The organism is Rhodococcus sp. GQ147, from assembly GCF_059759155.1.
The window spans coordinates 1-230,686 of the sequence record NZ_JCAXDU010000006.1 but is presented as its reverse complement, the minus strand read 5'-3'; the positions used below and the strand labels follow the sequence as shown (position 1 = coordinate 230,686).

The following is a 230,686-nucleotide window of genomic DNA, read 5'->3' as shown; positions in this document are numbered from 1 at the left end:
CCGGCGTCGCCGTCGACGCCGGTGGCCTGCTGCCGGATCTCGTGCACACCAACAGCTGGGTCCAGACCGTCGGCGAGGTCGAGCCGCTGGAACTGCTCGAGGTGCAGCTGTGCAACTCGGTGGCGCCGTTCATCCTCGTCAACCGTCTGCGTCCGGCGCTCGCCGCGTCCCCGGCCCGCCGCAAGTACGTCGTGAACGTCTCCGCGATGGAAGGACAATTCGGGGGTCGCCGCTACAAGGGCGCCGGGCATCCGCACACCAACATGGCCAAGGCCGCGCTGAACATGCTCACCCGCACCAGCGCCGAGGAGATGCTCACCGACGGCATCCTCATGACCGCAGTCGACACCGGATGGATCACCGACGAACGGCCGCACCACACCAAGATGCGGCTGGCCGAGGAGGGATTCCACGCCCCGCTCGATCTCGTGGACGGCGCCGCCCGCGTCTACGACCCGATCGTCCAGGGCGAGGCCGGCACGGACCTGTACGGATGCTTCCTCAAGGACTTCCGCCCGGCATCCTGGTGATCCGCACCCCGCCATCCGGGGAGACCGGTTCCACACCGTCGATCGTGGCCCGGCCTCCGGGCCGCGGCGATAATGGATAACGTCCCCGCAGGCCCGCACGAGGAGAGTCATGACTGTCGCTGTCGTTCACGCCGATACCCCCGAAGGCCGGATCGCTCTGCAGGCCGCGGTGCGGGAGGCCGCCGACCGGCAGCAGTCGCTGGTGGTGCTCCACCCGCTCGACGAACCCGACGAGGTGGAAGGCGTGCGGGCACAGGTGAGCGAGGTGGCCGGTACCGACGGCTGGGAGTTGCTCTCGGCCGTCCACGACGGCGATCCGGTCGGCACGACCGTCGAACTGCTTGCGCGCAGCGGCGCCGAACGCGTGGTCATCGGCAGCCGCGGGCGCACCGCGACCGGTAAGTTCCTCGTCGAGCGGGCGGTGCAGCGGCTGATCACCGAGTCGTCGGTGCCGGTGCTCGTCATCAAGGCCGGCTGAGGCGCCGCCCGCCCTCCGGCAACCGCGTTCGTTCCGAGGCCGTTCGTTCTACCCTGGGCACATGGCGTTCCGGGTGGTCGCCGACCTCACGGCCTTCGTGCATCTGCTCTTCGTGCTCTACGTCGCGTTCGGTGGTTTCCTCGCGTGGCGGTGGCCCCACACGATCGTCGCGCACGTCGTCGCGGTGGTGTGGGGAGCGGCCTCGGTGGCCGTGGGGTTCGACTGCCCGCTGACCGCGGTGGAGAACTGGGCACGCCGCGAGGCCGGCCAGGAAGGTCTGCCGCCGAGCGGATTCATCGATCACTACCTCACCGGGGTGATCTACCCGGAGTCCGCGCTCGGCGCGGTCCGCGCCCTCGCCGCGCTCGCCGTACTCATCTCGTGGGTGGTGCTGTGGCGCCGGATCCGTGTGACGAAGGTCGCCCCCGAGACTTACTCCTGAGTAGGGTGAGGGGCATGACTGTCTCCCGGGATCTCGACATCGTTATCTACGGCGCCACCGGCTTCGTCGGGCGCCTCACCGCCGCCTATCTCGCCGAGAACCTCCCCGACGGCGTCGCCGTCGGACTCGCAGGACGTTCACGCACCAAACTCGAGAAGCTCGCCGCCGACCTCGGAACCGACTGGCGGCTGATCGAGGCGAACGCCGACGATCCCGCCTCGCTGACCGCGCTCGCCGAGTCCACCCGCGTGGTGATCACGACCGTCGGTCCCTACGCCACGTACGGGCTGCCGCTCGTGCAGGCGTGCGCCGAGGCCGGCACCGACTACGTCGACCTCACCGGCGAGGTGCTCTTCCACCGCGAGAGCATCGACCGCTTCGACGACGTGGCCCGGCGCACCGGCGCCCGCATAGTCCACTCGTGCGGTTTCGACTCCGTCCCGTCCGACCTCGGCGTCCATGCGCTCTACCGCGCCGCGGAGGCCGACGGCAACCTGCCGCTCACCGACACGACCTTCGTGCTCGGCTCCTTCCGCGGCGGGGTGAGCGGCGGAACCATCGATTCGCTCCGGCAACAGCTCGACGCGGTCCGCAAGGATGCCGCCGCACGGAAGATCGCCGCGCGCCCGTACTCGCTGTCCCCCGATCGGGCTCGGGAACCCGATCTCGGTCGCCAGAACGACTTCGCGTTCGTCGACGGCAAATCCGTGGCGCCGGAGATTTCGGGGCGGCTCGCACCGTTCGTGATGGCCTCCTACAACACCCGCATCGTGCGACGCAGCAACGCGTTGCGCGACTGGGCCTACGGACGCCGGTTCCGCTACCGGGAGGTGATGAGTGTCGGCTCCTCACCGCTCTCCCCCGTCCTCGCCGGGCTCGTCGGACTCGGCACGGGAGCCCTCGCTGCCGGCCTGTCGTTCCCTCCCACGCGGTTCGTCCTCGACAAGCTCCTGCCCGCGCCCGGTGAGGGACCGTCGGAGGAGACCCGCGAGAACGGTTACTTCACGGTGGATCTGTACGCTTCGACCGAATCGGGAGCTCGCTACACCGCGCGGTTCTCCGCGCAGGGCGACCCAGGTTACAAGGCCACGGCCGTGATGCTCGGCGAGTCCGCCCTCTCGCTCGCCCTCGGCGGCGCAGCCCTGCACGCCGGTGGCGGTGTCCTCACCCCCGCGGTGGCCTTCGGGGACGTGCTGACCGAACGGCTCCGCACAGCCGGTTTCGAGATCTCCGCGCGCCGCCTCGGCTGACCTCGCCTCCGGCGCGCCCGATCGGCGCGCCGGGCCCGCCGAGTGTGGCTCCGTCGCTTCGACGGGCTATGCTCGACCGGACCGGACGATCCGCGCGCGGAACGAGACCTGAGGACGTGACCATGGCTGCGACGAGTACCGAGATGGCTCCGGCCGCTCGTCTCGCGCTCATGCCGTTCTGGCCGACCCGTCGCGGCGCCTGCTTCGATTGTCTGTGTTGCACCCGGGAGTGTTGCTGAGCGCTTCGCCGCTCGTCCAACTTTTCGGGTTCTTCCAGCTTTCGGAGCCAACGCATGTTCAATCTGCTCATCTTCACGCTCGTCGGTGTCGGCGCACAGCTCGTCGACGGCGCACTCGGCATGGCCTTCGGTGTCACCGCGACCACCCTGCTGCTGTTCAGCGGTGTCGGTCCGGCGCACGCGAGCGCCGCCGTGCACCTCGCCGAGGTCGGAACCACCCTCGTCTCCGGTGCCTCGCACTGGCGGTTCCGCAACATCGACTGGAAGGTCGTGCTGCGACTCGGTGTTCCCGGTGCCATCGGCGCCTTCCTCGGCGCGACCGTGCTGTCGGGACTGTCCACCGAGGCCGCCGAACCGGTGACCGCCGGAATCCTGCTGGCCATCGGCGTATACGTCGCGTTGCGCTTCTCGGTACGACCCCCTGCGGTCGCCCATGCCCGCACCTCCCCGCACACCGCGAAATTCCTGTCGCCGCTGGGCTTCTTCGGCGGCTTCATCGACGCGAGCGGCGGTGGCGGCTGGGGACCGATCACCACCAGCACCCTGCTCTCCCGCGGTAAGACGGCACCGCGCACCGTGATCGGTTCGGTGAGCGCGTCGGAGTTCCTCGTCGCGGTCGCGGCGAGCGTCGGCTTCCTGTTCGGGCTCGGCCACGACTCCCTCGGCAATCTCGTGATCGTCGCCGGTCTCGCGCTCGGCGGTGCCCTCGCGGCGCCGGTCGCGGCCTGGCTGGTCAGCCGCGTCCCTGCGACGCTGCTCGGTACCGGCGTCGGCGGTGTCATCGTGCTGACCAACGCGCACAAGCTCGCGAAGACTGTCGACCTCTCCGGCGCGGCGCTGGCGGTGCTCTACCTCGCCATCGTCGCTGCGTGGCTCACGCTGCTGATCGTGTCCTGGAAGCGTTCGCGCCTCACCTCCGCGGAGAAGAGCGGTTCGCTCGAACCGCTGGCGCAGCCGACGCCGGCGGCACTGCTCGAAGGTACCGACGCGACGCCTCTCCCCGGGGCCCGTCCGGAGCCTCGGGAGGTGCCCGGACACAACGAAGCTCGCCTGAATTCCACCACGTCACCACGGACTCCCGACGGGGCCTGATAATCGCTGTTATGCCCGCGTGCGGTGGTGCTTCCCGATCCCGCCATCGAAGCGGCCGGCGGATCCGCGCACAGCATGCCGATCGACATGGCCCGGCACCGCCTTCACCGCGGCCGGCGTCGAACTCCCCCAGGCCTGCGTGTCGATCACCGTCGGCGGCCGCGATGGTCCTCGATCCCGCAGTGCCGTGACGGTCGCCAAGCAGCTTCTCGGGCTGTAACGCACGGTGTCGCAGCCCTCGACCGCCCGGGCGGAACCAAGATCACATACAACTCGTACGGACGCTACGATGCGCCGTGGGAATCTGCCCCGATACGCCGTCGCATCCGCGACCCTCGCCGGCGCCCTGCTCCTCGGAGCGTGCTCCTCCGGCGACGACGCCACCTCCGACACCGCCTCGGACGCCGACTCCGCAGCCTCCGACACCACCTTCGACGCCGACACCGTCAGCGAACCGACCGGCCTCGGCAGCGACATCCTCGCCCGCTTCGACTCGTGCGACGATGTCGCGCCCGCCGTCGCCCCTACATCGAGCGGCACTGAGCCTGCGCTCCTCGAGCGGCGTGGACGAGTACAGCGTCTACTGCGCATGGGAGACCCCGGACAGCGTCACCAACCTCGACGAGATCCGGTCGGTGGAGATCGTCCTGCCACCGGGATCCGGCAACGTCCCGTCGGCGAGCGACCTCGAAACCGGCGGTCTCGAACTACTCCCCGACGCACGACGCGTAGATCGCCACCGGGACGACGAGAATCCCTGCCGCCGAAGCACACACGGCGACCATGGCGAACACTGCGAAGATGTAGAGACCGACCACCCATGGGCGGGTCCGCAGCACGCTCGACCGCCGGTACGGCCGCAACGCGACGATGTAGGTGAGCTGGGCGCACAGGACGAGACCCACCAGCACCAGGAACGCGGCATCACCGTCGACGAGGTCGGGTGCGCTGTCCCCCAACCATGAGACTCCCAGTGCCACAAGCGTGCCCACGACCAGCCGGTCGCGCGGTGCGGACGTGACGAGAACGAGTCCGAGCGCGGGCAGCGGCATGAGGAACCACTGCGAAACGTCGGTGAACGCCGAATCGGGCGCGAGAACCTGAAAACGAGATGAGCCGCCGCGACGATCGCGAACGCACCGAGAACGGTGACGGCGATCGTGCGGCGGCTCACGGGATCAGGAGTCCTCGCCGGACGTTCCGGGGTCGTGCACCCCGTCGAAGGCGTCGAGCAGGCGTTGCGCGGCGAGTGCGGCGGTCAGCGAACCGTCGCGCACCCCGGCCTCGACGTCCTTGCGGATCGCCCGCACGCGCGGGGAGGTCTCGAGACGACGCAACAGCTGGTCGTGCACCATCGTCCACGTCCAGTCCACCTGCTGACGGCGCCGGTTCTCGTCGAACATGCCCGCCTCGGTGAGCACTTTCTTGTGCTCGAGCACGGTATCCCAGAAGGTGTCCAGACCATTGCCGGTCATGCCGCTCATGGTGATCACCGGTGGCTTCCAGATCGCGTCGTGCGGATGCACCATGCGCATCGCGCCGGCGAGTTCGCGGGCGGCGACCCGCGCGTCGCGTTCGAACTCCCCGTCGGCCTTGTTGACGGCAACGAGGTCGGCGAGTTCGAGCACGCCCTTCTTGATGCCCTGCAGCTGGTCGCCGGTGCGGGCCAAGGTCAGGAAGCAGAAGGTGTCGACCATGTTCGCGACGGTCACCTCGGACTGTCCGACACCGACGGTCTCGACGAGGATCACGTCGAAACCGGCAGCCTCGAGCAGCACCATCGTCTCGCGGGTGGCCTTCGCGACCCCGCCGAGCGTGCCGGCCGAGGGCGACGGGCGGATGTAGGCGTCCCGCTGCACCGCGAGCCGCGCCATCCGTGTCTTGTCGCCGAGGATCGAACCACCCGTGCGGGTCGACGACGGGTCGACGGCCAGCACCGCGACCCGATGCCCCTGCTCGAGCAGATGCATGCCGAGCGCGTCGATGAAGGTCGACTTGCCGACACCGGGCACACCGGTGATACCGACACGAATCGCGTTGCCCGCGTTGGGAAGCAGGCGCAGCAGCAACTGCTGCGCCCGCTCCCGATGGTCGTCGCGGGTCGACTCGACCAACGTGATGGCCCGCGCGAGGCCGGCCCGCTCGTTGGCGAGCACGGCCTCGGCGAGGGCGTCGACGTCGATCTGCCGTCGGCGGGTCTGCGCGGCGCCGACCGAGGAGTCGCTCATGCCGACGTCAGCCTCCGAGGTGGTGGCCGAGCTGCGCGGCGAGCTTGGTCAGCAGACCGGTCGCCGCATCCGCGATCACGGTTCCGGGCGGGAAGATCGCCGCCGCACCCGCCGCGTAGAGCTCGTCGAAGTCGCCCGGCGGGATGACACCACCGACGACGATCATGATGTCCTCGCGGCCCACCTCGGCCAGCGCCTGCTTGAGGGCAGGGACCAGCGTCAGGTGACCCGCGGCCAACGACGACACGCCGACGACGTGCACGTCGTTGTCGGCCGCCTGCTGGGCGACCTCTTCGGGGGTCTGGAACAGCGGTCCCACGTCGACGTCGAATCCGAGGTCGGCGAAGGCCGTGGCGATCACCTTCTGGCCTCGGTCGTGACCGTCCTGGCCCATCTTCGCGACGAGGATGCGGGGGCGACGACCCTCCTCCTCGGCGAACTTCTCGACCAGTTCGGTTGCGGCGGTGATGTTGGTGGCCTTGCCGGCCTCGTCGCGGTACACGCCGCTGATCGTACGGATCTCGGCCTGGTGCCGGCCGTAGACCTTCTCCAGGGCGTCCGAGATCTCACCGACGGTGGCCTTCGCGCGGGCCGCGTCGATGGCCAGCGCGAGCAGATTGTTGTCGAGACCCTGGCTCTGCGCACCGGCGGCGCGGGTGAGCGCGTCGAGGGCGGCGCGGGTGGCCTCCTCGTCCCGGTCGGCGCGCAGTTGCTCGAGCTTGGCCAGCTGCTCGGCCCGCACACGCGAGTTCTCGACCTTGAGGACCTCGATCTCGTGGTCCTCGGTCACCTGGTACTTGTTGACGCCGATGACGGGCTGACGACCGGAGTCGATGCGCGCCTGGGTGCGGGCGGCCGCCTCCTCGATGCGCAGCTTCGGGATGCCCTCCGAGATCGCCTGCGCCATACCGCCGGCGGCCTCGACCTCGGCGATGTGGGCGCGGGCCTTGTCGGCCAGCTCGTGGGTGAGCCACTCGACGTAGTGCGAGCCGCCCCACGGGTCGATGGGCCGCGTGGTGCCCGACTCCTGCTGCAGCAGCAGCTGGGTGTTGCGGGCGATGCGCGCCGAGAAGTCGGTGGGCAGTGCCAGCGCCTCGTCGAGCGCGTTGGTGTGCAGCGACTGGGTGTGGCCCTGGGTCGCGGCCATCGCCTCGACGCACGTGCGGGCGACGTTGTTGAAGACGTCCTGTGCGGTGAGCGACCAGCCGGAGGTCTGCGAGTGGGTGCGCAGCGATTTCGACTTCGGATTCTTCGCCCCGAACTTCTCGACGAGCTCGCTCCACAGCAGGCGACCTGCGCGCAGCTTCGCGACCTCCATGAAGAAGTTCATGCCGATCGCCCAGAAGAACGACAGGCGCGGCGCGAACTTGTCGACATCCATGCCGGCGTCGAGTCCGGCGCGGATGTACTCCATGCCGTCCGCGAGGGTGTACGCGAGCTCGAGGTCGGCCGTCGCGCCGGCTTCCTGGATGTGGTAGCCGGAGATCGAGATCGAGTTGAAGCGCGGCATCTTCGCCGAGGTATACGCGAAGATGTCGGAGATGATCCGCATCGACGGCTTCGGCGGGTAGATGTAGGTGTTGCGGACCATGAACTCCTTCAGAATGTCGTTCTGGATGGTTCCGGCCAGCTGCTCGGGCTTGACGCCCTGCTCCTCCGCCGCCACGACGTACAGCGCCAGGATCGGCAGCACCGCGCCGTTCATGGTCATCGACACCGACACCTGCGACAGATCGATGCCGTCGAACAACTGACGCATGTCGAGGATCGAGTCGATCGCGACACCGGCCATACCGACGTCACCCTGTACACGCGGGTGATCGGAGTCGTAGCCGCGGTGCGTGGCCAGGTCGAAGGCCACCGACAGGCCCTTCTGACCGGCGGCGAGGTTGCGCCGGTAGAAGGCGTTGGACTCGGCGGCGGTGGAGAAGCCGGCGTACTGCCGGATGGTCCACGGCTGGTTCACGTACATCGTCGGGTACGGCCCGCGCACGAACGGGGCCAGACCCGGGTAGCTGCCGAGCGGGTAGCCCTCGGCGACGACGGCGTCGCGGTCGGCCTTGGTGTAGACCGGCTTGACGTCGATGCCCTCGGGCGTCGACCACACGACGTCTTCGGTGCTGTAGTTGTTCGCCTCGGCGACGGACTCGACGAGCGCGGCGGCCTGCTCCGCGGTGGGAGCGGTGGGCGCCGGCGCGGCCGGGTCCGTCAACGGGACGTCGGCGAAGCTGCCGATTTCGTGTTCGATGCTCACTTACGCTCCCAGAGTGTTCAGCAGGTCGGTGAGGGCGGCGACGGCGTCGATGCGCGCGGTGAGGAAGCCGTCCGGACGATCGTCCCCCTGCGCGTCCTTCACGGCCTTCTCGGGTCCGGCCAGCAGCACCGTCGTGATCCCCGCCGCACGCAGCGCAGAGGTGGCCGTACCGGCCTGCTCGCCGTAGCGGGTGTCGGTGCCACACAGCACGGCGACGGACGTTCCGGTGTCGCCCACCAGGGACGACAGGTCGGCGTCGAGATCGAGCGGTCCGGGATTGACCGCTTCGATGCCACCGGCGGCGAGCAGGTTCGTCGCGAAGGTCGCCCGTACGTTGTGTTCGGCGATCGGCCCGAGCGGGGCGAGCAGCACCCGCGGGCGGGCACCGTGCGAGGCCAGGTAGGCATCCGAGCGGTCGCGCAGCGCCTCGAACGGTGCGGCGTACCGCGCGGCGGACGCGCCGGCCTCGGCGACACCGACCGGCAGCGGCTTCTCGGCCAGGTTCGGGAACTCGTTGACCCCGGTCACCGAGAACGTGCGGTGCGCGATGTCGGACTCGCGGCGGGCACGCGTCTGCGCGACACGCTCGGCGATCAGCCCTGCCTCGAGAGCGGCGCGGTAGCCACCGGCCGCCTCGATCTCCTGGAAGAAGCCCCATGCCTTCTCTGCGATCTGCGCGGTCAGTTCCTCGACGTACCAGGAACCGGCGGCGGGATCGAGAACGCGCCCGAGGTTGGACTCCTCGAGCAGCAGCAGCTGGGTGTTGCGGGCGATCCGGGCGGAGAACGCCTCGGACACCTCGAGCACACCGGCCGGCAGTGCGGAGTCGAACGGCAGCACCGTGACGGCGTCGGCGCCACCGACACCCGCGCCGAACGCAGCGAGGGTCGTGCGCAGCATGTTCACCCACGGATCGCGCTGGGCCATCATCGCCGCGGAGGTCACGGCGTGCTGCGGAGCGTTGCCGGCCTCGGGGGCACCGGCGACCTGGGCGACGCGCGCCCACACCTGACGACCCGCGCGGAACTTGGCGATGGTCTGGAACTGGTCGTCGGTCGCGGCGAGACGGAACTCGAGCTGACCGAGCGCGGCCGCAACGGGAACCCCGGCGTCGACGAGTGCTCGCACATAATCGAGGCCGGCGGCGATCGCGGCACCGAGTTCTTCGGCGTCGGACGAACCGGCGTTGTGGAAGGCGGTGCCGTCCACGGTGAGGGCACGCACCGCTTCGGTGCGGTCGGCGGCGGCCCGTGCCAGTTCGACGGCCTCGTCGAGAGATACGTCGGGACGCTCGGAGAACGCGCTGGTGAGCGGCGCTGCACCGAGGAAGATGCGCACGGCGGCGCGGTCCTCGATATCGGTGCGGTTGTCGAGCACGGAGTACACGGCGGTGGTCGCTGCGACCGCGTCGGCACCGGCGTCGAGACGGACCGGCGCGAGGTCGAGGAGCACACCGTTGAGCGCGGTGTCGAGCGCGTCCACGGGGACCGCGCCGGCGCCGAGACCGAGCCACACCGAGCTGACGCCGTTGTTCAGCGCGTCGAGGATGCGCTCGTTGACCGAGGCCGCGTCGGTGCCGGTGAACCGGACGTCGACGAGCCAGCCGGTGTTGACGTCGCGCGTGGACGAGCCGCCGCGGACGAACGGGAACTCACCGGGAAGCGGCGCTTCGTCGCGCTCGTCGCGGACGCCGTACAGCGGCGCGACGGTGACGTCGTCGTAGGTCGTGGTCTCGAGCAGACGCTGCGGCTCGGGTCCGAGTTCGGCCGGGTCGACACGTCGGGACTTGGCCAGCACCCCCGCCACCGCGTCCTGCCACTGCGCATATGCGCGCGCGGCATCCTCGGCTTCTGCAGCTAATGACACGGGCGATTCCTCCTACTGCGGGTTTGCAGGCTTTGTACGGACGGCGTTGTCGGCCGGAGGTGGGCAACCTCGAAATGGGTAGGTTGCCTTCGGTGTGATGCTATCCCCGCACATCGCGCGATCGTTGTGGGGATCACCACAGTTTTTCTAGCGCTCGATAACGACGTCCTCGATCGGAACGTTATCGTGCCGCCTTCGTCACTCTGCTCGCGGGGATGCAAGAGACCGCCCGGCCGGTAGTGTGGACGCTCGTGACGAGGCTTGCCGCAGACCGCAGAGTGCTCGGCATCCTGGGCCTGGTGGCGGCTCTCGTCGTCGTAGCTCTCGTGGTGCCGCATCCGACGATCGCCCAGATCCGGGAGTGGTCGGAATCGGTGCACGGCCCGGCAATTGTCCTGGCGTTCTTCGCCGTCCACGCCCTGGTCACGATCGCCCCGATTCCGCGCACGGTGTTCACTCTCAGCGCCGGCGTGCTGTTCGGAAGTGCCGTCGGTATCGGCGTAACGGTCGCCGCCTCCACGGTCAGCGCCGTCCTGGCGTTCCTGCTCGTGCGGGCCGTCGGACGCAAGGCCGTGGAATCGCGCCTCACGCACCCGGCGGCGAGAGCGATCGATCTGCGGCTGGCACGCCGCGGATGGCTCGCGGTCGGCTCCCTGCGGCTGATCGCCGCCGCCCCGTTCTTCGTCGTGAACTGTTGCTGCGCCGTCTCGGCGGTCCGTCTCGTCCCCTACACACTCGCGACGGTCGTGGGCATCCTGCCGGGCACCGTGGCGGTCGTACTCCTCGGCGACGCCCTGACCGGGCAGACCGATCCGCGGCTGATGGTGATCACCGGGGTGTGCATCGCGCTCGGTCTCGCCGGGCTGTTGCTCGAGGCTCGACTCCCCGAGCCCGCCGGTTCGGCGCTCGACGCCGTCGTCGAGCCGGATCAGGATCCGGCGACGAGATAGTCGGCCAGAATCGGGCCGAGGACGGCGAGCGCGGCCGGGGTCATCATCTCCAGATGGTCGCAGTCGATCGTGTGCTCGGTGATCGTGCCGGACACCCACGGCCGCCACAGGGCCGGTGACGCACCGTCGTCCGTGCCGAGCGATCGCGCCGCGGCGACGAACAGCAGGTCGCCGTCGAAACATCGCAGGTCGAGCGTCGGCGCGGCCCGATGGACGTGCGCATAGGCCGTGAGGATCCGCTCCAGGTCGGCGGTGGACAGTCCGGTCTCGTGCCCGAGACTGCGGTTCACCGCGTCGAGCAGCTGCTCGGAGGTCATCTCGTCCGGCGTCGCGTGAGGCAGTTCGATGCCCAGTCCCGCCAGCAGCTCCGCGTGGGTGTGGGCACGCCGCTCGCGTTCGAGCGGGTAGTAATCGAGGACGACCAGGTCGACGGTCTCCCCCGCGGCGCGCAGTTCGACACCCATGTGGTGGGCGATCAGTCCGCCCTGGGACCAGCCGAGCACGGTGTAGGGACCTTGCGGTTGCACGGCCCGCATCTCCTCGACGTAGCGGTGCGCCAGTTCGGCGGGCGTCGCGTCGAGGGGTCCGCCCGAGAGGTACGGCAGTTGCAGCCCGTACACCGGCCGATCCGGCAGGTGGCGCAGCAGTCCCGCGTACACCCAGGACAAGCCGATCGCGGGATGTACGCAGAACACCGGTGGGCGGTGACCGTGCCCTCGCAGGGGGATCAGCACATCGAACATGCCGGTCGTCGGAGCAGTGGTCGCCGTCGGCTCGTCGAGGCGATCCGCGAGGCCGGCCGGTGTGGGGTCGAGGAAGACCAGGGACAGGGGAACTTCCCGGCCCAGCTCGCTGCGCAGCTTCGATGCCACGGCGGTCGCGGCGAGCGAGTTGCCGCCGAGGTCGAAGAAGTTGTCGTCGATCCCGATCCGGTCGCGTTCGAGGACGGAGGCGAACGCGCGGGCCACGGCACCTTCGGTCGGTGTGCGCGGCGCCCGGTAGGCAGCCCCGACCGGCGCGGCCGCCGGTAACGCCGACCTGTCCACCTTCCCGCTCGGGGTGACGGGCAGGCCCGGTAGCACGACGATCACCGACGGGACCATGTACCGCGGCAGCCCGGTGGCCGCGAAATGCAGGATCTCGGGCGCCTCGATCGGAACGGTCCCGGTGGGCACCACATATCCGACCAGCCGGTCGCCGCTACCGTCGTCACGCACTACGACCACGGCCTGGGCAACGGCCGGATGCCGGAGCAGTGCCGCCTCGACCTCCTCGAGCTCGATGCGCAGACCGCGCAGCTGGATCTGGAAGTCACTGCGCCCGACGTAGACGGGCTCGGCGCCCGCCGCGGTGCGGGTCCAGCGCATCAGGTCCCCCGTGCGGTACATCCGGCGCCCCGGTGCGCCGAGGGGGTCGGCGACGAAACGCGTCGCGGTCAGGCCGGGTTGGCCCGCATACCCTCGCGCCAGACCCGGTCCGGCGAGGTACAGCTCCCCCACCGCGCCGCCGGCGACGGGTTGCAGGTACGAGTCCAGCAGGTACTCGTCGAAACCGGGCATCGGCGGTCCCACGGTGGGATTCTCGCCGGGGACGAGCGGATCGAGCAGGTTCGACATCACCGTGGCCTCGCTCGGACCGTAGCCGTTGACCATGTGACGGCTCCGGGCCCACGTCTCCACCAGGGACGGCGGGCACGCCTCGCCACCGACGCTCACGAACGTCAGAGCCGGCAGCGCGTCCCGATCCAGCGTCGCCAGCACCGCGGGTGTGGTGTACAGGTGCGTGATCTCCTCGTCGGCGAGCACACGCTCGAGGTCGTCGCCGGCGGCGATACCGGGTGGCACCACGACGAGCCGCGCCCCGGCCGAGAACGCGACGATCGTCTCCAGCAACGAGGCATCGAACACCGGCAGCATCGCCTGCGCGACACGCGACTCGCGGTCGGCGACCGTCGAGAGCCGATCGACCAGCTCGGCGATACCGCGATGGGTCACGGTCACGGCCTTCGGCGTGCCCGTCGATCCGGACGTGAAGATCACGTACGCCGTGTTGTCGGCGCGAACCGGCACGCGGCGGTTGATATCCGGCACCGGCGTTGCCGGCGCACCGTCGAGGTCGAGGTCCCGGACGGGCACGACGGATACCCCGTCGGGCACCGCCGGTTCGGGTCCGTCGACGAGCACGCAGAGCGGTGTGACCGTCCGGATCATCGCGGTGACGCGGTCGCGGGGTTGGTCGGGGTCGGCGGGCACGTAGACGGCACCGGCGCGGACGACGGCGAGCATCGCGACGACCCGCAGGAACGATCGCCGCATCGCCACCACGATGGTGGTCTCCGGTACTGCTCCGCGGGAGACGAGCAGATGTGCGAGCCGCTCGACCCGCTCGTCCAGCTCCGCGTAGGTCCACTGCCTGCCCGCATCGACGACGGCGACGGACTCCGGGGACCGTGACATCCAGTCGTCGAGGATCTCCGTCCACATCCGTGAAGGGGCGGTGCCGGGAGCGGACACGACCGGCACCTCGTCCCCGAACCAGCGGAGGCGGCCGAGCGGCACCGCCGGCCGGTCGACGACGGCCTCGAGGACCTGGGCGACCTGCGACACGATCGCGTCGGCCGCGGCCCCGTCGAACAGGTCCGGACGGTAACTCAGTCGCAGCCGCAGCGCGTCGTCGACGTGTGCGATGAGGGTCAGCGGATAGTGGCCGGAATCGTGTCCGGTGACCTCGCGCACCTGCATGCCCGCGATGTCGACCGCGTCGGACAGAGCCGCACGGTCGACCGGATACGACTCGAACACCGTCAGGGTGTCGAACCCGGCGGCAGGTCCGGCGACCTGCTGGATCTCGGTGAGGCCGAGGTGATGCCGGTCGAGCAGCGCGGTCTGCTCGGCACGGATTCGCTCGACGAGCACGGCGAGCGTCTCGTACGGGTCGAGCCGGACCCGCACGGGAACCGTGTTGACGAACAGGCCGATCATCTCCTCGACCCCGTCGACCTCCGCGGGCCGCCCGGAGACGGTCGATCCGAACACGACGTCGCGCTGCGAGGTGAGCTTCGCCAGCACGATCCCCCACGCGACCTGCACCACCGTGCCGACGGTGAGTCCGCGGTCCCGGACGAAGGCCTTTAGGCGCCGGGTGTCCGCAGGATCGAGCGCCCGTGTGGTCTCCTCGGACAGGGCCTGCACGGAGGACTGCTCGGCGTCCGGGGCGACCAGCGTGGGCCGATCCGGACCGGCCAGATACCGCGACCAGGCGTCGCGCGCGGGCGCCGGGTCCTGCTGCACGAGCCACCGCACGTAGTCCCGGTAGGGACGTACCGGCGGGAGAACCCCGGTGTCCGCCTCGGTGCCGTACAGCACGAGGAGTTCCTTCAGCAGCAACGGCGCCGACCAACCGTCGAGCAGGATGTGGTGGTTGGTGAACACCAGCCGGTGATCGTCCGGTCCCATCCTGATCAGGCTCAGGCGCACCAACGGTCCGTGCGCCGTGTCGAAACGCTGCGTCCGGTCCTCGGTCTGCAGTCGGACCAGTGCCACCACACGATCCTCGGGGTCCAGATCGCTCAGATCCCGCTCACACAACGGCAGTTCGACCGACGCCTGCACGACCTGCACGGGCGGGGACTCCCCGTCGAAGACGAAGTTCACCCGCAAGTTCGGATGCCGCGCCGCCAGGGCGGCCACCGCCCGCCGGAGGCGTCGCGGATCGACGACACCGCCCAGGTGCAGGGTCAGTTGCACCGTGTACGCGTCGATCGAATCGTTCCGGAGGGCATGGAACAGGAAGCCGGTCTGCAAGGGGGTGAGAGGCCACACGTCCTCGAGGCCGGGATAACGGCGCTCGAGCTCGTCGAGGCGCTCCTGGCTCAACGGGACCAGCGGCAGATCCGACGGGGTATGCCCTCCCGCGCCCGGTTCGGCGACGTGACGGGCGAGGCCGCTCAGCATGCGTCGCCACCGTTCGGCCAGATCCGACACCTCCGGGCGGGCGATGACCCCGGTCGCATAGGCGAGATCCGCGCGCAGCACCGGACCGTCAGCGGTGTCGACGACCATGGCGTTGACGGAGATCACCGCCGGTACCGGCTGAGCGGGATCGAGGCCACCGCCGAAGTCGATGTCCGTGACGGCGTCCGGCAGCGTGCTCCGGCCGTGGAAGTTGAAGGCGAGCCGGGGTGCCGGCAGGGGTTCGAGCGCGGCGCGGCCCTCGTCGTCGAGATACCGCAGCATCCCGTATCCGATCCCGTGGTCGGGAACGGCACGCAGGTGTTCCTTGACGGTCTTGATCACGGTTCCCGCTGCGGTGCCGCCGCGTTCCACGGCCTCCACGTCGATACCGGTCAGGTCCAGTCGCACCGGATAGGCCGCGGTGAACCATCCGACCGTCCGGGACAGATCGGCTCCCGGCACGACCTGCTCCTCCCGGCCGTGCCCTTCCAACGCCACGAGCACCCGAGCGAGGTCGATCCCGCGCTCGGCGCGCTGCGCGACGACGGCTCCGGCCAGGGCTGCGAGGAGACCGTCCACGATGCTCCCGTGGAAGGCCACCGGGAGGACGCTCAGCAGCGCGGTGGTCGCGGGAGCGGGAACCTCGACGGTGACGGTGTCGACGGTGGCCCCGACGTCGACCGCGGGGTCCAGCTCTCTGGCGCCGAGCAGCGCATCCGGACCCGACAGGGTCGAGATCCAGAACGGTAGTTCGGCCGCGCGCGTGCCGCGGCGGGTGACCTCGACGAGACCGTGCGCCCAGCGGCGCATCGAGGTGCCCGTCGGTGCGGGATCCGGGTCGAGTCCGTGTTCGAGTCGAGCCGCCGCAGCAGCGAGGTCGCCCAGCAGGATCCGCCAGGAGACACCGTCGATCACGGCATGATGTGCCACGAGCAACAGCCGCGACGCGGGTCCCGCCTCGAATCGCACCGCCTGCAACATCACTCCCCTGCCGGGATCCAACCGTCCGGTCGCGGCAGCGTGCTCGGCGGCGGCGATCGCGGTGAATTCGGGCCCCGTGAGGTCGTCGACCCGGACGTGACGCAGGATCGACGACGCCGAGACGGATCCGATGGGCCGTGTCTCGAGATGCAGCGCGTCAGGCGTTCCGGGCTCCGCGTGGAGCCGCGCCCGCAGCATGTCATGCCGATCCACGACCGCCTGCAGGGCCGCGAGAAGGTCGGCCTCGCGGAGTCGATCCGGCAGCGGAACCGACACCGATTGGCAGAAGCCCGGATACGTTCGGCCGTGCCCGACCAGCCACCGCAGTATCGGGGTGAGCGGAACGTCGCCGACGCCACCACCCGGCAGTTCCTCGAGCGTCATCTCGGCCCGTCCGGCCAGGGTGACCGCCGCGGCAAGCGCTACAACGGTCTTGTGTTCGAACACATCTCGGGGCGAGAGCACCAGTCCCTCAGCTTTGGCCCGCGCGACCAGCTGGATCGACATGATCGAATCGCCGCCGAGAGCGAAGAACGAATCCTGTGTTCCCACCCGGTCGACGCCGAGCACGTCGGCGAACACCCGAGCGAGGGCCCGTTCGGTGTCGGTGGTCGGTGCGATGTAGCTGTCGCTCTGCGTCGCGACCTCCGGGGCCGGCAGCGCGCGGCGGTCGAGTTTGCCGTGCACCGTCACCGGCAGGTCGGCCATGTGGACGAACGCGGCCGGAACCATGTAGTCGGGCAACCGCTCTCGGACGAAGCGACGGACGTCGTCGAGTCGCTCCTCTGCGGCGGGGTCGTTGACATAGCGGGCGAGGCTGTCGATGTCATCGGCCGGACGGTACACATCGGTCAGCGCTGCATCGGCCTTGTCGTCCAGGTCGTCGCGGAAGACGATCACCTCCATCGATCCCGGTTCCTGCGACCACGTCACGGCGACCCGGTAGCCGAGTTCGGCGCCGAGCAGATCCAAGTCCGCAGGACCGATGCCGTCCGATCGTGGCCGGAGGTCCGGTTCCGGTACGAGCGTGTGGCCGGGCATCGCATCGAGGGAGGTAGTCGCGGCGATCACGGACTGCAGGGCGGTGTGCGGTACGTCGGTCACGCGCAGGGCGTCGGGACGGTCGGTCCGTAGCCGGTCGGCGAACGCGGCGAGTGTTCCGAATCCCGCCCAGGTCCGGCACGGAACATCGGCGAGCGACCTGGGTCCGGTACCGGTGTGCAGCACCACGCTGTAGCGGTACAGGCCGAGTTCGTTGGCCGTCCGCATCCGGCCGAGTTCGATGTCGACCCCGGTGACACCGGGCAGACGACGGAGCAGACCGGCGAAGAACTCGGGGGCGAGCAGCAGTTCCCGTTCGGAGAGCGCGGCACGGCGGACGCGTTCGCGGATCGTGTCCGCGGTCTCGGTGCCGTCGGCACGGGCGAGTTCCACAGCGGCGGCGAAGTGCGGCAGCAGCGCCTGGTTCCGGACATCGCCGAGATGGATCGATCCGCCGGGTGCGAGCAGCGGCAGGATCTTCCGGAGCACCTCGAGCAGATACGCCGCATCCGGGAAGTACTGGATCACAGAATTGAGCACGACGGTGTCGAAGTACCGCTGGGGCAACCCCTCGGTCGCGTGCGCCGGTTGCGTCCTCAACGTCACCCGCTCGGCCCACGGCTGCGATCGCACGGCGGAGTGCAGCGTCTCGAGCGTCGGGGCCGAGAAGTCCGTGCCCCAGTACTCGGCACAGTCGGGGGCCAGTTCTCGGAGCAGGAGACCGGAGCCCACGCCGATCTCGAGCAGACGCCGGGGCCGGAGCCGCCGCACGGCCCGCACTGCGGCGTCGCGCCAGTCCCACATCTGCTCGACCGGGATGGGCTGCCCGGTGTCGGTGGCGTTCCAACCCGCGAAGGCGCCGCTGTCGCCGCTGTCCTCGGGCGGCGGCGCGGAGTACACGTCGTCGTACAGTGCCCTCCACCGCTCGACGGTGCCGGTCGCGCGGGTCGGGTCGGCGAGCAGTGTCTGTTCCCGGTCGAGCACCACATACGCGACCAGTCGTCCGGTCTCGTGGTGGCCCGGAGTCTCCCGCACGACCACGGCGGCGCGGGCCACCGCCGGATGCGCACCCAGGACCGCTTCGATCTCACCGGGTTCGACCCGGAAGCCGCGGACCTTGACCTGATCGTCGCAGCGGCCCACAAATTCCAGGTGCCCACCCGAGCCCTCGGCATCGCTCGTCGAGCGGATCCACCGCACGACGTCGCCGGTGCGGTACATCCGCTCCCCCGGCCCGCCGAACGGAGATGCCACGAATCGTGCCGCGGTCGTGGCCGGACGACCGGGATATCCGCGGGAGACCCCGTCCCCGGCGATGTACAACTCGCCGGGGACACCGGGAGGCACCGGCAGCAGTCCGGCGTCGAGGACGAGGACCGCCACTCCCGGGATCGGCGTGCCGATCGGGACCGACGCGCGGTCTCCTCGGGCGAACGCGTCCTCGACGAGGTACATCGTCGCGCACACCGTCGTTTCCGTCGGTCCGTACGCATTGACGAGCAACGTCGAGGGATGCGATTCGTGAAAGCGGCGTGCGACCTCCGGGGACAGCACGTCACCGGCCGTGACCACCTGGTCCACACCGTCCCACACCCGCTCCGGAACGACGGCGGGGTCGGCGAGGGCGTGGAACAGCGGTGTCGGGACGAACATCGTCGTCACACCGTGTTCGGAGATCATCCGCGCGACCGTCGACGGATCGAGCAGACCGGGTGGCGCGAGCACCAGTTCGGTACCGCCGATCAGGGCGGGCCAGATCTCGTACACCGACGCGTCGAAACCCGGTGAGGACACCAGCGACATCCGGTGTCGCGGTCGCGAACCGGTCCATCCGTGCTCGACGAGGTGCACGAGATTCCGATGCGTGACGGCCACGCCCTTCGGGACACCCGTGGAACCGGACGTGTAGATCGTGTACGCCGTGTTCGACGGGTGCAGCAGCGCGATCCTGTCGAAGTCGGTGAGCGGTCGCGCATCGTCGGGCAGGGCGTGGGACGTCGGGCGGCCCGCCTCGTCGACGACCACGACGACGGCGGGGGTCGCATGTGAGGTGAATCGACTGTCGGTGACCAGCACGCGGGGCGCGGCGTCGGCGAGGACGAAGGCGGTGCGTTCGCTCGGATAGGCGGGGTCCAACGGCAGATAGGCGCCACCCGCCGCCGACACCGCGAGAAGAGCGACGACCAGTGCCGGGGACCGATCCAGGGCGACGACCACCACGGACTCGGGCCCCACACCCAACTCGACAAGCAGACGAGCCAGCCGGTTGGCCCGGGCATCGAGGTCGCGGTAGGTCCATCGGCCGGCGACGCTGGTCAGCGCCGGTGCGTCCGGTGTCGCCGCGACCCGTTCGGCGAGCACGGCCGGAACCGTCCGGTCATCGGTGGTGGCAGCCGGGCCGTTCCACGCGTCGAGGAGCAGGTCGCGCTCCGATCGATCGAGCAGGTCGACAACGTCGACCCGTCGGTGCGGCGATCTCACGAGGGAGTCGAGGACACGGAGATACCGGTCCGCGAATCGTTCGACGGTGTCGCGCTCGAACAGATCGCTCGCGTATTCGATGCTGCCGAGCAGCCCGCCGTCCTCGGCGGACGCGCGCTCCGACACGCTGATGTACAGGTCGAACCGCGCGATGTCGGTCGCGACGGGCAGCATCTCGACGTGGATGTCCGGATGGTCCAGGCTCGGCAGCGGGTTGTTCTGCAATGCGAATGCGACCTGGAACAGCGGGTGATGGGCGGTCGAGCGCGCCGGGGCGAGCAGTTCCACCAACCGTTCGAAGGGCGCGTCCTGGTTCTCGTAGGCGGCCAGCGCCTTGGCCCGCACGCGGTCGAGGACATCGGCGAGCGTCCATCGTCCGGTGATGCCGTCCACGCGCAGCACCCAGGTGTTGACGAAGAATCCGACGAGATCGGCGAGAGCCTCATCGGTCCGCCCGGCCACCGGACCACCGATCGTGATGTCGTCTCCCGCACCGAGCTTGTGCAGGAGCACCACGAGTGCCGACTGGAAGACCATCGACGCGGTGGCCCCGTGCTCGGCAGCCAGGTCGTCCGCCGCGAGGCGCAGCTCCGCGGGGATCGTGAACTCCACCCGGCCACCGCGGAAGGACTGCACCGCGGGGCGGGGACGGTCGAGCGGAAGAGAAAGGCATTCCGGGACCTCGGCGAGTTCTTCTCGCCAGTAGGAGAACTGCCCGTGCAGGATGCTTCCCGTCTCGTCCTCGTCCCCCAGCACGTCCCGTTGCCACAGGGTGTAGTCGGCGTACTGCACCGGCAATTGATCCCACCGTGGTTCGGTCCCCCCCGACCGGGCCGCGTATGCCAGCAGCATGTCGCGCACCAGCGGCACCATCGACGCGCCGTCGCCGGCGATGTGGTGCAGCACGAGCACCAGCACGTGGTCGTCGGAACCGGTCCGCAGCAGTGTGGCCCGCACCGGAATGTCGGTGGACAGGTCGAAGGGCCGCCGCGCCTCGGCGCGCACGGTCGCGTGCTCCTCGTCGGCGGTCACTGCCCGCACAGGCAGCGACAATGAGGTCCGCTCGACCGGAAGGATGCGCTGGAAGGCGACTCCGTCGGATTCCTCGAAGACCGTGCGCAGGGACTCGTGGCGTGCCACGACATCGCCGAACGCCGCCCTCATCGCGTCGATGTCCACCCGTCCGGTCAGGCGTGCCGCCATGGGGATGTTGTAGGTCGGCGACGGACCTTCGTAACGGTGGATGAACCACAACCGGGACTGCGCGTAGGACAACGGGATCCGGTCCGGCCGGCGTCGGGGTGTCAACGGCGTCCGGGCGACACCGCACTCCGCGAGGCGCGGTGCCAGCTCGGCGACCGTCGGTGCTTCGAAGAGCATCCTGATGGGTGCTTCGACGTGCAGTGCGGACCGGATCCCCGCCACGACGCCGGTCGCCGACAGGGAATCGCCTCCGAGTTCGAAGAAGTTGTCGTCGACGCCGACCCGATCCGGGGACAGATGCAGAACGTCCGCGAAGACCCCCGTGAGAGTCCGTTCCAGCCCCGTGCGCGGAGGACGATGGAGCACGCCCCGGCGGTCCGGGGCCGGCAGCGCGGCACGGTCCAGCTTGCCGTTGGCCGTGATCGGCATAGTTGCCAGCGGCACCACCACAGCCGGGACCATGAAATCCGGGAGTTCCGCCGCGAGCGCATCACGAATCGTCGAGGCATCCGGGACCGAACCGGTGCGCGGCACCACGTACGCCACGACCCGGTCGGATCCGGTCTCGCGCCGGACCACCGCCACGGCCTGCTCGACGTCGGGGTGGCGGAGCAGTGCTGTTTCCACTTCGCCGAGTTCGATGCGCCGCCCCCGCACCTTGACCTGCAGGTCGGCGCGCCCCGCGTAGATCAGCCGCAGACCCGAGGTGGCCGCTGCGCTGTCGTTCTCTGCGCTGTCGTCGTTCGTCGACCACCGCACGAGATCGCCGGTGCGGTACATCCGCGACCCCGCCGGCCCGAACGGGTCGGCGACAAACCGCGTCGCCGTCGTCCCCGGTCGCCGGTGGTATCCCCGCGCCAGGGCAGGTCCTGCCGGATACAGCTCGCCGATCACCCCGGGCGGCACCGGATTCAGGCGTGTGTCGAGCACGACGGACCGGAATCCGGGTCCGAGAGTGCCTGCGGTGACCGGTCTGCCGGGCACGAGGTCCTCCGACGCCATCTGCACGGTGATCTCGCTCGGCCCGTACCCGTTGACCATGCGGCGGCCCGGCGCCCATTTCTCCACGAGCCATGCCGGGCAGTCCTCACCGCCGACGCTCACGAAGGAGAGGTCCTCGGGGACCGCCGGATCGATCGTTGCAAGGACCGCAGGAGTGGTGCAGAAGTGGGTGATCCGCTCGGCGCGCAATGCATGTGCGAGGTCGTCACCGGCGGACGCATCGGGCGGGCCGATCACCAGGTGCGCCGCCGAGCCGAACGCCACGAGCAACTCCAGTACCGCCAGGTCGAAGCTCGGGGATGTCCCGTGCCAGACCCGCGCGTCGTGGTCGGCGAGGGTGCGGGTGTGCGCGACGAGGTTCGACAGTCCCCCGTGGGTGACGACCACGCCTTTCGGCTGTCCCGTCGATCCGGAGGTGTAGATGAGGTAGGCGGGTTGATCCGAACGCGCGGGCGCGCACCGGTCCGTGTCGGTCACCGGAGACCCGGTGTATCGCGTCGTCTCCGTGACCACCTCCGGATCGTCGACCGCGGTCCACGGCACGGTGCCGGGAAGCAGGGACCGTTCGCCGGTAGTGGTGAGTCCGAGCACGGCGCCGCAGTCGCGCAGCATGTACTCGATCCGGACGGGTGGATAGGCGGGGTCCACCGGAACGAAGGCCGCGCCCGTCTTCGCCACGGCCCAGATCGAGACGATCGAGTCGACGGACCGGGCCATGCCGATCGCGACGAAACGTTCCGGTCCTGCGCCGCGCTCGGCGAGCATGCGGGCCAGCCGATTCGATCGTTCGTCGAGTTCCCGGTAGTCGATCCGGGTCTCGCCGCACGACACTGCGGTGGCCGCGGGGGTGCGGAGTGCAGCGTCGGTGAGGATTTCCGGCAGCAGGCGTTCGGTCACCGGCGGCGGACCCGTCACGGGAGCGAGTGCGGTCCGTTCGGCTGCGTCGAGCAGATCGATGTCGCCGACCCGTATCTCCGGATCCTCTTCGACCGTCAGGAGGATACGTTCCAGTCGGCGGGCGATGCGCTCGACGGTCGGCGCGGTGTAGACGTCCGTGGCGTATCGGATGCGGAGCACGTCCGTGGACGTCGACTCGCGCCCGGCACCGTCGCCGGATCGCGGACGCTCCAGATCGATACGCAGGCCGACGTCGCCGAGGACGGCGTTCTCCACCTCCCTGTCCGCATCGCCCCGTCCTTCGACGGTGACGCGGAAGAGTGGGGCGCGCGATCCGTTCCGTGTCGGCGCCAGCGCGTCGAGCAGTGTCGCGGCAGGTATGTCGGCGTGTGCGAGAGCGTCCCGAGTCCCCCGGGAGATGTCCTCGAGGAGATCTCGGAACGGCTCGTCGAGGCGCACTCGGGTGCGTAGGGGCAGGACCGTGCGAGCAGGAGCGGTACCGGCCGGGGCAGGGACACCGAGGACGACGTCGTCGGTACCACCCGACCTGGCGACGAGGATCGCGTTGGCAGCCTGCAGGATCGGGACACGATCGTCGGCACATTCGGCGCTCGCTCGACCCGGTCCGATGCCGAGGGGATGGACGAACTGCGCCCACGCCGAAGCAGATCCCGCGTTGCGCGCCCGTCCACCGGCAGGTGCCTGCGTGGACGGTGACAGGGCGGGCGGGGTAGGTGCACCGGCCAGAAGATGCCGCCAGTGATCGAGCACGGTGTTCCGCCGGTAACGAGGTGCGGCCGCTCCGGCGCTCGGCGGGTGGATCGAACCGACCGGCGTTCGAGGGGCGGCTGCGACGAACTGCTCGAGGATCTCGGTGAAACAGATGCACTGCGCCTGTATCTCGTTCTCCTCGTATCGGTTCGGATTCGCCCGGAATTCGATCACGGTGCCGACCGGCACACTGCGGCGGTGGACGGTGATCAGCCGGTCCCCGACGGGCCCGCGCGACAGGACATGTGGTGTTCCCACGATGTCGCCCAGTACGGGTTGCTGATCGAACAGCATGACGTTGACCAAGGGGACCGAGAAGCGGGACACCGGTTCGGATGTCGCCCGGCGGATGTCGTCGAGTCCGCACGCCTGGTGTCGGAGGGCTCCGACGAGCTCGACCTGCATCCGCCGGACGAGATCCTCGACGGGTTCGCTCGGATCCACCCGGATCCGCAGGGGAACCACGTTGACGAGCATTCCGGCGGAGCGTCGCAGCTCGGCCGTCGTCCGCGCCGACACCGGGATGTTCACGAGCACGTCGTACCGTCCCGACCGCCGCGAGAAGAAACAGGCGGCGGCCGCGAGTACCACTGCGGCCGAGGAGGCGTCCCGCGTCGGCGGGGACCCCGACAGGTAGACGTCCGCAGTGTCCGACAGATCCGCCTCCGCCGTGATGGTCCGGACCGCCGGGGGCACCTCGGTGGTGTCGACATGGGGCAGGTCGCGGATCCGCTCGCTCCAGTACTCACGGTCCGCGACGAATCGGTTCGACGCGCGATACTGCCGGTCCTTCTCGTACAACGTCCGCAGATCCGCCGGCGGCTTCTCCGGCGGGGCCCCGTCCTGGCCGGAACTCCGGGAGGCGAGTGCCCTGGAATAGAGTTCGGCTCCCCTGCGAACGATGATCATCGCTCCGAACCCGTCGAGCGCGATGTGATGGGCTTTGACGTACACGAGGTAACTGGCATCACCTGTGCGCAGAACCACTATGCGGCACAACCGGTCTGCCATCAGGTCGACGGGTGCTTCCACATCCCGCCGGAGCCACTCCTCGGCCACCCCCCGCGGATCGGATTCGTCACGGAGGTCGACGACCTCGGTGGGTACATCGAGGTCCCGGTCGACGACCTGGTACGGACGGCCGTCCACGTCGACGAGGCGCAGGAGGACGGTCTCGAACTCCCGACCGGCGGTCGTCGACGCCCACTTCAGCAACTCGAGATCGAGTTCTCCACGGAACTCCACGTATTGGGCAATGACGAAAGGGACTTCGGGTACGAGTTGCTGGGCGAGCCAGATACCGTACTGGGCCGGAGTCAGCGGAAACGCACCCGCGCGCGCGTCGGAGTTCTGCGCGGTGCCTACGACGGGAGTGGCCACAGCGCCCCCTTCACGAGGATGTGTGCAGCGGCAGCGGCGAACGGGAGCGCCTCGTCGAGCCGGATGCCCTCGAGCATCGTGCACAGCTCGCGAGCGGGAACGACCGAGTCTGCACGCCGCTTCGAGAATGTATGCGTCAGCGTAGGACGGGGACGGGGTTGCTGCAATGCCGTGCAGTAGAACGAGATCGAGATGCGACCAGGACATCTCGCAGAGGACGACGCTCGCACATCTCGACATTCGGCATTTTCACACCATAAACCTTAGGTTTGTTTGATGGGATGGATAGAAACCTTCCGTCCGCGCTATGCTCGTTTTACAAACTTAGAATGCAAAACTCTCGGTAAACTCCGGACGAAGGGGAATTCACGCCCGGCCCGACGGTCGCACGAGTACTGAATCCACGAGAGCGGACGATGCACGAGGCCGGACCGGTGCAGTCGATTATGTTGCACTGCAACAATTTCCACTTCTTTCATGCCTGTTGCTCGAAACAGCCTTCCGGCAATCCTTCCCGGGAACCCTCCCCAGTTCCCACGAACACGCGACATCCATCCCCTGGAGGGAGGAAGCGCAGATGCCGATCCAGAGACGAATCGGACCTCGTTCGGGCACGGTCTGGGTGGACCTGTTCGGTGAAACCTCCGAGTACGCAGACGAAGCGAGCGCCCACCTGTTGAGAAGGTGGGCGAGCGGGTATCTCACCGAACCCAACCCCGACCTCGGCCGCAGCGGGCCCGTGTGCCCGTTCGTTCGCCCGTCGATCGGCAAGCAGCTCTTCGGAGCTGCATTCGTCCACGGATCCGGAATCGACGCCGGGGCACTCGGCACGATCGTGGAGGACCAGTTCGACCTGTACACGACGCTCTTACGCGAGGACGATCGCGACCGGAGCCTGAAGACGCTCGTGACCGTACTGCCCGACCTCACCGGCTTCGAGGTGATCGACGTCGTCCACACGGAATTCAAGTCGCGGTTCGTCGAACACGGTTTCATGCTCGGCCAGTTCTACCCGGGCTGCACCCAGCCGGGTCTGTGGAATCACGACTTCCATCCACTCGACGCCCCGTTGCCGATGCTGGTCGCCCGCCACATGATGACGACCGATTTCCCGTTTCTCGTTGGTCGCCAGGAATGGCTGTGCGCCTACTTCAAGAAGTTCGCCCCGGCACTGCCGTCGACACTCCGCCTCACCATCGCGAAACGGATGAAGTACGACGGCGATGCGGTGGACGCGATCACCGCCCATCATGAGCTGACGGGGAACGAGCCGGGCCGATAGGCTGTACGCGTCCCTGTCCCACATTCCGGTCGTCAAGCTTCAGGTCTTGATTATCGACAATCAAGCCCTCACACTTGACGCATGTTCGTCTTGACGGTCGACCAGCGGAGCAGCCGCCGAGACATCGACCGCGTGGCGGACCTCCTCACCGAACTGCAGGATGTTCCGCTGGTACGGCCCTTCGATCGCACCGCGGGCGACGAGGTCCAGGCCGTCGCGGACGATCCCGCCCTCGTCGTCGATCTCGTCCTCGACCTCCTCCGGAGGGAACGCTGGAGTATCGGGGTGGGAATCGGCCCGGTGGAGACCCCGCTTCCCGAACAGACACGCGCCGGCCGCGGACCCGCCTTCGAACACGCCCGCACCGCCGTCGAACGCGCCAAGAACGCCCCTGGGCAGGTCGCGGCCGAAGGCGACGACGCCGAGGCCACCGCCGACGTCGACGCCGCGCTCACCCTGCTCGCCACCGTCGTCCTGCGCCGCACAGACCAGGGGCACGAGGCGGTCGACCTCGCTCGTCAGGGCCTGTCGCAGGCGCGGATCGCCGAGCGTCTCGGCATCAGCAAACAAGCGGTGTCCCAGCGCCTCGCCACCGCCGGGTGGCAGGCCGAACTGGCCGGACGCGAACTCGTGCGGCGACTCCTGGAAAGGGCCGACCGTTGACCGTCCTCTCACTGGTGTGCCTGGCCGTGGCTGCTCTCGGACCCGCACTCGCGCTGCGCCCGAGCATGCCGGTGTGGCCGGCCGCCTCGTTGAGCATTGCGGGTCTCGCCGGTTCAGCCCTCGCCGCCACCGCGACCACACCGGTTCAGGGAGTCGCGCTCGCGGCCACGCTGATTCTCACCGCCACGGCGGCGATCACCGGGGGCGGACCCGCGGTCCTCGTGGCGTTCCGGATCGCGCGCCGGCAACCCGATGCCGGTCCCGAGCCCACCCCTCCCCCGGGCCCGCTCCGCGGCGGACGCGTCATCGGCGTGCTCGAACGCGGAGCGGTCACCGCCTCGATCCTCGCCGGATGGCCTGAAGGGATCGCCGTCATCATGGCGGTGAAGGGTCTCGCCCGTTATCCCGAACTACGCGAACCGAACGCCTCCGAACAGTTCATCATCGGCACGTCCACCTCGGTGCTGTGGGCGGTCGCGGTGTGCGGAGTCGGGCAGGCGCTGATCACCTGACGCCGGGATCTCCACCGTCAGGTCTTCTTCAGCGCACTCCCCTTGTGCATCGCGACGTGATCGGTCTTGTCGCTCCGGATCTCGTACTGCGGCTCGTCCTCGCTGCACCGCCGCGTGCGCCCCTTGAACTCCACGTCCTCCGTGTGCTTCGCAATGATCACACCCTCGACGTATCCGGCTTCGGAGTTCCATCGGACATGGTCACCGACGGAGAAGTGGGTCGCCATGTCGTCGTCCTCCCGATCGGCTCGCTTCCTGTGGCAGTCGGATAACCGTCTCCCATCGGTCCTACACCCCAAGACGATCAGTCCGTCCGATGCTCCGCGGGATCCGCGGACCCCTCGGCGACGGCACGGAAACGTTCGAGGTCCTCCGGACGGAACTCGGGCCGGGCGACCACCGCGTCGACGAGCAGACGCAACTGGTGCTGCAAGGCCGGCACCGACCCGGTGCGCCCCTGCTCGGAGAGATGATCGATGAGCATGCGCAGCACCCGGGCGAGCGCCGTGGCCACGTGCAGCTGCGCCGAGCCGGCCTGCCGGATCTGCTCGAAGGCGTGCTCGATGTACTCGTCGGGCGACAGGATCCACGGACGCAGCAGAATCCGGCCGTCCGCACCCCCGATCGCCGGCACCGGACTGTCGGTGACCAGCAGGGTGCGCAGCAGACTGCCGAGCCGGAGCACCACCTCGGTGGCGGTCGTCGGGTCGTTGATCGCCTGGCTCAGTGCGCGCAGCGCGATGTCGACGAGTTGCCGCAGCGCGAAGTCCACGTCCTGTTGCATGGTGCGCGTATTCGAGATCTCCACGGCCGCCTCGAGCCGCCGCAGGACCACCGCCCGTTCCGGCTTCGGATGGATCCGCAGCAGCGGTTCCCCGCAGTGAATGTACGCGCCGGGACGCGTCTCCATCCGCACGACCGAACCCGGCGGTACCACGGCGAGAACGAGCTCGGCCGGCGCCTGGGTCACCCAGCCGTCGCGCCGGGCGTACACCGTCGCCCCCTCGGTGAAATCCGGCTCCGGCACCCGGTCGACGTGGATCTCGCCGCGCGAACTCCGGCTCGTGTTCGAGATGACCTTCTCGGCCTCCGAGGCGATGCTGCGCACCACCTCCCCGACCTGCAGACCGTGGGCCAGCCGGTTGAGATAGGCGATGATGAGCACCACGGTCGACACCGCGAGGACCACAGCGAGGGTGGTCGACAGTGTCGGGGCAGGTGCGGCGTCGTCCGCGCCGATGTGGCGCAGTGTCAGCACGCAGTAGACGAAGGTCGCCACCAGCACCCCGATCACCGTCTGGCTGGCCCGATCCCGGATGAAGGACCGCATCACCCGCGGCGAGAACTGGCTGCTGGCCAACTGCAGGCTCACGACGGTCAACGAGAAGACGACGCCGGCGGTGGTGATCGTGGCACCCGCCACGGTGCTCAGCAGCCAGATCGCGGCGTTGCTGTTCATCTTCATGCCCCACGCGAAGGGGCCGAAGGTCCGATCGATGTAGCCGCTCACCTCCGCGAGCACGGCTCCGGCGACGACGACCAGCGCGGGCAGCGCGAACAGACTCTCCCGGAATCGGTATACGCCCGCGGCGATCCGCAACTGCATCCACGGTCTCGGCAGAGCACTCATGTCGACCAAGCTAACCATCCGCAATCCGTACCGCGGGCACTCGCAGCGAGCTGTGGGCACACGCACCGGATGTCCCCTACGGCACGGTTACGGCAAGTCCATGAGATACTCGACGGACAATTGAACAGCCACCGAACCGCGGCGGGAGAGTCCCGCACACAGCGGGCGCCGAAGGAGCAACCTCCCCGGGAATCTCTCAGGCCCCCCAGACCGCCACGGCGAGGCTCCTCTGGAAAGCAACTCTTCCGGGTTCACCGAAGGTGTAAGCGGCTCCGTCCGCGAAAGCTCTCAGGTCCGATGACAGAGCGGGGAACGACAACACCCGCTGGTGCTCGTTTCGTGCACCCTGGACCCGAGGTAGACGTGTGACCGTTTCCCTGGGCGCGCCCCTGCGCGCCGATCATGCGCTGCTCGAGCAGCGCCCCGAAGTTGCACCGACCGAGTCGCGTGGCCCTGTTCTCCCTCCCTCCCCCGCCCCGAAGTCGCCGCCGCGTACGAACCGGCGACTCGGGATCGCCGCGATCGTGCTGTCCGCGACCGCGATGGGCGCCGCAGGATTGTTCGGCCGCAAGGCCACTCCCGAAGGCGCGGTGCTCGGTGAAGCACTCACGCTCGGGCGGATGGCGGTCGGAGCGATCGGCATGCTCGTCCTGATCGCGCTGTCCCGCCGCCTCGGACAGTTGCGCCGGACCCGCCTGTCCTGGTCGGTCGTCGGTGGCGGTGTGCTCCTCGGACTGTCCCTCGCGACCTATCTGTCCGCCACGGTGTTGACCGACCTGTCCCGTGCCGTGGTTCTCCATTACCTCGGCCCCGTCGTCGCGACGGCCCTCGCCCGGGTGTTCCTGAAGGAGAGGGTCGGTCGCCTCGACGCCCTGTCGATCGGCACGGCGTTCGCCGGCATGTTGCTCGCCGCCGGCCTGGTGGGCGGTGAATCGTCCGGGGGCGAGCACGAGACGCTGGGTACCGTGCTGGGCGCTGCCTCGGGAGTCTTCTACGGCGGGGCCCTGCTGTGCTACCGCTATCGCACCGACATGCCGTCCGACGTCCGGTCCCTGTGGAACTTCGTCTTCGGCGCCGTCGCGGCAGGTGGGATGGTCGCGGTGACTCGACCCGACCTGTCGGGGATGACCGCGACGCACTGGTTGTGGGCCGGTGGGTTCTTCGTCGTCTGTGGTCTGTTCGCGCTGGGGCTGCTCGTCGTCGCAGGCAAGCACCTCCGCGCCGCGGAACTGTCCGGCCTGTCCTACCTCGAAGTCGTGGTCGCGCTGATGATCGGCATGGTCGCCTTCGGAGAGTCCGTGACCGCGCTCGCCGCCGCGGGCGCCGGTCTCATCGTGGTGGCGATGGCACTGCCGATGCTCGGCCGCCGATGACGAGTGGGAGGGCGCGCCGGTCGGCGCGCCCTCCCACTCGTGATCGGTTTCCGTTACTGCTGTTGCGGCGGCTCGGCCGGCTGCTCGGATGCGTCGTTCGTCATCCAGCGCTGCGCCGGCGGCGTTGCGGGCAACGCCGACTGTACTTCACCGGCACCCCTCTGCGTCCCCTCCGTGGCGAGACCCGTCCGAACTGCGGGGTCGACCGGCTTGCGCGCGACCGCCTCGGCTTCGGCGACGGCCTGGGCCACCTCGGGATCGCGCTTGGTCGCGAACCAGTCCTCGACCTCGGCACTGTCGTCCTCGGGCCGTTGCAGTTCCTCGTCGACAGGGCTCGGCTCGAAGCGGAAGACGCCGTCCTCGCCGGGCGCGCCGAGCGTCCGCGCGAATCCTTCGAGCGCCTTGCCGAAGTCGCTCGGCACCACCCACATCTTGTTCGCATCGCCCTGGGCCATCTGCGGCAGGGTCTGCAGGTACTGGTAGGCGAGCAGCTCCGGAGTGGGCTTGCCGGCCTTGATCGCGGCGAAGACCTTCTCGATGGACTTCGCCTCGCCCTGGGCCTCGAGGTAGCGCGCCGCGCGATCACCCTGCGCGCGCAGGATCCGCGACTGCCGGTCGGCCTCGGCTTCGAGGATCGCGGCCTGCTTCGCACCCTCGGCGGAGAGGATGCGCGACTGCTTGTCGCCCTCGGCGGTCTTGATCGCGGATTCACGGTGACCCTCGGCCGTGAGGATCATCGCGCGCTTCTCGCGGTCGGCCTTCATCTGCTTCTCCATCGATTCCTGGATCGACGGCGGCGGATCGATGCTCTTGAGTTCGACCCGGGCGACACGCAGGCCCCATCGGCCGGTCGCTTCGTCGAGCACACCGCGGAGCTGACCGTTGATGGAGTCGCGGGAGGTGAGCGTCTCCTCGAGGGTCATTCCGCCGACGACGTTGCGGAGCGTGGTGACGGTGAGCTGCTCGACCGCGGCGATGTAGTTGCTGATCTCGTAGACCGCCGCCTGCGGGTTCGTCACCTGGAAGTACACGACCGTGTCGATGCTCAGCGTCAGGTTGTCCTGGGTGATGACCGGCTGCGGCGGGAACGAGACGACACGTTCGCGTAGATCGACCTTCGCGCGGATGCGGTCGACGAAGGGCACCAGGAAGGTGAGCTGACCCGACGCCGTCCGGTAGTACCGGCCGAGACGTTCGATGACCGCGGCCTCCGCTTGCGGTACCAGCGATACCGATTTGGCCACGACCACCACGACCAGTGCCACCACTACGGCGAGCACGATCAGAGCTTCCATCCTCAGACACCCCTCCACACGACGGCAGTCGCGCCGTCTATCTGCATCACTGTCACTGTCGTTCCCGGCCCGTACACCTCGGTGGCGTCCAGCGGCCTGGCGGTCCACACCTCACCGTCGATCTTCACGCGCCCGGAATGCTCCCCCACCTGCTCGAGGACCAACGCGTGCTTGCCCGGGAGAGCGTCGATCCCGGTGGGCAGAGCGGGCGGCTGGGAGTACCGGCGCCTCAGCATCGGCCGGACACCGAGCAGCAGAACCAGCGAGGTCACGGCGAAAATCACCGCGTCGATCCAGACGGGCAGATCGGTCACCGCGGAGACACCGCCGGTGACGAGCGCTGCACCGCCGAGCATCAGCAGCGCGAAATCGCCCGTGAGCGCTTCGCCGGCCGCCAACGCCACTCCGGCGATCAACCAAATCAATGCGGCCACGATCACCATCGAACCACAAATCGGACATCCTGGCAGATGCCCTGGTGGAGGAAGCGGTCTTGGCCCCTCGTCCTCGAGGCTGCTTTCCGCAGGGAAGATCTCAGGTCGGTAATTCTATATTCTTCGGCTTTCCGTCCTGACCGGAATGTCACCCCGGCTTCATAAGTGGAGGCAACCGAAACACATCCTTTTGCCGTTGTGAAATCGGTGATACCGTCCCCGAACTACCGGCATCACCCCCGCGCGTTCACTCCTCGTGGGAGCTCGATCAGCTCGTCACGCGGTTCCACGCGGCCATCGACGACATCGAGGACCCGTACGAGCGCGCCGTCGAATGGATCGTCGAAGCGGTCCGCACCGTTCGTTACCACCCGGTCGCACGACGATTCGTCGACAACGAAGCCGCCCTCCCCCTCCACCGACAGCTGATGTCCGCATCCGTTCCCCAGGCTTCGCACCCGAGGAGTCCGGCAATGGAAGTCACTCCCGCACAGCGCGTTCGCGCAAACATCGAGGACGATGTACCCGTCGCCGACCGCACCTTCGTCCGGTCGCCGGCAGACCGCCGCATCCGGCCGATGTTCCTGTTCCGGGCGCTGTCGCTCCAGGGCACCCACCCCACCGTCATGGTTGCGCTCGGTCAGCCCTCGTCGGGTTCGGTGACGAAGTCGACGAGGCGCTCCACGGCGCCGATGAGGTGCGATTCGAGATCGCGGAAGGAGTTCACGGCGTTGTAGACGCGCCGCCAGCCGTCCTGCGGCGTGCCCCAGCCGAGTTCACGGCAGACGCCGGTCTTCCAGTCCTGTCCGCGCGGAATGGAGGGCCAGGTGTCGATGCCCACGGCCTTCGGTTTCACGGCCTGCCATACGTCGATGTAGGGATGGCCGGTGACCATCACGTGCGGACCGAGATTCGCGGTGAGACGCTCCTCCTTGGACCCGGTGACGAGGTGGTCGGCGAGCACACCGACGCGCCGGCCCGGGCCGGGTTCGAACTCGGCCAGCCTGGCGCCGAGATTGTCGAGGCCCTCGAGTTGTTCGACGACCACGCCTTCGACCCGCAGGTCGTGCCCCCATACCCGTTCGACGAGGGCGGCGTCGTGCACGCCCTCCACCCAGATCCGGCTTCCCCGCGCCACGCGTGCGCGCAAACCCTCCACCCGGGTGGATCCCGAGGCGGATCTCGTCGGTGCGGAGGCGGGACGGATCTTCGGTTTGACGAGGGTGACGGGTGCTCCGTCGACCAGGAAGGCCGCGGGGCGCATCGCGAACAGACGGGTGCGTCCCTGCGCGTCCTCGAGCCGCACGAAGTCGCCGTCGTGGGTCTTCTCGATTCCCACGATCGCGCCGCACCAGCCGGATGCGGCGTCCTCGACGACGACGCCGCGCTCCGCTGCGAGTTCGGGAACGGCCTTCTTCTTGGTGCGGGCGTGACCGGCGTAGATGTCGCCGCCGTAGATATCGCGTGGGCTCACGCCAGTCCACCCTAGGACATTGCGCGGGACCGCTCGCGCTGCCACGCCGGACCGCCGTGCGCGGTCGCCGTATGCTTTCGGGGTGAGTTCTCCGAGCCTGACGCTGACCGTGTGGGCGGGGTCGTGGCGGTCCGGTCACGCCTCCCCCGACGATGTGATCGATGCGCTGCACGAGTGGGCGCCGATGCATCTCGTGGGTGCCCACGATGCGGCGACGGCCTCCGCGGCGGATCTGCCCGACAAGGGTGTCGCCGACGGTGCCGCCCTGCTGCTCACCCTGATCCGCCGCGTCGATTCCGCCGCCGGCGCCGGTCTGCATCTCGTCCTTCCCGCCCCGGGCGACGTCCGCGCGTTGCCTGCCGGTACGGCGTTCGCCTCCGCGGCGCTGGCTGCCGGTGAAGGCGTCGTCGTGGGAGCGCCCGGAACCCCGGGGCTGGGTCTGGTACCCGTGATCGAGGGTCCGGACGTCCTACGGTGGAACGTCTTCACGCTGCCGGCGGTACCCGAGATCGCGGTCGACGGTGGTCTCGGTGCGGCCGAGTTCGCGATCCGCGAGGCGGTTCGTGATGCCGCCTCCGCGTTGAGCGGAATCCCGACGGTGGGCACCGACGGGCGCCGCACCGATCCGCGGACGGAGATCGCCGAGAAGGTCGCCGAACTCGCGCGGCACCGCTATCCCCCGTCACTGCCCGCACGTGCCGTGCGCGTCCTCGACACCGCAGACCAGGTCGCGGCGATCCTCACCGTGGCCGGTCGCGGAGGAGGTCTGCGGGCCGGTTCGGTGTCCGCCGCCACCGGCCGCGAGGGCGCGCTGCAGCCGCTGTGGGCCGCGGTCCGCGAGGCCCGCACCGGTGCGGTCGCGGCGGCTCTGCGGGCCGAGCACCATCACTGACCGCGGCCGACAGTGCGCGTCGACTCCAGTGCGCGTCAACTCCGTTGCGCGGTGACCAACAGGTACTCCCAATTCATCGCTCCCCCACCGAGATCGTGACGTTGGGCGAGTTCGAGCAGGTCGAGATCGAGAGCCGCGACCCGATCGTGGTCGTCCGCGATGTTGCGGTACACCGCGATGGTGGGGCCGTAGGCGGACTTGAAGAACTCGCGGAAGTCCTCCCCGGTCGCGAAGCGTTCGACGCGCAGGTTCTCGGTGCGTGCCTGCAGGTCGGTGACACGGTCGCCGATCAGCTCGCGCACGTGCACCTCGTCGCCCCACAGCGGCGGCGGCTGTGCACCCGGCGGGGGCGGTGGCGCATACGGTTTCATCGTCGCGAACATCTGCCCGATGAAGCCGGTGGGGGTCCAGCTCAGTAGCCCGATACGTCCGCCCGGGCGGGTCACCCGGAGCAGTTCGTCGGCCGCGGCCCGGTGGTGGGGCGCGAACATCACTCCCACGCAAGAGATCACGGCATCGAAGCTCGCATCGTCGAACGGGAGCGCTTCGGCATCGGCTTCCTGCCAGTCGAGCGTCGCACCTGCCGCTTCGGCGTCACGGCGGCCGACCTCGAACAGTTCCGGGGTCAGGTCGGTCGCGAGCACCGTCGCACCGGTGAGCGCGGCGGGGATCGACGCATTGCCCGATCCGGCGGCGATGTCCAGGACACGGTCGCCCGGACCGATTCCGGTCGCGGCCACGAGAGCGGGGCCGAGTTCGGCGATGACCTCGGTCGCCACCGCTGGATAGTTGCCGAGTGCCCACATCGCCCGGTGCTTGGCCTTCAGGGCGAGATCGGCGTCGTGTGTCGTGGAGATGTCGGTCATCAGAGGATTCCTCCTGTCGAGGGACCCGGCTTCGGCACCGTCTCGGAAGCGGCCCGGGTCACAAATCGACTGTAGGAACGCGGACGCGGTGTCCTCCAGTACACAATCTGTACTGCACCGCCGCTCATCCGTGCTGGTCGCGGCGGTCCGACCGGCCTACGATCCGATCATGGGCCCGCCCTACCACCAGTTCTGTCCCGTCGCCAAGGCGATGGAGTTGTTCGACGAGAGGTGGACGCTGCTCGTGGTGCGCGAACTCGTGCTCGGCAGCGAACGGTTCAACGACCTCCGACGCGGCCTGCCCCGCATGTCGCCGACGCTGTTGTCGAAGCGGATGCACCAGCTCACAGCGGCGGGCATCGTGCAGCGCCTCGAGGACGGAAACGACGTCCGATACGTGCTCACCCCGGCGGGACGCAATCTCGAGACCGTCGTCGACGCACTCGGTGCGTGGGGCACGCGGTGGACCGGGAAACTCGGCGAGGTCGACCTCGATCCGCGACTGCTGATGTGGGACATGCACCGGCACGTCGACCATGCGGCCCTGCCGGAATCCCGGGTGGTCGTGGAGTTCGTCTTCCCGACGGTCACTCACGCGTCGCGCCGGTGGTGGATGGTCATCACGCCGCACGACGTCGACGTGTGCGACGAGGACCCAGGATTCGAGGTCTCGATCCGGGTGACGACGGGACTGCGGGAGCTGACCGAGATCTGGCGTGGCGAAGCGACCTGGCCGGACGCGTTGCGCTCGGGCGCCGTAGTCGTCGACGGTCCGAGCGCCCTGCGCCGGTCGCTGCCCCGCTGGTTCGACTCCCCTCTGGCCTCACCGGCCGGGCACTCCGCCCGGTGAGGCTCGGAGGCATCTATCCGTTCGCGGCGGGCCGGGACGGGCGTTTCGGCGGCTCACAGCACCCGACGGCGCACAGGCTCCCGTTGCACGCGGACCCGAGCAGCGGTTCGGTGCCGCAGCGACGGGCGGTGACCCCCTCCCGCTGTTCCTCGACGAGCTCGCGGACGAGTTGCGCGAAGCGCGGGTCGGTTCCGGCCGTCGCCGCACGAGAGAAGCCCATGCCCAGCTCAGCGGCCCGATCGCGAGCCTCGGTATCGAGATCCCACACGACCTCGAGATGATCGGAGACGAACCCGACCGGCACGACCACGACGGCTCGGACTCCCCGTTCGTGCAGCGCATCGATGTGGTCGACGATGTCGGGTTCGAGCCACGGCACCTGCGGCGGACCGGACCGCGACTGCCACACCAGGTCGTAGTCGCCCTCGCCGAGCGCCTCGGCCACCAACCGCGCCGCTTCGGCGACCTGCCGGCTGTAGAGACGGCCGCCCTCCTCCGGCGGACCACCGGTCGCGTCGAAGGAGGTCGGAACGGAGTGCGCGGTGAACACCACGCGCGCGGAATCGCGCACGTCGTCGGCGAGTTCGACGCGGGCCGCGCGCACGGCGTCGGTGACGGCATCGAGGAACAGCGGGTGGTCGTAGAAGTGCCGCAGCTTCGTCAGCTGCGGGGCGTCCTCGACGGCGTCCCGCGCCCGCGCGATGTCCTCGTGGTACTGCCGGCAACCCGAGTAGCCGCCCCAGGCGGAGGTCGCGAACACCAGGGCGTTACGGATCCCTTCGTCGCGCATCCGCGCGACGGTGTCCTCGACCATGGGATGCCAGTTGCGGTTGCCGAAATAGATCGGCAGATCGATACCGTGCACGTCGAACTCGGCGCGGACGGCGTCGATGATCGCCCGGTTCAAGGCGTTGATCGGCGAGACACCCCCGAAGTGCAGATAGTGCTGCGCGACCTCGTCGAGTCGTTCCGGCGGGATCCCTCGTCCGCGGGTGACGTTCTCGAGGAACGGTCGCACGTCGTCGGGTCCTTCCGGTCCGCCGAACGACAGCAGCATCAGCGCGTCGTACGCCCCGGGGGTGTTCGTCATGGGAGTGCCTTCCGTCGTACGGTCAGCTGCCGAAGCCGACCTGGGAGTGGAAACCACCGTCGACGTAGACGATGGATCCCGTTGTCCCGGGTAGCCAGTCGGACAGCACCGCACACACGGTCTTCGCCACGGGCGTCGGATCGTCGACGTCCCAGCCGATCGGGGACGCCGCCGACCAACCCTCGTTCAGACGGTTCATCTCCGCGCCCGGGCCGGTCGCGTCGCCCGCGATGGCCTTGGCCGCGAGCGTCTTGATCGGGCCGGCGGCGACGAGGTTCGAACGGATACCGCGCGGGCCGACTTCCTTGGCCACGTAGCGGTTCACCGACTCGAGCGTCGCCTTGGAGACACCCATCCAGTTGTAGAACGGCACGGCCCGGGACGGGTCGAAGTCCATTCCGACGATCGAACCGCCCTCGTTCATGACGGGTAGGACGGCCTTGGCGAGCGCGCCGTAGGAGTAGGCCGACACCTCGAGCGCCACCGCGACGTCCGTCCAGGGCGCGTCGAGGAACGGGCTGCCCAGGCAGGACCGGGGTGCGAAACCGATGGAGTGGACGACACCGTCGATCCCCTCCGGTGCGAGTTCGCGGATCTTGTCGGCGAGACCGTCGAGATCCTCCTGGTTCTGCACGTCGAGGCAGATCGCCGGCGGCACCGGCTGCGGGAGACGCTGCGCGATCCGGTCGATCAACCGGAGTCGCTCGAAGCCGGTGATGATCACCTTCGCGCCCTGTTCCTGCGCGGCCTTCGCGGTGTGAAAGGCGATCGAGGCATCGGTGATGATGCCGGTGACGAGAATGGTCTTGCCCTCGAGCAGTCCGCCCATGAGTGTGTCGGTCCTCCAGTGAGATTCGGATGTGGTCGCGTGACCGTCAGTGGCCCATGCCCATGCCGCCGTCGACCGGGATCACGGCGCCGGAGACGTAGGCGGAGTCGTCGGAGGCCAGGAAGCTGACGACGGCTGCGACGTCCTCGGGCTTGCCGAGTCGCTGCAGCGGGATGAACTTCTTCGCCGTGTCGCGCAGGTCGTCTGACAGATCCGCAGTCATGTCGGTCTCGATGAAACCGGGAGCGACGACGTTGGCCGTGATCGATCGCGAACCGAGTTCGCGGGTGACCGAACGGGCGAGCCCGATGACACCGGCCTTCGAGGACGCGTAGTTGATCTGACCGGCCTGACCGGCGAGGCCGACCACGGAGCCGAGGAAGATCATGCGGCCCCAACGGGCACGGAGCATCGCACGGTTGGCGCGCTTGGCGCACCGGAAGGCGCCGGTGAGGTTCGCGTCGATCACCGAGCTGAACTGGTCCTCGGTCATGCGCATCAGCAGGGTGTCGTCGGTGATGCCCGCATTCGCGACGAGCACCTCGACGGGACCCTGATGCTCCTCGACCTCCTTGAACGCGGCGTCGACCGAGTCGGCGTCGGTGACGTCGCACCGCACACCGAACAGGTCGTCGGGCGCGCCCGAACCGCGGTGGGTCACGGCGACCCTGTGGCCGTCCGCCTGCAGGCGACGGGCGACGGCGAGGCCGATCCCGCGGTTTCCACCGGTGACGAGGACGGATCGGGGGGTGGCACCCGCGCGCGTGGACGCTGCGGCACTATCTGCGTCAGTCATGCATTCCAACCTATCTGGTGGCCTGGCCGGGACGGAAAACGCTCCGTGAGCGTGCACAAGGTGGATCAGGGCAACCGCTGGCGCAACACCATCGCCGCGCCGAGCCCCGCGATCACCGAGAACGCTCCGAGCATGAGCCACGGACGGCTGGCGTCGCCGCGGGTCGTCTCGAAGCCGATCTGCTCCTCGAGCGTGTTGTAGGCGTCCTCGAGTTCTTCGAGGCTTGCCGCCGTGAAGAAGCTCCCGCCCGAGAGATTCGCGATCTCCTTGAGCGACGGATCGTCGACGGGCACGGGGATCCGATCATCCTCGATGGTGACGGTGCCCGTCTGGGTGCCGAACGAGATGGTCGAGACCGGGATTCCCTTCTCCGCCGCCTGCCGCGCCGCGGTGAAGCCCCCGCGGGGATCGTCGGGACTCTCGGGGACGGTCTGTTTGCCGTCGGACAGCAGCACGATCCGCGCGGGCGGCGCCTGGTCGCTACCGCCGAGCACGGCGGCGAGCGTGTCGATCGACTGCATCGCTGTGAAGATCGCCTCGCCGGTCGCAGTGCGCTCGCTGAGCTGCAGGTTGTCGATCGCGGACTTGCTCGCCTCCCGGTTGGTGGTCGGCGAGACCAGGACCGAGGCGGTACCCGAGAACGCGACGAGACCGAGGTTGATGCCGGGCGTCAGGTCGTCGGCGAACTGCTTGGCCGCCTCCTGTGCGGCGGCGAGTCGTGTGGGCGCGACGTCCGTGGCCTCCATCGACAACGACACGTCGATGACAAGCACGACCGTGGCCCGGTTGCGCGGCACCCGCTGTTCGGCGGTCGGGCCGGCGAGCGCCACGGTGAGGAAGACGAGCCCGACGAGCAACAGTGCGACGGGAATGTGCCGAGCGCGTCCCGGGCGGGCGGGCGCGACCTTCTCGAGCAGCTCGAGATTGGTGAAGCGCAGCGTGTTCGTCTGGCGCCGGCGCTGGACCAGCACGTATGCGCCGCCGAGGGCGGCGACGACGAACAACAGCAGCAGCCACCACGGTGAAGTGAAACCGGACAGGCTCATCGTCCCCCCTGCCGTGCGGGTGCGCCGAAGCTGTGCCGCCGGGCCGCGACGAATCGGACGACATCGCCGATCCAGTCGCGGTCGGTGCGCAACGTCAGCACCGGTGCACCTGAACTACGCAGCGCCTGGTGCACGGCCGCGCGATGCTCGACGGCGGCCTGCGCATAGTCGGCCCGCAGTTCGGGAGTAGTCGTGAATTCACGGGTGCGGCCCGTTTCCGGGTCGTGCAGCACCACGTCGCCCAGATCGGGCAGTTCGAGGTCGCGGCGATCGACGATCTCGACAGCGAGCAGTTCGTGCCGGCCGGACAGTGCCCGCAGGGAACGCTCCCAGTCGAGAGGGCCGAGGAAATCGCTCACCACGACCGCCAGACCGCGGCGGCGCTGGGGACGTCGCAGCGACTCGACGAGCCCCTGGAGATCACCGCGGGTCCCGTCGGGTGCGTGCGGGGTTGTCGCGACGGTACGCAACAACGATTGGGCGTGCAGCCGCCCACCACGCGCGGGGACGCGGGCCGTCTCGTTGCCGGTGGAGATCACCGCGCCGATCCGATTCCCGCTGCCGGTGGTCAGATGCGCGAGCGCGGCCACCGCTGCGATCGCCAGGTCGCGCTTCTCACACATGCCGGTACCGAAGTCCAGGCTGGCCGAGAGGTCGACCGCGAGCCACGTCTCGAGTTCCCGGTCGGCGACGGTCTGCCGCACGTGCGGGTGCGTCGTGCGCGCGGTGACCGACCAGTCCATCTGCCGCACGTCGTCACCCGGCTGGTACTCGCGGGCGTCCCCCGGCTCGGAACCGGGGCCCGGGATCAGACCGAGATGGTCGCCGTGCAGGACGCCGTCGAGACGGCGCCGCACGGTGAGCTCGAGGGTGCGGAGCGCGGCGGTGAGCGCGGGATCGCGCAATTCACCGGTCCGGAACCGCGGTGGCGACCCGTCGTGAGGACGTGTGCTCACCGCGCGCCCGCACCTCCCTGCGGATCAGGTGCACCGATGGGCGCCTGCTGACCGGCAGCGGCCCGCGGATCGGCAGGCGCCGGGCCGGAGGTCGCGGTCGGCACGGGTGCGTTCGCCTGGGGCGCGACCTGCGGAAGACCCACGGTCTGCAGGATTCGGGTGATGATCTGGTCCGGGGAGACGTCGTCCGCGAGCGCGTCGTAGGACAGCACCAGGCGGTGGCGGAGCACATCGGGGATGACGTCGACGATGTCCTGCGGCACCACGTAGTCGCGACCGCGCACGAGCGCCAGGGCACGCGCCGAGGAGATGATGCCGAGCGTCGCGCGGGGCGAGGCGCCGTAGGCGATCCAGCCCTGCACGTCGTGCAGGCCGAGCTCGGCGGGCCGACGCGTCGCGAAGATGACCCTCACCACGTAGTCGACGAGCGCGTGGTGCACGAACACACGGCCGGCGATCTTCTGCAGGCGCAGGAGCTGCTCGTTGTCGAGCACCTGCTTCGGCTCGGGAGCGGCGACACCCATCCGGTAGACGATCTCGCGTTCCTCCTCCACCGACGGATAGTCGACGAGGACCTTGAACAGGAAACGGTCGCGCTGCGCTTCCGGCAGCGGATAAACGCCCTCGTTCTCGATAGGGTTCTGCGTCGCCATCACGAGGAACGGCTCGGGCATCGGGAAGGTCTTGCCACCGATCGTGACGTGGCGTTCGGCCATCACCTCGAGCAGCGCCGACTGCACCTTCGCCGGGGCGCGGTTGATCTCGTCGGCGAGCACGAAGTTCGCAACGACCGGTCCGAGTTCTGTGTCGAACTCCTCGCGTCCCTGCCGGTAGATGCGGGTACCGACGAGGTCCGTCGGCACGAGGTCGGGAGTGAACTGCACGCGGGAGAACGACCCACCGACGACCTTCGCGAAGGTTTCGACGGCCAGCGTCTTCGCGACACCGGGAACGCCTTCGAGCAGCACGTGCCCGCGCGCGAGCACACCGACCAGCATCCGCTCGACCAGCAGGTCCTGGCCGACGATCACGCGCTTGACCTCGTAGATGGCCCGTTCGAGGAGACGGACGTCGTCGGCGGGGTCGTACGCCTTCGCAGGAGCGTCGCCGGGTTTCCGCATGTTCGCGCCGGACACCTGCGGAGCCGGACCGTTCGCACCGGCCGCCTTCGGCGCCGGCGCGGCACCCGCCGCAGCCTGGTTGTTCTTGCGTCCGTCGTTACCGCCCTGGTCGCCCGGCGTCGCCGAACCGGACGTCCCACCCTCGCGTGAGGTCACCAACAATCCACCGCTTTCGCCTACGTCGCTCCGCTGGAAACACCTGCTGCACCACTATTGCAGGTGCCGGCTCGGTGTGTCGTCGCCCCTGCACCGACCGGGAGACGGCACCCGGAAACGACCGGATGGCACCCGCCCTCGGTGGTACGAGGGCCGCGGCAAACCTCGCCCTCACGACACCATGCGCACCACGTACGGTGTCATGCCGCCCCAGCGTACCGGCGAGATCTTCACGAACGATCCCGACTGCGGCGCCTCGAGCATCTGCCCGTCGCCGAGATACAGCGCGACGTGCTGGCTGGCGTTGGGCCCGTAGAAAATCATGTCGCCCCGTCTCATCTGCGACGACGGAACCTGGGTACCGGCCGTGTACTGGTAGCCGGTGTAGTGCGGGAGCGAGATGCCGATGCCCGCGAACGCGTAGATCATCAGTCCGGAGCAGTCGAAGCCGACCTTGGCGTAGTCGCCGTGGACATCGGCGACGCCGCCGTCGCGGATACCGCGGGTCGGGCCGTTCTCGTTGCCACCACCCCACGCGTACGGGACGCCGATCTGGGACATCGCACGGTCGATGACGATCTCCACCGCAGCGGGACCGGTGACGGACGGACGCGACGGGGTCCCGGGCGTCGAATTCGGTGTGGAGGGGCGGGAACCCGATCCCCCGGTCCCCGATCCGGGGGTCTCCACGACGGGGTCGCCCGGATCCGGGTTCTCCCAGTCGATCCCACCGTCGTCGCCGCTGTCCTCGTCTTCGTCCTCGTCGGGGATCGTGCCGCTGTCGGTGCCATCCGGGACGGATCCACCGTCGGTACCGTCTGGGACCGTGGCGTCGTCGGTGTAGTCCGGTGCAGCCGTGTCGGTGCCACTCGTATCGGTGCCACTCGTATCGGTGCCACTCGTATCGGTGTCACTGCCCTCCGGCGCTCCGGATTCGGTGGTGACCTCACCCGGTGAGGCGACGTCGCTCTCGCCGGTCGACGGAGACTCCTCGATCAGCGTGTGGGGGCGACGGCCGTTGGCGAGTTCCGCCGCACGTTCCCGGGCTGCGGCGTCGGCGGCGACACGCTCGGCTGCCGCGGCTGCCGCGACCCGTGCCTCCTCGGCGGCCGCCGCGGCAGCTGCTTCCTCGGCTGCGCGGCGACGGTCCCAGTCCTGGTACTGCGCGCGTTGCCCTTCCAGGCCCGCAACGTTCACGCGGGCCCGGTCGAGTTCGCTCTGCGCGTTCGCACGTTCCTGCTCGATGCGCGACTTCTCCGCGGCCTGCCGACCGAGTTCCGCTCGCGCGACGGCAATCGCGGCCTCGGCCTCGGCCCTGCGCTGCTCGGCGGCTTCCGCCGCCGCGTCGGCCTCGAGCTTGGCCGCGCGTGCCCGCGAGTGGGAGTTGGCCTCCTGGGCCCGGGCGCGCTGGAGCGCATCGAGCACCGCGGCGCGCCCGGCGGATAGCAACCGCATGACCTGGGCGCGGTCGAGCAGATCGTCGGGACCGTCGACGTCGAGGAAGGCCGCGAGGGAGACCGAGTTGGCGCCACGGGTGTAGCTGTCGCGGACGAACGCGTCGAAGTTCTTCTGGGCAGCGAAGATCCGGTCGGCGGCGTCGTCGAGTGCGCGGCGGGAATCCACGACCACCCGTTCGGCGAGATCCGCTGCGTCGCGCGCGCTCTGGAGATCGACGAGGGCGCGGTTGACGTCCTCGCGGCGGATGGCGACGTGCGCGTCGAGCTCGGCGAGCTGCTGATCCGCGCCGGCGATCCGGACGATCAGCTGCCCCACCCGGTCGATGTTGGCCGCGACGGCCGCACCAGCGCGGTCGATCTCGGCGTCCGAAGGGTTCGGCGGCGGGGGCGGTGCGGCGGACGCCGTCGTGGTCACGGTAAGGAGCACGGCTGTGACCAACCCCAAACCGGCGAGGAGCGTGCCGGTGCGCGTCCGCGGGGTGCGACCGGGCGTCGGACCGTCGGGTCGACGGCCTGCAGTGAGCGTCGTGGCGGTGCCGTCCGGCCCCGACCGTCGCGGAATCCCTCCGTGGATACCGAACCGTCTCACTTGCATCTCCCTCGGTCGCACCTGGTGGCCGAGACTTCCGGCCGGACGACCCGAGGAAGGCACGCAGCATCCGCTCGCCGTGGGTGCCCCACGGCTCACACGCTGCAGTCGTACACCGGCTGCGGACAGCGTCCCCACGAGCCGGGTTGTGACACACCTTCCCCAAGAGCGTCATGAAAACCGTACGACACCTCAGGGGTATGTCGCATGACAGTCACGAAGATCGGCCGGAAGAACTCCGAAAGAACACGGTGCGGACACCGAGGAACACCGTGAGGACACCGAACGATCTTCCCTGCCGGATTCCGTCACGGTCGGGGCGAGGACAACCCGGAGACGATCTCCGCGGTGACGGAAAGAGACCTCAGACGTCCTTGGCCGATGACGATCCGTTACCTCCGGCAACGGTCGCGTCACCGTCCGCGCGGCGGCGTTTGGCGAGCCAGGTCGCGCCGGCCGCAAGGGCGACCACTGCGACGATCAGCAGCGTCATCAGCGTCCAGGGCGGTGACGGCTCGAGCACCGAGTCGACGAAGTTGCGTGTGGAGACCACCGGATCGCCGGTGTAGGTGCGATCCTGGGCGGCCTCGAGAGTGACGCGGTCGAGATCCTCGCTGAATGTCCCGACCCATCCCGGACTGAGGACCAGCACCGTTCCGCCGTCCTCGGCGCCGACCTCCGTCGCGAGGTCGCGCAGCTGCGAATCCATACGGGGGTCCCGGTCGAGCACGACCACGCTGAGGTCGATCCCGTTCTCCTGCGCGCGCTGCACCTCGGCGACGAGGTCGTCGACGTACTGCGAGGGCGCCGCCACCTGGTCGTCGGCGAGATCGGCGAGCACTTTTTCGACCGAGACCCCGGCGGGAAGATCCGTGAGCGCAGGGCCCGGTATACGAAGCAGTGGCGCAGACATCTCTCTCCGGTGGTGCTGGGGCAGAAGCCGGGCGATACGGCGATCCGGCCGTGCGGAGACGACACGAAGAGCCACACCCGTGGGCAAGGGAGAACATTACGCGATCGCGCGACGGCGGCTCGAAGCACTCGTCGCGAGCAGGACCGATGCCGGCGGGACGCTTCGTCGACACGACGGACCCGACTTCGGTTCAATACAGGACAAGCGTACTGTTAGAATCGAGGGCGAGACGCCACGACTACTGCATCCGGGCCACGGGCCGCGGGCGGACGTCGTGTGCCTCGCTTCAGCCGTCGACACAGCCCCGTCGGCGGCCAGCCGAAACGACGAGTGGAGCTGACGTGAGCACCAGTAGTGATTCGTTCGGCGCCAAGGGTTCGCTGCAGGTCGGAGACAACTCCTACGAGATCTTCCGCCTGTCGGCCGTCCCCGGCACCGAGAAACTTCCTTACTCTTTGAAGGTCCTGGCCGAGAACCTGCTGCGCACCGAGGACGGTGCCAACATCACGGCCGATCACATCCGGGCCATCGCCAACTGGGATCCCTCCGCCGACCCGAGCATCGAGATCCAGTTCACGCCCGCACGCGTGATCATGCAGGACTTCACGGGCGTCCCCTGTGTCGTCGACCTCGCCACCATGCGTGAGGCCGTGACCACCCTGGGCGGCGACCCGAACAAGGTCAACCCCCTCTCCCCCGCCGACATGGTCATCGACCACTCGGTGATCCTCGACTACTTCGGTCGCGCCGACGCCCTCGAGCGCAACGTCGACCTCGAGTACGAGCGCAACGGCGAGCGCTACCAGTTCCTGCGCTGGGGCCAGGGCGCCTTCGACGACTTCCGCGTCGTCCCCCCGGGCATGGGCATCGTCCACCAGGTCAACATCGAGTACCTCGCCCCGACCGTCATGGTCCGCAACGGGCAGGCCTACCCCGACACCTGCGTCGGCACCGACTCGCACACGACGATGGTCAACGGCCTCGGCGTGCTCGGCTGGGGCGTCGGCGGCATCGAGGCCGAGGCCGCGATGCTCGGCCAGCCGGTCTCCATGCTCATCCCGCGCGTGGTCGGCTTCAAGCTCACCGGTGAGATCCAGCCCGGCGTGACCGCGACCGACGTCGTGCTCACCGTCACCGACATGCTGCGCAAGCACGGCGTCGTCGGCAAGTTCGTCGAGTTCTACGGCGCCGGCGTGGCCGAGGTCCCCCTCGCCAACCGCGCGACCCTCGGCAACATGAGCCCCGAGTTCGGTTCGACCGCAGCGATCTTCCCGATCGACGGCGAGACCATCAACTACCTGCGCCTGACCGGCCGCAGCGACGAGCAGCTCGCTCTCGTCGAGGCGTACGCCAAGGAGCAGGGCCTGTGGCACGATCCGAGCCGCGAGCCCGAGTTCTCCGAGTACCTGGAGCTGGACCTGTCGACGGTCGTCCCGTCGATCGCCGGCCCGAAGCGCCCGCAGGACCGCATCCTGCTGTCCGAGTCGAAGGTCGCCTTCCGCAAGGACATCCACAACTACGTGGAGGAGAACCTCCCTGCCGAGCACACCAAGCTCGACGAGGCCGTCGAGGAGACCTTCCCGGCGTCCGACCCGGCCGTGCTGTCCTTCGCGGACGACGGTGCCGTCGACGTCCACTCGGCTGCCAACGGCGCCCACGGACGTCCGTCGAAGCCGGTCAAGGTCGTCTCGGAGGAGCGCGGCGAGTTCGTCCTCGACCACGGCGCCGTCGTGGTCGCGGGTATCACCTCCTGCACCAACACCTCCAACCCGTCGGTCATGCTCGGCGCCGCGCTGCTCGCCCGCAATGCGGTCGAGAAGGGCCTGTCCACCAAGCCGTGGGTCAAGACCAACATGGCTCCGGGTTCGCAGGTCGTCAACGACTACTACGAGAAGGCCGGCCTGTGGCCGTACCTCGAGAAGCTCGGCTTCTATCTCGGTGGCTTCGGTTGCACCACGTGCATCGGTAACACCGGCCCGCTGCCCGAGGAGATCTCGAAGGCCGTCAACGACAACGACCTCTCGGTCACCGCGGTGCTCTCCGGCAACCGCAACTTCGAGGGCCGTATCTCCCCCGACGTGAAGATGAACTACCTGGCCTCGCCACCGCTGGTCATCGCCTACGCGCTCGCGGGCACGATGGACTTCGACTTCGAGACCGACGCGCTGGGCAAGGACAAGGACGGCAACGACGTCTTCCTGAAGGACATCTGGCCTTCCGCCCAGGAGATCGACGACACCATCAAGTCGGCGATCAACCAGGACATGTTCCGCAAGTCCTACGCCGACGTCTTCAAGGGCGACGAGCGCTGGCAGAACCTCGAGACCCCCGAGGGCGACACCTTCGCGTGGGACGAGGATTCGACGTACGTCCGCAAGGCTCCGTACTTCGAGGGCATGACGATGGAGCCGGACGCGGTCAGCGACATCAAGGGCGCTCGCGTCCTCGCGCTGCTCGGCGACTCGGTCACCACCGACCACATCAGCCCGGCCGGTCCGATCAAGCCGGGTACCCCGGCCGCGCAGTACCTCGACGCCCACGGTGTCGAGCGCAAGGACTACAACTCGCTCGGCTCGCGTCGTGGCAACCACGAGGTCATGGTCCGCGGCACCTTCGCGAACATCCGTCTGCAGAACCAGCTGCTCGACGGTGTCTCCGGTGGTTACACCCGCGACTTCACCCAGGACGGTGCTCCGCAGGCGTTCATCTACGACGCCTCGCAGAACTACCAGAAGGCCGGCATCCCGCTGGTCGTCCTCGGTGGCAAGGAGTACGGTTCCGGCTCCTCGCGTGACTGGGCCGCCAAGGGCACCCGCCTGCTCGGCGTCAAGGCCGTCATCACCGAGTCCTTCGAGCGCATCCACCGCTCGAACCTCATCGGCATGGGCGTCATCCCGCTGCAGTTCCCGGCAGGCGAGTCGGCGGCGTCGCTGGGCCTGACCGGCACCGAGGTCTTCGACATCGAGGGCATCGAGAAGCTCAACGAGGGCGTCACGCCGAAGACCGTCAGGGTCACGGCGACCAAGGACAACGGCGAGAAGGTCACCTTCGACGCTATCGTCCGCATCGACACCCCCGGTGAAGCGGACTACTACCGCAACGGCGGCATCCTGCAGTACGTGCTGCGGAACATGATCCGCGGCTGAGAGCAGTGCTCGTGACCCGATCGGTCACATCTGTGTGAAGCGGCGGGCCCGGGACGAGACTCGTCTCGGGCCCGCCGTCTCCCTCGAGCCGAAAGGAAGTGGCGCGTGCCCAAGGTCAGTGAGGACCATCTCGCCGCGCGGCGCAGGCAGATCCTCGACGGTGCCCGTCGCTGCTTCGCCGAATACGGTTACGACGGCGCGACCGTGCGACTGCTCGAAGATGCCACGGGTCTGTCCCGTGGCGCGATCTTCCATCATTTCAAGGACAAGGACGGACTGTTCCTCGCCCTCGCCCAGGAGGATGCGAGACGGATGGCCGACGTCGCGGCCAACGAGGGTCTCGTGCAGGTCATGCGCGACATGCTGTCCTCCCCCGATCAGTTCGACTGGCTCGGGACGCGGCTCGAGATCACACGCCGTCTCCGCACCGACCCCGAGTTCGCGAGGGCGTGGACGCAGCATTCGGCCGAACTCACCGAGGCCACCGTCGGACGCCTCGAACGGCAGCGGGAAGCGGGCCGGTTGCGCGACGACGTGCCGACCGAAGTCGTCCTGGGTTATCTCGACCTCGTGCTCGACGGGCTCGTCGCCCGCCTCGCTTCTGGGCACACCGAACAGGACCTCGTCGCGGTTCTCGATCTCGTCGAGGAATCCGTGCGCCGGCGCGACTGACGCGCCGGATCCGTTCCTCACGCCTTCTCGTCGCTCGCTGCCGCCCGACGACGGTTCGGGCCGCCGCGGCCCCGCAGCCGCACCTGCGACTCCACGAGAACGTTGTGCACGAAACCGTAGGATCGACCGGTTTCCTGCGCGAGCCTCCGAATGCTCGCGCCCTCCTCGTAGCGGCGCTTCAGATCCTCCTGCAAGCGGTCCCGCGATTCCCCTGTAACTCGGGCTCCCTTCGCGTAGGTCGTCTCTCCACCACCGGAATTTCGCGCCATCGGATCCTCCCTGCGCCCTCGCCAAAGGTCCCTTTCCCAGGCTAGAGGACTGTCAGGTTGCGCGGACGCAGATCGGACCAGCAGGAGCGGATCGGGGGACGGATCCGACCGGAGGCCCGATCAGGCGAGCTGGATGAGCTCGAGGTATTCCTGGGACCAGTGGTCCTCGGTTCCGTCGGGAAGCAGGATCACACGTTCCGGGTCGAGGGCCTCGGCCGCACCCGGATCGTGGGTGACCAGCACGACGGCACCCTCATAGCTGCGCAGGGCGTCGAGCACCTGCTCGCGCGAGACGGGATCGAGGTTGTTGGTCGGCTCGTCGAGGAGCAGCACGTTCGCCGCGGACGAGACGAGCCCCGCCAGGGCGAGTCGCGTCTTCTCACCGCCGGAGAGCGTTCCGGCCGGCTGCTCTAGCTGCGGACCGGTGAACATGAACGCGCCGAGCAGTCCCCGCAGGTCCTGTTCGCCGGCGTCGGGAGCGGCGTGCCGGATGTTCTCCCACACCGTCGCCGAGTCGTCGATGGTGTCGTGCTCCTGCGCGAAGTAGCCGACCTTCAGGCCGTGACCCGGCACGAGTTCGCCGAGATCCGGCTGCTCCACACCGGCGAGCAGCCGCAGCAGCGTCGTCTTGCCGGCACCGTTGAGGCCGAGGCCGACGACGCGGCTGCCCCGGTCGATCGCGAGGTCGACGCCGGTGAAGATCTCCAGGGAGCCGTAGACCTTGGTCAGCTCCTTGGCCATCAGCGGGGTCTTGCCGCACGCGGCCGGTGTGGGGAACCGGATCTTGGCCACCTTGTCGGCGACGCGCACGTCGTCGAGGTCGGCGAGCAGCTTCTCGGCGCGCTTGGCCATGTTCTGGGCGGCAGTGGCCTTGGTGGCCTTCGCTCCGAGCTTCGCGGCCTGCTTCTGCAGGGCGGACGCCTTCTTCTCGGCGTTCGCACGCTCGCGCCGGCGCCGCGCCTCGTCGGTGGCGCGTGCGTCGAGGTACTTCTTCCAGCCCATGTTGTAGACGTCGGCCTCGCCGCGCACCGCGTCGAGGAACCACACCTTGTTCACCACGTCGGCGAGCAGGTCGACGTCGTGGCTGATGACGATGAGCCCACCGTCGTGGTTCTGCAGGAAGCCGCGCAGCCAGGTGATCGAGTCGGCGTCGAGGTGGTTGGTCGGCTCGTCGAGCAGCAGCGTGGTGTCGGACTTCCCGCCGGAGCCGTCCGAGGCTGCGAACAGGATGCGGGCGAGTTCGACACGGCGGCGCTGACCACCCGACAGCGTGTGGAGGGGTTGGCCGAGGACCCGGTCGGGCAGGCCGAGGCTGTGGCAGATGCTCGCTGCCTCGGATTCGGCGACGTATCCGCCGAGCGTCGCGAAACGCTCTTCGAGCGAACCGTACTTGCGCACGGCACGGTCGCGGATCTTCTCGTCGACGGCCTCCGCCATGAGCGCCTGCTGCTTCTCCATGCTGCGGAGGATCTCGTCGAGACCTCGCGCCGAGAGCACCCGGTCCTTGGCGAGGACGTCGAGATTGCCCTCCTTGGGATCCTGCGGCAGGTAACCGATGTCTCCGGAACGGATCACGGCGCCGGCGTAGGGTTCGCCTTCACCCGCGAGGATCCGCAGGGTCGTGGTCTTGCCGGCACCGTTACGTCCCACGAGGCCGATCCGGTCCCCGGCCTGCACCCGCAGCCCCGAGCCGGGGGCGGTGAGCAGCGTCCGCACGCCGGCGCGGACTTCGAGGTCGGTAGCGGTGATCACGCACGGGCTCCTAGAACGAAGGACGATGGATGGGTGCCATGGTGGCAAACAGCCGGGCACACGAATCACCCATTTTACAGTGACAGCACCTCTCTCCCACGGTGAGATGCACTACCCCTCGCCACGCGCGGCCGGGTTCTCCCCGTGCGCAACCTAGGCTGGCGCCCGTGACCCACCTTCCCTCCACCGACCTCGTCGTGGCCGGACTCGGCCCCGCCGGCCGTGCATTGGCGTTCCGTGCCGCCGCGGCCGGGTTGTCGGTGACGGCCGTCGACGTGCGTCCACAGCGTCGGTGGACCGCGACCTACGCGGCGTGGGCCGACGAACTGCCCGCCTGGCTGCCCGACGAGGTGGTGGCAGCACGCATCGACAGGCCCGCGGCGTGGACGACCGAGCCCCGGATCGTCGATCGTGCCTACCGGGTGCTGGACACGGCGTGCCTGCAGGACTTCCTCGCCCTCGACGCCGTCACGGTGGTCACGGATCGGGTACGCGACGTCGATGCGGACGGCGTGGTCCTCGGCGACGGACGCCGGGTGACTGCCCGCTACGTCGTCGATGCCCGCGGCGTTCCCGCCGAACCGGAACGTGCCCAGCAGACGGCATTCGGGCTGATCGTCGACGATACGACCGCAGCTCCGGCACTCGACGGCCACGATGCCTGGTTCATGGACTGGCGCCGCGACAACGGCACGGGCCCCGACGACGTGCCGTCCTTCCTGTATGCGGTGCCGGTCGGCGACGGACGCACGATCCTCGAGGAGACCTGCCTCGTCGGTCGCCCGGCGCTCGGATTCGGCGAACTCGAACGGCGCCTGCACATCCGCCTCGCGGCGCGAGGCGTGCGCACGACCGGCGACGAGCAGGTCGAACGGGTGCGCTTCGCCGTCGAGAGCGCACCGACGGCACCCGGGGTGATCGGCTTCGGCGCTCGCGGTGGTCTCATGCATCCGGCCACGGGATACGCGGTGGCCACCGCCCTGTCCACCGCGGATGCGGTGATCGACGCGGTGCGCCTCGGCGAGGACCCCCAGCGCGTCCTGTGGCCGGTGCGCGCCCGCTCGGTGGCGACCCTGCGGCAGATGGGACTGCGGGTCCTGCTGCGACTCGACGCACGCGGAGCGATCGAGTTCTTCGACGCGTTCTTCGCTTTGCCGGTCGAGCAGCAGCGCGCCTACCTGTCCGGTCGCGACGACGCGACTGGCGTGGCGGCCACGATGTGGCGGCTGTTCCGGGTGCTGCCGACGGGTGCGCGCGGAACCATTCTGCGTTCGCTCCGCTGATCCGCCGGGTGCGGCGTGTGGCGAAGGTCTCGGCGAACCGCCCGGTGAGTTTCGCAGCTTTCCAGCGTGCTCCCGAGGTGTCGATCATGATGGACACATGCGGTCGATCTGGAAAGGCTCACTCGCGTTCGGCCTCGTCAACGTGCCGGTGAAGGTGTACTCGGCGACCGAGTCGCACGACATCTCTTTCCACCAGGTGCACGCGAAGGACGGTGGGCGGATCAAGTATCAGCGTGTGTGTACCGAGTGCGGGGAGGTCGTCCCCTACCAGGAGATCGACAAGGCGTACGACTCCGAGGACGGCGAGCGGGTCGTGCTCACCGACGAGGACTTCGAGAAACTCCCCGCCGCTGAGAAGCACGAGATTCCGGTGCTGCAGTTCGTGCCCACCGAGCAGATCGATCCGATCCTGTTCGAGAAGTCCTACTATCTCGAACCCGATTCGTCGTCGCCGAAGGCCTACGGTCTGCTCGCCGCGACTCTCGAACAGAGCGACCGGACGGCGCTGGTGCACTTCACACTTCGTCAGCGCACCCGGCTGGCCGCCTTGCGCACCCGCGACGGACTGCTCATCCTGCAGACCCTGCTGTGGCCCGACGAGGTTCGCGCAGCCGAGTTCGAGTCGCTCGACGACATCGAGAAGCCGAAGCAACGCGAACTCGCGATGGCCGAGACCCTCGTCGAGTCGATGTCCGACGATTTCGATCCCACCGAGTTCACCGACGAGTACCAGGTGGAACTGCGCACGCTGATCGACGAGGCCCTCGCCCGCGGCGGCGAGAAAGTCTTCCAGGTCGCCGAACACGACACCGGCGAAGAGGACGCCGAGGTGCTCGACCTCGTGGCGGCCCTGCAGCGCAGCGTCGACGCGGCGGGCAAGATGGTCCCGTCCGGTTCGTCCTCCGGCGGGAAGAAGTCCTCGAAGAATGACGAGGATGAAGACGAGGACGCGAAGAAGGCCCCCGCGAAGAAAACGGCGTCGAAGAGTTCGGCGGCCAAGAAGAGTCCCGCCAAGAAGAGCACGGCGAAGAAGACCGCGTCCAAGAGTTCGGCGTCGAAGAGCACGGCGAAGAAGAGTCCTGCCAAGAAGACGGCCGCCAAGAAGACCTCCGGCGAACGCAAAGGCGCCTGACCTCCGACGAGAAGTCGAAGATCAGGCGCCGAGGCTCGGAGCCGGCGACAGCCGGATCAGACGGTGAAGCCGAGTGCGCGCAGCTGCTCGCGTCCGTCGTCGGTGATTTTGTCGGGACCCCACGGCGGCATCCACACCCAGTTGATGCGCAGCTCGTCGCAGAGGCCGCTGCGCACGAGTGCGCCCTTGGCCTGCTCCTCGATGACATCGGTGAGGGGGCACGCCGCCGAGGTGAGCGTCATATCCACGGTCACGGTCTCGTCGACCTCGGAGATCCCGTAGATGAGACCGAGATCGACGACGTTGATGCCGAGCTCGGGGTCGACGACGTCGCGCAGCGCTTCCTCGAGTTCGTCGAGGCGGCCCGGATCCAGCGGCGGGGCCGTGGCCGCGACCAGCGTCGAGGTCTCGTCCGCGCCGGCGTCGGCCGTCGGATTCTCGTCGGTGTTCACGGTGCCCGGTGCGGGTTCGGTCATCAGTTCTGTCCTCCGCTCGAAAAGGTGTGCGCGCCGCCCGCCAGGTCGGCGGGGGCGGCGTCCACGGTCTGCGCGACCGCGTCCTTGAAGGCCATCCAGCCCAGCAACGCGCACTTCACGCGCGCCGGGTACTTCGCGACGCCGGCGAACGCGATGCCGTCGCCGATCAGGTCCTCGTCGCCTTCGACGGTGCCGCGACTGCCGACCATCTCGACGAACCCCTCGACGATCTTCAGTGCATCGCCGAGCGGAACGCCGATCACCTGGTCGGTGAGCACGGACGTCGACGCCTGGCTGATCGAGCAGCCCTGCCCGTCGTAGGAGACGTCGGCGACGGTGTCACCGTCGATGTGCACGCGCAGGGTCACCTCGTCGCCGCAGGTCGGGTTGACGTGGTGCACTTCGGCGCCGAACGGTTCGCGCAGTCCGCGATTGTGCGGGTGCTTGTAGTGGTCCAGGATCACTTCCTGGTACATCTGCTCCATCCGCATCGGATCACGCCTCCCCGAAGAACTTCTGGGCGCGCCGGATCGCCGCGCCGAGTGCCTGCACCTCGTCCGGCGTGTTGTACACGGCGAACGATGCGCGGGCGGTCGCGGCCACCCCGAAGCGGCGGTGCAGCGGCCAGGCGCAGTGGTGTCCGACCCGGATCTCCACGCCCTCGTCGTCGAGGATCTGGCCGAGATCGTGCGCATGGATTCCGTCCACGACGAACGACACCGCCCCGCCCCGCTGTTCGGCGGTCGTGGGTCCGATGATGCGCACGCCGTCGATGCCGCCCAGCTCGGCGAGCGCAGCAGCGGTCAGCTCGTGTTCGTGTGCAGCGACGGCGTCCATCCCGATGTCCTGCAGATAGCGCACGGCGGCACCGAGGCCGACGGCCTGCGAGACCATGGGCGAACCGGCCTCGAATCGCTGCGGCGGTGCGGCGAAGGTCGTGGCCTCCATCGTCACCGTCTCGATCATCGAGCCACCGGTGATGAACGGCGGCACGTCGGCGAGCAGGTCGCGGCGACCGTAGAGAACGCCGACGCCGGACGGACCGAACATCTTGTGTCCGGAGAAGGCGGCGAAGTCGACTCCGAGGGCGCGGAAGTCGACGGCCATGTGCGGCACCGACTGGCACGCGTCGAGCACGACGATCGCGCCGATCTCCTTCGCGCGTCGCACGATCTCCTCGACGGGGGCGACCGCGCCGGTCACGTTCGACTGGTGCGTGAACGCCACGACCTTCACAGCGTCGGTCAGCGTCAGCGAATCGAGGTCGATGCGGCCGTCGTCGGTGACGCCGTACCAGCGCAGGGTGGCACCCGTGCGCCGCGCGAGTTCCTGCCACGGAACGAGATTCGCGTGGTGCTCGAGCTCGGTGACGACGATTTCGTCACCGGGTCCGAGCCGGTGCGGGAACCGGTCGTCGGCGAAGGCGTAGGCGACGAGGTTGAGCGACTCGGTGGCGTTCTTGGTGAACACCACCTCGTCGACGTCGACCCCGACGAAGGACGCGATGACAGCGCGGGCGTCCTCGTACGAGTCGGTCGCCTCCTCCGACAACGCGTGCGCACCGCGGTGCACGGCCGCATTCCGCGTCGCCAGGAACTCACGCTCGGCGTCGAGCACCTGCACCGGACGCTGGGAGGTGGCCCCCGAATCGAGGTAGACCAGGGGTTTGCCGTCGCGCACCGTGCGCGCAAGGATCGGGAAATCGGCCCTGATCCGGGCGATGTCCAAGGTCCGCACCGGCACCGTCATCCGATCACGCTCCTTGCGTTGCTGCCTGGGTGAAACGAACGTAGCCGTTGGTCTCGAGCTCGTCGGCGAGCTCGGGGCCACCGGACTCGACGACGCGGCCACCCACGAAGACGTGCACGAACTGCGGCTTGATGTAGCGCAGGATGCGGGTGTAGTGGGTGATGAGCAGGACGCCGCCGTTCTCGTTCTCCTGGTAGCGGTTCACGCCCTCGGAGACGACGCGCAGCGCGTCCACGTCGAGGCCCGAGTCGGTCTCGTCGAGGATAGCGATCTTCGGCTTCAGCAGACCGAGCTGCAGGATCTCGTGGCGCTTCTTCTCGCCACCGGAGAAGCCCTCGTTGACACTGCGCTCGCCGAAGGCCTGATCGATGTCCAGCTCGGACATCGCCTGCTTGACCTCCTTGACCCAGTGGCGCAGCTTGGGAGCCTCGCCGCGCACGGCGGTCGCGGCGGTGCGGAGGAAGTTCGACATCGACACGCCGGGCACCTCGACCGGGTACTGCATCGCGAGGAACAGGCCGGCGCGGGCGCGCTCGTCGACGCTCATCTCGAGCACGTCCTCACCGTTGAGGGTGATACTGCCCGAGGTGATCTCGTACTTGGGGTGGCCGGCGATCGCGTACGACAGGGTGGACTTTCCGGAGCCGTTGGGGCCCATGATGGCGTGCGTCTCACCCGAGCGGACCGTGAGATCGACGCCCTTGAGAATGTCGATGGGTTCAGCGTTCTCGTCGTTCTGAGCGACGCGGACGTGCAGGTCCTTGATCTCGAGGACGTTCGAAGGTGTGGACATCGAAATGCGTTTCCTTAGTGGAGAGGTATCGGGAGTACGGGGAGACGGCCGTCAGGCGCCGACGGCGGCGAGTTCCGCCTCGATGGCGGCCTCGAGCCGTTCGCGGACCTCGGCGACCGTGATGCGCTCGAGCAGCTCGTGGAAGAAGCCGCGGACGACGAGGCGACGCGCTTCCTCCTCGGGGATACCGCGAGCACGCAGGTAGAACAGCTGCTCGTCGTCGAAGCGGCCGGTCGCCGACGCGTGTCCGGCACCGACGATCTCACCGGTCTCGATCTCGAGGTTCGGCACGGAGTCGGCGCGCGCACCGTCGGTGAGCACCAGGTTGCGGTTGAGCTCGAAGGTGTCGGTGCCCTCGGCCTCGGCGCGGATGAGCACATCGCCGATCCACACGGTGTGCGCGTCGGGCTTACCGGAGGCCGGATCGCCCTGCAGCGCACCCTTGTACACGACGTTCGACTTGCAGTTCGGCTGCGAGTGGTCGACGAGCAGGCGCTGCTCGAAGTGCTGGCCGGCGTCGGCGAAGTACAGGCCGAGCAGTTCGGCGTCGCCGCCGGGGCCGTCGTACTTGGTGGTCGCCGACACGCGCACGAGATCGCCGCCGAGCGCCACGGTGAAGTGGCGCAGCACGGCATCGCGGCCGACGCGAGCGTGGTGCGCGGCGACGTGTACGGCGTCGTCGGCCCAGTCCTGCACCGCGACGACCTTCAGCTGTGCGCTGTCGCCGAGCACGAACTCGATGTTCTCGGCGTAGGTGCCGCTGCCGCGCTGGTCGATGACGAGCGTGAGGTTGGCGAACGCCTCGAGCCGGATCTGCACGTGACCGTAGGCGACGGCGCCCTCGCCCGGTCCCGTGATCGTCACGGTGACGGGCTCGGCGACCTCGACCTCGCGGCCGACGGTGAGAACGGTCGCGGTCTCGAACGACGAGTACGCCTGTGCTGCGATCCGGTCGAACGGCACACCGGCCTGTCCGAGTCGCGCGTCGTCGCGCGCCACGGTCTCGACCTGCACGCCGTCGACCGGGGTGACCTCGACGGTCGCGGTGCCGGTCGCGGGAGCGGTGCCGTCGTGCAGACCGCGCAGGCGGCGCAGCGGGGTGAACCGCCACACCTCGTCGCGACCCGACGGAATCTCGAAGGCGTTCACATCGAAGGACGTGAAGACCTCACCCTTGTTGATTGCCGGCACCCGGTTCTCGGCACGCACGGCATCCTGCACGCCCGTCGCGGTAGCCGGCGTGTTCTTCGCTTCCGCAGTCATTTAGCCGACTGCCCCTTCCATCTGCAGTTCGATCAGGCGGTTGAGTTCGAGGGCGTACTCCATCGGCAGTTCCTTGGCGATGGGCTCGACGAACCCGCGCACCACCATCGCCATGGCCTCGTCCTCGTCGAGTCCGCGGCTCATGAGGTAGAACAGCTGGTCGTCGCTCACCTTCGAGACGGTCGCCTCGTGACCCATGGTGATGTCGTCCTCACGGATGTCGACGTACGGGTAGGTGTCGGAACGGCTGATCTGGTCGACGAGCAGCGCGTCGCACTTGACCGTCGACTTCGAGCCGTGGGCGCCCTTGTTGACCTGCACGAGGCCGCGGTAGGAGGCACGTCCACCGCCGCGCGCCACCGACTTCGACACGATGGTCGAGGAGGTGTGCGGAGCCAGGTGCAGCATCTTCGCGCCGGTGTCCTGGTGCTGGCCCTCGCCGGCGAAGGCGACGGAGAGCACCTCACCGCGAGCGTGCTCGCCCATCATCCACACTGCCGGGTACTTCATCGTCACCTTGGAACCGATGTTGCCGTCGATCCATTCCATCGAGCCGCCGGCCTCGACCTTGGTGCGCTTGGTCACCAGGTTGTAGACGTTGTTCGACCAGTTCTGGATGGTCGTGTAGCGGCAGTGGCCGCCCTTCTTGACGATGATCTCGACGACCGCGGAGTGCAGCGAGTCGGACTTGTAGATCGGGGCGGTGCAGCCCTCGACGTAGTGCACCGAGGCGCCCTCGTCGACGATGATCAGGGTCCGCTCGAACTGGCCCATGTTCTCCGTGTTGATGCGGAAGTAGGCCTGCAGCGGAATGTCGACGTGCACACCCGGCGGGACGTAGATGAACGAGCCACCCGACCACACCGCGGTGTTCAGGGCGGAGAACTTGTTGTCGCCGGCCGGGATGACCGTGCCGAAGTACTCCTTGAACAGCTCGGGGTGCTCGCGCAGGCCCGAGTCGGTGTCGAGGAAGATCACGCCCTGGCTCTCGAGGTCCTCGCGGATCTGGTGGTAGACCACCTCGGACTCGTACTGGGCGGCGACACCGGCGATGAGGCGCTGCTTCTCCGCCTCCGGGATGCCCAGCCTGTCGTAGGTGTTCTTGATGTCCTCGGGGAGCTCGTCCCAGCTCGCGGCCTGCTTCTCCGTCGAGCGCACGAAGTACTTGATGTTGTCGAAGTCGATTCCGTCGAGGTTCGAGCCCCACACCGGCATCGGCTTCTTGTCGAAGGTGCGCAGCGCCTTGAGGCGGATGTCGAGCATCCACTCGGGCTCGTTCTTCTTGGCGGAGATGTCCCGCACGACCTCTTCGGACAGGCCGCGCTGCGCCGTGGCGCCCGCGGTGTCGGGGTCCGCCCAGCCGTATTCGTAGTGGCCGAGAGAATCGATCGTCTCTTCCTGCGTCAGCGGCGCGGTTCCGGACGTCTGATCCGATGCGACGGTCATGCGAGCTCCTTCCGGAGTCTGGTGGGCGTCGGCGCGGGCTGTGCGTCGACGGTCGACGGGTGGGTGGATGTCTTCCTGATGTGCCCTGGTTCGCGGAGCACTCGCGGTGGGATCGTCACGTAGGCGGCTCCGGACGGGGCGCGTCCGCTTTGGAGAGAACGGGCACGTGTGTCGTGCAGAAGGCGTCGCCGTTCGCGATCGTCGCGAGGCGTTGCACGTGGGTTCCGAGGATCCGCACGAAGGCCTCCTGCTCCGCCTCGCACAGTTCGGGGAACTGCTCCGCGACGTGCGAGACCGGGCAGTGGTGCTGGCAGATCTGCACGCCGGTGCCGATGCGGCGGGTCGAGGCGGCGAAACCGGAGGCGGTGAACGCTCCGGCGATCTCCTCGGCGACGCTCTCGACGTCGTCGAGGTTCTCGTCGGCGGGCGCGATGGTGCCGAGGATCGAGTCCACACGGCGGCGTGCGAAGTCCTCCACGGCAGCGTCGCCGCCGAGTTCGCGGAGGTGCCGCATGGCGGCGGTGGCGAGATCGTCGTAGGAGTGCCCGAGGCGGGCGCGTCCGACGGCGGTGAGCTGGAAGCGGCGGGCGGGGCGGCCACGACCGCGTCCTTGCCTGCGCGGCGGCGCGGCGGCCTGCGCCTCACCGGACTCGATGAGCGCGTCGAGATGGCGTCGCACGCCCGCGGCGCTGAGCCCCAGACGCTCGCCGATCTCCGGCGCGGTGATGGGACCTTCTTCGAGCAGCAGCTGCACGACGGCGGCGCGGGTCTGACCCTCCGGGATCTCGCGGCCCGTCGAAGCAGGATTCTTGCGGGTGTCCTCGACGCGCGACGCCGTCGCGGCAGGTGCGTGACCTGCGCGTTCTGCGGTGTCGGTGGTGTCGGACGGGTATTTCACAACACCAGTGTGACGGAATTCGGAAGCACGGTCCACCAAGGGTGCCCTTTGTTACACCTCGTGACGGAGCCGTCGGAGAGCACCCTCGCCGTCCCGTTACGCTTCTGACGTGCCGTCGACTCCTCCCCTGTCCGCCCCGCACACGACGTCTCCGTCGCCGGGCCGATCCGGGGTCCGCGAACGGCTGCACGTGTGGATCCGACGCGCTCTGGGCCTCGACGCCCCGGGACCACACGCCGATGTCTCGGTCGTCCTGCACGGCGACGAGATCGAAGGTCGCGGACTCGACGCGATCGAGAACGTCTACCTCCACCGCATCCGGCTGCTCGGCGCCACCGGTGCCGTCCTCATGGCAGTCGGGGCACTCGGCGCCGGCGCCCAGCCGGTCCTGCAGAACCCCGTGCAGGGCGTCCGCGCCCTCGGACTGGCGGCACGCATGCCGAGCGCCGCCCTCACGACGACCATGATCGGCACGGCGCTGGTGATCCTCGCCTGGTTGCTGCTCGGCCGGTTCGCGATCGGCCGGGGCGCACCGGACGGTCCCGTGCGCCGACTGTCCCGGTCGCAGCTCGACCGCACCTTGCTGCTGTGGATCCTTCCGCTGGTCGTCGCTCCGCCGATGTTCAGCAAGGACGTCTACTCGTATCTCGCGCAGAGCGAGATTGCCGCGCGCGGGCTCGATCCCTACGCGATCGGTCCGGCCGGCGCGCTGGGGGTCGACCACGTCCTGACCCGGACGGTGCCGAACATCTGGCGCGACACCTCGGCCCCCTACGGCCCGGCCTTCCTGTGGATCGGCGAGAAGATCACGTACCTCACGGGCGAGAACATCGTGGCCGGCATCTTCGTCCACCGGCTGCTCGCGCTCGTGGGTGTGGCCCTGATCGTGTGGGCGCTGCCGCGGCTCGCCCGCCGGTGCGGCGTCGCGTCGGTGAGCGCGTTGTGGCTCGGTGCCGCGAACCCGCTCTTGCTCTTCCACCTGGTCGCGGGCATCCACAACGAGGCCCTGATGCTCGGGCTCATGCTCGCCGGTGTCGAGCTCGCGCTGCGGGCCGTCCACCCGGACGACGAGGCGGCCTCGCGCCTGCGTCTCACGGGGTGGCTCGCGGCCGGCACCGCGCTGATCGCCCTGTCGTCGATGATCAAGGTGCCCTCGCTGCTCGCGCTCGGATTCGTCGGCATGGCCCTTGCCCGCAAGTGGGGTGGCGGCTTCCGCGCCGTGCTCGCCGCCGCCGCGATCCTCGGCATCGGGACCTGCGTCGTCATCGGCGCTGTGAGCTGGGGCAGCGGCCTGGGCTTCGGCTGGACGAAGACCCTGGGCACCGCCACGGAGGTCCGCAGCTGGATGTCGATCCCGACCCTGCTCGGCATGGGTACCGGCCTCGGCGGCGTGCTGCTCGGTCTCGGCGACCACACGACGGCCGTGCTGTCCATCACGCGCCCCATCGCAGCGCTGGTGGCCGCTTTCGTCACGATGCGCATGCTGCTCGCGGTGCTCATGGGACGGATCCATCCGGTCGGTGCGCTGGGGGTCTCGCTGGGCGCGATCGTGCTGCTCTTCCCGGTCGTGCAACCGTGGTACCTGCTGTGGGCGGTGATCCCGCTCGCGGCCTGGGCGACCCGCCCGGTCTTCCGGATCCCCACCATCGCGTTCTCGTCGGTTGTCGGCATGATCCTCATGCCCAACGGCAGCGAATACCAACCGTTCATCATCGTCCAGGCGTCGATCGCGACCATCGTCGTGGTCGGTCTGATCATCGTCGCCACACGCTCCCGGCTGCCGTGGCGGCTGCAGGAGCGCACACCACCGCGTCCGGCGGAAACCGCGGACGCCTAGGCTGGAACCCTGTGACCCCGAGTTCTCCCGCCGGTGCGGTACCGGCCGTGCGCCTGGACGGCGTCGTCAAGACCTACGGGGGCGTCACCGCCGTGAACGGTCTCGATCTGACCGTCGAACGCGCCCAGGTGCTCGCCCTCCTCGGCCCGAACGGCGCCGGTAAGACCACCACTGTGGAAATGTGCGAGGGGTTCGTCACTCCCGACGTGGGCACAGTCCGCGTCCTGGGGCTCGATCCCGTCGCCGATTCCGACGCCCTCCGCCCCCGGATCGGCGTGATGCTGCAGGGTGGCGGCGCCTATCCCGGTTCGCGGGCCGGTGAGATGCTCGACCTGGTGGCGGCGTACTCGGCGGATCCCCTCGACCCCGACTGGCTGCTCCAGCGCCTCGGGCTCACCGACGCCCGCCGCACCCCCTACCGCCGATTGTCGGGCGGACAACAGCAACGCCTCGCGCTCGCATGCGCGCTGGTGGGGCGCCCCGAACTGGTGTTCCTCGACGAACCGACGGCGGGTCTCGACGCACAGGCCCGGCTGCTCGTCTGGGAACTGATCGACGCACTGCGCCGCGACGGTGTGAGCGTGCTGCTCACCACCCACCTCATGGACGAGGCGGAAGAGCTCGCCGACGAGATCGTCATCATCGATCACGGGCGGGTGGTCGCCGCAGGGACACCCGACGAAGTCACCCGCGACGGCGCCGAGGGCCAGCTGTGGCTGTCCGCGCCTCCGGGCCTCGACCTGAGTGCCCTGCAGTCCGCCCTGGCCGGCACCTACCGGATACGGGAGGACAATCCCGGGCGGTATCTCGTCGAGGGCACGATCGAACCGTCCGTCGTCGCGGCGGTGGCGACCTGGTGCGCGAATCTGGGCGCACTGGCAACCGAGATCCGGGTGGATCAGCGCAGCCTCGAGGACGTCTTCCTCGAGTTGACCGGTCGGGAGTTGAGAGGGTGAGCGTGACCCACGATCGTCTGGCGAACAACCGGTTTGCGGAAGGGACCTTCACCCCGCGACCGCAGCCGAACTCGCCGTCGAAGATGCTCGCGGCGCAGACCGCCATGGAACTCAAGTTGCTGCTGCGCAACGGCGAGCAGCTCCTACTGACCATGTTCATTCCGATCACGCTGCTGATCGGCCTGTCGCTGCTACCGATCGGCGATCTCGGCGACTCGCGGGTCGACAGCGTGCTGCCAGCGGTGATGATGGTGGCCGTGATGTCGACGGCGTTCACCGGTCAGGCGATCGCCGTGGGCTTCGACCGCCGCTACGGCGCCCTCAAGCGGATCGGCGCGACCGCGCTGCCCAAGTGGGGAATCATCGCTGGCAAGAGCGCGGCGGTGGGCATCGTCGTCGTCCTGCAGGCCGTGTTGCTCGGTGCCATCGGGCTGGCCCTGGGCTGGCGCCCCTCCCCCGTCGACCTGCTCATCGGGGCGGTCGTCATCGCCTTGGGCACGGTGATGTTCGCGACACTGGGGCTGCTGCTCGGTGGAACCCTGCGCGCCGAGATCGTGCTCGCCCTCGCGAACATCGTGTGGTTCGTGCTGTTGGGCATCGGCAGCGTCGTGGTGCTCGGCGACGTGATCCCCGAAGCGGTGGTCCACCTGCTGCGGATCGTGCCGTCGGGGGCGTTGACGCTCGCGCTCGAGAACGCCACCTCGGGTGTGTTCGACTGGTTGTCGATCGTCTCGCTGCTCGTGTGGACGGTGATCGGCGGCACCGCCGCGGCGCGCTGGTTCCGCTTCACCTGAGTCGTGGGCGGCCCGATCGGGCACGACCCAACTACAGCGTGTAGTGGTTCACGCCGTACCATCGAACCGTGTTGTATCGCGGCTACCTGAGCCTTGTCGACCGTCTCCCCCTGCCGTCGCTGCGGACGCAGAAGATCATCGCGTTCCTCACGATTCTCACCCAGGGCGGCATCGCAGTGACCGGCTCGGTCGTCCGCGTCACCGCCTCCGGACTGGGTTGCCCGACCTGGCCGCAGTGCTTCCCCGGGTCGCTGGTCCCGGTGGGTGTGTCGAGCGGGGTGAACACCCTGCACCAGGTGGTCGAGTTCGGCAACCGGCTGCTGACCTTCGTGGTCGTGGCCGTCGCAGCCGCGATCGTCCTGGCCGTCACCCGTGCGCGGCGCCGCAAGGAGGTCATCGCCTGGGCGTGGTTGATGCCGGCAGGCACCGTGCTGCAGGCGATCATCGGCGGCATCACCGTCCTGGCCGGTCTCGCCTGGTGGACGGTCGCGATCCACCTGCTCGCATCGATGCTCATGGTGTGGCTGGCGACAGTGCTCTACGCGAAGGTGAGCGAGCCGGACGACGGCACGGTGGTGCAGGTATTGCCCCAGCCGCTGCGCCGGCTCACCGCCTTGTCGGGTGTCGCGCTCGCCGTGGTCCTCGTGCTCGGCACGATGGTCACCGGCGCCGGCCCGCACGCCGGAGACAAGAGCGTCGACAGACCCGTCCCGCGCCTCGCGCTCGACATCACCAATCTCGTCCACCTGCACGCCGAAGCGCTCATCGGCTATCTCGCGCTGCTGATCGGCCTCACCTTCGCCGTCTACGCGGTCCATGCACCCCGAGCCGTCACGCTGCGTCTGAAGGTCGTCCTGGCCCTGGTGGTCGCACAGGCCGGCATCGGCCTCGTCCAGTTCTGGACGGACGTGCCTGCCGTGCTGGTCGTCTTCCACGTCGCCGGCGCCGGACTGTGCACGGCGGCGACCGCCGCGGTCTGGGCGGCCGGACGGACGCGCACGACCGCACCGGATCGCGAGCCCGTTCCGGCCTGACCGTTCGACGACGCGGCCCCTCCCCGGACTTCCGGGAAGGGGCCGCGTGTCGTCGTACGGATGTCGGGCGGTCAGCGCTCGTTGCGGGCCTTGGGGAACTTCGTCTGACGTGCCACCCAACCGGCCATCTTCGCCCAGTGACCCTTCTGCGGGTTGGCGATGCTGGTGACCTCGCGGTCCCACTCGGAGACGGTGACGTCGGGGATCTCCTCGACGATGGCGCGCGCCGTCGGGAGGTCCTTCGCGACGCGGTCGCCGAGGGTGCCGTCGGCGGCGACCACGGTGATCCGGACGCCGGACAGACCGATCGGCTGCAGCACGGCCTTCCCGGAACCTCCGTGCTCGGCGACGAAGCTGCGGATGGACGAGACGATGTCGGCCGGTGCGGCCACGACCTGTGTTTCGACGCTCATGTCTGCAGAATACTGTGAGCGCTATGCACGCAATCGAAGTGGCACAGCACGGAGGCCCCGACGTCCTCGTCCCCGTCGAACGACCCGACCCCTCGCCCGGACCGGGTGAGCTGCTGGTTCGCACCGACGCGATCGGCGTCAACTTCATCGACACCTACTTCCGCACCGGCCTCTACGGCACGGAGCTGCCGTACATCCCGGGCTCGGAGGGCACGGGCACGGTCGTCGCCCTCGGCGAGGGTGTGCGGGACACGGCGGTAGGCGACCGAGTGTCGTGGTGCGAGGCACCCGGCTCGTACGCCGAACTGGTCCGCGTCCGCGAGCAGGTCGCCGTGCCGGTCCCGGACTCGGTGCCGGCCGAGCAGGCCGCCTCGGTCCTCCTGCAGGGCATGACCGCGCACTACCTGCTGAACTCCGTCCACCCGGCACAGCCCGGCGAGACGGTGCTCGTCCACGCAGGTGCCGGTGGTGTGGGGCTGATCCTGACGCAACTCGCCGTCGCGAAGGGCGTGCGGGTGATCACCACCGTGTCCTCCGACGAGAAGGAGGCCCTGTCGCGGGAGGCCGGCGCCGCGGAGGTGCTGCGCTACGGCGACGACCTCGCCGAGAAGGTGCGCGAGCTCACCGACGGCGAGGGGGTGGCCGCAGCCTACGACGGTGTCGGTGCCGCGACCTTCGAGGCGTCGCTCGCGTCCGTCCGTGTGCGCGGCACGGTCGCGCTGTTCGGTGCCGCGAGCGGACCCGTCCCGCCCTTCGACCTGCAGCGGCTGAACCCGGCGGGTTCGCTGTTCGTCACGCGGCCCACCCTCGTGCACTACACCCGAGACCGCGAGGAGCTGCTGTGGCGGGCGGGCGACGTGCTCGCGGCGCTCGCCGACGGGTCGCTGAAGCTCCGCGTGGGAGCGAGCTATCCCCTCGCCGAGGCCGCCCGCGCCCACGCCGATCTCGAAGGACGCCGGACCACCGGATCGATCGTCCTGATCCCGTGATCTCCGGACCCGGCACGACGAACGCCCCGGCCGCTCGGCCGGGGCGTTCGTCGTGAAGCGTGGATCAGAAGTACGAGCCGATCGTCGGCAGTGCGAGCACGGAGTCGATCGCCAGGCCCAGGCACACCACCGCGAGGTAGTTGTTGGACTGGAGGAACAGCTTGAGCGGCTTGACCGACGCCCCGCCGCGCACACTGTTGAACAGCTGGTGCGCGACGATCAGGAACCAGGCGCCCGCGAGCAGCGCGACGGCCGCGTAGATCACACCGGCGGCCGGGACGATCACCAGCGTCGCGATCACGGTCGCCCAGGTGTAGAGCACGATCTGCTTCGTGACGTGCTGCTCGGTGGCGATGACCGGCAACATCGGCACGCCGGCTGCCTTGTAGTCCTCCTTGTAACGCATCGCGAGCGCCCAGGTGTGCGGCGGCGTCCAGAAGAAGATGACCAGGAACAACACGATGGGTTCCCAGCTCAGCGAACCCGTCACGGCGGCCCAGCCGACCATCACGGGCATACATCCGGCAGCCCCGCCCCAGACCACGTTCTGCCAGGTCCGGCGTTTGAGCACCATCGTGTACACGAGCACGTAGAACGCGATCGTCGCCACGACCAGCAGTCCGGCCAACAGGTTGGCGCGCCACCACAACCACGCGAAGGACGCGATGCCGAGCAGCATGCCGAAGACGAGGGCGTTGCGTGTCGGCACCGTCTGCCGGGCGAGCGGACGCAACGCCGTGCGTTTCATCACCTTGTCGATGTCGGCGTCGACGACGCAGTTGAGCGAGTTGGCGCTCGCCGCACCCATCCAGCCGCCGAACAGGGTGCTCAGGATGAGCACGATGTCGACGTTGCCGCGGTCGGCGAACAGCATCGCGGGAATGGTCGCGACCAGCAGGAGTTCGATCACCCGCGGCTTGGTCAACGCTATGTAGGCGAGGACGGTGCCGGAGATCCGGCCCCACGCGGTGTCGGGGCGCGGGGCGCTCGGCGCTTCGGGGGCGCCGAAGCCGTGTCCTCCCGGCCGTCGCCCTGCCCGCACACTGTCTCCTTGTCCCACGCGGATCCGCACCTTCGTTTCGCCCGTTCACGGTCGCCCGGTTCCGGACGCTCCTCTACTACGAACGATGGTAGACCGGACCGTTGCCCGGACCGAATCGACCCGTTCGGAGCAGCGCATTAGTCTGAAGTAGCGCGCGGGCCGACTTCCACCCGCCGGGACCCCGTACACCCATGTCAGGAGACTTCAAGCTCGTGTCGATCACAGACGAGATCCGCACCCTCACCCAGCCTGCGCATCCTGCCGACTGGACCGACCTGGACACCAAGGCCGTCGACACCGCGCGCGTGCTCGCCGCCGACGCCGTGCAGAAGGTCGGAAACGGGCATCCCGGTACCGCGATGAGCCTCGCTCCCCTCGCGTACACCCTTTTCCAGCGTGTGATGCGCCACGATCCGACCGACCCCGAGTGGGTCGGCCGCGACCGCTTCGTGCTCTCGTGCGGACATTCGAGCCTGACGCTGTACACCCAGCTGTACCTGTCCGGCTACGGACTCGAGCTCGCCGACCTCGAAGCGCTGCGCACGTGGGGTTCGCTCACCCCGGGCCACCCCGAGTACGGCCACACCGCCGGCGTCGAGATGACCACCGGCCCACTGGGTCAGGGTCTGGCCTCCGCCGTGGGCATGGCGATGGCCGCCCGCCGCGAGCGCGGTCTGTTCGATCCCGAGGCGCCCGCCGGCTCGAGCCCGTTCGACCACTACGTCTATGTGATCGCGTCCGACGGCGACATCGAGGAGGGCGTGACCTCCGAGGCGTCCTCGCTCGCCGGTGTCCAGCAGCTCGGCAACCTGATCGTCTTCTACGACGACAACAAGATCTCCATCGAGCACGACACCGCGATCGCTCTCGGTGAGGACGTCTCCAAGCGCTACGAGGCATACGGCTGGCACGTGCAGACCGTCGAGGGCGGCGAGAACGTCACCGCCCTGCTCGAGGCCGTCGAGGCCGCGAAGGCGGTCACCGACCGTCCGTCCTTCATCTCCGTCCGCACGATCATCGGCTACCCGGCGCCGACGAAGATGAACAGCGGCGACGCGCACGGTGCCGCGCTCGGCGTCGACGAGGTCGCCGAGATCAAGAAGATCCTCGGCTTCGACCCCGAGAAGAACTTCGACGTCGACCCGGCCGTGATCGAGCACGCCCGGCAGGTCGTGACGCGCGGCACCGAGGCACGCGCCGCATGGCAGGCCGACTTCGACGCGTGGGCCGCCCGCGAGCCGCAGCGCAAGGAACTGTTCGACCGCCTGCACGCCGGTGAGTTCCCGGAGGGCTGGGTCGACGCACTGCCGACCTACGAGCCCACCGAGAGCGGTCCCGCGACCCGCTCGGCGTCCGGCAAGGCCCTCGCCGCGCTCGGACCGGTACTGCCCGAGCTGTGGGGCGGTTCCGCCGACCTCGCCGGCAGCAACAACACGACGATTCCCGGTTCCGACTCCTTCGGTCCCGAGTCGATCTCCACGAAGGACTGGAACGCGCAGCCCTACGGACGCACCCTGCACTTCGGCGTCCGCGAACACGCGATGGGATCGATCCTCAACGGCATCGCCCTGCACGGCCCGACCCGCCCCTACGGCGGCACCTTCCTCGTCTTCTCCGACTACATGCGGCCCGCGGTGCGTCTCGCGGCCCTCATGCAGACCCCGGCGATCTACGTGTGGACGCACGATTCGATCGGTCTCGGTGAGGACGGCCCGACGCACCAGCCGATCGAGCACCTCGCGGCGCTGCGCGCGATCCCGAATCTCGCCGTGATCCGCCCGGCCGACGCCAACGAGACGTCGTTCGCGTGGAAGGCCGCGCTGGAGAACCGCACCGGCCCGACCGCTCTGGCGCTGACCCGTCAGAACGTGCCGGTGCTCGAGGGCACGCGGGAGAAGGCCGCCGAGGGTGTCGCCCGCGGTGCCTACATCCTGGCCGAGGCCTCGTCGGGCACCCCGGAGGTCGTGATCCTCGCGACCGGTTCCGAGGTCCAGCTCGCCGTTGCCGCCCGCGAGACCCTCGAGGCCGACGGTGTGCCCACCCGCGTCGTCTCCGTGCCGGTGCTCGACCGGTTCCTCGAGCAGGACCAGGCCTACCGCGACGAGGTGCTGCCCCCGTCGGTGCGCGCCCGCGTGTCCGTCGAGGCCGGTCTCGCGATGCCGTGGTACCGCCTCATCGGCGACGCCGGTGAGCCGGTCTCGCTCGAGCACTACGGCGCCTCCGCCGATTACAAGACCCTGTACCGCGAGTTCGGCATCACTGCCGAGGCCGTCGTCGACGCCGCGCGTCGCTCGCTGACCCGAGTGAAGGGATGATCCGATGACCCAGCAGACCTCCACGCAGAACGCTGCGCTGGCCGAACTGTCCGCCCAGGGTGTCTCGGTGTGGCTGGACGATCTGTCCCGCGACCTCATCGACTCCGGCAAGCTCGCCGAGCTCGTCGCGACCCGCAGTGTCGTGGGTGTGACGACCAACCCGTCGATCTTCCAAGCCGCCCTGTCGAAGGGCCATGCCTACGACGCGCAGATCCGCGATCTCGCCGCCGCCGGTGCCGACGCCACCGAGGCGATCCGCACCGTCACCACCGACGACGTGCGCGCGGCCTGCGACGTCCTCGCGCCGGTGTTCGAGGCCACGGACGGCCTCGACGGACGGGTGTCGATCGAGGTCGACCCGCGTCTGGCGCACAAGACGGACGAGACCGTCCAGCAGGCCCTCGAGCTGTGGCGCATCGTCGACCGCCCGAACCTGTTCATCAAGATCCCGGCGACGATGGCGGGTCTGCCGGCCATCGCCCGGGTGATCGGTGAGGGTGTCAGCGTCAACGTCACGCTGATCTTCTCGGTCGAGCGCTACGAGCGGGTCATCGAGGCCTACCTCGACGGCCTGACCGCGGCGAAGGCCTCCGGTCACGACCTGTCGAAGATCCGCTCGGTCGCGTCGTTCTTCGTCTCGCGTGTCGATACCGAGATCGACCCGCGCCTCGAGGAGATCGGCACCGACCGGGCGCTGGCTCTGCGTGGCAAGGCCGGTCTCGCCAACGCGCGGCTCGCGTACGGCGCGTACCAGCGCGCGTTCGAGGGCGGGACGCGGTTCGAGCAGCTCTCCGAGGCGGGTGCCGTTCCCCAGCGTGCGTTGTGGGCGTCGACGGGTGTGAAGAACCCCGATTACCCCGACACCCTCTACGTCACCGAGTTGGTCGCGCCGAACACCGTGAACACGATGCCGGAGAAGACCCTCGAGGCCGTCGCCGACCACGGTGAGGTCACGGGCGACACCGTCACCCGCAACATCGCCTCCTCCCAGCAGGTCTTCGACGCGCTGGCATCGGTCGGTGTGGATCTTCCCGACGTCTTCCGCAAGCTCGAGGACGAGGGTGTGGAGAAGTTCGTCGTGGCGTGGAAGGACCTGCTCGCGGCGACGGCGGAACAGCTCGCGGCTCACGCGCCGGGCGCGGAGGGCTGAACGTGCCCGAATCCGGTGCGGCGGAGTGGGTGAATCCGCTCCGGGACAACAGAGATCGCAGACTGCCCCGTATCGCCGGCCCGTGCGCGCTGGTGATCTTCGGCGTGACCGGCGATCTGGCCCGGCGCAAGTTGATGCCCGCCGTCTACGATCTCGCCAACCGCGGCCTCCTGCCGCCCGGATTCGCGCTCGTCGGTTTCGCCCGGAGGGATTGGGCCGACGAGGACTTCGGTCAGGTGGTCCACGACGCGGTGCGTGAGCATTCGCGTACCCCCTTTCGCGAGGAGGTCTGGCAGCGCCTCGCGGAGGGGATCCGCTTCGTGCAGGGCACCTTCGACGACGATGCGGCGTTCGCGGAGCTCGCGACGACCCTCGAGAAGCTCGACCGCGAACGCGGTACGGGTGGCAACCACGCGTTCTACCTGTCGGTTCCCCCGGACGCCTTCCCCGTGGTGTGCGGGCAGCTGTCGCGTTCGGGTCTGGCCGCGGAACGCGGCGGCTCGTGGAGCCGCGTCGTGATCGAGAAGCCGTTCGGGCACGACCTCGAGAGTGCGCGCGAGCTCAATTCGGTTGTCGGTGAGGTGTTCTCCGAGGAATCCGTCTTCCGCATCGATCACTATCTCGGCAAGGAGACGGTCCAGAACATCCTCGCGTTGCGTTTCGCGAACCAGATGTTCGAGCCGGTGTGGAACGCGCACTACGTCGACCACGTGCAGATCACGATGGCCGAGGACATCGGCCTCGGTGGTCGCGCCGGCTACTACGACGGCATCGGCGCGGCCCGCGACGTCATCCAGAACCATCTCCTGCAGCTGCTCGCCTTCACCGCGATGGAGGAACCGGTGAGCTTCGCGGCGTCGGAGCTGCACGCGGAGAAGATCAAGGTGCTGTCGGCGACCCGGCCGGCGGAGCCGTTCGACGAGACCACCGCGCGCGGCCAGTACGCATCCGGCTGGCAGGGCGGCGAGAAGGTCGTCGGACTGCTCGAGGAGAAGGGTTTCGCGGCGGATTCGACCACCGAGACGTACGCGGCCATCACCCTCGAGGTCGACACCCGCCGCTGGGCGGGTGTGCCCTTCTACCTGCGCACCGGCAAGCGCCTCGGCCGCCGCGTCACCGAGATCGCGGTGGTCTTCAAGCGGGCCCCGCACCTGCCGTTCGACAAGACCATGACCGAGGAGCTCGGTCAGAACGCGTTGGTGATCCGCGTGCAGCCCGACGAGGGCATCACGATGCGCTTCGGGTCGAAGGTGCCCGGCTCCGAGATGGAGGTCCGGGACGTGAACATGGACTTCAGTTACGGCCAGGCATTCACGGTCTCCTCCCCCGAGGCCTACGAGCGCCTGATCCTCGACGTGCTCCTCGGCGTCCCGTCACTGTTCCCGGTGGACGAGGAAGTCGAATTGTCCTGGAAGATCCTCGATCCGGTGCTCGAGCACTGGGCGGCGAACGGGCGACCGGAACCCTACGAGTCCGGCACCTGGGGTCCGCAATCGGCCGACGAGATGCTGCGGCGTACCGGCCGGGAATGGAGGCGTCCGTGAGGCTCCAGTTGCGCAACACCTCCGCGAATGCCATCAGTCGCAAGCTGGTGGAGTTGCGACGGTCGAGCGGAATGGTCACGCAGGGCCGTGTTCTCACGTTTATCGTGTGCGCCGGCGACGCGCGAGGCCTCGACGCCGCGATCACGGCCGCCACCGAGGCGTCGAAGGAACATCCCTGCCGCGTCATCGTCGTCGGTCGCGGACGACAGGACGGTCCGTCGCGGCTCGACGCGGAGATCCGGGTCGCCGGTGAAGCGGGTGCCTCCGAGGCATTGATCCTCGCCCTGCACGGCGAACTCGGTGAACATCAGGAATCGGTCGTGGTGCCTTTCCTCCTTCCGGACACCCCCGTCGTCGCGTGGTGGCCCAACCAGGCCCCCGCGGTCCCGGCCGAGGACCCGGTGGGTCGTCTCGCCGTCCGCCGCATCACCGACGTGACCAACTCCGACGACCCGCGTGCCGATCTCGCGACCCGCCTGTCCGGTTACCGGCCGGGCGACACGGATCTGGCCTGGGCCCGCATCACCTACTGGCGGGCGCTGCTGGTCTCGGCACTCGATCAGCCGCCCTACGAGCCAGTGCTCTCGGCACGCGTGTCGGGGCTGCGGACCGAACCGGCCGTCGATCTGATCGCGGGGTGGCTCGCGAGCCGTCTCGACTGCCCCGTCGAGCGATCCGTCGGCGAGCTGAGGGTGGAACTGCGCACGGCGTCGCAGACGATCGCCCTGGAACGCCCGCAGGAAGGTCGCGTGGCGACCCTCGAACGCACCCACAAGCCCGATTCGCTGATCAGCCTGGCGCGCCGGAACTCGGCCGAATGTCTCGCCGAGGAACTGCGTCGCCTCGATCCCGACGAAGTCTACGAAGCCGCGTTGTCGGCCCTGCCGAAGGTGGATTATGTCTGACAGCGCCCGCACTCCGTCCGAGATCCGGCGTTTCGCCGACGCCGACGAGGTCGCCCGCGCCGCGGCGTCCGCCTTCGTCGATGCCGTCGTCGCCGCGCAGCGCGAGCGGGTGCAGGCCCACGTCGTGCTCACCGGCGGCGGTACCGGTATCGCGATGCTCGAGCACGTGCGTCGCGACCAGGGCGCCATCGACTGGTCGGCGGTGAACGTCTACTTCGGCGACGAGCGTTTCCTGCCGCCCGGCGATCCGGATCGCAACGAGGTGCAGGCCCGTGGGGCTCTGCTCGACCACGTGCCGATCGACCCGGCACGCATCCACACCATGCCGGCGCTCGGCGAGGACGGGTGCAGCACACCGGAGGACTCGGCCCAGCGGTACGCCGAACTCCTCGCGGCGCACTCCCCCGACGGCACCGTGCCGGTCTTCGACGTGCACCTGCTCGGCATGGGCGGTGAGGGACACATCAATTCGCTGTTCCCCCACACCGACGCGGTGCGCGAGTCGGAGCGTTTCGTGGTGGGTGTCGACGACTCCCCGAAGCCGCCGCCGGCCCGGGTGACGCTGACGCTGCCCGCCGTGCAGCGGGCGCGGCAGGTCTGGTTGCTGGTCACCGGTGCCGCCAAGGCGGAGGCCGTCGCGGCGGCCGTGGGCGGTGCCGCACCGGAGGACTTCCCGTCCGCGGGCGCCCACGGCACCGAACGCACCGTGTGGTTCCTCGATCCGGCTGCCGCAGAGCAACTCCCGGCGCAGTGACCGGGCGGAGCGTCGGGAGTCCGACGCCGTGATCGGCGATCCGGCCGTCATGCGCCCGCGCCGTCGAAGTCGGGATCGTCGGCGTCGTCCGTCTCCACACGGCGCCCCTCCGAAGTACCGGCGGTGTCGCCGTCGTCGACACCGGTTCGCACACACCGCATCCGATTCATCGATCGCGGACCTGCCGTCGAGCGCAGTGCGCGCAACGGTGATCGGCCCGGGACACATCGCACCGTTCGTGGGTCCATGCCGGTGAGCTCCTCCCGTCGTGGACCGTTGTCGTCACGGCCCTCTGTCTCGTTCGACGCGCCGGGACGCCCGACGGTTCCACTCGGGACGAAATCGGCCGGTCCGATCCGGGATCGAGCGGTCAGATACCCCGCTCGATCACCGCGGCGGTGACGCGGTCGTCGATCGACGACACCGGGTTCTCCCGTGCCACCCAGGGGTCACCGTCGAAGTACTTCGCGAAGATCTTCTCGGCCGTGCGGGTGGCGATCGCCTGCGTCGTCAACGTCGGGTTCGGACCTCCGAGACTGTTGGCGAGCGCCGAGTTGTCGGCGACGAACAGTCTCTTCACCCACCGGGCCTCCGCGTCGGCGTCGAGCACCGAATCCCGGTCGCTCACTCCCATCCGCATGCTCGACTGCGAGTGCAGGATCAGCGGTGGCCAGTCGCAGCGATGCACCCTCTTCGCGCCCGCCGCTCTCATCAACTCGACGGCCTTGCGGGTCGCGTGGTCACGATTGCGGCGGGTACGCGCCGAGCGCCGACGATGCTGCACGGTCACCCGCGGCGCCAGACCTGCTTCGTCCGGGTACAGGATCGGCGAAAGCGTCACGCGGTTGTCCGGTTCGACGTCGTCGTCCGAGATGACGAGCGCCGCGAGGACCCGGTCGGCGTCGGCCATCGTATCGAGCAGGTCGCGTCCGACGAGCCTCCCCACGCTGTCGGCCCCCGCGGAATCGACGACGCCTCCGGCACGTCCGTACCCGTGGATGCCGGAGTCGCTGAAGTTCAGCGCGTACGCGATCAATGCCGGGGGCAGGCCGACCTGCTCGATCCCGCCGTAGCCGGGCAGATCGACGCGCGCGTTGGAACCCGGGCCGCGCGTCTGCCCGGTGTACTCGTCGAAGACGCCGAAGACCGCGTCCATGTGGTGGTCGGTGAGGCCGCGGCCGACCCAGCCGTTCGGATTCGGCAGCACCGAGTTCAGCCACAATCGTGGGCTCTCGATGCACCCGGCCGCCAGCACCACCACCGGGGCGGTCGCTTCGTGCTCGTCCTCTCCCGTCGTGAACCGCACTCGCGCGCCACGGTCTCCCCGTTCACCTCCTCGACGAGGATCTCGAAGACCACTGCATCGGCGATCAGGGTGACGGCACGCCCCTGGGGTGACCACGCGTCCGCGGTGAGCATCATCGGCACGTACGAATTGTCGGTGGAGCGTCTGGCCTTGAGATTCCGCGGCGCCCCCAGCGGCAGATAACAGCCCTGATAGCAGTGCCCGCACATCGTGCAGCCCCGCGCTTCGGGATGGTGCAGACGCGCACGGTCGCGGGTGCGGCCGGCGGTACCACCGGGTTGGAGGATCGCGTTCTGCTGTGCGCGGTGGGCGGCCACGGTGGTATCGAGCGAGGTCTGGTGTGGCAGACCCATGGCCGCTGCTCCCCGCAGGAACAACTGCTCCTTGGCGCCCATCGGGGCAGTCTGCACCGGCAGCGTGGCCTCCACCCACTCGTAGTAGGGACGCAGTTCGTCGTATCCGAAGGGGAACAGGTGCGCCGTGTCGTACATGTCGCGGTCGGCGCCGTCGTATCCGGAGAATACGCCGGGTGCCGCCCGCGGCGAGTTGCCGAAGAAGTGGAGCGTGGTGCCACCGACGCCGGATACCTGCCACACGAACGAATTCTGAGGCAGATCTCGGAGCCACGGCGTGCCCGAGCGGTCTCCCGGTCCGTGGCGGAACAGCCCGGTGATCGGATTGTTGAGGTCGTCCTCGAAATGGGTCCACTCGTTCTCCGGGTCGGCGAAGCGGGGACCTGCTTCGAGAACGAGCACGTCGAGCCCGCGCGCCGCGAGTTCCTTGGCCACGACGGGTCCGCCACCCCCGGCGCCGATGACGATGACGTCGGTCATCTATCCCTCCACCTCGTCGATTTCGCCGTAGTAGCCCAGGAACTCGTCCCACCCGTCACTCGGCCCTGCATAGCGGCTCAACTCCCAGCCGACCGGCCGCCCCGTGAGCTCGCGCCGAGTACGGTTGTACGCGGAGACCTCCGAGAACGCCGCGAAGGCCGCCAGCGTGGGAATCGCGTTGACCACGAATTTCAGCACCAGACCTTCGAAACGCGGGTCGGTGTCGAGCCATTCGAAGACCTGCGCCTTCGCGGCATGACTCAGGTTCGCGAACGGCGCTGCGAACGGACCACTCACCGAACGCGGGTCGGCGGTGACACCGAAAGTGTTGAGCAGCACCGCGATCGCCGCGGCGCCGGGCAGGTTGCCCGCCTCGGGTCCGAGCAGCGGCATCGGCGAGGCCTGGTCCAGGGTTCGCTCGAGGGATTCCGCGGTGCCGGCGGTGACGCCGCCGGGCCGGTCGGTCCACACGCCCTGTTGGTGCGAGTACGGGTCGTTGCCGGGTGCGACGAACGCGAGCACCCCGTTGATCGTGTCGCGTACGGGCGGCGTCTCGTTCAGCGGACTCGCGTCGGCTTCGCTCGCGAGCACCCCTGCGGTGCCGATCAACGCCGCCATCGTCGCGGCCGTCCCGGCGAGAAAACGCCGCCTGTTCCAGTACCCGTGCTGCGGGTCGTCCACGTCGCCCCCTCGTCGTTGCCGTGGTGCAGCGTACGAGATGTCGTGGAACGATTGCGGAATGTCGTCCGGATCGTCCGGCGGGTCGCACGGACCGGTGGAGCGATCCACGGAAATCGGGTAGCTCGCTACCCGTGCCGTCCGCGCACGGGGCGTGCAGGATTCGAACACGGCCGATCGGTGCGACGGGGTGGGAATCATGTTGCAGAAGAAGAGGGAGAGCAACCGGTTCGCGTCCGTCCTGGAGACACTCCGAGGCCGGGACGATGCTCCTGCTGATCGTCCCGGCGACGAGCGTCGCGCCGACGTTCTTGCGCCGGCCTCGGACACGGCACCTGCCGGACTGCGCAATGCGACGCCTTCGCGATTGCACATCACCGACGCGGACGGCCGGACGCTCGCGTGCGCACCGCTCGAACGTCGCGTACCGACCGACCCGCAGCGGCAGTGGCCCTGGGAGGCGCTGATCCGCCACGGATAGGTCGTCCCCTCCGCGCCACAGCGGAGACACATCTCGGCGGCACCGAGGCTCGTTCCCGCCGCCGTCTGCACACTGTCACGTTGTGGTGCATGCTCGTGACCAGCGTGGCGGTGCCGGTGGCGGCTTTCGCCACTGGCTGGTGAGGATCGCGGAGGCTCCCGTCGTCGGTGAACCGGTATCCGTGAGGACCGAAGTGCCGGACAACGACCTCCACGACTGCCGCCATCCGAGTTCGAGGATCTCGTCCCTGGACCGACGGTTCACCCCGCCGTGCCGGATCGGGACGATCCTGTGAACGGATTCGAGCAGCGCACTACACAGCGGGAGGACCCATCGCGGTGAAACGGACCGCACCGGCAGCCGGATGCAGGACAATTTCGATAAGGCGAGCGCCCATCGAGAGGAGCCGTGATGAGCACGCCGAGGACGATCACAGGCGAAGTGAGCCCGGAGCGCGATTGCCCGAGCGACTCGTCGCTGGTGCGGTTGATATACCACCGCAACTTCCTGCTCCCGATCGGTGAGGTCTGGGCGGCACTCACCGATTCGGAGAAGCTGGGCCGTTGGTACGGCACGTACATCGGCGACCCCGCTACGGGCCGTGTGCTCCTGACCATGACGGACGACCACGATTCGGCCACCACCTACGTCGACATCCTCCGGTGTTCTCCCCCCGAGGGATTCGCCGTCGACGTGGACGGGTGGCAGCTCGAGGTGGTGCTGCGTCAGGTCGGGAAGGTCACCACCCTCGAGTTCACACACCGGCACGTCCCGCGCTCGGAGGCCGGAGAGATCGGGCCGGGGTGGCAGTACTACCTCGACCGCCTCGACGCAGCACTGGCCGGCACCCGCCCGCCGTTGTGGGACGACTACCTCGACCTGGTCGACGAATACCGCTGACCGGCGCCTTTCGCTGCAGTGATCCGCCCGACGAGCACCACCGGAAATCTCCATCGACGAGTACCGCAGGCCGTACAAGGTGGACGAGGTCGCCAACGACCGGATCGAGGAGGTCTGGTTCACGGGCGTCCACTCCGACGTCGGCGGTGGATTCGAGGACTGCCGGAACAGACGAGCGCGACGGCGACGCCGACCCGGATGAGCCGCATCTGGTGGCTCATCGGGCGAGGAACTCGTGAGATCCTCGGCGGGGCACGATCGCCCGAAGGACTGAAGATCCACGAGAGCGTCGAGCTCCGGGAGGACGGTCTGGCGACCCGGCTACGGAATCCGCACTGGGTCGATCCGGAGTGGTACACGCCGAAGCGCTACGACCTCGAGGTATCCGGCCATACGAACCGCCGGACCGCGCCGCTCCGCCCCCATCGGAGGTCTCGGCGCACCGGGGTCGGTCACAACTCCCGTGAACGCGACAGCTCCGCCGACCTCGCCCTGAGGTGGCGCCGCTCGGGTTCGGTACCGGCGAGCTCGAGCGCCCGCCGATACGCTTCGGCCGCTTCACCTTTCCGGCCGACCCGAGCCAGCAACTCGGCTCGTGCCACCACGTACGGTCCGTAGTCGCGGATACTCGGCTCGTCGGCGAGTCCGTCGAGGAGTTCGAGTCCGGCCGCGGGCCCGTCGCGCATCGCGACCGCCACGGCGCGGTTCAGTGCGACGATCGGTGACGGGCTCAGGGCGGTCAGTACGTCGTAGAGGGCGACGATCTGCGGCCAGTCGGTGCTGTCGACGTCGCTCGCCTCGTCGTGCAACGCGGCTATCGCGGCCTGCACCCCGTACGGGCCGGGTGGTCGTCCGGTGAGTGCGGCGATCACCAATGCGCTGCCCTCCTCGATCATCGCGCGGTCCCATCGGGTGCGGTCCTGCACGTCGAGCAGCATGACGGCGCCGGTCGGGTCGGTGCGTGCGTCCCGGCGGGCATGGACGAGCAGCATCAGCGCGAGCAACCCGCTCACCTCCCGTTCCGTCGGCATCAGACGGTGCAGGATGCGAGTGAGGCGGACCGCCTCCTCTGCGAGGGCGAGGCGTTGCAGATGTTCACCGCTGCTCGCGGCATAGCCCTCGGTGAAGATCGAGTACAGCGCCGCGAGCACCACCGGCAGGCGCTCCGGCAGCTCGTCCGGTCCGGGTACCCGGAACGGGATGCGGGCACCGCGGATCTTCTTCTTGGCCCGCACGATCCGCTGGGCCATCGTCGGCGACGGGACGAGGAAGGCCCGCGCGACCTCGTTCGTCGTGAGACCACCGAGGCAGCGCAGGATCAGCGCGACGCGGTCGTCCGCCGCGAGGGCGGGGTGGGCGCACGTGAAGAACAGTTCGAGGCGGTCGTCCGTCAGTTCTCCGGCATCGGGCGGTTCGTACGACGCGCGACGTTCGGTGTCGACGGCGAGTTCCGCCAGTCGCGTCGCATACACGCGGTCGCGGCGCACCCGATCCAGCGCTCGGCGCCTGGCCGTGGTGAGCAGCCAAGCGCCCGGACGCTCGGGCACACCGTCGACCGGCCAGTGCACGAGCGCCGCCTCGAGTGCCTCCGATGCGACCTCCTCGGCGAGGTCGAGGTCGCCGAAGCGATGGACGAGCGCGGCGAGGAGCCGGCCGTGTTCCTCGCGGAACACCGACTCGACGGCCGAGGCCGGCTCCCCCATCGCTCAGTCCCCGAAGTCGGCGATCGGCCGCACGACGACCGTGCCGCCGTCCCGCGATCCGGGACAGCGTGCCGCCCAGTCGAGTGCCTCGTCGAGGCTGCCGACGTCGATGACGTCGTATCCGCCGAGCACCTCGCGGCTCTCGCCGAACGGTCCGTCGGTCACCGTGCGTCGTCCGTCCGCGTCGACCTGCACGGTCGTCGCGGTGACGAGATCCTGCAGGGCGTGCCCGGACACGAGGACACCCGCGTCGCGCATCGCCTTCTCGTAGTCCTGCCAGTCCTCGACGGTGCAGGTGGCCTCGTCGGTCGTGGATGCGTAGATCAACAGCATGTACTTCATGGCGGTCGCTCCCGTCTGTGTGGTGTTCGTCCTACACCATCACGACGAACGGACACCTGCCGGATCGACGCCCGACGAGAAATTTTTTCTAACCGCTGTTGCGCAACGCCGTGGCGAGACCGTTCATCGTGATCTGGATACCGCGCCGGACACGGTCGGTGTCCTCACCGGCACGGAACCGGCGCAGCAACTCGACCTGCAGGTGGTTGAGCGGTTCGAGATACGGGAACCGGTTGTGCAGCGACCGCTCGAGCGCCGGATTATCCGCGACGAGCGAGTCGTAGCCCGTGATCTGCCGGTAGGCGTCGACTGTACGGGCGTGCTCGTCGACGATGCTGCCGAACACCCGCTCGCGCAGTTCGGTGTCCTCGACGAGTTCGGAGTACCGGGCGGCCAGGCCGAGATCGGACTTGGCGAGCACCTGCGCCATGTTCGACAGCACCGAACGGAAGAACGGCCAGCGACGGTAGAGATCCTGCAGGGTCGCCAACCGGTCCGGATCACCGGCCACCCAGTCCTGCACAGCCGTTCCCGTGCCGTACCAGCCGGGGAGCATCACGCGGCTCTGGGTCCACGAGAGCACCCACGGGATGGCCCGCAGGTCGCTGATCGCCTTCGTCTGCTTACGGGAGGCGGGACGGCTGCCGATGTTGAGGGCACCGATCTCCGAGACCGGCGTCGCGGTGGTGAAGTACTCGACGAATCCCGGTGTCTCGTGCACGAGTCGGCTGTACGCGGCGCGAGCGAGGTCGGCAAGTTCGTCGAGGATGCGGTAGGCCTCCGGCGCGTCCTTCCCGAGGCCTTCGACATCGAGCAAGCTCGACTCGAGGGTCGCCGAGACGAGCGCCTCGAGGTTGCGGCGGGCGAGCACCGGTTCGCGGTACTTCGCGGCGATGACCTCGCCCTGCTCGGTCAGACGCAACGAGCCCTGGACCGCGCCGGGAGGCTGGGCCAGGATGGCGTCGTAACTCGGTCCGCCACCGCGACCGACGGTGCCGCCGCGACCGTGGAACAGGCGCAGCCGGATCCCGGCGGTGCGCGCCGCCTCGACGAGATCGAGTTCCGCGCGGTAGAGCGCCCAGTTGGCGGTGAGATAACCGCCATCCTTGTTGGAATCGGAGTAGCCGAGCATGATCTCCTGCAGTCCGTCGTGTCCGTCGACGAGGCTGCGGAACTCGGGCACGGCGAGGGCGGCGGTCAGCGTGGCGGCACCGCCGCGCAGGTCGTCGATCGTCTCGAACAGCGGGATGACCTGCACCGTGCTGCGCGGATAGCCGCGGTCGAGGTCGAGCAGCCCGACCTCCTTGAGCAGGACCTCGACCTCGAGCAGGTCGGACACCGAGGTGCACATGCTGATGATGTAGTGCTCGATGGCGGCCGGTCCGATGCGACGGACCACGTCGGCGGCAGCACGCAGGATGCCCAGTTCCTTGGCTGTCTCGTCCGACAGGTGGGCGTCGGGGGTGGTGAGCGGGCGGCGGATCCGCAACTCCGCGGTGAGCAGCGCGACCTTGTCGTCCTCCGGCAGGTCGCGGTAGCGGTCGGTCACTCCCGCCCAGGAGAGCAGTTCGGCGACGACGTTCTCGTGGACCTCGGAATTCTGACGCAGGTCGAGTGGCGCGAGGTGGAAGCCGAAGACCTCGACGGCGCTGCGCAGGTGCGCGAGTCGATCGTCGGCGATCACGGTCGCTCCGCCGGCGCGCAGCGAGGCGTCGACGATGTTCAGGTCGGTGTGCAGGCGGGCCGGGGTGGCATAGGGCTCGCACGGGATACGCACCGTGTGGGGCAGATCCACGCCGGGCAGCAGCCTGCCCGCGGTGGCGGTGAGGCGAGCGCGGATACCGTGTACGGCGCGTCGGTACGGCTCGTCGCTGTGGGCGGGATTGTCGTCGCCCGAGTCGTCGGCGAGCTTCTTCAGGGCGCTGCTGATGGTCGCGGTGCGTTCGGACATCGACAGTTCGCGTTCGAGCGCGGCGAGTTCGGTGAGGTGATGTCGCAGCGCGGTCTCACAGGCGCGATTCGCGGCCGTGGTGACGACCTCGCCGTCGACGTTGGGGTTGCCGTCGCGGTCGCCGCCGATCCAGGTTCCCGGCCGGACCAGCGGTTCGGTGAGCACCGCCGCGTCGGGCCAGCGTCGCCGGAGTTCGCGTCGCACTTCGGCGTTGAGGGCGGGAACGACGTCGAACAGTGCGAGGTCGTAGTAGCGCAGACCGTTGTCGACCTCGTCGATGATCCTCAGGCGCGCGAGCCGGATGAGCGCGGTGTCCCAGAGGGTCAGGATGTGCCGGTACAGGGCGCGGTCGATTTCCTCGAGCGCGGCGGGTTCGTCGGTCCTCTCCCGGCGCCGCATGAGTTCGGTGACGGCGGTCTGGACGTCGAAGACGGTGCGTCGGCGGGTCTCGGTGGGATGAGCGGTGATGACGGGGGCGACGAGAGCCGACGCGAGCGCGTCGGTCACGGTGTCGGCATCGAGGCCCGGACCGGCGGCGTCGAGCTTGGCGTAGGTGGCGGCGAGGCTACTGTCCTGCGGTGGGTCGCCTGCGCGCACGTGCAGGGCTCGACGTCGTTCGCGGTGCAGATCCTCGGCGAGATTGGCGAGCAGACCGAAATGGCTGAACGCCCGGGCGACGGGAATCAGGTCGTCGGTGGCGACGCCGGCGAAGCGTTCGGCGAGTTCGGTGCGGTCGATCTCGGAGCGCCGGATCCGGAAACTCTCCACCCGGGCCGATTCGACCAGGTCGAAGGTCTCGGGTCCTGCCTGCTCACGGATGACGTTGCCGAGGATGCCGCCGAGCAGGCGGATGTCCTCGCGGAGGGGTTCGGTAGCAGAGGCAGGCACAGTGTCCGTCATACGGCCAGTATCTGTGCCCAGCGGCCGGGGCGCGACCGCGGCAGCGTCCGTGCACGTGCGGGGATCAGCTGAACTTGATCTGCAGTCCGATGCCGAGGATCGAGATCACCCAGATGATGCCGGTGAAGACGGTGAGACGGTCGAGGTTCTTCTCCGCCACCGTCGAGCCCGAGAGATTGGACTGGACTCCGCCACCGAACAGGCTGGACAGACCACCGCCCTTACCGCGGTGCAGCAGCACCAGCAGGATGAGCAACAGGCTCGTGACGATCAGGAGGATGTCCAGGAACAGTTCCATGTCGGTGTTCGATGTCCTTCGGATGGTGGGCGACGTCGGCGTCAGCTTACCCGCTCGTCCTGTGAGGACGCTGCGGGTGTGCCGGGGACGCCGGGTGGGCGAAATGCGGGCGGGGTGCAGCATCTCGTCGAGATCCTGCACCCCGCCCGATGCCGGTCGCTCTAGAGGAGCGGACCGCCTGCGGCGATCGCCGACAGCTGAGCGAATTCGTCGGCCTTGAGGGAGGCGCCTCCCACGAGGCCGCCGTCGACGTCGGTCTGAGCGATGAGCTCACCGACGTTCTTGGCGTTGACCGACCCGCCGTACAGGACTCGGACCGATGCCGCGACCTCGGGCGAGGCCAGTTCGGCGAGGGTGCTGCGCACCGCGGCGCACACCTCCTGTGCGTCGGCCGCCGAAGCGACCTTGCCCGTGCCGATGGCCCAGACCGGCTCGTACGCGACGACGATCTTTGCGATCTCGTCGGCGGACAGGCCGGCGAGCGAGTTCTTCAACTGCTCGACGTTGTACTCGACGTGGTTGCCGGCTTCGCGGACGTCGAGTCCTTCGCCGATGCACACGATCGGAGTGAGACCGTGCCGCAGCGCGGCCTTGGTCTTGTCGCGGACGATCTCGTCGGTCTCACCGTGCAGGGTGCGACGCTCGGAGTGCCCGACGATCACGTAGGTGCAGCCGAGCTTCGCGAGCATCGCGCCGGAGATCTCGCCGGTGTAGGCGCCGGAGTCGTGGACCGATATGTCCTGGGCTCCGTAGGTGATGCCGAGCTTGTCGCCCTCGACGAGGGTCTGCACCGAGCGGATGCCGGTGAACGGCGGGATGACCGTCACGTCGACCTTCTCGAGGTACTTCTCGGGAAGGGTGAACGCGATCTTCTGCACCAGGGCGATGGCCTCGAGGTGGTTGAGGTTCATCTTCCAGTTGCCCGCGATGAGCGGTGTCCGTGCCATGACCGTCAGCCCTCCAGAACTGCGATGCCGGGCAGTTCCTTGCCCTCGAGGTACTCGAGGGAGGCGCCACCACCGGTGGAGATGTGGGAGAAGCGGTCCTCACCGAGTCCGAGCGACCGCACGGCCGCAGCGGAGTCGCCGCCACCGACGACGCTGAACGCGCCCTTGCCGGTGGCCTCGATGATCGCTTCCGCTACACCCTTCGTGCCCGCCGCGAAGTTCTCGAACTCGAACACGCCCATCGGGCCGTTCCAGAACACCGTCTTCGCCGAGCCGAGGAGCGAGGCGAAGCGCCGCACGGACTCCGGTCCGATGTCGAGGCCCATCCATCCGTCGGGGATGGAGTCGGCCGCGACGGTCTGCGACTGTGCGTCGGCCGCGAACTTGTCGGCCACCACCACGTCCTGAGGGATGTGGATGACGTCGCCGAAGCGTTCGAGCAGTTGCTTGCAGGTGTCGATCATCGACTCCTCGAGCAGCGACGTGCCGACCGAGTAGCCCTGTGCCGCAAGGAAGGTGAAGCACATGCCGCCACCGATTACGAGCGTGTCGACCTTGGGTGCGAGCGCCTCGATGACCCCGAGCTTGTCGGAGACCTTCGAGCCGCCGAGCACCACGGCGTACGGACGCTCGGTGTCGGTGGTGAGCTTGGCGAGCACGTCGACCTCGGCCGCGACGAGACCACCCGCGTAGTGCGGGAGCAGCGTCGCGACGTCGTAGACCGACGCCTGCTTGCGGTGCACGACACCGAAGCCGTCGGAGACGAATGCGCCGTCGTCGCCGACGAGCTCGACGAGCTCACGGGCGAAGGCGAGCCGCTCGGCATCGTCCTTGCTGGTCTCGCGAGCGTCGAAGCGGACGTTCTCGAGCAGGAGGATGTCGCCGTCGGTCAGCCCTTCGGAACGCGCCAGCGCATCCTGGCCGACGACGTCGGAGGCGAGCTGGACGTTGCGGTCGAGCACCTCACCGAGTTTCGCTGCGACGGGCGCGAGCGAGTACTTCGGATCCGGCTCACCCTTGGGGCGGCCGAGGTGCGCGGTCACGACGACCTTGGCCCCGGCCTCCGCGAGCGTGCGGATGGTGGGCGCGGACGCGAGGATGCGGCCGGCGTCGGTGATCGTGTCGCCGTCGAGCGGGACGTTGAGGTCGGAGCGCACGAGTACGCCCCGACCCTCCACACCTGCGTCGAGCAGATCCTCGAGGGTCTGAACTGCCACTGTTCAAATGTCCTGTTCTACGAGTTTCAAAGAGACTTGCCGACGAGACCGACGAGGTCGGCAAGACGATTCGAGTAGCCCCACTCGTTGTCGTACCACGAGACGACCTTGACCTGCTCGTCGATGACCTTGGTCAGAGGCGCGTCGAAGATCGACGAGTGCGGGTCGGTGACGATGTCCGAGGACACGATCGGATCGGTGTTGTACTTCAGGATGCCCTTCAGCGGACCCTCCGCGGCAGCCTTCAGTGCGGCGTTGACCTCATCGGCGGTGGCCTTCTTGGTGAGGGTCGCGGTGAGGTCGGTGACCGAGCCGGTCGGGACCGGGACGCGCAGCGCGTAGCCGTCGAGCTTACCGAGCAGCTCGGGGAGCACGAGGCCGATGGCCTTGGCGGCGCCTGTGCCGGTGGGGACGATGTTCAGGGCGGCAGCGCGGGCGCGACGCAGATCCTTGTGCGGTCCATCCTGCAGGTTCTGGTCCTGGGTGTACGCGTGGATCGTGGTCATCAGGCCCTTCTCGATGCCGAACTCGTCGTTCAGCACCTTGGCGAGGGGGCCGAGGCAGTTCGTGGTGCACGAGGCGTTGGAGATGATGTTCTGCGTGCCGTCGTACTTGTCGTGGTTGACGCCCATGACGATGGTGATGTCCTCGTCGGTGGCAGGCGCCGAGATGATGACCTTCTTGGCGCCGGCGTCGATGTGCCCCTTCGCCTTGGCGGCGTTGGTGAAGATGCCGGTGGACTCGACGACGACGTCGACACCGAGGTCGCCCCACGGAAGAGCGGAGGGGCCCTCCTTGATCGAGAGGGCCTTGATCTTCCGATCGCCGACGACGATGTCGTCGCCCTCGACATGCACGTCCTTGTCGAGGCGCCCCAGGATCGAGTCGTACTTCAGGAGCGTCGCGAGGGTGTCGTTGTCGGTGAGGTCGTTGACGGCAACGATCTCGATGTCGGTGGTGCCGAGTGCCTTCTGTGCCTCGACCGCCCGGAAGAAGTTGCGCCCGATGCGTCCGAATCCGTTCACGCCTACGCGGACAGTCACAATGAAGCTCCTTTGCCCAGTATTCCGATGGTCGTACTTGTGTGACCTTCACCCTAGTGGGGTTCGGTCGTACTGTGGGGAGCCGCCCGGCCGTGGCGCGAACTCCCTTGCAAGCCTGCCCCGCTATGCCTCGTCCAGCAACTCAGCGGTGACGGCCGACTCCGTATCGGGGATCCCGAGTTCCTTCGCGCGACGATCCGCCATCGACAGCAGGCGGCGGATCCGTCCCGCGACGGCGTCCTTGGTCATCGGCGGATCGGCGAGCTGGCCGAGCTCCTCGAGGGACGCCTGACGGTGCTGCACGCGCAGCGCGCCGGCGGCAGCGAGGTGGTCGGGCACGTCGGCGCCGAGGATCGCCAGCGCCCGCTCGACCCGCGCGGCGGCCGCCACGGCGGCGCGTGCGGACCGGCGCAGATTGGCGTCGTCGAAGTTGGCGAGGCGGTTCGCGGTCGCCCGCACCTCCCGGCGCATGCGGCGCTCCTCCCAGACCAGCCGGGTGTCCTGCGCGCCCATGTGGGTGAGCAGCGCGCCGATGGCCTCGCCGTCGCGGATCACCACCCGGTCGGCGCCGCGCACCTCACGCGCCTTGGCAGTGACGCCGAGCCGGCGGGCGGCGCCGACGAGCGCGAGGGCGGCCTCCGGGCCGGGGCAGCTCACCTCGAGCGCCGAGGAACGGCCCGGTTCGGTGAGCGAGCCGTGGGCGAGAAACGCCCCGCGCCACGCCGCGGCGGAGTCGGAGACGCTGCCGCCGACCACCTGTGCCGGCAGTCCGCGCACCGGTCGTCCGCGACCGTCGAGCAGACCGGTGCGGCGGGCCAGCGCCTCACCGTCCTTCCCGACACGGACGATGTACCGGGAGCTCTTGCGCAGACCACCCGCGCCGAGCACCTGAATCTCCGCGGGATAGCTGTAGAGCTCGAAGATCTCGCGGCGGAGGCGACGTGCGATCGATCCGAGGTCGACCTCGGCCTCGACGACCACTAGCCCGGCGACGATGTGCAATCCCCCGGCGAAGCGCAGGAGGGCGGACACCTCGGCCTTGCGGTTGCTGATCCTGGTGACCGACAACCTGCTCAGCTCGTCCTTGACCTCCGCTGTCATTGCCACGAGACGCTCTCCCTCCCACCCCCGCGTGTGGCACGGACTCCACCGCGCGAGGACAGACATGTTTCCAGTGCCCCCGCCAACTTGGCGGGGTCGTGTCGATGCGTACCGGTCTCGGCGACGTCGACGAACGAGACGTCCGCTCCGAATCGGGCCGCGGACCGGCTCAGGTGCTCGCGCTCGCGTCCTTCCGGTACCGAGGCAGCATCCACGACGACGTGGTCGACACGGAAATCGGGGGCGTGCTGGGCGAGAACGTGCAGGTGGCGTTCCGCGGAGAAGCCTGCGGTCTCCCCCGGTTCCGCCGCGAGGTTGAGCACGAGGACCTTGAGCGCCGTCGTGTGGACCAGCGCCTCGTGCAGGTCCGGGACGAGCACGTGCGGGATGACGCTCGAGAACCAGGATCCCGGGCCGAGCACCACGAGATCGGCCTCGCACACCGCGTCGAGCGCAGGCGGGCAGGCCGGCGGATCGGCGGGAATCAGCCGGACCCGGCGCACCTTGCCCGGGGTGGTCGCCACCGCGACCTGCCCCCGGATGCAGCGGCTCACCCGCGGGTCGGATTCGAGTCCCGACACGTCGGCCTCGATGTCGAGCGGGATCGGCGACATGGGCAGCACACGGCCGCGCACGTCGAGGACGCGGGCGAGCATGTCGAGGGCGGTGACGGTGTCGCCCGCGACCTCGGCGAGCCCGGCGAGGATCAAGTTGCCGACCGAGTGCCCGGCGAGGGCGCCCGTGCCCCCGAAGCGGTGTTGGACGGTCTCGGTCCACACCCGGACCTCGTCGTCGCGGCCGGCGAGCGCTGCGAGCGCCATGCGCAGGTCGCCGGGTGGGACGACGCCGAGTTCGGCGCGCAGCCGTCCCGAGGACCCTCCGTCATCGGCGACGGTCACCACGGCGGTGACCCGGTCGGTGAGGCGCCGGACGGCACTGAGCGTCGCGTACAGGCCGTGTCCGCCACCGAGAGCAGTGATCGCGGGGCCGGGCACCGCCCCGGAGCTCGGAGCGCTCTCGGAGTACGGCGTGCTGTCGGAGTCGGGAGTCTCGGCGGCGTTCACTCGCGCCCCAGATCCCGGTGCACCACGTTCACCGTCAGATCCGGTGCCTGCTCGAGGCGTGCAGCGAGGGCCTCGGCCATCGCCACGCTCCGGTGTTTCCCTCCGGTGCAGCCCACTGCAATCGTCATGTAGCGCTTCCCCTCCCGACGGTAACCGGCGGTCGTCAGATCGAGCAGCCGGTGATAGGTGGCGAGATAGTCCTCGGCACCGTCGCGGGAGAGTACATAGTCGCGCACCGCCGCGTCCTGCCCGGTGTGCGGCCGCAATTCGGCGATCCAGTGGGGGTTCGGCAGGAACCGCACGTCGCACACGACGTCGGAGTCCATGGGCAGGCCGTACTTGAAGCCGAACGACTCCACGGTCACCCGGATGGTGTCGGATGTGGCGTCGCCGAAGGCCGCCTCGATCTTGCGACGCAGATCGGGCCCGGACAGCGCGGACGTGTCGATGACGAGGTCGGCCGCGGCCTTCACGGGAGCGAGCTGCTCGCGTTCGACGGCGATGCCGTCGGTGAGCGTGCGATCGGCCGTGTCGGACTGCAGCGGATGACTGCGGCGTACCTGCTCGAACCGCCGGACGAGCACCGAGTCGGCCGCTTCGAGGAACAGCACCCGGGTGTTGACCGGGCGGGCCGCCAGATCGGTGACGACGCGTTCGAGGTCGCCGGTGAACAACCGGCTGCGCACGTCCATCACCACGGCGAGACGTTGCAGCGGAGGTTCGGCCTGCACCGCGAGATCGATCATCGACAGCACCAACTGGGGCGGGAGGTTCTCCGCGACGTACCACCCGAGATCCTCGAGGGCGGTCGCCGCAGTACTCAGTCCGGCTCCGGACAGTCCGGTGACGACGATGACCTCGGCCTGCGCCGGCCGTTCACCGTCGACCCCCTGTTCCGAACCGTCCGCCATCCCCGGGATCCGACCCACTTCGGTCACTGTTCCGACTCCGCTCGTACTCCCGACACGCCGACGGAGCCATCATCGCCTACGGGCGTGTCGCCCGCATCCGCGGCCGTCGGGTCACCCGCAGGTGCCGCAGCCGGATCGCTCGCATCCGCGACGGTCGGGGCGTCGGTGTCCTGCGGCGACTCGGCCGGAGCCGGTACGTCGCCCCGCAGCGCCTCGAGGACGGCTTTCGCCGTGGCCTGCCCGATCCCGGGCACCGCGGTGATCTCCTCGACGCTCGCCTCGCGTAGCCGCGCGACCGACCCGAAGTGGGTGACGAGCGCCTTGCGTCGGGTGTCACCGAGACCACGAACCCCGTCGAGAGCGGAGGCGGTCATGCGCTTGGACCGCTTGCTGCGGTGGTAGGTGATCGCGAAACGGTGTGCCTCGTCGCGGATACGCTGCAGCAGGTACAGCGACTCGCTGGTGCGCGGAAGGATCACCGGGTCCTCCTCCCCCGGCACCCACACCTCCTCGAGACGCTTCGCGAGCCCGACGACCGCGACATCCGTGATACCGAGTTCGTCGAGGACCTCGGCCGCGGCCGCGACCTGCGGCGCACCACCGTCGACGACGAACAGGTTCGGCGGGTAGGCGAACCTGCGCGGACGGCCCGTCGCCGGGTCCAGTGCTGCTTCGGGCGCGAGGTCCCCGCCGTCGCCACCCTCCGGAACGGATCCGTCCGAATCGGCCTGTCGGGCGAGGTCGCGGTTGTGGCGGAGGAAACGCCGGCGGGTGACCTCGGCGATCGAGGCGACGTCGTCGGAGTGCCCGTCGCCCGCGGCGTGCTTGATGGCGTAGTGCCGGTAGTCGGACTTGCGGGGCAGTCCGTCCTCGAAGACGACCAGCGATGCGACGACGTCGGTGCCCTGCACGTGGCTGATGTCGACACACTCGATACGCAGCGGCGCCGAGTCGAGGTCGAGGGCGTCCTGGATACCCTGCAACGCCGCCGATCGGGCATTGAAGTCGCCCGCGCGCCGCAGCTTGTGCTGGGCAAGTGCTTCCTTGGCGTTGCGTTCGACCGTGTCGGCCAGTGCCTTCTTGTCGCCGCGCTGCGGGATGCGCAGACGCACGGGACCGCCGCGCAGACGCCCGAGCCAGCGGCTCATCTCATCCGGGTCGGGCGGCAGGGCGGGGACGAGCACCTCGCGCGGCACGGCACTGGTGGCGTCCGCGTCGTCGGTGCCGAGCGCGGCCTCCTCGCCGTAGAACTGGGTGAGGAACTGTTCGACGAGCAGCGAGAGTTCTTCGGCGTCGTCGGTCCCCTCGGCGGCCTCGACGCCTTCGACGTCGCGGTCCTCGGGACGGTCGAGCACGTCGCCGGACTTCTCGACGACCCAGCCGCGTTGACCCCGCACGCGACCGCCGCGCACGTGAAAGACCTGGACGGCCACCTCGAGGTCGTCGCCGGCGAACGCCACGAGGTCGGCGTCGGTACCGTCGCCGAGCACGACGGCCTGCTTCTCGAGTGCCTTGCGCAGTGCCCCGAGATCGTCGCGCAGGCGGGCTGCGGTCTCGAAGTCGAGTTCCTCCGCGGCGTCCTGCATCCGCTTCTCGACATCGCGGACGAGTTTGTCGGTGCGACCGGCGAGGAAGTCGCAGAAGTCCTCGACGATGCGGCGGTGTTCGTCGGCGGAGACGCGTCCGACACACGGCGCGGAGCATTTGTCGATGTAGCCGAGCAGGCACGGGCGGCCGATCTGCGCGTGCCGCTTGAAGACCCCGGCCGAGCACGTGCGCGACGGGAACACCCGCAGCAACAGGTCGAGGGTCTCGCGGATCGCCCAGGCATGCGAGTAGGGACCGAAATAGCGCACGCCCTTGCGGCGCGGCCCCCGGTAGACGAACAGACGGGGGTATTCCTCGTTCAACGTGACCGCGAGCATCGGGTACGTCTTGTCGTCGCGGTAGCGGACGTTGAACCGCGGATCGAACTCCTTGATCCAGTTGTACTCGAGTTGGAGTGCCTCGACCTCGGTGCGCACCACCGTCCACTCGACCCGGCCCGCGGTGGTCACCATCTGACGGGTGCGCGGATGCAGCGAGGCGATGTCGGCGAAGTACGAGTTCAGGCGGGACCGGAGATTCTTCGCCTTGCCGACGTAGACGACCCGGCCGTGCGGGTCGCGGAACTTGTAGACCCCCGGCTCCGTGGGAATGGAACCGGGGGCTGGGCGATATGTCGAGGGGTCGGGCACAGGTCCAGGCTAGTCGTCGCCCCTGACGGCTCCGCCGTCGTCGTGGCGCCTGACGGCTCCGCCGGTGTAGCGGGACTCCAGTTCGCGGAAACGCTCGAGCGCGTCCACGGCGCGTTCCCCGTCGCGCGCCTGGATGGCGACGACGGGCACGTACTCGTCGAACGGCAGTTCGAGGCGGGCCCAGGGGGCGCCCTGGTCGAAGAACAGCCCGCGCACGTCGGTCCACGGGATGTGTCGTTCGGCGACCACGTTGCGGACGGAGACGCCGTCGGCACCCGCCCGCAGCCGTGGGCGGGTGAACAGCAGGACGCCTCCGGTGAGCACGACACCGATGGCGAGGATCGCGATCTGGTCGACGACCCGCAGGTGCACGCCGGTGTCGCCGCCCCCGCGGAGCACGAGCGCCGCGAAGATGTGGATGGCCATGACGACGACCGCCGCCACGACGACCCAGCGCCGCATCTTCTCCGGGCGTACCTCGAGATCCCAGCCGGTCTCGTCGCGGGTCAACGCGCCGCCTTCCGCAGCCGCCGCAGGGTCACGGCGGTGTCGAGCGCGGCCGCGCAGGCCTGGCCGCCCTTGTCTTCCGCGGAGCCGGGCAGACCGGCGCGGTCGCGGGCCTGCTGTTCGGTGTCGGTGGTGAGAACACCGTTGCCCACGGGGGTGCCCTCGTCGAGCGCGATCCGGGTGAGGCCGTAGGTCACGGCGTCGCACACGTACTCGAAGTGCGGTGTGCCGCCGCGGATCACCACGCCGAGCGCGACGACCGCGTCGTGGGTGCGGGCGAGCTGCTGCGCGACGACGGGAAGCTCGATCGCTCCGGCGACCCGCTCGAGGGTGACGTCGGTGACACCCGCCTGCTCGGCGACACACTGTGCGCCTGCGATGAGGGCGTCGGAGATCTCGGTGTGCCAGCTGCCGGCGACGATCGCAAGGCTCAGCCCTGCGGCGTCGGCGAGCTGCAGGTCGGGCAGGCCTTCGCCGCTCATCAGGCGTCTCCCTCGTCGAACTCGTCGAGACCGATCAGGTCGTGGCCCATGCGATCGCGCTTCGTGCGCAGGTACGAGATGTTCTCGCGGTTCGCGCGCAACGGCATCGGGACACGTTCGGTGATCTGCAGGCCGTAGCCGTCGAGACCGACGCGCTTGGCCGGGTTGTTGGTCAGCAGCCGCATCGACGAGATACCGAGGTCGACGAGGATCTGAGCGCCGATGCCGTAGTCGCGGGCGTCGGCGGGCAGGCCGAGTTGCAGGTTGGCGTCGACGGTATCGGAGCCGGAGTCCTGCAGCTGGTAAGCCTGCAGCTTGTGCATCAGGCCGATGCCGCGTCCCTCGTGGCCACGCATGTAGAGCACGACGCCGCGGCCTTCCTCGGCCACCATCTCGAGGGCGGCGTCGAGCTGCGGACCGCAGTCGCAGCGCAGCGACCCGAAGACGTCGCCGGTCAGGCATTCGGAGTGCACACGCACGAGCACGTCGGAGCCGTCGCCGTCCGGGCCGGCGATGTCGCCGCGGACGAGCGCGACGTGTTCGACGTCGTCGTAGATGCTCTGGTAGCCGACGGCCGTGAAGTCGCCGTGCCGGGTGGGGATGCGGGCCTCGGCGACGCGCACGACGTGCTTCTCGTGCTTGCGGCGCCATGCGATGAGATCCGCGATCGAGATCAGGGCGAGTTCGTGTTCGTCGGCGAAGACCCGCAGTTCGTCGGTGCGCGCCATCTCGCCTTCGTCCTTCTGCGAGACGATCTCGCAGATGACGCCGGCCGGTCGCAGGTCGGCCATGCGCGCGAGGTCGACGGCGGCCTCGGTGTGCCCGGGCCGGCGCAGGACGCCGCCCTCCTTGGCGCGCAGCGGCACCACGTGACCGGGACGCGTGAAGTCCTGGGCGGTGGAGTTCGGGTCGGCGAGCAGCCGCATGGTGGCGGCGCGGTCGGACGCGGAGATACCTGTGCCGATGCCTTCCCTCGCGTCGACGGTGACCGTGTAGGCGGTGCCGTGCTTGTCCTGGTTGACGCTGTACATGGGAGGCAGACCGAGACGGTCGCAGTCCTCGCCGTCCAGGGGCACGCACAGGTACCCGGACGTGTAGCGGACCATGAACGCCACGAGTTCCGGCGTTGCCTTCTCCGCGGCGAAGATGAGGTCGCCCTCGTTTTCACGGTCTTCGTCGTCGACCACGACGACCGCCTTACCGGCGGCGATGTCGGCGACCGCGCGCTCGATGGTGTCGAACCTCGTCACTTCCCTGGACTCCAACTCTCGTATCCGGACGACTCGTGCTCCGCGTCCACTGTCGATCTCCACAGTACGACGCGTCAGCGCGCGTTCTGCAGGCGCTCCACGTACTTGGCGATCACGTCGACCTCGAGGTTGACGAGGGTGCCCGGCTCGGCGGTGCCGAGCGTCGTCAGCGACAGCGTGGTCGGAATGAGCGAGATCTCGAACCACTCCTGTCCGCGTTCCCCTCCGAGACCCGAGACCGTCAACGAGACACCGTCGACGGTGATCGATCCCTTTTCGACCACGTAGCGGGAGATTTCGGCCGGGAGCGAGATGCGCACCACAGTCCAGTTCTCCGAGGGTGTGCGGGAGACGACGGCTCCGGTGGCGTCGACGTGGCCCTGCACGAGGTGGCCGCCGAGGCGACTGTTCAGCGCGGCGGCGCGTTCGAGGTTGACGGAGCTGCCGACCGTGAGCTGTCCGAGCGACGACCGGTTCAGCGTCTCCTGCATTACATCGGCGGTGAAGGACCCGCCGTCGAGGACGTCGACGACCGTCAGGCACACCCCGTTGACCGCGATCGAATCGCCGTGCTCGGCGTCGGAGGTGACCAGCGGTCCGCGCACGGTGAAGCGTGCCGAGTCGGCGAGGTCCTCCTTCGCGACGATCTCACCGAGTTCCTCGACTATGCCGGTGAACATGTTCCGCTCCTTAGCTCCCGATCCGCGACCGGGTCCGATTCGGTTGTCCCGGTCCGGGACGAGTGTCGGTTGTCCCGGTCCGGGACGAGTGTCAACAGAATGTCCGAGCCGACGGTCTCGACCCGTTCCCGGCGGAACCGTAGCGCGTCGGAGATCGTGCCCACCCCGGCGTCCTCGACGGCGGCCTCGCCGGCTCCGAGCACGACGGGCGCCAGGTATGCCTGGATGCGGTCGACGCAGCCCGCTGCGAGGAAGGCGCCCGCGAGCCGGGGGCCGCCTTCGAGCAGCACGTCGGGTCGGTCGCCGAGCGCGTCGAGCACCTCCCCGATGTCGTGGGTGCGCAACACCAGCGTCGGCGCCGCGTCATCGAGAACTCTTGCGGAGGTGGGGATCTCACGCATACCGATAACGACCCTCAGCGGCTGGTGCGGCGCGAGTTCGCCGTCGGGCAGACGGGCGGTCAACCACGGGTCGTCGGTGAGGACGGTGCCGGTTCCGACGATGATGGCGTCGAGCCGGCTGCGCTGGTCGTGCACGCGCGCACGCGACTCGGGACCGGAGATCCACTTGCTCGTGCCGTCGGCGGCCGCGCTGCGACCGTCCATCGACGCGGCGTACTTCCACGTCACGTGCGGCCGGCCGGTGTGTTGCCGGTGCAGCCATGCCCGCAGCGGGCCGCGGGCGACGGTCTCGGCACCGAGACCGGGATGCACCGTGATGCCCGCGGCGCGGAGGGTGTCGGCGCCGCCCCCGGCGACGGGATTCGGATCGGCGACGGAGTAGTACACCGTCGCGATCCCCGCCTCGATGAGGGCCTGCGCGCACGGGCCGGTGCGGCCGGTGTGGTTGCACGGTTCGAGGGTGACGACGGCGGTTCCGCCGCGCGCGCGTTCGCCCGCGGCCTCGAGTGCCCGGACCTCCGCGTGTGGACCGCCGGGTGGTGCGGTGGCCCCGACACCTGCCACCGCGCCGTCCGCGTCGAGGATCACCGCTCCGACAGGCGGGTTGGGGCTGGTCGTGCCCCGCACGGCCTCCGAGGCGTCGAGCGCGAACTGGAGGGCTTCGGCGATCTCGGGTGCGGTCACGGCGCGAGCGTCAGGTGCGGGGACGCAGCCCCGGCCTGCGCCCGCAGTTTGCGGACCGCCTCACCGGGATCGGCGGCGCCGTAGACGGCGGACCCGGCGACGAAGCAGTCCACACCGGCTTCCGCGGCGGCCTCGATGGTGTCGGTGTTGATGCCACCGTCGATCTCGACGAGCAGACGCAGTTCACCCGAGTCGACCAGGCGACGCACCTGACGGGCCTTGTCGAGGACGTCCGGGATGAAGGACTGACCACCGAAGCCCGGCTCGACACTCATCACGAGCAGCGTGTCGAACTCCTTCAGGATCCCGAGATAGGGCTCGATGGGGGTGCCGGGCTTGACGGACAGCCCGGCCTTGCCGCCGGCCGCGCGGATGTCGCGGGCCACGGCGACCGGGTCGTCGGTCGCCTCCGCGTGGAAGGTGACGTTGTGGGCACCGGCTTCGGCGTAGGGCGGAGCCCATCGACCGGGGTTCTCGATCATCAGGTGACAGTCGAGCGGGATGTCGGTCGCCTTCAACAGCGACTCGACGACCGGGAGACCGAGCGTCAGGTTCGGAACGAAATGGGCGTCCATGACGTCGACGTGGAGCCAGTCGGCACCGGCGACGGCCTGCGCCTCGTCGGCGAGACGAGCGAAATCCGCGGACAGGATGGACGGAGCGATCATCGGGTGGGCCACAACCGACGAGTCTAGTCGGCGCCCTCCACCGGGTCGGACCTGCGTCGCACGCGCCGCACGCAGCCGAACCCGGCCGGAATCTCCGATCTCGGGCGCATTGGTGCCACCAAGTGGCCGCAATACCCGGAAGGCTGGCAGTCACCTACGAACCCAAGGATCATCGTGACCGATCTCCATCACCGCGAATCCCTCCCTCCCCGTCCGGACGGATCGAACACCGTCGACACCTTCCTGATCTCCGACGGAGCAACCGAACTCGTCGACTTCCTCGTCGCCGTCTTCGAGGCCGAGGAGGTGCCCGAAGCGCGCACCCTCGACCACGACGGGCTCCTCCTCCACTCGGAGGTGCGGGTCGGCGACTCCGTGCTCGTGGTCGCCGACCGGAAACCGGACTGGCCCTTCACCCCCGCCTTCGTACGGGTCCACGTGCACGACGTCGATGCCGTCCTCGAACGCGCCACGCAGCACGGCGCGGCGATCGTCACACGGCCTACGGACTTCTTCGGCGATGTCCTCGCCCGGTTCTCGGATCCGTCCGGCAATCTCTGGTGGATCCAGCGGCACGATCCCGGCGCCGACACATCCGCGTGGACGGACGATGCGGCAGCGGACGAGTCGGCGGACTGGTCGCACATCGCGAGTCCGGAACTCGGGTACATCCACTCGACACTCACCGAAGCCGTTCGTACCCTGCGGGATCCACGGTCTCGCGCGGTGTGACCGGCGGTCGCCGGACCGGCGCCGCGGGTCGTCAGACCAGGCGGGCGAGGGCGTCGAAACGATCGATGTCCTCGCGGTGGCAGACGTGGCTTCCGGCGGTGAGCAGTGCCGCGGTGCCGCAGGCGATCCCGAGAGCAAGCGCGTCCCGCAACGATCGTTCCTGCAGCAGTCCGACGACGAGTCCGGCGACCATGCTGTCGCCGGCGCCGACGGCGCTGCGCACCTTGGCCGCCAGGGCCGGCACCCGCACGGCCTCGTCGGCGGTCACCATGATCGCCCCGTCTGCGCCGAGCGAGACGACCACGATCTCCGTGACACCGCAGGTGACGAGTTCGCGCGCGGCCGCGATCTGCTCGTCGTCGGTGGCCAGCTCCCGCCCGGTCCACTCGCACAACTCGTCCAGGCTCGGTTTGACGAGGTAGACACCCGAATCGATGCTGGTCAGCGCATCGCCCGACGAGTCGAGGACGAACCGCGCGCCGGCCTCGTGCGCCGCCGCCGCGATGCGTCGGACGAAGGTGCCGGGTACACCGGGCGGGAAGCTGCCGCTCGCCACCACGTACTTCGCGCCTTCGGCGACCTTCTCGAGTGTCGCGAGGCAGCGTTCCTGCTCCTCGTCCGTCAGCTCGGGACCGGGTGTGACGAAACGGTATTCCTGACCGCTGCGACGGTCGATCGCCGTGAAGCACTCTCGGGTGGACCCGGTGATCGGGACGATGTGTTCCTCGACGTCGTCGTCGTCGAGCAGACCGCTCATCTGTTCGCCTCGCGCACCACCGGCCGGATAGACGGCGGCGGCCGAGGCACCGAGCACGCGCGCGACCTTCGCGACGTTCACTCCTCCCCCGCCGGCGTCGTAGAACGGTTCGTCGCAGCGGAGCTTGCGGGTGGGCACCACCGCGTCGGTGAAGGTCGTGACGTCGAGTGCCGGGTTCATGGTCAGGGTGACGATCTCGGGCATGACCGGAACCCTATTCGGCCCCGGCCGGCCGCGCGCGGAACTGCATCACGCCGCCGCCCGGTGCTTGCGCTTCTTCGCCCGGCCCTTGCTGCGACTCGCCACGGCGGAGCCGAGCATCAGCAGACGCATGGACCGCGCGGCGGCGTCGACGAGCAGGTCGTGACCGTTGGCGACGGCGTCCTCCAGGCGCATCGGGACGGGGATGATCGACGCGATCGCGCCGATTCCGACGTCGTGGACGTCGCGCGCCCCCTCGCCGAGCGACCCGGCGATGGCGAGCACCGGCACCCCGGCGCGCTGGGCGCGGCGGGCGACCTCCGCGGGCACCTTGCCGCGCGGGGTCTGGACGTCGATGCTGCCCTCGGCGGTGATGATCAGATCGGCGCGCGCGATCAGGGAGTCGAGATCGATACCGGACAGGCCGCTGTCGAGCAGCACGTCGAACCGGGAGGCGATCCGGGCGCCGATGCCCGCGGCCAGACCGGCACCGAGGCCGCCTGAGGCGCCGGTGCCCGCCCCGAACCGCACATCCAGCCCGTGTGCCCGCCCGTCCCGTTCGAGCACCTTCGCCCAGCGCTCCAGAGCGGCGGACAGCTCCTCGACCTGCGCGGGTGTCGCGCCCTTCTGCGGGCCGAAGACCCGAGCGACACCGGTCGGCCCACACAGGACGTTGTGGACGTTGCAGGCCAGGACGATCTCGGTGTCGGCGAGCGCCGGGTGCAGATCGTCGAGATCGAGACGCGCGGCGCGCGCGAGGTGCCGTCCCCCGTCGGGCAGTTCGTGGCTGTCGGCGTCGAGGATCCGGGCGCCGAGTGCTCGCAGTGCCCCGGCTCCGCCGTCGCTGGTGCCCGAGTCGCCGCAGCCGATGACGATGCGGCGGATGCCGTCGTCGAGTGCCGCGGCAACGAGTTCACCGACCCCGCGGGTGGTGGTGGCACCGGGATCACGGCGATCGGTGGGCACGAGACGAAGGCCGGCGGCCGAGGCCATCTCGACGACCGCCGTCCCGCGGGTGACACCACCGAGACGCGCCCAGCTCGCCCGCACCGGCTCGCCGACGGGACCGGTCACGGTGACCGGGACGAGCGTGCCGCCGGTGGCCTCGGCAAGGATCTCGGCGGTGCCCTCCCCACCGTCCGGAACAGGCACGAGGTCGACGGCGGCGCACGGCAGAGCCCGGCGGACTCCCGCACCGATCGCAGCGGCGACGCTGCGCGCATCGAGACTCTCCTTGAAACCGCTGGGTGCGACGAGCACGCGATGAGGAACCGTCAAAGCCATGACGACTCCGATCGTGAAACGGGACAGACCGTGGAACGGGACAACGGGGGAGGGAACAGGGATCAGACGAACAGCGACAGGCCGAGCAGCGGCCAGACGAACCACGCGAACAACAGGACCAGCGCGGCGAGGAGCGGGCCGAGCCGCGCTGCCAGGCGCAACAGGTCGGAGGTCGAGTAGGTGGATGTGCCGGGCACGTCCGCGAACAGCGTCACGGGCTTGGCCGACGACGGCAGGGTGTGGCAGAAGCCTGCGGCGGCCGTCGAGACGAAGGCCGCGGCGAGCGGATCGACACCTGCGCTCGGGGCGAGTGCCACCACGACGGGAACGAGAACGGCGGAACGGGCCGAGCGCGACTGGATGACCAGGTGCGCCGCAGCGGAGATCACGACCACGACGACCACGAACAACGGACCGGCACCCTCTCCGCGCGAGGTGAGCGGGCCGAAAGCCGTCGATGCGAGCCAGTCCGCCGCGCCGCTCGTCGTCAGCGCGGTACCGATCGACAGCGTTGCCGCCATGAACAGCAGCAGAGGCCACGGCACGGTCTTCAGCGCAGGCGCGAGACGCACGGAGCCGTACCGCGGGGAGGTCGCGACGAGCGCACCGAGCAGCGCCACCACCGCCGGGTGGATGCCGTGTACGGGTTCGGTGCACCACAGCACCATCACCACGACCAGCAGAAGGGCGGCGCGGGATTCGGCGACGGAGAGCGGCCCGCAGACCGGGGTGTCGGCCTGCGCGCCGATGTCGGCGGCGGTGACGGTGAGGCGTCCGCGCCGATCGTCGGTGGAGGTGAACAGCAGCAGCACCAGTTCGGCGGCGGCGTGCGACGAGACGATCGCCAGCGGCAGGCCGAGGATCATCCAGGTCGCGAAGTCGAATCCGGTGCCGGTCGCCGTGACGAGGATCTGCGAGGTGATCAGGTGCGCACCGGCGCCGAGCAGCGACGCCACCGCCGACAGCAGGATCACCGTGGGGAAGAGCAACGCGAGTGCTCGCACCAGTCGTGGCCGGTCTGCGAGGACCGTCGCGAGCGCGACGAACACCGGGAGCACCAGTGCAGCACGACCGGAGGTCGACGGGACCGCGAACGCGGTGACGATCAGCGCGGCCGTCACCAGGTGCACGAGCGCCCGCGGGCTGTGCGCCCCCGTCACCAGGAAGGCCGCGCCCCGCGTCGCCAAACCCGAGGACGCGACACCGGAGGCGATCACGAAAGCGGACAACAGGAGCCACACGACGTCGTCGCCGAGGGTCGCGAACAGTGCCTCCGCGTCGATGACCCCGACGACCGTGAGGGCCGCGGCAGCGCCGAGCGCCACATAGGTGTCGTCGATCCTCGTGAACACCCACAGCCAGACGGCCACGACGAACACGATCATGGTGACGGCGGCCGGAGGCGTCAGGTCGGGGTCGGTGCGCGTGAGATACACGAGGAGACCGACGGTGCCGGCGAGTATCCCGACCGCGACGATCCGGCCGGGCGTCGGGGCGGTGTGTCTGCGCGGCGGACGCTGCTGTGGCGCCACGGAGCTCGGCGGGACGGTGGCGTGGAAGGTCATCGCAACCGGTACCCCGCTCCGCGGATCGTCTCGACCCGGTCTCCCCCGATCTTGTTGCGCAGTGCGCGCACGTAGACGTCGACGACGTTGGACGCGGGATCGAAGTCGTATCCCCACACGTGCCCGAGGATCTGTTCGCGGGAGAGCACCTGCCCGCGGTGACGCAGGAAGACCTCGAACAGGGCGAACTCGCGGCTGGTGAGATCGGCGCTCTCCCCTGCGATCTCGGCGCGTCGGGCCCGCAGGTCCAGAGCCATGTCGCCGTCGCGGATCACCGCTGCCGGATCGGCAGCCGAGCTGCTGTCGCCGATGCGCAACCGGATGCGGGCGAGCAGTTCGGCGAACTGGAACGGTTTGCTCACATAGTCGTTGGCACCGCCCTCGAGCCCCGCGACGGTATCGGTGACGCTGTCTCGCGCGGTCAGCACGATCACGGGGGTCCGCACACCTTCACCGCGCAACCTCTCGAGGACGGTGAAGCCGTCCATGCGGGGCAACCCGATGTCGAGGATCACCAGATCGAAGGCGCCACTGCGAGCGAGCATCAGGGCGGTCTCGCCGTCGGTGGCGTCGGTGGTGGTGTATCCCGCTGCGCGCAGCCCCTTCTCGAGGAAGGCGGTGATGCGGGTGTCGTCTTCGGCGATGAGGATTCTGCTCACTGCGATGCGGTCCTTCGAGTCTCGGCTGTACCGGGGGAACCGGCCGTGCCGGCCGTGCCGGTCGTGCCGGTCGTGCCGGTCGTGCCGGTGGTTCCTGCGGGGTCTCGTAGGGGGAGGTCGATGCCGAAGGTCGCGCCGTGCCCGACCGCGCTCTCGACCCAAGCCGAGCCGTGGTGCGCGTCGGCGATGGCGCGGACGATGGCGAGTCCGAGACCTGCCCCGCCTCGTTCGGCGGCGGGTCCGTGCCGGTCACCGGGGACGGTGCGTCCGCGGCGGAAGCGTTCGAAGATGCGTGCCGCGTCGTCCGGAGCGACCCCGGGTCCGGTGTCCCGGACCCAGATCCGGAGGTGCTCGGTGCCGTTGTGCTCGACGAAGACGGATCCGAGCTGGATGACGTCCCCAGGGTGGGTGTGCGTGACAGCATTGGTCGCGTACTGCAGCACGGCCTGGGTGACGCGTTGGGCGTCGATGTCGGCCATGCCCTCGGCGATCTCCATGAGCTGCCAGTCGCGGGTGCCGAGCATCTGCGCCTTGGCCTCGACGTCGAGCATGAGGTCGGTGACGTCGACCGGTCGTCGCTGCACGAAGTCGGGGCGCTCGGCCTTGGCGAGGACGAGCAGGTCGGTGACGATCCGCGCCATCCGGTCGAGTTCGTCCTCGACGAGCCGGATCGTCTCCTCGCGCGTCGCGTCGTCGGCGTGACCGAGATCCATGAGTTCGAGGTGCCCGCGGATCACGGTGATCGGTGTCCGCAGTTCGTGGCCGGCGTCGTCGACGAACTGCTGCTGCGTGGTGTAGGCCTGTTCGAGGCGGTCGAGCATCGAGTTGAAGGTCTGTGCCAGTGCGGCGATGTCGTCGCGTCCGTGCACGGGCACCCGACTCGTCAGATCCTTCTCGCCGATGGCGGCGGCCACCTCGCGCACCTGGCGGATCGGGGCGAGGATCTGTCCCGCGACCAGCCAGCCGATGATCGCCGTGAGACCGAGGCCGCCGATCGCGACCAGTCCGATGGTGCGGGCGGTGTCGGCGACCTTCGCGCGCTGCTCGGCGGTGAACACGGCGACGATCAGCGCGCCCCGGTCGTCGCCGGAGGTGACGTCGGCGCGGGCCCAGCGCATCTGTCCACCGTCCACCTCGTGGACGCCCGAGCCGGTGGGGGCGTTGAGGATGCGCTCGAACATCACACCGTCCTCGGTGAGGTTCGCCGGCAGGTCGGGCCGGTCCACCGCGATACGGCGGTCGAAGAGCAGCGAACCGTCGACGACGCCGACGATCACCTCGCCCTCCGAGGTGTGCTGGCGGTTGAGATAGACCTCGAGCATCCGCTCCACGGAGGTGAACGGGAACGTCGTGGTGGGGTCGACGCCCTCGGCGGCGAATGCCCGGAATTCGTCGATCTCCTGAGTGATGTCGGCATTCGCATCTCGGTCGACGTGGTTGAGGAGCAGCACCCGCGCGGTGACGACGACGGCGACGAGCGCGACGGCCGTGGTCAGCAGGATCCAGCTGAGGATGCGCCACCGGGCAGGGAGAGCGGATCCGCGACCGGGGTGAGGGATGCGGAGGTGACCGGCGCGCTCCGTCCCGGCCGGCTTCCCGGACTCAGTCGTCATCGTCGTCCCAGTCGTCGTCCCAGTCGTCGTCCCACTCGACCTGAGGGGTCGGCAGGGGCTGACGCGCGACGTCGGACCAGCCCGGATCGGGAACCGGGGCCGGCACGACGGCAGGCGGGGATGTCTGCGTGCCGGGGACCGACGGTGCGGACGCCGACTCCTGCTCGGGTTCGGGTCGTACCTCGGGCGCCTCGGCCCCGGGGGACGGCGCCGCGGGCTCGGTCGTGGTCGGCACGACGGAGACGGTGACCGATGCATCACCGATCTCGGGGGAGCCCGCCGGTCGTGTCAGGGCCTGGCTCCCCCACGCGAGGGCCGCCGGGATCAGCAGCAGCGCTGCGATCACGAGCATGCGTTTCATCACCGGCATGGAGAACAGCATCCTGTACCGGAGTGAATCGATCGTGAAGACCGGATGAGAAGACTTTCATCTTCCCCGGCGCCGGACACGACGATCCGTGTCCGGCGGTCGCGATCAGCGCTCGGGTTTACGCAGCGCAGCCATGAACATGGCGTCGGTGCCGTGGCGGTGCGGCCAGAGCTGCACTCCCGGCCCCTCCCCGACCTGCGGCACGCCGGGGACGAGTTCGCGGGTGTCGAGCTGTTCGACACCGTGGCGGCGCACCGCGTCGGACACGACGGCGACGGTCTCCGAGACGTGCGGTGAACACGTCGAGTAGAGCACCACACCACCGGGACGCAGCAGTCCGATCGCCGATGCGAGCAGTTCCTTCTGCAGCCGCACGAGTTCGGCGACGTCGCCGGGTTGCCGTCGCCACCGCGCCTCGGGACGCCGACGCAACGCGCCGAGACCCGTGCAGGGTGCGTCCACGAGGATCCGGTCGTAGCCCGGTTCGAGTCCGGGCTCGCGCCCGTCGGCGATGTGCACGGTCACCGGCAGGTCGCGGGCGGTCTTGCGGACGAGTTCCGCGCGGTGGTCGACCGGTTCGACCGCGTCGACGGCGAACCCGTCGATCGCGGCGATGGCGCCGAGCAGCGCCGCCTTTCCGCCCGGTCCCGCGCACAGGTCGAGCCAGCGGCCCCGGTCCTCGCCGACGAGGGGTGCGAGGGTGAGGGCACGTGCGACGAGCTGGCTGCCTTCGTCCTGGACTGCGGCCATGCCTTCCCGGACGGGTTCGAGGCGGCCGGGGTCGCCGTGCTCGAGGTGCACCGCATAGGGCGACCACGGTCCGAGCTCACCGCCGGTGACGAGCGCGAGTTCCTCCGCGGTGATAACCCCGGGCCGGGCGACGAGGTGGACGATCGGGCGCGCGTCGTCGGCGGCGAGGACGTCGGCGAGTTCGGAGGCATCCGATCCGAGCGCGTGGGCGAACGCTTGCGCGATCCACAGGGGGTGCGCGTATCGGAAGGCCAGGTGACCCACCGGGTCGCGGTCCGGGTCGGGGGCGAGCAGCGTGATCCACTCCTCCTCCGAACGCTCACCCACACGACGAAGCACCGCGTTGACGAAACCTGCTCGGCCCGATCCGAATTCGGCCCGGACGAGGTCGACGCTCGTGGCGACAGCGGCGTGCGGGGCGACGCGCGTGCGCAGCAACTGGTAGGCACCCAGACGCAGTACGTCGAGCAGCGCGCCGTCGATCTCGTCGACGGGACGGTTCGCGGCGTCGGCGATCACGGCGTCCAGCAGACCTCGCGCGCGGGCCGCGCCGTAGGTGAGCTCGGTGGCCAGGGCGGCGTCGCGCGCGTCGAGATGCCGCTCCCGGAGCAGCGACGGGAGAACGAGATTGGCGTAGGCGTCCCGTTCGCGCACGGCGCGCAGCACGTCCCGCGCGGCGACACGTGCGGGGTCGGCGGGAGGCTTCCACGGTCGGGGGGCGTGTTCGGACGCCGGATTGCGGTTCGGCTTCCCACCGCCGCTGCGTCCCCCGCGACCTGCGGGGTTCCGTCCTCCGGCATTGCGCTTGCCCCGCGGGGGCCTGCCGGATTCGCTCATCGCGCACGCACCTTCGGGTCGAGACGGGCGCCGCGCGCCCAGTCCGTGGCTGTCATCGCCTTCTTCCCGGGCGGTTGCACCGTCCCGAGCCGGACGGCAGTGGTAGCGGTACCGACGAGCACGCCGTCCTTGCGGATGTCGAGCTCACCGGGTTCGAGGGTCTCGTCGGTCACCGTCACGGGACCGATCTTCACGCGCAGGTCGCCGATCATCGTCCACGCACCCGGAGCGGGCGTGACGGCGCGAATTCGCCGGTCGACGACGTGTGCGGGGAGTGTCCACTGCACCTGGGCGGCCTCGACGGTGACCTTGGGCGCGTGCGAGACACCGTCGGCCGGCTGCGGTGCGGGCGTGAGGATGCCGTCTTCGAGGCCGTCGAGGGTGGATTCGAGCAGCGTCGCACCGACCTCGGCGAGGCGGCCGAGCAGGTCGCCGGCGGTGTCGGTGGGACGGATCGTCTCGGTGACGACGCCGTAGACCGGACCGGTGTCGAGGCCGGCCTCGAGCCGGAAGGTGCTCGCTCCGGTGATCTCGTCACCGGCAGCGATCGCCGCCTGCACGGGCGCCGCGCCGCGCCAGGCGGGCAGCAGCGAGAAATGGAGGTTCACCCATCCGTGCACAGGGATGTCCAGGACGTCCTGCGGGATCAGGGCGCCGTAGGCCACCACGGGGCAGCAGTCGGGTGCGAGTTCGGTCAGTCGCGCGACGAACTCGGGGTCGCGCGGCGAGCGCGGCGTGAGGACCTCGATGCCGTGTTCGTCGGCGATCTGCCCCACGGCGGATCGCACGACCTTCCGACCGCGACCGGCGGTGGTGTCGGGGCGGGTTACCACCGCGACGACCTCGTGGCGTGACTCGATGAGGCGGAGCAGCGACGGGACGGCGGGTTCCGGTGTTCCCGCGAAGACCACGCGCATGTCAGAGCACCGCCGAGCAGGAGGTGGGGTGCGCTGCGTGTGGACTGTGCGGGGATGTCACGGATGCTGCTCCAGTTTTCGACGGCGATGACCTCTCACAGTCTAGGGAGTCGACGTCGTGCGACCTGCATCACCGCGCCGGGCGGTCACCTCGCGGAGGCCGGCACCGGAGAGCATGGAGCTCAGGCGTCGGAGCCCGAGTGCCCGCGCTCAGGTGTTGGACTGGAGGATCAGTTCGGGGATACCGGTGCCGAGCGCGACGGTGGTGCACTCCCCGATCGCGTACCGGTCGGGGTCGAGCGCGTACCGCGCGAGCTGCAGCGAGAAGGGGTCGTAGACCATGTTGAAGTGGCCGGTCAGATCTTGCGGGCACAGCTCCTGGATCACGTGATTGACGGCGCCCTCACCATGGAGTGCGACATTGCCGGCGGGCTGGATGACCTCGTCGACCTCGCTACCGATGGTCGTGTAGCGCACGCCGGGCACGGTGTCGGTGGGTGTGTTGAGTTCGGTGAGCAGTTCCGACCCCTGAAGCTGCTGCACGAGGGCGACGGAGAACTCGCCCTCGACGATGTCGGTCGCTCCGGGCAGCGCGGCGACGGCGGCCCCGATGCCGTAGAAGGTGCCTCCGTAGCTCGGCGACGCGATCCCCACCCACCGGTCGACGACCTCGCCACCCCCGAGTTCGTTGATGTAGTAGCGGGCCACCGTGGCTCCCTGTGAGTAGCCGACGACGTCGACCTCCTCCGCACCGGTCGCGTCGAGGACCTCGGTGACGAACTCACCGAACTGTGCTGCGGAGACGCGGATGTCGCCCGTGCCGTAATCCTCGGCACCGTCGGCGAACCCGTAGTTCAGGGCGAATACGCACCAGCCTGACGCGGCGAGCAGCGGCGAGAGCGCAGCGAAGTCGGAGTAGGCGTTGGAATCGGTGCCGTGCGCGAGCACCACCGGATGAGGGCGCTCCTCGGACGGCACGCATGCGAAGTCGTTGCTACCGGCGGGGGCGACATCGGGGTTGTTCTCGGCGTATTCGGCCGCTTCGGCGTGCCCGGTGGCCACCGGTCCCGCCGGGACGGGCACGCTGCTGTACGACCCTTCCCCGAGACCGAGGATCGGTCCGTCGTCGGACGGGAGCGGCTGCGCCGCCGCTGCGCCCACAGTCAGTGCCGCTGCACCCACAGTCAGCATCGCGACGACACACGCTCCGACGACACCACCGACACTCCGCCCGGCACCCATTCGTCCGCCCTCTCCTCCTGCGCCTCCCCGGCACCTACGGAAGTAGATCGGTCACAATCACCGGCTCCGTTACTGTGACAAATAATATCCCCGGCAACGCGTGTGGCTGTCGTCCGTATGTACGGCAGCAGCCGGCGGGTCTTGCTCTCGGTCCATGCCGGATCGACACTGGGAACAGCCTCCGTCGACGGACACTCCACCGATCCCGACGGATCCGCCGATACCCGAATCATGGGAATCGCGCACTCCGCCCTCCGCCGCGACCTCCTCCGCATCGAGGTCGCCACCTCGACGAAGACATGGCAGCAGACCCACCGAGTGGCTCTCGCCCACCACGCGTTGTGGATGATGGATTTCCTTCACCATCACCACTGGTCCGAGGACCGTGGGCTCTATCCCCGTGGTGCAATGCAATCCCGACGCGGCACCGCTCGTGGAGAGGATGAACGCCGACCACCGCACCATCGAGCCTGCGATCGCCCCAGTCGAGGAGGCGGCACGCGATCTCCGCGCCGACCACCCCGGCTCCGGCGAAGCACTCGGTGCAGCACTGTCCCGCTTGTCCGAGGTTCTGCTCCCCCATCTCGAACGTGAGGAGCGGGAGATGATGACACTGGTCCCGACCAGCATCACCGACGCGCAGTGGCGCGCGTGGGACCAGGAGTTCAGTATCGAGCCGAAGGGGATGCAGCAGCTCGGCAAGGAAGGGAACTGGCTCATCGACGGTCTCGACGACTCCTCGCGCGATCACGTTGCACCTCGTGCCGCCCGTACCGCGTTTCGTCCTGCTGCGCATCCTGGACATTCGACATCGCCACGACTTCGCGGCGCTGTGGAAGGGTACGGACGCCGCATCCATTCCGTCGCAACCGATTCCGAAAGCGGCCTAGGCCGGCAGCGGAGATCCGCGCCCCCTCCGCGGCCGGGTCAGCCGATACGCGGCGGATCCACCTGAACCCGCAGCGGACCGTCCGCGCGACGCGCCGTGCGGGTGGCCTGGGCGTCGCGCAGGGCGCGACCGAGTGCGCGACCGCGCTCGCGTGCGACCCGCACGATCATCCGGTGCACGTCCTCCGGTTCGGGTCCTTCGGATCCGAACGGCAGTCGTTGCCCCGGCGGGAGCGGCACGGGCCCGAGCACCTCGGCTCCCTCGGGCAGGTGTGTGGCCTCGAGCAGTTCGGCGACCGCCGCGGACGACCCGTCGATCGCGGCCATGTGGACCGCGGGCGGGAAACCGACCTCGGCTCGTTCGGAGACCTCGGACTGGGCGTGTCCCACGGGATCCCAACGCACGAGCGCCTGCACGGTGGGGATCCCGGAATCGGCGACGACCACGACCTGTCCCCCGTCGGCGAACGACCGTACGAGCGCCGATGCGGTGAGCCAGCGGCGCATCGCCTCCTCGGTGGCGCGCAGATCGGCACGGCCGAGCAGGGCCCACCCGTCCAGGAGCAGCGCCGCCCCGTAACCGCCCTCGGCGACGGGTTCTGCGCCCACGGTGGAGACGACGAGCGACGCCGAACCGGGCACGGTGTGCTTGACGTCGTTGCCGCCGGAGGTCACGACCGGCACGCCCGGAAAGGCGCGGCCCAGTTCTTCGGCGGTGCGGGCCGCCCCGACCACCACGGCCCGCAACGAGCGCGCGCCGCACGCGTGGCAGCGGTGACGCGCATCGGCGACACCGCACCAGCGGCATGCCGGGATCGCGGCACCGTCGGGACCGGCCGCCGTGGGCAGTGCGAGCGGGCCGTTGCAGTGCCGGCAGCGGGCGGGTGCCCGGCACTTTCCGCACGCGAGCGCGGGCACGTATCCGCGCCGCGGTACCTGCACGAGCACCGGGCGGTCGACCGCGAGAGCGGATCGGGCGGCGACGAACGCGATGGCAGGCAGTCGCGCGGCACGCGCGGCCGGATCCCGTGCGAGTGCGTGGTCGCTGTCGGCGAGGGCCGTGACCTTCGGCGCGCACGCCCGTACGACGTCGCGGGGTGCCACGAGATCGTGTGCCCAGCCGGCCTCGACGAGCGCCTGGGTCTCCGCGGTGCGGGCGTGCCCGGCGATCACGATGGCGGCACCGACCGCGTGGGCGCGCAGAGCAGCCACTTCGCGGGCGTGCGGATACGGGGACCGTGGTTCGCAGTGCAGGTCGTCGCCGTCGTCCCACACCACGAGGAGCCCGAGATCGGGGGTCGGGGCGAAGACGGCGGCCCGGGTCCCGACGACGATGCGCGCGGATCCGCGCAGCGCCGCAAGCCAGCGTCGATACCGTTCGGCCGGTCCGAGGCCGGCGGCGAGGCCGACGACGTGATCGGCCCCGGCGACGTCTGCACACGCCTTCACGAGACGGTCGAGGTCACGCTGGTCGGGAACGACGAGCACGGCCGCCTTCCCCGAGGCGAGGGTCAGTGCGGCGAGTTCGGCGAGCCGTCGGGGCCAATCCTCACCGGGCAGCGCCTGCCAGGACGCGCGCGGGGCGCGGCCGCCGCCGAGCGCTTCGAGGAAGTTCTCGCCGTGCCGGTACCGGCCCCACGCGGCAGGATCGATCTCCGGAACAGGCGGAGGTTCCGGTGGGCGCGACGCCTCGGCTTCGACACGTGCGTGTCGCGGAGGTACTGCCAGACGCAGCACGTCGGCCCGGGTCCCGGCATAGCGGGTCGCGACTTCCTCTGCCAGAGCAGCGATCTCGGGCGTGAGGACCTGCTCGGACGAGACGACGCGGTCGAGTCGGCCGAGCTTGCCGGTGTGATCGCTCGTCGCGGCGCGTGCGAGCAGGAAACCGTCGACGAGACGTCCGGCGAAGCGGACGCGGACGCGGACGCCCGGACGGGCGTCCGCGTCCAGGTCGCGGGGGATCAGGTAGTCGAACTCCCGGTCGAGGTGCGGAACCGGTAGCAGCGGGAGAACCCGCGCAACCGGATCGACCTCGGCGGCGTCGAAATCAGCAGCCACCCGGGCCCGATCGGAATCTACAGACCGGCGGCCGCGCGCAGCTTGTCGGCGCGGTCGGTGTTCTCCCACGGCAGGTCGATGTCGGTACGGCCGAAGTGGCCGTACGCAGCGGTCTGCGCGTAGATCGGGCGCAGCAAGTCGAGGTCACGGATGATCGCTCCCGGGCGCAGGTCGAAGACCTCGCCGATGGCCTGCTGGATGCGGGCCGGGTCGGTCTTCTCGGTGCCGAAGGTCTCGACGAACAGACCCACCGGAGCAGCCTTGCCGATCGCGTAGGCGACCTGCACCTCGATGCGGTCGGCGAGACCGGCGGCGACGGCGGTCTTGGCGACCCAGCGCATCGCGTAGGCGGCCGAACGGTCGACCTTCGACGCATCCTTGCCGGAGAACGCGCCACCACCGTGGCGGGCCATGCCGCCGTAGGTGTCGACGATGATCTTGCGGCCGGTGAGGCCGGCGTCGCCCATCGGACCGCCGAGGACGAACGATCCGGACGGGTTGACCAACAGACGCACATCGGCCGTGTCGAGATCGGCCAGGTTCGGGTCGGCGAGCACCGCGTCGACGACGTGGGTGCGCAGATCCGGCGTGAGCAGGTTGTTCAGATCGATGTCGGCGGCGTGCTGCGTCGAGATGACGATCGTGTCGAGCCGGACGGGCTTGTCGCCGTCGTACTCGATGGTGACCTGGGTCTTGCCGTCGGGACGCAGGTACGGCAGAACCCCCGACTTGCGGACCTCGGTGAGCCGGCGCGACAGGCGATGTGCGAGAGAGATCGGCAGCGGCATGAGTTCGGGCGTATCGGAGCAGGCGTAGCCGAACATCAGGCCCTGGTCGCCGGCGCCCTGGCGGGCGACCTCGTCGTCGGTGAGCACACCGCTGCGCGCCTCGTGCGAGACGTCGACGCCGCCGGCGATCTCGGGCGACTGCGCGCCGATCGCGATGTTGACACCGCAGGAGTTGCCGTCGAAGCCCTTCGACGACGAGTCGTATCCGATCTCGAGCACCCGATCGCGGACGATCTTGGGGATGTCGGCGTATGCCGAGGTGGTGACCTCACCGACCACGTGCACCTGGCCCGTGGTGACGAGGGTTTCCACCGCTACCCGGGCACGAGGATCCTCGGTGAGGAGCGCGTCGAGAACCGAGTCGCTGATCGCGTCACAGATCTTGTCCGGATGCCCTTCGGTCACGGACTCACTGGTGAAAAGACGACCGCCGGTCTTGCTCACGAAACTCCCTCTCGACTGTGCGCCAGGCGCTGGACGGACAAACCGTATGGAGCATGCGCTCCCCGATCGGGTCGGCAGGACCCGATCGCAGTGCCGACGCTACTGCTCCGCAGGCGTCGGCGCGAGTATTGAAATCACCCGATTCTGCTGCGTTCCGCCAGCAGAGGTCCCAGCGCGTCGAGCACGCGGCTGGCCATGAGGGCCTTCGACCCGTGGGCGAGGGCGGTTTCCGAACCGTCCGCGGACAGCAACCAGCCGTTGTTGTCGTCGACCTCGAAGGCCTTACCTTCGCCGACGGCGTTGACGACGAGAAGATCGCATCCCTTGCGGGCGAGCTTCTCGCGGGCGTAGGTGAGCACGTCTCCGTGTTCGTCGCCGGTCTCCGCTGCGAACCCGACGATAACCGTCTCGGCGGACAGGCTGCCTTCGGCACGCGCTCGGACGAGACCGGCGAGGATGTCGTCGTTCTTCGTCAGCGCGATGGAATCGGGTTCGCCCTCACCTTTCTTGATCTTGCTGGTCGCGAAGGTGAAGGGCCGGAAATCGGCAACGGCCGCGGACATGATGACCGCATCGGCACCCGAGGCGTGCTTGGCGACGGCGTCCTGCATCTGAGCGGCCGTCTGGACGCGCACGACGTCGACCGCGGCCGGGTCGTCGAGACCCGAGACGCTGCCCGCGACGAGCGTGACGTCGGCGCCGCGCTGAGCGGCGAGACGGGCGAGCGCGTAGCCCTGCTTGCCGGACGACCGGTTGCCGAGGAAGCGCACCGGGTCGAGGGGCTCACGGGTACCGCCGGCGGACACGACGATGCGGCGACCGGCGAGGTCGCGGGGCAGCGCGTCGGCCCGCTCGAGCAGCAGCGAGGCCAGATTGAAGATCTCGTCGGGTTCGGGCATGCGCCCGGCACCGGTGTCCTTGCCCGTCAGCCGACCCGAGGCCGGTTCGACGACCACGGCACCGCGGCGACGCAGCGTCGCGACGTTGTCGACGGTCGCGGGATGCTCCCACATCTCGGTGTGCATCGCGGGCACGAACATCACGGGGCACCGCGCGGTGAGCAGGGTGGCCGTGAGGAGGTCGTCGGCGCGACCCGCGACCGCCCGCGCCATGAGGTCGGCGGTGGCCGGAGCGACGACGACGAGGTCGGCCTCCTGGCCGAGCCGGACGTGCTGCACCTGCGGCACCTCGGCGAACACACCGGTCTGCACGGGATTGCCGGAGAGCGCCTCGAAGGTGGCGCGCCCGACGAATTCGAGGGCGGACTCCGTCGGGACGACCCGCACGTGGTGTCCGCTCTCCGTGAAGGCCCGGATCAGTGCGCAGGACTTGTAGGCGGCGATGCCACCGGCGACACCGACGACGATGCGGCGGCGCTGCACGGATCCGGCCTCGCCGCTCGAAGCGGGGTTGCTCACTCGCCTTCGGTGTGCTCGAGCAGATCCGAGTGGATCTCGCGCAGGGCGATCGACAGCGGCTTCTCCTGCAGACCCGGCTCCACGAGGGGGCCGACGTACTCGAGGATGCCGTCGCCGAGTTGGTTGTAGTAGTCGTTGATCTGGCGTGCCCGCTTGGCGGCGTAGATCACCAGCGCGTACTTCGAGGAGGCGCGCTCGAGCAGCTCGTCGATAGGCGGGTTGGTGATACCCGTGGGGGTGTCGTAGACCGGAAGGGTGTTGCCCTCGAGGTCGGTCGCGGCTGCCTGGATGCTGCTCACTCGGTGTTCTCCTGAGAGGTCGCGGGATGGGAGGGCGCCGGAACCGGCAGCCGGATGCGCTCGAGGCGCGGACGGATCAGTCGGCTCCGGGTCCAACCAACAAGGATACCAATTCATCGCAGGCCCGGTCGACATCGTCGTTGACGATCACGACGTCGAACTCGTCCTGCGCGGCCAGTTCGCTGCGGGCGGTATCGAGCCTGCGAGCGACGACCTCGTCGGTTTCGGTGCCTCGGCCGGTGAGGCGCTCGACGAGCACCTCCCAACTGGGCGGGGCGAGAAAGACGAGGACCGCGTCCTGCATCGCCGCACGGACGGCCCGCGCTCCCGCGAGGTCGACCTCCACGAGCACCGGATACCCCTCGGCGAGTGCGTCGAGCACCGGTTTGGCCGGAGTACCCGATCGCTGCAGGCCGCCATGGATGTCGGCCCATTCGAGCAGTTCACCGGCTTCGATCATCCGGTCGAACTCGGCGCGGCCGACGAAGTGGTAGTCCACCCCGTCCACCTCACCCGGTCGCGGGTCCCGGGTGGTGGCCGAGACACTGAAGTGCAGATCCGGGATCCGGCTCCGCAGAAGGCGTACGACGGTCGACTTACCCACCGCGGAGGGTCCGGCCAGTACCACCAGCCGGCCCCTCCGCGTTGCGGGTGCGCTGTCCGTCACGGGTCGTGCGTCAGCTACCACGTGCTCAGGCGTCGAAATCGAACCTGGCGAGCAGGGCCTTGCGCTGACGGTCGCCGAGGCCGCGCAGACGGCGGGTCGGGGCGATCTCCAGCTCGGTCATGATTTCCTGCGCCTTGACCTTGCCGACCTTCGGCAGGGCCTCGAGCAGCGCCGACACCTTCATCTTGCCGAGGATCTCGTCGTTCTCGGCGTCCTTGAGCACCTGCTTGAGGTCGGTGCCGCCGCGCTTGAGGCGCTCCTTGAGCTCAGCCCGGGCACGACGGGCAGCAGCCGCCTTCTCCAGAGCAGCGGCGCGCTGCTCATCGGTCAGCTGGGGAAGGGCCACGGTTCCTCCGTCTCATCGTTGGCTTTCGAGTCTTCACCGCTGTAACCAGCGGCGATAGCGACCGTACTCACGACCACCGACGAATGCGAACCCACCCCCCGGCGATCCACTCGAAAATCCGTGCGGTAGTGCACGCCGTTCCCGCAGTGGATCCCGCACCCCCCGATCGGCGTCCAGGCATCGCCACGAACTGCCCCAACAGAGAAAAACCCCAGGTCACCGGTAATCTGCTGCGACGGAGGGGGACGCATCGGGTCGGGCGGCTCCCCTACTCACCGGCCCACTGCTCCGGCGCCTCGGCGGGCCGAGAAATTTTTTTCCCATTCCGCGTGTCGCGCCACTCCGAGCGCAGGTCAGAGTGCATACGAGCGGTATGTACGACTCGTGCCCGGACCGCGCGTGGCGATCCGGGCACGAGAGTCGAACGTCTCAGTCCGTCAGGAAGGCGAAGCCGTCCAGCGTGCGGGTGACGGCGGCCCGCAGGTCGGCGACGGACGGGCCGGCCCGCAGCACGTCGCGTGAGACGTTGGGCACGACCGCGCGCAGGTGGTCGCCTGCGAGTCGTCGCACGTCGTCGGCGGTGCCGCCCTGGGCCCCCACTCCGGGCATCAGGATAGGCCCGTGAAGGTCGGACAGGTCCGGCGCCTCGGTAAGGGTCGCACCGACCACCACACCCACGGAGCCGAGCCCTGCGGCCCCGTCCGTGCGGGCAGCGCTGTTGCGATCAGCGCACTCGTCCACCACGGCCTGCGCGACGGTGCGCCCGTCGTCGAGCCGCGCGCGCTGGAACTGGGCACCCTCGGGATTGGAGGTCGCCGCGAGCACGAACACCCCGCGGCCCGTTCCGGCGGCCAGATCGAGCGCCGGAGCGAGCGAACCGAACCCCAGGTACGGGGAGACGGTCACCGCGTCCGAGCACAGCGGAGAGCCGTCCGACAGCCAGGTGCGCGCATAGGCGTCCATCGTGGAGCCGATGTCGCCGCGCTTGGCGTCCGCGAGGACGAGCACCCCCGCATCCCCCAGGTCGGCGATGGTGCGTTCGAGCACCGCGAGACCGGCGGAGCCGTAGGCCTCGAAGAACGCCACCTGCGGCTTGACGACCGCGACGGTGTCGCCGAAGGCCTCGACGCACAGTTCGCTGAACCGGGCCAGGCCGTCGACGTCGTCGCCGAGCCCCCACGCGGTGAGGAGCCCCGGGTGCGGGTCGATTCCCACGCACAGCGGCCCGCGGCGCCCGAGAGCGTCCGCGAGTCGCTGCCCGAAGGGTGTCACGCCTGTTCGGCGGGTACGCCGCGCAGCCGCGCGTGCATCCGCTGGATCGAGCTGACTCCGATCTCACCGCGCAGTGCCGCCTCGATACCCTGCACGGCCGCGGAGGCACCCTGCACCGTGGTGACGCACGGGATGTTCGCGGCGACCGCCGCACTGCGGATCTCGTAGCCGTCCACACGCGGACCGGCGTTGCCCCAGGGGGTGTTGATGACCATGTCCACGTCTCCGGCGCGGATGCGGTCGACGACGTCGAGTGCGCCTTCCGGCTTGTCCTCGCCGGAGACCTTGTGGACCTGCTCGCAGGGAACACCGTTGCGGCGCAGCACTTCTGCCGTTCCCACGGTAGCCATGATGTGGAAGCCCAGGTCGGCGAGGTGCTTGACCGGGAAGATCATCGACCGCTTGTCCTTGTTCGCGAGCGAGACGAAGACCGTGCCCGAGGTCGGCAGGGAGCCGTAGGCGGCGGTCTGGCTCTTCGCGAACGCGGTTCCGAAGTCGTCGTCGAGGCCCATGACCTCACCGGTGGACTTCATCTCCGGGCTGAGCAGGGTGTCGATGCCCGTGCCGTCGGCACGCCGGAACCGGTTGAAGGGCAGCACCGCTTCCTTCACCGCGACCGGTGCGTCGAGCGGGATGTCGCTGCCGTCGCCCTCGGCCGGGAGGATGCCCGCGGCACGCAGCTCGGCGATGGACTCGCCGAGCATCACCCGGGCGCAGGCCTTGGCGAGCTGCACCGCGGTGGCCTTGGAGACGAACGGCACCGTGCGGGAGGCCCGGGGGTTCGCCTCGAGGACGTAGAGGATGTCGTCCTTGAGCGCGTACTGGACGTTGAGCAGGCCCTTGACGCCGATGCCCTTCGCGAGCGCGGCCGTCGAGCGGCGGACGTTCTCGATGTCGGCGCGGCCCAGAGTGATCGGCGGCAGCGCACAGGCCGAGTCGCCGGAGTGGATGCCGGCCTCCTCGATGTGCTCCATGATTCCGCCGATGTACACGTCGGTGCCGTCGCACAGCGCGTCGACATCGATCTCGACGGCGTCGTCGAGGAAGCGGTCGACGAGCACGGGGCGGTCGTCGGAGATCTCGGTGGCGTTGGAGATGTAGGTCTCGAGCGCCTTCTCGTCGTAGACGATCTCCATGCCGCGACCACCGAGCACGTAGGACGGGCGCACCAGCACCGGGTATCCGATGCCGGCGGCGATCTCGCGCGCACCCTCGAAGGTGGTGGCCGTGCCGTACTTCGCGGCCGGCAGGTCGGCCTCGTCGAGCACGCGACCGAACTCGCCGCGGTCCTCCGCGAGGTCGATGGCCTCGGGCGAGGTACCGACGATCGGCACCCCGGCGGCCTTCAGTCGACGCGCCAGGCCGAGCGGGGTCTGGCCGCCCAGCTGGACGATGACGCCGGCGACGGTGCCGGACTCGCACTCGGCGCGGTAGACCTCGAGGACGTCCTCGAAGGTCAGCGGCTCGAAGTACAGGCGATCGGCGGTGTCGTAGTCGGTCGAGACCGTCTCGGGGTTGCAGTTGACCATCACGGTCTCGTAACCGGCCTCCGACAGCGTCAGCGCGGCGTGGACGCACGAGTAGTCGAACTCGATGCCCTGGCCGATGCGGTTCGGGCCGGAACCGAGGATGAGCACCTTGGGCTTGTCGCGCTGCTCGACGACCTCGGTCTCGGCCGCGGGGTCGAGCTCGTAGGTCGAGTAGTGGTACGGCGTCTTCGCCTCGAACTCGGCCGCGCAGGTGTCCACGGTCTTGTAGACCGGGTGGACGCCCAGCTCCTGACGGAGGGCACGGACATCGTCCTCGGAGGCGAACTGTGCCGGGCGCAGCGCCGCGATCTGCCGGTCGGAGAAACCGTGGTGCTTCGCATAGCGCAGCTCGGTGGCACCGAACTGCTCGGCCGTGCGGACGTCCTCGCCCAGCTCGACGATGTACGCGAACTGCTCGAGGAACCACGGGTCGATCTTCGTGGCGTCGAAGAGCTGCTCGACGGTCGCACCGAGCTCGAGCGCCCGGGCGATCCGGTAGAACCGGCCGTCCGTGGGAGTGCGGATCTCTTCGAGGATCTCCTCGAGGGTGCCCTCGACCTCGGGGCCGGTCCAGAAACCGGCGGACTTGGTCTCGAGCGAGCGCAGCACCTTGCCGAAGGCCTCGGTGAAGTTGCGGCCGATCGACATGGCCTCACCGACCGACTTCATGGTGGTGGTGAGAGTGCCGTCGGCACCGGGGAACTTCTCGAACGCGAACCGCGGGGCCTTGACCACGACGTAGTCGAGGCTCGGTTCGAAGCAGGCCGGCGTTTCCTTGGTGATGTCGTTGACGATCTCGTCGAGGGTGTAGCCGATGGCGAGCTTGGCGGCCATCTTCGCGATCGGGTAGCCGGTGGCCTTCGACGCGAGCGCCGACGACCGCGACACGCGCGGGTTCATCTCGATGACGACGAGCCGGCCGTCGCGCGGATCCATCGCGAACTGGATGTTGCAGCCGCCGGTGTCGACACCGACCTCGCGCAGGATGGCGATCGAGAGGTCGCGCATCTGCTGGTACTCGCGGTCGGTGAGCGTCATCGCGGGGGCGACGGTCACCGAGTCGCCGGTGTGCACACCGACCGGGTCGACGTTCTCGATCGAGCAGACGATGACGACGTTGTCGGCACCGTCGCGCATGAGTTCGAGCTCGTATTCCTTCCAGCCGAGGATGGATTCCTCGATGAGCACGTTCGCGGTGGGCGAGGCCGCGAGGCCACCGCCGGCGATGCGCTCGAGGTCGGCGTCGTCGTAGGCCATGCCGGAGCCGAGGCCGCCCATGGTGAAGGACGGCCGCACCACGACGGGGAAGCCGAGTTCGGCGACGGTCGCACGGACCTCGTCCATCGTGTAGCAGACGGCCGAGCGAGCGGATTCGCCGCCGCACTTGGTGACGATGTCCTTGAACTTCTGCCGGTCCTCGCCGCGCTGGATGGCGTCGAAGTCGGCGCCGATGAGTTCGACGCCGTACTTGTCGAGGATGCCGCGCTCGGACAGCGCGACGGCGGTGTTGAGTGCGGTCTGGCCGCCGAGGGTCGCGAGCACCGCGTCGATCGGGGTGCCGTTGGCCTGTTCGGTCGCGATGACCTTCTCGACGTAGTCGGCGGTGATCGGCTCGATGTAGGTCGCATCGGCGAACTCGGGGTCGGTCATGATCGTGGCCGGGTTCGAGTTCACGAGGGAGACCCGCAGGCCCTCCTCGCGGAGCACCCGGCACGCCTGGGTGCCCGAGTAGTCGAACTCGCAGGCCTGCCCGATGACGATCGGGCCGGACCCGATGACCAGGACGTGGGAGAGATCGGTACGGCGTGGCATTTAGTTCTTCTCTCCCTCGAGCAGGCGGGTGAAACGATCGAACAGGTCGACGGCGTCGTGGGGACCGGCCGCCGCCTCGGGGTGGTACTGCACGGAGAACGCCGAACCGTCGAGCAGTCGGACGCCCTCGACGACACCGTCGTTGGCGCAGGTGTGGGTGACCTTCGCGCGCCCGAACGGGGTGTCGAACTCCTGGCCGGCCTCACCTTCGAGCGCGAAGCCGTGGTTCTGGGAGGTGATCGCGATCTGCCCGGTCTCGTGGTCGATGACCGGGATGTTCAGGCCGCGGTGGCCGAACTTCATCTTGTAGGTGTTCAGGCCGAGCGCGCGACCGAGGATCTGGTTGCCGAAGCAGATACCGAACAACGGCAGCCCTTGGCCGAGGATCTCCTTCGTCAGGTGCACCACGTCGCCGACCGCCGCGGGATCACCGGGACCGTTGGACAGGAACACGCCGTCGGCCTTCAGGTCGAGGATGTCGTGCAGGGTCGTGGTGGCGGGGAGCACGTGCACGCGGATCCCGCGCGCAGCCAGCAGTCGCGGGGTGTTGCTCTTGATCCCCAGGTCGAGGGCCGCGACGTCGAAGCGCGCCTCACCCTCGGGTTCGACGACGTAGCCGCTGGTGGTCGTGACCTCACGTGCGAGATTCGCGCCGAGCATCGGAGGCTGCGCCTTGACGCGGTCGAGGAGGGCGTCGATGTCGAGGTCGTCGCCGTTCCAGGCGAGTGCGTCGCCCGAGAAGATTCCCGCGCGCATCGAGCCGAGGGTGCGCAGGTGCCGTACCAGCGCGCGGGTGTCGATGCCCGCGATCCCGACGACCTTCTGCCGTTCGAGTTCGTCCTGCAGGGTACCGGTGGCGCGCCAACTCGAGGTGGTGCGCGACGGGTCGCGCACCACGTAGCCGGCCACCCAGATCTTCGAGTCGGCCGCGTTGCCGTCGGGGCCGACCGATTCGTTGTCCTCGTCGTTCCAGCCGGTGTTGCCGATCTGCGGTGCCGTGGCCACCACGATCTGGCGGTGGTAGCTCGGGTCGGTAAGGGTTTCCTGGTAGCCGGTCATTGCCGTAGTGAACACGGCCTCGCCGAGCGTCTGGCCGACCGCGCCGAAAGTGGTGCCGCGGAAGGCACGTCCGTCCTCGAGGACCAGCACCGCGGTGCCGCCGCCGAATGTTCTGCCGCTCATGCGTTGTCTCCGTTCTTATCGACCGCACCAGAGCCGGCCGCGCGGGCTGAGATCTCGCGTGTCGTGATCGTCGTGTTGTTCGTCGTGATCGTCATCGTCGTTGTGATCGTCACCGTCTCAAGATTTTTCGTCCGGCCCGCTCGTCCAGAGCGGGTAGATCGACTTGTCGTCCCCGCGGAAGCCGGTGTCGACCTCCGTGCCCGAGGGCAGCTGCCAGCGGATGACCAGTACCCCGTCCTGGGACATGACCTTGCCCGCCAGACCGCGTTCGGTGCGGATCGCGCGGATCGAGTCCTGCGGGATCCAGATCGGGGATGCGCCGTCGCGTTCGAGCAGGGCACCGGATCGGTATCGGGTCAGTTCCGCGTTGGCGCGGTGGCCGAGATCACCGACCGCGATGCGGTCCTGCCAGCTCGGCGCGAGCGTGCTGCCGACGTACAGACCGGTGGTCGGCTCGACGAGCCGCTCCCCCAGCTCCGCCGGCACGGTCGGCAGTTCGCCGACCACGTCCTGCTGGCGTCGGGCACGTCCCTTCCAACCCTTCCACATCAGCAGGACGAGCACGACCCAGAGCGCGAGGAAACCGACGGTGATGAGAACGCGATCCATGTCGGTTCCTACCTTTCGGTCGAGCGCGGGAACACCGCACCGTCGCGGGCGGTGATCCGCCCGCGCAACACAGTGGTGGTGACCCGGCCCGGCAGGGTCATGTCCTCGTAGGGCGTGTTGTGGGAGATGCTCGCGAGGTCGGGACCGTGCACCGTCCACTCGGTATCCGGGTCGACGAGCACGATGTTCGCGGGTTCGCCTACCTCGAGGGGCCGGCCCTGATCGTCGAGGCCCACGATCTCCGCGGGACGCTCGCTCATGACCTTCGCGACGCCGCGCCAGTCCAGCAGGCCCGGCCGGACCATCGTCTCGATCACGACGGACAACGCCGTCTCGAGCCCGAGCATTCCCGGACGTGCCTGCGAGAACTCGCAGCACTTGTCCTGTTCGGCGTGCGGGGCGTGGTCGGTGGCCACACAGTCGATGGTCCCGTCCGCGAGGCCGCGTCGCAGTGCTTCGACGTCGCTCCGCTCCCGCAGGGGCGGGTTGACCCGGTTGATGCCGTCGTAGCTCTCGAGACGCGAGTCGTCGAGGAGCAGGTGGTGCGGCGTGACTTCGGCGCTGATCGCGATGCTCTGCGAGCGTGCCCACCGGACGAGCTCGACGGTGCCGGCCGTCGACGCGTGGCAGATGTGCACGCGGGCTCCGGCGTCGCGGGCGAGCAGCGCGTCGCGGGCGACGATGGACTCCTCGGCGGCACGGGGCCAGCCGGTGAGGCCGAGACGCGCCGCGGTCGGTCCTTCGTGCGCGACGGCACCGACGGTCAGCCGCGGCTCCTCGGCGTGCTGGGCGATGAGCACCCCGAGCGAGGCCGAGTACTCGAGCGCTCGACGCATCAGCAGCGGGTCGTAGACGCACTTGCCGTCGTCGGAGAACATCCGCACGCCACCGACACCGGCGGCCATCGTGCCCATCTCGGCGAGCTGCTTGCCCTCGAGTCCGACGGTGACCGCACCCACGGGGTGGACGTCGACAAGCCCGACCTCGCGGCCGCGGCGCCACACGTGGTCGGTGACGACCACCGAGTCGGCGACCGGATCGGTATTGGCCATCGCGAACACCGCGGTGTACCCGCCGCGCGCCGCGGCGGCCGAGCCCGAATCGACGGTCTCGGTGTCCTCGCGGCCCGGTTCGCGCAGGTGCGTATGCAGGTCGACGAAGCCCGGGAGCATGATCTGCCCCGTGCCGTCGACGATCTCCGCGTCGTCGCCGACCTCGAGGTCGGTTCCGACGGCGAGGATCTGCTCGTCGCCGAGCAGCACGTCGACCGGATCGCCCTCGCCGTAGAGGCGGACGTTGCGGATGAGCACCTGCGGCGTCACCTGTGTGTCTCCTGTTCCTGTGTCTCCCGGGTGGGAAGTGTGGGTCACGACAGGTTCCCTTCCGTCCCCACGAGCAGGCGGAAGAGCACCGCCATCCGCACGTGGACACCGTTGCTCACCTGTTGCAGCACCGCGCTCTGCGGGGCGTCTGCGACCGGGAAACCGATCTCCATGCCCCGGAGCATCGGACCCGGATGCAGGATCACGGCGTGCTCCGGCAGCAATGCCGCGCGCTTGGCGTTGAGTCCGTATCGAATCGAGTACTCGCGGGCGGACGGGAAGAACCCGCCGTTCATGCGCTCGGCCTGCACCCGCAGCATCATGACCGCGTCGAGGGTGGGAAGTTCGGCTTCGAGCGAATCGGCGACCGTCACCGGCCAGGTCTCCACTCCCACCGGCAGCAGGGTGCGGGGAGCGACGAGCACGACCTCGGCGCCGAGCATGCTCAGCAGCAGCGCGTTCGACCGGGCGACACGGCTGTGCAGCACGTCGCCGACGATGCCGATCCGGCGGCCTTCGATCGAGCCGAGACGCTGGCGCAGGGTGAGCGCGTCGAGCAACGCCTGAGTGGGATGTTCGTGGGTACCGTCGCCGGCGTTGACCACGGCCGGTCCGGAGCCGGATTCGTTGGTCCACTGCGCGATCCGGTGCGCGGCACCGGAGGCGGAGTGACGGACCACCAGCGCGTCGGCGCCGGCGGCGTGCAGGGTCAGCGCGGTGTCGCGCAGCGATTCGCCCTTCTTCACCGACGAACTGGACGCCGAGACGTTGATGACGTCAGCGCTCATCCACTTGCCGGCGACCTCGAAGGACACGCGGGTGCGGGTGGAGTTCTCGTAGAAGACGGTCATGATGGTGCGGCCGCGCAGCGTGGGGAGCTTGCGCACCTCACGCCCGAGCAGTGCCTGCTCGAACCGCTCGGCCTCGTCGAGAAGCCCCGTCGCGGAGTCCTTCGTCAGATCCGCGATGGTGAGCAGGTGTTTCACTGGGACTTGCCTCCGGAGATCTCGACGGCGTCGCGCCCGTCGTGTTCGGTCAGCAGCACGCGGACGTCCTCGCTGCGCGCGGTGGGGACGTTCTTGCCGACGTAGTCGGCCCGCAGCGGCAGTTCGCGGTGGCCGCGGTCGACGAGGACCGCGAGTTGCACCGCGCGGGGTCGTCCGAGATCGCGCAGGGCGTCGAGCGCGGCGCGGACGGAGCGTCCCGAGAACAGGACGTCGTCGACGAGGACGACGAGGGTGTTGTCGACTCCGCCCTCGGGCACCGAGGTGCGCTCCAGCGGGCGGTGCGGCTTCGTGCGGAGGTCGTCGCGGTAGAGCGTGATGTCGAGCGAGCCGACCGGGACACGGACGCCGGCGAATTCCTCGATGCGGTCGGCGAGGCGCTGGGCGAGGGTGATCCCGCGGGTCGGGATGCCCAGGAGTACGACACGCGGTGCGTCCTCGGGGGTGTCGAGAGCGGTCTTCTCGATGATCTGGTGTGCGATACGGGAGATCGTCCGGTGGACGTCGGCAGCGGAGAGCAGCTCACGCGCCGGCACGCCGGTACCGGAGGACGTAGTGGGGGTAGAAGCTGTGGACCCGTCCTCGGACACGGCCATACAGCGACCTCCTTCTCCGCCTCACTGGACGGATCGTTAAAGGATGCCTGACAGTTGTCGAGCCTATCAGCGTCGACGTCCGCCTCGGCACGGATGACGGGTGAAGCGCAACACAGGCCCGGATGCGTGAGCGGGCCCGGCGGGAGTCTTCCCACCGGGCCCGCTCACGGTGCCTCGTGTCGTCGCTCACCCGAGAAGGGTGACGAAGTCAGGACTCGTTCGAGCCCTGATCCTGCGACTCCTGCGCCGGCCGGGCGAGGGTGGCAGCGGCTGCTGCACGCACCTGGTCGGCGACAGTGACGATCTGACCCAGCACCCCGTTGACGAAGGCCGGCGAATCGTCGGTGGACAGCTGCTTCGCCAGCTCGACCGCCTCGTCGACGGCCACCACGGGCGGCACGTCGGTCGCGTGGAAGAGCTCCCACACCGCGATGCGCAGGATCGCGCGGTCGACGGCGGGAAGGCGGTCCAGCGTCCATTCGTGCAGGTGATCGGCGATCACTCGGTCGGTCTCGTCGAGGTTGTCGGCGACACCGCGGATGATGGTCTGCGCGTATGCCGGCACCGGCGCGACCTGGTCGTCGTCGATCGCGAGTTCGACGCGATCGGCGGCGAGGTCGACGGGGTGCACGTCGCGGGCCTCGGCCTCGAAGAGCAGGTCCACGGCGCGCTTGCGGGCCTTGTGGCGGGCCCCGAGCTTCTTCTGGTTACCGGACACTCAGGAATTCACTCGCCCGAGGTAGCTGCCGTCGCGGGAATCGACCTTGAGCTTGTCGCCGGTGTTGATGAACAGCGGAACCTGGATCTCGGCGCCGGTCTCGAGGGTCGCGGGCTTGGTGCCGCCGGTGGAGCGGTCGCCCTGCAGGCCCGGATCGGTGTGCTGGACGACGAGCTCGACCGTGACCGGGAGCTCGACGAACAGCGGGACGTCCTCGTGCGTGGCGACCTGCACGGGCATGTTCTCGAGCAGGAAGTTGGCGCTGTCGCCGAGCAGTTCGGGCGAGATGGTGATCTGGTCGTAGGTCTCGCCGTCCATGAAGACGTAGTCGGTGCCGTCGTTGTAGAGGTAGGTCATGTCGCGGCGATCGACGGTGGCGGTCTCGACCTTGACACCGGCATTCCAGGTCTTGTCGACGGTCTTGCCCGACGTCACATTCTTGAGCTTCGTGCGCACGAAAGCAGGACCCTTGCCCGGCTTGACGTGCTGGAACTCGATGATCTGCCAGAGCTGTCCGTCGATTTTCAGAACGAGGCCGTTCTTGAAGTCACTGGTGTCAGCCACTTGGTTCGTGTCTCCTAGGGTCGAGGAACCGCCCTCAAATGACGGTCAATGTCTTGTCGGTGAGCGTGAGCAACTCCGGAGTATGCTCCCGCACCACGAGCGTGTCTTCGATCCGCACGCCTCCGCGCCCCGAGAAGTACACGCCCGGCTCGACGGTCACCGCCGCACCGGCGACAAGTGTACCGGTCGCCGCGGCGCCGATTCCGGGCGCTTCGTGGATCTCGAGGCCGACTCCGTGGCCCAGCCCGTGCAGGAACAGGTCGGCGTAGCCGGCTTCGGCGATCACGGTGCGCGCGGCGGCGTCCACCGCGGCGCAGTCGACACCGGGCGCGAGCGCCTCGCGTCCGGCCTGCTGCGCGCGCAGGACCAGCTCGTACAGGTCGCGCTGCCAGTCCGCGACGCGGCTCAGCACGTAGGTGCGCGTCATGTCGGAGTGGTAACCGCCGATCTGCGCCCCGAAGTCGAGTTTCACGAAGTCGCCCTCCGCGAGGACCGCGCCGGTCGGGCGATGGTGCGGGATCGCCGAATTGGCACCGGCGGCGACGATCGTCTCGAAGGAGATGCCGTCGGCACCGTGCTCGAACATGCGCCATTCGAGGTCGCGGGCGACCTCCTTCTCGGTTCGACCCGGACGCAGACCGCCCGCCGCGATGAGGTCCGCCAGTGCGCGATCGGCCGCACCGCATGCCTCGCGCAACAGACCGATCTCGTGTTCGTCCTTCACGGCCCGCAGGTGTTCGACGAGCCCGGGAGCGGGAACGAAGCGGACGGACACGCCGAGCTCGCCCCACCGCGACCGTTCGTCGACCGTGACGACGTGACTCTCGAATCCCCAACGCGCAGAACCTGTTCCGAACTCGGTGACGAGGTGGGCGGCCGACGACCGGGCGATCACGGCCCGCAGGTCGGGGACCTGCTCCCCCACCTGCGTGACGTAGCGGCCGTCGGTGCAGATGACGGTGCGCGTCTCGTTCTCGTCGTCCTCGGTGGAGACGATCAGCGCCGCGTTGGATCCCGTGAAGCCCGTGAGGTAGCGGATACCGGTCAGATCGGTCACCAGCAGCGCATCGAGTTCGCGTTCGGCGAGCAGCGCACGCAGCGCTCGACGGCGGGAGGCGTGGTCGGCAGACATATCGCTCAACCTACCGCGATCACGGCTGTGGGACGGGACACACTGTCGGCTTCGCCACCCGTTACGCTGAGGTACATGAAACCCTGGTTGCTCCGCGGACTCGGGCTCGCCCTGGTCCACGTGGTCGTGCGCGTCCTGCTCGGTGCCGCTCTCATCCAGTGGCCGTTGCAGGGATCGGTACTGCGCTGGCTGGGCTTCGCCGTGGTGGTCGTCGCAGCGTTCGTCTGGGCCGGTCTCGACGGCATCCGCGACCACCGCGCCCATCCCGACGCCGACGAGGGCGACGACCTGACGATGCGCTGGCTCGCCGCCGGTGCGGTCACCGGCCTGGTCGGCGGGGTCCTCACCTGGCTCGTCGACACCGTCACCCCGATGCCGGTGGGTGTGACGTCCCTGTTCTTCGAGATCACCTCCGGTGCCGCGTTCACCGTGCTTCTGGTATTCCTGCCGGCGATGGCGGCGGTGACGCTGGGCCGGTTCTTCGCGCGCCGGAACGAGCGCAAGGCCGCCCGCGACGACGACTGGTCGGTCCACCGCGATCACCACGCGCCCGCAGGCGTCGGAGCGGCCGCGGGTTCCGCTCCCGCGAACTCCGCGCAGCAGACCGATCCCGCCTGGCGCAGCGACGACTCGCCCACCGAGGTGTTCCCGAGGGTCGATCCGAAACAGTGAGACCCGAGTAGTGAGACCCACAGCAGTGAGACCACCCGCCGCCGCACATCCGGGGGCGGGTGCTCAGTTTTCCGAGTTGTGACGGTCAGTAGAGGTAGCCGACCCCGAGGAGCCGACCATGACCGACATCACCGAGACGCTCGACCTGACTCCCGCGACCCGCCGGATGGAGCGCATCCTGGCGGGGATCGACGACGCCCAGTTGCCGGGGCCCACACCGTGTTCCGAGACCTCCGTCGGTGCGCTCGTCGACCACGTGCTGGGCCTGTCCCTTGCGTTCACGGCCGCGGCGCGCAAGGACATCGGCCCGCACACCGACACTCCCCCGCAGCTCACGAGCGAACTGCCGCCGGACTGGCGACGTCTCGTTCCCGACCGGCTCGGCGACCTCCGCCGAACGTGGAGCGATCCCGCAGCCTGGGAGGGCATGACGCGCGCGGGCGGCCTCGACCTGCCCGCGCCGGTCGCCGGACTCGTCACGCTCGACGAACTCGTCGTCCACGGCTGGGACCTCGCCGTGGCCACGGGACAGCAGTACTCCTGCGAGCCCGACGAAATCGCCGCGTGTACCGCATTCGCGGAGAGCATCACCGACGAGGAACGCGTCGCCGACGGGGGCGGCCTGTTCGGTCCGGCCGTCCGGGTGGGCGACGACGCTCCGCCGCTGGACCGCCTGATCGGACTGACCGGGCGCGACCCGTCGTGGAGACCGCCCGCATCGGCCGGGTGACGCTAGAGCAGCACGGTTCCCGCATCGGCCTTGCCCTGTCGCGCGACCTCGGAGTAGGCCGCCGCGAGCAGGGTCGGGTCGGGTCCCTCGAGCCTGCCGGGCTTCGCAAGTCCGTCGAGGACGACGAACCGAAGCATGCCGGCACGGTTCTTCTTGTCGGTCTGCATGCCCGCGAGCAGATCGGCGAAGGCGTCGGGATCGTAGGTGGTGGGCAGGCCGACGGATTCGAGGATCGCGCGGTGCCGGTCGGCGGTGGCGTCGTCGAGACGCCCTGCAAGCCGGCCGAGTTCGGCCGCGAAGACCAGGCCCACCGACACGGCGGCGCCGTGGCGCCAGCGGTACCGCTCGCGACGCTCGATGGCGTGGCCGAGGGTGTGACCGTAGTTGAGGATCTCGCGCAGGCTCGACTCCTTGAGGTCGGCCGCGACCACCTTCGCCTTGACCTCGACCGATCGCCGAATCAGCTCGGGCAGCACCGTCCCGGCAGGATCGAGCGTGGCCTCGGGGTTCTCCTCGATCAGGTCGAGGATCACCGGATCGGCGATGAAGCCGGTCTTGATCACCTCGGCGAGTCCGGCCACGATCTCGTTGCGCGGCACCGTCTCGAGGGTCGCGAGGTCGACGAAGACCGCCGAGGGCTCATGGAACGAACCGACGAGGTTCTTGCCCGCCTCGGTGTTGATGCCGGTCTTGCCGCCCACCGCGGCGTCGACCATCGCCAGCAGCGTGGTGGGGATGTGGTAGACCCGCACGCCGCGCATCCACGTCGCGGCCACGAAACCCGCGAGGTCGGTGGCGGCACCGCCGCCGAGGCTGATGACGGCGTCCGAACGGGTCAAGCCGATGCGGCCGAGCACCTCCCAGCAGAATCCGGCGACGGCCAGCTCCTTGCCGTCCTCGGCGTCGGGGATCTCGATGCGGTGGGCGTCGATGCCGGTCTCGGCGAGCGCCTCCCGCACGGCGTCGGCCGTCGCGGTGAGCGTCGGCTGGTGGAAGATCGCGACGGTCCGCGTGCCGGACAGTTCTTCGACGACGTCACCGAGCAGTCCCCGGCCGATGATCACCGGATAGGGCTGGGCGGTCTCGACGTCGATGCGTACCGGTTCGGTCACGGTGTGGGGCTCCGATCCTCGCTGATGGTCTGGCTGGTCGCGGCGTCCGCCGCTTCGAGTTTGGCGAGCACCTGCTGGACGACCCGCCCGGGGCTGCGGCCGTCGGTGCGCACCCGGATGGTCGCCGCCTGCCGGTACAGCGGGCGGCGGCGACGCATGAGGTCGCGGTATTTCTGGGCCGGATCACCACCGGCCAGCAACGGCCTGGTTCCGGCGGCGCCGACCGCGCCGGTGCGACGCAGTCCTTCCGCCACGCTGATCTCGAGATAGACGACGGTGTGTCCGGCCAGTCGCGCGCGGGTGCGCTCCGAAAGGATCGCTCCCCCGCCCAGGGACACCACACCGTCGTGGGTGTCGAGGGCGCGCGCGACGAACTCCTCCTCGATCTCCCGGAAGGCCGGTTCGCCGTCCTGGGAGAAGATGTCGGGGATGGTCCGGCCGGTCACACGCTCGATCTCGGCGTCGGTGTCGAGCAACGGCAGCTCGAGCGCGTTCGCGACCCGACGACCGATCGTCGACTTGCCCGCTCCCGGCGGGCCGATGAGTACCAGGCGAGGCGACATGCGATCACCGCGGCGGCCGCGCCGCGATGCCCTTCAGGTAGTGGTCGATGTTGCTCACGGTCTCGGCGAGCGAGTCGCCGCCGAACTTCTCGAGGGCGGCCTGCGCGACGACGAGGGCGACCATCGCCTCGGCGACGACACCCGCCGCGGGCACCGCGCACACGTCGGAACGCTGGTGGATCGCGACGGCCTCGTCGCCGGTGGTCATGTCGACCGTCGACAGGGCGCGCGGCACGGTCGAGATCGGCTTCATCGCCGCCCGCACGCGCAGGGCCTCACCGTTGGTCATGCCACCTTCGATGCCGCCGGCGCGGTTGCTCGAGCGGAGCACACCGTCGAGGCCGGGCTTCATCTCGTCGTGGGCAGCGCTGCCGCGGCGACGCGCGGTCTCGAAGCCGTCGCCGACCTCGACACCCTTGATGGCCTGGATCCCCATGAGGGCCGCGGCCAGTCGCGCGTCGAGGCGATCGGCACCGCTGACGAACGAACCGAGGCCCACGGGCAGCCCGTGCACCACGACCTCGACGATTCCGCCGAGGGTGTCGCCGTCGCGCTTGGCGGCCTCGATCTCGGCGATCATGGATTCCTCGGCGGCCTTGTCGTAGGCACGCACTGGGCTCGCGTCGATCGCGGCGAGATCGTCGGCACCGGGTTCGGGGCCGACATAGGGATCGGATGCGCCGATGGAGATGACATGCGAGACGACCTCGGCGCCGAACGCCTGGCGCAGGAAGTTCCGGGCAACCGTGCCGGCCGCCACGCGTGCTGCGGTCTCCCGGGCGCTGGCGCGCTCGAGGACGGGACGCGCGTCGTCGAAGCCGTACTTGAGCATGCCCGCGAAGTCGGCGTGGCCGGGGCGGGGACGGGTCAGCGGCGCGTTGCGCGCCTGACCTTCGAGCAGTTCGGCATCGACCGGGTCGGCGGCCATGATGGTTTCCCACTTGGGCCATTCGGTGTTGCCGATCTCGATCGCGATCGGGCCGCCCAGGGTGCGTCCGTGCCGGACGCCACCGATCACGGTGACCTTGTCGGCCTCGAACTTCATGCGTGCGCCGCGGCCGTAGCCCAGTCGCCGTCGCGCGAGTTGCTCCGAGATGTCGTTCGACGTCACCTCGACTCCGGCGACCATCCCCTCGAGCATCGCGACGAGAGCGGGACCATGGGATTCTCCAGCAGTTATCCAACGCAGCACAGGTCCATCCTTCCATGTTCGTCCGCCGACTCGACATGCCGCCCCTGGTCAACCCGTCGAGATCACCGCCAGCGCCGCGGCGGCGCACATCGACGGTCCGTGCGGAAGCACGCGCGGAGCGGCACGCACACCCCCGCGGCGGGCCTCCCGGAGCCGCAGAAACAGGGACGCACCTGCGGTGAGGACGGATGGGAGCAGTGCACCGAGGAGCACCGCCGAGGGGCCGGCGAGTCCGGTGACGGCACCGAGCCCGAGGGCGAGTTTGACGTCGCCCGCACCCACCGACCGCGGCACCGCGAGGTGGGTGATCAACAACGGTGCCGCGAGCAGAAGTGCACCGGCGAACGCCGCCCGGCCGTGCCCCGTCGCCGCGGCCACGCCGAGGATCGTGCCCGCTCCCCCGAGCGTCAGCACGTTCGGCAGACGCCGCACGAGCAGGTCCACGGCGCTCAGGCACACGCACCACCATCCGAACATCGCTGCTCCGACGACCGCCGCGCCCGTGGTGATCGAGACCGCGACGAGTGCGGCTGCCGCGCATGCCGCCTCGCACGAACCCGGCAGCGGCCGACGACCGGCCGTTCTTCCCGCCACCACGCGCACGATCGCTCCCACGCCCACGCCGAGAACCACCATCGCGAGCTCACCCACCGTCTCCCCTGCCACGACCCGGAGCATCCCCCATCCACACTCGCCGGCAGGGCGTTCGCGCGGTGTCCGGCCCGGTCCTGTGGACAGGCACGTCTCCTGTGGACAAAGCCGCACAGTGCGGCGATCGTCCTGCGAGGATTGCCGGAGTCTGTCGGTTCCGGTCGGAAGGTTCTGGTCGAATGGAGATTTCGTCGCTGCTCGAACACGTGGGCACGGCCATCGACGTCGTCGGAGTCGGCGTCATGGTGATCGGCGCATTGGCGGCGACGTGGATCGCGGCGACCGCGCGGCGGCGCGGACCGGGTTCGGAGATCTACGAGCCGTACCGGCGCAATCTCGGCCGGTCGATCCTGCTCGGCCTCGAATTCCTGGTCGCCGCCGACATCATCAAGACCGTCGCCGTCACGCCGACCTTCACATCGGTGGGTGTGCTGGCGGTCATCGTGCTCATCCGCACCTTCCTGAGCTGGTCGCTGCAGCTGGAGATCGACGGCCGGTGGCCGTGGCAGCGTTCGGCTCCCGACGCCGAGACGACGACCGGCACGACGCCGGCTACCTGAGCGCGTCCCGGACCTCGTCCCGCCGGCGCAGCAGATGCGCGCGCTCGATGGCGTTCTCCGTCCGCGCCGCGGCGGTGGCGTATGTCTCACTCGCCTCGGTGAGCCGGCCGAGGCGGGCGAGCAGGTCGGCCCGGACTGCGTGGAAGACGTGATACCGCTCGAGGTCGAGGTGGTCGACGATCCCGAGAGCCGCTGCGGGGCCCTCCACTTCGGCGAGTGCGACGGCCCGGTGCAACGCGACGACCGGTGTGGGGTCCGCGGCGAACAGCAGGTCGTAGAGCGCGACGATCTGCGCCCAATCGGTGTCCTCGAAGGTGGGCGCGTCCGCGTGCACTGCGGCGATCGCGGCCTGGATCTGATAGGGCCCCGGCCTGTTCCAGCGCAGGGTGCGCCGCACGAGTGCCTGCCCTTCGGCGATCAGCGCGCGGTCCCACCGCGAGCGGTCCTGGTCTGCGAGCAGGACGAGTTCGCCGCCGGGTCCCGTACGCGCCGAGCGCCGGGATTCACCGAGGAGCATCAGGGCGAGAAGTCCCGTGGTCTCGGGATCGTCGGGAACGAGCCCGGCCAGCACACGCGCCAGCCGCACCGCCTCCGAACACAGGTCCGTGTCGACGAGTTCGGGTCCGGCGCTCGTCGTGTGGCCCTCCGTGTACACGAGATAAAGCACGGAACGCACCGCGTCGAGACGTTCGGGAAACTCGTCCGGGGACGGGATGCGGAACGGGATGCGCGCGTCGCGGACCTTCCCCTTGGCTCGGGAGATCCGTTGCCCCATAGTCGTTTCCGGCACGAGGAAGGCTCGGGCGATCTGCGCGGTGGTCAGCCCGCCGAGCAGCCGCAGTGTCAGCGCGACCCGCGACGCAGGCGCGAGCGCCGGGTGACAACAGGTGAAGATCAGACGGAGGCGATCGTCGGGGATCTCGGGCGGGACGACCGCTCCGGAGTCGAACGCGTCGTCGGATGTCGGGTAGAGCAGGTCCGCCTCGGCGTGCTTGATCGGACGTGCGGCCTCCCGCCGTGCCCTGTCGATCGCCCGGCGACGGGCGGTGGTGATGATCCACCCGGCCGGGCTCGGCGGGATCCCCTCCCCGGGCCACCGTTCGACGGCGATCGAGAAGGCGTCCTGCACCGCGTCCTCGGCGGCGTCGAGGTCGCCGAGGACGCGGGTGAGCACGGCGATCGCCCTGCCGTATTCCTCACGGAAGGCACGTGCGATGTCGGCGGTGGACGGCCCGGTCATCGAGCTTCGCACGTCATCCGGCGCAGGAGCCGAACGCCAGGGGCCGCACCTCGATGGGCAGTGTGGTGGCGTCGGCAAGACCGCGCGCCCACCTCAGCGCCTCGTCGAGGTCGGGCACGTCGATGACGTCGAAGCCACCGAGATGCTCCTTGCCCTCGATGTACGGACCGTCGGTCGTCGCCGTGCACCCCTCGTCCGTGCGCACGACCGTCGCCGTATCCGGAGGGTGAAGGCCGCCGGAGAACACCCAGACCCCTGCCTCCCGGATCTCGTTCTGCCACGCCGCGACCTTCTTCATGATCGGTTCGAGGAACTCCGGTGACGGCGGTTCACCGTCGGGCTGGTAAATGCTCAGCAGGTACTGCGCCATGGCGGGGTCCTTCCCCTCGGCGGCCGGCGGCTCCGGCCTCTCACCCTCTATACGAACGGTAGGGCGCCGATTCGACACCTGCGCGGAGAAATCCGCTGCCCACCCGCTCAGGCATCGCAGGTGGACAGCGGACGGTGTCGGGTGCGGCCTACTGCGCGACGAGTTCGACGATGGTGGCGTTGGCCTGGCCACCGCCCTCGCACATCGTCTGCAGGCCGTACCGGAGGTTAGTACGGCGCATGTGGAAGATCATGTCGGTGAGGATGCGGGCACCGGAACCCCCGAGCGGGTGACCGAGAGCGATCGCACCACCGTTGGGGTTGAGCTTGTCCTCGGGTGCGCCGATCTCCTTCTGCCACGCCATGGGCACCGGAGCGAACGCCTCGTCGACCTCGAAGACGCCGATGTCCTGGTGGGGCCGCGCCCCGTCGTACCGGGTTCTCAGGCCGGGTGCGGAGAGTTCAGATCGAGCCCGACGGCGCGCGCCATCTCCGCGCGCGGCGCGGGCAGCCCCGTGAACTGCTCGACCTGCCCGAAGGCCTGGTTCAGGAGCATGTGCAGACCGCTGACGACGCGGACACCGCGTGCCTCGGCCGCTGTCGCCAGCGGCGTGGGCCAAGGGTCGTAGATTGCATCGAGGATGCACGGCGCCTGCGCGAGAGCTTCTGTGTACGGCGCTGCCGCGGGTGCGGGCACGGTGCTCACGAGCGCACCGGCCTCGGCGCAGACCCGGGCCAATTCGGGTGCGTCGAACGACAACCACCGAGCCTCGATGTCGTCGCCGAGACAATCGAACGTCGCGCGGGCTTTCTGCTCGGACCGCGCGACCACAGTCACCGAGCGCACACCGAGGTCGGTGAGACCGACGAGCGCCGGCCGCGCGGTACCACCCGAGCCGACGACGACCGCCGACGCGCCGGACAGATCGCCGACGCCGGCCGAGCGCAGTGCTCCGGACACGCCGTCGACGTCGGTGCAGTCGGCACGCCACCCGTTCTCGATGCGCACGAGGGTGTTCGCCGAGCCGATCCTCACGGCCCGCTCGGTGCGTTCGGTGGCGAACTCGAGAGCCGCGAACTTACCGGGCATCGTGACGGACAGACCCACCCATTCCTCACCGAGCGAGGACACGAGGCCCGGCAGCTGCTCACCGGTGCATTCGATGCGTTCGTAGGTCCACTCGGTCAGCCCGAGTGCCCGGTACGCCGCGAGATGCAACAAGGGCGACTTCGAGTGCGCGATGGGTTTCCCGAGGACCGCGGCCCTCCGGACACCTCCGTTCGGATCAGCGGCCACTGTCGAGGATCCCGCTCGCGAGTGCCAGTTCGGTGTTCTGCAGGTGCTCCTCGTAGGAATTCGCGAAGAGCGTGGTGCCCTTGTCGTCGATCGTCACGAAGTAGATCCATTCCCCCGGTTCCGGGTTCTCCATCGCCTGCAGCGCACCGATGCTCGGTGACGAGATGGGCGTCGCCGGAAGACCGACCATGGCGTAGGTGTTCCAGGGGGTCACCCGCGCGCGGTCGGCGTCGGTGGTCGCGAGTTCGGTCTCGTCGAGTTCGTAGTTGACGGTCGAATCGAACTGGAGCATCTGGTCGATGTCGAGGCGGTTGAGGATCACGCGCGCGACCTTCGCGAAATCCTGTGGCAGAGCCTCGCGTTCGACGAGCGATGCAGAGATGAGCATCTCGTACGGGGTCAGCCCCACCCGTGCGGCCGCGTCGGTGATCCCCGTCGCGTCGTAGCTCGCAGCGCTTTCCGACACGAGACGGGCGAGGATCTCGACGGGTTCGGCCGTCGGATCGAAATCCCAGCTGCCCGCGGCGATGAGGCCTTCGAGCTGCCGCCTGCGGTCGGGCACGTTCGCCACCGCGTCGCGCGCCCATTCCGGAACGCCGAGTGCCTGCAGGTCCGGGGTGGCACCGGCCGCGTCGAGTTCCTCGTAGGTGACGCAGTTCTCGGCGGCCGGATCGCCGTGGCAGCTCGCCTCCGCGATGAGTGTGTAGATGCCCTTGCGGACGGCACCGGTGTTGACGTCGCGGATGTCGTGGAGCTGACGTCCCTCGGAGATCACGAGTGCACCGACCCGGTTGGCCGGGTCGACGAGGGCGGCGACGGCATCGACGGCCGGGATGTTGGTGGCCACCTGGTAGAAGCCGGGCTGCAGCGAATTCATCCCCGAGTTCTGCACGGCCGCTTCGTAGAAGGCGGCGGAACTCGCGACGACACCCTTGTCGACGAACTCGCTGCCGATCTCCCCGGCGGTCTCGCCCGGGTTGACCTGGACGACGACGGCGGGCCCGGGAGGTCCGGTGAAGTCCGGCGGAAGGTTCGTGCCGAGGAACCGGTCGTAGGCGAGATAACCGCCGCCCACGACGACGAGCAGGAGCACCGCGGCGGCGAGCGCGCCCACGACACGTCCGCGCTTCCTGCGCCCGCTCGCCTTCGGATCGCGGCGTGCGGCGCGTTCCGAACCACCGACCGCGACGGGGACCGCACGCTGCTCGGCGGTGACCTCCTCCGCTGCGACCGCGTCGTCGGCGGGATCGTCGTCCCGGTAGATATCCCGGCTCGCGTCGCGTGCGGCGTAGGAGTATCCGCCCGGGTACTCTTCGTCGAGATGTCCCCCGTCGGGGTGATCGGCCGGAGCGTGTCCGCGATCGGCGCCGATGGACCCCTCGTGCTCGTACCCGGATCCTGCGTAGCCCCCGTCGCCGTAGCCCTGCTCGGCATAGCCCTGCTCGGCATAGCCCTGCTCGCCGTAACCCTGTTCGGCGTGACCGGGCGGCGGGCCATCGAATACACCCGGCTCGAAGTTCAGGACCGTGGTCTCGTGATCGTCGGGATCGGGTCGACGGGCCTCCGGGTGCCCACTCGGGACGCCCTCGTATCCACCACCGCCGTACGGATCACAGCCGTGGGAGTCGTTGCCGTACGGGTCGTGCCCGTATGCATCGTGACCTCGAGGGTCGGATGCGTACGGATCGTCGTACCGGTAACGCGGGTCTGATCGATACGGATCCTCGGATCCGTATCGATACGGATTCTCGGATCCGGTGCGATCCACTGGAGGTTCCGTGTACCCACCGGCGTAGGGATCCGCGAACAGATCCTGCCGTGCGTTCTCCGAATGGTCGTCGTGTCGTCCGTGCCGGCTCACCGGCTGTCCCCCGCGTCACGCCCCGACTCGTTCACTACCGAACTCCGCTCGTCCAACCAACCCTGCAAGATGGCCACGGCGGCGGCCTGGTCGATGACCGGCCGCGCACCTCGCGCACTCACCCCGCTCTCGCGGAGGGCGCGCGCCGCAGTGACCGTCGTGAAACGTTCGTCGGCCAGGCGCACGGGAACGTCGGGTAAGGCACGGCGAAGTCGACGCGCGAAATCGCTCGCCAGTTTCGCAGCCTTGCCGGGCTCACCGCGCAGTGTCTGCGGCAGCCCGACGATAACCTCAACAGCCTCGTATTCCCTAACGATCTCGACGATGCGCCGGATATCGGGTGCGTCGGGTCCGCGTTCCTTGGACCGCGGCACCGTCTCGACCGGGGTGGCGAGGATCCCGTCGGGGTCGCTGGAGGCGACCCCGATCCGGACGCTGCCGACGTCGACTGCGATGCGGCGACCACGGCCGGGATCGTCCACTCCGGGACGATCGGGGCGCAGCGGTTCGGCCACGCTCAGCCGGCCAGCTCGCTCAGACGGGCACGGAAAGCATCGAGTGCGGCCGGGATACCGGCCGGATCCGCCCCTGCGCCCTGAGCCATGTCGGGCTTGCCGCCCCCGCGACCACCGATCGCGGGACCGAAGCTCGCGACGAGGTCGCCTGCCTTGATGCCCTTCTCCTGCGCAGCCTTGGTGGTGGCCACGACGAAGGGCACCTTGCCGCCGGCGTTGCCGAGCAGCAGCACCACGGCGGGCTCGGTGCCGAGCCGGCCACGGACGTCGGATGCGAGTGTGCGCAGGTCGTTGCCGGCGACATCCTCCGGGGCGGCCTCGGCCACGACGAGCACGTCACCGACGCGCTGCGCCTTGCCCGCGTACGTTCCGGCTGCGGCGGCGACGTTCGCGGCGCGGGTCTTCTCGAGTTCCTTCTCGGCGGCCTTGAGCCGATCGAGCAGGGCCTCGACACGTCCGGGCACCTCCTCGGAGGGAACCCTCAGGGTCGAGGACAGGCCCGCGAGCAGCGCGCGTTCCTTCGCCAGGTGGCGGTAGGAGTCGAGACCGACGTACGCCTCGACGCGGCGGATGCCGGAACCGACGGACTGCTCACCGAGGAGGGTGACGGTGCCGACGTGCGAGGAGTGCTGCACGTGCGTGCCGCCGCACAGCTCCATCGAGAACGGGCCGCCGATCTCGACGACGCGGACCTCGTCGCCGTAGTTCTCGCCGAACAGGGCCATCGCGCCCATCTTCTTTGCCTTGTCGAGGTCGGTGACGAAGGTGTTGACGGGATAGTTCGCCGCGACGGCCTCGTTGGTGACGGCCTCGATGTCCTGCTTCTGCTGCTCGGACAGGGCGCCGGGCCACGAGAAGTCGAAGCGCAGGTAGCCGGGCTTGTTGAGCGAACCGGCCTGCACGGCGTTGGGGCCGAGCACCTCGCGCAGCGCGGCGTGGACCAGGTGGGTGCCGGAGTGGCCCTGGGTGGCGCCCTTGCGCCACTCGGGATCGACCTGCACGAGGACGGCGTCGCCTTCGACGACCTGGCCCTCGAGCACCGTGACCTTGTGGGTCCACAGTTGCTTGGCGATCTTCTGGACGTCGTCGACCTTGATCTTCAGGCCCGGGCCGGTGATGCTGCCGATGTCGGCGATCTGGCCGCCGGACTCCGCGTAGAGGGGGCTGCGATCGAGGATCAGCTCGACATGCTGGCCCGCGCTCGCCGCGTGCAGGCGCTCGCCACCGGTGATGACGGCGAGCACGTGCGCCTCGGTCACCAGCTCGCTGAAACCGGTGAACTCGGTGGGACCGCGGTCGAGGAGTTCCTTGTAGACGGTCAGGTCGGCGTGGGCGTGCTTGCGGGCGCGGGCGTCGTCCTTGGCGCGCTGGCGCTGCTCGGCCATGAGCGATCGGAAACCCTCCTCGTCGACGGTCAGGCCCGCCTCGGCCGCCATCTCGAGGGTGAGGTCGATCGGGAACCCGTAGGTGTCGTGGAGGGTGAACGCCTCCGTGCCACCGAGCACATTCCTACCCTGCGACTTCACGGTCTCTACAGCGCCTTCGAACAGCTTGCTGCCGGTACCGAGGGTCTTGAGGAAGGCCGTCTCCTCGCCCACCGCGACGGTCTCGATGCGCGAGAAGTCGGTGTCGAGTTCGGGATAGGACGGGGCCATGGTGTCGCGCACGACCGCCATGAACTCGCGCATGGTGGGCTTGTCGGCGCCGAGCAGACGCGCCGAGCGCACGATGCGGCGGAGCAGGCGGCGCAGCACGTAGCCGCGGCCGTCGTTGCCGGGGTTGACACCGTCGACGATGAGCATCGCCGCGGTGCGGGCGTGGTCGGCGATCACGCGGAAGCGCACGTCGTCGTCGTGCTTCGCGCCGTAGACGGCGCCGGTGAGTTCGGCGGCCTTGTCGATCACGGGGCGCAGCAGGTCGGTCTCGTAGACGTTCTCGACGCCCTGGAGTAGGAAGGCGACGCGTTCGACACCCATGCCGGTGTCGATGTTCTTCTTCGGCAGCGGGCCGAGGATCGGGTAGTCGTCCTTGGCACCACCCTCACCGCGCTCGTTCTGCATGAACACGAGATTCCAGATCTCGATGTAGCGGTCCTCGTCGGCCTCGGGGCCGCCTTCGACGCCGTAGGCGGGGCCGCGGTCGTAGAAGATCTCGGAGCACGGACCGCACGGCCCGGGGATGCCCATCGACCAGTAGTTGTCCTTCATGCCGCGACGCTGGATGCGTTCCTCGGGAACGCCGACCTTGTCGTGCCAGATCGAGAACGCTTCGTCGTCGTCGAGATAGACCGTCGCCCACAGCTTCTCGGGGTCGATTCCGTAGCCGCCGTCCTCGACGGATCCGGTGAGCAGCGACCACGCGAAGGTGATGGCCTCTTCCTTGAAGTAGTCGCCGAACGAGAAGTTGCCGGCCATCTGGAAGAAGGTGTTGTGGCGGGTGGTCTTGCCGACCTCCTCGATGTCGAGAGTGCGCACACACTTCTGCACCGACGTGGCGCGGGTGTAGGGCGGGGTCTGCTGCCCGAGGAAGTAGGGCACGAACGGGACCATGCCGGCGTTGACGAACAGCAGGTTGGGATCGGCGAGGATCAGCGACGCGCTGGGCACCTCGGTGTGTCCCGCCTTCACGAAGTGATCGAGAAAGCGCCTGCGGATCTCGTGGGTCTGCACGTCGATGGTCCTTTGTGGTTTGGCGATGGTGTGAACTTCCCGGGACGGGCGGTCGACCCTGTCGATCGGCCGTTCTTCAGCTTATCGCGCCGCCGAAAGCGGCCGCGGTACGGCGCCGTGAGTACTCGGCGGAGGGCGTCACCGCTCACCGCGCACGATGCGGCGCAGCTTGGGCAGGCGGGCCGACAGCTCCCGTTCCACACCGCGACCGGTCGGCTCGTAATAGTCGACGCCGACCAGCTCGTCCGGGGCGTACTGCTGCGCGAGCACGCCGTCCGGGTGCGCGTGCGGGAACTTGTAGCCGATCGCGTTGCCGAGCTTCTGCGCGCCCTGATAATGACCGTCGCGCAGATGGGCGGGCACCGGACCGGCCCTGCCCGCCTTCACGTCGGCGATCGCGGCGCCGAGCGCGGCGGTCACCGCGCCCGACTTGGGTGCGGTGGCGATATGGATGGTGGCCTGGGCGAGCGCGAGCTGGGCTTCGGGCATCCCGACCTGCTGCACGACCTGCGCTGCGGCGACCGCCGTCTGCAGGGCGGTGGGATCGGCCATGCCCACCTCCTCGCTGGCCTGGATCATCAGGCGGCGGGCGATGAAGCGCGGGTCCTCCCCCGCGACGATCATCCGGGCCAGATAGTGCAGGGCCGCGTCGACGTCGGAGCCGCGCAGCGACTTGATGAAGGCGCTTGCGACGTCGAAGTGCTGGTCGCCGTCGCGGTCGTAGCGCACGGCGGCCTCGTCGATGCTCGACTCCACGGTCGCGAGGTCGATGACGGCCGCGTCGCCACCGGAGACGGCGAGCGCCGTGTCGGCGGAGGCCTCGAGCGCCGTCAGGGCACGGCGGGCGTCGCCCCCGGCGAGCCGGACGAGGTGGTCGAGGGCGTCGTCGTCGATCTCGACCGCACCGGCGAGTCCACGGGGGTCGGTGCGCGCACGTTCGAGCAGTGCCCGGATGTCGTCGGGCCCGAGCGGCTGCAACTGCAGCACGAGCGAGCGCGACAGCAGCGGGGCGACCACGGAGAACGACGGGTTCTCGGTCGTCGCCGCGACCAGCAGCACGATGCGGTTCTCGACCGCGGCGAGCAGCGCGTCCTGCTGGGTCTTCGAGAAGCGGTGGACCTCGTCGATGAACAGCACGGTCTGTTCGCCGTGGGTGAGGCGCCGGCGTGCCAGGTCGATGACGGCACGCACGTCCTTGACGCCCGCCGACAGGGCGGACAGCGCTTCGAACCGGCGTCCGGTGGCTCCGGAGATCAGCGAGGCCAGGGTCGTCTTCCCGGTACCGGGCGGACCGTAGAGCACGACGGAGGCCGCACCCGATCCCTCGACGAGCCGCCGCAGCGGTGCTCCCGGTTCGAGCAGGTGTTGTTGCCCGACCACCTCGTCGAGACTCGCCGGTCGCATGCGCGCAGCGAGGGGCGCGTTCGCGCCGCCGGCCGCGACGGGTTGTCGGCGGACCTGCGGTTCGTCCTCGGGTTCCGGTTCGCGTGGCGCCTCGAACAGGGCGTCCGGTTCGGCAGACGGGTCGTTCGCCCCGAAAAGATCACTCACGCATCCGACGCTACAAGCTCGCGCCGACGCCCGGTCGACGGCGGTGTTCGTCGTTCGCGTGGACGGATGACCGACCGTGTGGTCGGATCTTGGTCGTGGCCACGACACCGTCCGCCGAACATGTGTCCCGTCGCGCCGTGCTCCGGTCGTCGATCCTCGCCGCAGGTGCGGCGGCCTTCGCCTCGACCACTCAGCACGCGCAGGCATCCCCCGCCGTCTTCGCGCACGGCGTCGCGTCGGGAGATCCGTTGCCCGACGCGGTGATCCTGTGGACGCGGGTGACACCCTCGCCGGAGGCGACACCCGGCTCGGGTGCGGGACTGGACGTCCCGGTCACCTGGGAGCTCGCCCACAGCAGCAGCTTCGACGCGGTGGTCGCGAGCGGGACCGTGACGGCGAGTTCCGTCTCCGACCACACGGTCAAGGTCGACGCCCGCGGGCTCGCACCGGACACGACCTACTTCTATCGCTTCCGCGTCGGCGGAACCGTCTCCCCGACCGGCAGGACGTCCACCGCGCCTTCGCACGACGCTGCGGTCGGACGCCTGCGCTTCGGGGTCGTCTCCTGCGCCGACTGGGAGGGCGGCTTCTTCTCCTCCTACCGCCACCTCGCCGCACGCGACGATCTCGACGCCGTGGTGCACCTCGGCGACTATCTGTACGAATACGCGGCGGGGAAGTTCCCCGTCGCCGGTGGGCGGGGCGTCCGGACGCACGAGCCCGCCCACGAGATCGTGAGTCTCGCCGACTACCGCATCCGGCACGCGCAGTACAAGACCGATCCGAACCTGCAGGCGCTGCACGCGAAGGTGCCGTGGATCGTGATCTGGGACGACCACGAGGCGGCGAACGACGCGTGGGCGGGTGGGGCGGAGAACCACGATCCGCTCGTCGAGGGCGACTGGGCCCCCCGCAAGGCCGCGTCGGTGCAGGCCTACGACGAGTGGATGCCGGTGCGTCCGAACGGCGGACGGCTCTACCGGCGCCTGCGGTACGGACGGCTCGCCGAACTGTCGATGCTGGATCTGCGGAGCTACCGTTCCCAGCAGGTCCTCGCAGTCGGACGGCAGGTCGACGATCCGGGGCGCACGATGACCGGCCGGGACCAGATGGAATGGCTCACCGCCGGGCTGGCGACCTCCCCCACACGATGGCAGTTGATCGGCAATTCGGTGATGTTCTCGCCGATCGTGTTACCACCGCTCGATCCGCGGACCACCGGAGCACTGACCGAACTCGTCGGAGTGCCGGCCGGCGGACTGCCCTTCAACACCGATCAGTGGGACGGCTACACCGCCGACCGTCGACGGTTGATGGACACCATCACGGCGGCGGGACTGCGCAACGTCGTCTTCCTCACGGGCGACATCCACACCTCCTGGGCGATGGACGTCCCGATGGACGCTGCCGACTATCCGGGTGCGGGCACCGTCGCCACGGAGTTCGTGGTTCCGTCGGTGACGTCGGCGAACATCGACGAGTTGCTCGGTGTGCCTCCGCGGAGCCTGTCGCCCGCGCTGGAGGCGACGGCGACCGCGGCCAACCGGCACGTGCGGTTCGTCGAACTCGATTCGCACGGTTACGGGGTGCTCGACGTGACTCCCGAGGCGACGCAGATGGAGTGGTTCTTCATCGGCGACCGCACGGATCCGAACACGGACGCGCGCCGCGCCGCGGGATACCGGGTGGCCGACGGCGCGACGAGGATCGAACCCGCCGCTCCGCTGGTGTAGACGCCGGTCGGCACCTGGCGGATCGGTCGCTCTAGCCGGCGGCGCGGTCCTCGAGGTGGGCGAGCACGTCGCGGGCGTGCGCGGCGACGTCGTCGTGGCCTGTCGCGGTGGCGAACTCGGCGAGCAGCGACCAACGGGCGCGGAGCGCGGGGATGCGCGGCACAGACAGTCCGTGTTCGCGTACCGAGGCGATCCGGGCATGGTCCTCGGGCAGGAACAGGTGCGTGCTCAGCCAGATGCACGCGAGCAGTGCGTCGAGCAGCCGCTCCTCGAGCACCTCGTCGTAGGCCAGCTGCGGCCACATGGCGACGACCTCGGCGCGCCACGCGTCGGCCATCGCACGGATGCGATCGACGGACAGCGGCACCGAGCACAGGCACAGCGGGAAGGAACTGAGGGCGTACGCGATGTCCAGGGTCGCGTCGCGGAAGCCGCCCCATTCGTAGTCGAGGAACTGCACACCCTCGTCGCCGACCACGATGTTGTCGGGGCACAGGTCGGACGGGCTGAAGGCCCGGAAACGCCCGCCGGTGAACAGCTTGGACGCCCGCTCGGCACGCTCGCGTACCGACTCGGGCACCGACAGGCCGAAGTCGGCCTCGAGGAGCTCGGGCACACCCCGCACGGCATCGAGGGCCTGCTGGGACACGGCGTCGGCGACCCGCGCGACGTCGGCGCGACGCAGCAGCGCCGCGAAGTCCTCCTCGCGGCCGACGGTCGCCGCATGCATGCGTCCGAGTGCCTGAGCCAGGGCCATCAGGGTGTTCCCGGCGGCCTCGGAACTGTTGCGGAGCACCTCCGACAGGGTGGTCGCGTCGCCGAGGTCGCTGAGGACCAGCAGGCGGGCGTCGAAGTCGTAGGCGAGCAGTTCGGCACCCGGACGGTGATCCTTCGCGAGGGCCGTCGTGAACTGGTAGGAGACCGCCTCGCGGAGGAAGGCGATCTGCTCGTCCGTCTCGGAACCGCGGAAGTCGACGTGGCCGGTGCCACGCGAGGGCGGTACCTGCTTGAGGACAAGAGTGCGCGGGAGCGAGAACGGATTGGCGGCCACTCGTACCCGTACGACCATCGAGCGGCCACTGCCCCCGAGATCCACCGGATCGGTCAGGGTCACCGTGGCGCCGGTACGGCGGGTGAGCAGCGCTTCGGCGGCGTGAACCACCTCGGACACGGGGTCTGCCAATGTTGCGGTCATCACTGCCCAATCTACAGGTTCTCGGTCACGACGAGGTCCTCCACAATGCTCGGATCGAGCAGGACCTTCTTCACCCGTGCCCGGCCCACCAGGTCGCTTTTGTCTGCTTTGCGAGGGGAAATCGCTGTTCATCCGGGTGTGTCCCCGTCCGCGCCCCGCCCGCTCCGCTCCTCGGACGCCGATCACGATCGGGACACGTCACGATCATTCCGGTGAAACGTGTGTCACCTTCTGAAAACCACGGGCGGTGCCACGATCTACCGCAGCCTTCACGACACCGAAGATCAGACCCTGGAGGGCGGCCGCGATCAGCACGTCCCGGGTGCGCTGCGACAGATCCTGAGGTTCGGGCCGTTCGTCACTGCCGCCGACCTTCTTCCACACTTGGTTGAAGACGGCTCCGGCGAGGATGCCGCCTCCCACACTGGCTGCGAGAGCGAGCGGCTTGTAGAAGATCACGCGTGCGTCGGCCATGGATACCTCCTCGATCCGTCGCCCCCGTTGGCGCCGGACCGACGGAGTACCCGGGCAGGATCCTCACAAACCTCATCGGGCCCACGAACCTCACTCGGGAGCACCACCGGACGGCACACACGCGGCGCGGTGCCCCGGTCCGGTGACGGGCGACACCGCGCCATCGACAGCTACGGGTGATCAGGTCTTGTCGGCGCCCTCGGTCTCGGGTTCGGGCACGAAGTCGATGCCTGTCTCCTTGCGCTGCTCCGGCGTGATCGGGCCGGGTGCATCGGTCAGCGGATCGACACCGCCACCGGACTTGGGGAACGCGATGACCTCGCGGATCGAGTCCATCCCGGCGAGCAGCGCGGTGATGCGGTCCCAGCCGAAGGCGATGCCGCCGTGCGGGGGCGCGCCGTACTTGAACGCCTCGAGCAGGAAGCCGAACTTCTCGTTCGCTTCCCCCTCCGAGATGCCCATCACCTTGAACACCCGCTCCTGGATGTCGGGGCGGTGGATACGGATCGAGCCGCCACCGATCTCGTTGCCGTTGCAGACGATGTCGTAGGCGTACGCCAGCGCCGAACCCGGATCGGTATCGAAGGTGTCGATGTACTCGGGCTTGGGCGAGGTGAACGCGTGGTGCACCGCGGTCCACGCCGAATGACCGAGGGCCACATCACCGCTCGCGGTCGCGTCGGCCGCCGGCTCGAACAGCGGGGCGTCGACCACCCACACGAACGCCCATGCGTTCGGATCGATCAGATCGAGCTTGCGGGCGATCTCGTCGCGGGCGGCGCCGAGCAGTGCACGCATCTGCTTGGTGGGACCGGCGGCGAAGAAGATGCAGTCGCCGGGGTTCGCGCCCACGTGCGCGGCGAGACCCTCGCGTTCGGCGTCGGTGAGGTTCTTGGCGACCGGACCGCTCAACGTGCCGTCCTCACCGACGAGCACGTAGGCGAGACCCTTGGCACCGCGCTGCTTGGCCCACTCCTGCCATGCGTCGAGCTGACGACGCGGCTGGCTCGCGCCACCGGGCATGACGACGGCACCGACGTACTCGGCCTGGAAGACGCGGAAGGTGGTGTCCTTGAAGAACTCCTTGCACTCCACGAGTTCGATGCCGAAACGCAGATCCGGCTTGTCGGTGCCGAAACGGCGCATGGCCTCGGCGTAGGTCATCCGCGGGATCGGGGTCTCGAGTTCGTAGCCCACCAGGCGCCACAACGCGTGCAGCACCTCCTCGGCGAGGAGGATCACGTCGTCCTGATCGACGAACGCCATCTCGATGTCGAGCTGGGTGAACTCGGGCTGACGGTCGGCGCGGAAGTCCTCGTCGCGGTAGCAGCGGGCGATCTGGTAGTAGCGCTCGATGCCACCGACCATGAGCAGCTGCTTGAACAGCTGCGGGGACTGCGGCAGAGCGTAGAAGTTACCGGGCTGCAGGCGGGCCGGGACCAGGAAGTCGCGCGCACCCTCCGGCGTGGAGCGGGTGAGGGTCGGGGTCTCGACCTCCACGAACTCGTGGTGGGCGAGCACCGCGCGGGCAGCAGCGTTGACCTTGCTGCGCAGACGGATGGTCTTGCCCGGCTTCTCGCGACGCAGATCCAGGTAGCGGTACTTCAGGCGCGCTTCCTCGCCGACCTGATCGTCGAGCTGGAACGGCAGCGGGGCGGCCTCGTTGAGAACCACGAGCTCGGAGGCGTCGACCTCGATCGCACCGGTCGGGATCTCGAAGTTCTGGTTGCCCTCGGGGCGGACCTCCACCTTGCCGGTGATCCGGACGCAGTACTCCGCGCGGAGCCGGTGCGCCTGCTCGAGGACGCCGGCGCTGCGGAAGACCACCTGCGAGACACCCGAGGCGTCGCGCAGGTCGATGAAGATGACCCCGCCGTGATCGCGTCGCCGGGCAACCCAACCGGTGAGGGTGACTGTCTGCTCGGCGTGCTCGGCTCGCAACGAGCCGGCGAGATGGGTGCGCAGCACGGAATTCCTTTCGAAACGATCAGCGACGGGTTCGTCGGCTGTAATCCTACGAAAGACACGATCGGCCCGAGCGCACCCGTACCGAATAGTTCGTGCCAAGCTTGTCCGAATCCGACGAACACAGGAGAAAGCGGCGGCGATGACGTTCAGAGAAGGTGCACGCATGGATGCGGGCCGTGTCCGTACCGGCGGCGGTGGGCGTGGCGGAAAGCTCGCTCTCGGTGGCGGGGCCGGCGGCCTGATCGTCATCATCCTGGCGCTGCTGTTCGGCGGCGATCCGTCCTCGCTGCTCGGCTCGGGAATGCCCGACACCTCCGGCGATCCGCAAGCCGAGAGCGCACTCGAACAGTGCGAGGTCGGTGGCAGCGCCGCGAACGAGAACGTCGACTGCCGGGTGCTCTACACCGTCGGGTCGCTCGACTCGGTGTGGGAGCAGCAGTTCGCGACACAGACCGGCGTGGCCTATGTGCAGCCGGAGGTCGAGATCTTCACCTCGGCCACGTCCACCGGTTGCGGCAACGCCACCAGCGACATCGGGCCCTTCTACTGCCCGGCGGACCGGACCGCCTACTTCGACACCAGCTTCTTCGACGAACTCGAGACACGGTTCGGCGCCAGTGGAGGTCCGCTCGCGCAGGAATACGTCGTCGCCCACGAGTTCGGGCACCACCTGCAGAACCAGCTCGGCGATCTCGGTCGCGCACAGGCCGACCCGCGCGGCCCCGAATCCGGCGCTGTCCGTACGGAACTGCAGGCCGACTGCTACGCCGGGGTGTGGGCCTACCATGCCGACAAGCTGCCCGAGCCGACCACCGGAGAGCCCTTCCTCGTGCCGCTCACCGACACCGACATCCGCGACGCACTGTCGGCCGCGTCGGCCGTCGGCGACGACCGGATCCAGCGGGCCGCCACCGGCCGGGTGAACCCGGAGGGATGGACTCACGGGTCGTCCGAGCAGCGTCAGGCCTGGTTCCTGGCCGGATACCGCACCGGCCGGGTCGACGCGTGTGACACCTACTCGGCACGCGATCTCGACAACCCGCCGGCACTGCGCTGAGTTCCGCGGTGTCGTGAACCGCAGAGCGAGCGCCGGGACGCCGTCACGCGACGGTGACGGTCATGTTCGCGCGGTCGGCGACCAGGTCGGCATGCTTCCGCATGCGCAGCGAGATGGGCCAGGTACCGGCGCGGCGCGCCTTGAAACAGAAGACCCGCTCGCCGGTCCCTCCCGGCAACGGGTTCTTCGACGGCAGGAATCGGATGTCGCGAAGGACGAGTCCCTCTCCGACCCTCGACGTCGACCAGCAGTAGTCCCGGGAGGTGTTCTCAGGGAGATGCAGTTCGATCGTGTCCCCGACACCGACCGTGACATCCTTCGGACCAGTGGCGATGTGCTTCATGACCTCAGGATAGCCCGCGAATGTGATTTTCCTCACTCTCGTGACCATGGCGCTAGCACACCCGTCGCGACCGCGATGTGTGATGGGACACAAAACGGGGCATTCGTTCTGCATGCACGAAGAACGAGCCGGAATCACACGCAGCGACGCGGTGATGGGAGGACGCCTTCTCGCTCTCGCACACGAGAACGGCTACAGCGAACTGACCGAAGAGGTCGCGGCGCTGGTGTCGAGCCCCGGTTCGGACCCGCCGTCACAGATCACTCCCCCGCTCTACGGGAACGTGCTGAGATGGACGGTCTCGACGATCGCCGACGTCGTCGTCGACAAGATCGGCCCGCAGGTGCGTGGCGACGAGAGCTTCGAACTGACCATCCGGACCGAGAGCGGCCGTCACGTCCGGCCGGAGGAACTCCCGCAGCCGGAGAGCACCGTGATGAAAGCGGTCGTCGACGCGCTCGCCGGCGACTCGGTCGCGGCCCGCAGCGAACTCGACGAAGTGGTCTTCGCCATGGACTGGGCGTCGCAGATGGAAGCGCTGGTCGAGGCGGTGCTCTGGCTCGACCGGCTTCTCGACACCCCGGTACCGGACGGGAACGACACGCCGCCCTGGTGACCCCCATACGCGGATGGGCGTGAACGGCGCGCGATGCCCGCCTTCACTCCCCTGACCCCCGAGATACTCACGGCCTCCGTCGCCGATCGCGCCGAGGCGCTCACCGGAAGCGTGTGCATCGCCGTGAGCGCACCGGACGCGGCAGACCCGGTGGAATTCGCACAGCGTGTCGCGACGGAACTGAGAACGCGGGGCCGCGCAGCGGACGTCGTCGATCTCCACGATTTCGTCCGGCCCGCATCGCTCCGGCTCGAGCACGGACGGACCGATCCGTACAGCTACCGCCACGACTGGTTCGACTACGCCGCGGTCGACCGAGAGGTGCTGCGCGCGGTACACGAACATCGACGATGGCTTCCGCGGCTGTGGGACGAACGCACCGACCGTTCGGCGCGCGAGCGCCCGCGTCGAGCGGCGGAGGACCAGATCCTCGTCGTCGCCGGCCCTATGCTTCTCGGCCGTGGTCTCGACTTCGATGTCACCGTCGTCCTGACGATGTCCCGGGGCGCGCTCGAAAGGCGCACGCGCCCCGAGGATCACTGGACGATCGACGCGGTGCTCGAACATGACGCGGTGCTCGAACATGCAGGAGCGGACGCGGACGTCCTGGTGCGCTACGACCACCCCACCCGCCCGGCAGTGCGGACGCGATCCGACTGAGCGGTCCTGCCGTCGCGGATCATCGCCCCGATCGAGGCTTGGCCAGGACCCGGTGAACCGCCGAGGTCACCGCGTCGGGCGCCACCGTGCCGAAGACCGCCATGGATTTCGCGAGCACGGAGCCGGGCACCACAGTCGCCTCGCCGCGCATCAGAGCGGCATAACCGTCGCGCGCGACGTGCGCAGGATCGTCCTTGGGCGCCTTCCCGAGGATCGTGTCGAGCATCCCGGCACGTGTGAAGAAGTGGGTGTCGGTGGCACCGGGGAGCATCGCGGTGAGCGTGACCCCGCTGCCGTCGAGTTCCTTGCGGACGCCGTCGGTGAAGGACTGCACGAAGGCCTTGGACGCGTTGTACACGGCCTGGTAGGGGGCGGGCATCTTCGACACCACCGACGAGGTGACGAGCATCCGGCCCGAGCCCGCCCGCAGCATGTCGTTCAGCAGCAGGTGCGCCAGATGCACCGTCGAGCGCACGTTGACGTCGACGATCGAGAGGACGTCCCCGAGCTCTGCGTCGACGAACGCCCCGCCGATCCCGACACCGGCGTTGAGCGCAGCCGCCGCCGGGACGCGACCTCCGGCCGTCGCAGCCTCGTGGACCGCCCGGACCCCTTCCGGAGTCCTCAGATCCGCGTGGACCGACACCACCTCCGCGCCGGACGTCCGCAGGTCTGCGGCGACCTCGTCCAGAGTGTCCGATCTCGCCGCGAGCACGAGGTCGTATCCGTCGGCCGCGAACAGGGCCGCCAACTCCCGGCCTATGCCTCGCGATGCTCCGGTCACCAGAGCGAGAGGTCGAGCGTCGTTCATATCTCCTCCTCGGCACGTCTGGCTCGCGGGTACCCACACCCCGCCGGGTCGACACGGCGCCGGGATCTCGCAACCGTTTGGGGCGGGCACGTCCTCGGGTATGCGGAGGGCACCCTGCGCGCGCAGTCCCTTCCGAGTTCTGGAGTCCACTTGCAGCACAAGATGTATCGGTCGTCGTCCGACATTGCATCGGAGGATGCACGCGAGGAACTCTGCGCCGCCGCGCAGAAGGTGTTCGGCTGGGACACGCTGCGTCCCGAACAACTGGACGCGATGGTTCCGCTGCTGGGCGGACGCGACGTCCTCGCCGTGATGGCCACCGGCTCCGGGAAGTCCGCGATCTATCAGGTGCCCTCGCTGCTGCTACCGGGGGTGACGGTCGTCGTCTCGCCCTTGATCGCGCTCCAGAACGATCAGATCGCCGGTCTGGACCACTCGGAGGCACCCGAGGCGGTCGCGATCAATTCGCGCCAGCGCGAGTCGGAGAACGAGGCGAACTGGCGGGCCGTGCTCGAGCACGATGCCGACTACGTCTTCCTCGCCCCCGAGCAGCTCGCCAAGGACGAGGTCCTGGAGCGTCTGAGAAGCGTGGAGGTCTCGCTCCTCGTCGTCGACGAAGCGCACTGTGTCGCCATGTGGGGCCATGACTTCAGGCCGGAATATCTACGCCTGGGAGACGTGGCCGAGGCCCTGGGCCGGCCACCCGTCGTCGCGCTCACCGCCACCGCCTCACCCCCGGTCCGCGAGGACATCGTCGAGGCGTTGCGCATGCGGGATCCGTTCGTCGTCGCCGGTGGTTTCGACCGCCCGAATCTCGACATCGAGGTGCGCAGGCACACTGACGACGGCGAGAAGCGGCGCGCCGTCGTCGAGGCCGTGGCGTCCCTGCCCGGTCCCGGCATTCTGTACGCCGCGACCCGCAGGGACACCGAGCGATACGCAGAGGCCCTGCGTGAACGCGGGATCGACGCGTGCCCGTATCACGCCGGGATGCGCGCGGCCGAGCGCGAGGACGTTCACCTCGGATTCCTCGACGGTCGCTGCGATGTCGTGGTGGCGACCTCCGCCTTCGGTATGGGCATCGACAAGCCGGACGTGCGTTTCGTCGTGCACGCCTCGATACCGGACTCGGTCGACTCCTACTACCAGCAGATCGGGCGCGCCGGACGTGACGGGGAGCCGGCCACCGTCCTGATGTTCTACCGTCCCGAGGATTTGTCGCTCGCGACCTTCTTCACCACCCACAACCCCGACGAGGAGCTGATCGGCCGGGTGTTCTCGGCGGTCCGCTCCGCGTCGCCGATGAGGCTCGGACGGCTGCGTACCGAGCTCGACGTGCGGGGGCGGAGACTGGCCAACGCGGTGAACCTGCTCGAACGGTGCGGAGCGCTCGTCTCCGGCCGGCGTGGACTCTCCGCCGCCGACATCCCCCGACGGAAGGCGGTCGAGCACGCACGCGAGACGGCCGCGTCGGGCGAACGACTGGACCGATCGCGGGTCGAGATGATGCGGGGCTACGCCGAGACTCGCGGTTGCCGCCGCCGGTTCCTGCTCGGGTACTTCGGCGAGACGCTGTCCGACCCCTGCGGCCGGTGCGACACCTGCCGGGACGGCGCGTCCGACGAGGTTGCGACGGTATCCGTGCTTCGGGGCGCCGATACTGCCCCGGCGTACTGCGAGACGTCCGTGTTCGCCCCGAACACGCATGTCGTGCATGCCGAGTGGGGACCGGGAGTGGTGATGACCTGCGAGCACGATCGCGTCACCGTCCTGTTCGACAGCGAGGGTTATCGGACACTGTCGCTCGATGCAGTCGCCGAGTCGGGGGTGCTGAAGGTCGACGACCCCGCACCGGCAGAGCCCGTACCTGCCCATGCCGAAGAACCCGTGGCGTGAGGGACCACGGGTTCTCCGGATCCCGTCATCACGACGGGTGGGTACGGATCACGGATCAGGGGCGAACCGTGCCCGGGGTGGTCCGCGTGCGTGTCAGGAGCACACCGAGCGCGATCATGCCCACACCCAGGACGAAGTGCAGCCAGTCGTCCGCGGAGTTCACCGGCACGAAGTTGGCGCCGCTGTCCTTGTCGATGATCAGGCCGTAGATCCAGAGCACCAGGTAGATCCCACCGCCGATGATCAGGAAACTGCGGGCGGTTGCCACGGCCCGGGCCGCAGCGAGCCCCAGGACACCGAACAACAGGTGCACGATGTTGTGCAGGATGGAGACCTGGAAGATCCCCAGGAGCATGGCTTCGGAATGATGGCCTGCGCCCGAGAGTTGATCGTAGTCCGACGTGACCCCCGGGATGAAGCCGAGGATGCCCACCAGGAGGAAGACAGCGCCCACCACGAGCGCCGCAGTCTGCACCGGTGTTGCCGTCATCGAGCCACGGCCGGGGCTTGGGGTTCGAGATGTCATGTTCAGCGTCCTCTCACCGAACGTCCGTTCGGGTCGAGTGGTCCGAATTACATTCCCCGGTTAGCCGTGACCGAACGAACCCAAACGTCGGTTTCCATGCTCGAGGACGGAGGTCGAGAACGGCGGCCGAGGGCGGGTGCGGCACTCCACCCTCTGGCCGGACGGACACGACCGTGTCCGGGCACGACGAAGGCCCGCGGGATCAACCCGCGGGCCTTCGAGTCTGCGAGGCTCAGGCCTGGCTGCTGCCGAACGCATCGCCGGCCGCATCAGCAGAACCGGTGAAGAAGTTCAGCACGTCGAACAGGTCGGACAGGTTACCGAAGAGGTCGACAAGGAACTCGAGTGCAGGCACGGGCTTCTCCCATCAATGGAACGACATCGAAGTTGTGACGACTCGCGTCGACACGCGATCCAATTGTTACCTGCATTCGACAGCTGCGCAGCGCGAAGAATTGTAATCCGGAACACAAATCGGCCCTAGCAGGGGAAATATGGAGAGTTCGGTGAAAATCGGCCCGATATGTCGTATTATTCGGGGAGTTTCCAGGCCGGACAATACGGCCTATTCGGGGAAGATTCCCATATTACAAGATCGCCTTGTGGCCATATCTCCACCCCGCGGGGGGGAACTTCCGCCGGTGCCCGTTCGTCCTATCCTGTAAGTACACCTGCCCACCCGACCCCGAGGGAGTCATGAAACGCCCCAAGCGAAAACCTCGAAGACCCGTCCCGCCCAGATATGACGCTCTGCTCGTCACCCGAGCCCGGTCCCCGAAGTGCTGACCGCCCTCGGAATCGCGGCCGGCATTCTCGTCGTTCTCGCCATCACTGCACTGACCGGCTACTTCGTCGCGCAGGAATTCGCGTACATGGCCGTCGACCGCTCCCGCCTGAAGGCCCGCGCCGAAGGCGGTGACTCGGCTGCAGCCCGCGCACTGGCGGTCACCCGCCGCACCTCCTTCATGCTTTCGGGCGCTCAGCTCGGCATCACCGTCACCGGCCTGCTCGTCGGCTACGTCGCGGAACCGCTGATCGGTAGCGGTCTCGGCGAACTGCTCGGCGGGGTGGGCATCCCCACCGCGGTGGGTGTCGCCGTCGGCACCGTGCTGGCCGTGCTCTTCTCGACGGTGGTCCAGATGGTCTTCGGTGAACTGGTACCGAAGAACCTCGCCATTGCCCGTCCCGAACCGGTCGCACGCCGCCTCGCCCTGTCGACGAGCGCCTATCTCGCCGTCTTCGGATGGCTGATCAAACTCTTCGACGCGTCGTCGAATCTCCTGCTGCGGGCATTGCGCATCGAGCCGGTGCACGACGTCGAGCACTCCGCGACACCGCGCGACCTCGAACACATCGTGGCCGCGTCGCGCGAGACCGGCGAACTTCCGCCGGAATTGTCCACCCTCCTCGACCGAATCCTCGAGTTCCCGACCCGGACCGCCGAACACGCGATGATCCCGCGGTCGCGGGTCGACGTCGTCGAACTGGACGAGCCGGTCGCCACCATCCTCGACAAGATGAGCGAGGGGCACACCCGATACCCCGTGGTGGGCACCTCGTCCGACGATCTGCGCGGTGTCGTGCACCTGCACGACCTCCTCGGCCTCGACACCCCGACGGGCACGGCCGCGGGGGTCTGCCGCCCCCCCGTGATCGTGCCGGCCACGCTGGCACTGCCGGAGGTTCTCACCGAACTGGCCCGGGCCGAGGACGAGATGGCACTGGTGATCGACGAGTACGGCGGGTTCGCCGGCGTCGTCACCCTCGAGGACATCGCGGAGGAACTGGTCGGCGAGATCGCCGACGAGCACGATTCTGCGATGGCCGCCGAGGTCATCCGCCCCGAGGGCGACGGCTGGATCGTCCGCGGCGACGCACACATCGACGAGGTGGCCCGCACCCTCGACCACGAACTGCCCGAGGGCGACTACGAGACGCTCGCCGGCTTGGTCATCACCGAGTTCGGTGGCCTCCCCGAGGTGGGTGACACCGTCCGGATCACACTGGATCCGGATCCCGCCGAACTGCTGAACGGGGACGGCCCGATCCACAGGACCCTGGTGGCCGAGGTACGCGACATCGACAAGCACGTGCCGTCGTCCGTGCGCGTGACCGTTCTGACGGACGAGGTGACCGGCAATGAGTAATCCTGTGGTCGTCGCGGTGGTGACGATCGGCCTGATCGCCGCCAGCGCGTTCTTCGTCGCGGTCGAGTTCGCGCTCATCGCGGCGCGACGACACCGACTCGAGGACGCAGCGACGTCGAGCCGCTCGGCGCGGGCCGCCCTGCGCAGCGCGTCCGAACTGTCGGTGCTCCTCGCGGGATCCCAGCTCGGTATCACGGTGTGCACGCTCGCACTCGGTGCGACGACGAAACCCGCGGTGCACCACTGGCTCACGCCGTTGTTCGAGAACTGGGGCGCGCCGCTGTGGCTCGCGGACGTGGCCGGCTTCGTCCTTGCGCTGATCATCGTGACGTTCCTGCACCTCGTCGTCGGCGAGATGGCACCGAAGTCGTGGGCGATCGCCCACCCGGAGAAGTCCGCCACGATGCTGGCGCTGCCGATGCGCGCGTTCATGTGGGTGACCCGGCCGTTGATCGTCCGGTTGAATCATATGGCGAACTGGTGTCTGCGAAAGGTCGGTGTGGACCCGGTGGATCAGGTCGCCGAAGGTCAGGATCCCGATGCGCTGCGGCACCTGGTCGAGCACTCGGCCACCGTCGGCACGCTCGACGAGCGCTATCACGGGCACCTGAGCAGCGCGCTGGAGCTCGAGACGCTCACGCTCGGCGAGATCGTCACGCCGCAGGCCGAGCCGAGCAGCGTGAAGCCGACCTCGACGGCCGTCGAGATCCGTGAGACGGCCCATCGCACCGGGCACCTCCGGTTGCTCGTGCGCGACAACGGCCACGTGGACGGTGTCGTGCACGTGCGCGACAGTCTCCAGGCCGCACCCGGAACCACGGCGACCGAACTGATGCGCCCCGCGCTGACGATCGACGCCGCGACGCCGGTCTACGAGGCGCTGACGACGATGCGGGAGACCAGGAACCATCTGGTCACCGTCACCGAGAACGGACGGATCGTCGGATTGATCACCCTCTCGGACGTCCTGGCCCGGCTGCTGCCGATGAGCGGCGCCACGAGCTGACGTACCGACGTCAGGCCCGTCCCGGACCTCCGGGACGGGCCTGACGTCGTTTCCTGCCCCGGCCGGGACCGTTCAGGAGTGTCCGAGTGCGGCGTGCATCTCCCAGACGATGATCTCGGCGCCGGTGGCTGTGGTGAGCTGTCGGCCGCCACCTCCGGCGATCCGCGCTGCGTCTCCTTGGGCGAGAGGTCCGGCTCCCTCGAGTGCGGCTTCGCCCCGGGCGACGAAGAGGTGCACGAAGGGTGCGTCCGGCAGCGTCACGGGGCGATCCGGACGCATCCGCGCGACGTGCATGGCGGCATATCTGTTGCGGATGCGGATGGCGGAATGGTCGGCGTAGGCGTCCATTCCGGATGCGACCGGCACGAGTCCGCCGGAGAGCAGTTCGTCGTCGATCTCGAGTTGTTCGTAGCCCGGCTCGATCCCGGCTTCGTCCGGCAGCACCCACATCTGCACGAACCGCACCGGTTCGTCGTGCTCGGCGGCATACGACGCAGTGGCACCGGGATGACGCCACGAGTCGTTCTTCTCGGAGTGGAGGATCCCCGAGCCCGCGCTCATGCGCTGCGCGAGACCCGGGTAGATCACCCCGGAATGCCCCGTCGAGTCCTGATGCACGAGCGATCCGCGGAGCACCCAGGTGACGATCTCCATGTCGCGGTGCGGGTGAGTGTCGAAACCGCTTCCCGGACGGACGATGTCGTCGTTGTTGACCATCAGCATCCCGAAATGCGTGTTGTCGGGATCGTAGTGGTGGCCGAACGAGAAGGAGTGCCTCGAATCGAGCCAGTCGATCTTCGTGTGGAGGCGGTCGTCCGCGCGGCGGACGTCGAGAATCGGTGCGGTGCTCATGCGGGGTCCTGTGTCGGGCAGTTCGGATCTGCGGTGGGCGGATTGCGGCGGGGGCGGATACGCGCCTGGGGCAGGGGCGGCGCCGGGAGACGCTCGACCCTCCCGGTGTAGCCGGAGACGCGGCCGAACCGATCGCACCCGCGTTCCCAGGCGTCCCGGTAGGCGACGATCTCGTCGTGGTCGCGGCCGACGAAGTTCCACCACATCACGATCTCCTCGCCGAGGGGTGTTCCGCCGAGGAGGACGATACGTGCGGGTTCGTCGGTGGTGTTGGTCAGTTCGAGGGCCGGCACGCCGGTTCCGGTGTAGCCGAGGGCGGCTCGCGTGAGCACGGTGCCGAACAGCGCGACCGTACCGGTGTCGACGAGCACCCCGTGCTCGAACGACGGGTCGACGTCGAGGGTGATGCTCGCCGCGGGGTCCAGGACGATCTCTGCGCCGAGCAGCGGGGTGTACGTCGTCACGGGCGACTCCTCGCCGGCGAGCGAACCGAGGAAGACCTTGACCTCTGCACCGGGCACTCGAACGGCCGGCGGCACGTGGTGCTGGAAGTCGCGGGGCGCATCGCGATGTGCGTCGGGCAGGGCCACCCACAACTGCACGCCGTGCAGTGTCGTGGTCGCGGAGGTGGAGACCTCGGAGTGACAGATTCCGTGGCCTCCGGTCATGAGGTTCAACTCCCCCGGCCGGACCATCGCGTGCACGCCGTGACTGTCGCGGTGTTCGATCTCGCCGGTGAACAGCCACGACACCGTCTGCAGACCGGTGTGGGGGTGCGGTGCGACGTCCATGCCGCCGGTGCGGGAGACGTCGTCGGGGCCGTAATGGTCGACGAAGCACCACGCGCCGATCAGCGAACGCTGCCGTTGCGGAAGCGTACGGCGCACGGGCATGGCCCGGGGGCCACCGAGCGGGACCTCACGCGAGGTGATGATCTCCACGCGGGGGCGGAGCGGGTCGCGGATGGGGAGGTCCTCCGTCCGGCAGCGGATCTCCTCGGGACGGGTGTCGGTGTTGCTCATGCCGCTCGACTCCTCTCGGTGGTCCGTCGGTCGACCCTATCCATTGTGTCACATTTGATTGCGCAGTCAACTAACGCGGGTACACTGGGGATCATGGGAGACGCGAAGTGGCTCAGCGACGACGAACAGCGCCTGTGGCGCGCCTATCTGGATGCGACGCGCCTGCTGTTCCAGAATCTCGACAAGCAGCTACTGCGGGACTCCGACATCTCCTTCACCGACTTCGAGATCCTGGTCCTGCTGTCCGAGGCACCCGACCGCCGGATGCGCATGCGCGACCTCGCGGACGCGAGCACCACGACCCGCAGCGGCATCACCCGCGCCGTCTCCCGCATGGAGAACGCGGGGTGGGTGCGGCGCGTGGAGTGCGAATCCGACCGACGCGGCGCGTGGGCCGAACTCACGGACGTCGGCTACGCGAGACTCGCCGAGGCGGGTCCCGGCCACGTCGGGGCGGTCCGCGAGAACATGTTCGACCTGCTCTCCCCCGCCGACATCGCCCCTATGACCGAGGTCTTCGCCCGCATGCGCGATCGCATGATCGACGGCAGACGGTAGGCCTCCGCCCCGAAGCGAACTCCGCCCGCACCTCCGGAGCGGGACGTCGATCGGATCACGGATATGTTGACCGGGTCACAGCCACGACCTCCGAAGGCGGTACCTCCCATGCGGCACGACCCGCGACGCACCTCGCTCGACCTGTATCCGTTGCAGCGCACGATCACGCCCCTGTTCGGCGACACCGACGCGCTCGGACACATCAACAACGTCTCGATCGCCCGCTACTTCGAGCAGGCCCGCGTCCTCGTCATGGAGGCCGTGTCGTCGACCTTGGGCGATACCTACCCCTTCGAGCGTGCGGTACTCGCGAAGATCGAGATCAACTTCCTGGCCGAGGTGTTCTATCCGCACGACATCGTCATCGCCACCGGTGTCCACCGCATCGGGACATCGTCGGTGGTGATCGGCTCGGCCCTGTTCCAGCACGGCCGGTGCGTCGCGCTCGCCGACTCGGTGGACGTCGGCACCGCCGCCGAAGGCGGCTCGCAACCGATCTCCGAAGCATCGCGCGTGGCGTTCGAGAAGGTCCGGCTCGCATACGACGACTGACGCGCCGCCCACGAACTGCCTCAGAACAGGGTGAGCGCCGCCTCGGGTTCGGGGACGCGTTCGTCGGCGCGCAGCGCACCCCTCTCCTCACGCCGAGCGGACGCCCGGACCCCGAGGCGGTGACGTTCGAGCAGGGGCGCGACCCGCTCGTCCAACCACTGCGAGTACTCCGGAGCAACGTACGCGCCCCGTCCGTAGAGGCGGCGATAGCGTCTCATGAGGGCAGGATGCTCCTGCGCGAGCCACGACAGGAACCACCCGCGGGTCGAGCCGCGCAGGTGCAGCGGTATTACGGTGACCCCCGACGCGCCGGCGGCGGCGAGGGAGCCGAACAGCGTGTCGAGGTGCTGTCGCGAGTCGGTGAGGAAGGGCAGCACCGGAGCGACCATGACGTGGCACGACAATCCGGCGTCGACGACCGCCTTCACGAGATCGAGACGGGCCTTCGGTGACGGCGTGCCCGGTTCGATGTGCGCGGCCAGTTCGGGATCGCCGATCGGGAGCGACACCGCGACCGACACATCGACCTGACCGGCCGCCAGCGACAGCAGCGGAAGATCTCGGCGCAGCAGCGTGCCCTTCGTGAGAATGGAGAAGGGGGTGCCGGATTCGGCGAACGCCCGGATGACTCCGGGCATCAGCCGGTAGCGCCCCTCTGCCCGTTGGTAGGGATCGGTGTTGGTACCGAGCGCCACGTGTTCCCGGGTCCAGGATCGTCGCGCGAGTTCGCGGCGCAGGACGGCGGCGACGTTGGTCTTGACGACCAGTTGCGAGTCGAAGTCGTGCCCGCCGTCGAGATCGAGGTACTCGTGCGTGGGCCGGGCGAAGCAGTACCGGCAGGCATGGGTGCAGCCCCGGAACGTGTTGACGGTGTACCGGAACGGCAACCGGGAGGCCTCCGGCGTCCTGTTCAGCGCGCTCTTGCACAGCACTTCATGGAAGGTGACTCCCTCGAACTCCGGCGTGCGGACACTACGGACGAGACCGGCCCGTTCGAGGCCCGGCAGAGCTCCGTCGTCCGCATCCACAGTCTGACCCGCCCACCTCATACCCCCAGTCGAACATGTGTGCTATTCGCTGTCAACAGATCGTTCGGCATCGTGGTCGATCGGACGGAGCGTACTCGCGGTGCAACGAATACATCGGCATTCCCATCCGTTCATCCACAGGCGGCCGAGGGTCCGGTGGCTCGCCCGGTGCGCTCGAGTTACAGTGCTCGCCACACTGATCTTCGATGGGGGGTTCGATGAGCGGTCTGTTTCCCGGTGCCGGAATCCGGGTGGTGCCCGATGGTATTCGAGCGTTCGGGGCCACGAATCTTCGTGCGGCCGAGCAGGTGGCGCTGGCGGGGACGTTCGATCTGCAGGCCAACATCTCCGCGTTGAGTCCGGCTCTGGGACTCATCGGCGGAGAGTTCCTCGCGGTGTTCGCCGCGGCCCAATCCGAGCACACCAGTGCCGTCGCGCAACTGTCGTGGGCCTACGCGTCCAACGGCATCGCAGCACACGAGGCGGCCACCGGTTACGAAACGACCGACACCGGAACGGCTTCGGCGCTGGCCGACGCTGCGGGAGGACTGTGATGCAGGGATCGGTCATCGACACCGCAACACCCGCAGCGTCACCGACCGTTCTCGACGCTCTCCGCGCGTCGCCGATCGGACCGGTCCTCGACGCACCGCTCCCGGTACTTCCGGAACCCGTTCTTCCCGAGCCGGGTCTGCCCGTCCTCGAGGCGAATTCGATCGTCGAGCTGCTCGAATCGATTCCGGTACCGGTGCTGCCCGATCTCGAGACGATCGTGCGGCCGCTCACCGAACTCTGCTCGATGTTCGGCACCGGTATCCTCGACTCGCTCGATCCGTCGGCGATCCTGCAGCAGGGGTCGCGTCTGCTCGAGACCGCCACGATGCTCGGACGCAGTGCGCTGCACGCACTTCCGGAGTCGTGGGAGGGAGCAACGGCCGACGAGGCCGCAGGTCACGGTGTGCGCGCGCAGCAGTCGGCCCTCGAACTGGCCGACCGCGGCGACCGGATCGGCGACGTCACCCGCGCCGCCACGGCGACCGTCGAACGCGGCAACATCGAATTGACCGGCATCGCACAGTCGTTCGTGACCACGGCGATGGCGGCCGCACCGGCTCTCGCGACGCCGCCGGGCCAGGCCGCCCTGTTGGCGTCCGCCGCGCAGCATCTCCAGGCTGCCCTGGCCGTCGTTGCGCGTAGCCGGGGCGAGCTGACGGTCCACACCGCCGCGATGACGGCGCTGACCACGCCGATTCCCGTGCCCGCGCCGGTGGCCGTGGCCGGGGTGCAGGAGATGCGCACGGTCGCCACGGCCGCAACCGATGTCGCGTCGAGTGTCGCAGCGCCGTTCACGGCCGCCGCGCACGCCGCGACCACTCCCACCGCCTACGCGGCGACCGCGCCCACCGCACACGCGGCGGTTCCGACCGTCGGTGCGGCGGTCGCGGGATCGGCCGGAACGGTGTCGGCCGGAGTGGTCACCGGTCACGGCACCGCGGGGGCCGCGTTCGGAACTGCGGGTGTGCCTGCCGCCGCTCCGATTCCGACCGCCCCGGGCTCGGGCGGGAGTGCGCAGGCCACGACCGGCGCGAGCGCGATGGGAAGGGCACCCTCGACCGGTGGGATGGTCCCCGCGACGTCCGCTCGCGGGTCCGACGACGAGGAGCACCGCTCCCCCACCCGTCTGCTGAGTGCCGCCGCGGAGGGCACCGAGGTCGTCGGCGAACTGCCGTTGGTCGTTCCCGCCGTGATCGGTTCGCACGACGACCGCTGAGCATTACTCGTCGATCGGACGAGCCTGTCAGTCGACGAGGGAGGCGACCTCGTGGTCGGTCAGCGTCGTCTGCGGCACCCGGCCGGCGCCGCGCGCGAGTTCGATCGCCCGGTAGAGCGGGCGTTCGCCGAGCGCGGCGTCGCGGGCCTCGGCCCGCAACTGTTCGACCAGCACCGACGAGATCGCCGCCGCCGGAGCGATCTCGCTGGTGGCGAGCGCATCCGCGAGCTTTCGCAGGGCCAGCACGTCGAGTTCGCGACCGCCGCCGTTGGCGTACAGGGCGAGCGGGACCGACACGAGATTGTGCTCACCGTCGTTGACGCGCACGACGGCCTGCGATACCCCGCCCACCCGGACGATCAGTTCGACACCGGCGAGTCGCGCGAGATCGACACTGCGCGACCGGAACGCCCCAGACAGCGTGACGACGGTGCCGCGCAGCAGCAGGTGCCGACGCGTGGCCAGGAACGCACCGACGGCCGGCGGCACCGCGAAGACGGCCCCGACGAGCAGCGCGACCCATCCGGGCGCGACGATCCAGACCAGAACGCCGAGGACGACGCCGACGGCGAGCGCGAGCAGCGCGATCCTGCGGGCGCGTGGCCGGAGCAGCCGGGACGGGATCAGATCGAGCGGGACGGCGGCACCGTCCCGGTCGTCATGCGCCGGCAACGACCTCACCCACACGGGCGACGACGTCCGTGAGTGCAACGCTGTGCTGCTCGCCGTTGCGCAGATCCTTGACGACGACCTCACCTGCCTCGAGTTCGCGGTCACCGAGCACGAGCGCGACGACGGCACCGGACTTGTCGGCCGCCTTCATGGCGCCCTTGAGGCCGCGCCCACCGTATGCGAGGTCGACGCGGACACCCGCGGCGCGCAGTTTGTGCGCGATGGGCACGAGGGCGACCTTGGCGGCGTCGCCCATCGGCACCCCGTACACCTCGCACCGCGCGGGGCTGCCGGCCGTCTTGCCCTCGGCGGCGAGCGCGAGAACCGTGCGGTCGACGCCGATCCCGAAACCGATGCCCGAGAGCGGCTGGCCGCCGAGCTGTTCCATGAGCCCGTCGTAGCGGCCACCACCACCGATGCCGGACTGGGCGCCGAGCCCGTCGTGGACGAACTCGAAGGTGGTCTTCGTGTAGTAGTCGAGGCCGCGCACCATGCGCGGATTGACGACGTACGGGACGCCGATCGCGTCGAGGTGGGCGAGTACTTCGTCGAAGTGTGCGCGAGCGGTGTCCGAGAGATGGTCGAGCATCAGCGGCGCGTCGGCGGTCATCTCGCGGACCTCGGGGCGCTTGTCGTCGAGCACGCGCAGCGGGTTGATCTCGGCGCGGCGGCGCGTCTCCTCGTCGAGCGGGAGCGCGAACAGGAACTGCTGCAGCTTCTCCCGGTACTGCGGACGGCAGGTCTCGTCGCCGAGGGACGTGATCTCGAGGCGGAATCCGTCGAGTCCGAGCGACCGGAATCCTGCGTCGGCAACCGCGATGACCTCGGCGTCGAGCGCGGGATCGTCGATGCCGATCGCCTCGACGCCGACCTGCTGGAGCTGACGGTAGCGGCCCGCCTGGGGGCGCTCGTAGCGGAAGAACGGCCCGGAATAGGACAACTTCACGGGGAGCTGACCGCGGTCGAGACCGTGCTCGATCACCGCGCGCATCACGCCTGCGGTGCCCTCGGGACGCAGCGTGACCGAGCGCTCACCGCGATCGGCGAAGGTGTACATCTCCTTCGTGACGACGTCGGTGGACTCGCCGACGCCGCGAGCGAACAGGCCGGTGTCCTCGAAGATGGGCAGTTCGACGTGCCCGTACCCCGCCAGGCGTGCGGCACGGGTCAGACCGTCCCGCACCGCCACGAACTCCGCCGACTGCGGGGGAACGTAATCGGGCACACCCTTCGGCGCCGAAAACGTGGAGGCCTTGCTCACTGGTACTGCCTTCTCTCGGGATTCTCTCGGTTGGTCACCGGACGGATCGCGGTGTTCGTGCCGTCAGCGGGATTCTGCCAGGCCGGTGAGGAAGGGATTCGACTCCCGCTCCTGCCCGATCGTGCTCGCTCCGCCGTGTCCGGGGAGGATGTTGGTGCCGTCGTCGAGCACGAGCAGCTTGCGCGCGATCGAGTCGAGCAGTTGCGCGTGGTCGCCGCCGGGCAGGTCGGTGCGGCCGATCGACCCCTGGAACAGGGTGTCGCCGGTGAGCGCGACGTTCAGGGCGGCCCCGTCCGGGGTGGTGGTGCGCGTGCGCAGGACGACCGAGCCGCGGGTATGTCCGGGCGTGTGGTCGACGACGAACTCGATTCCGGCGTGTTCGATCTCGTCTCCGTCGCCGAACTCCACGACCTGCTGCGGTTCGACGAACTCGACGCCGTCGAGGAAGGGCGCGAGGCTCGACCCCATGCCCTGCAGCGGATCGGTGAGCATCATCCGGTCGTCGGGGTGGATGTAGACGGGGATCCCGTACCGGTCGGCCACCGGCTGCGCCGACCACATGTGGTCGAGGTGACCGTGCGTGAGCAGCACCGCCCGGGGCGTGAGATCGGATCCGGTGAGGAACTCCACGAGCGGCTCGGCGGCGTCCTGGCCGGGATCGACGATGACGCACTCCTTCGCGTTGTCCTGCGCGAGGATGTAGCAGTTGGTCTGGAACATCCCGGCAGGGAATCCGGTCACGAGCACGAGCATCGCTCCTACGGGTGGAAGCCTTCGAGGTCTCCTACAGACTATGCGTTGCGCCCTGCCCGCGGGTTGCCGGTCCCGGGTGGCAGACTCGGGTCTGCTTCGAAGTCGGTTGGACCACATCGATCGTTCACGGGAGGACTACTGCAGTGCCGAGCAACGCACAACGGCGCCAGGCCGCGAAACGCAAACTCGAACGGCAGCTCGAGCGTCGAGCCGAACGCGAGCGCAAGCGGCGCCGCATGACGATCGCGCTGTCCGCGCTCGGAGTGATCGTGGTCGTCGGCGCCGGTGTTGCTCTGTGGGCGGTCGACCGGGGCGACGACACGGCCACCGAGGCGGCGTCGAACGACACCTCGGGTTCGGAAATGGAGTACGCCGCGCTCCCCGACGGCCGGTCCGAGCCGTTGCCCGAGACGGTGAGCTGCTCCTACACCGCGGACGGCCGCGAACCGTCGAAGCCGGCAGAGCCGCCGCGCACCGAGGGCATCCGCACCACCGGTGAGGGCAACACGGACATCAGCGTCAGCATGGAGACGAGCCAGGGGAACATCGGCCTGATCCTGCACAACGACGATTCGCCGTGCACCGTCAACAGCTTCCTGTCGCTGGCCTCGCAGAACTTTTTCGACGAGACGGCCTGCCATCGTCTGACTACCTCGCCGTCCCTGCAGGTCCTGCAGTGCGGCGACCCGTCGGGTAGCGGGTCGGGCGGTCCGGGATACCAGTTCGCCAACGAGTTCCCCACCGATCAGTTCGCCGCCGACGATCCCGCCGCGCAGGAACCGATGACCTATCCGCGTGGCACCCTCGCGATGGCCAACGCCGGCCCGGACACCAATGGCAGCCAGTTCTTCCTGGTGTACGGCGATTCGGTGCTGCCGCCGCAGTACACCGTCTTCGGCACGATCGACGAGACCGGTCTCGCGACCCTCGACAAGATCGCCGCGGCCGGCGTCGCAGGCGGAGCCGCCGACGGTGCCCCCGCGCTGGAGACCACCCTCACGTCGGTCAGGATGGACTGATGATCCGATTGCGCACCGCCCTCGCCGCCGGCGCCGGGCTGGCACTCCTGCTCACGGGGTGCTCCGACGATTCGTCCACCGATACCGCCGCGAGCTCGTCGGCCCCGGCGTCCGCCGCCGACCGGCAGTCCCCCGCCTACACGGGCGAACTACCGGAGCGACCCAGCGGCACCGACTCCGTCTCGTGCACCTACGACGCCTCGGGTGACGCCGCACGCGACGTGACCGCCCCCGCCTCGGACGACGTCTCCGCCACCGGCGCTGCTGCCGCGCAGATCACCACCAGCGTCGGCGTGATCGGCGTCGAACTCGACCGTGCCGCGGCACCGTGCACGGTCAACAGCTTCGTGTCCCTCGCGGAGCAGGGCTACTTCGACGACACGCCCTGCCACCGGCTGGTGACCTCACCGGGTCTGGAGGTGCTGCAGTGCGGCGACCCGACGGGCACCGGCACGGGCGGGCCGGGTTACGGCTTCGACACCGAGTACCCGGAGAACGTGTACGCACCCGGCGACGCCCAGTTGCGCCAGCCGGTGATCTACCCGCGCGGCACGGTCGCGATGGCCAACACGGGCCGGCCCGGCAGCAACGGCAGCCAGTTCTTCCTGGTCTACGAGGATTCGCAGCTTCCCCCCACCTACACGGTCTTCGGGACGGTCGACGAGGCCGGACTCGCCGTGATCGAGGAGGTCGCGGCGGAGGGCGACGACGGATCGATGGCGGCCGGCGGCGGTGCCCCCAACCGCGCGGTGCAGATCGAGTCGGTGACCGTCGGGTCCTGACACCCCCGTTCGCACGGAACGTACGGACGTCCCGTCCCGGAGATTCCGGGGCGGGATGTCGTCGTCCGGCGCGAGACCGAGACGGATTCGGTCAGGCTGCCGAGGTCACCCGGTACACGTCGTAGACGCCCTCGACGTTGCGGACGACGTTGAGCACGTGCCCGAGATGTTTCGGGTCGCCCATCTCGAAGGTGAACCGGCTCACCGCGACCCGATCGCCCGTGGTCGTCACGGAGGCCGACAGGATGTTGACCTTCTCGTCGGCGAGTGCCTTCGTCACGTCGGACAGCAGACGGTGCCGGTCGAGAGCTTCGATCTGGATCGCGACGAGGAACACCGACGACGGCGAGGGCGCCCACTGCACCTCGATGATGCGCTCCGACTGCTCCCGCAGCGACCCGGCGTTGGTGCAGTCGGTGCGGTGCACGCTCACCGCTCCGGTGCGGGTCACGAAGCCCATGATCTCGTCGCCGGGGACGGGCGTGCAGCACTTGGCGAGCTTCGAGACCGTCCCCGGTGCGCCCGGCACGAGGACACCGGAGTCGCCGCTGTTCCGCGAGCGGGTCGGGATGGTCGACGGTGTGGACCGCTCGGCCAGTTCCTCTTCGACGCCACCGACGCCACCAAGCAGCGCGACCAGCCGTTGCACGACGTGGTGCGCCGAGACGTGGTGCTCACCGACCGCGGTGTACAGCGCCGAGACGTCGGCGTACCGCAGTTCCTTGGCGACCGCGACCATCAGGTCGGCGTTCATCAGGCGCTGCAGCGGCAGACCGACGCGACGGACCTCCTTCGCGATGGCGTCCTTGCCGGATTCGAGGGCCTCCTCGCGACGTTCCTTGGCGAACCACTGCCGGATCTTCGCCTTGGCGCGGGGTGAGACGACGAACGACTGCCAGTCGCGGCTCGGGCCGGCGTTGGGGTCCTTGGAGGTGAAGACCTCCACGACCTCGCCGTTCTCGAGCTTGCGTTCGAGGGCGACGAGGCGGCCGTTGACGCGGGCTCCGATGCAGCGGTGCCCGACCTCGGTGTGCACGGCGTACGCGAAGTCCACGGGCGTCGAGCCGGAAGGCAGCGTGATCACGTCGCCCTTGGGCGTGAAGACGAAGATCTCCTTGACCGCCAGGTCGTAGCGGAGCGATTCGAGGAACTCCCCCGGGTCGGCCGCTTCCCGTTGCCAGTCGAGGAGCTGCCGCATCCAGGCCATGTCGTCGAGCTCGGCGACATCACCCGAGTGGCGTCCCTTGGTCTCCTTGTACCGCCAGTGCGCGGCGATGCCGAATTCTGCGGTGCGGTGCATCTCGTGCGTGCGGATCTGCACCTCGAGCGGCTTGCCCTCGGGACCGATGACGGTGGTGTGCAGCGACTGGTAGACGCCGTAGCGGGGCTGGGCGATGTAGTCCTTGAACCGTCCCGCCATGGGCTGCCACAGCGAGTGCACGACACCGACGGCCGCGTAGCAGTCGCGGATCTCGTTGCACAGGATGCGCACGCCGACCAGGTCGTGGATGTCGTCGAAGTCGCGGCCCTTGACGATCATCTTCTGGTAGATCGACCAGTAGTGCTTGGGCCGGCCCTCGACGACCGCGTCGATCCGCGACGCGGAGAGTGTCCGTCCGATCTCGTCACGGACGGTGGCCAGGTAGGTGTCGCGCGACGGTGCGCGGGTCGCGACGAGCCGGACGATCTCCTCGTACTTCTTCGGATGAAGGATCGCGAAGGCGAGGTCCTCGAGCTCCCACTTGACCGTCGCCATCCCGAGGCGGTGGGCCAGCGGGGCGATGACCTCGAGGGTCTCGCGTGCCTTGCGGGCCTGCTTCTCGGGAGGCAGGAAGCGCATGGTCCGCATGTTGTGCAGACGGTCGGCGACCTTGATGACGAGCACCCGGGGGTCGCGCGCCATCGCGATGATCATCTTGCGGATGGTCTCGCCCTCGGCGGCCGAACCGAGCACGACCTTGTCGAGTTTGGTGACGCCGTCGACGAGATGCGCGACCTCTTCACCGAACTCGGCGGTGAGCTGCTCGAGCGTATACCCGGTGTCCTCGACGGTGTCGTGGAGCAGTGCCGCGACGAGGGTCGTGGTGTCCATGCCGAGTTCGGCGAGGATCGTGGCGACCGCCAGCGGGTGGGTGATGTAGGGATCGCCGGACTTGCGCTTCTGGCTGGCGTGCCGTTCCTCCGCGACGTCGTAGGCCCGCTGCAGCTGCGAGAGGTCGGCCTTCGGGTACAGCTCGCGGTGGATGGTGACCAGCGGCTCGAGGACCGGCTTGAGGCTCGTGCCCCGCTGACCGGTGATGCGTCGCGCCAGGCGCGCGCGTACCCGCCTCGACGCGGAGGTCGATGCCGGTGTGGGGGTCGGGTTCTGACCGGAATTGTGGGACCGATCGAGATTCTGGGTCATGCCTCAACCTCCCGTCGCGGCTGCGAACCCGGTTCGTCACCGATGCGCATGTCCGGACCGTACGGGCCCGGCGGGTTCACCGGCACCTGTGGCAACTCTATCCCTCAGATCCGCATGAGAGACGTCAGCGGGTACTTCTGCAGTCGCGTCCGGCCGCCGAGGGCTTCGATCTCGGTGACGACGGTGATCCCGACGACCTCGGCGCCGACGCGTTCGAGCAGTTCGACGGTGGCGGCGAGGGTTCCGCCGGTCGCAAGGACGTCGTCGACGACGAGCACCTTGCGGCCCTGCAGGGCCATCCAGTCGCCCGGGATCTCGATCGCGGCGGTGCCGTATTCGAGGCTGTATTCACAGGTCTGGACGGGCGGCGGGAGTTTGCCCGCCTTGCGGACGGCGAGCACGCCCACCCCCAGGGTGCGGGCGATGCCGCCGCCGAGGAGGAAGCCGCGCGCATCGATACCGGCGACGAGTTCGGCGTCGGGTGCCGCGGAGGCCAGCGCCGCGATCACGGCCGAGAAGGACGGTCCGTCGGCGAAGACGGGCGTCAGGTCGGCGAAACGGACACCCGCGGTCGGGAAATCGTCGACCCATCGGGTGTGTTCGGCCACGGCCACGGCAGCTTCTTCGACGAGCCGCGTATCGCCGATCCGTTGAGCGCTCATCCTCCGAGTATCCACCGGTCCATGTTCCAGCCCGCACCCGCGGTCGTCGGGTTGGGCACCCCGGCATGCATTCCCGCCGCGAACCCGATCGTGCGGGGCTGCGCGAACAGGGGCAGGGTGGGAACGTCGCCCCACAGGATGCGTTCGGCCTCGGTCGCGAGTCCCGCGATGGCCGCGTTGTCCTTCGCCACGAGCAGGCCGTCGAGCAGTTCGTCGACGCGGCCGATCGAATAACCGCCGACGTTGCTGCCGGCCCCGGAGTGCAGTGCGTCGCGGGCGTGCTCCATGTCGGCTGCGCCACCGGCACCGGCGGCCGTGGCCGTCCCGACGAGGATCGCGTCGACCTCCCCCGCCGTCAGCTGCGACGGCGTGAAGGTGTCGGAGCCGGCGTCGACGATCTCGATGCCCGCCTCGCGGCAGGATTCGCCGATCAACTCGACGGTGCGCGCGCGGCGCTCGTCCGGTCCGAGATAGCCGATGCGGACCTGCATGCGGTCCTGACCGGAGGCCTCACGTTCGGAACGCGCGGCGTCGATGTCGACCTCGGCGTAGCCTTCGGCGGTCGGCACGGTCTGCGGGTACAGCGGCGAGTCGGGCGCCAGGAGCCGCGAGGTGATCGGGCCCGTGACGCCGTTCGACTCGTCGGACACGCCGAGTTCGTCGAACAGCTGTGTGCGAGGCGTGCACAGGGCGACGGCGCGGCGCGCCGCCGGGTCCTGGAAGACACCGCTCGTGGCGAACACCAGTTGTTCGAGGTTGCGTGAGACGACGGTGGAGACGTCGGCGCCGTCGCCGAGGTTGCTGTGGCCGACGGATCCCTCGGCCACGTCGACGACGTGGATGCGGCCGTCCTCCGCGGCCGCGGACGTGTCGGTGCCGCGCGGCCAGACGACGATGCGGTCGGTGCCCGGGGCGTTCCCCCACCACCGCTCGTTCGCGACGAGCGTCAGGCCGTCCTCGGCGGTGTACGACTCGAGGCGGTACGGGCCCGCGGACGGGAACAGCGCCGGATCGATCTCACCCGGGGTGAGGGTCCAGCCGGTGTTCCAGAACTCCGCGATGCGCCGGACGGCCTCGGTGTCGTTCGCCGTGATCGCTCCGACCAGGTCGGACACACCCGACCTTCCTGCCGCCACGTGGGCCGGCATCAGCTCGGTGGCCCCGAACAGCGCCTTCCAGTTCGTGTCCTCGCGGCCGGGTCGGAAGACGACGGTGGCCTCCTTCGACCCGGGCTGACAGTCGACCCGGTCGATGTCGGCGTAACCACCACGATGGGCAGCGTCGAACAGCGGGACCTGCTCGCCGGACTCGTCGGGAGCGGTGAAGCGTCCGCTCGACGCAGCCCAGGCCAGGACGAGGTCGTCGCAGGACATGGGCACACCGTCGGAGTAGACCGCGTCCGGCGACAGGCGGTACTGCACGGTGAGCCCCTCACCGGGCACGACCGAGGCAGTGCCGATGTCGGTGTCCGCGATCACCCGGCCCTGCGGACCGACGTAGCCGAAGCCCGGCAGCACCCGGGCGAACGCCTGGCGCGCGCCCGAGGCCGCACCGTCGACGGTGTTCGCGTTGTAGGTCGTCACCGTGTTGTCGATCGCGTACCCGATCGAGTGCACCGGTTCCTCGTCCGTGCCGCACGCGACGGTGGAGAACGCGAGTGTCGAGGCCACCGCCGCGCACGCGAGGAGCGTGCCGCGGCGCCTCGGCGACCGCCTCGTCGTCGGGTCGTTCCGCTCGCTCACCGCCATGTCAGGACCTTCTCTTGCCGCGCTTTCCGGTGGGTCGTGCCCCGGGGGCAGGGCCGCGACGGACCGTCGCCCGGTCGGGCAGGGATCCGGCGCCCTGCACCGTCGGCACCACCTTTGCGTCGACCGCGTCGGCCGACTGTGATCCGGCCGGCGTCCCGGCCTTCGCCGCGCGGGCGGCGGCCTCCTCCCGCTTGGCGAGCACCTTGCGGGTGTGCTTCGCGACCGGACCACGCCATTCCTCGAGCGTAACCAGCAACGGGGTCGCGAAGAAGATCGACGAGAAGGTACCGACGACGATGCCGACCAACTGGACGAGGGCGAGGTCCTTGAGCGTGCCCACACCGAGGAGCCACACCGCGATGACCATCAGCGCCAGCACCGGCAACACCGAGATGATCGTGGTGTTGATCGAGCGCATGAGCGTCTGGTTGACGGCGAGGTTGGCCTGCTCGGCGTAGGTGCGGCGGTGCAGGTGCAGGATGCCCCGGGTGTTCTCCTCGACCTTGTCGAAGACGACGACCGTGTCGTAGAGCGAGAAACCGAGGATCGTGAGCAGACCGATGACGGTCGCAGGACTGACCTCGAAGCCGACGAGGGCGTAGACACCCGCTGTCACGATGATGTCGAAGAACAGGGCGGTGATCGCTGCGATCGCCATGTTCCGCTGGTATCGGATCGTGATGTAGATGCTGACGATGACGAGGAAGACCACCAGCGCGATGAGCGCCTTGTTGGTGATCTGGCTTCCCCACGTCTCGCTGACGTCGGCGACGCTGATCGAGTTGCGGGACGGCTCACCGTCCGGCCCGGCGGGCTGGAACTCCTCGAACAGCGCGGTCTGCAACTCGGCGACCTGCTCGCCGTCGAGGGTCTCCGACCGGATCTGGACGGTCGCTCCGTCGCCGGCGCCGACAGTCTGCACCGCCTCGGGTTCGAAGCCGATGGTGTCGCTGAAGACGGTCTCGACTTCCTCGACGGAGACGCCCGGCACGGCCGGCATCTGGATGCGGGTGCCGCCCTCGAAGTCGATACCCCAGCTGAATCCGCGCAGCAGCATGCTGAGCAGGGCGATCAACACGATCACCGCGGTGACGATGTACCACCGCTTGCGGCGTCCGACGATCTCGAAGGCGCCCGTGCCGGTGTACAGACGGGACAGTCGGCTGTGTTGCGGCGCGGCCGTCGTCGTGGTCGTGTCGGTCATCGTCACGCCTCCTTCGCAGCGGTCGCGGCGACGAGACGACGCTCGTCGGCCACCTGCTGGATCGCGCCCAGACCGTTCACGCTCGGCTTGGACCAGAACTTCGACTTCGAGGCCAGGAACACCAGCGGCCAGGTCACCAGGAACACGACGACGACGTCGAGGATCGTGGTGAGGCCGAGGGTGAACGCGAAGCCGCGGACCTGACCGACGGCCAGGACGTAGAGCACGGCGGCGGCGATGAAGCTGACCGCGTTACCGGAGAGAATCGTGCGGCGGGCCCGTGCCCAGCCGCGCGGCACCGCGGAACGGAAACTCCGCCCCTCGCGGATCTCGTCCTTGATCCGTTCGAAGAACACGACGAACGAGTCGGCGGTCATGCCGATACCGATGATCAGACCGGCGACGCCGGCGAGGTCGAGCGTGAACCCGATGTATCTGCCGAGCAGCACCATGACCGCGTAGACCGCCATTCCCGAGAGAACGAGCGACAGCGCGGTGAGCAGTCCGAGCATCCGGTAGTACGCGAGGCAGAACAGGAGCACCAGCGCCAGACCCACCGCACCGGCGATCAGCCCGGCCTCGAGCGAAGCCAGACCCAGAGTGGCGGAGACGGTCTCGGCTTCGGATGCCACGAACGACAGCGGCAACGACCCGTACTTGAGGGTGTTCGCCAGCTCTGCGGCCTGCGTATTCGTGAACTGGCCGGTGATCGAGGTGGCGCTGCCGGCGGGGGTGGCGCCCTGGATCACGGGCGCGCTGACGACCTTCGAGTCGAGCACGAAGGCGGCCTGCTGACCGATGTTCGCGGCGGTGAACTGCGCCCACCTATTGCTGCCCTCGCTGTCGAAGGTCAGGCTGACCTCGTAGCGCGACTGCTGCTGATTGAAACCGGAGGTCGCGTCCTCGATCTGCTGGCCGTCGATGATGCTCGGGCCCAGCAGGTAGATCGCGGTGCCGTCGGTCGAGCACGCGACCAGCGGAAGCGCCGGGTCGTCGTTGCCGGCGAGCGGGTCGGCCGCGGAGCAGTCGAGGGCGAGAGCCGCCGCCTGCTGCACGGCGGGGTCCTCGCTCTGACGGGTGGCCTTGGCCGTGGCGATGTCTGCAGCCGCCTGTTCCTGCGGCGTGAGCGAGCCGTCGTTCTCGGGAGCCTCGGGTGCTCCGGAGGGCTCGGCCGGAGCCTGGGGCGCCTCGACGGGGGCCTCGGGCGTCTCGGCCGGTGCCGGGGCATCGGTGGGCGCGGTGGGATCCTGCGCCGGGAACGGACGTCCCTGCGGTTCGGGTGCGTCGGCGGGCGGAGCCTGGTCGGCCGGCGCGGGTTCACCGGGTGCCGGTTCGGCAGGGGCCGGTTCTGCGGGCAGCCCGCCCTCGGGGGTACCGGCACCGGGCTGCTCGGCGAGATCCTCGGCGGTCATGTTCGCGTCGATCGGTCCCCCGATCACCGGCCTGATGTACAGCCGGGCGGTCTGGCCCAGCGTCCTGGCCTGGGCGCTGTCCTCACCCGGGACGGTGATTACGAGGTTGTCGCCCTCGACGATCACCTCCGAACCCGACACACCGAGCCCGTTGACGCGGGTCTCGATGATCTGCTGGGCCTGGCGGAGGCTGTCCGGACTCGGGCTGCTCCCGTCGGGGGTTCGCGCGGTGAGGGTGACGCGGGTGCCACCCTGCAGGTCGATGCCCAGCTTCGGGGTGGGCGACTTGTCCCCGGTGAAGAAGACCAGTGCATACAACGCGGCGAGAATCACCCCGAACAGGGCGAGAGCGCGCACGGGATGCACCGATCCGTTGGAAGGTGCCACGGTCTGTCAGTCTCCTCGATGCGAGTGAGTGGTGGTCGGGTGCAGTCGCGCGGCGCTCGGCACCGGCACCGGAGACTCCGGTGCCGAAACCGTGCGTCGCGAATCGGCTGTCAGTACTCGGTCGGACGTCCCTCCGGCGGGTTCGCATCGTCGTCCTTGCGGAGCAGATCCGGATCCTGCGGGGTCTCGGTCTCGACGCGCTCCCGGATGACCAGACGCGACCAGGTCGTGACGACACCCGGCGCGATCTCGAGATCGACGGTGTCGTCGGCGAGGGCGGCCACCGTGGCGTGCAGACCCGCGGTGGTCATCACGCGGTCGCCGATGCGCAGGGAGTCCTGCAGCGCCGTCACCTTCTGCATCTCCTTCTTCTGACGCCGCACGCCCAGAAAGGTCGGGACGAGCAGTGCCAGGATCAGGAGAGGGAAGAGCAGTTCCATCGTTGAAGTCAGTCCTCGGTCGTTGTCGGTGGGTGGTGACGCGAGCGACACCAGCGGGTCGTGGTGGCGCATGCGGCACCACGACGTCGGGATCGGCCTCCACGGACCGACGCAGTAGACCAGTGTGCCATTCCCCGGGCGAGGGCCCTACCTCCGTACGTCCGGATCGTCCGGGTCGGACGGATCGACACCGCCCTCGAGGGTCGTGTCCGGGTCGTCCTCGAACAGCTCGAGCTGTGGTTCGCGCGCGCGCACCTCGATGCCCCCGGTGGCGGCCTCCGGCGGCGGGGTGAGGCCGAGCTGCAACCAAGCGGCCTGCGTGGCCACACGTCCGCGCGGAGTGCGCGCGACCATGCCGGCACGGACCAGGAACGGCTCGCACACCTCCTCGACGGTGGCGGGCTCCTCCCCCACGGCCACCGCGAGTGTCGACACGCCGACCGGGCCACCACCGAAACTGCGGACGAGTGCGCCGAGAACGGCGCGATCGAGACGATCGAGACCGATCGGGTCGACGTCGTACACCTCGAGCGCGGCCTGGGCCACGGCCCGGGTCACGACACCGTCGGCGCGCACGTCGGCGTAGTCGCGGACGCGGCGCAGCAACCGGTTGGCGATACGCGGCGTGCCGCGGGAGCGACCGGCGATCTCCGCGGCGGCGTCGTCGCGGAGAGCGATCCCGAGGATCGATGCGGAGCGGTGCAGGATGCGCTGCAGCTCGGGGGGCTCGTAGAAGTCCATGTGCGCAGTGAAACCGAACCGGTCGCGCAGCGGGCCGGTGAGGGCACCGGAACGGGTGGTCGCGCCGACGAGGGTGAAGGGTGCGACCTCGAGCGGGATGGACGTCGCGCCGGGCCCCTTGCCCACCACGACGTCGACGCGGAAGTCCTCCATCGCCAGATACAGCATCTCCTCGGCCGGTCGGGCGATGCGGTGGATCTCGTCGATGAACAGCACGTCGCCCTCCGCGAGGTTCGACAGCATCGCAGCGAGATCACCGGCGCGTTCGAGCGCGGGACCGGAGGTCAGTCTCAGTGACGTGCCGAGTTCGGCGGCGATGATCATCGCCATCGACGTCTTGCCGAGACCGGGCGGACCGGACAGGAGGATGTGATCGGGAGTGCCGCCGCGCAGCTTCGCTCCTCGCAGAACGAGCTGCAGCTGTTCGCGGACCCGCGGTTGCCCGATGAAGTCGTCGAGACTGGTCGGGCGCAGACTGGTCTCGATGTCGCTGTCGGAGGGCAGATGCTCCGCCGTGACCGGCGACCGCTCGCGGTCGGCCGATGCAGCATCGAATTCGCGGGCCGCTCCTGCGGCCTCGAACTCACGGTACTCGTCGGTCACCGCGACCTACCCAGCAGCTTGAGCGCCGAGCGCAGTGCCGTCGAGACGTCGGCGCCCGACTCCTCGGCAAGGACCTTGTCGGCGGCCGGTTCGGCCTGACGCGGCGTGAATCCGAGGCCGACCAGCGCCTCGACGATCTGGTCGCGCAGCGGCGAGGCACCGGCCGCGACAGGCGACGATCCCGTGGCGCCGAAGGCCGCGACCTTGTCGCGCAGTTCGACGATCATGCGTTCGGCGCCACGCTTGCCGATCCCGGGTACCCGCGTCAGCGCTGCGGTGTTGCCGTCGGCGAGAGCCGCACGCAGCGCATCGGGTTCGAGGACGGCGAGCGTGGCCATGGCGAGCCGGGGGCCGACGCCGCTGACCGTCTGCAGCAGGCCGAACAGTTCGCGCGCCTCGGCGTCCACGAAGCCGTACAGCGTCATGGAGTCCTCGCGCACGATCATCGCGGTGGCGAGTCTGGCCTGCTCGCCGCGCCGGAGACCGGCGAGGGTCGCAGGTGTGGTGTTGATCCGATAGCCGATCCCACCCGCCTCGATCACCACGTGGTCGAGGGCTATGTCGAGTACCTCGCCGTGTACCGAGGCGATCACCGGCTACCTGCCTTCCGTGCGGCCGACTGTTCGCGCAGCCGCTCCTCGTAGCGTTTCTTCTGCTGGGCGGCCGCAGCTTCGGCGGCCGCGAGTCTGGCGATCAGCGGGGCCCGCCAACAGTGTGCGACGGCCAGCGCGAGCGCGTCGGCGGCGTCGGCGGGCTTCGGCGCGGCGTCGAGCTTGAGGATGCGGGTGATCATCGTGGTCACCTGCTTCTTGTCGGCCGTGCCACTGCCGGTGACCGCGGCCTTCACCTCGCTCGGCGTGTGGAACATGACCGGGATCGAGCGACGCGCCGCAGCCAGGGCGACGACGCCGCCGGCCTGCGCGGTGCCCATCGCGGTGCGCACGTTGTGCTGGGAGAACACGCGCTCGATCGCGACGACGTCGGGCTTGTAGCGGTCCATCCACTCCTCGACCGAGTCGGAGACCTTGAGGAGCCGGTGCTCGAGGTCGAGTTCGGGCGAGGTGCGGATGACACCGACGGCGACGGGGATCACGTCGCGTCCGCGTCCCGTGTCGACCATCCCCAGACCACATCGGGTCAGACCGGGGTCGACACCCATCACGCGCACCCGACTCACCTCTCGACACCCGAATACGGCCGGGTTTCCGACGCCTTCGACGGACCCGACCTTGCTTCGCACGATTGCGAACGCCTGTTCGAGAGCATAGCGGCCGGGATCGGGTGCCGGGAGACCGACACGCGACCCCGGCCGCTGTGACAAGTACGACGAGCGTCGCTCGTGGACGACTACGACGAGAGCGTCGCTCAGGCGTCGAGTTCGGCGAGGACGTCGTCGGAGATGTCGACGTTCGTGTAGACGTTCTGCACGTCGTCGCAGTCTTCGAGCGCGTCGACCAGCTTCATGACCTTGCGTGCACCCTCGGCGTCGACCGGCACCTCGACGGACGCCCGGAAATCGGGGTCGGCCGAGTCGTAGTCGATGCCGGCGTCGACGAGAGCCGTACGCACGGCGATCAGGTCGGACGCCTCGGAGACGATCTCGAAGGAGTCGCCGAGATCGTTGATCTCCTCGGCACCCGCTTCGAGGACGACCTCGAGGATCTCGTCCTCGGAGCGGCCGTTCTTCTCGAGCACGACGACGCCCTTGCGGGTGAACAGGTAGGCGACCGAACCCGGATCGGCCATGTTGCCGCCGTTGCGGGTCATCGCCGTGCGGACCTCGCCCGCGGCGCGGTTGCGGTTGTCGGTCAGACACTCGATGAGCAGCGCGACACCGTTGGGGCCGTAGCCCTCGTAGGTGATGGTCTGCCAGTCGGCACCGCCGGCTTCCTCACCGCCGCCACGCTTGCGGGCACGCTCGATGTTGTCGTTCGGGACCGAGCTCTTCTTCGCCTTCTGGATGGCGTCGAACAGGGTCGGGTTACCCGCCGGGTCGCCACCACCGGTCCGAGCCGCCACCTCGATGTTCTTGATGAGCTTCGCGAACATCTTGCCGCGCTTGGCATCGATGACCGCCTTCTTGTGCTTGGTGGTGGCCCATTTGGAGTGGCCGCTCATTCGCTTCGAGCCCCTTCCGGAGAAGTGTGGTCGGCGTCAACCGACAGGTCGGAGAGTCGATTCTACTCGCTCCCGGTGTGGGCCACCGGCACGGTGGCCGTGTCGTCATGTCGCCGAGGCCGTCGGGCGCACCCGAGGTCGGGTCGCCGAGCGCACGGTCTCCACGAACAGCCGATGCACGCGATGGTCACCGGTGATCTCGGGGTGGAAGGACGTCGCGATCACAGCGCCCTGCCGCACTGCGACCACCCGGCCCGCCGCCGGCCCGTCCGGAACCGTGGCCAGGACCTCCACGTCGGGCCCGATCTCCTCCACCCACGGGGCTCGGATGAACACCGCGCGCACCGGCCCGTCGCCGAGACCCGTCATCGGCAGGTCGGTCTCGAACGAGTCGACCTGCCGGCCGAAGGCGTTGCGGCGCACCACGATGTCGAGGGCGTCGAGGTGTTCGGCGTCCTCGGTGGTGTCGAGCACCCGGGAGGCGAGCAGGATCATGCCGGCACACGAACCGTAGGCGGGCAGCCCGGCCTCCAACCGGGCCCGCAGCGGTTCGAGCAGATCGAACACACGCAGCAGACGGCTGACCGTAGTGGATTCGCCTCCCGGAAGGACGATGCCGTCGACCTCGTCGAGTTCGCGTTCGCGACGCACCGCGATCGTCCGCGCGCCTGCCTCCTCGAGAGCGCTGCGATGTTCGCGGACGTCGCCCTGCAATGCCAGGACGCCGATCGTGGGAGAGGAAATGGTCACCGTTGCCTGCCTGTCCGTTCGGGGTCGCCGATGCGCAGGCACTTTGTAGGGACGTCTTCGTCGGGGACGCCCTCGTTCAGGACTCGCGCAGGTACCGCGTGAGTCCTTCCTGCACCACCGCCGCGACCATGTTGCCGTTGCGATCGAAGATCCGCCCCTGGGTCAGTGCGCGCCCCAGCCCGGCGGAGGGTGACGTCTGGTCGTAAAGCAGCCAGTCGTCGGCGCGGAACGGCCGCAGGAACCACATCGCGTGGTCCAGCGATGCACCCTGCGTCCGTTCGTCGTCGTGGCCGACACTCGCCGAGCCGAGCAACGTCATGTCGCTCATGTACGCGAGCGTGCACACGTGGAAGACCGGGTCGTCGGGGAGGATCTCGCGGGACTTGAACCACAGCTGCTGCTGTGCAGCCATCCTGCTCGACGAGTCCATCCGGTCGCGGGGAACGAACCGGAAGTCCCATTCGGCCCATTCCTTCTTCGCCCACAGCAGGGTCGCGTCGTCGACCACAGTCTCCGGATCGGGCAGTTCCTCCGGAGCCGGCACCCGCGGAATCGTGTCCTGGTGCTCGATCCCCTCGTCGCGTACGTGGAACGACGCCGACATCGTGAAGATCGCCTTGCCGTCCTGGACGGCCGTCACGCGCCGGGTGCAGAAGGAGCGGCCGTCGCGGATCCGGTCGACGAGGTAGACGATCTGCATCGTCGGGTTCCCCGGCCGGAGGAAGTAGCCGTGCAGCGAGTGGACCCCGAATGCGGGATCGACAGTGCGGACCGCCGACACGAGCGCCTGACCGGCCACCTGACCACCGAACGTCCGCGGCAGCAACGTCTCCGTCGCTATGCCCCGGAAGATGTCGTTCTCGATCTGTTCGAGCGCCAGGATCTGCTCGATCTTCGCCATGGGAACTCCTTCTGTGCACCGTACGCAAGAAGGCTAGCTGCACGGAGGTGTGCCGAACGCCGTGTCCCCGGAAGGTGGCGAGAGAACCGGGATCGCTATCGAGTAGCGAATATGACACCCTCGGGAGAACGGAGGGGGTGCAATGCGACAAGTCACCGATATGGTGCGCAGGAGCAGCGTGACGATCACGGGCAACCGACAGGGCCCGGTGGTCGTCCTCGCGCACGGTTTCGGCTGCGACCAGCACCTGTGGCGCCTGATGATCCCGCTGCTCGAACCCGACTTCACCGTGGTGCGGTTCGACCACGTCGGCTCCGGGCGTTCCGATGCGACCGCCTGGGACTCCCAGCGCTACTCGCGGATGGAGACCTACGCCGAGGACGTCGTGGACCTGTGCCGGAGCCTGGATCTCGGGCAGGTGCTCTTCGTCGGCCACTCGGTGAGCGCATCGATCGGTGTCCTCGCGGCGGCCGCTGCCCCGGAGGTCTTCTCCGGTCTCGTGCTGCTCGCGCCGTCCCCGCGCTTCATCGACGATCCGGCCAGCGGATACCGAGGTGGGTTCAGCACCGACGACATCGACGAGCTGCTCGAATCCCTCGAGGCGAACTATCTGGGCTGGACCGAGTCGATGGCGCCGGTCATCATGGGCAATCCCGAGCGACCGGAGCTCGGCGACGAACTCGCCGAGATCTTCTGCCGCACGGATCCTGAGGTGGCGCGCGTCTTCGCCCGGGTGACCTTCCTGTCCGACAACCGCTCCGACCTGGCCGCGGTGTCGGTGCCCACGCTCGTCGCCCAGTGCGCCCACGATGCGATCGCTCCGCGCGAGGTCGGTGCCTTCGTTCACGAGCAGATCCCCGGGAGCGAACTCGTGACCCTGAACGCGACCGGCCACTGCCCGCAGCTCAGCGCACCCGAAGAGACAGCAGCCGCGATCGCGGCGTTCGCGCGCCGATCGGGGTGACGGCGACGACCGATCGAACCCTCGATCCCCGTATCCGACACGGCGATGCGCTGTACGACAACGCGCCGTGCGGATTCCTGACGACGCTCCCGGACGGCCGGATCACGGAGATCAACCGGACCTTGACGGACTGGCTCGGGTTCACGAGCGACGAACTGGTCGGCAAGCGGTACTTCTCGGACCTTCTCAGCGTGGGCGGCCGCATCTACCACGAGACCCACTACGCGCCGCTCCTCCTCATGCACGGACAGATCAACGGGATCGCCCTCGAACTCGTCCGTGCCGACCGGACCCGGCTGCCGGTCCTGGCCGCCTCGGTGGTCGAGCCGGACGCCGAGGGCAGGCCCACGCTGATCCGCACGATGCTGTTCGATGCCCGCGAGCGCCGCGCCTACGAGACGGAACTGCTCCGTGCCCGTCGCGAGGCCGAACTCGAGCGTGAGCGGCTCCGCACGATCAACGCCACACTCCAGGCGACCCTTCTTCCGCCGAGCCTGCCCGCGGTACCGGGACTCGAGGTCGACGCGTACTACCACATCGCGTCCCCCGACGAGGTCGGCGGCGACTTCTACGACCTGTTCCCCGCGCGCGCCGGCACGTGGGGGCTGTTCCTCGGCGATGTGTGTGGAAAGGGCGCTCGCGCAGCGGCGGTGACGTCGATCGTCCGCTACACGCTGCGCGCCGCGGCGGTCTACGAGACGGTCCCGTCCGCGGCGCTCAGGACGCTCAACACCACCCTGCTCGACGAACGCGACAGCGAAACGCGAGCCCCCTTCTGCACGCTCACCTTCGGCACGGTCGCGCCCGATCCGGACACCGGACGGGTCGACATCCGTCTCGCCTCGGGTGGGCATCCGCCGCCGCTCCTCGTGCGCGCGAACGGCAACGTCGACTATCTCCCCACGATCGGCGGACAGCTGATCGGAATGCTGCCCACGCCGCGGCTCGTCGAGCACACCTTCGCGCTGCGCCCCGGCGACACGCTGCTGCTGTACACCGACGGGGTGACCGAGGCCCTCGTCTCCGGTGAGACCCGTGAACGCTTCGGGGAGGACCGGCTCCTCGAGCACGTCCGCGCATCGAAACCGACGAGCGCGGCGGAAGCGGTCGGGGCCGTCCGCGAGGCGCTCGCGACGCTCGGGGCGGGCGTGCAGGACGACGTCGCCCTGCTCGCCCTGCACGCGCCCCGGTAGAACGATCACCAGCCGCGTTCGGCGAGCCGGTGGGGCTGCGGGATCTCGTCGACGTTGATACCGACCATCGCCTCGCCGAGGCCCCGCGAGACCTTCGCGAGCACGTCGGGATCGTCGTGGAAGGTGGTGGCCTTGACGATCGCGGCCGCACGCTGGGCGGGGTTGCCCGACTTGAAGATTCCGGATCCGACGAACACGCCCTCGGCCCCGAGCTGCATCATCATCGCGGCGTCGGCGGGGGTGGCGATGCCACCGGCGGTGAAGAGGGTGACGGGCAGCTTGCCGGCGCGGGCGACCTCGACGACGAGGTCGTAGGGGGCCTGCAATTCCTTGGCGGCGACGTAGAGCTCGTCCTCGGGAAGCGAGCTCAGGCGCCGGATCTCCTGGCGGATCCGGCGCATGTGGGTCGTGGCGTTCGAGACGTCGCCGGTGCCGGCCTCGCCCTTGGAGCGGATCATCGCCGCGCCTTCGTTGATACGGCGCAGTGCCTCTCCGAGATTCGTTGCGCCGCACACGAACGGCACGGTGAACGCGAACTTGTCGATGTGGTTCTCGTAGTCGGCGGGGGTGAGCACCTCCGACTCGTCGATGTAGTCGACCCCGAGGGCCTGCAGGACCTGCGCTTCGACGAAGTGGCCGATGCGCGCCTTGGCCATGACGGGGATCGAGACGGCCTCGATGATGCCGTCGATCATGTCGGGATCGCTCATGCGCGACACGCCGCCCTGCGCGCGGATGTCGGCGGGCACGCGTTCGAGGGCCATGACCGCCACCGCGCCGGCGTCCTCGGCGATCTTCGCCTGTTCGGGGGTCACCACGTCCATGATCACCCCGCCCTTGAGCATCTCGGCCATGCCACGCTTGACGCGGGCGGTACCGGTGACGGGGGCGGTGTCGGGGCTGGTCACGATGGGAGTCCTCCTCGGTGGACGGATCGGCGAAAGCTGCCGGCGCACGGGCGACGGGCAGCGGAACCGAGCCTAGGGGCGCAGCCGAGCCGGTCCTATAGCCAGTTCGGAACAACTGGACTGCCTCACACCGGTCCACTCCTCGGACGGGCACTGAAGATCCTGCGTATTCCCGAAAGGAACCGTCCAGTTTCACGAACTGGATCTCTACGTGAGAGGCCCTGCGGCCGGACCGAAAGGGTTCAAAATTTCACTGGATCGCGCGGATCTCCGGCTCCAGCCGCCGCGTCGCGACCTGCCTCGCCTCATCGAGGAGCTCGGGCAGATCGTGCGGGTAGACCGGGTTCCCGGACCGCACCAGCGCCTGCAGTTCGTCGTCGTCGAACCAGCGATGGTCGAGGCGCATGCTCCGTTCGAGATCGGTGAAGCCGTCTGCAGCGGGTTCGAAGGACGGCACCCGCACCGAGAAGAACAGCTCCTCCGAGTGCAGGACCTCACCGTTGAACGGGAAGACGGCCACGCGCCGCCACATCGGCCCGCACAGGAGGTCGCGCTCGACCCGCAGACCGGTCTCCTCGGCGAGCTCCCGGAGCGCGGCCGTCGCCAGGTCCTCGCCGGGCTCGACGGCGCCACCGATCGTGAACCAGAAGTGCCGCTCGGGCACCGCGGGGTCGTGTCCGCGCAGCAGCAGGACCCGGCCGTCCTCGTCGAGCACGACGACGCGAGCCGACGTGCGTGCCCGATCCGGCACCGGGGTGGTCCGCGAAGCGGGAGCAGGGGCCGCTCCTGAGGAAGGGGACGTGCCGGGAACGGCCGGAGGCGCGGTGGCGACCGCACCCGCCCGCTCGGCAATCTCGAAATAGGTGGGCAGCGGCGCGGTTCCCCCGAGGTGCAACCAGCGGACCGGCCGTCGGGTGCGCAACGCCAGGGTGTCGCGCACCGCGTCGTTGTGGAAACGACGGGCGATGAGCACCCGCGCCTCCGCGTCGGCGAGCTCGGCCACGAGTTGGGGGCGCAGCCGGCCGGTCTCGAGCCGTGCCAAGGAGGCCGACAACGCGTTCTCGGCCTCCTCGCGCCGGGCGCGGTCCGCACGTTCGGCAGTATCGGCGAGCAGGGCGAGTGTGCGTCCCTCCGGGACCGGGATCGACGCCACGATGCTCCGCACGACCGCCGCGCGACGCGCCAGGGCCGCATCGAGTGCCTGCCAGGACAGATCCGAGCGCACATGGAGGCGGTCGAGTCGGTTGGCGGTGGAATAGGCCCACACACCGATCGCCACGACCACGGCGGCGATCAGCGACAGGACGAGGATCGTCACCGCGCTGACGGTCACGACCGGACCTCCCGCACCGGGCCGGCACCGACGGTGACGGTCTCGTAGACCCGCAGGATCTGATCTGCGACCACCGGCCAGTCGTACGCTTCGACCACCGTGGATCCGAAGTCGACCAATGCCTGCCGGCGGTCGTCGTCGTCGAGGACCTCGAGGAGTCCACGCGCGAGCGCATCGGCATCGGCGACCGGGACGAGGACCCCGGCCTGCCCGTCGCGCAGTACCCGGCGGAAGGCGTCGAGCTGGGAGGCGACGACCGCCGTCCCCGCGGCCATGGCCTCGACGAGCACGATGCCGAAGCTCTCACCACCGAGGTTCGGCGCGCAGTACACGTCGGCGCTGCGCATCGCGGACGCCTTCTCGTCGTCGTCGACCTGCCCGAGCAGCCGCAAGTGCCGGAAGTAGCGTCCCGCTTCCTTCCGCAAGCGGTCCTCGTCACCGCGCCCGACCACGAGGATCTCGATGTCGGGATGTCGGGCGACGAGCGCCGGCAACGCGCCGAGCAGGATCTCCATGCCCTTGCGGGGTTCGTCGTACCGGCCGAGGAAGAGCACCGTGCGGCCCGCTCGCGGGTAGCCCGGCAGCAGCGGGGCGTGCCGGAAGAACGGCACGTCCACACCGTTGGGGATCTCGACCGCATCGGCACCGAGAGAGGTGACCTGCCACCGCCGGGCCAGCTCGGACACCGCGATCCGGCCGCTGATCTTCTCGAGATAGGGCTGCAGGACACCCTGGAAGGTGCTGAGCACCAGCGATTTCGTCGTCGACGTGTGGAAGGTCGCGACGATCGGTCCTTCCGCCACCTTGAGCGCGAGCATCGACAGGCTCGGCGCGTTCGGTTCGTGGATGTGGAGGACGTCGAAATCGTTGTCGTTGATCCACCGGCGGACCCGGGCATAGGAGACCGGACCGAAACTCAGGCGCGCGACGGACCCGTTGTACGGGATCGCGACGGCGCGACCGGCGGAGACGACGAAGTCGGGCAGGGGCGTCGTCTCCGACGCGGGTGCCAGCACACTCACCTCGTGCCCGCGGCCGATGAGGACCTCCGCGAGATCCACGACGTGTGCCTGTACTCCACCGGGAACGTCGAAGGAGTACGGGCAGACCATCCCGATCCTCACCTACGCCTCCATCCGGGCGCGGCGAGCCTCCGACAAGTCGTCGAGCCACAACGGCTGCAGCATGTGCCAGTCCTCGGGGTGGGCGGCGATGTTGGCGGCGAACCGGTCGGCGAGGGCCTGTGTGGCAGCGTCGATCCCGACACTCACGTCGAGCTCCGGATCCACGCGAAACCCCCAGCCGTCCTCGGTGAACCAGCAGTGCACCGGCAACAGTGCCGCACCGGTGTCGATGGCCAGTTTCGCCGGTCCGGCGGGCATGCGGGTGGGTTCGCCGAAGAAGGTGACCGGCACTCCCTTGCGGGCGAGGTCGCGTTCGCCGAGCAGGCACACGATCCGGTTGTCGCGCAACCGCGCGGCAAGCTCCCCGAACGGCGGCGTCTCCCCGCCGCTCGAGGGGAAGATCTCGAAACCGAGACCCTCGCGGTAGTCCACGAAACGGCGGTAGAGGGACTCGGGACGCAGGCGCTCGGCGACCGTGGTCAATCCGCCGAAGTAGCGGACGCACCACACGCCGGCGAGATCCCAGTTCCCACTGTGGGGCAGCGCCAGGATCGCGCCGCGACCGGCGGCGAGCGCCGCCTCGATGTGCTCACGGCCCTCGATGGACGAATCGATCGACTTCGCGGTCGCGTCGAGATCCATCGACGGCAGGCGGAACGCCTCGCGCCAGTAGCGCGCGTAGGACCGGACCGACCGGCGGATCAGATCGTCGGGCACCTCGTGCGGCTGTACCCCGAGCACCCGCGCGAGGTTGCGGCGCAGTTGCTGCGGTCCGCCGCCACGGCGCGCCGCATGGTCGGCGCCGGCGTCGAACAACCGTCGCGCGACGCCGTCGGGCAGTGCCCGGACCAGGCGCCAGCCACCCGCGTACGCGAGATCGGACGCCTTCTCGCCGACACTCACTGTGCTCCCCCGTCGTCCCGGGTCTCCGTCGTCCCCCCGGCCGGGGGCGTGATGGGAAGCAGTTCGCGCGCACCCGCGGAGTTGCGGACGGCGAGCACCCGCTGGAAGACGGTGATCACCGATCCGACGACGAGCAGCCACATGGCGATGTGGATCGCCCAGTCGAGTCCGAGGCCGGTGAGACCGGCGCCGACGAGCACGATCACGAGCCGGTCGGGTCGTTCGATCAGACCGCCGTCGGCGGACAGTCCACTCGCTTCGGCCCGCGCCTTCGCGTACGAGATGACCTGCGAGGTCACCAGACAGAGCAGGGTGGCGACGAACAGCGGACGGCTCTGCTCATGGTAGACGGCCCACCACGCGAGACCGGCGAAGATCGCGCCGTCGGCGACCCGGTCGCAGGTCGCGTCGAGAACCGCGCCGAAGCGCGTTCCGCCACCGCGGGCCCGGGCCATGGCTCCGTCGAGCATGTCGAACATGACGAACAGCCAGATCACCATCGCACCCCAGAACAGGTGTCCCATGGGGAACAGGGTCACGGCGGCGGCGATCGTGGCGACGGTGCCGACGAGTGTGACGGCGTCCGGAGTCAGGCCGGTACGGATCAGCGCCTTGCCGAGCGGCGCGGTGACCTTCGACACCGACGCACGCCCGAAGAAGCTCAGCATCCCGCGACCCCTGTCTTCCTGTCCGACCGTTGTGTCCGGAATCCGATCCTGCCACGAGTAGGGCCGGGAATGCGCAGTCGGCCCGCAGCGGATCGACACGCGAACGGCACCACGGCCGTACGATGCGATCGCGACGACTCGGGGAAGGCTGTCACTCGTCCCATGCCGAGGCGAGCAGTGCACGGGTGTCGCGCAGCAACTGCACCATGACCTTCGACCCACCGAGGACGGTGATGAAGTTGGCGTCGCCGCCCCAGCGCGGCACGACGTGCAGGTGGAGATGCTCGGCCAGCGAGCCTCCCGCCGCGGCACCGAGGTTGAGGCCGACGTTGAAGCCGTGCGGACGCGAGACGCGCTTGATGACGCGGAGCGCCCGCTGCGCGAACTGCATGAGTTCGGCGCTCTCCTCGGGCGTCAGGTCCTCGAGGTTGGCCACCCGGCGATACGGTACGACCATCAGGTGCCCCGGGTTGTACGGGTACAGGTTGAGCACCGCGTACACCGTTTCGCCGCGAGCGACGACGAGACCTTCCTCGTCGGACATCTTCGGGATATCGGTAAAGGGTTCGTACGGCTCGTCGCGACCTCGCGGGGACTCGGTGATGTACGACATCCGGTGCGGCGACCACAGGCGCTGCAGGTGGTCGGACTCCCCCACACCGCGATCGACCATCGACGCGGGGCTGTCGTCGGTCGCGGGGATGTCGGCCGGCCCCGGAGTGCGATCGCCCGTCACGACGGGCTGCCTTCCCCACCGGAACCGACGAGCTCGGCGGTGGGCGAGGCGTTCTCGCGGCGACGGACCCATTCGGTCACGATCCGCACGGCCTCGTCGACCGGCACGCCGTTGACCTGCGTGCCGTCGCGGAAACGGAAACTGACCGCGCCCGCCGCGACGTCGCGCTCACCGGCGAGCAGCATGAACGGCACCTTCTGCGTGGTGTGGGTGCGGATCTTCTTCTGCATACGGTCGTCGGAGACGTCGACCTCGGCCCGGATCCCCTGAGCCTTCAGCTTGCCCACGACGTCGAACAAGTGGTCCTCGAAGTCCGCGGCCACAGGAATGCCCACGACCTGGACGGGCGAGAGCCACGCCGGGAAGGCACCGGCGTAGTGCTCGGTGAGCACGCCGAAGAACCTCTCGATCGACCCGAAGAGCGCCCGGTGGATCATGACGGGCCGGTGTTTCGCCCCGTCGGTGCCGGTGTACTCGAGCTCGAATCGCTCCGGCAGATTGAAGTCGAGCTGGATCGTCGACATCTGCCAGCTGCGGCCCAGGGCGTCCTTGACCTGCACCGAGATTTTCGGACCGTAGAAGGCCGCACCGCCCGGATCGGGGACGAGGTGCAGACCCGAGGCCTCGGCGACCTCGCGCAGGGTGTCGGTCGCGACGTCCCACAGCTCGTCGCTGCCGACGAACTTCTTGGGATTCTTCGTCGACAGTTCGAGGTAGTAGTCGTCGAGCCCGTAATCCTTCAGCAGGTCGAGGATGAACTTCAGGACGCTGGTGAGCTCGTCGCGCATCTGCTCCGGGGTGCAGAAGATGTGCGCGTCGTCCTGCGTCATGCCGCGCACACGGGTGAGCCCGTGGATCACACCGGACTTCTCGTAGCGGTAGACGGATCCGAACTCGAACATGCGAAGCGGCAGCTCGCGGTACGAGCGGCCTCGCGAACGGAAGATCAGGTCGTGCATCGGGCAGTTCATCGGCTTGAGGTAGTAGTCCTGACCCGGCTTGCGAACCGTGCCGTCCTCGTTGAGCTCCTCGTCGATGTGCATCGCCGGGAACATGCCGTCGCGGTACCAGTCGAGGTGACCGGAGACCTCGTAGAGGTGGCCCTTGGTGATGTGCGGCGAGTACACGAACTCGTAGCCGGCCTCGACGTGCCGCTGACGCGAGTAGTTCTCCATCTCCTGGCGGATGATGCCGCCCTTCGGATGGAAGACCGGCAGTCCCGAGCCGAGCTCGTCGGGAAACGAGAACAGGTCGAGTTCGGTGCCGAGCTTGCGGTGGTCGCGGCGCTCGGCCTCGGCGAGGAGTTCGAGGTGCGCGTCGAGCGCCTCGGTGGACTCCCAGGCCGTGCCGTAGATGCGCTGCAGGCCGGCGTTGTCCTGGTCGCCGCGCCAGTAGGCCGCGGAACTGCGCGTGAGCTTGAACGCCGGGATGAACTTGGTGGTGGGCACGTGCGGGCCGCGGCACAGGTCCTTCCAGACGAGCTCACCCGTGCGGGGGTTGAGGTTGTCGTAGATGGTCAGTTCCTTGCCGCCGACCTCCATCACCTCGGGGTCCGGCTCGAAGTCACTGCTTCCTGCCTTGTCGTCGATGAGTTCGAGTTTGAACGGTTCGTCCTTCAATTCCTCGCGGGCGTCCTCGAGGCTGTCGACGACGCGACGCGAGAAGCGCTGGGCATCCTTGACGATCTTCTTCATCCGCTTCTCGAGCTTCGCGAGATCTTCGGGCGTGAAGGGACGCTCGACCTGGAAGTCGTAGTAGAAGCCGTCGCGGATGGGCGGGCCGATGCCGAGCTTCGCCTCCGGGAACTCCTGCTGCACGGCCTGTGCGAGCACGTGGGCGGCCGAGTGGCGGATGACGCTGCGACCGTCCTCGGTGTCGGCGCCGACGGCCTCGACCTCGACGTCCGATTCCGGCGTCCACGAAAGATCGTGCAGCGTGCCTTCCGAGTCGCGGACGACCACGATCGTCTCGGGTCCCTTGGTGGGCAGACCCGCGTCACGGACCGCCGCGCCCGCAGTGGTCCCCGCGGGCACCCGGACGATCGTGGCTGGTTTCGCGGATGCGGGCGTGGTCACTGTGACGGACTCCTCGGCTCGATGCCTGATACGTGGTCGTCGCCGGACGCGTGCTGCGGTCGACGATCGCGAGCACACGGCAACTTCATCATGCTATCGACATCCGCCCGGGCAGCGAACACAGGGAGCCGAGCGGAGAAACTCAGAGGTGGTTGAGACCCGTCAGCACCCGTTCGAGCAGTTCGACGTTCGGTCCCACCTTGTCGGCCGTGCGGTGCACGGTGATCTCGCCGGTCGCCGCGAGATCCCCGACGAGCACGCGCGCGACACCGAGCGGGATCTGCGCGAGGGCCGCGATCTCCATGATCGATCTCGGCTGGGCGCACAACGCCAGCACGAGGCGATGCTCGTCCATCGCCGGACCGGACTCACTGCCCATCGCGGAGGGGACGGCCGACACGAGCACTTCGAGAGGCAGCTCCACCTCGGCTCGGGTGCGTCCCCCGCTCCGCACGAACGGGCGCACGAACGACGACGTCTCTGACTGGTTCATGTCCTCGATTCCCACACTGGTCCCGGTGCCCGCATTCCGGCCGGCCGGCTGCGCTGCACCGCCCGACAACGCTCTGTCGACCGACAACGCTCTGTCGACCGGCTGCGCTGTGTCGACCGGCTGCGCTGCGGGACGGTACATCTCGGCTGCCGTGACCTCGTCCACGACGGGGCCCGGCTCGCGGTGATTCCGTACCGGCACGGCGTGATCCGCCGGCCGCCGACGTCGACGGGACCGACCGGATCCGAATCTCGCTCCGGTCGCCCCCACGACCGGCCATTCGCTGTCCGCAACGCTCATCCGGACGTGCCCTCCTCGACGACCACGATCCTGCCATCACTACGCGCACTTCGGCCACAAGCACCACAGCTGTGCCCACACGACACGCGTGGTCGGGCCCGAGGGGGCCGTTGCGGTTCGAAGGAAACAAGCGCTCGCGGGCGACCACCCGACCGGGCGCCACGCACGCTCAACGATTTCATCAAGGTACGACAAAAGGCACCCCTGCGGGGGTGCCTTTCGTCACTGCCGATCTCGGTGGTCCCGGCTGGGATCGAACCAGCGACCTCCCCGGTGTGAACGGGACGCTCTTCCACTGAGCCACGGGACCGGGCCGCTCCGCAGCGGCTCGAACGAGATGGAACACTAACACGCTCCCGCCATGAAGACGAATCGCCTGGTCCCAGCGTTTCGACGCGGATGTTCCGTGCAGCGCGTTCGGGTGGCGCCTCTCGCGCGCGTACGCGAGCGGGCAGGAGACCGTGCTCGTAGAGACGAGAAGGCGCACCCGGAGCCCCGGGACGTGGACGGCCCTCAACTCGGGAGGACCGGGGAACGCAAGTGTCGGCCGGAGCGACACGAGCGGGGGACGCGGGCTCGGCCTCCGAAGCCCTATTCGTCGCCTCCCGCAGGGGTCATCAGCCCGTCACCTTCGCGAGATCTGCCGGTTTTCTGCCGTTGACCTGCGGATTTGTGCGTTTCGTAGATGCTCGGCTACTGTTTTGAACCGCACCACGGAGAGCACGACGCCGAACGGTGCGAATGCGGATGTAGCGCAGCTGGTAGCGCATCACCTTGCCAAGGTGAGGGTCGCGGGTTCGAATCCCGTCATCCGCTCGAGAGGTTGGACTCGACCTTTTACGGTGGAGTGGCCGAGTGGTGAGGCAACGGCCTGCAAAGCCGTGCACACGGGTTCGATTCCCGTCTCCACCTCGCGCGATTAGCTCAGCGGGAGAGCGCTTCCCTGACACGGAAGAGGTCACTGGTTCAATCCCAGTATCGCGCACCAGGTTCGACCAGCACGTGGGCCGAGCCGGTTCACCGAAAGAACGTGCACATGCGGATGTAGCGCAGCTGGTAGCGCATCACCTTGCCAAGGTGAGGGTCGCGGGTTCGAATCCCGTCATCCGCTCCATTCCGGCGATCACCATGCCGGCGCGATTAGCTCAGCGGGAGAGCGCTTCCCTGACACGGAAGAGGTCACTGGTTCAATCCCAGTATCGCGCACAGAAGATGAAGGCTCCCTTCGAATTTCGAAGGGAGCCTTCATTCGTTCGTGGAGACGCATTCGTTCGTGGAGACCGCCGATCGTCCGGGCCACCCGGTGAGAATCCGGCAACGGGTGATCCGGTGCGGAGGTATTCCCCCGCACCGGACCGGCGCGTCACGCGCCGAGCGTGTTGATCCCCGCGATCATCGCCCGCAGCGACGACTCGTTGCCGGTCTCGCCCGTGCCCATCACCCAGGTCGTGCGCTCGCCGGAGCGGCACAGCAGGAAGGTCGCGGACATCTCACCGAGGTCGTGGCGGTGGAACGACAGGATCTCGATGTTCAGCCCGAGGTCGTACAGCATCGCGGTCATCGCGGCGATCGGTCCGCAGGTCGTGGCGGATGCCGTATGGATCGTGTCGCCGATCGCGATCGTCGCCTCGAAGGCGCTGCGTCCCGCACCCAGGGCCGTCGCGGTCCAGCCACCGAGGCGGACCGGGCCGTGCTGCGCACCGTAGGTGGATTCGAACTCCGTCCAACTCATGCCGGAGGCTTCCTCGCGCAATCCCCGAGGAAGGCCGCGTCCGTAGCGGGCGAAGAACGGATCGGCATCAGGGGTGCCAGAGGGGAACATCGGAGCGAAACCCGAGAAGGAGGTGAAGGCGTTCATCGTTCGTAGTGGTCTTCCACGAGAAGGAAGGACCGACGCGTAGCTCAACGACCCGCAGCGAGGGGTCGGTCCGAATCAGACCCCGCTACGGCGGTGAACTACGAGTACGCGCTTCATAGCCGCGACGGTACAACGCACCGACATTTCGTGCAAGTCGCATCCACGGGACCGTGTGACGCAACCGTGACCACGGTCGCTGGAACCTGAGGGATCCCTCATGTAGCGTGGATGTTGCCATCCCCCCGATGGTGTCGAACCCCAGCCATGACCCCCCATCCAAGGCTGGGGTTCAGCCATATCCGGACCCTTCTCCGTCTCGCGTCCGGGCTCGTGTCTCCGTCTCGCATCGACACGCGGGGCACCTGCCGTATCGTCCCGTCCGAGTGCTTCACTGGTGTGCATGTCCATGCCACCACTCGAAGAAGCAGTCTCCGTCGACGAGGCGGGCATCTGGGACGCCGAGGCAATCGCTCAGGTCGCCGCCGCGACCTTCCCGCTCGCCTGCCCTCAGGACGCCGCCGAGGACGACATCGCCGACTTCATCGAGCGCACCCTCAGCGCGGAGAAGTTCGCCGAGTACCTGTCCTCCCCCGAACGCATCGTTCTCGAGGCGCGCGCGGGTGAGGAGATCGTCGGTTATCTGATGGCAGTGGACGCCGCTCCCGAGGATCCGGCGATCGACGCGATGATCACGGCGCGGCCGGCGATCGAGATCAGCAAGCTGTACGTGATGCCGGGCCATCACGGTTCCGGAATCTCTGCGGCGCTCATGGATGCGATCGTCGCGCGGGCCCACACACTCGGGCGTGTGGGCCTGTGGCTCGGCGTCAACCAGGAGAACACCCGCGCCCGGCGCTTCTACGAGAAGCAGGGCTTCGAGGTGGTGGGCACGCGCACGTTCGTCGTGGGGGCGCAGACGCACGACGATTTCGTCATGCAGCGCACCCTCCGAAGGGATGCCGGCCGGTGAGCCGGTGATGGGGTGAAGGTCGACCCGGCGCGCATGAGCGCCGGGTATCCGATCAGCCCGCGGCAACCTCGAATCGGGACAGCGCCAGCAGACGGGACGTCGCGCGCAGGTACTTCTTGCGGTAGCCGCCCGCGAGCATCTCGGGCGTGAAGATCTCGTCGAGCTTGGCGCCGGAGACCGTCACGGGGATGCTCGCGTCGTACATGCGGTCGGCGAGGACCACCAGACGCAGGGCCACCGACTGGTCCTTCGCCGGGTGCACACCCTCGAGGAAGACGGCGGGGACACCCTCGACGAGCTTGCCGTAACGGGACGGGTGCAGCGTACTCAGGTGCGCGCACAGCTCGTCGAAGTCGTCGAGCGTCGCACCCGGGATCGCGCCGGCGCGCTCGGTGAGCTCTGCCGAGTCGACCGGATCGGGTGCAGGCGGCAGGTCGCGGTGACGGTAGTCGGGGCCGTCGACGCGGATGGTCTCGAAGATCGACGCGAGCTTCTTGATCTCGCGCAGGAAGTCCTGTGCCGCGAACCGTCCCTCACCCAGCTGGCCGGGGAGCGTGTTGGAGGTCGCGACGATCGAGACGCCGCGGGCCGACAGTTCGGTCAGCAGGCGCGAGACGAGCATGGTGTCGCCCGGATCGTCGAGTTCGAACTCGTCGATGCACAGCACGCTGTGGTTCGACAGCTCCTCGACGGCCTTGTTGAACCCGAGGGCGCCGACGACGTGGGTGAGCTCGACGAACGTGCCGAAGGCCTTGGGCGCGGGTGCGCTGTGGAAGATCGAGGCGAGCAGGTGGGTCTTGCCCACGCCGAAGCCGCCGTCGAGGTAGAGGCCGGCCCCCTGCGGCTGGGAGCGGCGGCCGAACAGGCCGCGCTTGCCGCCGCGGATCTTCCCGATCTTGCCGACGAACTCCGCAGCGGTCGTCACCGCGGCCGCCTGGCTCGGCTCGTTCGGATCCGGAATGTACGACTCGAAGCTCACCTCGTCGAACATCGCGGGGGGCACCATCTGCGCCACCAACTGGTCTGCAGGCACCACCGGATTGCGGTCGACGAGACGTTCGTGCATCAGCCCAGGGTACGACCGCATCATGCTCGGATCCTCACTCGAATCCGGAATGCGACCTACTTCACACGGCGTTCACCTCGGCGTCATGCACCGGGAGGACACTTCGGATCGGCCGCTCGACCACCGGTTGCGCGCGGCCGCCGGTGAACCTGGCAGGCTGTGCGCATGCGCAGATCGGGAGTGATCGCCGCGATGTTGATCACGGTTGCCGCGGCGTCGACCGCGTGCGGAGCAGGACCGTCGATACGTCCCGACGTCGCCGTGGTGCGCGACGATCCCGGTGTCGCCGTCGACGGGACCCCGCAGGACGAGACCGAGGTACCCGAACTTCCGGTGCCGTCGGCCGAACCGGCGTGGCGGAACTGCACGGACGAGACGCTCTCCTCGTTCGACGCACCGCCGGGTGCCCAGGGCCTCGTTCTCGAGTGCGCGGAGGTCGTCGCCCCGATCGATGCGGCCGGCACCGTGACGGGCACCTTCCCGCTGGCAGTCATGCGCGCACGACTGCCCGACACCCCCACCGACGTGGCGCCGCTGGTTCTCACGACCGGCGCCGACGTCGCGTCGACGCGCGCACTGACCGCCATGGCGACCGGCGCGATGTCGGGTGCACTGGCGATGCGTCCGATCGTCGCGGTGGATCGGCGCGGGATCGGCAACTCGCTCGCGATCGACTGCATCTTTCCTGCTGATCGTCGCGGTCTCGGCGATCTCGGACAATTCGGCCGCACCGGCGATGCACCCGAACGCGTCGCCGATCTGGGTCGTCAGGCGACCGTCTCGTGCACCGACTACCTGCAGCCGCAGCAGCTGATGTTCGGCGCATCACACGCCGCCGACGACATCGAACGCCTCCGGCAGGCATGGGGCGTGGACCGGATCGGTCTCCTCGGGGTGGGGAACGGTGCGACGGTCGCGCTCGCCTACGCCGCCGCCTATCCGGGCGCGGTCGGCCGTCTCGTCCTCGACTCCCCCGCCGCGGCCACCGCCGACGCCGAACTCATGGCCGAGTCGCAGGCCCGCGGCGCGGAGGCCGCCGTCGATGCCTTCGCCCGGCAGTGCACCGCCCTCGACTGCGCCCTGGGCGACGATCCGCGCGCGGCGATCGAGGATCTGCACGAGCAGGCCACCGAGGGTGAACTCGCGCCGGTCTCGGCCAATTCCTTCCTCACGGCGCTGACGGGTGTCCTCGGCACGCCGCGCGCCGATCTGCAGGCCCGCGTCCGTGAGGTGGCGGACGTCCTCGCAGCCGCGCGGGACGGCGATGTCATGCCGCTCATCGAACTGGTCGGTGTGGCCGAGGAGAGGCTCTCGACGGACGGTCAGTTCGTCGCCCGGTGCAGCGACGGACAGCGCTGGCCGACCCCGACCCACGCGGGCGATCTCGCCCGGAGTTGGTCCACCCTCTATCCGCTGTACGGCGCGGATCTGGCGACGGGCCTGACGGCATGTGCGGCGTGGCCGAGCCTGCCTCCCCCGCCGCTGCCGGCGGCGCTCGACGTGCCCGTGCTCGTCTCCTCGGGGGCCGCGGACCCGGTCGTGGGCAATGCCGGCGTGGAGTCGGTGACCGGTGTGCTCACCGCAGGCGGTATCGCCTGGGCGTCACTGTCGTGGCAGGGTGCCGGTTACTCGGCGGTCCTGCACTCGGGATGCGTGCAGGCGCGGGTGGAGACCTATCTGTCCGACGGAGAACTTCCACCCAACGGGAGCCTGTGCCCCGCGTGACGTTCCCCGGTCGGGGGCAGGGCGTGTGCACGGGTCCGCAGGCCCGCGGTGTACCGTGCCGTAGTGTTCCTCAGAAGTCTCGAACCCCGGACCGCACGCACGACCGCCGAGGTGGTCAAGGCTGTGGTGTGGCCCCTTGCCATACTGACGGTTCTGCACCGGGTCGTAATCAAAGCGGTCAACGGGTTCCGGACGGACGACTTCACCCCGGTCTACAACGCCGCGCTGGCCTTCCTCAACCGCCGGCCGGTGTACACCGCCGAGTTCCAGTGGGTCGATCCCCACTACCTCTATCCGCCTTCCGGCACGTTGTTGATCGCCCCGATCGCGGTGATCGACCCCGAGCGGTCGCGGTGGTTGTTCATCCTCGCCAATGCGATCGCGATCCTCGTCGCGCTCTACCTGTTGCTGCGCATGTTCGGTCTGCGACTCGATTCGCCGATCGCGCCGGTGCTGGTCTTCGCCGCGTTCGCGTCCGAGACGGTGACGAACACGCTCGTCTTCACGAACATCAACGGTCTCGTCCTGCTCGGCGAGATCGCGTTCCTGACGCTGCTGCTCAAACGACGTGATCTGTGGGCGGGGGCTGCGCTCGGCCTGACCTTCGCCGTCAAACCGATCCTCGCTCCCCTGCTGTTGCTCCCGCTCGTGCGCGGACAGTGGAAGGTCTTCATCACCGCCGCGGGTGTCCCGATCGCGCTGACGATCATCGCGTGGCCCCTGTCGGTCGACGCGTGGCAGTTCGTCGAGCACACCGTGCCGTACCTGCTCGAGTCCCGCGACTACTTCAACAGCGCGATCGTCGGCAACGGCATGTACTACGGGCTCCCGGCCTGGCTGATCTTCGGTCTGCGGGCGGTGCTCGCGGTGATGGTCGCGGTGTCGGTGTGGTTGCTCTACCGCTACTGCCGCCACGACGAGGTGTTCTTCGTGTGCACCGCCGGCGGTGTGTTGCTCGCGGCTTCGTTCCTGCTCGGATCGCTCGGCCAGATGTACTACTCGATGATGCTGTTCCCTCTGCTGATGACGGTGCTGCTGCCGAACTCCGTGATGCGGAACTGGCCCGCCTGGCTCGCCGTCTACGGCTTCCTGAGCTACGACTCGTGGCTGTCGAACCGGTGGGTGGAGGCCGGGCGCGCGGCGGAGTACATGAAGACAACCTTCGGCTGGTCGCTGCTGCTCATCGTCGTCTTCGCCGTCCTGCTCGACCGTTACCTCGTCGCGAAGCGCGAAGGGCGCCTGGCGGACGGCATCGAGCCGTCGCACCTGCTCGAGGAGAAGCAGCCCGCACGGACGTGATCGTCCGTGCCGGTGCCGACGTGACGCGCGCGCCGAGCGCGGTTAGCGTGGAGATCATGACGTCTGCTCCTCGATCCGAACCCGCACCCAAGGTCGTCCACACCGACGAGGAATGGCGCGCGAAGCTCACTCCCGCCGAATTCGCCGTGTTGCGTCAGGCCGGCACCGAGCATCCCTTCGTCGGCGAGTACACCGACACCGAGACCGCGGGCATCTACGAATGCCGCGCGTGCGGTGCCGAACTGTTCCGCAGCACCGAGAAGTTCCACTCCCACTGCGGGTGGCCGTCGTTCTTCGACCCCGCCGACTCCGAGGCCGTGATCCTGCGCGAGGACAACTCGCTGGGCATGCGGCGCATCGAGGTGGTGTGCGCGACGTGCCACAGCCATCTCGGGCACGTCTTCGAGGGCGAGGGTTACCCGACGCCCACCGACAAGCGGTACTGCATCAACTCGATCTCCCTGCGCCTGGTTCGGTCGGAGTGATCCCGGCCGCGGCCAGCGCGGTCCACAGTGCGTCGTGCCGCTCGGTGGTCGGTGTCGGTTCGACGAGTTCGAACGCGCATCCGATCGACCGGGCGGCACCGTCCGCCTTCTCGCTGTCGCCGATCATCAGCGTCCGTCGCGGGTCGACACCGAGTCTGTCGACGGCGTGGCGGAAGATCTCCGGTTCGGGCTTGACGGCGCCCACCTCGAAGGACAGCGCGAACACCGACACGAGGTCGTCGATACCGAGCCGCGCGAAGGCCGGCCGCAGGTCGAAGGCGATGTTGCTCACCACGCCGACGGCGATCCCGTCTCCAGCGAGCGCCTCGATGACGGGGACGGTGTCGGGATAGACGGTCCAGCAGTCGGGGTCGGTCACCTTCTCGTAGAGCGCCTGTGCCTGTTCGGGATCGGCCACGCCCGATCTGCGCAGCACCGTCAGGTAGGCCTCGCGGTGCCAGCGCGGTTCGCGGTCGCGGTTGGTCCACGCGTGGTGCTCGTCGGCGTCCATCTCGACGGGCTGCCCGACGGGTTGCGTCAGCCGCCGCATGAGTTCGGCCTGCCGGTGCACGTCGAAGGGTCTGCCCTCGTGGTCGGTGACGTCCGCGAGCCAGCTCTCGTCCTCCTCGAGCCGGAACAGGGTGCCGGAGAAGTCGAACAGGACGGCATCGAAGGGGGTCTCGGCCATGTCCCGAGGCTAACGGCTGAGCGACAGTGGCAGGTCGGCTCGGCTAGATCTCCTCGAGCAGTCGCATCGCCGCCATCGCGGCGGGCCGGCCGCTCGCAGGGAATGTCCCGATGCGGACCGAGTCATGTGGCGCGAGGCTACCGACCGAGGGGCCGGTTTGCCACAATGTCTCGCATGGCTGAGACGGGTACGAGAATCCGGCGACACACGAAGCTGTCCGTCGTCGGCGCCGGGAGCGTCGGTACCGCGGTGGCGTATGCATGTCTACTCAGAGGTTCGGCAGACGCGATCGCGCTGTTCGACACGAACTCCGCGAAGGTGCGCGCGGAGGTCCTGGACCTGAACCACGGCACGCAGTTCGCGCCGTCGTGCCGGATCGAGGGCAGTGACGACATCGCGGTCACCGCCGGTTCCGATCTGATCGTCGTGACCGCGGGGGCCGAGCAGCATCCCGGCCAGTCGCGTCTGGATCTCGCGGCGGCGAACGTCGCCCTGACACGGGACCTGACTCCCGGCCTGCTGTCCGTCTCCCCCGATGCAGTGATCGTCTTCGTCAGTAATCCGGTCGACATCGTCACCCGCGCCGCGATCGCGGCGACCGGCGTCTCGGACGGCCGGATCTTCGGGTCGGGCACGGTGCTCGATTCCGGCCGGCTGCGGTATCTGCTCGCCCACCGCGCCGACGTCGCGGTCGAGAACGTTCACGCGTTCGTCGTGGGGGAACACGGCGACTCGGAGGTCGCCCTGTGGTCGAGTGCGACGATCGGCGGCGTGCCGGTGGAGTCCTTCGCCGTCGACGGACGACCCGTCTTCGGACCGGACACCCGCGCCGAACTCTTCGAGGAGGTCGTGCGCAGCGCCTACGAGATCATCCGCGGCAAGGGCGCCACGAATCTCGCGATCGGACTGTCGAGTGCCCGCATCGTGGAGGCCGTGCTGCGGAACCAGCGCCGGGTGCTCGCGGTGTCGACGCTGCAAACCGGGCGGCACGGCCTGCAGGACGTCTGCCTCTCGCTTCCCACCGTCGTCGACGCGCGCGGCGCGCACACCGTGCTCGATGTGCCGTTGTCGTCGGAGGAGGAAGCGGGGCTGGCCGCCTCCGCGGCCACCCTGCGCGACGTCCAGTCGTCACTCGGCCTGTGACCGCTCAGCGCTGCCGGACGACCGGCGGATCGTAGGCCCGGATGGGCGGCAACTCGCCGTCGAACCGCTCGACGTCGACGAGCACGTGCTGCCCCGTGCATCCGTGGGACAGCGACGACGTGCCGACGTCGGGGGTGAGCACGTTCGCGTTCCCGTGCACGCACATCGATCCGGGATCGGACGGATCCAGCGGGTCGTACCAGGCTCCCGTCGCGAGCTGGACGACGTTCGGCAGCAGACCGTCGTCGAGGACCACCCCGGCGAGGCACGAACCACGATCGTTGAAAACGCGGACGATGTCGCCGGCTTCCAGACCTCGCGCGACAGCGTCGTCGGGACGCATCCGGATAGGTTCACGGCCACGGATCTTCGACGCCTGGCTCACCGAGCCGTGATCGAGCTGCCCGTGCAGGCGCGTGGCCGGCTGATTGGCGATCAGGTGCAGTGGGAACCGTTCGACCCGCGGGGAGCCGAGCCATTCGTCGGGTTCGTACCAGGTGGGGTGCCCGGCGCAGTCGTCGTAGCCGAACGAGTCGATATCGGCGGAGAAGATCTCGAGCAGTCCGCTGGGAGTCCGCAGCGGGTTCGCCGCGGGATCGGACCGGAAGTCCTCGAAGAGGGTCAGATCGTCCTCGGTCCGCATCCGGACCGGTCCGCCGTACCAGAAGTCGTCGAAGGGCGGCGGGTCCTCGATGCGCCGGTCGTCGGCGAGGACGAAACCGCGCCACTGCTCGTAGAGGTGTTCGAGCCACTCCCAGGAGGTCCGGCCCTCGGTGAACTGCTCGCCGAAGCCGAGGCGGTGGGCGAGAGCGGTGCAGGTGTCGTAGTCGTCGCGGGCGTCGGCGAAGCGTGGGACGGCAGCCTGCATCGCGACGAGCAGCGGATCGTTGCGCGTGCACGTCAGGTCGTCGCGCTCGAGCGCCGTGGTCGACGGCACGACGATGTCGGCGTGCTTGGCCATCGGCGTCCAGTACGGGTCGTGGACGACGATCGTGTCGGGCCGCTGCAGGGCGCGGCGGAGCCGGCCGATGTCCTGGTGGTGGTGGAAGGGATTGCCACCCGCCCAGTACACGAGCCGGATGTCCGGGAAGGTCAGGCGACGGCCGTCGTAGTCGAACTGCTCCCCCGGTCGCAACAGCAGGTCGGAGATCGCGGCGACGGGGATGAAGTCCTCGACGTCGTTGTTGCCCTGGAACAGGGTGGGCAGCGGATACGGGACGGGCGCGAGACCGGGTTCGTTCATCGAACCGTAGCCGTGGCCGAAACCGCCCCCGGGAACGCCGAGTTGGCCGAGCATCGCGGCGAGGGTCACGCCCGCCCAGGGCGCCTGCTCGCCGTGCCGCACGCGTTGCAGCGACCATGTGACCGACACCAGGGTGCGGCCACGGGCCATGCGTCGCGCGAGGTCGACGAGGGTTCCGGCCGGGATGCCCGACAGTCCGGCGGCCCACTCGGGGGTCTTCGGGACGCCGTCGGTGCGGCCGAGCAGGTACTCCTCGAAGCGGTCGTAACCGGTGCAGTAGCGGTCGAGGAACTCACGGTCGGCCAGACCCTCGGTGGCCAAGACATAACCGAGGGCGAGCATGATCGCGACGTCGGTGCCCGGCCGGGGCGCGAGCCACTCGTGCTCACCGTGCACGTCGCTGCGGATCGGGCTGAACGAGACGATCCGTCCGCCGCGGGCCCGCATCCGGTCGAGGGCGTCGCGGGTGGGGTGATCGCTCGTGCCGCCGTCGTTGACGGCGGTGTTCTTCAGCGGGATCCCGCCGAAGCACACCATCAGATCGGTCTCGCGGGCGATGACCTCCCAGGAGGTCGAGCGCGCGAACAGTTTCCAGTGGGTGCCTACGACGTGCGGCATGATCACGCCGGTCGCGCCGAGCGAGTAGGAGTGCACCGAGCGGGTGTAGCCGCCGAACATCTTCAGGAAGCGGTGCACCTGGCTCTGTGCGTGGTGGAACCGGCCCGGGGCGGACCAGCCGTAGGAGCCGCCGAAGATCGCCCGGTTGCCGTGCCGGTCCTTTACGCGCTGCAGTTCGCCCGCGAGGATCTCGGTGAGTTCGTCCCACGAGACCGCGACGTACTCGTCGTCGCCGCGTCGTGTGCTCGGTCCCGGTCCGTTCTCGAGCCAGCCGCGACGGACGGCCGGACCGGCGATGCGAGCACGGTGCCGCACCGATCCGGGGATGTTCCCCAGGATCGGTGAGGGGTCGCGGTCCCCGGCGTAGGGCCGCACGGCGACGACCTCGCCGTCGCGTGCCTGCGCCGAGAACATCCCCCAGTGCGCCATCTGGGAGAACAGACGACCTTCTCCCTCGGGTGGCACCGCGCTCGTCGAGGTCACGTCAGGGCAGCGACGCGACGAGGGCTTCGACGTCGACCCGCGGTCCGGTGAAGAAGGGGGTCTCCTCCCGGACGTGCAGGCGCGCGTCGGTGGCACGCAGGTCGCGCATGAGATCGACGATGCGGTGCAGTTCCGGTGCCTCGAAGGCGAGGATCCACTCGTAGTCGCCGAGCGCGAAGGCCGGAACGGTGTTGGCGCGGACATCGGGGTAGCCGCGGGCCGCCATGCCGTGGTCGGCGAGCATCTTGCGACGCTGCTCGTCGGGCAGGAGGTACCACTCGTAGGACCGCACGAAGGGGTACACGCACACGTAGTTGCCCGGCTCCTCCCCCGCGATGAAGGCGGGCAGGTGGCTCTTGTTGAACTCCGCGGGTCGGTGCAGTGCGGTGTTCGACCAGACCGGGGTGCTCGCGCGGCCGAGGATCGTGGTGCGCCGGAAGTCGGCGTACAGCTTCTGCAGATCCTCGATGTGCTCGGCGTGCGTCCAGATCATGAAATCGGCGTCCGCGCGGGTGCCGGCCACATCGTAGATACCGCGCACGATCACGTCGGTGTCGTCGAAGCGGGCGAAGAACGCTTTCGCGTCCTCGATCGCCGCGGCGCGGTCGTCGCCGAGGACGCCGGGCCGGACCTGGAAGACCGACCACATCGTGTAACGGAGAGTGGAATTGAGCTTGTCGTAGTCGAGACGTGCCATGACGTTCATCCTTCCATTCGTGCAGTCAGGCGTGCGGCTGCAGCCGCGCCTGTTGCGACACATGCGGGTACACCCACACCGTGCAGCATCGCGCCGGCGACCTCGAGTCCGTCGATCCCTGCGATCTCGGCCTCGAAGGCGGCGACGATCTCGCCGTGGTGTTCGCGGTACTGCGGCAGCCCGCCGTGCCACCGCTGCACGAAGGCGGCCACCGGTTCGGCGTCGACTCCGGTGACGGTCGCGAGATCCGCGCGGGCCAGCGCAATCAGGTCGGCCTCGGACGCGTCGACGAGCGCGTCGTCGCCGAACCGTCCGAACGACGCACGCGCGAGTGCGACGGGACGTTCGGCGAGGTGCGGCCACTTGCGGCTCGACAGCGTGAAGGCCTTCGCCGACAGTTCCTCCCCCGTCGCGACGAGGATCCCGGAGTTCTGCGGCAGGCCGGCGTCGTGCGGCAACGCGAGCGCGACCACCACCGACGAGGCGAGCGGGATCTGCGCGACGCACTGCGCGGCGGATCGGACACTGTCGGAGAGCAGCCGGGCGGCGTCCGGGGCGGGCACGGCGAGCACCACACCGTCGACCTCGCCGAGCGGATCGACCGACCACCGGCCACCGCTGCGCTTCAGTCCGGATGCGGCTGTGCCGTAGAGGAACTCGGCGTCGGCCTCACGGACGAGGGCTTGGATCAGCACGCCGTAGCCCTCGCGCAGCGTCCCGAAGACCGGGGCGTCCGACTTCGGGGGCAGAGCGCGGGCGACGGCGTCGCTCAGGCTCGTCGCGCCGGCGTCGAGGGCCGCGGCGAGCGTCGGGACGGTGGCACGGACACCCGCGGTGTCGGACAGCCCCGAGTACACCCCACCGAGCAGCGGGTCGACGCTGCGCTGCACCACCTGCTCACCGAAGCGGGATCGGACGAGATCCGCGACGGAGACGTCGGAGTCCCGGTCCCAGTGGAACGGCACTGTGGGTTCGGCGGCAATGCGCGCCAGGGTCTCGTCGTCGACGAGACCCTCCACGGCCTGCGCCGAGGCGGGGATGCCCATGAGCGTGCCCGCCGGCAGCGGATGCAGTCGCGCGTCGGCGTACAGGAGCGGACGGGCAGCCGAGGGGTGGACGATGTGGGCGCTCAGGCCGAGTTCCTCGACGAGCGCGACCACCTCGGGTCGGCGTGCGATGAACGCCTCGGCGCCGACGTCGACAGGATCACCCGCGAGCGGGACCGTGCGGAGCTTGCCGCCGAGCCGCGACGATCGCTCGAGCACGACGATGCGGGCGGCGGCGCCGAGCGAACGACGCAGCCGATACGCGGCGACGAGCCCGCTGATCCCACCGCCGACGACCGCGACCGTCGGCGGGGTCACAGCGAATGCACCAGCTCGACCACTCGGGTGATGGCATCGGGATCGGTGTCGGGCAGCACGCCGTGACCGAGATTGAAGATGTGTCCGATGGCGCCGGCCTCGAGAGCACGGTCGGCCTCGGCGACGATGCGGCGCACCTCGCGTTCGACGACCTCCCGGCCCGCGAACAGAATCGCGGGGTCGAGGTTGCCCTGCAGGGCCTTGCCGGGGCCGACGCGGGTCGCGGCGACGTCGAGCGGGATGCGCCAGTCGACGCCGACCACGTCGGCGCCCGCCTCACCCATGGCGCCGAGGAGCTCACCGGTGCCGACACCGAAGTGGATGCGCGGCACCCCCGCACCGGCGATCTCGGCGAAGACACGCTCGGAGTGCGGCAGGACGTACTCGCGGTAGTCGGCGAGCGAGAGGGCGCCGGCCCACGAGTCGAAGAGCTGGACGGCGTCGACACCGGCGCCGATCTGCGCGCGCAGGAAGGCGATGGCGACGTCGGTGAGCTTGCCGAGGAGGGCGTGCCAGGTCTTCGGGTCGGCGTGCATGAGCGCCTTGGTGCGCTCGTGGTTGCGGCTCGGGCCGCCTTCGACGAGATATGAGGCCAAGGTGAAGGGCGCGCCCGCGAACCCGATGAGCGGGGTGTCGCCGAGTTCGCGGGTCAGCAGACCGACCGCGCGGGCGACCGCTCCGACCTCTTCGACCTCGAGGGTCGGCAGCGCGGTGACGTCGGCGGCGGTGCGGACGGGGTTCGCGACGACCGGGCCCGTGCCGGCGACGATGTCGAGGTCGATCCCGGCGGCCTTGAGCGGGACGACGATGTCGGAGAAGAGGATGGCGGCGTCGACCTTGTGCCGCCGCACCGGCTGCATCGTGATCTCGCAGACCAGTTCGGGGTCGAAGCACGATTCGAGCATGCCGATCCCGGCCCGGATCTCCCGGTACTCGGGCAGGGAGCGGCCGGCCTGGCGCATGAACCACACGGGCCGGTGGGCCGGCTTCTCACCGCGCGCGGCCGCCAGCAGGGGCGCATGGGGCAGGATCCTCCGCGCGGGGTACTCCGCGGGCACCGCAGATCCGACGTTCGTGTTCTCCAAGCCGGTCATCGATCCTCGTTCTTCGGGCACTGCGCGCCGTCGCGCAGGGCAGCGTCTGCCGGGTCGCACACAGGACGTGTGGTCCGGACCCGCTGCCCATGCTGCCACGCCCGTGCCGTTCGCCGGAATCGGCGCGCCTCCCGCGTGCGGTGCGTCACCGGCACTAACCTCCGCTCGGTGACCACCTCGCCCGCCGAGCCGGCCCGCTTCCGTTCCGCAGTCGATGCGATGAACGCGGCCACCGTGCGCCCGGAGATCGAGGTCGGGCCGATCCGACCCCCGCAACGGCTCGCTCCCTACAGCTATGCACTGGGCGCCGAGGTCCTGCACGACGAGACGGAGGGGGTGCCCGAGCAGTCGGAGGGCGACGCGTTCGGCCGTCTCATCCTGCTCTACGACCCCGACGGCGACGAGGCGTGGCACGGGACCACCCGGCTCGTCTCGTACATCCAGGCCGACGTCGACGAGAGCCTGGCAGCGGACTCGCTGCTGCCGGAGGTCGCGTGGAGTTGGCTCGTCGACGCCCTCGCCGCGCACGGTGAACCGCTCACGGCGCTGGGCGGCACGGTGACGGCGACGACCTCCGTGCGGTTCGGGGACATCGCGGGCCCGGGACGCGCCCACCAACTGGAACTGCGCGCGTCGTGGACTCCGCAGTCCGACATGCTGACCCTGCACGTGGAGGCGTTCTGTGACGTCCTCGCATATGCCGCGGGTCTGCCTCCGGCGGGGGTTGCGCGACTCCGGCGGTGAAAACCGCTGCAATCCGACCGGATTTCTAGAACCTGTTCTACTCTTGATCCATGCAGCGTCTCAGCGGGCTCGATGCCGGTTTCCTCTATCTCGAGACCCCCAGTCAGCTCCTCCACATCTGCGGGCTGATCGTGCTGGATCCGTCCACCGTCCCGGGCGGCTACGACTACGTGAGACTGCGCAACGAACTCGAAGCGCGCCTCACCGCCGTACCCCAGTTCCGGATGAAGCTCGCCGACAGCAGGTTCAACCTCGACCATCCGGTCTGGGTCGACGACCACGACTTCGACCTCGACCGGCACGTCCACCACGTCGGCGTGCCCGCCCCGGGCGGCCGGACCGAGCTCGCGGAGCTGTGCGGACACATCGCCGCGCAACCCCTGGATCGCTCCCGGCCACTATGGGAGATGTGGTTCGTCGACGGTCTCGACGACGGCAGGATCGCCGTCATCGCGAAAATGCATCACGCCGGAGTGGACGGGGTCTCCGGTGCCGCACTCATCGCGCAGCTGTGCAGCCTCGACCCGGCCGATCCCCGGCCCGAACCGGTGCAGTGGGGTGCCGGCGACGCGAACGATCTCGCCATCGCGATCGCCGGAGCCCTCAACGTCGCCCGCCGGCCTCTCCACCTGCTGCGGATCCTTCCCGGCGCGGTCACATCGCTGACCTCCTGGATCGCCCGCGCCCGACGCGGCGACGCCATGCCCGCGCCGTTCACGGCGCCGCGCACCCCGTTCAACTCCACCATCACCGGACACCGCACCGTCGGCTTCGCCGAGCTGAACCTCGACGACGTGAAGCTGGTGAAGAATGTCTTCGGCGTCACCGTCAACGACGTGGTGATGGCGGTGTGCGCCGGCGCGCTGCGCCGATATCTGGAGCGGCGCAGCGAGCTGCCCGACTCCCCGCTCATCGGGATGATCCCGGTCTCGGTCCACGGCAGGTCGGATCGGCCGGGACGCAACCAGGTCTCGGCGATGTTCGCCGACCTCCACACACACATCGCCGACCCCGCAGAGCGGCTGCGGGCACTCTCGGAAGCGAACGCGGTGGCCAAGGAACACAACGCCGACCTCGGCGCGAACCTGCTGCAGGACTGGTCCCAGTTCCTCGGCGCGGCCGTGTTCGCCCCCGCGATGCGCGCCTACGCCGGACTGCGGCTCGCCGACCGGCACCCGGTGATCCACAACCTCGTTATCTCCAACGTGCCCGGACCTCCCGTGCCGCTGTACTTCCTGGGCGCCCGCATGACGGCGATGTACCCCTTCGGCCCGATCTTCCACGGCGCAGCGCTCAACATCACGGTGCTCTCCCTCGACGGCAGGCTCGACATCGGTCTGATCTCGTGTCCCGATCTCGTCCCCGACCTGTGGAAACTCGTCGACGACTTCTCCCCCGCCCTCGAGGACCTCATCCTCGCGGCCGGCGCGGAGAACGACGACATCCTCACATCGGATGTGGAGCGCGACGATGTCGTCTCGCAGGAGAGGTGACGGTGTTCCGAGGGGAGTTCGCGAGGCGTCGAGCGGGTCCGTGCGTGTCCACCGATCGGACGTTCCGGACAGGAACGGAATTGCACACGGGGACGACACCGCTAGAGTCACGCCCATGCCGGCACAGAACGACGAGGACGAGCAGAAGAGCACGAGCGTGACCACGGTGCCGCTCCTCGAACCCCGCGACGGCGTCCCGAAGGTCGTCACCACGGCGCGCGGGGTCGCCGACGCGGCAGCGATGCTCGCGCAGGGACACGGCCCGCTCGCCGTCGACGCCGAACGCGCATCGGGCTACCGCTACTCCGGGCGCGCCTATCTCGTACAGCTCCGTCGTGACGGCGCCGGCACGGTGCTGCTCGATCCCATTCCCACGCGGGACGACCTCGCTCCCCTGACCGAGGTGATCAACGACCTCGAATGGGTCCTGCATTCCGCCGACCAGGATCTCCCCGGCCTGGCCGAACTCGGACTCCGTCCGGCGAAGTTGTACGACACCGAACTCGCCGGTCGTCTCGCCGGATTCCCCCGCGTCGGTCTCGCCGCGATCGTGGCCGAGACCCTCGGCCTCGAACTGCGCAAGGGCCACGGTGCGGCGGACTGGTCGACGCGACCGCTTCCCGACTCGTGGCTCAACTACGCCGCGCTCGACGTCGAACCGCTCGTCGAACTCCGCGACGCGATGGCGCGCGAACTCGAGCGGCAGAACAAGACCGAGTGGGCCGCTCAGGAATTCGAGCACATCCGGCTCGCGGGGCCGCCCGCTCCGAAGCCCGATCGGTGGCGGCGCACGTCCAAGATCCACGCGATCAAGGACCGACGCCGCCTGGCGATCGTCCGGGAACTGTGGACCACCCGCGACGAGATCGCCGCCCGGCGTGACATCGCCCCGGGGCGCATCCTTCCCGACTCCGCAATCATCGCCGCCGCGGAGGCGAATCCCACGAGCGTCGAACAGTTGCAGGAGCTTCCGGTTTTCGGCGGTCCGCGGCAGCGGCGTTCCTCCCGTGCGTGGTTCAACGCGATCGAGCGGGCCCGTGCACTGCCGGAGGACCGGCTCCCACCTCTCACGCCGCCCCTGACCGGGCCTCCCCCAGCCGGCCGGTGGTCGCGTCACCACCCTGAGGAGGCCGCACGTCTCGCCCTCGCGCGCGGCGAACTCACCGCTCTGAGCCAGGAAGTCGCCGTTCCCGTCGAGAACCTGATCAGTCCCGAACTCGTTCGGCGCCTGTGCTGGGACTGGGACGTCTCCGACGGGGCCGACGTCGAGGAGTACATCGACGGCCGCTTCGCCGAGGGCGGGGCACGGCCGTGGCAGCGCGCGCTGACCGTGCCGCGACTCGCGAAGGCCCTGACGGCGGAGAACTGATCTCCGCCGTCTGCTCTGCGTGCCATCTACTTCCGGCGGCTGCCGCGTCCTGGACATCACATCGAGGCCGAAGAACCGCTCGTACACGTCGCGGCCGCCGTGGAACATCACCGCGGCGATCCACAACTGGAGCCTCGGATCGAAGGCGTTGTATCCGTCGGAGCGGACCGGTGCGTGGGCGCGGTCGACGAAACGCACCACCCTGCGCCGTTCCTCGTCGTCGCCGAACGCCACGAGGAAGATGTACGCGCTCGTGTTCCGGAAACGTGTGACGGGATCGATGAGCGCCCTGCTGTGTTCCACCACCCCGTGCTCTACCGGAGGCAGAGCGATCTCCATGAGGAACCTCCGGGTGAGGTCGGCGGGAACGCCGCTTCACCCACCACACCCCGTACGGTCGCGTCCGGTCGTCGCCGAGCCATGGAACGGGACTGTATTTCCAGATCGCACGGTGTCAAGCGGAGGTCCTCACCGCTTGGGAAGGTCGCAGACAGAGCGACGGCGCGGAGAGAATATTTCTTAACTTCTTACCCACTCGGAGGCGTCGCCACACTCCATGCCGCGTTCGAAGTCCGCCTTGTGGGCGAGTTCTCGCCGGAAACGTCGAGTCGGCCGTTCACCCCGGCGTAATGTTCCCCTGAAGAAAACACACTGCGTCCAACTCTTTTCCCGCTCTCGCGGCCAGTCCGATCCAGGAGTTCCTCGGTGACCCAACCATCGACCGCACACGCCGCGAAAGTCATCGCCGTGACCGTCGCGGCGGCCGTGGGCGGTTTCCTGTTCGGCTTCGACAGCTCGGTCATCAACGGCGCCGTCGACTCCATCCAGGACAACTTCGCGCTCAGTTCGTTCGTGACCGGTTTCGCCGTCGCCATCGCCCTGCTCGGTTGTGCCGTCGGCGCGTGGTTCGCCGGACGCCTCGCCGACAGTTGGGGCCGCAAGCGGGTGATGCTCCTCGGCTCCGCCCTGTTCGTCATCTCGTCGATCGGGTCCGGTCTGGCCTTCAGCGTTCCCGATCTCATGCTGTGGCGTGTGCTCGGCGGCCTCGGCATCGGTATCGCGTCGGTCATCGCACCGACCTACATCTCCGAGATCGCACCCGCTCGCTACCGTGGCGCCCTCGCATCACTGCAGCAGCTCGCCATCACTCTCGGCATCTTCGCGGCCCTGCTGTCCGACGCGGTGCTGCAGAACGCCGCCGGTGGAGCGTCGAACGAGCTGTGGTGGAATCTCGAGGCCTGGCGGTGGATGTTCCTCGTCGGCGTCGCGCCTGCCGTCCTCTACGGTGTACTGGCGCTGACGATCCCGGAGTCCCCCCGCTATCTCGTCGGCAAGGACATGGACGAAGAGGCTGCGGCCGTCCTGGCCAACGTCACGGGCGAGCTCCGGCCCGACGAGCGTGTCCGCGAGATCCGGCTGACGCTGCGACGCGAGTCGAAGGCGTCCTTCGGCGACATCCGCGGCCCGGTCTTCGGTCTGCAGCCGCTGGTGTGGGTCGGCATCACGATGGCCGTCTTCCAACAGTTCGTCGGTATCAACGCGATCTTCTACTACTCGACGACACTGTGGAAGTCGGTGGGCTTCACCGAGAACCAGTCGTTCACGACCTCGGTGATCACCGCCGTGATCAACGTGGTCATGACGTTCGTCGCGATCCTGTTCGTCGACAAGATCGGTCGCCGTCCGCTGTTGATGACCGGTTCGATCGGCATGTTCGTCAGCCTGCTGCTCGCCGCGATCGCCTTCTCGCAGGCGGTCGGCAGCGGTGAGGACGTCGAACTTCCGGCACCGTGGGGTGCGCTCGCCCTCGTCGGCGCGAACGCCTTCGTGATCTTCTTCGCCGCCACCTGGGGTCCGATCATGTGGGTGATGCTCGGCGAGATGTTCCCGAACCGCATGCGCGCGGTGGCCCTCGGTATCAGCACCGCCGCCAACTGGATCGCGAATTTCACGGTGACACTGGCGTTCCCACCACTCACCTCCGCGGTCGGCCTGTGGTTCCTGTACGGACTGTTCGCGTTCTTCGCCCTGCTGTCGTTCTTCTTCGTCAAGGCCAAGATCCCCGAGACCAAGGGCATGGAACTCGAGGAGATGCAGAGCTAACCGATACAGACGCCAGGGGCGGTATCCGGATCACCGGATACCGCCCCTGGCGTTTGCTCACCTGCGTCGGTCGGACTCAGCCCGCTTCGCGGTCGGACTGCTCGACCGCCGACGGTCGCGATCGCTCCTCGGGTTCGCTGTCGAGGCCGGCGACCCAGCCGGTGACCTGACGCGCCACGTCCTGGGCAGTCAGACCGAGTTCGGCGTGGATCTCGTTGCGGGAGGCGTGATCGAGGAACTTCTGCGGCACCCCGAGATCGCGGGCGGGCACGTCGACGCCGTTGCGGCGCAACGCGGCGGAGACCGCCGAGCCGACACCACCGTGGAGGCCGCTGTCCTCGATTGTGACGACGATCCGGAAGCCGCGTGCGAGGTCGACCACCGCGTCGGGCACGGGGAACACCCATCGCGGGTCGACGACCGCGGCGTCGATGCCCTGCCTGGAAAGACGATCGGCGACGTCGAGCGCGAGACCGGCGAAGGCGCCGACCGCGACGATCAGCGCGTCGCCGCACCGCGACGGCGGCATCCGCAGCACGTCGACCGTGCCGTCGAGACGCTCGATCGCCGGGATGTCTTCTCCCACCGAGCCTTTGGGGAACCGGAGGACGGTCGGGCCGTCGGAGACGTCGAGCGCCTCACCGAGTTCCTCTCGCAGCGTCGCCCCGTCGCGCGGAGCGGCGACCCGGATGCCGGGAACGATCCCCAGCAGGGACAGATCCCACATGCCGTTGTGACTGGCCCCGTCGGAACCCGTGACGCCCGCCCGGTCGAGCACCACGGTGACCGGCTGCCGAAGCAGTGCGACGTCCATGAGCAGCTGGTCGAAGGCGCGGTTGAGGAAGGTCGAGTAGACGGCGACGACGGGATGCATTCCGCCGAGCGCGAGACCCGCCGCCGACGTCACCGCGTGCTGTTCGGCAATGCCGACGTCGAAGGTGCGCTCGGGGAACCGTTCGCCGAACTTGGCGAGGCCGGTCGGTCCGGGCATCGCGGCGGTGATCGCCACGACGTCCTCCCGCTTCTCCCCCAGCGCGATGAGTTCGTCGGAGAAGACCGACGTCCAGTCGGGAGCGGAGGCGGACTTCGCCCGGCCCGTGCGCGGATCCATCACGCCGGTGGCGTGCATCTGATCGGCGAGGTGGTTCTCGGCGGGCGCGTAGCCCGCTCCCTTACGGGTGACGGCGTGGACGAGGACCGGACCGCCGTACGCCTTCGCGCGACGCAGCGCCGATTCCATCGCCTGCTCGTCGTGCCCGTCGACCGGGCCGAGATACTTGATGCCCAGATCGGTGAAGAGCACCTGCGGGCTGACCGCGTCCTTCACACCGGCCTTCATGCCGTGCAGCACCGAGTAGGCCGCCGAGCCGATCCAGGGGATCCGCTTGACGATGCGCCGACTGTTGTCGAGCACCTTCTCGTAGCCGGGCTTGAGGCGCAGCGCCGCGAGGTGCTCGGCGAGACCGCCGATCGTGGGCGCGTAGGAGCGGCCGTTGTCGTTGACGACGATCACCATCGAACGGTTCTGCCCGGCGGCGATGTTGTTGAGCGCCTCCCAGCACATACCGCCGGTCAGCGCGCCGTCGCCCACCACGGCCACCACAGTCCGATCGGACTGTCCGGACAGCGAATAGGCCTTGGCGAGTCCGTCGGCGTACGACAGGGCCGCCGAGGCGTGCGACGACTCGATCCAGTCGTGTTCACTCTCCGCGCGGCACGGGTAGCCGGACAACCCGCCTTTCTGCCGGAGACCGTCGAACTCGTCGCGACGACCGGTGAGGATCTTGTGGACGTAGGCCTGGTGACCGGTGTCGAAGAGGATCGGATCGCGTGGCGAATCGAACACCCGGTGCAGAGCGATGGTCAGCTCGACGACGCCGAGATTGGGACCGAGGTGACCGCCGGTCGCCGCGACCTTCTCGACCAGGAATTCCCGGATCTCCCCCGCGAGCTCGGTGAGCTCCACAGGAGAGAGTCGACGTAGATCGTCGGGCGACTGGATGCGGGACAGAACACCCAACTGGAACAGCTCCCTCCGGCTCGTGCCTCACGCTCGTCGCGCGAGTGATTTTTTCAGTCTACGGAGCGCGGGAACGGAGCGTCTCCCGCCACCGCCTCGCTTCCGCGTGATCTCCTGGTCACGGGCGGACGGATCGTCCGCCGGTGAGCGAGGTCACCCTCACGATGAGATGTCGGCGCGATCGGCCGGCGACTTCTCCTCGACGAGGTCGATGGTGGTGCGCAACGCCTGGTTCGGGATCAGCACCACTGCCACCAGGGTAACGACCGCGAACGCCGCCGCCACGAGGAAGAGGGTCGCCGTCGCGTCGCCGTAGGCGGCACGGATGACTTCGGCCACCGGCTCGGGCAGCTGGGAGAAGTCGAGGCTTCCACCCGATCCGCCGCCGGAGGTGTCCACACCGAGCTTCGCGAGACCGTCGGCGGAGATCGTCGCGACACGGGACGCGAGGATCGAACCGAGCACCGACACACCGATCGCGCCACCGAAGGTGCGGAAGAAGGCGACCGAGCTGCTTGCGGCGCCGATGTTGCGCACGCTCACGGTGTTCTGCACGGCGAGGACGAGGTTCTGCATCAGCATGCCGGTGCCCAGACCCACGATCGCGATGTACACGCTGATCAGCGTGAGCGAGGTGAGGTGGTCGACCGTGCCGAGCAGGCCGAAACCGACCATCTGCAGGATCGCGCCGCCGATCAGGAAGCCCTTCCACTTGCCGAAGCGCGTGATGAGCCCACCGGAGAGCATCGACGAGACGAGCGTGCCGGCGACCATCGGGATGGTGAGCAGACCGGCGACCGTCGGGCTGTAGGCCCGCGAGGTCTGGAAGTACTGGCCGAGGAAGGTGGTGGCGCCGAACAGACCGATACCGACGGCCACGGACGCGATGATCGCGAGACCGGTGGTGCGTTCGGTGACGATCTTCAGCGGGATGATCGGATCGGCGACCTTCGTCTCGACGATCAACGTCGCGACGAGCAGGACGATGCCGGCACCGACGTACAGGGCGGACTCGACCGAGATCCACTCGTAGTAGCCGGCCTTGCCGGCGAAGGACACCCAGACGAGCAGGACGCTCACCGCGGCGGTGATGAGCGTGGCGCCGAACCAGTCGATGCTCACGTTCTCCTTGCGGACGGTCGTGACATGCAGCGTGCGCTGCAGCAGGATCAGCGCGACAACGGCGATCGGAACGCAGACGTAGAAGCACCAGCGCCAGCCGAGGAGGTCGACGATGACACCACCGAGCACGGGTCCACCCGACATGGCGACGGCCATGACGGCGCCCATGTAGCCGGAGTACCGGCCACGCTGGCGGGGCGGGATGATGCTGCCGATGATCGCGACGACGAGAGCGGTCAGACCACCCATGCCGATGCCCTGGATCACGCGGGCGGCGAGCAGGACCGGCACGTTGTGCGCGATACCGGCCAGGACCGAGCCGATCACGAAGACCAGGATCCCGAGCTGGACGAGCAGCTTCTTGTTGAACAGGTCGGCGAACTTGCCCCAGATGGGCGTCGACGCGGCGTTCGCCAGCAGCGCCGTCGTGATGACCCAGGCGTACTGGGTCTGCGTGCCGTTCAGATCCGCGATGATCGTCGGCAGGGCGGTCGAGACGATGGTGCTGCTCAGCAGCGCCGTGAAGAGGGCGGCGAGGAGGCCCGACAGCACGACGAGGATCTCGCGGTGCGTCATCTGCTCCTCGGCTGCCGGAGCATCCGGCTGCGCTCCCTGTCCGGAGACTGTAGTCATGAATTGGTCCTTCGAGTATCGATGACGAGCGGAGCCAGGGAGGAGGTGAGACGTTCGAGCGTCGTGATGGCGCCTGCGATCTCGTCCTCGTGCCAGTCCGAGAGTTCTGCGGAGAGCCGTTCGGTCCGGCGCTTCTTCACGATGTCGAGGATCTCGATACCCGCGACCGAACAACTCACCCGATGAGCACGACGATCGTCGGGATCGGGATGTCGATCCACGAGGCCTCGCTCGACGAGTTCGGCGATCTGTCTGCTCAACGACGACTGGCTGACGCACATTTCGACGGCGAGCTCGCTGGGCCGGCACTCCCCCATCCGTGCGAGCACGAACAGCACCGCGACGAGCGCGGAAGGAAGCACATCGGTGTCGTGGTGCACGAGTGCACCGCGCAGCGTGCGACCGAACATGAAGATGGCGTCGGCGAGTTCGTGGGCCTGAGCCTTTTCCGGCACAGCGAACCTCCGTCGGAGTGAACTAATTGATTACGTCATGCAACTATACAGATTAGTTGCGTACTACAAGCAATCTCTTTTCACGTCACACCAACTGTTGGATGCGGCCCTCGTCACACCTCGCCCCGAGCGGGTGCGACGGGAACCCGGTTCAACGGGTGAACAGTCCGATGCACTCCACGTGATGGGTGGAGGGGAACGCCGCGAAGGCCCGGACGTCCGCCAACTCGAATCCGTGGTCCCGGTACAGCCCCACGTCACGACCGAAGGACGCGGGATCGCAGCCCACGTGGACGATCCGGCGCGGTCCCGCTGCGGCCACGGCGACCACCACGTCCTTGCCCGCCCCCGCCCGCGGCGGGTCGAGGACGACCACCTCGGGAGCCGGCAGATCGGGAATCACCCGCTCCACGCGCCCGTGACGGAAGGACACCCGGCCGAGGTCGGCGAGCGCCTCGATCCCGTCGTCCACGGCGGTCTTCGACGACTCGACCGACACCACCCGACCGGACGGACCGACCTGCTCTGCGAGCACGGCCGCGAAGACCCCCACTCCGCCGTACAGATCCCATGCCGTCGCACCCTCCGAGGTCTGCGCCCAGTCGGCCACCGCAGCCGAATAGGTCGACGCGGCACCGCGGTGGGCCTGCCAGAAACCGGTCGGCGCCAACCGCCACTCGCGTTCGCCGACCCGCTCGACCACACGTCCCGAGCCTTCGATCACCTTCTCCGGACGGCGCGCGTTCACCGCCGCCCGCCGCGACGCCGCGCCGCGCCGGCCCTGCCGCCGCGCACCACCCGAGAGGACCGGAGGTGCGATCTCCACCACGTGCCGCCGGCCGTCCGCGTCGAGTACGACCTGCAGCTCCGCTCCCGGCTGCCACACACGATCGGTGAGGCCGACGTAGGCGTGCGGATCGATCTGCGGGCACGCCAGTTCCGGGACGACCTCGTTGCTGCGGTACCGGCGGTATCCCGGGTTCCCCACCACGTCCACCGCGAGCCGGACCCGGGTGCGCCACAGGGTGCCGTTGGACGCACCGCCCGGCACCTCCTCGACGGTCACCTCGCGGTCCACTCCACCGAGCCGGCGCAGCTGCTCGGCCACCACCGCGCCCGTGAAACGGCGTTGCGCCTCGACGGTCATGTGCGCGAGGTCGCAGCAACCCGCCCCTCCCGGACCGGAGATCGGGCAGACCCGATCGACGCGGTCCTCGGACGCCTCGAGCACGTCCTCCACGTCGGCGAAGCAGAACGACCCGCCCCGATCCTCGGTGACCCGAGCGAAGACACGCTCCCCCGGCAGTCCGTGCCGCACGAACACGACGCGCCCCTCGAACCGCGCGACACACGCACCACCGTGGGCGGGATTGCCGAGGATCACCTCGATCCTCCGGCCGGACCAATCCGTACGCGGGTGTGCCTGACGATTCACCGCGGTTCCTCCTCGTTGTCCAACTGTCGATCCTGCCCGTTGGGGGCGGCCCGCCCCACCGCACCGGCGTCCGCGGACGAGCGCAGCTGCCAGGGCACACTCGTCACCATCACCCCCGGCTGGAAGAGGAGCCGGCTCTTGAGCCGCAGGGCGCTCTGGTTGTGGAGCAGTTGCTCCCACCAGTGCCCCACCACGTACTCGGGGATGAAGACGGTCACGACGTCGCGGGGAGAATCGCGCCGCACCCGGCGGACGTAGTCGAGGACGGGCCGCGTGATCTCCCGGTAGGGCGACTCGACGACCTTCAACGGCACGGTGAGATCGCTCTTCTCCCATTCGAGTACGAGACGCCGGGTGCTCTCGTCGTCGACGTTCACGGTGATCGCCTCGAGGGTGTCGGGGCGGGTCGCCCGCGCGTAGGCGAGGGCGCGCATCGTGGGCAGGTGCAAGGTCGAGACGAGCACGATCGAATGGGTGCGGCTGGGCAGCACCCCGTCCCAGTCCGCCCTCTCGAGTTCGGCGGCGACCGTGTCGTAGTGGTGCCGGATCGCCTTCATGAGCCCGAACGCGACGACCATGGTCACCACTGCGATCCACGCCCCGGCGGCGAACTTGCCCGTCAGCACGACCAGCAGCACCACCGACGTGGAGACGCACCCGACGCCGTTGATCAGCCGCGACCGCGCCATGCGGCCCAGCGCCGACGGATCCGTCTCGGTGCTCAGTTCCCGCGTCCAGTGCCGCACCATGCCGGCCTGCCCCAGGCTGAACGCGACGAACACACCCACGATGTACAGCTGGATGAGCCGGGTGACCTCGGCCTCGAAGACCCACACGAAGACGACGGCGATCCCGGCGAGGAAGAGGATGCCGTTGCTGAAGGCGAGCCGGTCGCCGCGGGTGTGGAACTGGCGCGGCAGGTAACGGTTCTGCGCGAGAACCGAACCGAGCACCGGGAATCCGTTGAAGGCCGTGTTGGCGGCGAGCACGAGGATCACGGCGGTGACGATCGTGATCAGGACGAACGCGGCCGGCACCCCCTCGAAGACGGTGTGCGCCAGCTGGGAGAGCAGCGTCTTCTGCTCGTAACCCTCGGGTGCACCGCGCAGCTGGGTGTCGGGATGCTCGGCCACCACCACACCGAGCCGCTCGGCGAGGAAGACCACCCCGAGGAACAGCGTGACGGCGATGCCACCGAGCACCAGCAGGGTCGTCGCGGCGTTGCGTGCCTTCGGCTTCTTGAAGGCCGGCACCCCCGTGCTGATCGCCTCGACACCCGTCAGCGCCGCGCAACCGGACGAGAAGGCGCGCGCGAGTAGGAGGACGAAGGCGAGCGCGGTCAGATCCGTCTGCTCGGCGACGAGTTCGAAGTCCGCCGACTCCGCCCGCAGGTCGTCGCCGAGGACGAAGATCCGGAACATCCCGGCCCCGAGCATCACCAGCATGCAGCCCACGAAGGTGTAGGTGAGCACGGCGAACGCCCGGCCGGCGCGCCGGAGTCCGCGCAGGTTCACCGCGGTGAGCAGCACGATCGCGACGACGACGAAGAGCACCTTGTGCCGGGCGACGAACGGGACGGCCGATCCGACCGTCGCCGCCGCGGACGACAGCGACACCGCGACCGTCAGGACGTAGTCGACGAGCAGCGCACTGCCGACGGTCAGCCCTGCCGTGGGCCCGAGATTCTTCGTGGCGACCTCGTAGTCGCCGCCGCCGGACGGGTAGGCGCGCACGGTCTGGCGGTAGCCGGCGACCACGATCACGAGCACGAAGGCGACAGCGAGTCCGATCCACGGCGAGAAGGCGTAGGCGGACAACCCCGCGACGGAGAGGACGAGGAAGATCTCCTCGGGTGCGTAGGCGACCGACGACAGCGCGTCGGAGGCGAAGACCGGCAGTGCGGTGCGCTTGGGCAGCAACTCGTGCCCGAGAGTGTCGCTGCGGAAGGGGCGACCCAGCACGAGCCGCTTCGCCGCGGTGGAAAGCTTGGACACGCGCAAAGCCTATGCGGTTCCGGCCCCGAAGTACCCCTCGGCCGGGTCACGACCTCTCGAAGATCGTCACGCGGTACCGTTCGGATCGGCGGTCCACAGCGGTCCGTCTCGGAAAGATCGACCGGAACGGAGTCCACTGGGGTGTACGTGGTGGTGATGGGGTGCGGTCGGGTCGGTTCGGCGGTGGCCACCGCACTCGTCCGGCTCGGCCACGAGGTCGCGGTCATCGACCGCGATGAGAGCGCGTTCGGACGACTCGGCCCGGACTTCCCCGGTCGCACCGTGCTCGGCATGGGCTTCGACCGCGACGTCCTGATCTCTGCCGGCATCGAACACGCCGACGCCTTCGCGGCGGTCTCGTCCGGCGACAACTCGAACATCATCTCGACGCGCGTGGCCCGCGAGACCTTCGGCGTCGAACGCGTCGTCGCGAGAATCTACGACGCCAAGCGGGCCGCCGCGTACGAGCGGCTCGGCATCCCCACCGTGGCGACTGTGCCGTGGACCACCGACCGTTTCCTGCATGCGCTCACACACGACAGCGAGACCGCCCGCTGGCGCGATCCCACCGGATCCGTCGCCATCGCCGAGGTGAACGTGCACGAGGGGTGGGTCGGACGACGCGTCACCGACCTCGAGGATGCCACGGGTTCGCGCGTCGCGTTCCTGATCCGGTTCGGCACCGGGTTGCTGCCCGACCGCAGGACGGTGCTGCAGGCCGACGACTCCGTCTATATCGCGGCCGTGTCCGGTTCGGTCTCGGAGGCGATCACACACGCCGAGAACCCGCCGGTCGACGAGAACTGACCCGTCCACCCGAGAGGAAGCCCACATGAAGGTGGCGATCGCCGGCGCCGGAGCGGTGGGGCGCTCGATAGCGCGGGAACTGCTGCGCAACGCCCACGAGGTGATGCTCATCGAGCGCAAACTCGACCACGTAGAACCCGAGTCCGTGCCGGACGCGACGTGGGTACACGCCGATGCCTGCGAACTCAGCTCGCTCGAATCCACCGGACTCGAGCAGTACGACGTCGTGATCGCGGCGACGGGCGACGACAAGGCCAACCTGGTCCTCAGCCTGCTCGCGACCACCGAGTTCGGTGTTCCACGGGTCGTAGCCCGCGTCAACGATCCGCGCAACGAGTGGCTGTTCGACGAATCGTGGGGTGTGGACGTCGCGGTGTCCACACCGCGCATGCTCGCGGCGCTGGTCGAGGAAGCCGTCACCGTGGGCGATCTGGTGCGGCTGATGACGCTGCGCAAGGGCGCGAACCTGGTGGAGGTCACCCTGCGCGACACCACCGCCCTCGCCGGGAAACCGGTCCGGAAACTGGAACTGCCGCGCGATACGGCACTCGTGGCGATCCTGCGCGGCGGGCGGGTGATCGTCCCTCAGCCGGACGATCCGCTCGAGGGCGGGGACGAACTGCTGTTCGTCACGGCGGAGGACGTCGAGGACGATCTCCGGCAGGCGGTGAACCGCTAGTCGCGGAGTCTGTGCCGACTAGTTGCAGAGCCGGTGCCGACTGGTCGCGGAGCCGGTGCCGGCTAGTCGCGGAGCCGGTGCCGACCGGGGAGCCGAGGCTGCCCGTCGTGCGTGCCGTGCTCGTCGCGGGGCTTGTTCGACAGCCCGTCGTCCGTCGCCGGATCGTCGGCCGGCGCGTCACCGACCGTCTCCGAGGGCGCGGGTTCGACGATGCGGTCGGCACGCCGGACCGCCCAGAGGGTCACGAGCAGGGCAAGAGCAGTGAGCGGCCAGCCCATGCCGATCCGGGCCACCGCGAGCCAGCCGGTGCGGTCCTCGTCGTAGAGGTGGTTCTGCACGAGATAGCGACCGAGGAAGACCAGGGTCCACGCGAGGGTCGCGACGTCGTAGGCGCGCACCGCGGTGGTATGCGAACGCCACCGCGATCCCTGGCCGTTGAGCATCCCCCAGATCACGCCCACGAGCGGTCTGCGGACGAGCACGGACAACAGGAATGCGCCCCCGTAGACCAGGCTCGCGTAGATCCCGAAGAGGAAGTATCCCTTCGCGTCGCCGGTGCGATGAGCGATGAAGGCACACAGGGCGACTCCGAAGAAGCCCGAGATCGCGGGCTGGATCGGGGTGCGCTGGATCAGGCGCCACACGAGCACCGCGAGGGCGACGCCCAGCGCGGACCAGATGGCGACGGTGAGGCCCCACAGGCTGTTGACGGGGACGAACACCAGCACCGGCAGCGTCGAATAGACCAACCCGCTGATCCCACCGAGTTGTTCGAGCATCGTCTGCTGGTTGGTGTCGCTCACTCCTACGAGCCTGCCACATCCGGCACAGGGGTACGACCCTGCGTGCACCAGGGGCACCACTCCGCGCGCACAGAGGTCAGGCGGGCTCGCGCAGCTCGTAGTAGGGGTTGTAGATCACCTTGCGTCCGTCGCGTTCGCCGACACGACCGCGGACCATCAACGTACGCCCGGGCTCGATCCCCGGAATGCGCCGACGACCGATCCACACGAGCTGGATCGAGTCGGTCCCGTCGAAGAACTCCGCCTCGACGACGGCGGCAGCGGCACGCGAACACGACTCGACACTGCGAAGACGTCCGTACATGGTCACTTCCTGACCGCGGGCGCATTCGACGACGGGTAGGGCGCCCGTGGAGTGCGAGGATTCGGCCATCTGCTCGGCATCGAGTTCTTCGATGTCCTCGGTGAGCCGCCGTGTGAGCCGACGCAGGTAGCCGGCCGGGGAAGCCATAACACGCTCCTGTACGGAAGGGGCACGGATCTCGCGCCACCGGACTCTTCTTCGCCCGCCACTGTAGACCCATTCTCGCCGGATACAAGTTGCACGGTGCACACGCGCGTGCAGCCGTCGGTCGTCCTGCTGTGCGGGCAGGTGAGCGCGGTCTCCGGGGTTCGATGGTGCAGGATCGTCCGCATGTCCCACAGCGAATCCCCGGTCCCCCCGACCGCCGGCACCGCGGTCGTGCTTCCCGGCACGGGTTCGGACGCATGCTTCGCCGAGAAGGCGTTCGGCGCCGAACTCCGACGGCGGAGCATCATCCCGATCGCCGTCGATCCGGATCCGCGCGGTGTGGTGGCGAGCTATCTCACCGCGCTCGACGAGGCGGCCGAGAACGGGCCGATCCTCGTCGGAGGGGTGTCGATCGGTGCAGCCGTCGCGTTGAGGTGGGCATACGACAATCCGGACCGGGTCGTCGGCGTCCTCGCTGCCCTACCTGCATGGACCGGCGATCCGCGGGAGGCGCCGGCCGCCGCGAGCGCGCGGTGGACGGCCTCCGAACTGCGCGCCCACGGGCTCGATACGGTCACCGCTGCGATGACGGCGTCGAGTCCGCCCTGGCTCGCCCGGGAATTGACGCGTTCGTGGAGCGCCCAGTGGCCCGATCTCCCGTCCGCGCTGGACGAGGCCGCACACTACCGGGCACTCGACGTCGACGAACTGCGTGCCGTGACCGTGCCGGTCGGTATCGCCGCCGCGGTGGACGACGCGGTTCATCCGCTCGCAGTGGGGCGGCAATGGTCGCGGGAGATCCCTCACGCGGAACTCGCGACGGTGACACTCGAACAGGTCGGGGACGACCCCTCCGTGCTCGGGAGGTTGTGCCTCGCCGCGCTCGACAGGATCGTCCCCGTCCCGAACCGATGATCGGTACTGGCCTCAGAAGCCGAGTTGCTGCATCGCCGAACCGGATTCGCCGCGGCGCGGCGGCGTCTGCCGGGCGGGCGGGACCTGCTGCGTCTGCTGGGCGGGCTGTTCCGGCGGGGCGGTCCGCGGAGCGGGCTGCGCCGGAGCTCCGCCCTGTTGCTGCCGCGCGGCGGCCTGCTGTTGCTGCTGCGCGGCGGCCTGCTGTTGCTGCTGCGCGGCGGCCTGCTGTTGCTGCTCCTGCGCCGCGACGAGCTGGCGGGTGAGTGCCTCGGGCAACACGATCGGCAGCGGTGTACGGACCGGATGGGGTTCGGATCCGCGACGGACGACGGTGCCGGAGATCACCGACCGTGCGATCCCGACGAGTTCGGAGTCGGCTCCGGCGTTCCCCGAGGGCGCCGCGACGACGCAGCGGATCATCCAGCGGAAGCCGTCGACACCGATGAACCGGAGATCCGCGTTCGCGGTCCTGCCGTGCAGTTCGCGACCCCACGGCCCCGATTCGATGCTGACCTCGGCCTTGTCGTTGCGCAGCGTCTCCGCGAGCTCGGCGGCGACCTCACGCCACTGTCCCGGCGACTTCGGTGCGGCGTACGCGGAGACCGTGATGCGCCCGAACTGGGTCACGAGATGGACGTTCTGCGGCGTCCCGTTCGGAGCCATCTCGACCTGGATCTGACCACCGGCCGGCAGCGGTACGAGCACGGATCCGAGGTCGAGACGGGAGGCGGTCACCGTCTCCTCGTCGACCTCGTCGATGTCGTACGGGCCGGAATCGGCCGCACTTCCGGTGGCGTACTCGTCGTACTCCTCGTCGGCGGGCTCGTCGTACGCGCCGAGGTCGCCGGCGGAAGCGGCGTCGGTCGCCTCGATGTTCGACCCGCGGTCCTTGCGGCGTCGTCCGAACATGTCAGGAACCCTCCTTCACGAGGCCGGCGTGCCCGCCGCTCGATCCGTATCCGCCGCTGCCCCGCGCCGTGTCGTCGAGCTCGTCCACTTCGTCGAATTCGACGAGTTCGACACGCTGGACGAGCAGCTGCGCGATGCGGTCGCCTCGGCGGAGTTCGACGGCGCGCTCGGTGTCGTGGTTGATCAGACACACCTTGATCTCTCCACGGTAGCCCGCGTCGACCGTCCCGGGAGTGTTCACGATGGACAGACCGAACTTGGCGGCGAGGCCCGAACGCGGGTGGATCAGGCCGACCGTGCCCACGGGCAGCGCGACGGCGATGCCGGTGCCGACGAGCGCCCGCTCCCCCGGGCCGAGGGTCACGTCGACCGACGTGCACAGGTCCACACCGGCGTCACCGGGGTGGGCACGAGTGGGCACGGGGAGCTCCGGATCGAGCCGGCGCAGCGGTATCGGGGGAAGATCGGTCACGTCGTCCGAGACTACTCGCGTGCCGGGTCGCTCCGCCGAGGCGACTATCCTTACGGTGTGTCCCGTTCCTCGCGCACCTCACCGACTACACCTCCGACGGCCGACGCTCCGACCTTCTCGGAGCGGATGTGGGTGCCGTGGTGGTGGTGGCCGATCGGGCTCGGTGTGGCCGCCCTGCTCGCGGCCGAGCTGCACATGGGTGCCCCGGGGATGTACGCGTGGCTTCCCTACGTCCTTCTGCTCCCGGTCCCGATCTGGGTCCTGACCTGGCTCTCACGCAGCCGGGTCGAGGTGGTCGACGGCGAACTCGTCGTCGGTCGCGCACATCTGCCCGTCGACGTGATCTCGCGGGGTGTGGTGGTTCCGGCGTCGGCCAAGAGCGCCGCGATGGGCCGCCAGCTCGATCCGGCGGCGTTCGTCCAGCACCGTCCCTGGGTGCGGACCATGGCGCTCGTCGTGCTCGACGACCCGGAGGATCCGACACCCTACTGGCTGGTGAGCACGCGGCGGCCTGCCGAACTGCTCGCGGCGCTGGGTTGCGACGAGTCGGGCCGCAAGGACGATCCGACCCGCAAGTAGGGCTGTTCGAACGGGCACCGGGTCCCCGGATACGACACGGCCCCGGATGCCGGGAACAGCAGAGGCTGCCGTGGCGCCGGGGCACGCAGGAGGGAGACGCGGGTGACCACGGCGCATCGTCGTCACCCGGCCTCGTTTCGCACCTATGTCCTCACGCTGCCCTATGTCCTCACGCTGCGCAGTCCCGGCAGATCATGACACCGTTCTCCTCGCTCGCGAGTCTGCTCCGGTGATGCACCAGGAAACAGCTCGAGCAGGTGAATTCGTCGGCCTGCTTCGGGACGACACGCACCGACAGCTCTTCGCCGGACAGATCCGCCCCGGGCAGCTCGAAGGACTCGGCGGTGTCCGATTCGTCGACGTCCACCACAGCGGACTGGGCCTCGTTGCGCCGGGCCTTCAGTTCCTCGAGTGAATCCTCCGACACATCGTCGCTGTCGGTCCGCCGGGGTGCGTCGTAGTCAGTCGCCATTTCCTCTTACCTTCTAGTACTCGTACCGGTAGCCGGCCGGGACACGGACGGTGCTCCCGGCCAGGGCAACGCACGGCCGTCCGTTGGAGTTCCCGACGGGTGTGCCATTGCTGTGGCATACCCGAATTGACTCTGTTTTCGCGCCGCACCGCCCATTCTTGGACGGTTCGGCCGCCGAACAATAGCCGACCTCACGCACGAATATGCAATCGATGCGTGGAAACGCCGGGAATTGTCTGGCAATCGTCATCAACAACACAACGACTCGTGACATTTCCTCGGGTCGGCGGTTCCACCGACCACGTCCGCGACCTCTACAGTGAGTGCGACGAACACGGCATGACACGAGAGGCAGGGCCGCGTGGTTTCCCTGATCACCGAAGGAAGCGCAACCGATGACCGCGGCCGCCCGTTCCGTCGGCGCCGGGTGGTCCCGGCCGCCGTGGCGGGTGCCGTCCTCGCCGCAGGCACGATCGTCGTGTGGTCCTCCGTGTTCACCTCGTCCGAGCCCGTCACGACCACCGTGGCGTGCAACGCTCCCCCGACCGAGGCCACCGACCCCGAAGGCCCACAACCGGCTCCGCTCGGCGAGGTCGTGGACCGGTCGACGCTGCTCGAGGTCGAACCCGCTCCCCTGACTGCCACCCGGGTGCGCGTCTACAACGCCAACGGCGAACGCGGCCAGGCCACGCACGTGGCCGCTCAGCTGAGCGATTACGGTTTCTCGAGCCCGCCCGACGTGCAGGCCGGCAACGATCCGGTCTACGTCGACCAGAACATGCAGTGCCAGGGGCAGATCCGCTTCGGCGAGGCCGGGCGCGCTGCTGCGTCCTCGGTGTGGTTGCTCGCCCCGTGCGCCGAGTTGGTGCAGGACACACGCGAGGACGACACCGTCGACCTCGCGCTGGGAACCTACTTCCGGGACATCTCCCCCGGGGCGGATGCCGAAGAGGTCCTGCGGGCACTACGCGAGGTCCCGGCGGGCGAGGAGACGGCTCCGCTCGACCTCGATCTACTCACGGCCGCACGCAATGCCCGGTGCTGAATCTCTTTTCACAGACCGTGCATCCTGTTTTTCGTCACTGTTGCGGTAAAAGGTGACGAACCACAATTCATGATGTGACGAAACGGTCAATTCGGAATTGCGTCGAGCGCTCCGATTTCGGCGAGCAGAGTTTCGAAATCGGCCGCGATCCCCGGCGCGGCCGCGACCGTGAGTTCCCCGTCGTCCCCGGTGCCGCTCGGGACACGCACCACCGCACCGGCTTCCGCAGCGACGAGCGCCCCCGCCGCCCAGTCCCAGGGACCGAGTCCGTGTTCGTAGTGGGCGTCGACCCTGCCGGCCGCGACCATGCACAGGTCCAGGGCGGCCGCTCCGACACGCCGGATGTCGCGCACCCTCGGTAGCAGCGCCGCCACCAGCTCACCCTGACGTGCGCGTCGTGCCGGCGAGTACGAGAAGCCGGTCGCCACGAGCGCCAGTCGCGGATCCGTCACGGGATTGCATCGCAACGGCACCCGCGTGCCGTCGACGTCCAGATGGGCACCGAGACCCTCTGCCGCCGAGAACGTCTCCCCCGAGGCGATGTCGACGACGGCACCGGCCACCGAGCGTCCGTCGACCCGCGCGGCCACCGAGACCGCCGAGGCGGGGAGTCCGTAGACGAAGTTGACGGTGCCGTCGATGGGATCGACCACCCAGACGACTCCGCTCGCGGCAGTCACCGTCCCGCCGTCGGCCCCGGTCTCCTCGCCGAGGAAGGCGTCGCCCGGCCGCAGTTCCGTGAGCCGACGCCGGATGAGTTCCTCACTCTCGGTGTCGGCGGCGGTGACGGGATCGGTCACCGTCGATTTCGTCCCCACACTGGCGGCCTCCCCCGAGCCCGGAGGACCGAACAGCTCGACCCGGCGTACACGGACGTAGGACGCGGCCTCACGGGCGACGGTCACCGCCACATCCCTCAGCGCGGACAACTCGGATTCGGGGATTGTTCTCTGTGCGTGCACGAACCGATCCGAACACAGTGCCGACGGTTTCGCCACCGACCCCGCACCCGGTGACACCGGGCACTATCGTTTCCACGAGCGGAGCAGCCGGCCCCAACCAGCGAGAGGAAGTACGCAATGGCACAGGACGTCCCCACGGACCGAGCGACTCCCGTCAACCACGGATTCGGAGTCGACATCGGGGGAAGTGGCGTCAAGGGTGCCGTGGTGGATCTCGACACGGGCCGCTTGGTCGGCGACCGCATCAAGATCCTCACTCCGCAACCGTCCACTCCCGAGGCCGTGGCGAAGACGGTGGCGCAGATCGTCGAACAAGCCGGCTGGACGGGTCCCGTCGGCGTGACCCTGCCGAGCGTGGTCACCGGAGGTGTCGCCCGCACCGCCGCCAACATCGACAAGTCGTGGATCGGGACCGACGCCGGATCCCTCTTCTCGCGGGTGCTCGGCGGCCGGGACGTCTCGGTGCTCAACGACGCGGACGCCGCGGGAATCGCCGAAGACCGCTTCGGTGCCGCCAAGGACACCGACGGCGTGGTGATCCTCCTGACCTTCGGCACCGGGATCGGTTCGGCCGTGCTGCACAACGGTGTACTGCTGCCCAACACCGAGTTCGGGCACATGGAGGTCGACGGCAAGGAGGCCGAGCACCGCGCCGCCTCGTCGGTCAAGGAGCGCAACGACCTGTCGTACAAGCAGTGGGCCAAGGAGGTCTCGCGCGTCCTCGCCCGCTTCGAGGATCTGCTCTGGCCCGACCTGTTCATCGCGGGCGGCGGCATCAGCCGCAAGCACGAGAAGTGGATCCCGCTCCTGACCAACCGCACCCCGGTGGTCCCCGCCGAACTGCGCAACGCGGCGGGAATCGTAGGGGCTGCTTATGCTGCGAAAACAGGTGTCACTCCCTGAGTCCGGCGCATCGGCCGCCCGAGGGATCGTTACAATGGTCCCCAGCAGGCCGGAACCGGCCCTCATCCCGACAGACCTCTCCGCCGGAATCACTCTGGCGCGACGCCGCACTACCTCGTCACGAAAGGGCGTACGTGGCAGCCACCGACATCCACACCGCTGATTCCGCCAACGAATCGGCACCCGTTGCGGACGCTTCGAGCGTCGCAGGCGCTGCGGACTCCGCGGAGGGCACCGCTCCCGGTGCCAAGCCGCCGGCGAAGAAGACCGCTGCGAAGAAGGCCCCCGCGAAGAAGGCGGCCGCCAGGAAGGCTCCTGCGAAGAAGGCAGCCGCCAAGAAGACCACCGCGAAGAAGGCAGCAAAGAAGGCCACGAAGGCTGCGGGTTCGGGCGACGAGGACTTCGACGCCACCGAGGAAGCGGACCTCGCAGACCTCGAGGTCTCGGAGGGTGATCTCGCCGGCGCCGAGGATGTGGTGGTCGAGGACGACGAGCCCAGCGAGAAGGACAAGGCCTCGGGCGACTTCGTCTGGGACGAGGAGGAGTCCGAGGCGCTGCGTCAGGCACGCAAGGACGCCGAGCTCACCGCCTCGGCCGACTCCGTGCGCGCCTACCTCAAGCAGATCGGCAAGGTCGCCCTCCTCAACGCCGAGGAGGAAGTCGAGCTCGCCAAGCGCATCGAGGCCGGTCTGTACGCGACCCACATGCTGCAGCAGCTGGCGGCGAAGGGCGAGAAGCTCCCCGTCGCGCAGCGCCGCGATCTGAACTGGATCTGCCGCGACGGCAACCGGGCCAAGAACCACCTGCTCGAGGCGAACCTCCGTCTCGTCGTCTCGCTCGCCAAGCGCTACACCGGCCGCGGCATGGCGTTCCTGGACCTGATCCAGGAAGGCAACCTCGGTCTGATCCGCGCGGTCGAGAAGTTCGACTACACCAAGGGTTACAAGTTCTCCACCTACGCGACCTGGTGGATCCGTCAGGCCATCACCCGTGCCATGGCCGACCAGGCCCGCACCATCCGTATCCCGGTGCACATGGTCGAGGTCATCAACAAGCTCGGTCGTATCCAGCGCGAGTTGCTCCAGGATCTGGGCCGCGAGCCCACGCCCGAGGAGCTCGCCAAGGAAATGGACATCACGCCGGAGAAGGTGCTGGAGATCCAGCAGTACGCGCGTGAGCCCATCTCCCTCGACCAGACGATCGGCGACGAGGGCGACAGCCAGCTCGGCGACTTCATCGAGGACTCCGAGGCCGTCGTGGCCGTCGACGCCGTCTCCTTCACCCTGCTGCAGGATCAGCTGCAGTCGGTGCTCGAGACCCTGTCCGAGCGTGAAGCGGGCGTCGTGCGTCTGCGCTTCGGCCTCACCGACGGCCAGCCGCGTACCCTCGACGAGATCGGTCAGGTCTACGGCGTGACGCGCGAGCGCATCCGTCAGATCGAGTCGAAGACCATGTCGAAGCTGCGCCACCCGTCGCGGTCGCAGGTGCTGCGCGACTACCTCGACTGACATCCGTCACGAAGAACGAGGGCCATCCGATCGGGCGGCCCTCGTTCTTCGTTCCGGACCCCGAGGTCAGCAGAAGAAGGCCGCTAGAGAAGGGGCCGCTAGAGAAGCTCCGGTTCGTCTCCGGGAAGGCGCTGTCGCTCGTCACCTCCGGGGAGTCGTGTGGATGCGAACCGCATCACCGGTTCGACGACCCGCGCGGCCACCGGACCGAGCACGGCGGTGATCATCACGTATGCCGAAGCGATCGCCGCGAGGCGACTGTCGACGTGTCCGGAGGCGACGGCCAGCCCGGCGATCACGATAGAAAACTCTCCCCGGGCGATGAGTGCCGCGCCGGCGCGCGCCCGGCCCATCACGGCGATACCGTGACGGGCCGCCGCGATCCATCCGGTGACGAGCTTCGTCAGCGCGGTCAGCACGGCCAGCAGGATCGCCCAGCCGAGCACCGGCGGTATCGCCGTCGGATCGGTGTTCAGCCCGAAGAAGACGAAGAAGATGGCGGCGAACAGGTCGCGGAGCGGTTCGAGGACCCGGACCGCGTTGTGTGCCGTCGAACCGGAGATGGCGATGCCCAGCAGGAAGGCGCCCACGGCCGCGGACACCTGCAGGGCCGACGCGATCCCCGCCACCAGCAGCGCTGCGCCGAGCAGCTTGAGCAACAGCGTTTCCCGATCGGGGCTGTCGAGCACGACCGAGACGTAGCGCCCGTATCGCACCACCAGCACCAACACCACGGTGACGAGACCGAGTGAGATCGCGACGGCTTCGAGGCCGCCGAGCAGACTCACGCCCGCCAGGATCGCAGTGAGGATCGGGAGGTAGACGGCCATCGCGAGATCCTCGAAGACGAGGATCGACAGGACGACCGGTGTCTCGCGGTTGCCGAGGCGCCCCAGATCGGCGAGGACCTTCGCCACGATCCCGGACGACGAGATGTAGGTGACACCCGCAAGCACGAAGGAGCCGATGGGTCCGAGACCCAGGATCAGCGCGATGGCGGCTCCCGGCACCGCGTTCAGGGCGAGGTCGAGCAGGCCTGCCATCCGAGAGCGTCGCAGGCCGCTGATCAACTCGTTCGCGGTGTACTCGAGACCGAGCAGCAACAGCAGCAGGACCACGCCGATCTCGCTGGCGATGTGACTGAACGCCCCGATATCGCCGAGCTGGATGAAGCCACCATTGCCGAAGCACAGGCCGCCGATCAGATAGAACGGGATCGGCGACATGCCGATCCGCGCCGCGAGCCGTCCGAGGACGCCGAGTCCGAAGAACACCGCACCCAGTTCGATGAGTGCGAGTGTCGTCGTGTCCATTCTGCGGGATCAGCCGTTGCGCAGGATCCTGGCGGCCGCGTCGAGACCGTCGGCCGTTCCGACCGTCACCAGGATGTCCCCACCCGTGAGAACGAAGTCGGGTGTCGGGGACGGCATGACCTGACCGGCACGCATCACGGCCACGACGGACACACCGGTGCGGGTGCGCAACGCGGTGTCGCCCAGTACCGCTCCGTCGAACCGTGAATCCTCGTGGATGTGGAGCTGGCGGGTGAGGATTCCGGGCAGGTCGCGGTGGTCGTCACGCAACTGGGCGACGAGCTGTGGGGCACCGAGCAGATTGCTGAGCGTCGCGGCCTCCTCGACGGTGAGAGGCAGGGAGGCCGCACACGCGTCGGGGTCGCCCGCCTTCGAGATGATGAGGTCGCTGTGACCGTCCCGATGGGTGATCACCCCGATGCGGCGCCCGGAGGCCAGTTCGAAGTCCTTGCGTACACCGATCCCGGGAAGCGGCGTCACGTCGACGATCATGGTCGAAAGACTAGTCCTCCGGACCGACGGCATCCGCTCGCTCCCGGTCGAGGGGCGGGAACCGACCGTCCGGTCCCGGCAGGTAGGGCGTCACCTCCACAACGACGTCGACGGGCAGGGGCCCGTAGAGGTGCGGAAAGCGCATCGACTCCGGGTCCTCCGGTACGCCGGGTTCGAAACGGAGCGGGTCGACGAGGCGCGTCGGGTCGACGCGCAGCAGGAGGAGGTCCGTGCGGCCTGCGTACAACCGGTCGGCGGGCAGGTGCACCTGGTGCGGGGTCGACAGGTGGACGAAACCCTGGGTCCCGAGGGAGTCCGGCACGACCGCCCCGAGGGGTCGGAAGTGGTCCCAGTCGTCGCGGGAGATGATGTGCAGCAGGGTCTCGGTCATGGCGTCATTGTGCGTCGGACAGCCCGTCCGGGGCGTTTCCGGCCCCCTCGGGCTCTGCGCTGTGAGCGAACACACCGTGCGGAAAACGGCCATGTCGAAG

At 69.0% G+C, this 230,686-nt stretch carries 205 protein-coding genes, 6 tRNA genes, 2 pseudogenes and 1 riboswitch (1 of these 214 cut by a window edge); of the genes and pseudogenes, 70 read left to right on the top strand and 143 right to left on the bottom strand.

The features are described from left to right. The 5 genes from AC6CID_RS09935 to AC6CID_RS09915 all read left to right on the top strand — a co-directional run. On the top strand, window positions 1-530 hold the 3' end of the coding sequence (locus tag AC6CID_RS09935; protein WP_498353897.1) for an SDR family NAD(P)-dependent oxidoreductase. The gene continues 940 nt to the left of window position 1, outside the view; only the last 530 of its 1,470 coding nucleotides appear in the window; its start codon lies beyond the left edge, outside the window; it ends in the stop codon at window positions 528-530. Between the two features lie 109 nt (window positions 531-639). Next, window positions 640-1,008, top strand: a complete 369-nt coding sequence (locus AC6CID_RS09930) for a universal stress protein (protein ID WP_006551545.1) — start codon at window positions 640-642, stop codon at window positions 1,006-1,008. Window positions 1,009-1,069: 61 nt separating this feature from the next. After that, the gene (locus AC6CID_RS09925) at window positions 1,070-1,450 is read left to right on the top strand and encodes a DUF2784 domain-containing protein (RefSeq protein ID WP_498353896.1); all 381 of its coding nucleotides are present in this window, start codon (window positions 1,070-1,072) and stop codon (window positions 1,448-1,450) included. Window positions 1,451-1,464: 14 nt separating this feature from the next. Beyond that, the gene (locus AC6CID_RS09920; RefSeq protein WP_033096643.1) at window positions 1,465-2,700 is read left to right on the top strand and encodes a saccharopine dehydrogenase family protein; all 1,236 of its coding nucleotides are present in this window, start codon (window positions 1,465-1,467) and stop codon (window positions 2,698-2,700) included. A 293-nt stretch (window positions 2,701-2,993) separates the two neighbouring features. Further along, window positions 2,994-4,031 (top strand): sulfite exporter TauE/SafE family protein, encoded by a 1,038-nt coding sequence (locus AC6CID_RS09915; RefSeq protein WP_498353895.1) that lies wholly within the window; start codon window positions 2,994-2,996, stop codon window positions 4,029-4,031. 707 nt (window positions 4,032-4,738) lie between these two features. Here AC6CID_RS09915 and AC6CID_RS09910 read toward each other — a convergent pair. The 4 genes from AC6CID_RS09910 to AC6CID_RS09895 all read right to left on the bottom strand — a co-directional run bounded on the left by AC6CID_RS09910 (window position 4,739) and on the right by AC6CID_RS09895 (window position 10,379). Continuing rightward, complete coding sequence (locus AC6CID_RS09910) at window positions 4,739-5,083, bottom strand: lysoplasmalogenase family protein (protein WP_498353894.1); 345 nt, start codon at window positions 5,081-5,083, stop codon at window positions 4,739-4,741. A 126-nt stretch (window positions 5,084-5,209) separates the two neighbouring features. Continuing rightward, window positions 5,210-6,259, bottom strand: a complete 1,050-nt coding sequence (gene meaB, locus AC6CID_RS09905; protein ID WP_006551539.1) for a methylmalonyl Co-A mutase-associated GTPase MeaB — start codon at window positions 6,257-6,259, stop codon at window positions 5,210-5,212. A gap of 7 nt (window positions 6,260-6,266) precedes the next feature. Next, entirely contained in the window at window positions 6,267-8,513 is a 2,247-nt protein-coding gene (gene scpA / locus AC6CID_RS09900) for a methylmalonyl-CoA mutase (protein WP_006551538.1), read from the bottom strand. Continuing rightward, entirely contained in the window at window positions 8,514-10,379 is a 1,866-nt protein-coding gene (locus AC6CID_RS09895; RefSeq protein WP_033096641.1) for a methylmalonyl-CoA mutase family protein, read from the bottom strand. A gap of 278 nt (window positions 10,380-10,657) precedes the next feature. Here AC6CID_RS09895 and AC6CID_RS09890 point away from each other — a divergent pair, with 278 nt between their 5' ends. After that, on the top strand, window positions 10,658-11,329 hold the full coding sequence (locus AC6CID_RS09890) for a TVP38/TMEM64 family protein (protein WP_220665973.1): 672 nt from the start codon (window positions 10,658-10,660) through the stop codon (window positions 11,327-11,329). On the opposite strand, the gene AC6CID_RS09885 is transcribed toward AC6CID_RS09890, so the two are convergent. After that, window positions 11,308-25,038, bottom strand: coding sequence for an amino acid adenylation domain-containing protein (locus tag AC6CID_RS09885; protein WP_498353893.1), 13,731 nt, complete (start codon window positions 25,036-25,038; stop codon window positions 11,308-11,310). The two genes, AC6CID_RS09890 and AC6CID_RS09885, sit on opposite strands and share 22 nt — an antisense overlap. 577 nt (window positions 25,039-25,615) lie before the next feature. Here AC6CID_RS09885 and AC6CID_RS09880 point away from each other — a divergent pair. From AC6CID_RS09880 to AC6CID_RS09870, 3 genes are all read left to right on the top strand, one after another. Continuing rightward, window positions 25,616-26,320 carry a DUF6875 domain-containing protein gene (locus tag AC6CID_RS09880; protein ID WP_220665938.1) on the top strand — a complete coding sequence of 235 codons (705 nt, stop codon included), beginning with the start codon at window positions 25,616-25,618 and terminating at the stop codon, window positions 26,318-26,320. Window positions 26,321-26,401: 81 nt separating this feature from the next. Beyond that, entirely contained in the window at window positions 26,402-26,983 is a 582-nt protein-coding gene (locus tag AC6CID_RS09875; RefSeq protein WP_064060324.1) for a SatD family protein, read from the top strand. Then, window positions 26,980-27,495 (top strand): hypothetical protein, encoded by a 516-nt coding sequence (locus AC6CID_RS09870; RefSeq protein ID WP_071934909.1) that lies wholly within the window; start codon window positions 26,980-26,982, stop codon window positions 27,493-27,495. Before AC6CID_RS09875 ends, AC6CID_RS09870 begins: the two co-directional genes overlap by 4 nt. Window positions 27,496-27,512: 17 nt before the next feature. Here the strand turns inward: AC6CID_RS09870 and AC6CID_RS09865 are convergent, their stop codons facing one another. Both AC6CID_RS09865 and AC6CID_RS09860 read right to left on the bottom strand, forming a co-directional pair. Further along, a complete protein-coding gene (locus AC6CID_RS09865; protein WP_006551530.1) occupies window positions 27,513-27,722 on the bottom strand; it encodes a hypervirulence associated TUDOR domain-containing protein in 210 nt (69 codons plus the stop codon). A gap of 77 nt (window positions 27,723-27,799) precedes the next feature. Next, the gene (locus tag AC6CID_RS09860) at window positions 27,800-29,125 is read right to left on the bottom strand and encodes a DUF2254 domain-containing protein (RefSeq protein WP_498353892.1); all 1,326 of its coding nucleotides are present in this window, start codon (window positions 29,123-29,125) and stop codon (window positions 27,800-27,802) included. A gap of 132 nt (window positions 29,126-29,257) precedes the next feature. Continuing rightward, window positions 29,258-29,348: riboswitch (glycine riboswitch) on the top strand. Between the two features lie 142 nt (window positions 29,349-29,490). Here AC6CID_RS09860 and AC6CID_RS09855 point away from each other — a divergent pair. Beyond that, complete coding sequence (locus tag AC6CID_RS09855; RefSeq protein WP_231780685.1) at window positions 29,491-30,498, top strand: DMT family transporter; 1,008 nt, start codon at window positions 29,491-29,493, stop codon at window positions 30,496-30,498. Window positions 30,499-30,551: 53 nt separating this feature from the next. Here the strand turns inward: AC6CID_RS09855 and AC6CID_RS09850 are convergent, their stop codons facing one another. The 3 genes from AC6CID_RS09850 to AC6CID_RS09840 all read right to left on the bottom strand — a co-directional run bounded on the left by AC6CID_RS09850 (window position 30,552) and on the right by AC6CID_RS09840 (window position 33,701). Next, the gene (locus tag AC6CID_RS09850; protein ID WP_006551527.1) at window positions 30,552-31,793 is read right to left on the bottom strand and encodes an SPFH domain-containing protein; all 1,242 of its coding nucleotides are present in this window, start codon (window positions 31,791-31,793) and stop codon (window positions 30,552-30,554) included. A 2-nt stretch (window positions 31,794-31,795) separates the two neighbouring features. Further along, on the bottom strand, window positions 31,796-32,236 hold the full coding sequence (locus tag AC6CID_RS09845) for an NfeD family protein (protein WP_033096636.1): 441 nt from the start codon (window positions 32,234-32,236) through the stop codon (window positions 31,796-31,798). 631 nt (window positions 32,237-32,867) lie between these two features. After that, on the bottom strand, window positions 32,868-33,701 hold the full coding sequence (locus AC6CID_RS09840; protein WP_064060320.1) for a DUF3097 domain-containing protein: 834 nt from the start codon (window positions 33,699-33,701) through the stop codon (window positions 32,868-32,870). A gap of 82 nt (window positions 33,702-33,783) precedes the next feature. Between AC6CID_RS09840 and AC6CID_RS09835 the strand changes: the two genes are divergently transcribed. Next, window positions 33,784-34,593: an Rv1486c family protein gene (locus AC6CID_RS09835; protein ID WP_498353891.1), complete on the top strand. Its 810-nt coding sequence runs from the start codon at window positions 33,784-33,786 to the stop codon at window positions 34,591-34,593. A 35-nt stretch (window positions 34,594-34,628) separates the two neighbouring features. On the opposite strand, the gene AC6CID_RS09830 is transcribed toward AC6CID_RS09835, so the two are convergent. Continuing rightward, the gene (locus AC6CID_RS09830) at window positions 34,629-35,459 is read right to left on the bottom strand and encodes a class I SAM-dependent methyltransferase (RefSeq protein WP_019289307.1); all 831 of its coding nucleotides are present in this window, start codon (window positions 35,457-35,459) and stop codon (window positions 34,629-34,631) included. 169 nt (window positions 35,460-35,628) lie between these two features. Here AC6CID_RS09830 and AC6CID_RS09825 point away from each other — a divergent pair, with 169 nt between their 5' ends. Continuing rightward, a complete protein-coding gene (locus AC6CID_RS09825; protein WP_498353890.1) occupies window positions 35,629-36,309 on the top strand; it encodes a winged helix-turn-helix transcriptional regulator in 681 nt (226 codons plus the stop codon). A gap of 13 nt (window positions 36,310-36,322) precedes the next feature. On the opposite strand, the gene AC6CID_RS09820 is transcribed toward AC6CID_RS09825, so the two are convergent. The 8 genes from AC6CID_RS09820 to AC6CID_RS09785 form a co-directional block, all read right to left on the bottom strand. Continuing rightward, complete coding sequence (locus AC6CID_RS09820; RefSeq protein ID WP_006551520.1) at window positions 36,323-37,399, bottom strand: ferrochelatase; 1,077 nt, start codon at window positions 37,397-37,399, stop codon at window positions 36,323-36,325. Between the two features lie 22 nt (window positions 37,400-37,421). Beyond that, the gene (inhA, locus tag AC6CID_RS09815; RefSeq protein ID WP_006551519.1) at window positions 37,422-38,228 is read right to left on the bottom strand and encodes an NADH-dependent enoyl-ACP reductase InhA; all 807 of its coding nucleotides are present in this window, start codon (window positions 38,226-38,228) and stop codon (window positions 37,422-37,424) included. A gap of 46 nt (window positions 38,229-38,274) precedes the next feature. After that, the gene (fabG1, locus tag AC6CID_RS09810; RefSeq protein WP_024100828.1) at window positions 38,275-39,024 is read right to left on the bottom strand and encodes a 3-oxoacyl-ACP reductase FabG1; all 750 of its coding nucleotides are present in this window, start codon (window positions 39,022-39,024) and stop codon (window positions 38,275-38,277) included. A gap of 65 nt (window positions 39,025-39,089) precedes the next feature. After that, window positions 39,090-40,070, bottom strand: a complete 981-nt coding sequence (locus AC6CID_RS09805) for a VWA domain-containing protein (protein WP_064060318.1) — start codon at window positions 40,068-40,070, stop codon at window positions 39,090-39,092. After that, window positions 40,067-41,026 carry a DUF58 domain-containing protein gene (locus tag AC6CID_RS09800; protein WP_071934907.1) on the bottom strand — a complete coding sequence of 320 codons (960 nt, stop codon included), beginning with the start codon at window positions 41,024-41,026 and terminating at the stop codon, window positions 40,067-40,069. Before AC6CID_RS09800 ends, AC6CID_RS09805 begins: the two co-directional genes overlap by 4 nt. Next, on the bottom strand, window positions 41,023-42,147 hold the full coding sequence (gene moxR1 / locus AC6CID_RS09795; protein ID WP_498353906.1) for a chaperone MoxR1: 1,125 nt from the start codon (window positions 42,145-42,147) through the stop codon (window positions 41,023-41,025). The genes AC6CID_RS09800 and moxR1 overlap by 4 nt, the downstream gene beginning before the upstream one ends. A gap of 327 nt (window positions 42,148-42,474) precedes the next feature. Next, a complete protein-coding gene (locus AC6CID_RS09790) occupies window positions 42,475-44,355 on the bottom strand; it encodes an NlpC/P60 family protein (RefSeq protein ID WP_498353889.1) in 1,881 nt (626 codons plus the stop codon). Between the two features lie 358 nt (window positions 44,356-44,713). Next, window positions 44,714-45,262, bottom strand: a complete 549-nt coding sequence (locus AC6CID_RS09785; protein WP_024100824.1) for an Rv1476 family membrane protein — start codon at window positions 45,260-45,262, stop codon at window positions 44,714-44,716. Window positions 45,263-45,603: 341 nt separating this feature from the next. On the opposite strand from AC6CID_RS09785, the gene acnA reads away from it, so the two are divergent. Next, a complete protein-coding gene (gene acnA / locus AC6CID_RS09780) occupies window positions 45,604-48,408 on the top strand; it encodes an aconitate hydratase AcnA (RefSeq protein ID WP_498353888.1) in 2,805 nt (934 codons plus the stop codon). Between the two features lie 105 nt (window positions 48,409-48,513). Continuing rightward, the gene (locus AC6CID_RS09775; protein ID WP_006551512.1) at window positions 48,514-49,080 is read left to right on the top strand and encodes a TetR/AcrR family transcriptional regulator; all 567 of its coding nucleotides are present in this window, start codon (window positions 48,514-48,516) and stop codon (window positions 49,078-49,080) included. A gap of 17 nt (window positions 49,081-49,097) precedes the next feature. Here AC6CID_RS09775 and AC6CID_RS09770 read toward each other — a convergent pair whose 3' ends face one another. Both AC6CID_RS09770 and AC6CID_RS09765 read right to left on the bottom strand, forming a co-directional pair. After that, window positions 49,098-49,349 carry a helix-turn-helix domain-containing protein gene (locus tag AC6CID_RS09770; RefSeq protein ID WP_026061044.1) on the bottom strand — a complete coding sequence of 84 codons (252 nt, stop codon included), beginning with the start codon at window positions 49,347-49,349 and terminating at the stop codon, window positions 49,098-49,100. Between the two features lie 120 nt (window positions 49,350-49,469). Next, window positions 49,470-51,101, bottom strand: coding sequence for an ABC-F family ATP-binding cassette domain-containing protein (locus AC6CID_RS09765; RefSeq protein WP_498353887.1), 1,632 nt, complete (start codon window positions 51,099-51,101; stop codon window positions 49,470-49,472). A gap of 167 nt (window positions 51,102-51,268) precedes the next feature. Here AC6CID_RS09765 and AC6CID_RS09760 point away from each other — a divergent pair, with 167 nt between their 5' ends. Continuing rightward, complete coding sequence (locus AC6CID_RS09760; protein ID WP_498353886.1) at window positions 51,269-52,384, top strand: lycopene cyclase family protein; 1,116 nt, start codon at window positions 51,269-51,271, stop codon at window positions 52,382-52,384. Window positions 52,385-52,481: 97 nt separating this feature from the next. Beyond that, entirely contained in the window at window positions 52,482-53,516 is a 1,035-nt protein-coding gene (ku, locus tag AC6CID_RS09755) for a non-homologous end joining protein Ku (RefSeq protein WP_498353885.1), read from the top strand. A gap of 56 nt (window positions 53,517-53,572) precedes the next feature. Here ku and AC6CID_RS09750 read toward each other — a convergent pair whose 3' ends face one another. The 7 genes from AC6CID_RS09750 to AC6CID_RS09720 form a co-directional block, all read right to left on the bottom strand. Further along, complete coding sequence (locus AC6CID_RS09750) at window positions 53,573-53,992, bottom strand: metal-sulfur cluster assembly factor (protein WP_006551506.1); 420 nt, start codon at window positions 53,990-53,992, stop codon at window positions 53,573-53,575. Then, a complete protein-coding gene (sufU, locus tag AC6CID_RS09745) occupies window positions 53,992-54,483 on the bottom strand; it encodes a Fe-S cluster assembly sulfur transfer protein SufU (RefSeq protein WP_498353884.1) in 492 nt (163 codons plus the stop codon). Before sufU ends, AC6CID_RS09750 begins: the two co-directional genes overlap by 1 nt. 4 nt (window positions 54,484-54,487) lie before the next feature. Further along, the gene (locus tag AC6CID_RS09740) at window positions 54,488-55,741 is read right to left on the bottom strand and encodes a cysteine desulfurase (RefSeq protein ID WP_064060314.1); all 1,254 of its coding nucleotides are present in this window, start codon (window positions 55,739-55,741) and stop codon (window positions 54,488-54,490) included. 4 nt (window positions 55,742-55,745) lie between these two features. Beyond that, entirely contained in the window at window positions 55,746-56,534 is a 789-nt protein-coding gene (gene sufC / locus AC6CID_RS09735) for a Fe-S cluster assembly ATPase SufC (protein WP_064060313.1), read from the bottom strand. Window positions 56,535-56,585: 51 nt separating this feature from the next. After that, window positions 56,586-57,797 (bottom strand): Fe-S cluster assembly protein SufD, encoded by a 1,212-nt coding sequence (sufD, locus tag AC6CID_RS09730; protein ID WP_064060312.1) that lies wholly within the window; start codon window positions 57,795-57,797, stop codon window positions 56,586-56,588. Beyond that, on the bottom strand, window positions 57,798-59,243 hold the full coding sequence (gene sufB, locus AC6CID_RS09725) for a Fe-S cluster assembly protein SufB (protein WP_498353883.1): 1,446 nt from the start codon (window positions 59,241-59,243) through the stop codon (window positions 57,798-57,800). 115 nt (window positions 59,244-59,358) lie between these two features. Continuing rightward, window positions 59,359-60,177 carry a helix-turn-helix transcriptional regulator gene (locus AC6CID_RS09720; RefSeq protein WP_094980515.1) on the bottom strand — a complete coding sequence of 273 codons (819 nt, stop codon included), beginning with the start codon at window positions 60,175-60,177 and terminating at the stop codon, window positions 59,359-59,361. 73 nt (window positions 60,178-60,250) lie between these two features. Here AC6CID_RS09720 and mptB point away from each other — a divergent pair, with 73 nt between their 5' ends. The 4 genes from mptB (at window position 60,251) to AC6CID_RS09700 (ending at window position 64,762) form a co-directional block, all read left to right on the top strand. After that, window positions 60,251-61,978 (top strand): polyprenol phosphomannose-dependent alpha 1,6 mannosyltransferase MptB, encoded by a 1,728-nt coding sequence (gene mptB, locus AC6CID_RS09715; RefSeq protein ID WP_373922191.1) that lies wholly within the window; start codon window positions 60,251-60,253, stop codon window positions 61,976-61,978. Window positions 61,979-61,989: 11 nt separating this feature from the next. Beyond that, on the top strand, window positions 61,990-62,934 hold the full coding sequence (locus AC6CID_RS09710; protein ID WP_039587157.1) for an ABC transporter ATP-binding protein: 945 nt from the start codon (window positions 61,990-61,992) through the stop codon (window positions 62,932-62,934). Next, complete coding sequence (locus AC6CID_RS09705; RefSeq protein WP_006551497.1) at window positions 62,931-63,728, top strand: ABC transporter permease; 798 nt, start codon at window positions 62,931-62,933, stop codon at window positions 63,726-63,728. The genes AC6CID_RS09710 and AC6CID_RS09705 overlap by 4 nt, the downstream gene beginning before the upstream one ends. 68 nt (window positions 63,729-63,796) lie before the next feature. Next, window positions 63,797-64,762, top strand: coding sequence for a COX15/CtaA family protein (locus AC6CID_RS09700; RefSeq protein ID WP_024100811.1), 966 nt, complete (start codon window positions 63,797-63,799; stop codon window positions 64,760-64,762). A gap of 71 nt (window positions 64,763-64,833) precedes the next feature. Here AC6CID_RS09700 and AC6CID_RS09695 read toward each other — a convergent pair whose 3' ends face one another. After that, window positions 64,834-65,175: a hypothetical protein gene (locus tag AC6CID_RS09695; RefSeq protein ID WP_006551494.1), complete on the bottom strand. Its 342-nt coding sequence runs from the start codon at window positions 65,173-65,175 to the stop codon at window positions 64,834-64,836. A gap of 23 nt (window positions 65,176-65,198) precedes the next feature. Here AC6CID_RS09695 and AC6CID_RS09690 point away from each other — a divergent pair, with 23 nt between their 5' ends. Further along, on the top strand, window positions 65,199-66,164 hold the full coding sequence (locus AC6CID_RS09690) for a quinone oxidoreductase family protein (protein ID WP_006551493.1): 966 nt from the start codon (window positions 65,199-65,201) through the stop codon (window positions 66,162-66,164). 64 nt (window positions 66,165-66,228) lie between these two features. Here the strand turns inward: AC6CID_RS09690 and AC6CID_RS09685 are convergent, their stop codons facing one another. Beyond that, complete coding sequence (locus AC6CID_RS09685) at window positions 66,229-67,206, bottom strand: heme o synthase (RefSeq protein WP_006551492.1); 978 nt, start codon at window positions 67,204-67,206, stop codon at window positions 66,229-66,231. Window positions 67,207-67,418: 212 nt separating this feature from the next. On the opposite strand from AC6CID_RS09685, the gene tkt reads away from it, so the two are divergent. Genes tkt through pgl form a run of 5 tightly spaced genes read left to right on the top strand, consistent with a single transcriptional unit; the run spans window position 67,419 to window position 73,874 of the window. Then, on the top strand, window positions 67,419-69,521 hold the full coding sequence (tkt, locus tag AC6CID_RS09680) for a transketolase (RefSeq protein ID WP_006551491.1): 2,103 nt from the start codon (window positions 67,419-67,421) through the stop codon (window positions 69,519-69,521). Between the two features lie 4 nt (window positions 69,522-69,525). Next, window positions 69,526-70,671, top strand: coding sequence for a transaldolase (gene tal / locus AC6CID_RS09675; RefSeq protein ID WP_498353882.1), 1,146 nt, complete (start codon window positions 69,526-69,528; stop codon window positions 70,669-70,671). Between the two features lie 2 nt (window positions 70,672-70,673). Further along, window positions 70,674-72,215, top strand: a complete 1,542-nt coding sequence (gene zwf / locus AC6CID_RS09670) for a glucose-6-phosphate dehydrogenase (RefSeq protein ID WP_006551489.1) — start codon at window positions 70,674-70,676, stop codon at window positions 72,213-72,215. After that, window positions 72,212-73,120, top strand: coding sequence for a glucose-6-phosphate dehydrogenase assembly protein OpcA (gene opcA / locus AC6CID_RS09665; RefSeq protein ID WP_024100808.1), 909 nt, complete (start codon window positions 72,212-72,214; stop codon window positions 73,118-73,120). The genes zwf and opcA overlap by 4 nt, the downstream gene beginning before the upstream one ends. Further along, entirely contained in the window at window positions 73,113-73,874 is a 762-nt protein-coding gene (gene pgl, locus AC6CID_RS09660; protein ID WP_498353881.1) for a 6-phosphogluconolactonase, read from the top strand. The genes opcA and pgl overlap by 8 nt, the downstream gene beginning before the upstream one ends. 370 nt (window positions 73,875-74,244) lie before the next feature. On the opposite strand, the gene AC6CID_RS09655 is transcribed toward pgl, so the two are convergent. Genes AC6CID_RS09655 through AC6CID_RS09645 form a run of 3 tightly spaced genes read right to left on the bottom strand, consistent with a single transcriptional unit; the run spans window position 74,245 to window position 76,694 of the window. Beyond that, entirely contained in the window at window positions 74,245-75,180 is a 936-nt protein-coding gene (locus AC6CID_RS09655) for a GMC oxidoreductase (RefSeq protein WP_498353880.1), read from the bottom strand. After that, window positions 75,087-76,013, bottom strand: coding sequence for an FAD-binding protein (locus tag AC6CID_RS09650; protein ID WP_498353879.1), 927 nt, complete (start codon window positions 76,011-76,013; stop codon window positions 75,087-75,089). The genes AC6CID_RS09655 and AC6CID_RS09650 overlap by 94 nt, the downstream gene beginning before the upstream one ends. Beyond that, on the bottom strand, window positions 76,014-76,694 hold the full coding sequence (locus AC6CID_RS09645) for a twin-arginine translocation signal domain-containing protein (RefSeq protein WP_230809435.1): 681 nt from the start codon (window positions 76,692-76,694) through the stop codon (window positions 76,014-76,016). It lies immediately after the preceding gene. Between the two features lie 196 nt (window positions 76,695-76,890). Here AC6CID_RS09645 and AC6CID_RS09640 point away from each other — a divergent pair, with 196 nt between their 5' ends. The 3 genes from AC6CID_RS09640 to AC6CID_RS09630 all read left to right on the top strand — a co-directional run bounded on the left by AC6CID_RS09640 (window position 76,891) and on the right by AC6CID_RS09630 (window position 78,274). Further along, window positions 76,891-77,172 carry a hypothetical protein gene (locus AC6CID_RS09640; protein WP_139192958.1) on the top strand — a complete coding sequence of 94 codons (282 nt, stop codon included), beginning with the start codon at window positions 76,891-76,893 and terminating at the stop codon, window positions 77,170-77,172. A 411-nt stretch (window positions 77,173-77,583) separates the two neighbouring features. After that, window positions 77,584-78,072 (top strand): SRPBCC domain-containing protein, encoded by a 489-nt coding sequence (locus AC6CID_RS09635; RefSeq protein WP_019289288.1) that lies wholly within the window; start codon window positions 77,584-77,586, stop codon window positions 78,070-78,072. A 46-nt stretch (window positions 78,073-78,118) separates the two neighbouring features. Continuing rightward, complete coding sequence (locus AC6CID_RS09630) at window positions 78,119-78,274, top strand: phospholipase effector Tle1 domain-containing protein (protein ID WP_094980519.1); 156 nt, start codon at window positions 78,119-78,121, stop codon at window positions 78,272-78,274. 250 nt (window positions 78,275-78,524) lie between these two features. On the opposite strand, the gene AC6CID_RS09625 is transcribed toward AC6CID_RS09630, so the two are convergent. From AC6CID_RS09625 to rpe, 17 genes are all read right to left on the bottom strand, one after another. Then, window positions 78,525-79,775 (bottom strand): RNA polymerase sigma factor, encoded by a 1,251-nt coding sequence (locus tag AC6CID_RS09625; RefSeq protein ID WP_498353878.1) that lies wholly within the window; start codon window positions 79,773-79,775, stop codon window positions 78,525-78,527. A 3-nt stretch (window positions 79,776-79,778) separates the two neighbouring features. Then, the gene (locus tag AC6CID_RS09620; RefSeq protein WP_019289286.1) at window positions 79,779-80,117 is read right to left on the bottom strand and encodes a YciI family protein; all 339 of its coding nucleotides are present in this window, start codon (window positions 80,115-80,117) and stop codon (window positions 79,779-79,781) included. A gap of 88 nt (window positions 80,118-80,205) precedes the next feature. After that, window positions 80,206-82,968, bottom strand: a complete 2,763-nt coding sequence (gene ppc, locus AC6CID_RS09615) for a phosphoenolpyruvate carboxylase (RefSeq protein ID WP_064060302.1) — start codon at window positions 82,966-82,968, stop codon at window positions 80,206-80,208. A gap of 64 nt (window positions 82,969-83,032) precedes the next feature. Next, window positions 83,033-83,266, bottom strand: coding sequence for a preprotein translocase subunit SecG (secG, locus tag AC6CID_RS09610; RefSeq protein WP_006551479.1), 234 nt, complete (start codon window positions 83,264-83,266; stop codon window positions 83,033-83,035). Between the two features lie 161 nt (window positions 83,267-83,427). After that, window positions 83,428-84,213 carry a triose-phosphate isomerase gene (gene tpiA, locus AC6CID_RS09605; protein ID WP_033096619.1) on the bottom strand — a complete coding sequence of 262 codons (786 nt, stop codon included), beginning with the start codon at window positions 84,211-84,213 and terminating at the stop codon, window positions 83,428-83,430. Between the two features lie 5 nt (window positions 84,214-84,218). Beyond that, window positions 84,219-85,430, bottom strand: a complete 1,212-nt coding sequence (locus AC6CID_RS09600; protein ID WP_006551477.1) for a phosphoglycerate kinase — start codon at window positions 85,428-85,430, stop codon at window positions 84,219-84,221. A 26-nt stretch (window positions 85,431-85,456) separates the two neighbouring features. After that, window positions 85,457-86,473 carry a type I glyceraldehyde-3-phosphate dehydrogenase gene (gap, locus tag AC6CID_RS09595; RefSeq protein ID WP_006551476.1) on the bottom strand — a complete coding sequence of 339 codons (1,017 nt, stop codon included), beginning with the start codon at window positions 86,471-86,473 and terminating at the stop codon, window positions 85,457-85,459. Between the two features lie 123 nt (window positions 86,474-86,596). Further along, window positions 86,597-87,580 (bottom strand): DNA-binding protein WhiA, encoded by a 984-nt coding sequence (gene whiA, locus AC6CID_RS09590; protein WP_498353877.1) that lies wholly within the window; start codon window positions 87,578-87,580, stop codon window positions 86,597-86,599. Further along, window positions 87,571-88,638: a gluconeogenesis factor YvcK family protein gene (locus tag AC6CID_RS09585; protein ID WP_041803331.1), complete on the bottom strand. Its 1,068-nt coding sequence runs from the start codon at window positions 88,636-88,638 to the stop codon at window positions 87,571-87,573. Before AC6CID_RS09585 ends, whiA begins: the two co-directional genes overlap by 10 nt. Beyond that, complete coding sequence (gene rapZ, locus AC6CID_RS09580; RefSeq protein ID WP_006551473.1) at window positions 88,635-89,549, bottom strand: RNase adapter RapZ; 915 nt, start codon at window positions 89,547-89,549, stop codon at window positions 88,635-88,637. Before rapZ ends, AC6CID_RS09585 begins: the two co-directional genes overlap by 4 nt. A gap of 23 nt (window positions 89,550-89,572) precedes the next feature. Further along, window positions 89,573-91,786 (bottom strand): excinuclease ABC subunit UvrC, encoded by a 2,214-nt coding sequence (uvrC, locus tag AC6CID_RS09575; protein ID WP_219130323.1) that lies wholly within the window; start codon window positions 91,784-91,786, stop codon window positions 89,573-89,575. Between the two features lie 9 nt (window positions 91,787-91,795). After that, window positions 91,796-92,296 carry a PH domain-containing protein gene (locus AC6CID_RS09570; RefSeq protein WP_498353876.1) on the bottom strand — a complete coding sequence of 167 codons (501 nt, stop codon included), beginning with the start codon at window positions 92,294-92,296 and terminating at the stop codon, window positions 91,796-91,798. After that, window positions 92,293-92,775: a 6,7-dimethyl-8-ribityllumazine synthase gene (ribH, locus tag AC6CID_RS09565; RefSeq protein WP_498353875.1), complete on the bottom strand. Its 483-nt coding sequence runs from the start codon at window positions 92,773-92,775 to the stop codon at window positions 92,293-92,295. The genes AC6CID_RS09570 and ribH overlap by 4 nt, the downstream gene beginning before the upstream one ends. Beyond that, window positions 92,775-94,025: a bifunctional 3,4-dihydroxy-2-butanone-4-phosphate synthase/GTP cyclohydrolase II gene (locus AC6CID_RS09560; RefSeq protein WP_006551469.1), complete on the bottom strand. Its 1,251-nt coding sequence runs from the start codon at window positions 94,023-94,025 to the stop codon at window positions 92,775-92,777. Before AC6CID_RS09560 ends, ribH begins: the two co-directional genes overlap by 1 nt. Window positions 94,026-94,099: 74 nt before the next feature. Next, complete coding sequence (locus AC6CID_RS09555; RefSeq protein ID WP_498353874.1) at window positions 94,100-94,705, bottom strand: riboflavin synthase; 606 nt, start codon at window positions 94,703-94,705, stop codon at window positions 94,100-94,102. Next, window positions 94,690-95,790, bottom strand: coding sequence for a bifunctional diaminohydroxyphosphoribosylaminopyrimidine deaminase/5-amino-6-(5-phosphoribosylamino)uracil reductase RibD (gene ribD / locus AC6CID_RS09550; protein WP_230809443.1), 1,101 nt, complete (start codon window positions 95,788-95,790; stop codon window positions 94,690-94,692). Before ribD ends, AC6CID_RS09555 begins: the two co-directional genes overlap by 16 nt. Further along, on the bottom strand, window positions 95,787-96,470 hold the full coding sequence (gene rpe / locus AC6CID_RS09545; protein ID WP_006551466.1) for a ribulose-phosphate 3-epimerase: 684 nt from the start codon (window positions 96,468-96,470) through the stop codon (window positions 95,787-95,789). The genes ribD and rpe overlap by 4 nt, the downstream gene beginning before the upstream one ends. A gap of 162 nt (window positions 96,471-96,632) precedes the next feature. Here rpe and AC6CID_RS09540 point away from each other — a divergent pair, with 162 nt between their 5' ends. Further along, window positions 96,633-97,190 (top strand): VOC family protein, encoded by a 558-nt coding sequence (locus tag AC6CID_RS09540; RefSeq protein WP_064060299.1) that lies wholly within the window; start codon window positions 96,633-96,635, stop codon window positions 97,188-97,190. 31 nt (window positions 97,191-97,221) lie between these two features. Here the strand turns inward: AC6CID_RS09540 and AC6CID_RS09535 are convergent, their stop codons facing one another. From AC6CID_RS09535 to AC6CID_RS09495, 9 genes are all read right to left on the bottom strand, one after another. Further along, window positions 97,222-98,151, bottom strand: coding sequence for a 1-phosphofructokinase family hexose kinase (locus AC6CID_RS09535; RefSeq protein WP_498353873.1), 930 nt, complete (start codon window positions 98,149-98,151; stop codon window positions 97,222-97,224). A gap of 45 nt (window positions 98,152-98,196) precedes the next feature. Further along, complete coding sequence (locus tag AC6CID_RS09530; RefSeq protein ID WP_498353872.1) at window positions 98,197-99,432, bottom strand: glycerate kinase family protein; 1,236 nt, start codon at window positions 99,430-99,432, stop codon at window positions 98,197-98,199. A 62-nt stretch (window positions 99,433-99,494) separates the two neighbouring features. Next, complete coding sequence (locus AC6CID_RS09525) at window positions 99,495-100,997, bottom strand: SLC13 family permease (RefSeq protein WP_006551462.1); 1,503 nt, start codon at window positions 100,995-100,997, stop codon at window positions 99,495-99,497. Continuing rightward, window positions 100,994-101,656 carry a response regulator transcription factor gene (locus tag AC6CID_RS09520; RefSeq protein ID WP_006551461.1) on the bottom strand — a complete coding sequence of 221 codons (663 nt, stop codon included), beginning with the start codon at window positions 101,654-101,656 and terminating at the stop codon, window positions 100,994-100,996. Before AC6CID_RS09520 ends, AC6CID_RS09525 begins: the two co-directional genes overlap by 4 nt. Beyond that, a complete protein-coding gene (locus tag AC6CID_RS09515) occupies window positions 101,653-103,269 on the bottom strand; it encodes a sensor histidine kinase (protein ID WP_498353871.1) in 1,617 nt (538 codons plus the stop codon). The genes AC6CID_RS09520 and AC6CID_RS09515 overlap by 4 nt, the downstream gene beginning before the upstream one ends. Further along, entirely contained in the window at window positions 103,259-103,639 is a 381-nt protein-coding gene (locus AC6CID_RS09510; protein ID WP_248846178.1) for a hypothetical protein, read from the bottom strand. The genes AC6CID_RS09515 and AC6CID_RS09510 overlap by 11 nt, the downstream gene beginning before the upstream one ends. A 105-nt stretch (window positions 103,640-103,744) precedes the next feature. Further along, window positions 103,745-105,226, bottom strand: coding sequence for an RsmB/NOP family class I SAM-dependent RNA methyltransferase (locus tag AC6CID_RS09505; protein ID WP_006551458.1), 1,482 nt, complete (start codon window positions 105,224-105,226; stop codon window positions 103,745-103,747). Continuing rightward, on the bottom strand, window positions 105,223-106,143 hold the full coding sequence (fmt, locus tag AC6CID_RS09500; RefSeq protein WP_024100791.1) for a methionyl-tRNA formyltransferase: 921 nt from the start codon (window positions 106,141-106,143) through the stop codon (window positions 105,223-105,225). Before fmt ends, AC6CID_RS09505 begins: the two co-directional genes overlap by 4 nt. Before the next feature lie 210 nt (window positions 106,144-106,353). Beyond that, window positions 106,354-107,385 (bottom strand): esterase/lipase family protein, encoded by a 1,032-nt coding sequence (locus tag AC6CID_RS09495; protein ID WP_498353870.1) that lies wholly within the window; start codon window positions 107,383-107,385, stop codon window positions 106,354-106,356. Between the two features lie 442 nt (window positions 107,386-107,827). On the opposite strand from AC6CID_RS09495, the gene AC6CID_RS09490 reads away from it, so the two are divergent. Next, complete coding sequence (locus AC6CID_RS09490; RefSeq protein ID WP_498353869.1) at window positions 107,828-108,340, top strand: hemerythrin domain-containing protein; 513 nt, start codon at window positions 107,828-107,830, stop codon at window positions 108,338-108,340. Here AC6CID_RS09490 and AC6CID_RS09485 read toward each other — a convergent pair. The 16 genes from AC6CID_RS09485 to AC6CID_RS09410 all read right to left on the bottom strand — a co-directional run bounded on the left by AC6CID_RS09485 (window position 108,313) and on the right by AC6CID_RS09410 (window position 126,033). After that, a complete protein-coding gene (locus tag AC6CID_RS09485) occupies window positions 108,313-110,331 on the bottom strand; it encodes a primosomal protein N' (protein ID WP_498353868.1) in 2,019 nt (672 codons plus the stop codon). The two genes, AC6CID_RS09490 and AC6CID_RS09485, sit on opposite strands and share 28 nt — an antisense overlap. Window positions 110,332-110,348: 17 nt before the next feature. Next, the gene (gene metK, locus AC6CID_RS09480; protein ID WP_193903676.1) at window positions 110,349-111,563 is read right to left on the bottom strand and encodes a methionine adenosyltransferase; all 1,215 of its coding nucleotides are present in this window, start codon (window positions 111,561-111,563) and stop codon (window positions 110,349-110,351) included. 134 nt (window positions 111,564-111,697) lie between these two features. After that, entirely contained in the window at window positions 111,698-112,981 is a 1,284-nt protein-coding gene (coaBC, locus tag AC6CID_RS09475; RefSeq protein WP_498353867.1) for a bifunctional phosphopantothenoylcysteine decarboxylase/phosphopantothenate--cysteine ligase CoaBC, read from the bottom strand. Beyond that, window positions 112,978-113,280: a DNA-directed RNA polymerase subunit omega gene (gene rpoZ, locus AC6CID_RS09470; protein WP_006551452.1), complete on the bottom strand. Its 303-nt coding sequence runs from the start codon at window positions 113,278-113,280 to the stop codon at window positions 112,978-112,980. The genes coaBC and rpoZ overlap by 4 nt, the downstream gene beginning before the upstream one ends. Window positions 113,281-113,356: 76 nt before the next feature. Then, on the bottom strand, window positions 113,357-113,908 hold the full coding sequence (gene gmk / locus AC6CID_RS09465) for a guanylate kinase (protein WP_231411865.1): 552 nt from the start codon (window positions 113,906-113,908) through the stop codon (window positions 113,357-113,359). Between the two features lie 64 nt (window positions 113,909-113,972). After that, entirely contained in the window at window positions 113,973-114,293 is a 321-nt protein-coding gene (gene mihF / locus AC6CID_RS09460; RefSeq protein ID WP_006551450.1) for an integration host factor, actinobacterial type, read from the bottom strand. Window positions 114,294-114,722: 429 nt separating this feature from the next. Next, complete coding sequence (gene pyrF / locus AC6CID_RS09455; RefSeq protein ID WP_064256308.1) at window positions 114,723-115,565, bottom strand: orotidine-5'-phosphate decarboxylase; 843 nt, start codon at window positions 115,563-115,565, stop codon at window positions 114,723-114,725. Beyond that, window positions 115,562-118,906 carry a carbamoyl-phosphate synthase large subunit gene (gene carB / locus AC6CID_RS09450; protein ID WP_498353866.1) on the bottom strand — a complete coding sequence of 1,115 codons (3,345 nt, stop codon included), beginning with the start codon at window positions 118,904-118,906 and terminating at the stop codon, window positions 115,562-115,564. The genes pyrF and carB overlap by 4 nt, the downstream gene beginning before the upstream one ends. Beyond that, complete coding sequence (carA, locus tag AC6CID_RS09445) at window positions 118,907-120,088, bottom strand: glutamine-hydrolyzing carbamoyl-phosphate synthase small subunit (RefSeq protein WP_064852084.1); 1,182 nt, start codon at window positions 120,086-120,088, stop codon at window positions 118,907-118,909. It lies immediately after the preceding gene. Window positions 120,089-120,205: 117 nt separating this feature from the next. Next, the gene (locus AC6CID_RS09440) at window positions 120,206-120,697 is read right to left on the bottom strand and encodes a PH-like domain-containing protein (RefSeq protein WP_220665920.1); all 492 of its coding nucleotides are present in this window, start codon (window positions 120,695-120,697) and stop codon (window positions 120,206-120,208) included. 8 nt (window positions 120,698-120,705) lie between these two features. Beyond that, the gene (locus AC6CID_RS09435; protein ID WP_220665919.1) at window positions 120,706-122,019 is read right to left on the bottom strand and encodes a dihydroorotase; all 1,314 of its coding nucleotides are present in this window, start codon (window positions 122,017-122,019) and stop codon (window positions 120,706-120,708) included. A gap of 44 nt (window positions 122,020-122,063) precedes the next feature. Further along, window positions 122,064-123,005: an aspartate carbamoyltransferase catalytic subunit gene (locus tag AC6CID_RS09430; RefSeq protein ID WP_016691672.1), complete on the bottom strand. Its 942-nt coding sequence runs from the start codon at window positions 123,003-123,005 to the stop codon at window positions 122,064-122,066. Then, the gene (gene pyrR / locus AC6CID_RS09425) at window positions 123,002-123,619 is read right to left on the bottom strand and encodes a bifunctional pyr operon transcriptional regulator/uracil phosphoribosyltransferase PyrR (RefSeq protein ID WP_024100783.1); all 618 of its coding nucleotides are present in this window, start codon (window positions 123,617-123,619) and stop codon (window positions 123,002-123,004) included. Before pyrR ends, AC6CID_RS09430 begins: the two co-directional genes overlap by 4 nt. A gap of 208 nt (window positions 123,620-123,827) precedes the next feature. Continuing rightward, on the bottom strand, window positions 123,828-124,337 hold the full coding sequence (gene nusB, locus AC6CID_RS09420) for a transcription antitermination factor NusB (protein WP_006551442.1): 510 nt from the start codon (window positions 124,335-124,337) through the stop codon (window positions 123,828-123,830). Continuing rightward, the gene (efp, locus tag AC6CID_RS09415) at window positions 124,338-124,901 is read right to left on the bottom strand and encodes an elongation factor P (protein WP_006551441.1); all 564 of its coding nucleotides are present in this window, start codon (window positions 124,899-124,901) and stop codon (window positions 124,338-124,340) included. 34 nt (window positions 124,902-124,935) lie between these two features. Next, complete coding sequence (locus AC6CID_RS09410) at window positions 124,936-126,033, bottom strand: M24 family metallopeptidase (protein WP_006551440.1); 1,098 nt, start codon at window positions 126,031-126,033, stop codon at window positions 124,936-124,938. Between the two features lie 75 nt (window positions 126,034-126,108). Between AC6CID_RS09410 and AC6CID_RS09405 the strand changes: the two genes are divergently transcribed. Both AC6CID_RS09405 and AC6CID_RS09400 read left to right on the top strand, forming a co-directional pair. Then, window positions 126,109-126,705, top strand: a complete 597-nt coding sequence (locus AC6CID_RS09405) for a B-4DMT family transporter (RefSeq protein ID WP_024100782.1) — start codon at window positions 126,109-126,111, stop codon at window positions 126,703-126,705. 118 nt (window positions 126,706-126,823) lie between these two features. Further along, window positions 126,824-127,435: a TIGR03086 family metal-binding protein gene (locus tag AC6CID_RS09400; protein WP_081263366.1), complete on the top strand. Its 612-nt coding sequence runs from the start codon at window positions 126,824-126,826 to the stop codon at window positions 127,433-127,435. A 2-nt stretch (window positions 127,436-127,437) separates the two neighbouring features. On the opposite strand, the gene aroB is transcribed toward AC6CID_RS09400, so the two are convergent. From aroB to AC6CID_RS09380, 4 genes are read right to left on the bottom strand one after another with little or no spacing between them, the layout of a single operon-like run. After that, entirely contained in the window at window positions 127,438-128,547 is a 1,110-nt protein-coding gene (aroB, locus tag AC6CID_RS09395) for a 3-dehydroquinate synthase (protein ID WP_064060289.1), read from the bottom strand. Then, window positions 128,544-129,110 (bottom strand): shikimate kinase, encoded by a 567-nt coding sequence (locus AC6CID_RS09390; protein WP_064060288.1) that lies wholly within the window; start codon window positions 129,108-129,110, stop codon window positions 128,544-128,546. The genes aroB and AC6CID_RS09390 overlap by 4 nt, the downstream gene beginning before the upstream one ends. Window positions 129,111-129,114: 4 nt before the next feature. Continuing rightward, the gene (gene aroC / locus AC6CID_RS09385; protein ID WP_006551435.1) at window positions 129,115-130,302 is read right to left on the bottom strand and encodes a chorismate synthase; all 1,188 of its coding nucleotides are present in this window, start codon (window positions 130,300-130,302) and stop codon (window positions 129,115-129,117) included. A gap of 48 nt (window positions 130,303-130,350) precedes the next feature. Further along, entirely contained in the window at window positions 130,351-130,980 is a 630-nt protein-coding gene (locus AC6CID_RS09380) for a prepilin peptidase (protein ID WP_220665918.1), read from the bottom strand. A 152-nt stretch (window positions 130,981-131,132) separates the two neighbouring features. On the opposite strand from AC6CID_RS09380, the gene AC6CID_RS09375 reads away from it, so the two are divergent. Further along, complete coding sequence (locus tag AC6CID_RS09375) at window positions 131,133-131,513, top strand: DUF1622 domain-containing protein (protein ID WP_064060286.1); 381 nt, start codon at window positions 131,133-131,135, stop codon at window positions 131,511-131,513. Here the strand turns inward: AC6CID_RS09375 and AC6CID_RS09370 are convergent. The 8 genes and pseudogenes from AC6CID_RS09370 to AC6CID_RS09335 form a co-directional block, all read right to left on the bottom strand. Further along, complete coding sequence (locus AC6CID_RS09370) at window positions 131,506-132,753, bottom strand: RNA polymerase sigma factor (RefSeq protein WP_498353865.1); 1,248 nt, start codon at window positions 132,751-132,753, stop codon at window positions 131,506-131,508. The two genes, AC6CID_RS09375 and AC6CID_RS09370, sit on opposite strands and share 8 nt — an antisense overlap. A gap of 13 nt (window positions 132,754-132,766) precedes the next feature. After that, entirely contained in the window at window positions 132,767-133,123 is a 357-nt protein-coding gene (locus AC6CID_RS09365; RefSeq protein WP_019289266.1) for a YciI family protein, read from the bottom strand. Window positions 133,124-133,271: 148 nt separating this feature from the next. Beyond that, window positions 133,272-133,529: pseudogene (locus AC6CID_RS09360) on the bottom strand (acetyl-CoA C-acetyltransferase); the annotation flags it as partial. 35 nt (window positions 133,530-133,564) lie between these two features. Then, window positions 133,565-134,419, bottom strand: a complete 855-nt coding sequence (locus AC6CID_RS09355) for a shikimate dehydrogenase (RefSeq protein ID WP_064256315.1) — start codon at window positions 134,417-134,419, stop codon at window positions 133,565-133,567. Continuing rightward, on the bottom strand, window positions 134,409-136,280 hold the full coding sequence (locus tag AC6CID_RS09350) for an endolytic transglycosylase MltG (protein ID WP_498353864.1): 1,872 nt from the start codon (window positions 136,278-136,280) through the stop codon (window positions 134,409-134,411). The genes AC6CID_RS09355 and AC6CID_RS09350 overlap by 11 nt, the downstream gene beginning before the upstream one ends. Next, window positions 136,277-136,795, bottom strand: a complete 519-nt coding sequence (ruvX, locus tag AC6CID_RS09345) for a Holliday junction resolvase RuvX (RefSeq protein ID WP_006551427.1) — start codon at window positions 136,793-136,795, stop codon at window positions 136,277-136,279. The genes AC6CID_RS09350 and ruvX overlap by 4 nt, the downstream gene beginning before the upstream one ends. A 2-nt stretch (window positions 136,796-136,797) precedes the next feature. Next, window positions 136,798-139,464, bottom strand: coding sequence for an alanine--tRNA ligase (alaS, locus tag AC6CID_RS09340; RefSeq protein ID WP_019289262.1), 2,667 nt, complete (start codon window positions 139,462-139,464; stop codon window positions 136,798-136,800). A 138-nt stretch (window positions 139,465-139,602) separates the two neighbouring features. After that, window positions 139,603-141,015 (bottom strand): replication-associated recombination protein A, encoded by a 1,413-nt coding sequence (locus tag AC6CID_RS09335; protein WP_248690025.1) that lies wholly within the window; start codon window positions 141,013-141,015, stop codon window positions 139,603-139,605. A gap of 95 nt (window positions 141,016-141,110) precedes the next feature. Between AC6CID_RS09335 and AC6CID_RS09330 the strand changes: the two genes are divergently transcribed. Further along, entirely contained in the window at window positions 141,111-142,748 is a 1,638-nt protein-coding gene (locus AC6CID_RS09330; protein WP_498353863.1) for an alkaline phosphatase D family protein, read from the top strand. Window positions 142,749-142,779: 31 nt separating this feature from the next. On the opposite strand, the gene AC6CID_RS09325 is transcribed toward AC6CID_RS09330, so the two are convergent. The 3 genes from AC6CID_RS09325 to aspS all read right to left on the bottom strand — a co-directional run bounded on the left by AC6CID_RS09325 (window position 142,780) and on the right by aspS (window position 146,385). Continuing rightward, on the bottom strand, window positions 142,780-143,943 hold the full coding sequence (locus tag AC6CID_RS09325) for a kinase (RefSeq protein ID WP_033096583.1): 1,164 nt from the start codon (window positions 143,941-143,943) through the stop codon (window positions 142,780-142,782). 204 nt (window positions 143,944-144,147) lie between these two features. Continuing rightward, window positions 144,148-144,417 (bottom strand): DUF4235 domain-containing protein, encoded by a 270-nt coding sequence (locus AC6CID_RS09320; protein ID WP_006551422.1) that lies wholly within the window; start codon window positions 144,415-144,417, stop codon window positions 144,148-144,150. 180 nt (window positions 144,418-144,597) lie between these two features. Further along, complete coding sequence (aspS, locus tag AC6CID_RS09315; RefSeq protein WP_498353862.1) at window positions 144,598-146,385, bottom strand: aspartate--tRNA ligase; 1,788 nt, start codon at window positions 146,383-146,385, stop codon at window positions 144,598-144,600. A 139-nt stretch (window positions 146,386-146,524) separates the two neighbouring features. On the opposite strand from aspS, the gene ypfJ reads away from it, so the two are divergent. Next, the gene (ypfJ, locus tag AC6CID_RS09310; protein ID WP_024100766.1) at window positions 146,525-147,442 is read left to right on the top strand and encodes a KPN_02809 family neutral zinc metallopeptidase; all 918 of its coding nucleotides are present in this window, start codon (window positions 146,525-146,527) and stop codon (window positions 147,440-147,442) included. A 43-nt stretch (window positions 147,443-147,485) separates the two neighbouring features. Here ypfJ and AC6CID_RS09305 read toward each other — a convergent pair whose 3' ends face one another. Next, window positions 147,486-147,785: a protease inhibitor I42 family protein gene (locus AC6CID_RS09305; protein WP_006551419.1), complete on the bottom strand. Its 300-nt coding sequence runs from the start codon at window positions 147,783-147,785 to the stop codon at window positions 147,486-147,488. A gap of 112 nt (window positions 147,786-147,897) precedes the next feature. On the opposite strand from AC6CID_RS09305, the gene AC6CID_RS09300 reads away from it, so the two are divergent. Then, window positions 147,898-148,401, top strand: a complete 504-nt coding sequence (locus tag AC6CID_RS09300) for a hypothetical protein (RefSeq protein ID WP_006551418.1) — start codon at window positions 147,898-147,900, stop codon at window positions 148,399-148,401. Between the two features lie 33 nt (window positions 148,402-148,434). After that, complete coding sequence (locus AC6CID_RS09295; RefSeq protein WP_006551417.1) at window positions 148,435-149,061, top strand: nucleoside/nucleotide kinase family protein; 627 nt, start codon at window positions 148,435-148,437, stop codon at window positions 149,059-149,061. 19 nt (window positions 149,062-149,080) lie between these two features. Here AC6CID_RS09295 and AC6CID_RS09290 read toward each other — a convergent pair whose 3' ends face one another. After that, window positions 149,081-149,872 (bottom strand): SDR family NAD(P)-dependent oxidoreductase, encoded by a 792-nt coding sequence (locus AC6CID_RS09290; protein ID WP_498353861.1) that lies wholly within the window; start codon window positions 149,870-149,872, stop codon window positions 149,081-149,083. Between the two features lie 162 nt (window positions 149,873-150,034). Between AC6CID_RS09290 and AC6CID_RS09285 the strand changes: the two genes are divergently transcribed. Beyond that, window positions 150,035-151,768: a RecQ family ATP-dependent DNA helicase gene (locus tag AC6CID_RS09285; RefSeq protein WP_498353905.1), complete on the top strand. Its 1,734-nt coding sequence runs from the start codon at window positions 150,035-150,037 to the stop codon at window positions 151,766-151,768. A gap of 55 nt (window positions 151,769-151,823) precedes the next feature. Here AC6CID_RS09285 and AC6CID_RS09280 read toward each other — a convergent pair whose 3' ends face one another. Together AC6CID_RS09280 and AC6CID_RS09275 are read right to left on the bottom strand one after the other, a co-directional pair. Next, the gene (locus AC6CID_RS09280) at window positions 151,824-152,258 is read right to left on the bottom strand and encodes a DUF4383 domain-containing protein (RefSeq protein ID WP_033096579.1); all 435 of its coding nucleotides are present in this window, start codon (window positions 152,256-152,258) and stop codon (window positions 151,824-151,826) included. 268 nt (window positions 152,259-152,526) lie between these two features. Then, window positions 152,527-152,649, bottom strand: coding sequence for a hypothetical protein (locus AC6CID_RS09275; protein ID WP_016933989.1), 123 nt, complete (start codon window positions 152,647-152,649; stop codon window positions 152,527-152,529). Between the two features lie 424 nt (window positions 152,650-153,073). Here AC6CID_RS09275 and AC6CID_RS09270 point away from each other — a divergent pair, with 424 nt between their 5' ends. Further along, a complete protein-coding gene (locus tag AC6CID_RS09270; protein WP_006551412.1) occupies window positions 153,074-154,441 on the top strand; it encodes a hemolysin family protein in 1,368 nt (455 codons plus the stop codon). Continuing rightward, the gene (locus AC6CID_RS09265) at window positions 154,434-155,447 is read left to right on the top strand and encodes a hemolysin family protein (RefSeq protein WP_170318499.1); all 1,014 of its coding nucleotides are present in this window, start codon (window positions 154,434-154,436) and stop codon (window positions 155,445-155,447) included. The genes AC6CID_RS09270 and AC6CID_RS09265 overlap by 8 nt, the downstream gene beginning before the upstream one ends. A 72-nt stretch (window positions 155,448-155,519) precedes the next feature. Here the strand turns inward: AC6CID_RS09265 and AC6CID_RS09260 are convergent, their stop codons facing one another. Both AC6CID_RS09260 and AC6CID_RS09255 read right to left on the bottom strand, forming a co-directional pair. Then, entirely contained in the window at window positions 155,520-156,299 is a 780-nt protein-coding gene (locus AC6CID_RS09260) for a pirin family protein (RefSeq protein ID WP_006551410.1), read from the bottom strand. Continuing rightward, entirely contained in the window at window positions 156,296-157,321 is a 1,026-nt protein-coding gene (locus AC6CID_RS09255; protein ID WP_498353860.1) for a pirin family protein, read from the bottom strand. Before AC6CID_RS09255 ends, AC6CID_RS09260 begins: the two co-directional genes overlap by 4 nt. 93 nt (window positions 157,322-157,414) lie before the next feature. On the opposite strand from AC6CID_RS09255, the gene AC6CID_RS09250 reads away from it, so the two are divergent. Then, on the top strand, window positions 157,415-157,879 hold the full coding sequence (locus AC6CID_RS09250; protein ID WP_006551408.1) for a MarR family winged helix-turn-helix transcriptional regulator: 465 nt from the start codon (window positions 157,415-157,417) through the stop codon (window positions 157,877-157,879). 108 nt (window positions 157,880-157,987) lie between these two features. Next, the gene (locus tag AC6CID_RS09245; protein ID WP_006551407.1) at window positions 157,988-158,431 is read left to right on the top strand and encodes an acyl-CoA thioesterase; all 444 of its coding nucleotides are present in this window, start codon (window positions 157,988-157,990) and stop codon (window positions 158,429-158,431) included. A gap of 20 nt (window positions 158,432-158,451) precedes the next feature. On the opposite strand, the gene AC6CID_RS09240 is transcribed toward AC6CID_RS09245, so the two are convergent. Then, window positions 158,452-159,480, bottom strand: coding sequence for an Rv2578c family radical SAM protein (locus AC6CID_RS09240; protein ID WP_024100755.1), 1,029 nt, complete (start codon window positions 159,478-159,480; stop codon window positions 158,452-158,454). Between the two features lie 197 nt (window positions 159,481-159,677). Here AC6CID_RS09240 and AC6CID_RS09235 point away from each other — a divergent pair, with 197 nt between their 5' ends. Together AC6CID_RS09235 and AC6CID_RS09230 are read left to right on the top strand one after the other, a co-directional pair. Next, on the top strand, window positions 159,678-160,013 hold the full coding sequence (locus AC6CID_RS09235; protein ID WP_498353859.1) for a type VII secretion target: 336 nt from the start codon (window positions 159,678-159,680) through the stop codon (window positions 160,011-160,013). Continuing rightward, window positions 160,013-161,230, top strand: a complete 1,218-nt coding sequence (locus AC6CID_RS09230) for a hypothetical protein (RefSeq protein WP_498353858.1) — start codon at window positions 160,013-160,015, stop codon at window positions 161,228-161,230. The genes AC6CID_RS09235 and AC6CID_RS09230 overlap by 1 nt, the downstream gene beginning before the upstream one ends. Before the next feature lie 27 nt (window positions 161,231-161,257). On the opposite strand, the gene AC6CID_RS09225 is transcribed toward AC6CID_RS09230, so the two are convergent. The 3 genes from AC6CID_RS09225 to AC6CID_RS09215 form a co-directional block, all read right to left on the bottom strand. After that, complete coding sequence (locus tag AC6CID_RS09225; protein ID WP_170318498.1) at window positions 161,258-161,902, bottom strand: hypothetical protein; 645 nt, start codon at window positions 161,900-161,902, stop codon at window positions 161,258-161,260. Continuing rightward, complete coding sequence (gene hisS / locus AC6CID_RS09220; protein WP_006551401.1) at window positions 161,889-163,163, bottom strand: histidine--tRNA ligase; 1,275 nt, start codon at window positions 163,161-163,163, stop codon at window positions 161,889-161,891. The genes AC6CID_RS09225 and hisS overlap by 14 nt, the downstream gene beginning before the upstream one ends. A gap of 63 nt (window positions 163,164-163,226) precedes the next feature. Continuing rightward, complete coding sequence (locus AC6CID_RS09215) at window positions 163,227-163,910, bottom strand: MBL fold metallo-hydrolase (protein ID WP_183079234.1); 684 nt, start codon at window positions 163,908-163,910, stop codon at window positions 163,227-163,229. A 149-nt stretch (window positions 163,911-164,059) separates the two neighbouring features. On the opposite strand from AC6CID_RS09215, the gene AC6CID_RS09210 reads away from it, so the two are divergent. Together AC6CID_RS09210 and AC6CID_RS09205 are read left to right on the top strand one after the other, a co-directional pair. Then, on the top strand, window positions 164,060-164,935 hold the full coding sequence (locus AC6CID_RS09210; RefSeq protein WP_071934861.1) for a peptidylprolyl isomerase: 876 nt from the start codon (window positions 164,060-164,062) through the stop codon (window positions 164,933-164,935). Beyond that, window positions 164,935-165,717, top strand: coding sequence for a peptidylprolyl isomerase (locus tag AC6CID_RS09205; RefSeq protein WP_498353857.1), 783 nt, complete (start codon window positions 164,935-164,937; stop codon window positions 165,715-165,717). The genes AC6CID_RS09210 and AC6CID_RS09205 overlap by 1 nt, the downstream gene beginning before the upstream one ends. Before the next feature lie 91 nt (window positions 165,718-165,808). Here AC6CID_RS09205 and AC6CID_RS09200 read toward each other — a convergent pair whose 3' ends face one another. The 12 genes from AC6CID_RS09200 to AC6CID_RS09145 form a co-directional block, all read right to left on the bottom strand. Then, a complete protein-coding gene (locus AC6CID_RS09200; protein WP_024100749.1) occupies window positions 165,809-168,121 on the bottom strand; it encodes a RelA/SpoT family protein in 2,313 nt (770 codons plus the stop codon). Between the two features lie 104 nt (window positions 168,122-168,225). Further along, entirely contained in the window at window positions 168,226-168,783 is a 558-nt protein-coding gene (locus tag AC6CID_RS09195) for an adenine phosphoribosyltransferase (protein WP_006551396.1), read from the bottom strand. Next, window positions 168,780-170,531 carry an ABC transporter substrate-binding protein gene (locus tag AC6CID_RS09190; RefSeq protein ID WP_006551395.1) on the bottom strand — a complete coding sequence of 584 codons (1,752 nt, stop codon included), beginning with the start codon at window positions 170,529-170,531 and terminating at the stop codon, window positions 168,780-168,782. Before AC6CID_RS09190 ends, AC6CID_RS09195 begins: the two co-directional genes overlap by 4 nt. 1 nt (window position 170,532) lies before the next feature. Further along, a complete protein-coding gene (gene secF, locus AC6CID_RS09185; protein WP_228045024.1) occupies window positions 170,533-171,735 on the bottom strand; it encodes a protein translocase subunit SecF in 1,203 nt (400 codons plus the stop codon). Between the two features lie 2 nt (window positions 171,736-171,737). Next, window positions 171,738-173,534 (bottom strand): protein translocase subunit SecD, encoded by a 1,797-nt coding sequence (secD, locus tag AC6CID_RS09180; RefSeq protein ID WP_220665912.1) that lies wholly within the window; start codon window positions 173,532-173,534, stop codon window positions 171,738-171,740. Between the two features lie 110 nt (window positions 173,535-173,644). Beyond that, on the bottom strand, window positions 173,645-173,974 hold the full coding sequence (yajC, locus tag AC6CID_RS09175) for a preprotein translocase subunit YajC (protein ID WP_006551392.1): 330 nt from the start codon (window positions 173,972-173,974) through the stop codon (window positions 173,645-173,647). Between the two features lie 147 nt (window positions 173,975-174,121). After that, a complete protein-coding gene (gene ruvB / locus AC6CID_RS09170; RefSeq protein ID WP_230809613.1) occupies window positions 174,122-175,219 on the bottom strand; it encodes a Holliday junction branch migration DNA helicase RuvB in 1,098 nt (365 codons plus the stop codon). Between the two features lie 95 nt (window positions 175,220-175,314). Next, window positions 175,315-175,911 (bottom strand): Holliday junction branch migration protein RuvA, encoded by a 597-nt coding sequence (gene ruvA, locus AC6CID_RS09165; protein WP_498353856.1) that lies wholly within the window; start codon window positions 175,909-175,911, stop codon window positions 175,315-175,317. Continuing rightward, window positions 175,908-176,486 (bottom strand): crossover junction endodeoxyribonuclease RuvC, encoded by a 579-nt coding sequence (gene ruvC / locus AC6CID_RS09160; RefSeq protein ID WP_033096573.1) that lies wholly within the window; start codon window positions 176,484-176,486, stop codon window positions 175,908-175,910. The genes ruvA and ruvC overlap by 4 nt, the downstream gene beginning before the upstream one ends. 197 nt (window positions 176,487-176,683) lie before the next feature. Then, complete coding sequence (locus AC6CID_RS09155; RefSeq protein ID WP_006551388.1) at window positions 176,684-177,436, bottom strand: YebC/PmpR family DNA-binding transcriptional regulator; 753 nt, start codon at window positions 177,434-177,436, stop codon at window positions 176,684-176,686. Between the two features lie 105 nt (window positions 177,437-177,541). Continuing rightward, window positions 177,542-178,180: a pyridoxal 5'-phosphate synthase glutaminase subunit PdxT gene (pdxT, locus tag AC6CID_RS09150; RefSeq protein ID WP_051121558.1), complete on the bottom strand. Its 639-nt coding sequence runs from the start codon at window positions 178,178-178,180 to the stop codon at window positions 177,542-177,544. 82 nt (window positions 178,181-178,262) lie between these two features. Continuing rightward, window positions 178,263-179,087 (bottom strand): acyl-CoA thioesterase, encoded by an 825-nt coding sequence (locus tag AC6CID_RS09145; RefSeq protein WP_006551386.1) that lies wholly within the window; start codon window positions 179,085-179,087, stop codon window positions 178,263-178,265. Window positions 179,088-179,229: 142 nt separating this feature from the next. On the opposite strand from AC6CID_RS09145, the gene AC6CID_RS09140 reads away from it, so the two are divergent. Together AC6CID_RS09140 and AC6CID_RS09135 are read left to right on the top strand one after the other, a co-directional pair. Then, window positions 179,230-180,051 (top strand): alpha/beta fold hydrolase, encoded by an 822-nt coding sequence (locus AC6CID_RS09140; RefSeq protein WP_498353855.1) that lies wholly within the window; start codon window positions 179,230-179,232, stop codon window positions 180,049-180,051. Next, on the top strand, window positions 180,048-181,244 hold the full coding sequence (locus AC6CID_RS09135) for a SpoIIE family protein phosphatase (RefSeq protein WP_033096571.1): 1,197 nt from the start codon (window positions 180,048-180,050) through the stop codon (window positions 181,242-181,244). The genes AC6CID_RS09140 and AC6CID_RS09135 overlap by 4 nt, the downstream gene beginning before the upstream one ends. 5 nt (window positions 181,245-181,249) lie before the next feature. Here AC6CID_RS09135 and pdxS read toward each other — a convergent pair whose 3' ends face one another. The 9 genes from pdxS to AC6CID_RS09090 form a co-directional block, all read right to left on the bottom strand. Then, entirely contained in the window at window positions 181,250-182,152 is a 903-nt protein-coding gene (pdxS, locus tag AC6CID_RS09130) for a pyridoxal 5'-phosphate synthase lyase subunit PdxS (protein WP_006551383.1), read from the bottom strand. Window positions 182,153-182,402: 250 nt separating this feature from the next. Then, window positions 182,403-183,485: an NUDIX hydrolase gene (locus AC6CID_RS09125; RefSeq protein ID WP_217579854.1), complete on the bottom strand. Its 1,083-nt coding sequence runs from the start codon at window positions 183,483-183,485 to the stop codon at window positions 182,403-182,405. After that, a complete protein-coding gene (locus AC6CID_RS09120; protein WP_024100742.1) occupies window positions 183,482-184,609 on the bottom strand; it encodes a glycosyltransferase family 4 protein in 1,128 nt (375 codons plus the stop codon). Before AC6CID_RS09120 ends, AC6CID_RS09125 begins: the two co-directional genes overlap by 4 nt. Then, on the bottom strand, window positions 184,610-185,512 hold the full coding sequence (locus AC6CID_RS09115; RefSeq protein WP_006551380.1) for a phosphatidylinositol mannoside acyltransferase: 903 nt from the start codon (window positions 185,510-185,512) through the stop codon (window positions 184,610-184,612). Next, window positions 185,509-186,180: a phosphatidylinositol phosphate synthase gene (gene pgsA, locus AC6CID_RS09110; RefSeq protein ID WP_019289235.1), complete on the bottom strand. Its 672-nt coding sequence runs from the start codon at window positions 186,178-186,180 to the stop codon at window positions 185,509-185,511. The genes AC6CID_RS09115 and pgsA overlap by 4 nt, the downstream gene beginning before the upstream one ends. Before the next feature lie 151 nt (window positions 186,181-186,331). Further along, complete coding sequence (locus AC6CID_RS09105; protein WP_051121556.1) at window positions 186,332-186,853, bottom strand: ATP adenylyltransferase; 522 nt, start codon at window positions 186,851-186,853, stop codon at window positions 186,332-186,334. Window positions 186,854-186,912: 59 nt separating this feature from the next. Then, window positions 186,913-188,991 carry a threonine--tRNA ligase gene (gene thrS, locus AC6CID_RS09100; RefSeq protein ID WP_006551377.1) on the bottom strand — a complete coding sequence of 693 codons (2,079 nt, stop codon included), beginning with the start codon at window positions 188,989-188,991 and terminating at the stop codon, window positions 186,913-186,915. Between the two features lie 142 nt (window positions 188,992-189,133). Further along, window positions 189,134-189,784 carry a DUF742 domain-containing protein gene (locus AC6CID_RS09095; protein WP_006551376.1) on the bottom strand — a complete coding sequence of 217 codons (651 nt, stop codon included), beginning with the start codon at window positions 189,782-189,784 and terminating at the stop codon, window positions 189,134-189,136. A 238-nt stretch (window positions 189,785-190,022) separates the two neighbouring features. After that, a tRNA-Val gene (locus tag AC6CID_RS09090) sits at window positions 190,023-190,094 on the bottom strand. A 433-nt stretch (window positions 190,095-190,527) separates the two neighbouring features. Here AC6CID_RS09090 and AC6CID_RS09085 point away from each other — a divergent pair. The 5 genes from AC6CID_RS09085 (at window position 190,528) to AC6CID_RS09065 (ending at window position 190,990) form a co-directional block, all read left to right on the top strand. Continuing rightward, window positions 190,528-190,600, top strand: a tRNA-Gly gene (locus AC6CID_RS09085). A gap of 25 nt (window positions 190,601-190,625) precedes the next feature. After that, window positions 190,626-190,696 (top strand) — tRNA-Cys (locus tag AC6CID_RS09080). Between the two features lies 1 nt (window position 190,697). Continuing rightward, window positions 190,698-190,772 (top strand) — tRNA-Val (locus AC6CID_RS09075). 50 nt (window positions 190,773-190,822) lie between these two features. Next, window positions 190,823-190,898 (top strand) — tRNA-Gly (locus tag AC6CID_RS09070). Between the two features lie 20 nt (window positions 190,899-190,918). Then, window positions 190,919-190,990, top strand: a tRNA-Val gene (locus AC6CID_RS09065). Between the two features lie 157 nt (window positions 190,991-191,147). Here the strand turns inward: AC6CID_RS09065 and AC6CID_RS09060 are convergent. Then, complete coding sequence (locus AC6CID_RS09060) at window positions 191,148-191,642, bottom strand: 2-isopropylmalate synthase (RefSeq protein ID WP_006551375.1); 495 nt, start codon at window positions 191,640-191,642, stop codon at window positions 191,148-191,150. A gap of 400 nt (window positions 191,643-192,042) precedes the next feature. Here AC6CID_RS09060 and AC6CID_RS09055 point away from each other — a divergent pair, with 400 nt between their 5' ends. Beyond that, window positions 192,043-192,612 (top strand): GNAT family N-acetyltransferase, encoded by a 570-nt coding sequence (locus AC6CID_RS09055; protein ID WP_006551374.1) that lies wholly within the window; start codon window positions 192,043-192,045, stop codon window positions 192,610-192,612. Between the two features lie 52 nt (window positions 192,613-192,664). Here AC6CID_RS09055 and zapE read toward each other — a convergent pair whose 3' ends face one another. Further along, window positions 192,665-193,678 carry a cell division protein ZapE gene (gene zapE, locus AC6CID_RS09050; protein WP_498353854.1) on the bottom strand — a complete coding sequence of 338 codons (1,014 nt, stop codon included), beginning with the start codon at window positions 193,676-193,678 and terminating at the stop codon, window positions 192,665-192,667. 165 nt (window positions 193,679-193,843) lie between these two features. On the opposite strand from zapE, the gene AC6CID_RS09045 reads away from it, so the two are divergent. The 3 genes from AC6CID_RS09045 (at window position 193,844) to msrB (ending at window position 197,187) form a co-directional block, all read left to right on the top strand. Further along, complete coding sequence (locus AC6CID_RS09045; protein WP_033096718.1) at window positions 193,844-195,403, top strand: alpha/beta fold hydrolase; 1,560 nt, start codon at window positions 193,844-193,846, stop codon at window positions 195,401-195,403. A gap of 63 nt (window positions 195,404-195,466) precedes the next feature. Beyond that, window positions 195,467-196,702: a glycosyltransferase family 87 protein gene (locus AC6CID_RS09040; RefSeq protein WP_230809471.1), complete on the top strand. Its 1,236-nt coding sequence runs from the start codon at window positions 195,467-195,469 to the stop codon at window positions 196,700-196,702. Window positions 196,703-196,758: 56 nt separating this feature from the next. Beyond that, complete coding sequence (gene msrB / locus AC6CID_RS09035; protein WP_498353853.1) at window positions 196,759-197,187, top strand: peptide-methionine (R)-S-oxide reductase MsrB; 429 nt, start codon at window positions 196,759-196,761, stop codon at window positions 197,185-197,187. Here msrB and AC6CID_RS09030 read toward each other — a convergent pair. After that, window positions 197,150-197,875, bottom strand: a complete 726-nt coding sequence (locus AC6CID_RS09030; protein ID WP_019289229.1) for an HAD family hydrolase — start codon at window positions 197,873-197,875, stop codon at window positions 197,150-197,152. The genes msrB and AC6CID_RS09030 overlap by 38 nt on opposite strands. Before the next feature lie 174 nt (window positions 197,876-198,049). Here AC6CID_RS09030 and AC6CID_RS09025 point away from each other — a divergent pair, with 174 nt between their 5' ends. Then, the gene (locus tag AC6CID_RS09025; protein ID WP_498353852.1) at window positions 198,050-199,018 is read left to right on the top strand and encodes an L-lactate dehydrogenase; all 969 of its coding nucleotides are present in this window, start codon (window positions 198,050-198,052) and stop codon (window positions 199,016-199,018) included. A 4-nt stretch (window positions 199,019-199,022) separates the two neighbouring features. Here AC6CID_RS09025 and AC6CID_RS09020 read toward each other — a convergent pair whose 3' ends face one another. From AC6CID_RS09020 to hemE, 4 genes are read right to left on the bottom strand one after another with little or no spacing between them, the layout of a single operon-like run. After that, a complete protein-coding gene (locus AC6CID_RS09020; protein ID WP_498353904.1) occupies window positions 199,023-201,308 on the bottom strand; it encodes a molybdopterin-dependent oxidoreductase in 2,286 nt (761 codons plus the stop codon). A 55-nt stretch (window positions 201,309-201,363) separates the two neighbouring features. After that, window positions 201,364-202,059 (bottom strand): hydrogen peroxide-dependent heme synthase, encoded by a 696-nt coding sequence (gene hemQ / locus AC6CID_RS09015; protein ID WP_024100734.1) that lies wholly within the window; start codon window positions 202,057-202,059, stop codon window positions 201,364-201,366. 5 nt (window positions 202,060-202,064) lie between these two features. Next, window positions 202,065-203,423, bottom strand: a complete 1,359-nt coding sequence (locus tag AC6CID_RS09010) for a protoporphyrinogen oxidase (RefSeq protein WP_498353851.1) — start codon at window positions 203,421-203,423, stop codon at window positions 202,065-202,067. Then, on the bottom strand, window positions 203,420-204,517 hold the full coding sequence (gene hemE, locus AC6CID_RS09005; protein WP_498353850.1) for a uroporphyrinogen decarboxylase: 1,098 nt from the start codon (window positions 204,515-204,517) through the stop codon (window positions 203,420-203,422). Before hemE ends, AC6CID_RS09010 begins: the two co-directional genes overlap by 4 nt. 168 nt (window positions 204,518-204,685) lie before the next feature. Here hemE and AC6CID_RS09000 point away from each other — a divergent pair, with 168 nt between their 5' ends. From AC6CID_RS09000 to AC6CID_RS08990, 3 genes are all read left to right on the top strand, one after another. Continuing rightward, window positions 204,686-205,261 carry a DUF3000 domain-containing protein gene (locus tag AC6CID_RS09000; protein ID WP_094981082.1) on the top strand — a complete coding sequence of 192 codons (576 nt, stop codon included), beginning with the start codon at window positions 204,686-204,688 and terminating at the stop codon, window positions 205,259-205,261. A gap of 50 nt (window positions 205,262-205,311) precedes the next feature. Beyond that, the gene (locus AC6CID_RS08995; protein ID WP_019289223.1) at window positions 205,312-206,754 is read left to right on the top strand and encodes a WS/DGAT/MGAT family O-acyltransferase; all 1,443 of its coding nucleotides are present in this window, start codon (window positions 205,312-205,314) and stop codon (window positions 206,752-206,754) included. A gap of 115 nt (window positions 206,755-206,869) precedes the next feature. Beyond that, complete coding sequence (locus AC6CID_RS08990; RefSeq protein ID WP_006551361.1) at window positions 206,870-208,123, top strand: HRDC domain-containing protein; 1,254 nt, start codon at window positions 206,870-206,872, stop codon at window positions 208,121-208,123. Between the two features lie 123 nt (window positions 208,124-208,246). Here AC6CID_RS08990 and AC6CID_RS08985 read toward each other — a convergent pair. Then, window positions 208,247-208,462 (bottom strand): annotated as a pseudogene (locus tag AC6CID_RS08985) (oxygenase MpaB family protein); the annotation flags it as partial. Between the two features lie 366 nt (window positions 208,463-208,828). Between AC6CID_RS08985 and AC6CID_RS08980 the strand changes: the two are divergent. Beyond that, window positions 208,829-210,226, top strand: a complete 1,398-nt coding sequence (locus AC6CID_RS08980; RefSeq protein WP_024100730.1) for a sugar porter family MFS transporter — start codon at window positions 208,829-208,831, stop codon at window positions 210,224-210,226. A 76-nt stretch (window positions 210,227-210,302) separates the two neighbouring features. Here the strand turns inward: AC6CID_RS08980 and dxs are convergent, their stop codons facing one another. The 5 genes from dxs to AC6CID_RS08955 form a co-directional block, all read right to left on the bottom strand. Then, complete coding sequence (gene dxs, locus AC6CID_RS08975) at window positions 210,303-212,246, bottom strand: 1-deoxy-D-xylulose-5-phosphate synthase (RefSeq protein ID WP_072740497.1); 1,944 nt, start codon at window positions 212,244-212,246, stop codon at window positions 210,303-210,305. A gap of 159 nt (window positions 212,247-212,405) precedes the next feature. Continuing rightward, a complete protein-coding gene (locus AC6CID_RS08970) occupies window positions 212,406-214,001 on the bottom strand; it encodes an MDR family MFS transporter (RefSeq protein WP_006551358.1) in 1,596 nt (531 codons plus the stop codon). Next, on the bottom strand, window positions 213,998-214,456 hold the full coding sequence (locus AC6CID_RS08965) for a MarR family winged helix-turn-helix transcriptional regulator (protein ID WP_006551357.1): 459 nt from the start codon (window positions 214,454-214,456) through the stop codon (window positions 213,998-214,000). The genes AC6CID_RS08970 and AC6CID_RS08965 overlap by 4 nt, the downstream gene beginning before the upstream one ends. 151 nt (window positions 214,457-214,607) lie before the next feature. Further along, the gene (locus AC6CID_RS08960; RefSeq protein WP_094980546.1) at window positions 214,608-215,891 is read right to left on the bottom strand and encodes a class I SAM-dependent RNA methyltransferase; all 1,284 of its coding nucleotides are present in this window, start codon (window positions 215,889-215,891) and stop codon (window positions 214,608-214,610) included. Further along, on the bottom strand, window positions 215,888-217,885 hold the full coding sequence (locus tag AC6CID_RS08955) for an APC family permease (protein ID WP_006551355.1): 1,998 nt from the start codon (window positions 217,883-217,885) through the stop codon (window positions 215,888-215,890). The genes AC6CID_RS08960 and AC6CID_RS08955 overlap by 4 nt, the downstream gene beginning before the upstream one ends. Window positions 217,886-218,026: 141 nt before the next feature. Between AC6CID_RS08955 and AC6CID_RS08950 the strand changes: the two genes are divergently transcribed. Together AC6CID_RS08950 and AC6CID_RS08945 are read left to right on the top strand one after the other, a co-directional pair. Further along, complete coding sequence (locus AC6CID_RS08950) at window positions 218,027-218,692, top strand: potassium channel family protein (protein WP_006551354.1); 666 nt, start codon at window positions 218,027-218,029, stop codon at window positions 218,690-218,692. 25 nt (window positions 218,693-218,717) lie between these two features. Then, entirely contained in the window at window positions 218,718-219,371 is a 654-nt protein-coding gene (locus AC6CID_RS08945) for a potassium channel family protein (RefSeq protein ID WP_016694461.1), read from the top strand. Window positions 219,372-219,433: 62 nt separating this feature from the next. Here AC6CID_RS08945 and AC6CID_RS08940 read toward each other — a convergent pair whose 3' ends face one another. Beyond that, window positions 219,434-220,174 (bottom strand): DUF3159 domain-containing protein, encoded by a 741-nt coding sequence (locus AC6CID_RS08940; RefSeq protein WP_006551352.1) that lies wholly within the window; start codon window positions 220,172-220,174, stop codon window positions 219,434-219,436. A gap of 76 nt (window positions 220,175-220,250) precedes the next feature. Further along, the gene (locus AC6CID_RS08935; RefSeq protein WP_006551351.1) at window positions 220,251-220,625 is read right to left on the bottom strand and encodes an OB-fold nucleic acid binding domain-containing protein; all 375 of its coding nucleotides are present in this window, start codon (window positions 220,623-220,625) and stop codon (window positions 220,251-220,253) included. A 183-nt stretch (window positions 220,626-220,808) separates the two neighbouring features. Here AC6CID_RS08935 and AC6CID_RS08930 point away from each other — a divergent pair, with 183 nt between their 5' ends. After that, window positions 220,809-221,540, top strand: coding sequence for an alpha/beta fold hydrolase (locus AC6CID_RS08930; RefSeq protein ID WP_063714178.1), 732 nt, complete (start codon window positions 220,809-220,811; stop codon window positions 221,538-221,540). A 12-nt stretch (window positions 221,541-221,552) separates the two neighbouring features. Here the strand turns inward: AC6CID_RS08930 and AC6CID_RS08925 are convergent, their stop codons facing one another. Together AC6CID_RS08925 and dut are read right to left on the bottom strand one after the other, a co-directional pair. Continuing rightward, window positions 221,553-222,449 carry a DUF3710 domain-containing protein gene (locus AC6CID_RS08925; RefSeq protein ID WP_498353849.1) on the bottom strand — a complete coding sequence of 299 codons (897 nt, stop codon included), beginning with the start codon at window positions 222,447-222,449 and terminating at the stop codon, window positions 221,553-221,555. 1 nt (window position 222,450) lies between these two features. Beyond that, window positions 222,451-222,921, bottom strand: a complete 471-nt coding sequence (gene dut / locus AC6CID_RS08920) for a dUTP diphosphatase (RefSeq protein WP_217579862.1) — start codon at window positions 222,919-222,921, stop codon at window positions 222,451-222,453. 126 nt (window positions 222,922-223,047) lie between these two features. On the opposite strand from dut, the gene AC6CID_RS08915 reads away from it, so the two are divergent. After that, window positions 223,048-223,500 (top strand): DUF3093 domain-containing protein, encoded by a 453-nt coding sequence (locus AC6CID_RS08915; protein WP_006551347.1) that lies wholly within the window; start codon window positions 223,048-223,050, stop codon window positions 223,498-223,500. Window positions 223,501-223,669: 169 nt separating this feature from the next. Here the strand turns inward: AC6CID_RS08915 and AC6CID_RS08910 are convergent, their stop codons facing one another. Next, a complete protein-coding gene (locus tag AC6CID_RS08910) occupies window positions 223,670-223,972 on the bottom strand; it encodes a DUF4193 domain-containing protein (RefSeq protein WP_006551346.1) in 303 nt (100 codons plus the stop codon). 361 nt (window positions 223,973-224,333) lie between these two features. Between AC6CID_RS08910 and cei the strand changes: the two genes are divergently transcribed. Further along, window positions 224,334-225,017, top strand: a complete 684-nt coding sequence (cei, locus tag AC6CID_RS08905; protein ID WP_006551345.1) for an envelope integrity protein Cei — start codon at window positions 224,334-224,336, stop codon at window positions 225,015-225,017. An 86-nt stretch (window positions 225,018-225,103) separates the two neighbouring features. On the opposite strand, the gene AC6CID_RS08900 is transcribed toward cei, so the two are convergent. Further along, a complete protein-coding gene (locus tag AC6CID_RS08900) occupies window positions 225,104-225,997 on the bottom strand; it encodes an inositol monophosphatase family protein (RefSeq protein ID WP_217580210.1) in 894 nt (297 codons plus the stop codon). Window positions 225,998-226,096: 99 nt separating this feature from the next. On the opposite strand from AC6CID_RS08900, the gene ppgK reads away from it, so the two are divergent. Together ppgK and AC6CID_RS08890 are read left to right on the top strand one after the other, a co-directional pair. Beyond that, window positions 226,097-226,882 carry a polyphosphate--glucose phosphotransferase gene (ppgK, locus tag AC6CID_RS08895; protein WP_024100721.1) on the top strand — a complete coding sequence of 262 codons (786 nt, stop codon included), beginning with the start codon at window positions 226,097-226,099 and terminating at the stop codon, window positions 226,880-226,882. Window positions 226,883-227,016: 134 nt separating this feature from the next. Continuing rightward, window positions 227,017-228,390 carry an RNA polymerase sigma factor gene (locus AC6CID_RS08890; RefSeq protein ID WP_019289209.1) on the top strand — a complete coding sequence of 458 codons (1,374 nt, stop codon included), beginning with the start codon at window positions 227,017-227,019 and terminating at the stop codon, window positions 228,388-228,390. A gap of 98 nt (window positions 228,391-228,488) precedes the next feature. Here AC6CID_RS08890 and AC6CID_RS08885 read toward each other — a convergent pair whose 3' ends face one another. The 3 genes from AC6CID_RS08885 to AC6CID_RS08875 are packed head-to-tail and all read right to left on the bottom strand — an operon-like array spanning window position 228,489 to window position 230,586. Beyond that, on the bottom strand, window positions 228,489-229,703 hold the full coding sequence (locus tag AC6CID_RS08885; RefSeq protein ID WP_217579863.1) for a cation:proton antiporter: 1,215 nt from the start codon (window positions 229,701-229,703) through the stop codon (window positions 228,489-228,491). Window positions 229,704-229,712: 9 nt separating this feature from the next. Next, window positions 229,713-230,195, bottom strand: coding sequence for a cation:proton antiporter regulatory subunit (locus tag AC6CID_RS08880; RefSeq protein WP_064060802.1), 483 nt, complete (start codon window positions 230,193-230,195; stop codon window positions 229,713-229,715). 10 nt (window positions 230,196-230,205) lie between these two features. Next, on the bottom strand, window positions 230,206-230,586 hold the full coding sequence (locus tag AC6CID_RS08875) for a DUF952 domain-containing protein (RefSeq protein ID WP_006551339.1): 381 nt from the start codon (window positions 230,584-230,586) through the stop codon (window positions 230,206-230,208). Window positions 230,587-230,686: the final 100 nt, after the last annotated feature.

Excerpts from the sequence above, each read along its gene's own strand:
- AC6CID_RS09930 (WP_006551545.1), top strand. The coding sequence starts at position 640 with ATGACTGTCGCTGTCGTTCACGCCGATACCCCCGAAGGCCGGATCGCT.
- AC6CID_RS09925 (WP_498353896.1), top strand. The coding sequence starts at position 1,070 with ATGGCGTTCCGGGTGGTCGCCGACCTCACGGCCTTCGTGCATCTGCTC.
- AC6CID_RS09920 (WP_033096643.1), top strand. The coding sequence starts at position 1,465 with ATGACTGTCTCCCGGGATCTCGACATCGTTATCTACGGCGCCACCGGC.
- AC6CID_RS09915 (WP_498353895.1), top strand. The coding sequence starts at position 2,994 with ATGTTCAATCTGCTCATCTTCACGCTCGTCGGTGTCGGCGCACAGCTC.
- AC6CID_RS09910 (WP_498353894.1), bottom strand. The coding sequence starts at position 5,083 with ATGCCGCTGCCCGCGCTCGGACTCGTTCTCGTCACGTCCGCACCGCGC.
- meaB (WP_006551539.1), bottom strand. The coding sequence starts at position 6,259 with ATGAGCGACTCCTCGGTCGGCGCCGCGCAGACCCGCCGACGGCAGATC.
- AC6CID_RS09880 (WP_220665938.1), top strand. The coding sequence starts at position 25,616 with ATGCCGATCCAGAGACGAATCGGACCTCGTTCGGGCACGGTCTGGGTG.
- AC6CID_RS09875 (WP_064060324.1), top strand. The coding sequence starts at position 26,402 with ATGTTCGTCTTGACGGTCGACCAGCGGAGCAGCCGCCGAGACATCGAC.
- AC6CID_RS09865 (WP_006551530.1), bottom strand. The coding sequence starts at position 27,722 with ATGGCGACCCACTTCTCCGTCGGTGACCATGTCCGATGGAACTCCGAA.
- AC6CID_RS09860 (WP_498353892.1), bottom strand. The coding sequence starts at position 29,125 with ATGAGTGCTCTGCCGAGACCGTGGATGCAGTTGCGGATCGCCGCGGGC.
- AC6CID_RS09850 (WP_006551527.1), bottom strand. The coding sequence starts at position 31,793 with ATGGAAGCTCTGATCGTGCTCGCCGTAGTGGTGGCACTGGTCGTGGTG.
- AC6CID_RS09845 (WP_033096636.1), bottom strand. The coding sequence starts at position 32,236 with ATGGTGATCGTGGCCGCATTGATTTGGTTGATCGCCGGAGTGGCGTTG.
- AC6CID_RS09830 (WP_019289307.1), bottom strand. The coding sequence starts at position 35,459 with ATGACCGACATCTCCACGACACACGACGCCGATCTCGCCCTGAAGGCC.
- AC6CID_RS09825 (WP_498353890.1), top strand. The coding sequence starts at position 35,629 with ATGGGCCCGCCCTACCACCAGTTCTGTCCCGTCGCCAAGGCGATGGAG.
- AC6CID_RS09820 (WP_006551520.1), bottom strand. The coding sequence starts at position 37,399 with ATGACGAACACCCCCGGGGCGTACGACGCGCTGATGCTGCTGTCGTTC.
- inhA (WP_006551519.1), bottom strand. The coding sequence starts at position 38,228 with ATGGGCGGACTGCTCGAGGGCAAGACCATTCTCGTCACCGGCATCATC.
- fabG1 (WP_024100828.1), bottom strand. The coding sequence starts at position 39,024 with ATGACTGACGCAGATAGTGCCGCAGCGTCCACGCGCGCGGGTGCCACC.
- AC6CID_RS09805 (WP_064060318.1), bottom strand. The coding sequence starts at position 40,070 with ATGAGCCTGTCCGGTTTCACTTCACCGTGGTGGCTGCTGCTGTTGTTC.
- moxR1 (WP_498353906.1), bottom strand. The coding sequence starts at position 42,147 with ATGCGGAAACCCGGCGACGCTCCTGCGAAGGCGTACGACCCCGCCGAC.
- AC6CID_RS09790 (WP_498353889.1), bottom strand. The coding sequence starts at position 44,355 with ATGCAAGTGAGACGGTTCGGTATCCACGGAGGGATTCCGCGACGGTCG.
- AC6CID_RS09785 (WP_024100824.1), bottom strand. The coding sequence starts at position 45,262 with ATGTCTGCGCCACTGCTTCGTATACCGGGCCCTGCGCTCACGGATCTT.
- AC6CID_RS09770 (WP_026061044.1), bottom strand. The coding sequence starts at position 49,349 with ATGGCGCGAAATTCCGGTGGTGGAGAGACGACCTACGCGAAGGGAGCC.
- ku (WP_498353885.1), top strand. The coding sequence starts at position 52,482 with ATGCGGTCGATCTGGAAAGGCTCACTCGCGTTCGGCCTCGTCAACGTG.
- AC6CID_RS09750 (WP_006551506.1), bottom strand. The coding sequence starts at position 53,992 with ATGACCGAACCCGCACCGGGCACCGTGAACACCGACGAGAATCCGACG.
- sufU (WP_498353884.1), bottom strand. The coding sequence starts at position 54,483 with ATGCGGATGGAGCAGATGTACCAGGAAGTGATCCTGGACCACTACAAG.
- AC6CID_RS09740 (WP_064060314.1), bottom strand. The coding sequence starts at position 55,741 with ATGACGGTGCCGGTGCGGACCTTGGACATCGCCCGGATCAGGGCCGAT.
- sufC (WP_064060313.1), bottom strand. The coding sequence starts at position 56,534 with ATGTCCACACCTTCGAACGTCCTCGAGATCAAGGACCTGCACGTCCGC.
- sufD (WP_064060312.1), bottom strand. The coding sequence starts at position 57,797 with ATGACTGCGGAAGCGAAGAACACGCCGGCTACCGCGACGGGCGTGCAG.
- sufB (WP_498353883.1), bottom strand. The coding sequence starts at position 59,243 with ATGACCGTCGCATCGGATCAGACGTCCGGAACCGCGCCGCTGACGCAG.
- AC6CID_RS09695 (WP_006551494.1), bottom strand. The coding sequence starts at position 65,175 with ATGAGCGTCGAAACACAGGTCGTGGCCGCACCGGCCGACATCGTCTCG.
- AC6CID_RS09690 (WP_006551493.1), top strand. The coding sequence starts at position 65,199 with ATGCACGCAATCGAAGTGGCACAGCACGGAGGCCCCGACGTCCTCGTC.
- tal (WP_498353882.1), top strand. The coding sequence starts at position 69,526 with ATGACCCAGCAGACCTCCACGCAGAACGCTGCGCTGGCCGAACTGTCC.
- pgl (WP_498353881.1), top strand. The coding sequence starts at position 73,113 with ATGTCTGACAGCGCCCGCACTCCGTCCGAGATCCGGCGTTTCGCCGAC.
- AC6CID_RS09650 (WP_498353879.1), bottom strand. The coding sequence starts at position 76,013 with ATGACCGACGTCATCGTCATCGGCGCCGGGGGTGGCGGACCCGTCGTG.
- AC6CID_RS09640 (WP_139192958.1), top strand. The coding sequence starts at position 76,891 with ATGTTGCAGAAGAAGAGGGAGAGCAACCGGTTCGCGTCCGTCCTGGAG.
- AC6CID_RS09635 (WP_019289288.1), top strand. The coding sequence starts at position 77,584 with ATGAGCACGCCGAGGACGATCACAGGCGAAGTGAGCCCGGAGCGCGAT.
- AC6CID_RS09625 (WP_498353878.1), bottom strand. The coding sequence starts at position 79,775 with ATGGGGGAGCCGGCCTCGGCCGTCGAGTCGGTGTTCCGCGAGGAACAC.
- AC6CID_RS09620 (WP_019289286.1), bottom strand. The coding sequence starts at position 80,117 with ATGAAGTACATGCTGTTGATCTACGCATCCACGACCGACGAGGCCACC.
- ppc (WP_064060302.1), bottom strand. The coding sequence starts at position 82,968 with ATGACGGACACTGTGCCTGCCTCTGCTACCGAACCCCTCCGCGAGGAC.
- secG (WP_006551479.1), bottom strand. The coding sequence starts at position 83,266 with ATGGAACTGTTCCTGGACATCCTCCTGATCGTCACGAGCCTGTTGCTC.
- tpiA (WP_033096619.1), bottom strand. The coding sequence starts at position 84,213 with ATGGCACGGACACCGCTCATCGCGGGCAACTGGAAGATGAACCTCAAC.
- rapZ (WP_006551473.1), bottom strand. The coding sequence starts at position 89,549 with ATGGCGGACGGTTCGGAACAGGGGGTCGACGGTGAACGGCCGGCGCAG.
- ribH (WP_498353875.1), bottom strand. The coding sequence starts at position 92,775 with ATGAGCGGCGAAGGCCTGCCCGACCTGCAGCTCGCCGACGCCGCAGGG.
- AC6CID_RS09555 (WP_498353874.1), bottom strand. The coding sequence starts at position 94,705 with ATGTTCACCGGCATAGTCGAGGAACTCGGTGAGATCGTCGCGAAGGAG.
- AC6CID_RS09535 (WP_498353873.1), bottom strand. The coding sequence starts at position 98,151 with ATGCCCGAGATCGTCACCCTGACCATGAACCCGGCACTCGACGTCACG.
- AC6CID_RS09530 (WP_498353872.1), bottom strand. The coding sequence starts at position 99,432 with ATGGCTTTGACGGTTCCTCATCGCGTGCTCGTCGCACCCAGCGGTTTC.
- AC6CID_RS09525 (WP_006551462.1), bottom strand. The coding sequence starts at position 100,997 with ATGACCTTCCACGCCACCGTCCCGCCGAGCTCCGTGGCGCCACAGCAG.
- AC6CID_RS09515 (WP_498353871.1), bottom strand. The coding sequence starts at position 103,269 with ATGACGACTGAGTCCGGGAAGCCGGCCGGGACGGAGCGCGCCGGTCAC.
- AC6CID_RS09510 (WP_248846178.1), bottom strand. The coding sequence starts at position 103,639 with ATGCCGGTGATGAAACGCATGCTCGTGATCGCAGCGCTGCTGCTGATC.
- AC6CID_RS09505 (WP_006551458.1), bottom strand. The coding sequence starts at position 105,226 with ATGAGCGAATCCGGCAGGCCCCCGCGGGGCAAGCGCAATGCCGGAGGA.
- fmt (WP_024100791.1), bottom strand. The coding sequence starts at position 106,143 with ATGCGCGTGGTCTTCGCGGGAACACCGGAACCCGCCGTCCCGTCGCTG.
- AC6CID_RS09495 (WP_498353870.1), bottom strand. The coding sequence starts at position 107,385 with ATGGGTGCCGGGCGGAGTGTCGGTGGTGTCGTCGGAGCGTGTGTCGTC.
- AC6CID_RS09490 (WP_498353869.1), top strand. The coding sequence starts at position 107,828 with ATGAACGCCGACCACCGCACCATCGAGCCTGCGATCGCCCCAGTCGAG.
- carB (WP_498353866.1), bottom strand. The coding sequence starts at position 118,906 with ATGCCACGCCGTACCGATCTCTCCCACGTCCTGGTCATCGGGTCCGGC.
- carA (WP_064852084.1), bottom strand. The coding sequence starts at position 120,088 with ATGAGCGGCAGAACATTCGGCGGCGGCACCGCGGTGCTGGTCCTCGAG.
- AC6CID_RS09440 (WP_220665920.1), bottom strand. The coding sequence starts at position 120,697 with ATGGATCGCGTTCTCATCACCGTCGGTTTCCTCGCGCTCTGGGTCGTG.
- pyrR (WP_024100783.1), bottom strand. The coding sequence starts at position 123,619 with ATGGCCGTGTCCGAGGACGGGTCCACAGCTTCTACCCCCACTACGTCC.
- AC6CID_RS09410 (WP_006551440.1), bottom strand. The coding sequence starts at position 126,033 with ATGTCTGCCGACCACGCCTCCCGCCGTCGAGCGCTGCGTGCGCTGCTC.
- AC6CID_RS09405 (WP_024100782.1), top strand. The coding sequence starts at position 126,109 with ATGAAACCCTGGTTGCTCCGCGGACTCGGGCTCGCCCTGGTCCACGTG.
- AC6CID_RS09400 (WP_081263366.1), top strand. The coding sequence starts at position 126,824 with ATGACCGACATCACCGAGACGCTCGACCTGACTCCCGCGACCCGCCGG.
- AC6CID_RS09390 (WP_064060288.1), bottom strand. The coding sequence starts at position 129,110 with ATGTCGCCTCGCCTGGTACTCATCGGCCCGCCGGGAGCGGGCAAGTCG.
- AC6CID_RS09380 (WP_220665918.1), bottom strand. The coding sequence starts at position 130,980 with ATGCTCCGGGTCGTGGCAGGGGAGACGGTGGGTGAGCTCGCGATGGTG.
- AC6CID_RS09375 (WP_064060286.1), top strand. The coding sequence starts at position 131,133 with ATGGAGATTTCGTCGCTGCTCGAACACGTGGGCACGGCCATCGACGTC.
- AC6CID_RS09370 (WP_498353865.1), bottom strand. The coding sequence starts at position 132,753 with ATGACCGGGCCGTCCACCGCCGACATCGCACGTGCCTTCCGTGAGGAA.
- AC6CID_RS09365 (WP_019289266.1), bottom strand. The coding sequence starts at position 133,123 with ATGGCGCAGTACCTGCTGAGCATTTACCAGCCCGACGGTGAACCGCCG.
- AC6CID_RS09325 (WP_033096583.1), bottom strand. The coding sequence starts at position 143,943 with ATGACCGCAACATTGGCAGACCCCGTGTCCGAGGTGGTTCACGCCGCC.
- AC6CID_RS09320 (WP_006551422.1), bottom strand. The coding sequence starts at position 144,417 with ATGGCCGACGCACGCGTGATCTTCTACAAGCCGCTCGCTCTCGCAGCC.
- ypfJ (WP_024100766.1), top strand. The coding sequence starts at position 146,525 with ATGACGTTCAGAGAAGGTGCACGCATGGATGCGGGCCGTGTCCGTACC.
- AC6CID_RS09305 (WP_006551419.1), bottom strand. The coding sequence starts at position 147,785 with ATGAAGCACATCGCCACTGGTCCGAAGGATGTCACGGTCGGTGTCGGG.
- AC6CID_RS09300 (WP_006551418.1), top strand. The coding sequence starts at position 147,898 with ATGCACGAAGAACGAGCCGGAATCACACGCAGCGACGCGGTGATGGGA.
- AC6CID_RS09295 (WP_006551417.1), top strand. The coding sequence starts at position 148,435 with ATGCCCGCCTTCACTCCCCTGACCCCCGAGATACTCACGGCCTCCGTC.
- AC6CID_RS09290 (WP_498353861.1), bottom strand. The coding sequence starts at position 149,872 with ATGAACGACGCTCGACCTCTCGCTCTGGTGACCGGAGCATCGCGAGGC.
- AC6CID_RS09285 (WP_498353905.1), top strand. The coding sequence starts at position 150,035 with ATGTATCGGTCGTCGTCCGACATTGCATCGGAGGATGCACGCGAGGAA.
- AC6CID_RS09280 (WP_033096579.1), bottom strand. The coding sequence starts at position 152,258 with ATGACGGCAACACCGGTGCAGACTGCGGCGCTCGTGGTGGGCGCTGTC.
- AC6CID_RS09265 (WP_170318499.1), top strand. The coding sequence starts at position 154,434 with ATGAGTAATCCTGTGGTCGTCGCGGTGGTGACGATCGGCCTGATCGCC.
- AC6CID_RS09260 (WP_006551410.1), bottom strand. The coding sequence starts at position 156,299 with ATGAGCACCGCACCGATTCTCGACGTCCGCCGCGCGGACGACCGCCTC.
- AC6CID_RS09255 (WP_498353860.1), bottom strand. The coding sequence starts at position 157,321 with ATGAGCAACACCGACACCCGTCCCGAGGAGATCCGCTGCCGGACGGAG.
- AC6CID_RS09250 (WP_006551408.1), top strand. The coding sequence starts at position 157,415 with ATGGGAGACGCGAAGTGGCTCAGCGACGACGAACAGCGCCTGTGGCGC.
- AC6CID_RS09245 (WP_006551407.1), top strand. The coding sequence starts at position 157,988 with ATGCGGCACGACCCGCGACGCACCTCGCTCGACCTGTATCCGTTGCAG.
- AC6CID_RS09240 (WP_024100755.1), bottom strand. The coding sequence starts at position 159,480 with ATGAGGTGGGCGGGTCAGACTGTGGATGCGGACGACGGAGCTCTGCCG.
- AC6CID_RS09235 (WP_498353859.1), top strand. The coding sequence starts at position 159,678 with ATGAGCGGTCTGTTTCCCGGTGCCGGAATCCGGGTGGTGCCCGATGGT.
- AC6CID_RS09230 (WP_498353858.1), top strand. The coding sequence starts at position 160,013 with ATGCAGGGATCGGTCATCGACACCGCAACACCCGCAGCGTCACCGACC.
- AC6CID_RS09205 (WP_498353857.1), top strand. The coding sequence starts at position 164,935 with ATGATCCGATTGCGCACCGCCCTCGCCGCCGGCGCCGGGCTGGCACTC.
- AC6CID_RS09200 (WP_024100749.1), bottom strand. The coding sequence starts at position 168,121 with ATGACCCAGAATCTCGATCGGTCCCACAATTCCGGTCAGAACCCGACC.
- AC6CID_RS09195 (WP_006551396.1), bottom strand. The coding sequence starts at position 168,783 with ATGAGCGCTCAACGGATCGGCGATACGCGGCTCGTCGAAGAAGCTGCC.
- AC6CID_RS09190 (WP_006551395.1), bottom strand. The coding sequence starts at position 170,531 with ATGGCGGTGAGCGAGCGGAACGACCCGACGACGAGGCGGTCGCCGAGG.
- secF (WP_228045024.1), bottom strand. The coding sequence starts at position 171,735 with ATGACCGACACGACCACGACGACGGCCGCGCCGCAACACAGCCGACTG.
- yajC (WP_006551392.1), bottom strand. The coding sequence starts at position 173,974 with ATGGAACTGCTCTTCCCTCTCCTGATCCTGGCACTGCTCGTCCCGACC.
- AC6CID_RS09155 (WP_006551388.1), bottom strand. The coding sequence starts at position 177,436 with ATGAGCGGCCACTCCAAATGGGCCACCACCAAGCACAAGAAGGCGGTC.
- AC6CID_RS09145 (WP_006551386.1), bottom strand. The coding sequence starts at position 179,087 with ATGGCGAAGATCGAGCAGATCCTGGCGCTCGAACAGATCGAGAACGAC.
- AC6CID_RS09140 (WP_498353855.1), top strand. The coding sequence starts at position 179,230 with ATGCGACAAGTCACCGATATGGTGCGCAGGAGCAGCGTGACGATCACG.
- pgsA (WP_019289235.1), bottom strand. The coding sequence starts at position 186,180 with ATGCTGAGCTTCTTCGGGCGTGCGTCGGTGTCGAAGGTCACCGCGCCG.
- AC6CID_RS09105 (WP_051121556.1), bottom strand. The coding sequence starts at position 186,853 with ATGGTCGATCGCGGTGTGGGGGAGTCCGACCACCTGCAGCGCCTGTGG.
- AC6CID_RS09095 (WP_006551376.1), bottom strand. The coding sequence starts at position 189,784 with ATGAGCGTTGCGGACAGCGAATGGCCGGTCGTGGGGGCGACCGGAGCG.
- AC6CID_RS09060 (WP_006551375.1), bottom strand. The coding sequence starts at position 191,642 with ATGAACGCCTTCACCTCCTTCTCGGGTTTCGCTCCGATGTTCCCCTCT.
- AC6CID_RS09055 (WP_006551374.1), top strand. The coding sequence starts at position 192,043 with ATGTCCATGCCACCACTCGAAGAAGCAGTCTCCGTCGACGAGGCGGGC.
- zapE (WP_498353854.1), bottom strand. The coding sequence starts at position 193,678 with ATGCACGAACGTCTCGTCGACCGCAATCCGGTGGTGCCTGCAGACCAG.
- AC6CID_RS09045 (WP_033096718.1), top strand. The coding sequence starts at position 193,844 with ATGCGCAGATCGGGAGTGATCGCCGCGATGTTGATCACGGTTGCCGCG.
- msrB (WP_498353853.1), top strand. The coding sequence starts at position 196,759 with ATGACGTCTGCTCCTCGATCCGAACCCGCACCCAAGGTCGTCCACACC.
- AC6CID_RS09030 (WP_019289229.1), bottom strand. The coding sequence starts at position 197,875 with ATGGCCGAGACCCCCTTCGATGCCGTCCTGTTCGACTTCTCCGGCACC.
- AC6CID_RS09025 (WP_498353852.1), top strand. The coding sequence starts at position 198,050 with ATGGCTGAGACGGGTACGAGAATCCGGCGACACACGAAGCTGTCCGTC.
- AC6CID_RS09020 (WP_498353904.1), bottom strand. The coding sequence starts at position 201,308 with ATGGCGCACTGGGGGATGTTCTCGGCGCAGGCACGCGACGGCGAGGTC.
- hemQ (WP_024100734.1), bottom strand. The coding sequence starts at position 202,059 with ATGGCACGTCTCGACTACGACAAGCTCAATTCCACTCTCCGTTACACG.
- hemE (WP_498353850.1), bottom strand. The coding sequence starts at position 204,517 with ATGACCGGCTTGGAGAACACGAACGTCGGATCTGCGGTGCCCGCGGAG.
- AC6CID_RS08995 (WP_019289223.1), top strand. The coding sequence starts at position 205,312 with ATGCAGCGTCTCAGCGGGCTCGATGCCGGTTTCCTCTATCTCGAGACC.
- AC6CID_RS08990 (WP_006551361.1), top strand. The coding sequence starts at position 206,870 with ATGCCGGCACAGAACGACGAGGACGAGCAGAAGAGCACGAGCGTGACC.
- AC6CID_RS08970 (WP_006551358.1), bottom strand. The coding sequence starts at position 214,001 with ATGACTACAGTCTCCGGACAGGGAGCGCAGCCGGATGCTCCGGCAGCC.
- AC6CID_RS08945 (WP_016694461.1), top strand. The coding sequence starts at position 218,718 with ATGAAGGTGGCGATCGCCGGCGCCGGAGCGGTGGGGCGCTCGATAGCG.
- AC6CID_RS08935 (WP_006551351.1), bottom strand. The coding sequence starts at position 220,625 with ATGGCTTCCCCGGCCGGCTACCTGCGTCGGCTCACACGGCGGCTCACC.
- AC6CID_RS08930 (WP_063714178.1), top strand. The coding sequence starts at position 220,809 with ATGTCCCACAGCGAATCCCCGGTCCCCCCGACCGCCGGCACCGCGGTC.
- AC6CID_RS08925 (WP_498353849.1), bottom strand. The coding sequence starts at position 222,449 with ATGTTCGGACGACGCCGCAAGGACCGCGGGTCGAACATCGAGGCGACC.
- AC6CID_RS08915 (WP_006551347.1), top strand. The coding sequence starts at position 223,048 with ATGTGGGTGCCGTGGTGGTGGTGGCCGATCGGGCTCGGTGTGGCCGCC.
- AC6CID_RS08910 (WP_006551346.1), bottom strand. The coding sequence starts at position 223,972 with ATGGCGACTGACTACGACGCACCCCGGCGGACCGACAGCGACGATGTG.
- ppgK (WP_024100721.1), top strand. The coding sequence starts at position 226,097 with ATGGCACAGGACGTCCCCACGGACCGAGCGACTCCCGTCAACCACGGA.
- AC6CID_RS08885 (WP_217579863.1), bottom strand. The coding sequence starts at position 229,703 with ATGGACACGACGACACTCGCACTCATCGAACTGGGTGCGGTGTTCTTC.
- AC6CID_RS08880 (WP_064060802.1), bottom strand. The coding sequence starts at position 230,195 with ATGATCGTCGACGTGACGCCGCTTCCCGGGATCGGTGTACGCAAGGAC.
- AC6CID_RS08875 (WP_006551339.1), bottom strand. The coding sequence starts at position 230,586 with ATGACCGAGACCCTGCTGCACATCATCTCCCGCGACGACTGGGACCAC.